Here is a 176,876-nt window from a genome sequence, read left to right as displayed (position 1 = left end):
CTTTGGAAGCTGATCGACCAAAGTATTGAGGGATTCCTGAACCTCGGGCTTTAAAAGCTGATCCAGGATATCCAACTTTTCTTGATTTGCAGAAATACTAAGTGCTTCATGTTCAGGTTTTGTTTTTGACATTACATCTACCATATCTAAATTCCCCTTTAATTTAATTTTAATTGTTAACTATATTTTTCCGCCGATACTACTAATCATACGACTCTAACCTCGTAATTTCAAATGTAATTTTCTCTGATATGAATATAATTTTAGCGGTCGATAAGAGTGAGTGAAAGGTAATTTTTCTCCATTAATGAATACCTTTGTTAAAAAAATATATCTGAAAATACAGAAAAAATGGTAAAATTATGTTAGGATATTTTAAAAAAGTGGTATGTTTAAGATTCTAATGAATATTGTATTCTTCAAGGAGCGGCATCGCCAAAAGAACATCCAGTTCCCCAGATATGGAGAGAACGATGGTTCTACAGGTTTGGGTGAAAATGGAATCGGGAATGAGATTGTCAGGTTGAAAGTTGCTACTATAAATGAAATGGAGTTGGTAGAATGGTGAATATTACTGGATATGGAAAAGCAAATCAAGAAGCAGTGAATGGTTTTCAGGATTTTGTCGGTTTTGAAATCCCCGCAGACTATAAACAGTTTCTTCTTACGTATAATGGCGGCATATCTGAGGTGCAAAACAGTAAGTTTTATGTAGATACATTGGATACCCTCGTTTGTCTGAATGTCCTCTATGGTTTAGATCTTGAAGATAAGGGACTTGATCTACGTAAATGGCACGAAGAAAATAAAAATGATTTACATAAGAATTGCATCATCATCGGTAATGATACATGTGCAGGGAAGATCTTGCTGATGAATAACGAAGAGGAAAAGGGCATTTATTTCTGGGATCAAGGTTGGTATTCGGACCCCTCAAGTCAGGATGAAAATATTTATAAAGTTGCAGAGAGTTTTCAATCCTTTATTGAAGGATTAAAGATTCCGGAAGAAATATGAAATTGAACTCCCTTGAATGGCTCAGACCTTTCAAGGTTTTTTATTATAATTTACAAGTAATGTTGTGGCGTAGGTCGAAGAATAGCAGTGCGGGAGAAAACGTGCCTCTGTAGCTGCCAATCATGTGTTCGGTGCGAGTTAAGGAATGTTGGGCATAAGGTCCTGTATTCATTTGATAAACCAGCTTGGACGAACAGGTTTGGAAATTGAATGGAAGGTTTACGGATAAAAGGAAAAAATATTGAAAAATTTTCATGCAAAGGGTAAAATTATATATTTAATATGAAAAACAAAAAATATATTTCTCTTCTTTTTTCCTTTTTTATATAAATATATAGTAAAATAATAATCGTTTGGAAATATAATAGTTTAATGGAAATTATTAATAAAGGCTTTGAGGAAGCTAGATAATCAAAAAAATGTAATCGATTGTAAGTTATTTCATTTATTATAGTTTCATTTACCTGCGGTAAGCGTGGTGTGTATATTTCTTTATTTGTTTTTTTCCCTTTTATCGTAAACTCAGAATAGGTTCGTTAACTTTTAACTGCTAGAGACGAGGTAAGCTTAATTTTATGAAAAATAAAAAGTTAAGGGCATTTCTTTATTTGACCATCCTTTTGTTAATTGCTTTCATTCTTTTGAATATGTTTTCTACTTATTTAAGCATTAAAAATTCTGTTCAAAAATCCGTTGCAAATCAAAACTTGGTAGCTGCCCGGTCCATTGCCGACTCTATGGATGTAGAGGCTTATGAACGATTTCTTAATAACCAAGTAAAGAACCAGGAATATAAGGATATTAAAGCGTACCTAGAAGATGCAAGAGAAAAAATCGGGGCTTTGTATGTATACACGATCATGGTGGATAATCCGAAAGTGTCAAGAGCGATGATTACAGGATTCTCCAAAGATCATAAAGGGGATTTTCCTATTGGCGGTGTCTGTACCGTTCCCCCAAAGCAGGTTAGACAGGCTTATCAAGGCAAAAGCTTTATAACCGGGATATTGGATGATCCGGAGTATGGCGATTATTTGACTGTCGGAGTGCCAATCAAAAATCGAGATGGCTCCACTATAGGCTTTTTAGGAATTGATGTAAGCGCAGAGAATATAAACTCCATTAATGGAAAGGTATTAAGAAGCAGCATTGCCATCCTCGTATATAACGGAGGATTTGTCATCATGTTGCTGGTTACCTTTTTTGTCGTTCAAAAATGGTATCAAAAAGAACTGACACGTGAAGTCGGAGATACTGAGGATACGTACCATTCGGAATTTCAATCGCTCATAGCTTCCGTCCGTTCATTAAGGCATGATTTTTCCAATCATATTCAGGTTATACATGGCCTACTTAAATTGAAGGAGAATGATAAAGCCCTCGAATATTTAACAGGTCTTTCAAAAGAGGTGCACTCCATCGAATCGATGAAGCTGGATGTCAGCCATCCTGGCTTATCTGTCCTATTAGAGACAAAAAAGCTCTCAGCCCAAAATTATAACATCGATATTAAAATCGATGTTTCACCTAACTCGTTTGACAGGGTGAAAACGACCGATTTAATCAAGCTATTGTCAAATGTTATCGATAATGCTGTTGAAGCGACAGTTGAATTGCCAGAGCAGGAGCGCCGAATGAATATCACCTGCAAAGCCGATGATGAAAAATATATATTTAGGGTCACGAACACAGGACCCAAGATAGAGGCATTTGATCAGGAAAATATATTCATCAGCGGGTTTTCAACCAAAAAGCCGCAAAAGGGAAAGACGCGCGGTCAAGGATTGTTCATCGTAAAAGATTTGGTGAACAGATATGATGGAGAGATCCAGGTACAATCTAATGAGAAGGAAACATCTGTATGGATGATGATACCAGTGAATGGGAGACCGATCTGATTGGACTGGCAGGGATGTACCATGACGAAAAAGGGTGATTGCTCATGCAGCGGAATCATCCTTTTTTTTTGTAAGGTTTAGGGGTTTCTGATCTTCATTCGATGAATCCCTCATGCTCCTGACTAGGCTCCAGCTATATGGAAAAGCCCTATTTTATAAATGCTTTTTGAACGGAGTTCCCTTGATTTTCCGGAAGTGAAATGAATAAAACTAGGGGAAATGGAGATAATGGGTAGATGTTTAGCTGCTTTCAACTAGATTATGTTAAGATAGGGAAAAAATCAAATAAGGCAGTGAGAATGTGGAACAAAAAAAAGGTAAGCTTCTCGTAATCATTGGGCCGACTGCTGTTGGCAAGACAAAAATGAGCATCGAGATGGCTAAGTTATTTAACGGTGAAATTATCAGCGGCGATTCCATGCAGATATACAAAGGAATGGATATAGGAACTGCAAAGATCAAGGTGGAGGAAATGGAAGGCATTCCTCATTATGTACTGGATATAAAGGAACCGCATGAACCTTTCAGTGCGGCAGAGTTTCAGGAGCGTGCAAATGCTTGCATTGAGGATATCCATAACAGGGGGAAACTCCCGATCATCGTTGGCGGAACAGGGTTATACATACAATCAGTGATTTATGATTATCAATTTTCTGAAGCACCATCCGACCCTGATTATAGAGAAGGGTTGGAAAAGCAAATAAGAGAGTCAGGGATCGATCCGGTTTTTGATCAATTACGTAAGGTGGATCCTGAAAGTGCGAAGCGAATCCACCCTAATAATGCAAGGCGGGTGATCAGGGCCCTTGAGATTTTTCATTGCACTGGTAAGACGATGAGCGAGCAGCTGAATGAACAGCCCACGGACTTGAAATACGAGACGTGCATCATCGGTTTAACAATGGAGCGTGAAAAATTATATCAACGGATCGATCAACGAGTTGATGGTATGGTGGAGGAAGGGCTGGTTCAAGAGGTTCAGTCATTTTATGATCAAGGGCTTAAGGATTGCCAATCCATTCAGGCTATAGGGTATAAGGAAATATATGATTATCTGGATGGAAGGGCCTCGTTGGATGAGGCTGTCGAAACATTAAAGCAAAATTCCCGTCGATATGCCAAAAGGCAATTGACTTGGTTTCGGAATAAAATGGATGTCATTTGGTTTAATATGACCAATCTAGATGGATTTCAGAAAAAAATACATGAAATATCTGGATTTATAGCAGGAAAGCTTTTCAACGAAGGCGAATACATAAATTTAGAGAGAAAAGAGGAGGACTAATACATGAAACAATCAGTAAATATCCAGGATCAATTTCTTAACCAATTACGAAAAGACGGTACGTATGTAACGGTATTTTTATTGAATGGATTCCAAATCAGGGGGCAAGTTAAAGGATTTGATAATTTTACCGTATTATTTGAATCGGAAGGCAAGCAGCAATTGGTCTATAAACATGCCATTTCTACATTCGCTCCACAACGTAATGTTCAAATTGATTACGAAGTGAAGGAATAGTCATATATAAGAATGTGAAAAACGGGCTTCGCTATGGCGGCCTGTTTTTTTTTTTTTATCCACAGTTCGTTTTTTCAAAGATTCGATAATTTTACGTATCTGCGTTGAATATATATCAAGAGACGAATTATTTTCCGGGAAACCGCAGGAAATGACAATTCCCCGCATTGTTTGATGAATTGGGATGGAGTTTGTCGGAATTTCAGCTCAACGGAAAACAATTTGTCGTGATAAGGCGTCGTTTGAAAAGAAAGAAGGCATTTTACACTGGAATTTTCACCATTCACGAAAAGAAATAAGGGAATTTCCCGATGGGGAAAGGTTCGGCTTATGTTACATAAGCATTCCCATCATAAATCGGAAATATAATGGATTGTGGAGCCAGGGGTCCAAGATGGAGAGGTGAATGCATTGGAACAACCGATCCGTATGAAAAATAACGGGCAAATCAATATCGTGTTTAATGCGGAAAATAGAAAAACGCTACAAAAGGAACTGCCGATAAAAGAAATTTTGGTGCAGGAAATACCTAGCCAGCATGCAGCCTTGAGGGAAATAGAAGAGGAGCTGAAAGCGCTGGTCGGGATGGAAGAAATGAAGCGAATGATCAAAGAAATATATGCATGGATCTACATCAACAAACAGCGTGAGGCAAAAGGGCTGAAGACTGGCCGTCAAGCATTGCATATGATGTTCAAAGGAAATCCCGGTACAGGGAAAACCACGGTCGCGCGTTTAATCGGGAAGTTGTTTCAAAAAATGAATGTCCTTTCAAAAGGGCATTTGATCGAAGCGGAGAGGGCGGATCTAGTTGGTGAATATATCGGTCATACTGCCCAAAAAACAAGGGATTTGATCAAGAAGGCGATTGGTGGGATCTTATTCATCGATGAGGCCTATTCCTTGGGCAGAGGCGGTGAAAAGGATTTTGGGAAAGAGGCCATCGATACGCTTGTTAAACATATGGAGGATCGCCAGCACGAATTCATTTTGATCCTTGCAGGGTATTCCCGGGAAATGGATTATTTCCTTAGCCTGAACCCAGGTCTTCATTCCAGGTTTCCGCTAGTTGTTGATTTTCCGGACTATACGATTGGTCAATTGATGGAAATAGCGGACCGAATGCTTCAGGAACGTGAATATATCATGAATCGCGAGGCTGAAAGGAAATTAAAGGAACATTTAATCATTTTGAGGTCATATCGCGGGTCTATTTCATTTTCTAACGGCCGCTATATACGAAATGTGATTGAAAAGTCGATCAGGGCGCAGGCGATGAGGCTTTTGCTTGAGGATTCCTTCGAAAAAACGGATTTATTGACCCTTACCTGCCAGGACTTGATTTTTGAGGATGACGAGAAGGAATGAATGGCATAGGGAAAGCCCGCCTTTTTTAGCGGGCTTTCCAAATTTATGTTTTCGGCACCCATTTTTTATTTGGAAGGTGCCAATTGTAGGTGTAAGAAAGGACTCGTAAAATGGTAATGATGGCAAAGAGTGTATATAGCTGCCATGCTTGGGACAATACACCGCTGCCTAATGCCATGCCTGCTATGATGGCCCACACTACGTAAATTTCTTTCCTGAAGACTAATGGTTTCCGGCCGGCCAATACGTCACGGACTATTCCGCCGCCGCATCCGGTTAACGCAGCTGAAACAATGATGGCGCTTATTGGGTGGTTTAATTCTACCGCATACATCGCCCCTTGGATGGCGAAGGCTGAAAGCCCAATGGCGTCACTGAAGTTCCCCCATCTGTCCCAATGTTTTGAGAGGATGGTTGGAAATACAAAAACGATGGTGATGGATAGTAAAGCGATGATGAAATAGAAGCTTTGATCCCACAAAGTTGAAACGGGGACGCCTATCAGCAGGTTCCTGATCGCACCTCCGCCAAACGCGGTAATGATGCCTAAAATGTACACTCCTAAAATATCATACTCTTCTTCCATGGCAATGATGGTGCCGCTAATGGCGAATGCGATCGTACCTATGAAACTTAATACTTCCCATGTCATATGAATGTTCCCTCTATGTCTTTTCTATTTTTGATGGTAAATTCAAACTTGATTTTAGCATGTTATAGGAATTTTTAAAACGGGTATTCGCTTTGTTTTCCGGAAAGTTTTATCTGTTCATTTTTTTTGTTATGATTAACTGAATTCTCATTAAAGGTGGTGGGCTTTTTGGAAGAAACCAGGAAGGAAAAGGCCATATTGATAGGTTGTCAAACAACGGAGGAAAATGAACGCTTCCAATATTCGCTTGATGAATTGGCATCCTTGGCCAAGACGGCGAATGGTGACGTATTGATGACCGTGACCCAAAAAAGGGCTAACATCGATGCGGCTACATATATAGGGAAAGGAAAAGTAGAGGAGCTTCGGAACCTCGAAGAAGAGCTGGAGCCGGATTTATTCATTTTCAATGATGAATTATCGCCAAGTCAGATCCGTAACCTTTCCAAACAGCTAGAGGCAAGAATCATTGATCGGACACAGCTCATCCTCGATATATTTGCTCAACGGGCACGTTCCCGGGAAGGGAAGCTACAAGTTGAATTGGCCCAGCTTCAATACTTGTTGCCGCGTTTGATAGGGCAGGGGACGGCATTGTCCAGGCTTGGAGGCGGAATCGGCACGAGGGGGCCGGGCGAAACGAAGCTGGAAAGCGACCGTCGCCATATCCGCGGGAAAATCGATGAAATCAAGCAGCAATTAAGCGGCATAGTGAAGCATCGTGAACGTTATCGCGACAGAAGAAAAAGGAACAAGACGTTTCAAATTGCACTTGTCGGCTATACGAATGCAGGGAAATCAACACTGTTCAACCGCTTGACGGAGGCGGATTCCTACGAAGAAAACCAGCTGTTCGCGACTCTTGATCCCATGACGAGAAAAGCGATCCTGCCGAGCGGGTTCACTGTGCTATTGACGGATACGGTGGGATTCATCCAGGATTTGCCGACCTCACTAATCGCAGCGTTCCGCTCGACGCTGGAAGAAGTGAAAGAAGCGGATCTATTGCTGCATGTGGTCGATTCCTCAAGTTCGGATTATTTTAACCATCAGAAAACGGTCCAGGACTTATTAAATGACTTAGAAGTCCCTTCCATTCCACAGTTAACATTGTATAATAAGAAAGACAGGATCCACGCCGATTTTGTAAGGACATCAAGCCACCCATCCTTATTGGTCAGTGCTTATGAACAATCGGATTTAAATCAAATCATGGAAGAAATTGAAAAGTACGTGATTGAGGAAATGGTTCCTTATTATGTTTTTCTTCCTTCCAGTGAGGGTAAACTATTATCACAGCTGAAAAATGAAACCATTTTGCGCACTCTCTCCTTTAATGAAGAATCGGAAAGATATGAATGCAAAGGTTTTTGTCTGGCTGATCATCCATTGACAGGGCAGCTGGAGAAATATTCGTTATAAAGGGGAATTTTGATGTATCAGCAGTTAACGAATGGAGAAGTGTTGCAAAACATTGCAAAAGAAGTGGAAGCAATGATTTCTCCATTGCATAAGCAAGTGGATGAACGAATTGAAGAAAATCAATTTCGTGTATTACAAAGTTACCAAGCACATAAAGTAAGTGATTCTCATTTCATCCCAACGACGGGTTATGGATACGATGATATAGGCCGGGATACGCTGGAATTGATTTATGCGGAAGTATTCGGCGCCGAAGCAGGATTGGTGCGTTCCCAAATCATTTCTGGCACTCATGCCATTTCCACGGCCCTGTTCGGCATCCTCCGTCCCGGGGACGAATTATTATACATAACTGGAAAGCCATATGACACTTTGGAAGAGATTGTCGGAATTAGGGGAACCGGTACCGGTTCATTGCGTGATTTTCAAATAAGCTATAACTCCGTTCCATTGGCTCGATCTGGAAGCGTTGATTTCGAAGCAGTCAAACAAGCCATCCAACCGCATACGAAGATGATTGGCATTCAGCGCTCAAAGGGATATGCGACTCGTCCTTCGTTCACGATTGCGGAAATCAAGGAAATGATTGCGTTTGTTAAAGGAATCAATCCGGAAATTGTGGTGTTCGTTGACAATTGCTACGGGGAGTTTGTGGAAACGCAGGAGCCATGTCATGTCGGAGCGGATTTGATGGCAGGGTCATTGATCAAGAACCCAGGCGGCGGGATCGTGAAGACCGGCGGTTACATTGTAGGCAAAAAAGAATTGGTTGAAGCTTGTTCCTATCGATTGACGTCTCCAGGAATAGGTGCCGAAGCGGGTGCATCGCTTTACAGCCTGCAGGAGATGTACCAAGGCTTCTTTCTTGCGCCTCATGTCGTTGGGCAAGCCGTTAAAGGGGCCATGTTCACATCGGCATTTTTAGAGAAAATCGGGATGAATACCCATCCGAAATGGGATGCAAAGCGCACCGATTTGATTCAATCCGTGCAGTTTGATGATCGAGATAAAATGGTTGCCTTTTGCCAGGCCATCCAATATGCATCACCGATCAACTCACATGTGACGCCATATCCTGCCTATATGCCGGGCTATGAAGATGATGTCATCATGGCTGCAGGGACCTTCATTCAGGGTGCCAGCATCGAGCTTACAGCGGATGGGCCGACAAGGGCTCCATATGTTGCCTATATCCAGGGCGGATTGACGTATGCCCATGTAAAAATTGCTGTATTGACTGCTGTTAATGCATTAATGGACAAAAAACTAATTCAATTATAAATAGGGTTATCAGGAATCCAATAAGTTGGATTCCTATAAAAAGCAATAGTCATAATATTTGTGCAGTTTTAAAAATTGATTCAATTTTCGTTTAAAACATGTCATGAAATGTAACATCATCTTGACATGTTTAATAACATAGTATAAAATAAGATTAAGATAAGCTAAAGGAGGATGCTAAGAATGAGCGGCAACAACATTCGGCGTTCGATGCCTCTTTTTTCCATCGGAATCGTCATGCAGCTAACTGAGTTGTCTGCACGCCAAATTCGGTATTATGAAGAGCATCAATTAATTACTCCTATGAGAACAGATGGAAATCGTCGCGTTTTCTCTTTGAATGATATCGATCGATTGCTTGAAATCAAGGACTTGATCGAACAAGGAGTCAATCTGGCCGGCATCAAAAAGATTTTCACTGTAAAGGAACAGAATGTACCTAAAACACAAGATTTAGAACAAGCGGAAAAAATAAGACATGACCTCAGTGACGAGGAGCTGCGTAAGCTTCTTCGTGCCGAGCTTTTACAAGGAAGCAAGCACAGAACGTCTCTTCGTCAAGGTGACATGTCACGTTTTTTTCAATAAAAATATGATTTTGAATGAATATTAGGGGGAATAGAAATTGGCAAAGTTCACACGTGAAGACATCACTCGTTTAGCGAAAGAAGAAAATGTTAAGTACATCCGTTTACAGTTCACTGACATCTTAGGAACAATCAAGAACGTTGAAATCCCAGTCAGTCAATTGGAAAAAGCGCTTGATAATAAAATGATGTTTGACGGATCTTCCATTGAAGGATTCGTACGTATTGAAGAATCGGATATGTATCTGTATCCTGACTTGAATACATGGGTCATCTTCCCTTGGACTTCTGAAAAAGGTAAAGTGGCACGCTTGATTTGCGACATTTACAATACAGATGGAACGCCATTCGATGGGGACCCGCGTGCCAACTTGAAACGTGTCCTTGCTGAAGCAAGGGAAATGGGCTTCACTGATTTCAATCTTGGACCTGAACCGGAATTCTTCCTATTCAAACTGGACGCAAACGGAGAGCCTACTCTAGAGTTGAATGATAAAGGCGGATACTTTGACCTTGCGCCTACGGACTTAGGGGAAAACTGCCGTCGTGATATCGTTCTTGAGCTTGAAGAAATGGGATTTGAAATCGAAGCTTCCCACCATGAAGTAGCCCCAGGACAACATGAAATCGACTTTAAATATGCCGATGCCATTTCAGCTTGTGATAACATCCAAACATTCAAACTGGTTGTTAAAACGATTGCCCGCAAACATGGCTTGCACGCAACATTCATGCCGAAACCATTATTCGGTGTCAATGGATCGGGAATGCACTGCAACGTTTCCTTATTTAAAGGCAGTGAAAACGCATTTTATGATAAAGCAGGCAAATTGGAATTAAGCAAAACGGCTGAACAATTTATCGCAGGGATCATCAAGCATGCTCCAAGCTTCACAGCGGTAACGAATCCAACCGTCAACTCATACAAACGCCTTGTACCTGGCTACGAAGCACCTTGTTATGTTGCATGGTCTGCTAAAAACCGCAGCCCATTGATCCGTATTCCGGCTTCACGCGGAGTGAGCACACGCGTAGAAGTGCGCAGTGTCGACCCAGCAGCCAACCCATACTTGGCACTTGCCGTCCTGCTGAAAGCTGGTCTTGATGGAATCAAGAACGACCTGACTCCTCCAGCTCCAGTTGACCGCAACATCTATGTCATGAACAAAGAAGAACGTGAAGAAGTGGGAATCGTTGACCTTCCAGCCACTCTATATGCCGCATTGGAAACATTGAAAGCCGATCCGGTCATCAAAGAGGCGCTAGGCGAGCACCTGCTTGAACACTTCATCGAAGCAAAAGAAATCGAATGGGATATGTTTAGAACGCAAGTCCACCCATGGGAACGCGAACAATATATGTCCATGTATTAATCATTCAAACCCTTGGCCCCTCTGGTGTCAGGGGTTTTTTGTTGTGGGGTGAAAAGCTAAAGAGAGTAGAGCTTAGGGTTTTCCCCCTTTTTCCCCCCTATTCATCTTAATATGTCTTTTGTATAGTTTTCGAAGTTATCCATAGTATCCTTTTCGATCATCTGATAATCATGAGGCATGAAGAAAATATCGGTGATATTCAGTATTTATTTGAATTAACAGCATCCTGCCCAACCACAGCAAATGTTAAATACTATGCTGAAATGATCCGTTCAAAGGCCATGGAACGCAGGATTAAAAATACAGCTCAAATCATTGAAGGTATATCCCGGGATGATTATGAACCGGACGAAGAATTTTCCTCAAATGTGGAGCAGCTGGTGACCGAATTAAGACCCATGGATAACCCCAAGATGCTGCGTTTTTCAGAAACAAGGGATGAGAGTATTACACACACCTTTACACACCCGCAGGTTCCTTAAGACGGGATTTACCGAATATGACAAGTGGGCACAAGGATTATGGAGAGGGTGGCTTTTTATCAGTGCTGGCAGATCTTCAGTTGGAAAAACGGCTTTGGTTTTGCAAAGAATTAATGGGGTTGCTATGCAAAAAGAGGGTGTCGTCCTGGTTTGGAGTCAAGAAATGAAAAGAGATTCTTTAAAAAATCGGATGATATCTGCAGAAACAGGCATCCCTTTCCGAAGAATCAAAATGAAAAACTTAAATCAGAAAGAACAAAAGCTTGTTGATATGACTTATGACAACTTTGAACACCTGCCAATCTTCATGCAGGATAGCTCAGGCGTCACCATTGATAAAATCAATTGGCCAAAGCTTGAAAACCAGTATCTGAAACAAAAGGTATCACAATTAGAAGCTCGCCTTAATGCGGCTTAAGGAGGAAATGACATGCAAGTAAACATTCAATATTAACTCACTAAATCCTAGAGTGAATCCTAAAGCTTTGCAGATTGGAAAAAAAATGCGTGTGAGATGAATGGAAAATATTTTTTGGTGTAAACTACTAATAAGCGCGTACAAAATCACCAACCACGCTAAAAGTCCTTACTCGTTTGAGTAAGGACTTTTTTTGTTTGAAGACATATAATAACACCCATATTCTCTTTTACGACAATTGAACACATCCAACAGTTAATGTACCAATTATTAAAATAAATGGTATAATAATACTGTTATTTGCGGGAGTGTGGTACAATCAGACTATTAAAATGAAATATAAGGGAGAAAAAGATGAAAAAAAATCTAAAAATGAATTTAATTTGTGCTATTGTTTTTTCTATGTTTTTAACTGTTTTAACACCTGGTTTAACTACTTTTGCTGAGGAACAAGCAGAAGAACAAATTGATTACTCAGAGTATTTAGTAGAAGATTCAACGGTGTCTCCAGAGGAAGCTTATTTATTTGATGATAATTCGTATGTTGAAGTAGAAGAAAATAATTATTTAGCTATACAACCAATGCTTGCGCCATTAGTTCCAATTGTTATTGCAGTTGTAGTAAGATTAGTAACACAGTGGGTAGGAAAAAAAGCTGTAAAAACTATTACTAAACATGCAGCCGAACGTGCTGCACAAAGAGGCATTTCTTCATCTGCATTTGCAACAGCAATGGCACATGGCACGAAATATGTAGATAAGAATACAGGAGCTAAAATACTGTATCATCCAGGTAATAAGGTTGCTTTGGTATTAGATAATGCAGGAAAAACAGTCGTAACGACATACAAACAAAACAGTCCAAAAAGCGTATGGAAAAAACAAAACTGGTAAGATTTAAAGGAGTTTTAACGTGATTACATTATTGGATCTATATTATGAAGATAGTAAAGCGAAAATGGGATTGATGCTAAAAGATAAAAAAAATGTTGAAGAAATTATTCGAATGGATATACAAGTATCTTTTGAATATGAATTTTCTGTAGTAAAAAGTGATATTGTTTGGACTAAAGAGGATATTGATTTACTAAAAGAACAAATCTATGCTATACCTTCTGAATCAACAGTTGGAACTATCGCATTACTTGAACCTGATCTAACCTTTACCTATATCAAGAATTACGAAGAAGAAAACAAAAAATTGTCTCTCTATGTAACTATAGATAGTGGACTTGTAAATAGCCATATGGGAACAGAAACGGGACCAACACTAAAAATAATTACTACTGAAGATAATTTGATCAAGTGGATAGATAATGTTGAATATTCTTTTTTAGGAGAATCAAATTAAATTAGGAATGTTCTTTTATTAAGGATTCGAAACCTATTTTACACTCATAAAACTACCAAAAACACGCTTTAAAAGGCGTGTTTTTATCTTTCAAGATCTCTATCTCAATTCTTTCCATATAATAGGTTAGCTAAATAAAACAGATTATCGGAGTGGTTTCTCCTTCTTAAGCTATGTTAAAGATAAGGGTTGATAAGAAGGCTGGAAAAGCTTCTTTCACTAAACTGTTAAATACGTAATCCTTAGAGTATATACAACGAAAAAGCCTACTCATTTTATGAACAGGCTTTTTCGTTATTAGAATAACAAATCATTACCTAATTCTATATAATTCTTTATTAATGATGGGGCTGTATATTCCTGAAAAAATGTTATTTTGAGTTTGATCCCGTTTGCTTTTATTTATTCTGTGAGATAGTTGATGTGAGTTAAAACATTCATGTTTAGAATTGAAATATCTGCCTCCTGCAATGATATCAATTTTTGTATTATTCCTATTCATTTCAAAAAAATAGAACATTCCTGATGAGGAATAATTTCTTCCATTTGATAGAATTGTAGAACACACTTCAGAAAAGTAGCCTGTTCTTTGTTCTAAGATGGTCAATTCATCAAAGCTATCTACTTTAAAATCAGGTGAAAATCCAATGTCCTCATAGTCAATATTCTCGTTTTTAATCAATACAGTACCAATAGGATGTGGTACCACTCGATTTTTTCTATTTATACGATAATAAATATTTTATTTTCAAATGGAAATACACTCTAAAGTAAAGGCTATACTGCATTAACCAACTCAGTAATTTCAATATCTCCGTTATAAATCACCTGATCAATGCGAAAGTCCTCACTAGCAGCAAAATCAATTTTAATATTTTGAATCCATTTATATGCAGTAACTGCAGCAGTCCAATCAGGGTCTTTCTTGAAATCTGTATTTAGAACAGGGAAGCTTCCACTCTGCATGAAATTAGTCCATTTGAATGTAAGTAAACCCTTATGTTTATGTTCATTCAATTTGCTCACTTCGTTTTATTTTAGGACACATATATTTTATATCAAGTTGCTCAAAATAAGTCAGTTTATTTTGCCCACCAGCTCATAATATTTTACTCTAGTTAATGCAGAATCAGTTTTCGAAAACGCTGTTAAACAGGCATTTGTGATGTTTTATGATGCTTGATTATGCTAAGAAATATGTTCCGCACGCAAGTCCACCCATGGGAACGCGAACAATATATGTCCATGTATTAATCTTTCAAACCCTTGGCACCTCTGGTGTCAGGGTTTTTTTTTGTTGTGGGGTGAAAAGTAATAGTGAGTAGTTGGAGGGATGCCCCTCCTTTTTTACCCCACCACTCAGTAAGGTGGAGTGTGAATTAGGACGCCATATCCTTGTTTGGGAATAAGAACGGTTCCTCTCCATGACATCTATTTGTCAAATTCAAGTGAACTTCTTTTTGTTTAATGACATGACGAGTAATCGTAAACTTTTATTTTATTATTGATAAGGTGAAAAATATGATAAGTTCCAAAAATCTAATATCTCATTTGAATAGGGAAATTTACTTATTAAGGTGGATTAAAATTAATTGATCGAATATGTATATTAGGTCATTCCACAATTGCGTCCTCCTGCTCTGATTCCTCCGCTTTTGAGAGGGAGATTCAAAGAACTGGTACAACAAGTTATTTTTTCGATGAATGGAGAGTCATGTTTGCTTACCGTTGGTGTGTAATTTGAGTTATAATGCGGTATTATAGGAGAGTAATGGAGCTTCTTGATTGAAATACATAAAAAGGATGGGTGAACAAGTATGGCCATAGTTGATGTAACGGTTATTCCTGTCGGTACAGAAACCCCAAGTGTGAGCAGTTATGTGGCAGATATCCAAAGGGTATTAAAGCGATATGAAAATAAGGGGGAGATTCGGTTTCAACTGACTCCCATGAATACAATCATTGAAGGCGACCTGCCCAAGTTGTTTGAAGTGATCCAAGCGATGCACGAAGTACCTTTTGAAAAGGGTCTTGCCAGAGTTTGTACGAATATCCGAATTGATGATCGTCGTGATAAAGAGCGTAAGATGGAAGACAAAGTAAAGCGAGTGGAAGGCATGCTTGAGGACTAAAAGCTGCTATAAGTATTGGGGTCTAGCAGTGAAATGTCATACATAAAAAAGGCGGTGAAAGTTTAATCCAAGACTTTCACCGCTTTTTTTTCGTTTGAAATTCCTGCCATCTCGATATTTCTTACCACCATGCAGGATAAGCCGTCCTTGATGAAAGGGGGTGATTCTACTGATTGCATGAAAATGGGGGAGCTAAAGCTAGAATTAATCTTGTGTGACCTTATGGGGAAGCATCCAAAGCAGCAAAGATTCATCAAGTCGTTCATCAGGACGTAAATACAGATGGAGGAAGACCGTTATGGTAAGGTAAATTAATACAAAATTAAGAGTATTTAGTTTACTATAAACGATGGGTATTATATACTATAAAAAACATAAGGGAGATGACTTTATGCTTAGCAAAATAAAAAATGGATTTAATCCCGAACAGGAAACAGGTGAAGAAGTGGATAATATCTATTCTATCCTGCCTCCGCCAGGGACCATTATCGATGAAGCGACTGATGAGGAAATGGAAAAGGCAGCAGAGCTTGAAATTAAACATTATGCTTTGATGAGGCTGCAGGATATGAATATCCAATTTGACGGTTCGTCTTATAAAGAACTATTGAAAGAATTCCAAGAATTCGAAGCCGATTCGTGCAAATTTTGGAGAAGCGTGGCTAATCGTATCTCTGTTCCGTATGAATGGCCAATTAGAATCGATCATGCAAACGGCCCAATATATATTGGCGGACATGATTTTCATGAAGAAGAGGACGAAGATTAAGAAGGACAGTGTCGATTTAGTCGTATGGCTCCATATCAACAAAAAGAGCGTTTGCCGATGAAGGCAACGCTCTTTTTATTTGGAATCTTATCAATTAAAATAAGTTCCTTAAGCTGCATGAACCTTGGGTACTGGCTACTGGGAAGGATGCGGAAGAATGAAGCACGGCACAAACTAACCATCAGAATGTAAAGATTAAAGGGCCAAAGGGGAAGGGTGTTTTTGAATACAGGGGTGACTAGAAGGATTACTACACCAATTAAAATAAATCGATGGTGTATGCATCTATTTTTAGGGGGTCATTTAATAATTCCAGCGGTTTTGTTTTCATTCCAAGTGCTTGACATGCTTGGGGAATTAACTCAAGTATTTCATCACTAGCCATTTCGACATGGAATGTCGATTTTAAGGCATGTTCCAATTCAATCGTACTGATTTTATTGAATTTTTCACCAACTATGATCATATCGTACTTTCCCATGACCTCCTTCCAGGATTCTTTGGAATCGATTGTTAAAGCGGCTTGCCTCAGTTTAATTAATACCTCAGTTAGCTTTTGTTGGTTGACCATCTGAACACCTCCTATTTTAGGTATATTATACCAAAAAAATCACTTGAAAATCGTCATAAACAGCAAAACAGGAATGTTCCTGGATTGGTTATAATCTGAGTGCCGCCTATTCAAATGGTTTAGTAGAAGGTTTCAATAAAAAATTAAACAAAAACAACATTTATTTATTGTAAAACAATAAATTCTGTATTAGAATCAATTTGACAATAAATTAGTGAGGTGTGTTTTCATGAATCGAGTGTCGACGTTCTTTTTAAAGATTGCTGTTATTCTCATTGGGCTGCCGGTCCTTGCTTTGTGCATCTTTTTGGTGCCTGAAATAGCGAAGTTTGCCGTTGAATTATTCCCGAATATTCCTTATTTGAATGTTCTTGTTTTTATTTATATGTATGTTACGGCAATCCCTTTTTACGTTGCCTTGTTTCAAGCGTTTAAGCTTTTAAGCTATATTGACAGAAATAAGGCATTCTCGGAATTGTCTGTAAGGGCTTTGAAAAATATAAAATATTGTGCGCTGACGATCAGTATCTTGTATGTGTTAGGTTTGCCATTCTTTTATTTCATGGCGGAACTGGATGATGCTCCAGGTATCATAGTAATTGGTTTAATCATTATCTTTGCCTCCACGGTGATTGCGGTTTTTGCTGCGGTGCTTCAACGGCTATTGAAAAATGCGATAGATATAAAATCGGAAAATGATTTAACGGTCTGAGGTGAATAACATGGCAATTATAATTAATATTGATGTGATGCTGGCTAAAAGGAAAATGAGCGTAACGGAACTTTCGGAAAGGGTCGGGATAACGATGGCTAACCTTTCGATCTTGAAAAATGGAAAGGCAAAAGCGATTCGATTATCAACGTTAGAGGCAATTTGTAAGGCTTTGGAATGTCAGCCGGGAGATATTCTGGAATACCGGAAAGAAGAAGGAATGCAGTAAAGAAAAGAGGGAAGAGTACATGCATGTAACCATAAAAGAAGCGGAGTCGCAAATCGTGTCGGGATCTAAGCAGCTCATTCGTTTTGGTTGGGAACAGAGCTTATCATGCTTGTTTCCTGCTGTCATCTTTGCCTCCTTGGCTCTGACGAAATTCCTGCCGCTTCCCTTATTGCCGCGGTATGATTGGCTGCTCATCATCTGCCTTTTGATGCAGTGGCTAATGGTGCGTTCCGGCCTCGAAACACGTGACGAATTGAAGGTCATCACGCTGTTTCACCTTATTGGCCTGGCGCTGGAGCTTTTCAAGGTACATATGGGCTCCTGGTCTTATCCGGAAGAAGGGTATTTCAAGATTTTCGGTGTTCCTTTATATAGCGGTTTCATGTACGCAAGTGTAGCGAGTTATCTTTGCCAGGCGTGGAGAAGGCTAAATGTCGAATTGGTAAAGTGGCCACCCCTTATTGTGGTTGTACCTCTTGCAGCCGCCATTTATCTCAATTTTTTTGTACACCATTTTTGGGTGGATATACGTTGGTGGCTATCCGGACTTGTCCTTGTCGTCTTTTGGCGCTCTTGGGTCAAATATGAAATCAATGGGACTCGTTATCGTATGCCGCTCGCACTTTCTTTCGTGCTCATCGGATTTTTCATCTGGGTAGCCGAAAATATTGCAACGTTTTTTAGTGCATGGGAATATCCGAACCAAACCGATGCGTGGAGTCTCGTTCATTTAGGAAAGGTGAGTTCGTGGCTTTTATTGGTGATTGTCAGCTTTCTGATAGTCGCAACATTGAAGCAGGTTAAAGGAAAAAACGCCACTGTCCCGAATGACAGTACCGATAATAAGCACTGTGTTACTTGAATCCATCACGTTCCTGGTATTGCTGCAATAGCCGTTTCGTTAAAAAAATGAAAATGGATTTATCATCGGAACGTTGAAAATGGCTCGGAGTATCCCATAATTGCTTGAATGTACACGATAATAACGTTTCGGATTTTACTTCACATCGAGTTAGCCTAAAAGCAACATTGAATAAGGCATGCTCAAATATGGAATAGAGATTAGAAAAATAGATTTTATCTCTATTTAAAATGTGAGTGATGATTTCATCCTTGTTATGCATTGCTTTTTCCTCATTTCGGGAGTTTGTACAGATTACTTACCTTATTTTCTGCTAGATTAAACCGGAAAATGGGTATTATGAATAATATTTATGTAAAAGATTCCAAAAATATAAGAGGTTAGTAACATATGTGGAATAGAGTGGAGGGGAGAAAACGGCAAGGATTATCTCTGATCGTGCAGGATGATACAAGCACAAATGTAGGGGTAGCCGGAATGTTCAGATATCATCCATTGCGCGAAACTCATTACCCCTCCAGCCATCCAGTTTGAAGCCTGTTTACTTTTGTTATTTTTTTTCTGGAAAATAATTTGTCCAAGCGGATATTTTCTCCTTTGCATAAACTGATACATATATATAAGGAGGAATATACGTGAGGAAGAAACTTTTGACGACGAGCTCGGAAGGTTTGATGGAAGATTCATTTCCATACCAGTTGTATCAAAAAGCAAAGAAGTTTGGAATTTGGAATCCTCAGCATATTGATTTTTCACAGGATCAAGAAGACTGGAAAACCTTATCCGCTAAAGAAAAAGATTGGATAATTAGACTTCTCGCTCAATTTCAGGGAGGGGAAGAGGCGGTAACGCTTGACTTGCTTCCACTGCTTAGGGTAATTGCTGGAGAAGGCAGGCTGGAGGAAGAAATGTTCCTTACGACATTTTTATACGACGAAGCCAAGCATACTGAATTCTTTCGGCTTGTATTGAATGCGATTGATGAAAAAGGTGACCTTTCCCACTTGCATTCCAATAGCTATCGGAAGATATTTTATGATATTCTCCCCGAAACGATGGAGCGTCTATGGCATGAACAAACCCCTGAGGCAATAGCTGATGCAGCTACCGTGTACAATATGTTTGTGGAAGGAGTGCTGGCTGAAACTGGTTATAAATCATTTTACGATGGACTGAAAACCATAGGTAAAATGCCTGGGTTATTAGAGGGCATCGACCATTTGAAAAAAGATGAATCAAGGCATATTGCGTACGGGACCTTCCTGCTTCAGCGCTTGATTTGTGAGCATCCACATTTATTCGATCGGGTCGTTAAAAAGCTCGAAGAATTGGCACCGCTTTCCGTTTCCTTAAATGGCGAAGGAGTAATCGGGGAGGGAGAAAAATTAAACCAGTACAAATCCGAAATCAGGAAATACTCTGAAAAGCAGCTGATGGTAAGAATTGAAATCCTCGCACGGGCAAAGGGACAGACAATCGAAGAGATTTATCGATCTTCAGGAGCAAAATGAACGACATGAACCCAAAGGTTTGTGTCTTTTTTTTGATCTTAGACGCTTAAATCTCGCTTCTCCCTGTCCAGATATAGGCTGGAATGGACTTCTCGTCTTAGGACAAACTGTTTTTAAGATCTTATGCAAAACTTAAGAATTCTTAAGGAATTATACCCCCTTTTCTTCAGGTTTGGCTAGTAAAGTAATGGATAAAGTCAAACCACTGGGGTGAAGGGATATCAAACAGTCCACTTTTTTATTTCAATTTATGATGAATCCAAAAACGATAGGTGCAGTCCTGCCCAGTTCTGGATTCCTTGGAGACAAAATGATTGAAGGTATTGATTTCAACAAAGCGAAATACATCGTTGAATATGGAGCGGGAACAGGTGCATTCACAGAAAAGTTGTTGAAAAAAAGAAAACGCAAGACCGTTGTTTTATTGGTGGAAAATAATAAGGCGTTTGCTCTATTATTACAAGAAAAGTTCAAACAAGAAGAAAATGTATTCATCGTTCATGGATCTGCTTTGAATATTGAACAGCATATAAAGGAATTCGGAATCCCTTATGTGGATTATGTAGTTTCAGGGTTGCCATTTGCAAGTTTGCCGCAAAAGATTTCAAGTGGAATCCTAGTGAATACCATCAAGGTCTTAAAAAATGATGGACAATTCATTACCTTCCAATACACTAAATGTAAGAAGGCTTTCATAAAAAGGTTCTTTAATGAAATAGATATAAAAAGGGAGTATCGTAATTTGCCGCCAGCGTATGTTTTTAGCTGTACGATTCCAAACCGGCATATGGAGGGACATAATGGAGTCCACAATTCTAATTGTTGATGATGATAAAGAAATCCGAAATCTCATTTCTGTGTATTTGGAAAATGAAGGGTTCCGCACCAAGCGGGCAGAGGATGCGTTTGAAGCCTTGGAATTATTGGAGACCATCAATTTTGACCTCGTTATTTTAGATATAATGATGCCGAAAATGGATGGGATGGAAGTATGTTTGAAAATCAGGCAAGAGCGGAGTATGCCAATAATCATGCTTTCTGCAAAATCAGAAGATATGGATAAAATCCAAGGGCTTGCAATGGGGGCAGATGATTATTTGACAAAACCCTTTAACGCCTTGGAGTTAATGGCTAGAGTGAAGTCACAGTTAAGAAGATATAAAAAATACAACCATGATATCCAAGGTCATCATGGTAAACATCTCATTGAAATCGGTGATTTAGCCATTAATTCCGATACCAGGCAAATCATGATCGGGAAAAAGGAGGTAAGGTTAACTCCAAAGGAATTCGATATACTGGAATTGTTAGCTCGCAACAAGGGGATTGTATTAAGTGTCAGTAAGATATATGAAGCAGTCTGGAAGGAGGGCTTTTTTAAATCTGACAATACGGTAATGGTCCATATCACCAAAATCAGGGACAAGATTGAAGAAGATCCCAAACATCCCATTTATATTAAAACGGTTTGGGGGGTGGGCTATAAAATATGAATGCTATCAAATTTAATGATAAGTTGATCATAAAGCTCTATGTCGTAATAGCGATTAGCTTCCTGTTTGCAATTGGGATGATGATGCTCATTAGTTATTTTACCTTACCGATGTACCTGAAGGAGCCAACCGAGATCAATCTGAAAAAATATAATTTGATGCTGATCTCTTTGGGGATCCTAACGTTCCTCGTGTGTTCATTAATCCTGGTACGAAAAAAATTGATCTATTTAAAGCATATTACGGAAAATATCGAACAAATCGCCAATGGAAAGCTTGGGTTAACGATTGAGGTACAAGGCAGGGATGAAATAGCTCAGCTGGTCATGAACATCAATTCCATGTCGGAAGAATTGAAAAGCAAATTTGAAAATGAAAGGCGTTTAGAAAGTTCGAAGAATGATCTTATAACAAATGTGTCTCATGATTTGCGTACACCATTAACCTCCATCATCGGATATCTGGATTTATTAAGAAAAGGTCAATATGGTAATGGTGAGCAATTACAGGAATATGTAGATACCATATATGGAAAATCACAAAGGCTCAAAAATCTGATCAATGAACTTTTCGAATATACCCGTTTATCAAGTCCTGATGTTCGGCTGAACCTTAGGACGGTTGATTTGGCTCGTTTAATAAGGCAAATGTTTGGGGAGTACATACCAATGTTAGAAAGTGAACGTTTGATTATTAAGGAATCAATAACCGAAGAAGAGATCCCTGTCTTGATAGATGTTGAAAAAATGGTTCGTGTTTATGAAAATCTCATTATGAATGCCATTAAATACAGCATGAAGCCATCTCCATTCCACATTACTTTGAAATCTGATGGAACAAAAGCGGCATTGAAGGTATCGAACAAGATTGCCGTCCGACCTGCAGATGATGCAAATAAGTTGTTCGATCGCTTATTCATTGATGATGAGGAAAGGCCGGGGGATAGAGGGACAGGTCTTGGACTTGCTATTTCAAAAAGGATCGTCCAACTCCATGAAGGAGAGATTCACGCGGAATATAATGAGAATTGGATAAATTTTATCGTTGAACTTCCTGTGCAAAAATAGAGGCTTATGGGCTTTTTCGCTTCATAAGCCTTTGTTTTGGTCCAAGCTGAAACATACGAAAGAAGGGCAATTGAAGTGGCTGGAGAGAATCGAGTGAGAAGCATATGGCCCTAACATTATTTAAAACAAGTGCCGTCTCAGTCGGCCCAATTGAGCGGAGGTTTAAAACAGCTCAATATAGTAGCCAGCCAATTTGCTTGGATCTTCACCAAAAAATGCGGGTTCATTTTTCATATCGAGGGAATCGCATACAAGGGGAATGATATTTAGTAAATCTGGATAAGTAATGTCAATATCATGAATGTCTATTAAACTATGACAAAATTCTATGCTGTCGATTTTGTTCGAATTCTCGCCTATTAAAACCAAATCGTGTTTTTTAATCGTGTTTCCCCATGAAGCATCAGGATGAATTGTTTGAGCTTCCGCTTTGAGCTGAATTAGAACGTCTTTTATTTTTTGTAAATTAGTCATTTCTACACTTCCTTTATTTTTTTACAGGTCAATTATACCAGATTTGGTGAGAGGTGGGGAGATGAAAGTGTAAAGACCGAGAAAATTCCTGATTTTCAGCATAGGAGAAGGTGCAGAGGAAAATGGCTGAAGAAGTAACATTCTATAGATGATCATGAAAAAAGACGACTCCTGACTTTCAGGAATCGTCTTTTGACATACTATGCGGTTTCTGCGAAATGGGTTTACATCATTCCGTTCATTCCGTTCATCATTTTTTAACGGATGGACTAACATCTTGTGGAATGGGGGAGACATAGACTTTTCCTTGCAGGCGTTCGTCTAGCTCGGATTTTGCTTGGTCGATCAATGCTGGATTTTGGAGTACTTCCACAGCAGTTGCTGCGATGACCTTGCCGGCATGAAGCATGCCTTTATGGGCGATGGAGGTTGAACCAAGTGTGACCCACTGCCAGCTATGCAATGGGGATCCCAGAACAAAACATGCCGTTGTGCATTGTGCGGTAGGCACGATCCAGCTGACATCCCCTACATCGGAGGAACCTGTTAATGGCGATTGGAGGCTTTCGATAGGCTCCAACCAATTGGCCATCGCTTCATTCTGACCATTTTTATCTGGAATGACGGTACTGTTCCTTTCCTGCTCGCTTAAAGTGGCACGAACTTCGCTGGCAAGATTTTTTTCATTGTCATCATGCTGCGGTATTCCTAATTCTTCGAAATTCTTATACATGACGGATTCCAGCACATTGTTTTGAATGACATTCGAGCAGGCTTTATCAAATACGATTTCTACTTCAGTCCCTGTCATGAGGGCAGCTCCTCTGGCAATATTACAAACTCTTAAGTAGATATCCTGAACTTGCGAAACCTCCGGAGCTCGAACTAAATAAAGAACTTCTGCATCTTGCTGGACAACATTCGGTGAAGCCCCGCCTGAATTCGTTATCGCATAATGAACTCTGGCTTCTTGGATGATATGCTCTCTTAAATAGTTCACGCCAACATTCATAAGCTCTACGGCATCTAATGCGCTTCGTCCCAAATGGGGGGAAGCTGCTGCGTGGGAGCTTTTGCCTTTAAACTTGAAATACACTTGGAAATTAGAAAGCGAGTCCATGGCCATAATGCCGTTAACATCCAAAGGATGCCAGCAAAAGGCAAAATCGGCATCATCGAATAAACCTTCCCTGACCATGAAGGTTTTTCCCGATCCGCCTTCTTCTCCAGGACAGCCATAATAACGAACCGTACCTGATAGGGAATTCTCTTCCATATACTGTTTTACCGCCACAGCAGCAGCTAAAGATCCGGTACCAAGTAAATTGTGGCCACATCCATGGCCATTTTCACCTTGTGCGATAGGCTCTTGCCTAGCTGTCGCCTTTTTCTGGCTCATGCCTGACAGCGCATCGAATTCACCCATGATTGCCACAACAGGTTTACCAGTACCGAAGCTGCCAATGAAGGCTGTTTCTATGTTCCCAACTTCTCTTTCAACGGTAAACCCTTCGTTTTCTAACGTGGTGCATAGTAATTCAGCAGATTGATATTCTTCAAAGCGCGTTTCTGCAAAATTCCATATACTGTCACTGATCTCGATGAATGTTTCCTTTTTCTGTTCAATGATTTCGGATATCCTCTTTACATGTTCCATAATGCAACCATTCCTTTCTGAGCTAATTATTTTAAAAGCCGTCTTGCTATAAGATCCAAAAGTTCCACGCTCCGTGGTAAAACCTCTTCCTGGATATCAAATTTAGGATGGTGATGGGGAGCCGGTATATCGGTACCGACAATCATATAGGTGCCTTTACCGCCATTATCCTGCACTCTTCGGATCATGAAGCTTGCGTCCTCGCTGCCGGCCGAACCAGATTCCCTGCATGCTTTTATTGTGGAAAAACCGTCTACATGTCGGGCTTCCTCCATGGCTAGTTCGACAAGTTCTTGGTCACATCGAATCGTTATGGCTTGCCCGATGATTTCAATCTCATGATCAAGCTCATGCATGCCTGCGCTATGAGCGACGATGTTTCGAACGCGTTTTTCGATTTCTTCATTTGTTTCTTCGGTTACGGATCGAGTCTCGATGATCATCTTTGCATGTGCCGGGATGATGTTTGCCGCAGTCCCGCCAGTTAGCACACCTACATTTATGCGTGTGGAGCCGGAACTGAACCTAGGGATGGCATGAATGTTCAATAATGCGGTGGCTGCCCCCAATAAGGCATTTTTCCCTTTTTCAGGTGAAGCGCCCGCATGGGATGAAACTCCATGAAAATGGGCGGCCATTTTCGTGCTGGCCAAGAAGCCGGAAGACCCGCCATGAAATTCCCCTAGCGGGACATCCGTGCCAAGGTGAAGGCAAAATAAATGATCGACATCGTCCAACATCCCTTTTTGTACAACTGAATAGGCTCCGCGCACTCCTTCTTCAGCTGGCTGGAAAATAAGTTTAACTGTCCCAGCAAAGTTTCGGTCCGCTAGTTTTTCAGCAAGACCTAAGCCGATGACGGTATGGCCATCGTGTGCACACGCATGCATATTTCCTTCGTATTTGGATCGGAAACCGTTGGCTTGCGGGAAGTGGTCGGGATCCTTACTTTCGGTAACGGGCAATGCATCCATATCAAACCGGAAAGCGACAGTGGGGCCAGTCTTTTTTCCTTTTATTAGACCGATTACGGCAGTGTAGCCACCCTCCATTTCTTGGAGGATCTCTTGATTTGCACCATCTTGCAAGGCCCGATTGTATGCTTCTTGTAATACTTCATTTGATGGCACGCCACGGCGGGAATCACCATCCAAAGCATATTTTCCAAATATCACGTCATACCTCAGGGCAGTCAGTATCTCTACCACCTTTGAAGCAGTACGGAATTCTGTAAAGCCAACCTCAGGATGCTGATGCAGGTCACGTCTTAACTCGATGATATCCAATTATTTTCACTCCTCATTTATTTTTGGCGAAGTCCGATGAACGGCACAGCCCCTCTGGAAGGAGGGGAGCCATTCAAAGCAAATGTAATGTTTTCTAATTAGGGTAGCTTAGGGTATACTCCAGGACCGATGGGCAGGCCGAGGAAATACCAAACGACTACCAATAAGGTCCAAATGATAAAGATGATAATCGGATAAGGTAAGATGAGAGAATAATAAGTGCCAAGCTTGGCATCTTTTTTATACTCTTGTAAGAAACTTAAGAATAGTGGGACAAATGGCGATACAGGTGCCAATGGGAGTACCGATGAATCCGCCACTCTGAATAGCATTTGGGCGAATGCAGGATGATAGCCCAATACCATGAACATCGGTACGAATACCGGCGCCAAAATTGACCAAATCGCCGAGCCGCTGGCGATGAACATGGACAGGAGCCCAGACAGGAACATTAGCCCGATGAGGACAGGCGCACCTTCTATGTTCAGTTGTTCTAAAAGGTCCGTAATCGATAAAGCCAAAAATTTTCCCATATTGCTCCAGTTAAAACAAGCGACAAACTGGGAAAGCGGAAAAACCATGATGATGAATCCGGCCATTCCTTTGATAGGATCGACCAATAGCTCAGGAATGTCGTTTTGTTTTTTTATCGCGCCCACTTTAATTCCATAGGTAATGGAAACTGTGAAAAAGAAGAGTAAGATGATTGCGACAATTCCAGACATGAACGGCGAGGGAAGAATCGCTCCAGTTTCAGGATTTCGTAACAGTGCCCCTTCTGGTAAGACAAGAACGGCCATGACAGCTATGAAAACCAATGCTGAAATGCCTGTAGCAAAAAGTGCTTTGTTTTGTTGTTTCGTTAATTGCTCCAGTTTTTTATGTTGACCGCCGCCTTCATATTTTCCTAAGCGCGGCTCGACAAATTTGTCAGTAATCAAGGCAATGACAACGGTAAGCAGGAGAACGGAAGTCCCCATAAAGAACCAGTTATCGGTAACGTTAACAGTCAAATTTGCATTCATGCCTTTAGCCACTTCCGAGCTGATTCCAGAAAGCAGGACATCTGTCGTGACGATCAGTAGATTGGCCGTGAAGCCTGAGCCGACCCCGGCAATCGCTGCAAGCAACCCAGCAACAGGGTGGCGTCCGACTGCAAGGAAAATTAAAGCTCCAAGAGGCGGCATGATCACAAGTGCAGCATCAGAAGAAACATGACTAAAAAAGGCAACGAAGACCACTAAATAACTGGCATATTTTCCAGAAACCCTCAATGACATTTTCCGGATCAATACTTCCAATAAACCGACTTTTTCTGCCAGCCCGACTCCAAGCATAAGTGCTAAAATCGACCCTAACGGTAAAAATCCGGAAAAGTTCTTAATCATGTTCGGCAAGATCCATTGAATGCCTTCCCTGCTTAATAGGTTTTGAACTTCTACCTTTTCTCCGCTGATCGGGTCTGTTGCAGAAACATGGAAAATGGATAACAGGGCAGTCACGACAAATAAAATCGCAATCATATAAATGAATAAAATGAACGGGTGGGGAATTTTATTTCCTATTCGCTCTACTTGATTGAAAAAACCACCCGTTTTTTGTTTTTGTGGATGATTCGTATCTTTTAATACTTTTTGTTCCATTACATTCTCCTCCTAAACCTTCTTTCGTTTTTAGTTTGTGCTTTTTTGCAGCATTGCTTTTATGAATTTTTTCGTTAAACCGATGATAAGCTCTCATTGCTTAAAATCGTCACTCATCAATTCGCATTTCATGTATTTCTATTTAACGAATGTTTAGCGCTATTTTCGTTAAATGTATTATATAATCAAGAATATTCTATTTCAATAAAATTTTCAGAAATAAATACTTTTTTCTGTTTAAGTGAAGTTCCCAAATCAGTCAAAAGAGGTGAAAAATGTACATCTATCACTAATTTAAAGAAGAAAAACCGACATAAGAAAAATGATAAATTTTTTTCGGCTCCATCTTTACAAACGTGAGGGAATTACTATTCATAAATATTCTCCTGTTGGGGGTAATTGGTTATTTTGATATAATAAATCAAAAAGCAGATTGAGGGGGAATGAAGTTGTATAAAATTGGTGTTGTCGGTCCGCCTTCGTCTTTAAAGAAAGTCCGGGAGGTGACTGAAGAGTTTGAGCATGAAATAAATTTCATCGATTTTCCCTATGAGGATGCACAGGAGGTCCCGGATATAATAAAAAAACATCAAAGTGCAGTAAATGGCTGGTTTTTCTCTGGACCTGTTCCTTATAGGATCGCAAAGGAAATGTTGGATTCAGAGGCTAATTTTACATATTGTCCTCCAGTCGGCTCCAGTTTATATCGATGTTTTTTGCAAATGTCAAGCGATCAAAAACATTCTTTCGATAAGATATCGATCGATATGATTCGTTTTGAAGACTTTTTTCTACAAGAGTCCCTGCAGGAGCTGGGGATCTCGACCGAACACATCCATGTGAGAACCTTTGATGAAAAGTATAATTTCCAGGACATCGTTGCATTTCACCTCGATTTGTGGAAGAAAGGGGAAGTGCAGGGCGTCCTGACCGTCCTGCAATCCGTCTATGAGGCACTGAAGAAGGAAGAGGTACCGGTCTATAAAATAAATATGACCAAGATGGAAATTCGACAAGCGGTCAAGATATTGATTGAAAGAGCAAAAAGTACATATTTCAAGGATAGTCAGATAGGTGTAGAGATTATTGAAATCGATCAATTTGATCAGTTTGTGGATGAGGTTAATATTCGTTACCATCTGCAGCATTTAGAGCTGAAAATCAAACAAACCTTACTGTCGTTTTGTGAAAAATTGGATGGCTCACTCATTGAAAATGGAAACGGCCGTTATCAAATATTTAGTTCACGCAAGGCTATCGAACGGGAAATCAACAGCTTGCATAGTACAGTGCAGCATTTGTCGCTTGAATTGAATGTCTCTGTAGCAGTTGGAATCGGTTTTGGCGAGACGGCGGCCTCAGCAGAAATCAATGCAAGGAAGGCGATCCGTCATTCTAAAAAGCAAGAAAGTTCAGGCGTTGTCGTCATCCAGGAAGACGGTATAATCATCGAATCCGCAGGTCAAGAGGAGCAATTGACATATACGTTCCGTTCCGATGATAAAGAGCTGCTGAATAAATTAAATCAGGCCAACATCAGTGTGAAAACATATAAAAAGATAGAAGCATTGATTGACCGGATGAACTGGGATGGCTTCACTTCCTCGGACTTAGCTTCCCATCTATCCATGACCGTACGAAATGCGCAAAGAATCATGAGCAGCTTAAATGAAAGCGGCTTAGTCGAGTACAAAGGAGAAGAGCTCCAATCGCCGCGGGGAAGACCCCGTAAAATTTATATGTTAAAAAAGTGATATCTCATCGAGCTGGTAAAAAGCCAGTAGAGGAACGTGGATTGTTTCTCGCTGTTATGATCCCTAGCAGCCGGCAAGCCAGTGCCCTCTGAACGAAATTTTGGATGCTTTTTCATGTGACCGTTCATGGGGCAAACTGGGCTTAAATATTCGTCCGCATTTTATAAATCGATACTCATCGCAACACGCCTCCAACCTCAATAATTATTCTATTCACACCGTATTTAAGTCAGGCTCCCAAAGGCTTATGCAGGGCAGGGCCAGATTTGGATATAACCACTCTTTGAAATGATGCCGATTTATCACGTAGTAATTTCCCTCACTTTTATTCTTGATGATCTATTCCTTAAGCACCCGATCATCAGCTTATACTTTTTATCTTTTGAAAAAAAGATAGTTTTAACGGTGATCAATATATTTTTTTGATAACATCCTAGATGACCTCATCGTTCGTTTTCATTCATTGTCTCCTTTTTTGAATGTCAAAAATAGTGATAATCAAGGATGGTCATATGCTTTGTTCAAAAGGAGATTTCTCCTAATCTGCGACTGTCTTTTCTTTTGGATAAAGGAGGTAAAAACCTTTTGTGTGGAGAATATTTTTACAAAAGGAGGTTGTTGACATGCACTATCATGACCAAATGGATTTATCTAAAGAGGAAATTTTAAAAATGATCGTTAGACACCTGAGTGTATTTCCCTTGACTAGTATAGGGGCCATTAGAGAAGTGATTGGCAGTTCCTTGAAACAACGCGGATTGATTAACGGGGTAACCGAACATATTAGTGGAACTGCTGCACCCTATAACCGAAACATATCAGATGAAGATATTCGTTTAATGAATGATTGTATTCATGACTTGTTGAATAGCCAGATCATCATGCCCGGCAATAATGGTGAATACATAGACCTTCCTTGGATTCATGTTTGTGATCATGAGAAGCTAAAATACTTGACCGGCCAACCCTGATCATGAGTGCGGATGTTATTGAAATTCAATTGTGCAAAAACTGCCGGCGGACAAACTCTTGAGCAAGATCAAAGAATGAAATGAGACAAGCATTAATGAAAGAAAGTCAAAAAATGGAATCACCAGAGGTGACATGACCATTCCATCAGGGGGCTTTCACTTTAATCGAGCGTTTCTTCGATTTTTTGATTTTCAAACAAATGTAAAGAAGAGGCAAGTAGCTGATAAGAAATGATATACAATAAGGGTTGATGATTTTATTCAGGAAATACAGGGAATCTATATCGAAAACAAATATATTGACCAGCAGGATAAGGAAAAACATCACCCAAAGCGGATACTTTTGCTGGATGTTAAGTATCCGTCTCAAACCCCTGCTGGCACTCCACAACGGAATCACCATGTTCGGTATGATGATGATCGTCCACCAGGAAATGATGATATACTCAAACCGTTGAATGAAGGGGAATTCAATGATGCTCGTGATAGTAAGTGTCGGCCATAGAGTAAGGACCAACTGTTTCTCTGAATAAAAGACGATCGAAACCATGTAAATCAATAATGACAATAAGGTTGAGAGCAAGGCTCCTCCATGGGCGAATTTTTGTGATGTTTCTGCCCTTTTGATGAATGGATAATACATCAGGATCATCTCAAAACCAATCATTGATAGTGAAGTGCTCCTGGTCCCATCCCATATTTCCATGAAAGTATGATCGAAAATAGGAAGGATATTGGTGAATTCAGAGTATTTCAAGCCATAAAAAGGAACAAAAATAAGCCAATAGGACACTCCGACCGTTAAAAAGGCAATGCCGGTTATCGTACGGAACCCTCCGGAAATGATGTAATAAATCAATGCCATGAAAACCAAAGCAAATGCCCAGGACGGCACCTCGGGAAACATCCAGACATGTATGACATTTAAATAGCTGTTAATGATCGTCATTCCGAGGAAAAGCAATAAAGCACGAACAATAGACTGAAGAAGTTCCCGACCCATTTTCCAAATGCATCAATACTGGCGGATATGATATCACCCGGAACCATGCTGAAAATCTTGTATATGATCCAAATGAAAGTATGGACGATCAAACCGGCCAGCAGGATCGAGATCCAGCCATCCGTCCCGGCAGATTTCGCCAGCACCCTTTGAAAACTAAGCACGCCTATCCCTGTTTGCATCGAATGCACTAAAAAAAATACATAGAATGGTGAAACTTTAAATTTTTCATTGACGCCAGCTTGGTTCATGTATGACCCTCATTTATATCATTGATATTTTTTCGTGTGGCATGCACGCTAATAATCTGGCTTTTTCCATGGGAATTTATTCAGGATGATCGAAAAGGGACAGGCAGGCGACATTGGATGATGGGAGTGCAAGAGGGAAGGGGTTGAAGGAATATGGCAAGCTGCCTTCGACGATTATAGGATGACAGAAAACAAAGCGAAATCACATGAAAAAGAGCTGATCACAGCTCTCTTTTTCATGCGGAAAATCCGGGCTTTGGATAAAAGTGTAGATAAAGGTCATGACAAAAACCGGGCCGCCCAAGAGGAAACCGATCAAAAGCACTAAGCTTACAACGATTACCCGGCTTTGGCTGACCGACAAGCGTGTTTTATCGGCAAGGGAAAGCATGAACCCATCCCTCGGGCCGGCCCCAATCCCGGCTGCAACATATAAGCCTCCCCCAATCCCAGTAATAACGATACCGGCCATGAGGATCAAATAGTCCGTCCACCTGTGAGAAGCTTCCGGAAGGATATCCAACCATAAGAAAAAATCGATAATCGGACCAATCAATAAAGCGTTCAAGAATGTGCCGATTTTGATATATCTACGGTCTGCCACAAAAGAAATGGCAAGGAGGAAGAAACCGCATACGATGCCCCAGGTCCCTATCGTCAAACCATGCCTTTCATGCAATGCGACATTCAAAACATCCCATGGATGCAAGCCAAGGTAGCTGACCTTGATTGCCAGCGCGGTTCCCAAACCAAAAAGGATGAATCCAAAAAATAAAAAAAGGTACCGCAGGAATGTCATCGGGCTAATCCCCTTTCATTCGATATCCCAAAAAGCATCAACTGCATAAAAAAATGCCGATAATCATTATCTTATTATATGAAATCGTTCTTTCATACAATGATTTCACCATTTGAAAAAAACAGCATGCGAATCAAGGAGGAAAACTTGAAAATTATTGGGAAAGGGGATGTTTATGGTTCCAACGAAAATTGCTGGATGGGTATCAAAGCAGACGCCCCCCTACTGAAATGACAACATCGTATATTGAAAGGATAAAAAAGATAAATCTAAAGCTTCATGCCTTCATTACAATCCCGGAAGAACAGACGCTGCATTAGGCAAATGGAGTATCGATGCGCTTACAGTCGAATGCCGATCATCATGGGGGAAACAGCTTGTTTCGTGCCGGATTTGTATCTGTACAATCTGCCTTGACGCATTTTTATCGGGAAAGGCTGCAAAAAACCAACCTTTGCTGATTCTCTTTTTCACATAACAGTGTGGGCAGTCAAATTATAAAGTCAGTGACCAAATGAAGGAATTACTGACTCAAAAGGGGAATTTCTTTTTATCCAAAGAATCAGCTGGATGAACATGGGCTTTCCAGTAAAGAAAGGATTTGAATGGATATCAATTTGTAATGAACAAAAATGAGAAGGAGGTGCTAGCATGTTAAAGCCAGTAACACTGCGCGGCCATCTTGTCTGCCTTGAGCCATTGGCGGCTGAACACGTTCATGAAATTTGCGCGGCCGCATCGGAAGATAGGTCAAGCTACATGTATACCACCGTGCCGAATGGATTGGAAGAAACGAAGCAATATATCGAAAGTGCCTTGACGGCAAACTCGGAAGGCAGAGTAGTGCCATTCGCCGTTCGCCGCAATGACACAGGCAAAATAGTCGGATCGACAAGATTTCTTGATCTTGAAGTGTTTCCATTGCCGGCGTCATCTAAACGAGGCGCATCGAATGGAACCATCGCTGCCGGTGATATTACTCCGACCGTTGCCGAGATTGGAAACACCTGGTATTCAGCCTCTGCCCAGCGCACAGGTGTCAACACGGAGTGCAAGCTTTTGATGCTTGCCCACGCATTTGACTTATGGCAAACGATAAGGGTCACATTGAAGACCGATGCCCGAAACGAACGTTCCCGTTTGGCCATTCAACGGCTTGGCGCCACTTTTGAAGGAGTTCGCAGGGCACATATGCCTGCCAGTGATGGTAACATCAGGGATACAGCTTATTATTCAATCATCACGGACGAATGGCCGGAAATCCGGGAGAACCTTATTGAAAAACAGCAAGGCTACAAAAGTACGGGATATAAATAAATGGATGGATATTTATTTATTAAGTCTATCGACAAAAACGCCAAACTTCCGTTTTATCGGGAGTTCGGCGTTTTTGTCGATGGGAATATTGAATTCAGAAAGGTTTGAATGTTTGCTGAGTAAGTATTATACTAACTACTAATATAAAGTATTTGCTGCGTGGGCAATATCCCGCGCTTGTTTCAGTTATACAAATGGTCCGGGGCCCGAATGAAAGCGGAGGCTCCCGGGGCTTCAAAGACCGTCGATAAATCGACTGGTGAAAAAAGCTGGACGCATTATTAATAGCTTCCGGGCTTCAAAAATTTAGCTAAGGAGGGAATAAGGTGAGTTTAGAGAACATCCATGTGGAGACAGCAGCATCACCACGAAATAAAGAAGGATTTATGGAAGGCATTAAGGATTGCGTTCCTACATTGCTTGGTTATTTAAGCATCGGATTAGCTGCTGGTGTTGTCCAAAAGACAGCTGGATTAAGCATAGCCGAGATTGCGCTCATGAGTTTAATTCTCTATGCTGGATCAGCTCAATTCATTGCGGCAGGAATGATTGCGGCAAGCAGTTCTCCCACAGCCATCATTATTACCATATTATTTGTCAACCTGCGTCACCTTTTACTTAGTGCTGCACTATCCCCGTATTTTCGCCATCTTTCTCCACTGAGGAACATCCTTGTAGGTTCCCTGCTCACGGATGAGACTTTTGGTGTCGCCATTAACCAAACGGCGAAAACGAAGAAAATCAATGAAAGTTGGATGCATGGCCTCAATATTACCGCTTATTTAAATTGGTTCATTGCCAATATCGCTGGGGCTCTTTTGGCCCAATGGATTTCAGACCCCGAAAAATTCGGACTTGAATTCGCGTTGCCAGCCATGTTCATCGGGATTCTCGTTTTGTCCATAATAGGCAGAAGCAAAATCAAAAGAGATATAGCTGTAGCTCTGGTAGCAGTTGTCCTCACTGTGGGTTGCTCTTTCTTCCTGTCCAGCAGCATGGGGATCATTGTGGCAACGATCATAGCTTCGACACTAGGGATGGCGGTGGAAAAATGGAAATGAGATGGGAAGTTGTATTGATCATTCTAGGGGCGGCGATTGTCACGTTCATTCCAAGGGTTGTACCATTGATGGTTCTTAGCCGTGTTGAATTACCAGAGTGGGGGATGCGTTGGTTGAATTATGTTCCCATCTCGGTCATGGCTGCATTGATAGGCCAGGAAATTTTGGTTCATGATGGAAAGCTTACCTCCATAACCGATAATGTTCAACTATTAGCGGCCATTCCGACTTTTTTCATTGCGATTAAGACACGCAGTTTACTGATAACTGTACTTTCGGGCGTCATCTTTTTCATGATTTTGCGTTGGATTGTTTATTGATTTTGATTGGAACCGGTTCCTGTAAGGGAGTCGGTTTTTTGGAGAGCCACGATTATTAAAATTCTAATTTATTGGAAGAGAAAAAGGAAATGAAAGTAAATTGTTTGAATATTTAGTATTGACAGAATTTTTAAGCCCTATTAAGATAGTGAATATAAAGGAATTCGTATTCAGCGCAGTTTTAATTGGCAACAAGCAATGCGTAACCAATGAGGTAATATTATTGGGACTTTTTTTGAATACGTATTCACGAGAGTTCCCGTACGAAAATTGAAGCTGGAAAAGCAGAAAATCAGGTAGTTTTGAATGCGTATTCATCATGGGTGGTTTCTTCTCGAAAATATACGTTTATGTGGATTGATGTAAAAAGCAATGGCTTTCCTCTTTATTTTGAATACGTATTCAAAATGAAGAAGGAAGCTCATGATTTTACATATGGCCGTTACAGAGAAGTGATGGCAAGGATTAACCCAATTACTAATCCATTTTAGAGAGGAAAATGATGATGAAAAAAAGAAACCCATTTCGTTCGTTTACGCTGCTCATATTGATACTGGTACTGCTAGTCAGCGGCTGCAGCAACTCTCGCTCTGAGAGCACGTCGGGTGACAACTTGAAAGGAAAGACAGTCAAAGTATTATTGTCTGCTGGAGGAATAGGTCAGTTCAATGCATGGAAAGCAAGAAGCAAAGCCTTTACTGAAAAGACTGGAATTAACATTGAATTTATTGAAACGCCATATGATAACCTGCTGGAAGACATCACATCAGACGGTATTGCATCTGGCGGGACCTATGATCTGGTGGTGCATCTTGATACGATGGGGTCTTCCATTACATCATTTTTGGAACCGCTTGATGAATATGTAGCGCGTGATCATTTCAATACGGATCGTTGGCCAGCTCCGATACTGGATCTTTCGACACACGATGGCAAATTATATAGCCTCCCTGTCAGGGCACACGTCCAAATGCTTTTTTATCGGAAAGATATCTTTAAGAAGTTAGGGCTGACCGCACCGACCACTTGGAAGGAGCTTGATGAGGTTAGTAAGGTTATTTCCGACAAAACCGATCTTGCTGGCATTGTGCCATATTATGGTGCCGGTAACAATGCCCAAAACCTGCCCATGTGGACATCTTACTTGTGGAGCAATGGCGGTGATATTTTTGATGATGAACTGAAGCCTGCTTTTAACAGTCCAGAGGGAATTGAAGCTACCAAACGTTATATAGATCTCCTTGTGAAAGAAAAAGTCGCCCCGCCAGGCTCTGTCACGTTTGGTGAACAAGACTCAAGAACTTTCTTCAAGCAAGGAAAAGCTGCGATGTGGCTCGGCTGGTGGTGGGTCTATTCCGAGTTCAATGACAAAGAGGCTTCGGCAAAAGATGTTGCCGGAAATGTAGGATTTGCATCGGTACCGGGGTGGGAAGGAAAAGGAACACAAGCGAACATCGCCACTTTCCCACTGGCGATGATGAAAGCATCAAAAAACAAGGAGGCGGCATGGGAAGTGCTTAAGTGGATTGCCGAGCCTGAGGAAGAGCTTGATATTGTCATGAAAACAGTGAAAAATGAGAGTCCATCAGCGGAGCAGTCAACCGTCATCACCCAGACGGAAAATATGAGAAACGAGGAACTGAACGAATTGACGGATGGTTTCTACAATGTAGCTGCCGACAACTTTGAAAATGCTAGAGCGCTTCCAAAAATGAAGGAGTGGCCTCGCATTGCGGATATCATAAGTGGTGCCATTTCAAAGATGGCCACAGGCGAGCCTGTGGAGCCAAGCCTGGATGATGCAGCTAAACGAGTGGAGCGACTTTTGGATAAAGCGGGCTACTACAACTAACAAATCCTTCCTTGCCTTGAGAAGGAAGTTCGCTTTCTTCTCAAAGGTAAACTGTGATGATAACTGCAACAGGTCAATTGCAAAGAATGATGTTAAAGGGTTCACAACCTGTTCTAAGTGAGGGGAAGCTATAATGAACCAAAAACTATTCAAATTTGGGCTAATCGCTCCGGCATTTATCCTTATTGCAGCTACCACCTTTTATCCCTTGATGAAGTCATTCTGGATTAGCTTACATGACTGGGATTTAAAGACGTCTGCCGAAATGGGCCCATTTATTGGCTTTGATAATTATATCCGCGCTTTTTCCGATTCCCAATTTTGGAATAGCGTAAAGGCAACGCTGATTTTCGCTGCGAGTACGGTAGTGCTTACCTTGATATTAAGCATTTTTGTTGCAATTCTATTAAGCAAGGATAAAAAATATCTTTCTTACTTACGTGCCGTACTGATCATTCCCTTTGCGATGAGTCCGGCACTTATCGGGTATTCGTGGAGATTCATGCTAAATCCTGATTATGGATTATTTGACAAAATCATTGGTTTCCTCTTTCCGCCGCTTTCTGATGTTGTATGGCTAGGTACGAGCACTACAGCAATGGCGGCTCTCATTTCTGTAGTGGTTTGGATATGGCTGCCGTTCATGAGCTTGATGTTCATAAGCGGACTTATGGGAATGCCAAGCGAGGTATTCGAAGCGGCTAAGATGGATGGAGCGTCTTCATTTAAAACACTTATCCATGTCACACTGCCAATGTTAAAACCCATCATACTGATTGCATCCATATTGATGACGATGTTCACACTTAAAGCGTTCGACCCTGTCGTTACGATGACACGAGGGGGCCCTGGAGATTCAACCGAAGTATTGAACTTTTTCATTTATAAAACGGGATTCCGCTATTTCGATATGGGTTATTCCTCAGCTTTGGGCTACATTTTAGCTCTTATAACGATCGTATTTGTGATCATCTATATGAGAAAATTGGTGAAGGGAGATGATTGGAACTAATGAATGAGGTAGTTGCAATACCCCAGAAGCAAAAAACGAATATAAAAAATGAAAACTCCATAAAATGGGTGGCTGTTTTGGAAATATCATGCGTCTTGTTGATCGTCATTTTTCTCTTTTTACCAATATTCTGGATTGCGATAACGGCCTTTAAGCCGGAGTCAGAAGTTTACACGGCAAGCATATTCTTTCAGGCAACGTTAGATAACTTTCGAACCGTATTCGGCTCAGCCTTCAATTTAGGTAAATACTATACTAATAGTTTGATTGTGGTGGCTGTAACCCTGCTTATCACGATTCCTGTAAGTGTACTAGCCTCTTACGGTCTTTCTCGGTTTCACATACCAGGAAAGCAATTGTTCATGTTTGCGATACTTGCTACCCAATTCATTCCGCTTATCGTCAATGTGATTCCCTTTTTCACAATGTTTCGTGATTGGGGATTATTGGATACCACGCTTGCACTGATCATCGTCAACCTCGGTCATACGATTCCTTATGCCATTTGGTTGACAAAGGGGTTCATCGATCGCATTCCCATTGATATGGAAGAAGCAGCCAAAATCGATGGGGCAAATCGATTCCAAGTGTTATGGCATATTCTATTGCCGCTTGCAAGGCCTGGCATCATCACAGCCACTGTTTTTTGTTTTGTGATCACCTGGAATGAATTCATGTTTTCTCTCGTAATCACCCAACAGGACGCAGTTACACTTCCTATCGCCCTCTCATTCTTTGTTGGAGAAGAGGGAGTGTTATGGAACCAAATGGCTGCGGCGGGGATCATATTCGTTCTGCCAACGGTGATCTTCATGCTGCTTGTACGCAAGCAGTTCATTCTCGGCATGACCTCAGGCGGGGTCAAATGATTTTTTTGATGTTGTTTTGAAATGGAATCTGGACATTCTCATGCAGGACATGAAAAACTACCTGGTATTTAAGAGGGTAGTTTTTTCATATTCCGGTGTGCGTTACATGACCAGCTTAGGGAAACTATGACATGTGTGGACCGCTTTTTTCGGCTTAATAACGGCGGTAGATTTTACGGAGGATGTGGATGAAGTGAATTACGCTATCGTGTTCGAGTCGGTCCTTTTGATCGGGATGATGATTTTAGTAGGTGTGATACTCTCATACCTGAATCCCCTTAATGAACAAAACAAGCAAACTTATTCGATGATTATCGTTAATGTGGCTATGCCATGCATAATCTTATCAAGTATTTTCAAAGTGGATATCAACCAAGCCATGTTACGAAATATCTTGATCGTTTTTATTCTTTCACTGGCGATCAACCTATTTGGGATCGGATTAGGCGGTTTGCTGGTTACCCTTTGCAGTCCGGGGAACTCATTTCGACGGGAAATTTCGCTTCTATCAGGTTTGGGGAATACAGGGTTTATCGGCATTCCGTTATGTGCAACACTATTAGGCCCAGAAGGAGCCATGTATGCAGCCATTTTTGATGCCGGCATGGATATGGTCATTTGGACAGTAGGTGTGATGATCCTGCAAAAATCCAAATCCTTCTCAATGTCCTCTATAAAGTCAATGGTTAATATGCCTACACTGGCAATAGGATTTGGTTTGATATTTGCATTCGCAAAGTATCACCCGCCCCATATATTTGTCAGCTTGACAAACCAATTGGCCGCACTCGCATCACCGTTAGCGATGTTTTACATTGGGCTGCTGATCATGTCCATAACCAAGTCACAATTTCAGACTGCCAAAAGCAAAATCGTCATTCCAGTCGTCAGCAAGCTGGTTATATTGCCCCTATTTGTGTTAATGGTAATAAAAATGATGAATATGGACGGAATCGTTGCTGAAACCTTACTGATCCAAGCAATGATGCCTGTTCTTACCCTAGCTTCCATCCTGTTCAGCAGATACGGTGCGAACGATAAATTGGGAGCAATTACGACGATAATCACGACAATCATATCCATGATTTCCATCCCATTATTCTTATACATATTGACTAGATTCCATTATTTATAGGTTTGCTTTAATCATCATCCGACACTTCCAAACGAAAACAATGAAAGTCTCCCAGTATCAGTCTTACTGGGAGCATGGCGGAATAGAACGAACAGGGCAATGGATAATATAAAATGTGTTCAGAATATCTCTTTAAAGGATTTGACTTCCTTATCAAGTTGGGTTGAAGCCATTTCCACTTCTTTGAACGTCATTACCACTTGCTTGTTGTATGTCTGGTTATTTGTAATGCCTGCTTGAGATTGGGCGGTCACTTTACTGATTTTAGCTATCTCCGTTGTAATGCCTTCTACATGGGAATTAACTTCCTGAATCGAGTCCTGGACACGGTTTGAAAGTTTTCTGACTTCACCAGCTACAACATTGAACCCTCTTCCATGTTCACCGGCACGAGCTGCTTCGATTGCAGCATTCAATGCCAATAGATTGGTTTGGGCAGCTATTTCACGGATCGTCTTTACAATGCCTCTAATCGATTGTGCCTGGAGTTTAAGAGATTCGAGGATTTCCATATTCTCCTTCGATCCAGCGACAAGCTTGCTTGTTGTCAGGGAGGCTTCCTGGCTTTGTGTGATGCCAAGTTCAGCCTTTTCATGCAGTTCCTCTGACATTTTTTGCAAACGCAATGCCACATCATGCGCATTCGTTTCTCTTTCTGTAATATCTGTAGCAATTTTTACAACGGCAGAGACTTTTCCATTACGATCAAAGACAGGTGTGTACGTAGCTTCCAACCAGATAACCTGTCCTGATTTCGTGATGCGGGTTATTTTTTCCTGAAAGCTTTTTCCGTTGCGGAGATTTCTCCAAAATTCTTCATATGCCCTGCTCATTACAAACTCCTGCGTGCAAAATCTTTTATGATGAAGGCCAGGCATTTCATCCACTCTGTATCCCATTGTTTTAGCAAAATTTTCATTAGCCCAGAGCACCTGCCCCTCTTTATCGAATTCGATCATGGAGAGTGACCTTTCGATGGCTGCCAATACAGCACTTTCTTCCAGAACCTGCGTACTTTTTTGATCTTTCATTTTTAACATGGTTTGTATACCTGCCTTTATAAGAATGTTGATGTTGTCAAACAATATAAATGCAAAAAGAAGATGTCTTCTAGTAAAAAATTACCCATTTGTTCATTTATCGTACTGATTTAAAGGAATATTAACAATTTTAGATGTTCTGGATGTGATGAAAATTTCCTTATTACACGTCTATTAACGCCGTACAAAGGGAATTTTGTTAATAATGACATCAAGAAGGTTTACTTTATTAATATAATAATGTATTATGTGTATAAAGTGGATAATCTTTATCCACTTTAAACTTTGATAGATTTTGGTGGAAACCAAAGCCGTGAAGGAGATGATCTTGATTGCATATGAAGACGGGGGTGGAGCAGTCCGTTTATGCCATCTTATTACTTAATTTTCTACCGGAAAAAGCTGTATTGCCTGGAGATGTGATTAGCCAGCAATTGGGGGGATCCGCCACTTATTTTCAAAAGATATTAAGGAAATTAGTCAGTGCTGATTTACTTACCTCGGTTCCCGGTATAAAGGGCGGGTTTAAATTAAAAAAAAATCCTGAAGATATCCGTATATATGATGTCTATCTTGCCATTGAAGGGAAGCAGTCCCTATATTCCTCAAGTGGCATTTTTCACGACATGCTTAACTTGAAGGAGAAGGATATTTGCATGCTGTCCGACTTGATGGAAGAAGCGGAGTCTTCGTGGAAAAATATTCTCAAACGTGAAACCATCGCCTCTCTGACTGAGGAAATAGACAAAAAATGTCCAAAAGAAAATCTTCAAATGTTAAAAAAAGTAATAAATGAAAAAATGGTTTTATAAAGCATAACAATAATATCATTGTGATTAGGAGATTAAAGAAATGGAAAACTTAGAGAAATATTTTGATCTATTCGATCAATCAAGAACAAGCGAAACGGCAATGGAAGAATTAACGTCATTATTCACGGACGATATTGTTTTCGTCCTGAACGGTCATGAAAAAACTGGAATTGAAAATTGGAAGTTGTTTGTAAAGACTGTGTTCAAAGAAAATAGCGATATTAAACATATGTTCGAAGGGTGGAAAAAAGCAGAAGGTAGCGATCTATTTGAAACACCTTGGGCGGTGTGTGGCAAACGGTCGTCAGGAACGGTATTTACGCAAACTGGGAAAGATATAGCAAGACTGAATAATGAAGGTAAAATCTGTTATCTGGAAAATGTTCCTGACAACACTAACATGTTTGCAAGTTATAAAAATTAATGTTGCAAAAAGTTTGTTTGATACAAATGTCCCTCATCGAAGAGAGCTGAAATCAGCTCTCTTCATTAATCTAGGAATGTAAAAGGGACTTTAGAAAGTCCACATGTTCTCGGTCTTTATCAAGGATTTTATGGACGAGGCCAAGGCTTTCCTCATCAAGTTTGCCCCTCACAAGTTCCTCGGACATTCTTATGCCATAGATATTTTCACCTTTGATGGCATGTTTGATGATTTCTTCATCAGTATGATTTCTCTCGAATAAGTTTCCGATTGCGCCTTCAGCTTTGCCGATCAATCCTTCACTTGTTACAGGTGTTCCGCCAAGATGTTGAATTCTTTCTGAGATGAGGGCGGCATGGTCTTTTTGATCTTTCTGAATGGAAATGAATGATTCTTGTAATGAACTATGTTCCAGTTTTTTTATAAAGTGTTCATAGCTGTGGACGCCCATGTATATCCCCTCTAAAAATTTATTAAGCGTCTTGATCGTTTGTTGTTTTTCCAATCCATCACTCCTTCACGTAATAATTTTATCATTCCATTTGCAGGAAAAATTATTTGGTTAATCTGCATTTTACTTAAGGGGTATCGAGGTTATAAAATAATGTATATTTAAGCGAGGGAGGCAGGTGTAGTGGTTCTTGCAAAGAAATGTGGCAAAGGGAGAGCGAGCAGGGCTAAGGGGAGTGCTGGCTTGGGAAGCTTGGTCCTTTCACTACAACAAAAAAAGTGTCGGCCAACTCGATTTTTAACGAGTTGGCCGACACTCTGAGCCCTCATGGAACATGTTTTTATTAAAAAGGATAATGTCATTTTACCTTCAGCTTCTATAAGTAGGGGGTCCTTCTTTAATATCATTATCCACCAGTATTAATACTTTCCCGGCTTTTATCCCGGTTTCGTAACTTTCTGCCACTTTTTCTGGAATGCCCAAACCGATCAGCGTGCCAGCCAATCCACCAGTTCCTGCACCAACGGCAACTCCAGCGAGTGCAGATACAATTGGTCCAGCTGCCAGGAGGGGTCCGATTCCTGGAATGGCCAGTGCACCCGCACCTGCAAGAAGGCCAGCCGTACCGCCGATCACTCCTCCGGTTGCTGCACCTGTCGCTAATCCTTCTTCGGCTTTCGTACCCGTTTTTCTTTCCACCACTTTTGTCTCCTTGCGATTTTTGGCAACGATGGATATTTCATCACGTTTATATCCTTGGATTAAAAGTTCTTCCACCACCTTTACTGCATCTTCACCGTTTTCATATATGCCTACCACTTGCTTGCTCATTACACATCCTCCTTTAATTTTTCATCTATGGTTCCCCTCATCATATGAACCAAATATGCGTTATATTCATTACGCTAAAATGACAGATGACGGACTGATCGGTGGAGATTGGAGAATCGAATAGGGTATGCGGTCTCGTTCAAAAGAATTCCTTTTGTCTAGATGGTGTGTAATGGGGTATGGATAATAGTGCAAACACCTAAAATGAAAGAGAATAGTTTGATCCCCTGGGCATATATCAAGAAAAGGGAACGAAAGAGGAGCGTGATTATTTGACACATATAAAGGGCATCGATGTATCACATTGGCAAGGTGCAATACAGTGGGGGAAAGTTGCGAAGGATGGCGTTCAATTCGTCTTTATTAAAGCAACGGAGGGAACGGATTATAAGAAGCTTTCCTATTTTAAAGAAAATGCTCCTAAAGCATTGGCGGCGGGATTGAAGGTTGGGGCTTATCACTATGCTAAATTTTCCAATGTGAAGGAGGCGAGGGCAGAGGCTGCCTATTTTTTGAATGCTGTATGCCCTATTGCATTAACCTATCCTCTGGTCCTTGACCTTGAAGAAAATAAAAAAGCGGCAGGGAAACATGCCTTGACGGATGCTGCTGTGGCATTTCTGGAAGCGGTTGAGGAAGCCGGACATATTGCCATGCTATATACTGGAAAATCATTTCTTGAAAATGTGTTGGATGAATCAAGATTGGCTAAGTACCCTTTGTGGATTGCCCGATACAACAGCATCTTGGGACGAAGCACGGATATTTGGCAGCATTCCGATTCAGGAAAGGTGGATGGCATCAGAACGAAGGTGGATTTGAATATCGCATATCGAGATTTTTCAAAAATTAATAACTCTCTCAAGACAGGCGCTAGATCAAGTGCAAGCGATGAAATACCTGCCATATACGTCATAAAGGGAGGAGACACGCTAAGCGGGATTGCGAAAAAATATAAAACGAGCGTTAACTCGCTTGTCGGTCTTAATGGAATTGAAGATCCAAACAAAATTTATACCGGTCAAAAATTAAAGCTCAGATAAAGAGGCTTTAATTTTTGATGTGAATTTTGGTATTTTGAACGTAGTGTATGCTTAATGGAATATATTTTAGAGTTGTGTCGAGCTTGAATAAGAAATCCGCTTCATTGGGACAATATTGAATGTAGAAAAAGCCGGAATGACTTTTATCCTCTGCTCAAATGAGAGGTGAGCCAGGGCAGCTTTCTTATAGGTTTATGAAGAATCATTTAGGGGGCTTATATGGAACTGACTTTATTATTGGAGTATGGCTGGGTGTTAGTTATATTAATATTTTTAGAAGGTTTATTGTCAGCTGATAATGCATTGGTATTGGCGATCATGTCGAAGCATTTACCGGAGGATCAGCAAAAAAAAGCAATCAATATTGGCTTGCTTTTAGCTTTTATTTTCAGGATTGGTGCCATTTTCATCATTTCATACCTTTTCCACGTTTGGCAAGTGCAAGCGCTTGGAGCAGCCTATTTGATTTTCATTTCTTTGAAGCATTTATTGAAAAAGGATCATGGAGAAAATGATAAAAAAGGGAAAAGCTATCGCATGACTGTTGCACAAATAGCCTTGGCCGATATCGCCTTTGCCATTGATTCGATTTTAGCGGCAGTCGCTCTCGTTTTGGCGTTGCCGGATACACCAATGAGGGATATCGGGGGCATGGATGGAGCTAAATTCATCGTTATCTTATTAGGAGCGATAGCAGGCTTGATTGTCATCCGTTTTGCAGCAGGATTTTTCGTCAAGATATTGACCGAGCGTCCGAGCCTTGAAACTGCGGCCATGTTACTTGTCGGCTGGGTTGGGGTAAAATTGCTCATGCATACCCTTGCACACCCATCCGTACACATCATTTCACACAAGTTTGTCGAAGGTCCCGTCTGGAATACGATTTTCTGGTCAGTCATGCTTCTTATCGCTTCAGGAGGCTGGTTTTTATCCAAAGGTAAAACGGAAAAAAAGAATGATGCAGGATGATATTCCGGTCACCGTTCAGTTTTAAAGAAAGATTCATGATCACTCCCTGGAAGTGGTACTGTTATTAAGCAAAGACCGTATTAAAAAATTCGGTCTTTTTTTGTTGCTTGGCAAGTGCACGAGGGCCGTTTTCCGATCGATATGCAGCAGCAACCATAAATCAGTTGCATTAATTCAGATGACCATTTCCTGGATGACGAATTGTGTCCGGCCTTTAGCCTTGAACTGGGTCATCAAGCTGCATCCATTGTCCTTTTCGTATGCCCGCTTGATTGCAGTAAATCGGAAGCAAATTCACAATATAAGTGATGTGTTAAAAACAATTTTAAAATAAGTTAAGTGCGTTACTGGAGTTAGAATAGCTCGTGAACACATTTTAATTTTTTTGGACATAAGAATAAAGCGGCGAATTTGGCGTATCAGAAGCGACCATTTAAAAATGGGTCAAGGAATTCACTCCAATCGGTTTAGGGGAAGAGTCCATGACTCCGAAGGAAACCCTTCGGTTACAGCAAAAAGCTGAAATCATAAGACGTATCTTTTTAGAGTCCAAAATATTGAATCCAAAATAGCTGAAGCGTGTTGGATGTGTTTAATAAACAGTATCCTTTAGAATCTGGCGAACAAAGGGGGGCATTGACTTTGTATCAGAAAAACGTTTACATATCAGATGTAATTAGGTGCCAAAGCAAGGCTAAGCCTGCTTTTTGTTTTCTTTTTAAAAGCAATAATATTAGGAGTCAAGAGAACAAAATCTATTCAACCCTAATAAAAAATGTCATAATATTTATATAGCCTTTTTACAACAAGGAGCAAAAAAATGAATTCTGAAGACAGAAAAAGGAAACTAGAAGAGTTTCAAGAAATATTCGAAACAGTTTTTCGTAAATTAAAGCGACAAAATGAATTCTTTCCTAAGACAAAATATAAGCTTGCTGACGGTCATATATTTTGCCTTGTGTATCTTTCTAAGAAAAAAACGTGCACGGTTTCTGATATAACTGCTAATTTAGGCATTACTTCGGGAGGCGGGACAGTTCTTACTAACACCCTTTTAAAACATAATTTAATTACTCGAACAAGGTCAGAAGCTGATAGAAGAGTGGTACTATTATCACTCACAAAAGAAGGCGAAAACATAGTTGAACAAATTATTAAACAGAAAGCCAAAATGTTTACCGAGCTCTTTGATGACATTGAAGAGGATGACATTGAAAAGGTTATCAATATATTCTCAAAATTAGATGATACATTAGCATAGTTTTACTTTGGGAATGAACTAACTAGGAACGCTTAAGGAAAAGACCTCGCCAATGAATATTAATCTCATTGACGAGGTCTTTTATTCATGCTAATATCTTATTTAATCATTATCTTACTTAGTAAGATAATTGGTTTTTCTCTAATTTAAAACAAAGGAGTGGATTCTTATGTTTATCAGTCAAGCCAGCTTTGAAGGCGAAAAGGTAATTGAGTATAAAATTATTACAAAGCTTAAACAAACAATAAAGGAAACGATTGATGTCGAAGGGCTAATATCAACGGATTATTGGTTAAAAGAAAACAAAGATCGAGTTGAATATGTATTTATAACAAAGTGGAAAAGTAAAGATCACTTTATAAAATGGATAACAAGAGAAGAACATGTAGAAGAACATAAACAAAGGAACAAACAAAAAAAACATGGATTACAAGAAGAGGTAACAATTAAAAAGACACTTCGTCAATATGAGAGCGTGGATATTTCTCCATTCTAATGGTCAAATCCTAATCAAGATTTAGAGCAAAATTTGATTTAGATGATAAATTGAAACTGAAAAGGAAGTCCTTAATGAAAATTAATTCTAAATATCGGAATACTACTTATATCTTTTTATCGGCTTTTAGTATGTCTATGTTCATGTCATTTATAATAGTATCGATAAACTATGGGTATAATAGTGAATTTTTGCCTAGATGGTTAAAAATTTGGCCACAAGCATTCGTTTGTGCTTTTGTTGGATCTTTCTTTCTTCCTAAATTAGTGCAGAGTATAGTAAATAAAATTGAGTTTATAGAACCACCTTTACTAACAAAAAAACATAAAATCAGAAAAAAACAAATCCAAAGATAAGACTCTTCACAGCTTGAACAAAATACCCAATACGCCGTTACGCTCCATCTCATAACATTTCATTCTCTTTGAAGGAAAAACAAATGCTTGATTACAGACTCTGTTTTTAAGATGTATACTAGCACTTATGAAAAAAAACCCCTTGGTTTTCAAGGGGTTTTGGTATGTGCGAATTTACCTATATCTTAATTTATATACCAGTTATTTCCACGGAAACACATCTTAATATTCGGTAACGAAACTCGGTAGAATATAATTAATAAATATCAGTATGTAAATAAAAAAACTTTCTTTAGAGAACCAAGAACTTTTCCTGATGTTGAAGGTTTGGAACGTATAGTTAATGATGCAGCATTGAACTTGCCAGTCATTTGATAGGCTGTTGGTTTGTTTAATGTGTAAGCAGGCTTTGGTGTACGCTTGTTTTTGCTCGGATCATTCGCTGAAATGACAAACCTGTACGTCTGATACCTTTGATACATCCCACTCTGCACTTAGGACACCAGATTTTTTTGAAGCAATATCGGTCTTTGATTCTACGCAATTTCCTTTTATATCTTGTACTTGAGTGGTTACCTTTGCCTTCTAAGAAAGGGGATAAGCTTGGCAAATCACGTTCCTTGTCGCTGAAGAAATGAGTTTGTTGGGCTTTTCAGGGAGTTTCTTTGCGTAAGTCATTGATACCAGAAAACGAGCATCCTCATCAAATTTTCGGCGATATTCTGGCAGTACGCGCCTTAAAGTCTTTTAAGAGGTCATGAACATTGTTTGGAGGAGTGCAAAGACCGTTCCAAAATATTTCGGTCTTTTTTTATTGCTTGGGAAGTGCAGGGGGGCTGCCGATAGATGCGCAGCAGCTACTCATAAATCATTTGCATTATTTCAGAAGACCATTGCGAAATCCCTGGACGACGACTTGTGTCCGGTTTTTAGCCTTGAACTTGGTCATCAAGCTGCTTACATAATCCCTTATCGTATGCTCACTTAATTGCAATAAATCGGCCATGTGCTTATTGTTATGTCCCTCAGCCAGCAAATTCAAAATCATCGACTCCCGTTCGGTCAATTGCAGTTCCGTATCTCTTAATACCTCAGCATCCTTCCTGGATAAATACAAACCTAGCCGTTTTCCTACCTGTTCAAGTAAAAGGAGATCTTCCTTCACATAATCGAATTCCTGGCCTATCTGATCAAAGGTCAGCCAACCGAACACTTGCTGATCATGATAGATTGGTACAAAAATGACGGAAGACAGGTTAAATAACTTGATATGCTCTTCTTTGATGTATGGATGTGGGTCCTTTAAAAATACAGGCTTTTTTGAATTGAAAACCAAGGACTGTTTTGCGCTTAGCTGGCCTCTCATGCTTTGTACCTTGGGAAGCTCCAGGCCGATGGTGCCGTGGAATTGGTTGGACCAAGGGATGTACGCATAAAAAACACATCTTTTATAATGAAAGAACTCTTCACATTTTTTTAGGATATGGGCAAAATCCTTGATGCCAGCTGAGTGGATCAATAGCTCATCCAGCTGATCCAATAACCGCAGTCTGCTGAGTTCGGGACTGTCCTGATCGGTTTTGGAAGATTGCCTTGGCTTGTCTGCATCCCACTCGTTAAAGCGATGGATAAGGTCAGAGAAAATCGATAATAGATACATTAAGATTGAAATGGCATGGGTATGTTTTTGGTTGACCATTAAGGTAACGATGGCCTTTTCAAAAATGAGCCGAAACATGCTGAAATGATGCGGATCCAACATGGATAAATGTGATTGCAGCCAGGTATCCATGTACTTTTCATGTGCATCCTTTATGTCTTCAATGCTCTGGGAGGATAAAAATAGCAAAAATGAGTCCAATAATGTTTGTATCGTCCTTCGTTCAGCTTCACCGATGAATGGCTCCAGGTTCAAATAAATATTGATATTCTCTTCAATCCGCTTGTTATGGCTTTTTATGAATAATACGAATTGCTGAAAGGTTATCTCTTCATATGGGTGAATGGATTGGGTCATGGGATCTTCTCCTCAATAGCTAATACCCCTATAAATGGGGGGAAATATCTTATTATTATACAGCATTTTATAGGATAGTATTTGAAAATATGAGGAGTAAAATATAGATATGAATAAGGCAGCTATTAAATGGCCGTTTGTTTAATTGATTGAACTGGCCACGAAGGGTTCCATCGCTTGTATATCATTCACTGACAAGGGAAAACTCTAGGGATGAAGCTTCCTTTGAGTGATTCTGGAGCAGGAAAAAAATAAGGGGGATTTGATGAAAATGAAAAGACTCGAAAACAAAGTGGCCATCATTACTGGCGGGGGAACAGGCATCGGGAAAGAAACCGCTTTATTATTCGCGGGTGAAGGAGCAAAAATCGTCATTACGGACATTAACCAAGCTTCTGGCGCTCAAGCTGTGAAGGAGATTCAAGCAATTGGAGGAGAAGCATTATTCATTCGCCACGATGTCAGCAGCGAAGAAGATTGGAAGAAGGTTGCAAAAGAAACGATCGATACATTTACGAAAGTTGATGTCCTTTTTAATAATGCGGGTATTTATATTATCAAACCAGTAACGGAGATTGAACTGGAGGAATGGAACCGGCTCATGTCGATTAACGTGACCGGAGTATTCCTGGGAATGAAACATATCATGCCATTGATGGCGGAACAAAGGAAAGGATCGGTCATTAATGCCTCCTCCATTGCAGGCTTGATCGGTGCGCCAGGGCATGTTCTTTACGGTGCCAGCAAGGGTGCGGTCAGGGTCATGACAAAAGACGCCGCCATCGAGTATGCGTCAACGGGAGTCCGGGTGAATTCGATTCATCCAGGGTACATCGATACTGGGATGGCAGACTATGCATCAGAGCAAACGGGCAGTTCAAAAGACGAATTGGGTAAAGAATTCCCGTTAGGACATCTGGGCACTGTCAAAAACGTGGCCAATACGGTGCTGTTCATTGCTTCTGATGAATCTTCCTATACGACCGGCACGGAATTTGTGATTGATGGCGGAGCGACAGCACGCTAACAGCTGCAAGACAGTGGTGGAAAAAATACTAAAAACGAAGGAGTGTTTAAAATGAGATTAGAAGATAAAGTGGCAATCATAACAGGTGGAGCAAGCGGGATCGGCGCCAGCACGGCGCAATTATTTGCAGAAGAGGGAGCGAAGGTCGTGATTGCTGATTTTGCTGATCATGGACAAGCAGTGTCTGATGAGTTAAATGGTAAAGGCCATGATACACTTTTCGTCAAAACCGATGTGACGAATGAACAGGACATCAAGAATATGATCGAAAAAACGGTAAACAAATACGGAAAGCTGGATATCATGTTTGCGAATGCCGGGATTGCAAGAGATGGAAACATTCATGAGTTGAGCTATGAGCAATGGCAAAAAACGATCGACATTAATTTATCAGGGGTCTTTCTTTCCGATAAATATGCGATACAGCAAATGCAAAAACAAGGTACAGGCGGAGCCATCGTGAATACAGGCTCCATCCATAGCCATGCCGGGAAGCCTGGGGTAACGGCGTATTCTGCTGCAAAGGGCGGGGTCAAGCTATTAACCCAAACATTAGGTTCGACATATGCCAAAGAGGGGATACGCGTCAATGCCGTTTGCCCAGGGTATATTGATACACCTCTAATCGCGGCAGCACAGGGTGAATTAAGGCAAGGCTTGATCGATTTACATCCAATCGGCCGGTTGGGCAAAGCCGAGGAAGTGGCTAAAGCCGTTCTTTTTCTCGCAAGTGATGATGCATCATTCGTTACAGGCACAAGCCTTATTGTCGATGGCGGATATACGGCAGTATAAAGCCTGCTTCTAAAGAGTGACAAAAAACAAAATCGGAGCTTCTTCCGTGTGAGAGGCGGTGAAAATCGCTTATCATTCGGAAGGGCTCTTTTTTTAATCGTTTTGTTCGGATAAGCTTCTTAATGAATGACATTACCGAGAGCGAATGTTCTATCTATGCTATTACACCTTATGATAAACTAAGGTTATTCTGTATTTCCAAATAACGGAACCTTCATTATTTCGTCAAAGGGACAGAATGGTTGAACAATGAATGGGCATGAAACCCTATCTAGTGCCATCTACAATACCTTGCAAATGTTAATGTTGATCAAAGGAAGCAAAAGGGATCAAATTGGAGGGGATACAATGGATGTAAAGACACTTTTATTACAACAATGGGCAAGTTGCTTAGATAAAGAAGACTGGTTTCCACCGCTTGAAAAAGTGCTGGAGGATATCACTTTTGAACAGGCAATTTGGAAACCGGCTGATGGGACAATGAATTCCATTTGGGAATTAGTTTGTCATTTACTTTTCTATGAAAAGAGATTTATGATGCGATTTCTAGGGCAAACAGCAAATGAACCACAGGCAGAAAATAATGAATCCACCTTTCGATTACCAACCGAGACGTTAGAAAATTGGAAGGCAACAAAACAAGAATATTTTGAAGTTCATCGTGAACTCGGGAAAATACTTGAAAAATCAGGACATGAAGATTTGTATAGGCAGATCCCAGGAGAAGATAATTCATTAGTGATTGAACTGAAGAGTTTAGCAATGCATGACGCATATCATATTGGGCAAATTGTATATCTCAGTAAAATGCTAGGAGCTTGGGCAAATAAACGCAGCTTTTAACCCATTAGCTTTACAGTTATTCCATTAACAGGAATTTTATAAAATATGGGGACTTCCTAATCGGATGTTCCCATATTTTTTTCTGAAAAACAACCACGTTACTAACTCGACCGGCGGTACTAATGGTGCGGTTAGGCTGTATCTAAAGGGAACAATAAATAATCATAAAGGACATATGTCCTTTCGCCAATTTCCATTTCTGTATTTTAATGAGTACAAGTCATTCAGAAAGGAGGAGGAAGGGTGAAAGGCATACTTTCTTCAATAATTGCAGGCATATTCATATCGTTGCAGGGTGTTTTCAATTCAAGGATGAGCGAGGAGATTAGCGGCTGGCACACCACTGCAATTGTTCATCTCGTCGGTTTCTCCTTGTCGGTCATCATCTGTATATTTGCTCGTGATGGCAGGACGGAGGGGGTTCGTGAGGTTCCTTTTTATTATTTGCTTGGCGGCATGCTCGGGGTCGTCATCGTGTATGGGGAAATGACAGCGATAAATTTGCTCGGCATGTCCTTTGCAATCGCAACCATTTTAATTGCACAGCTTCTTTGTGCATTCATGATAGATACAAAAGGTCTATTCGGTATGATCAAGCACAAGGTGTCAATACAACAATTGTTAGGTATGGTGATGATGCTAGTGGGGATCGTCATATTCAAATGGTAAAAGGAGAGCGACATTGAAAAAAATAAATGATAGCCTTGGAATCCTGGAATATCTGGATCAGTTTCAACTGAATCTGGTTTTTTCGGAGGAATCGAAGCGGAAATTATCTCTTCATCACTTTCAGAAAGGAGAAATATTGTGTGCAAGGGGTGAGGATATTCAGTATATGTACTTTCTCATAAAAGGAAAGGTGAAGATCTTTACCACTTCTCCCGAAGGAAAGTCATTGATCGTCCGGTTCAAAACGCCATTGGCCCTGTTTGGCGATGTCGAATATGTTAAGGGGATGAACGTTCTCCATACAGTCGAAGCGGTCAGCGAAGGAATGGTCCTTCGTATACATTTTGATGATCTAAGGGCAATGGAATCCAACCGTTCAGAGTTTCTGAATTTTTTGTTGGAGATCATTACCCAAAAGTTTTACACGGAATCCCATGCCACGAGTTTGAATAGGCTCCATCCGGTTGAGACACGACTTGCAAGCTATCTTTTGTCTCTTTCATCCGAAGGCGGCGGCTCCATGTTCCATAAAGAAATGGGCACGTCCAATTTGACGGAAATCGCTGATCTCATTGGCACTAGCTATCGCCATTTAAATCGGGTCATTAGAAAATTGTGTGAAGAGGGAGTCATTAAACGAAGCCAAGGGTCCCTGTATATTGAGGATTTGTCTATGCTGAGGGAACTGGCAGATGGAAATATTTATGAATGAGCGGGGAGGATACACGCATGCAAGGAATTTTGTTTGGAGTCATTGCAGGGATATTCATCAGTCTGCAAACGGTATTTAATGCCCAAGTGGGTGAAAAGGTAGGTTCTTGGGCGACAACCTCACTCGTGCTGGGACTTGGTTTCGTATCATCGTTCACCATGTTCGTGATCATGGATGATACAAGCCTGCTGTCAATCGGGCAGGTAAATAAATGGTATTTATCAAGCGGAGTCTTGGGTGTCGTGCTCGTTTATTGCATCATGCAGGCGATTCGGCTTTTAGGACCGGCTTATGCCATTTGCGTTGTACTTGTTGCCCAGCTCACTATGGCCGTTCTTATTGACACGTTTGGCTGGTTCGGGTTTGCGAAAATCCCTTTTTCCATTAATAAATTAATCGGGATATCCATTATGTTAGCGGGAATCATTGTGTTTAAGCTGAAAAAGAAAAGCAACACGAAAATCGCAAAAACGGGTGTTTTGCCTGATGAAGCCCCGATGTGATCTATCCTCCCATCAAGAGGAACATCTCCCTCACTAACGCATGGGAAAAAGCGATAATGAGGGATGGATATCATGTTTCATGATTGGGTATTCGTTGATCGAGAAGCATGAGGAAAAAGCGGATCTTTAAGTTCGAATTCATAGCTTCTTGCATTCACAATACCGACGATTTTATCATGATCATATAACTGGATCAAAAACTCGGCCATTTCTTTTGCTGTATGATACTTAGGCAAAGTGGCCTCATAATGAAATGCATCCACATCAAAGGAGCGTTTGGCAAATTCGGTTTCAGTTGCAGCAGGAGCCAACACTTTAGCCTGCATTTTAGCCCCTTGGGCTTTTAGCTCGTGCGCAAGTCCTTCTGTAAAGGCGCTGACATAAAATTTAGTGGCACAATAAGTGATGGCATCTGCAACAAGGGTATACCCGCCACCAGACGAGATGTTTATCAGCTGTGTGTTGTCTACATCTGAATAGTCCCGAACGTAAAGGGAGGACAGGATTGTTAAGGCCTCAATATTCAGGTGGAGCATTTTCTCGATTTTCGGCAGCTTTTGCTCTCCGATCTTATCGAAATTTCCAAAGCCTGCATTGTTGATCCATGTTTCAATCTCGAGTTCTTTAAGACTTTCATATAAGCCATACACATTTTCCGTAACTGATAAATCTGTGGCATGAATAATGATATCCAATTCGTTATTCATTTGTTCTATCTTTGTTTTCAGTTCGTCCAAATTTTGTTTCCTTCGGGCAATGAGAACCAAATTTTTACCTCTAGAGGCAAAAGCCAAGGCTGTTTCATATCCAATTCCAGAGCTGGCTCCCGTGATAACCGTATATTTTTTCATGTGTAACCCTCCATTAATTTATGATAGGATGTCATTGTATTACTTAGAGTTCACTCTAAGTCAACTATTAGTCATGGTGAGGTGTTTTTTTATTTATACGATAAGTGAAGTAGGGCAGAAGCTTGGGATCAGTACACATGCCTTACGCTATTATGAAAAAGAACAAATCATAACACCGGAAAGAAATGCCCAAGGAATTAGGCAATATACCGATTTGCATCTTAGATGGCTGGAGTTTGTCATAAAACTGAGGGAAACGCAAATGCCCATCGAACAAATAAAAAAATATACCCAGCTGTTCCATGAAGGAGACCAAACATCGCTGGAGCGCTTGCACCTTTTGGAGAGTCATCGCCGCACCATCGAAATCCAGATTGAAACATTGAAGGCGACGGAAGCGATGCTCGATAAGAAAATCACGGCGTACAAACAACATTTATTATCCAGAGTAAACCAGTCGAACAGCTAAGTTGCATAAAGATGAACCCCGTTTGAACGGGGTTCATCTTTGGTAACCTAAATAAATGAAAACGTGATCTAAATAAGAAGTCATTTCCATTGTAAAATATATTTTGCGCCTGAACCGGTAATGAGCGTTGAAATGCCTACCGGATAATAGGGCATCAGCCGATCCGCTTCTTCCAAATCGATCCATTCAACATTTAATATGTTCTCTTCCTGAGGAATTTCATCAGGCCGATTTACGATATGTCCCTGATATGTAATGAAAAAAACATGCATTTCATCGATGAGAGCCTCGTTCAAGGCAACAATATTGCTTACCTTGATGTCATATCCGGTTTCTTCCTTGACCTCTCTTATGGCAGCTTCCTGCAAAGTTTCCCCGGCTTCAACTCCGCCTCCCGGCAAAGACCAAGTACCTTTCTTATTGAATACCATCAGGATTTTACGTGTGGCTTCATCGAATAATAAGGAATAAACAACATCGACTCGCTGGAATTTCATACCTATATCTCCTTTTTCAATCAAATGTATCTTCCAAGTATAAAGTAAAATGAAGATAAAATGTGCCTTACTGGAAATTAAAGAGGGGGTAAGTACGGATTAATGAAGGCGAGGCAGCCCGAGTTCCGGATGAATAAGGGCTCTTGCTGACTGCCTAGCCTTTGTTGATTGAAGTCGAAAAACGGTCTTAATATAATTAAGAGCAGTACCATTTTCCATTATAGAAAATACAATTTTGTCCGCCCTGCTGGCCCCCTTGCTGTCCGCCAGGAAAACCAGGAAAGCCTGGGAAGAAAGGCTGCCCTTGCTGACCGCCCTGTTGTCCGCCCTGCTGACCGCCTTGTTGTCCGCCCTGTTGACCGCCTTGTTGTCCGCCCTGCTGTCCGCCAGGCTGCCCTGGCTGTTGCACTGGCGGGCATTGTAATCCTAAATATTGTAAACCGACGATATCATTGTGATGAACCTCGTTTGGCAATCCATCTTCCAGGATCTGAACCATTCCTGTTGTTTTGTTAAAGCCCATTAAGATGAATGTGTGCGTAGAATTACCCCAAAAACCCCTGAAACAATGTCCTTGGCGTCCTGCTTGCAAATGACTTTGTATCGTAGCAGTAGGAACTAATGATGGCTGTACTCGTTCTGCGTAGTAATATGGCACATTGGCATAATAATTATCGTAATGATATGGCACATTATTTTGATGAAAATTGTAGTTATAATGATGGTTATACATTCAGAAATCCTCCCTTTTAGGTACACTATAAACTATGTGAAAAGGAAGATTATGTCCTGCATGGACAAAGATGGACAATGAATTTGGGCTGCCTAATTTATTGAATGACTGGACCGATAAGCATTTTGAGGGTAACGAAGGGAGTTGCCTCGATGGTAATTATCCATTTTGCCTTCATACATATTATTTAACGTAAGAAGGGGGTTTTAGAGAGGAAATAGAAGAAGATACTAGGAAATGATGGTATAATCCCTAAGAAAACAGGTATTGGAGGAAGCAATGAAGCTAAAAAAAATCCATCATGTAGCCATCATTTGTTCTGATTATGTAAAATCAAAAGATTTCTATGTAAATGTTCTTGGATGTGAAATTAAGAATGAAACCTATCGCGCAGAAAGGAAGTCGTATAAATTGGATCTACTGGTCGGTGGGGTGTATCAGTTGGAATTGTTCTCCTTCCCGGAAAGCCCCTTAAGACAAACCTATCCCGAAGCAAGGGGGCTAAGACATCTGGCTTTTGAAGTGGAGGATATTGATCAAGCAATAGAAGAATTAAGCAACGATAATATTCCTGTCGAGCCTATCCGGGTTGATGAGCTGACTGGAAAAAGGTTTGCCTTTTTTTGTGACCCGGATGGATTGCCTCTGGAACTATACGAATCAAATAAATAATAAACGTTTGGACAAAAATTCAGGAGATTCATTCAAATAGACCCTAATAAAAGTAAACAAACTAGATCTTCAATTAAGGAAGCTCCATTGCAATATAACGTATTTAAAGCAGGGACAAGTATATGGAGGATCAAGGGTTAAAAAAAAATCCCTCCCAAAAAATAAGCTTCATATCCAAGCCATTCATCAATATCGGTGCTAACAGGTAAGCTGGGGAAGGTAACATCCTTTTCTATACCTCATTACCGATTATCCAATAGTCAGTGAGGTATAGGTGCAATCGTTCCATCATTGTCGAAAGGCAACATTTTGAAGGGAGAGCATATTATGACTTTGCTTTGCTAAACAAGCTCTCCTTTCCATCTTTCATTAGCGTTTAGGGCGGTTAAAGGAAAATCGCCGTTTGAAATCCCAATTCAGTATGAATGAATTGTTTGCATCTGTTAAAAATTTATAATCGGCGTAGGTTCTTTCTTTTTTAGACATATCATCTACATATGGCGAGTAGGTACGGAAAAATAATTGTTTTTTCTTTTCGTTGAATTCCACGAGTCTTAGCCAGCCGTTCCCGCCGCGATAATCCGACTGATAATTAACAACCATTTGAATGACGTCATTCCCGGCTGTGTTTTTCTTGACTTGGTGAGCAATGCCAAAATAATGTCCATTTACTGTCATGAATACTTGATTCTGATCTTTTACAAGTTCATTCCAAATCAGCCGGCCATTAGCTGATTCAAGGGCGACGATTTCATTTTTTTTCACTGTAGGAAAAATGATATCGTGCGAGACGAGAATCGTCGGTTTTTCTTGATGCTGGTCAAGGACGCCTTTCGCCCATTGTAAGTCTTTATGTAGGTTTTTCATATCGACGATCAAGATCAAATAGCGATAACTTCCCGCCTTAGCGATTGCATAGGAGCTATATCTGGATGGAGATGAGCCCTTATAGTATCCTTTTTTTTGAAAACGGTGCGGTCCATAGTGTGTCAGGAAAGGGTTTTTGGAAGCATAGTCATGATTTCCTGCCGCCATCATATATGGAACGTGATACTTATCCAATTTTGATATGGCTTCAAGTGAATTTTGCCATTGTCTTTCTGTATCACCATCGACAATGTCGCCTACGAAGGTATTCATGATGATATGGTTCTTCATCGAGTTCTTGGAAAGCCAATTCATCTGGCTATGAAAGATCTCAGGATTTTGGCTTGAATATTTCTGGGTATCGGGAATGAAAACGAAGTTATAATTTTTCCTATTCGTTAAAAAGGGCAGTTTTTTATTAGAGCCTTCGAAGGGATTATCGTCACGGGGATTCTGTACAAGCCAGTCTTTTTTAGTCAAAGCTTTATTGGCTATCCGTATTTCCTCGATATTCCCCGTAAATAGTTTATCCACTTTATTGCCCCATTCGGAAGCACCGATATTCCAGCCCTTCCCGTTCAATGATGCAATGCCAATTACCTTTTCCGATGCACCGTAATCACTGATGTCATTCAAGGTCAAGGTGGTCGCAATGCCATCATTCACGACAGCCAAATGGTACCATTCATCAGCATTCAAAGATCTGGACCAATTGCTGACATTGTAAGTTAGATTGGAAGGATGACTTGTCCAATGGATTTTTTGATCACTCGATACAGTCAGTGCAGAAAGCATTTTCTTTTCGCCGTCCATTTTATTAAGATTGGCCGCTTTTCCTTGTCTTGAGAAAAGTCCTAAACCATCATTGGCTTTACTTGGCAATTTGAAAATCACTTCTAATGTAAAACCTTCATCGAAATTCTCCGAATTGATCGGTGCACCTTTCCTTGTCCTAAAGTACCGTCCTGAAGGGCTCTTATCTTGATTAGCGAATTTCAGGCTATCCACTCCATCACGTTCATGATAATCTTCTTCAGACCATTGAATCAAATCTTGGATTTGAGGCTCGGCGGAATTCCCCATCGTCACCATTTCCAGATCGTTTCCATTCTTACTTGTATCCTCTATCATTAAGTCCCCATTTTCGATTGAACCGCTTTTGACATGCTTTCTTGTGAATTTCCAATCCGCCAGGATAGTGGCTCGATCATCATCAGCATTGGGATGTATGGAATTTGCCGAATTGGCAATGCCAGGAACAATCATGAATAATAGTGATAGACCAATAAATGCTTTTTTCATTTTCATAAACCATGCACCCCATAACATTTTGATAAAGCACTAATTGAACAGCAGCTATACTGATATTCCTTATTTCTCCCTGATTGCAATGAACCAATAAAGTGGGAAAGATGGTTCAAACTGCAATATTCTATAGTTTGCTTATCTTCTTGCCAACTTATTAAGGATAGGTAAAAAAGACCCATTCAGCCTATTGATCAGTACCAGATAACGCCACTTAAGTTCTATTAATCCTGTGAAGCGGCCGGGACTAATGGGAATAACGGATTAAAGTCGTCCCTTCCTTGTAGAAATCATCTTCTGGATGCCCAAAATCAAGAAACTAATGTGTTAATATATGGATAATGCTCCGGGCGGACGTTAGAGAGAGACATTTATGAATAGACATGGGTATACAAATAGCATGGGGAACGACGCGTACGGAAAGAATGGGGGATAAATATGGAAAAGGGATTTCCAGTAATCGAGACACAAAGATTGATCTTACGTGAAGCAACAAAGGCTGACGCAGGTGATATGTTTGAATATCTATCTGATATAGACGTTGTGAAGCCAATGGGTCTGGAGCCTTGTCAAACGGTTCATGAAGTGTTGGATGAAATCGAATGGTATCAGTCGATACGAAAAGAAGGTACAGGGATTAGATGGGGCATAACCATGAAAGATAACGGGAAGGTAATCGGGAGCTGTGGTTTTTTGAATATGGTTCCAAAACATTTTCGGGCAGAAGTTGGTTATGAATTAAATCAAGCTCATTGGGGAATAGGGATAGCTGGGGAAGCCTTGAAAGCAGTCGTCATGTATGGATATCGTCACTTCCAATTGGAGAGAATCGAGGCTTTGATCGAGCCAGGCAATTTTCCATCACAAAAAATGGTGGAAAAGCAAGGCTTTAGAAAAGAAGGCCTGCTTAGGCATTATGAATATACTTGTGGGAAATTCGATGATTTGTTGATGTACTCCCTGCTAAGAAAAGATTTGGATATCATCTAACGTTGAATCGAAGGGATGAAAAAAGACCGCTGAAAAGCGGTCCCTCTTATGACAAACGTATTGAGTGAACGAGTATCTTAGTGTTATCCCTTGTTGCGGTACTCTCTTTCAACCTTACAAATGCGTGTGGAATAAGATGAGTGCCAGTCTTTTATGCCTTTATCCTGGGCTTTTTTTTGTAAAGCATTTTCCTTTCAATGTTTGATTGAATCCAAGGATATCCAATAAGAAACGGTGATTCCTGAACCGTTCTGATCCTTTACGCCCTCGACTCCTAAAAAGCCTTCTTACTGAGAGGCAAGCTCACTCATGAAATCAGCGATTGACTCATAGCCTGCCTGATCTCCTCCATTTCTGCTGAAAGTAAAGATGCAAGCGTAGTAAGGCGGTTTTGGTGTATTTGCAAAAAACATGAATAAATCCCCCCTTTACGTTACTTTTCAAAGGATATGCTAGGATAAAGACATTTAGAAACCGGTAACGTATCATCCAAGAGACAGGATACAGCCATGTTTAGCCTATAGGGAAGAAGGGGATTATCTGATTTTAGCCGAATATTAAAATGGAGATGATTACAAGTGGGACAGTGATCGTAATTCCATTTGAAATCATAAATACACTCAGAGTTATGCTTTCCGAATTCCTTAGAATGAATAAATGCTTAAGTATTCTCATTTGATATCGATCCGAATGAAGATGCAATGGTAAAGATAATAAAGATGGCCACGTAATTTTAGTATTTATTTTGAACGCGTGAAGGAAATAAGTTCAAAAGGTATAAGCGGATGTCTAAAAAGACGAATTGATTTATCAAGCGGCAGTTTCACTGGACCAATTCATTTCAAACCAGGTACAGCATAGGCTCTGGAGATAACATGAGACTTTTTTTATTTGAAGGGAAGCATACTCCGGAATTTTTGCGAGAATTAATAATTCTAATGCGGTGTTGGCGGGATGAAATATAAGATCTTCTATACTTATGGAATTAGGGAGCGGGTTGCGGAGCGACCCGTTTTTTTGTGTTAAAGAATATTATAGACATATACCTCTTACAAGGATGTTCATAAATGAAGAACTTGTTTAAACTAGCATCATTTCTATCCTTTTTTACACAACTGCCCTTGGCATTGGTAATGGTATTAAAAGAGTAATGAATATATTTTCCCTTTTCAGATAGTTTGCTTCATGCAACATAGTTACCTAGCGCTTACATATATAAAACGATACAAAAAGGTTGCTATAGACCCACCCAATTTTATGTTGGTATGATATTTAGGTACTTAATTGTGGGGGGAAGTTGAATGGAAGAACAAAAGTATAATGACCTCAAATTAGGCGAACGTGGTGCAATCATCAGTATTATCGCTTATATTTGCCTATCTATTATAAAACTGGTCATTGGCTACATAAGTGACTCGGCTGCCCTGAAAGCGGATGGCTTGAATAATACGACCGATATTATCGCATCCATTGCCGTGCTGATTGGTTTAAGGCTGGCACAGAGGCCCCCTGATAAAGATCATGGCTATGGTCATTGGAAAAGTGAAACGATTGCCTCCATGGTTGCTTCATTCATCATGTTTGCCGTCGGTGTGCAGGTGTTGATCGATGCCGTTTCGTCCATGCTTGACGGGGGCAAGGAATCACCTGACATAATCGCGGGGTATGTGGGGATTTTATCGGCACTCGCCATGTATTTTGTATATCGGTATAATAAAAGACTTGCTCTTAAAATTAACAGCAAAGCCGTTATGGCCGCTTCCAAAGATAATATTTCGGATGCTTGGGTAAGTATCGGAACCGCTATTGGAATCTTTGGCTCGCAATTGAACATGCCATGGCTTGATCCGCTGACGGCAATCATTGTTGGGCTTTTAATATGCAAAACAGCCTGGGAAATATTCAGCCAATCCTCTCATGAACTTTCCGATGGATTTGATGAGAATAAAATCCATCTCTATAAAGATGTCATTACGAATGTCAATGGGGTCAAGGGCATAAAAGAAATCAAAGGGAGAAATTACGGCAATAACGAAGTCATCGATGTCGTGATTCTTGTTAATTCCACATTGGATATAAAAGAAGCACATGATATAGCGACACATGTTGAAAAAGTGATGATGACTGAGCATGGGGTGTATGATGTTCATGTTCATGTTGAGCCAAATTGAACGATCTTATTATTTCAGTGTCAGGACGATCTCTCTCTGTTTAGAGGGGGATTTTTTTGATTCAGTAAATGAAAATGGTTTTTTTGCTTAGTACAAGTTTCCACCTGTCTTCATAAGCTACAAAGAAGTAAAAAAAAGGTGGTTTTTTTATGAGTTGTAATTGCAGGAAATGTCGCGAACAAAGGGAAGAAGTGATTACGGATCCTACGAGAACAGTGGTGAATACCAGGACGAACCGGCGCGTGGTGAAGCATATTCATCCGACGGAAGTCATTAATGTAAACAGGACCGTGGTCAGAAATGAGCATTATTATCCGGTGTACGAGAGAGACGTATATGAAACGGTAGAGAAAACGTCAATTGTGGCAGTAACCCGAATAATAATAGCAGATGCAGACCATTTTGGAATAGATGAATAAGCATATCATGAAGCGCCCAGACATGGGTGCTTTTTTCTATCAGGAAAAATGGAAGCGGTCGGATCGGTCAGATCGGTCAGGTAGTGTAAGTATTAAAGCAGGACTAGATTAAGGAATAGGAAAATACGCTCAGCTTGTTATATCTACATAATGAATTTGAATAAACAAAATGGAATGCCCGCCATAAGGGGCATTCCTTCACTTTTCGCTTTCACGCATCTTAATGACGGCGTAGGCAAGATAGCCAAGCAAGCCCATGAATAACCCGGTGCCGCCGACAATATAAATCATCGTGAACACTTTCCCGAAAGTTGTTTGCGGTTCAAAGCTGGGGTGGCCCACGGTGCTTAGAGTGACAACGCAAAAGTAAAGCGAGTCGATTATGCTCAGCCCTTCCTGCTTAACATAGAAGAGTGTTCCTGAAAGCAACATAACCAGAACCAACACGAAAAGAACCTGGAAATTCTTCAAGTGAAAGGCGGACCATAGCGCCTTTAAGAAACGTTTTAAGGTTAGAATGAATGAAATCATGGGTAATCGTAATTCCTTTCGGTATCCGTGCAGTTTTCTCAAGAGAGGGTCAATTGTAGCTGTTCAATCTGGACTGTTTCTTTCACTATACAGGAAAACGGACTGGTTTGACAAAGAAAGTAGGAAATGTGAACCTGGTAGTAAGTAAGCGTGGGAAGGACATAAAGGGGGAATCAAGTTGAAGCCGCGTATCACTGTACTTACGATAGGTGTGGATGATCTCGAAAAATCGCTGGCGTTCTATCGTGATGGTTTGGGATTAAAAACGGAAGGAATCATAGGGAAGGAATTCGAGCATGGAGCCGTTGCCTTTTTTTGCCTCAAGCTTGCCATATGGCAACGAAGCGATATAGCGCATGAGGCCAAGGTTCCATTAACACAGCCGTTCGACTGAATTTACGATCGGTCATAATGTAGGCAGCAAGGAAGAAGTGAATGATGTAATGGAGCAAGCCAATAGCGCAGGAGCCGTCATCACCGATCCTGCCCGCGATACGTTTTGGGGAGGATATTCCGGCCATTTTAAAGATCCTGACGGCCATCTTTGGGAAATAGTCTGGAATCCGGAGTGGGATCTGAAAGAATAGTGCACTTCCCTTTAAGCGGAACCGATCTTCTTATCCGGAAACACCTGATATATGCCGGCCATATTGAAGGAAGCACTTGCCCTTGCGGGGAAAGTGCTTCCTTTTTTATTGTACATGACTATTAAAACTCCACATCGGCGTCTCGGCTATTTTTATCTTTGAAAGGTTTCAGGTTTATATTTTATTTGGCAGAAAGATTTCATTAGCTACAAAAGGCTTTATGGTGACAAAGCTTCGATATAAAAAAATTACGTATCTTCATGCAAAAAAATGATTGACACTATGAATATAACGTTATAATGTTTACATATTGAATTGCCTGTGTTTTCAGTCTTTTAATTAAAGGGGGAAAGGTTATTGACCAGTTTCATGAATATCCTTGAATCAAAGGTGCTTCCGGTGGCAAATAGGATTGGATCGCAAAGGCATCTGCTAGCGATACGGCACGGCGTCCTTGCGACACTTCCATTGACGATTATTGGATCATTTTTTGTTATTTTATTGAATTTCCCAATTGAAGGGTATGATGAATGGATTGCTCCTTACCGAGCTGCTTTGGATGTACCTTTTCGCTTCACGGTCGGGGCGATGGCACTTTATGCTGCATTTGGGGTGGGATCGGCTCTTGCCGGGCATTATAAATTGGATCAGCTTAGTGCAGGTTTTCTTTCTGTTCTGGCTTTTTTGATAACCTGTGTCGTTCCTACTCAAGTCATGGAATCCGTTCCGGGGGTCATCGAAGCAGGAAGGTGGCTGCCAATCAGCTCTCTAAGCGCTGCATCCTTGTTTGGAGCGATCGTTACATCATTGATTTCAGTGGAAATTTTCCATTTTCTCATAAAACGGGACATCAAAATCAAATTACCTGAGAGTGTCCCGCCCATGGTATCCAACTCCTTTGCGGCACTGATTCCTACATTGGTCGTGGTCCTGCTTTTTTGGGGCATTCGTTACGGATTAGGGTTTGATATTAATTCCATCATTACGACCTTGGTGTCACCGCTCAAAAATTTATTGGTAGGAAACAGTTTAGTGGGGGGGCTGCTTACCGTTTTCCTCATCGTTTTCTTCTGGTCATTGGGTATTCACGGGCCAGCCATATTGGGGCCAATCATAAGGCCGATGTGGGATTCCGCCATACTCGAAAATATGGATGCGTTTGCAAGGACAGGCAATGCAGCGAATTTGCCCAACTTATTCACGGAGCAATTCATTCAATGGTTCGTTTGGATTGGCGGGGCAGGCTCCACTTTATCGCTGGTCGTATTGTTTTTATTCTCGAAATCTAAATATTTAAAAGAACTAGGAAAACTATCTTTCGTCCCGGGCATTTTCAATATTAACGAACCGGTCATATTTGGGGCTCCCATCGTCATGAATCCGATATTGATGGTGCCGTTCATTGTTGCCCCGTTGGTGAATGTCATCGTTTCTTACACGTTCTTTCAATTAGGATTGATCCCTATGATCATGGCCAAGCTTCCGTTTACTGTCTTCAGCCCGATTGCCGCTGTAATCAGCACGGATTGGACGATCATGGCAGGCGTTCTCGTCATCTTGAACTTCGTCATCTCGTTAATGATTTATTTTCCATTTTTCAAGATGTTCGAAAAGCAACACCTGCGTGATGAAAATAAAATCGAAGATGGTCCGGAGGAAGAGAAGGCAGGCATAAAATATGCTTGAGATAATAGGCGCAGTACTATCGTTCGTCGGTGCCCAAATCCTTTATTCGCGAACGAAGGTAGCTGAAGGTTTAACACCATGGAAATCAGTAGGCTTGACCATTTTGATCATTAGCCTCTCCATCATTTTATTCAGCTCATTGGGGTCGACTTATTATTTGATTATCATCATCCCTACCATTGTCTGTTCAGTAATGATATCCTCCCGCTACCGTGATTACTTGATGAAATTACAGGCAAGGCGGGTTCAATGGAAAGAACATAAGGAGTGAATGAAGCTATGAAAAGGTTGGGAATATCGATTTATCCGGAACATTCTACACCCGAGAAAGACAAGCAATATATTAAACAGGCCCATCGTCATGGATTTGAACGAATATTCACATGCTTATTATCGGTTTCAAAACCTTATGAAACCGTAATGGAAGAATATAAAGATGTCATTTCATATGCGAAAACACTGGATATGGAGGTCATTCTTGATGTTGCGCCAGCTGTATTCGATAAGTTTGATATAAGCTATGATGATTTAGGTTTCTTTGCAGAAATGGGGGCGGACGGCGTACGTCTTGATTTAGGCTTTGATGGCTTGAAGGAAGCGAAAATGACATTTAATCCTTATGGATTGAAAATCGAATTGAATATGAGCAATGATGTTGAATATTTATTGAATATTTTGACGCATCAAGCCAACAAGAATCAATTGATTGGGTGCCATAATTTTTATCCGCAAAAATTCACCGGCCTGCCTTATGAGTTCTTCATCTCCTGCTGCAAGAGATTCAAGGAACAAGGCATTAGAACAGCGGCATTCGTTACGTCACAAATGGGTGAGATAGGGCCATGGGACATCAACGATGGATTATGTACATTGGAACAGCATCGTGAGCTATCCATTGATGTACAAGCCAAGCATCTTTGGGCTACCGGGTTGATTGACGATGTAATCATTGGAAATGCCTATGCCAGTGAAGCGGAATTGAAAATGCTGGGAGCATTACAGCGGGACATGGTCGAGTTGAAAGTGGAGCTTCAATCGAATGCATCACCGATCGAGCAACAAGTCGCTTTGGAGGAAATACATATTCGCCGTGGAGATATCAGCGAGTATATGGTCCGGTCAGTGGAAGTCCGCAAAAAATATGGAAAAGAGGATTTTGCGGCTCGGGAAACTGTTCCGCAGCAAAATGGGGATGTTTTCATCGGCAATGATTCCTTTGGAAAATATAAAGGGGAACTTCAAGTCATACTACGGGACATGCCTATGGATGAAAGGAAAAACCTGGTTGCGCAAGTAGTGGAGGAAGAACGATTTTTACTTGATTATATCAAACCATGGAGTTCATTCAGATTAATTATATAATCTTGCCAAAAATTGACAAGGAACGATGAATCAATAGAATCCGAGGAGGAATTGTAATGAATATCCTATTATGCTGTTCTGCAGGAATGTCTACCAGTCTATTGGTCAGTAAGATGGAGAAAGCCGCATCCGAAGAAGGAGTGAACGCGAAGATCCAGGCAGTCGCCACTACGGAAGTGAGGAATCATATGGATGAGGTGGACGTGATTTTATTGGGGCCGCAGGTTCGTTATTTACTGAATGATATCAGGAAAATAGGAGATGAGAAGGGTGTCCCGGTAGATACGATAAATCCGATGCACTATGGAACATGCAATGGCAAAGAAGTGCTGAAAACAGCGGTTCAATTAATTTCCAAATAATTAATAAAAAGAGATGAGAGGGTGCTAATTTGGCGAAAACGAAAGAAGCTTTATCTGAATTATCCTTTCAATTGATCCTTCATAGCGGAAATGCCCGCAGCTGCGCAATGGAAGCCATCTCCTTGCAAAAGCAAGGTAAATCCAGCGATGCTCAAGAAAAGCTGAAGGAAGCGGAACGAGAGTTCGTTGCGGCACATAAAATTCAAACGGCCTTGATCCAGGCTGAAGCGAATGGTGAGGATTTTGACATACCATTACTGCTGATTCATGCTCAAGATCACCTGATGACTTCCATGACGACAAAAGAGTTAGCGATTGAAATTGTCGAATTGCATCAAAAAACACAAAAGGTCCATTAAGTGATTTGTCGGGGGCTTGATCGTTCAAGAATTCACCGGAAAATGATCTGACCGCATCATTGTTAGACCTATAGTTTAAGCAGCCTCTAAGACCTGAGTTCGGTATTCTAACGGACTCAGGTCGTTTAATTTTTCCTTCATACGTTTGTGGATTTAGTAATGAATATAATCATCTAATTCCTTTTCAAAGTAATCCATATTTTCGAATTCCAGGAGGAAAAAACCATTTAGACTGTAACATGCCAAACAAGATTTCCATAACTGCTGTTGGTTTAGTTGGAGCAGTGGTTAGCAAGTAAAGGAAACTTGTCCAAAAACAATCAGATCTACCTCATAAAGGCTATGGAGTGAAATAATGATGAAAATTTACCGAAATATGGATGTAATACATATCCATTGACATGGAACTATAATAATATATAATACAGATATGTGTTATCTCTAATTGTGAATCATAAATGGATTGGAAGATCAGGAAGGATAGCAGGAGAGTGAAAAAAAGCAAGATTCATATTTTTTTATCATCAATTATAGATAATGTAGATATCTAATATCATTTTTAAGGTATTTGAAAATTTAACAAGATTGGATGACCAATATCAACGACGATAAAAGACCCATACTGGTTTAGATGGTGGGAAAATAACAAACAAATGAGGGGAAAAACAATGTCAAAAATACTATTTGTAAAAATTAACGATCGTCCCGAGGATCAAGCGATTAGTGTGCAAATGTATAATAAATTTTTAAACACTTTTAAAGAAACGACACAAAATGAAGAGATTATTGAATTAGATTTATTCAATGAAAACCTTCCGTATTATGGGAACGCAGCGATTACAGGAGGATTCAAGCGGAGTAAAGGGTTAGAGTTAACAGCTGAAGAGGCAAAAGCTACAGATATTGTTGAACACTACTTAAAGCAGTTCTTGGATGCCGAAAAGGTAGTTTTCGCTTTTCCATTATGGTATTACACAGTTCCTGCTCCATTAATAACCTATATTTCTTACCTTTCCCAAGCAAGGAAAACAAAAGTCAGTAACAAAAAAGTTGCTATTTTATGTGCTCGTGGTTCGGATTACTCTTCGGAACATATGGCATCGAAGGAGATGGCCGTTAATTTTCTAACTAATTGGCTTCATTATCGCGGCATTACTGAACTTGAAACGGTCGTGATTGAAGGTCATACACAATATCCTGGACTTTCACAAGGAATCATAGAAGATGGTTTGGACATGGTAGGTAAGGTTGCATCCGATTTCTAATAATGATGAGATTCACTTTACAGAGATGGCCACCTGGAAAATTCTTGCGGAAGAATGTTCTGCTTACGATCTTTCGGGTGTTATCCAGGTCCTATAGAGGATAAGCACTACGCAAGGTGGTAAATAAACTTTTAGCCTGCATTTCCGTTTAAACCCAATTGTTTGAAAAGGTAATTTGAAACGGATGTTTTAACTAGAAAACGTAGTTGATTTCTATAACAAAATATATATTAAAGGAGTGTTAGGTACATGCATTTCAATGGTTTTGATCAAGCTGATTTTGACACGTTTACAATAGAAGGACTCGAAACTAGAATGGAAGCAATAAAAAATCGTATTCGGCCGAAGTTTCAAGCAATGGGTGACACACTGACGGATGAACTATCCATATTAGCTGGAAATGAAATGTTTTTGCATATTGCAAAACACGCACGTCGAACCGTTAATGCTCCAAAAGACACTTGGCTAGCGATATCAGCAAATAAACAAGGATATAAAATGCTTCCGCACTTTCAAGTTGGCTTATTCGAAGACCATGTTTTCATATGGCTTGCATTCATTTACGAATTACCTAACGAAAAGGAAATTGCGAGTGATTTTCTCGAGGAAATCGATAGTATTGGGAAGCTGATTCCGAGTGATTATGTCCTATCAATGGACCATATGAAAAAAGAAGCCGAATCAATGTTCAATTTAGGTGAAGAAGGATTGGTAAAATCGTTAGAGCGCTTTCGGGACGTGAAAAAGGCAGAGTTCCTTGTTGGTCGCCATGTTCAATCAAATGATCCAATCTTGAAGGATGGTGATAAGTTCATTTCATTAGTTAGCGATACATTCAAGACATTATTTCCACTATATAAAATATCGCATCAATAAAAAAACGCATATTACTAGTTTTGAAAGGCTAGTACTGGCATTCCATACAAACCATGTTTTCTATAAAATGTAATAGCACTACGGATAAAACTACAATGTAATGGGAAACTGTAAAGACATGGCTTCTATGGGACTTTTAACTTTTTGAAGCCGGAACATAAAAGTAACACCGTGCCAAAAGCTCATATGGGTCAATGACAGGTCCGGCATTAGCAATGAATTACCCTTATAGATATAAGAAGCAATCTGTTGGATATTTGTTTCATATTTAACTGAATATCACGGATGGTTTTAAACCTATGTGACAGATTAAAACCGGGCACAGAGGTTAGGAAGGGATATATCCAAAACATCGGTTAAACTTTTTCATTTCTTGATAGTATTCAAACTAGGACATGGAAAATTCATATTAGACTCAATTTTTTTAGTCGGAGGTTAGTCACATGCAGTTCAGCAAAGGAGTCGAATACGCTCTTCATTGCCTATCTTATTTTGTGGATTTACCTACAGGGAGGTCCGTCGGCGTCAAGGAACTTGCAACATTTCAAGGGGTTTCTGAAACGTATTTATCAAAGATTTTTACTAAATTAAAGAAGTCGGGCATCGTACGTTCCATGCCTGGCGTTAAAGGTGGGTATGAATTAGCTGAACACCCAAGTAAAATTGATTTTTGGGATGTTATAGAAGCAATCGAAGGAAAGCAGCCTTTTTTTCAGTGCGCAAACATCAGGCAAAAGTGCATCTTGTCTGAAGGACAAGAAGTTCAAGACTCCATTCATTGTGGACCCTGTACAATTAACATCATCATGTTAGAAGCTGAGGAGAAGATGAAAGTTTATCTCAAGAGCAAAACCATCTTAGAGCTAAATGATACTTTAAAATTGAAATTGAAGGACAGACATTCAGAGGGAGTGAATTGGTTCCGAAAAGCCCTAGAACTTAGATAAGGGGTCCTGTTCACAGTTTACTGAGTTCACATACTAAGGGAGTATTTAAATTAGCTATACTGAATTATGTTACGAAACTATTTACGGTTGATTGAAGAAGTCTGCATTTATAGACCTATAGAGAAATATATAGAATCCTTCGTCCGAACATTGTGGTGATGATTATGTGAATTTTTTTACACCTAATTAAAGATAATAGGTATCTGTGATATATGCAGTTTTGGCCTATTTAATAAAGAAAAGGAAGGGAAAAAAATGAAGATTGAATCAGTAAATACTGTTGTAAACGCAAAAAAGCAATTTGATGAGATTGCGCAGCAATTTGAAACATTTAGGATTCTTAATGAAGAAGGTATAGTCATCAATGAAGATGCTATGCCCGATCTAACAGGAGAGCAATTAAAAGAATTAATGAGGCGAATGGTTTACACACGTATTTTAGATGAACGATCCATCTCTTTAAACCGTCAAGGCCGATTAGGTTTCTACGCACCAACAGCTGGTCAAGAGGCTTCACAGATAGCTTCTCAATTTGCTCTTGAAAAAGAAGATTTCATTTTACCCGGATATCGTGATGTTCCACAGATTATTTGGCATGGTTTACCTCTATATCAAGCATTTTTATTCTCTCGTGGACATTACCATGGAAATCAAATGCCCGAAGGTGTTAATTGCTTAGCACCACAAATTATTATCGGTGCTCAGTATATTCAAGCTACCGGTGTAGCTTTAGGTCTCAAGAAACGCGGAAAAAATTCAGTCGCAATTGCTTATACCGGTGATGGCGGTGCATCTCAGGGTGATTTTTATGAAGGAATGAACTTTGCAGGAGCGTTCAAAGCACCAGCGATTTTCGTTGTACAAAACAACCGTTATGCGATTTCGACTCCAGTTGAAAAGCAATCTGCCGCAGCTACTATTGCACAAAAAGCGATAGCAGTTGGTATTGCAGGTGTTCAAGTTGATGGGATGGATCCACTTGCGGTGTATGCAGCAGTTCGGGATGCGCGAGAACGGGCAATTAAGGGTGAGGGGCCTACGCTAATTGAAACATTAACATACCGTTATGGACCACATACCATGTCCGGGGATGATCCGACACGTTATCGGACAAAAGAAATTGATAATGTATGGTACGAGGTAGATCCGTTAGTACGCTTCCGTAAATTTTTAGAAGCAAAAGACCTTTGGAATGAAGAAGAAGAAAAAAAAGTAATCGAACAAGCAAAAGAAGATATAAAAGCTGCCATACTAAAAGCCGACCAATACCCAAAACAAAAAGTTACTGATTTGATCAAAAATATGTACGAAAAAATGCCAATCAATCTACAAGAACAATATGAAATCTATAAAGAAAAGGAGTCGAAATAGACCATGGCTCAAATAACGATGATTAAAGCAATCACCGATGCAATCCGTACAGAGTTAAAGAATAATGAAAATGTTTTGGTTTTTGGTGAAGATGTTGGTGTAAATGGGGGAGTATTCCGCGCAACTGAAGGCTTACAAAATGAATTTGGCGAAGAGCGCGTTTTTGATACACCACTTGCAGAATCAGGTATAGGCGGTCTTGCGATAGGTTTGGGTTTAACTGGTTTCCGACCAGTCATTGAAATCCAATTTTTCGGTTTCGTATACGAAGCAATGGATTCCCTAAATGGACAGCTTGCCCGCATGCGATATCGTTATGGCGGTCGTTGGACGGCTCCAGTCACCATTCGTGCACCTTTTGGTGGAGGAGTTCATACACCAGAGTTTCATTCTGATAGTTTAGAAGGGCTGCTTTCTCAACAACCAGGATTAAAAGTTGTTATTCCATCAACCCCTTATGACGCGAAAGGCCTGTTGATTTCTGCGATTCGGGATAACGATCCTGTTGTATTTTTAGAGCATATGAAATTGTATCGTTCCTTCCGTCAAGAGGTTCCGGAAGAAGATTATACAATAGAAATAGGTAAAGCGGATGTGAAACGGGAGGGAACAGACCTATCGATCATTACCTACGGTGCGATGGTTCACGAGTCAATAAAAGCAGCTGATGAACTATCAAAAGAAGGGATATCGGCAGAAGTTGTAGACTTAAGAACGATTAGCCCGTTGGATATGGATACGATAATAGCATCTGTAGAAAAGACGGGGCGTTGTATAGTCGTTCAAGAAGCTCAGAAACAAGCTGGAATTGGAGCACATGTGGTCGCTGAAATAAACGAGCGTGCAATCCTAAGTTTAGAATCTCCAGTATTACGTGTCTCAGCACCTGATACTGTGTATGCATTCACTGAAGCAGAAAAAATTTGGTTACCGAATGATAAAGATGTATTCGAAACAGCTAAAAAAGTAATGAACTTTTAGTTGAAACATAGCCACCATGTATCGTAAAAACTATTTCGCCCTGCAATCGCGTATTTAAAGATATAACAAAAGAAAAACAATAAATTGTAGACGGAGGATTGAATATGTCAAAACATATTTTAATTTTAGGCGCCGGGTATGGTGGTTTATTATCAGCCATGGCAGCCCGTCAACACCTAAGCGTCGATGAAGCAAGGATTACAGTAGTGAATCGGTTCCCTACACATCAAATCATTACAGAACTGCACCGTCTAGCCGTAGGGGGCGTTTGTGAACAAGCAGTTGCCCTCCCACTTGATAAATTGCTTAAAGACTACAATGTTGTTTTAAAAATAGCGACGGTAAAAGAAATAAGACCAGACCACCGTGAAGTATCTCTTGAAGACGGAGCAATATTAAGTTACGACTATTTAGTGACTGCTTTAGGAAGCGAAACAGCTTACTTCGGTATCCCTGGTTTAGAAAAGTACAGTTTCGTACTAAAATCAGTAAATGATGCCAATCGATTACGTGCCCACGTAGAAGGCCGTATCGCTGCATATAGCAAAACAAAAAATAAAGCGGATGGAACGATCGTGGTTGGCGGAGGGGGCTTGACTGGTATTGAACTAATTGGGGAATATGCAGATAAAATACCAAGTTTATGCTTAAAACACGGCATTGATCCTACAGATATTTCACTTTACTGTATAGAAGCTGGTCCTTCCATTCTTAAAGGCTTCCCTCCAGAATTAATTGACCGTGCTTATTCAAGTTTATCGAAACGCGGCGTTACAATCGTTACTGGCATACCAATTGTAAAAATGGATGGTGGATCCGTTGAACTTGAAGACGGCAGAACAATTGAGACGAAAACAATGATATGGGCTGGAGGAGTACAGGGGATCTCCGCAGTAGCTAAATCAGGTATGGAGGTGAAACGGGGACGCATACTCGTAAACGAGTTTTTACAGTCTACATCTCACCAAAATGTATTCGTTGCTGGTGATAGTGCCATTGTATTGGGTACAGACGGAAAGTCATATCCACCAACTGCTCAATTAGCTTGGCAAATGGGAGAAGTTGTGGGCGTGAACGTAACCAGGTCCATACGCGGTGGTGCTATGGAACCGTTCATGCCTGTATTCTCTGGCACGTTAGCAAGCCTTGGACGTAAAGATGCAGTTGGAACAATCGGTGGAAATAAAACGCAATTAAAAGGGTTGCCGGCAACACTTATGAAAGGGGCTAGTGATGTTCGTTACTTAACTCATATCAAAGGATTATTTAGCAAAGCATATTAATTTTACATTCTCACGTTTCAATTCTACCCATTTTTTATTTATAAGATTTTTATTATAGGGTGAGATTTTTCAAAGAAAATAAACCCTGAAAAATGTAAGTTTCGGAGGTGTGAATTATGCGAAAAGTGGTTATTTTAGGAACGGGGCCAGCGGGATTAACAGCAGCCATTTATTTAGCTAGGGCCGATATGAAGCCTCTTATCATTGAGGGAAGTCAACCAGGTGGTCAACTGACTATGACTGCGGAAGTGGATAATTTTCCAGGTTTTGTGGAGGGTGTGATGGGTCCCGAACTCATGGAAAACATGAGAAAGCAAGCTGAGCGCTTTGGTGCCGAATTTAAGACAGGATGGGTGAATAGTATAGACCTTTCTAGTGGGCCCCCATATAGATTGCGTGTAGAAGGATTAGGCGATATTTTAACACAATCTCTTATTATATCAACAGGCGCTTCTGCAAAGTTCTTAAACATTCCTGGGGAAAAAGAGAATATTGGACGAGGTGTTAGTACATGCGCCACCTGTGATGGATTTTTCTTTAAGGATAAAAAGATCGTCGTTATAGGCGGTGGTGATACAGCGATGGAAGAAGCCCATTTTCTAACAAAATTCGGTTCGGAAGTACGTATCGTGCACCGGAGAAATGAACTAAGAGCTTCAAAAATCATGCAAAATCGAGCACAGCAAAATAAAAAGATCACGTGGAGTTTAAATAAAACACCAATTGAAATAATGTCGAACAACATGAATGAAGTAACAGGCTTGAAGATTAAAGACAATGGAACTGGCGAAGAGGAGATAATCAAAACAGACGGCATTTTCGTTGCTATTGGGCATTTACCTAGCACTGGCTTTTTAAGGGGGCAGTTGGATACAGATGAAACCGGGTATATTTTTGTAAAACCTGGTTCCACCCAAACAAGTGTTCCGGGTGTATTCGCTTGTGGGGATGTTCAAGATAGCAAGTACCGTCAAGCCATTACAGCAGCTGGAACAGGATGCATGGCCGCTTTAGACGCAGAACGTTATGTAGAGGGGAGTGCAGTCCATGATTGGAGTAAACCGTGATGAAATACGACAATTGAGCAGCGAATAGTATTCAGCAAAAGTTTCTTGTTGTCCTATATCGAACATATGAACCTTGAACTTAAAAATTCTAAATTAGAGGCTATTTTCCAGAGCTGACAGGTATTTATTCTCTTTACCTGTAATGAACTATTTACAGTTCGAAATAAAAAATATGACAGTTTAAGTAATGTACAATAAACTGTCATATTATTTTTTGTTAAGAGTTTACCGACTAAAGGAATGTGTCGTCAGCGATATTTTTTGTAACAATACCGTTTCCTTTAAAACCTTTGAGCTAATTCTTTTGCTTCCTGAATCCCTTTTTCTTTAATTTCCTGTGCACGATCAGGGTATTGATTGTGCCCTTCGATAAATATTGCTTCCAAGGAAGGAACGCCAAAGAATCCTGCCACCAAATTTTTGATATAACGGTGACCCATTTCCAAATCGGCCATCGGTCCTTCAGAATAAATGCCGCCACGCGCTTGAATGTGCAATGCCTTTTTATCGGTCAATAAACCGACGGGTCCGTTTGCCGTATATTTGAAAGTCTTCCCGGCCACTGCTACTGAATCAAGATATGCCTTCATAACCGGAGGGAAGGAGAAATTCCACATTGGTGTAACAAATACATACTTATCAGCAGAGACAAATTGTTCACTCAACTCTCCAAGACGATTGACTTTTTCTTTTTCATGTTCGGAAAGTTCTTCAAATCCTTTACCTGTTTGAAGTTTTCCCCACCCACTGAAAATATCGGCATCAAGTGCAGGGATATGCTCTTTATATAAGTCGATATGAACCACTTCGTCGTCAGGGTTACTCTGCTTATATGCTTTAACGAAGGCACTTCCCGCTGCCATGCTGAAAGACTGTGAATCATCAAGTGGATGTGCTGTAATATAAAGGACTTTTGCCATAATCAATACCCGCTTTCCAAAGTTTATAAAGTAGCTTTGATCTATAACATCAAAGCTCTAACATTTATTCCGCTTCACCAATAAGTGTGAATCGTTCATTAATATGTTGTGGATTTTCAATTTCATCCACTACTGCGATGGCATAGTCAGCATAGCTAATGTAGCTCTGGCCTTTACCATTTAAAATGACATGATCTTTGCCTGTCCGATAGGAACCGGTTCTTTTGCCTTCCGGGTCGAAAAAACCGGCAGGACTGATATAAGTCCATGCAATCGAATCTGTCTTTTGCAGCTCCTCAAGCTGCTTTGCGGCATTGGATGCCGTCGGATAGACAAAATTCGGGAAATCAGGTGTATCCATTAGCCTTGTTGTATTGGTTTCATCAACAAAGAGGCTTCCAGCACCGCCCACGACGATCATTTTTGTTTGTGGAGCTTCTTTAAGGGCCTTGACCAAGACTCTCCCAGCATCAACATACAAATGTTCCTCGCCTTCTGGTGCTTTATAAGTATTGACCACTACATCGAAGGACGTAAGATCTGGACCAGTTAGCGCGAAAATATCTTTCTCAAGAACATGAACGTTTGTTTCGGTAATTCTTGAAGCGTTTCTCACGATTGCCGTTACGTCCATTCCCCTATCTTTTGCTTCTTTCATGATAAGACTTCCAACCTTGCCGCTTGCTCCTATGATTCCAATTCTCATCCTTTATTCCTCCCAATAGCATTGTGTGATGAAGCATAGTCATATATTATTACGTTAGACAAGATTTTGTAAGTAGTGACTTTTTTATAACATAGTCACAAAAACAAGACCATTAGGAAAGGGAAGGATAATTCATGGCTCGAACTTCATTTCAAGGCGAAATTCCCAAGGAACAAATAGGGGTATGCCCTGTCACAGATGCACAAAATGTAATAGCAGGCAAATGGAAAATAATAATATTATGGCATTTGAAAGAGACTAAACGGTTTGGCGAGCTTCAAAGATTGGTGCCCGGAATATCAAAAGGAATATTGACAAGTCAATTAAGGGAATTGGAAAAAGACCAAATGGTCATAAGGGAAGTTTATCCAGAGGTACCCCCAAAAGTAGAATATTCACTAACTGAGGCAGGGAAAGGTTTCATGCCTATACTAGAAAGTATGGGTGAATGGGGAAAGAAATATGCTATCAACAGCAAAAAATCCTATTAAATATATCAGGCTCTCGAGATGTCTTAATCCCGAGAGCCTTTAATTTTGTTATCATATAGAGCATCCAGGATAAAACACTTATCAAATTGTAGTCATACCTGAACTGCCCCGTAAATGGGAGCCACCGAACATACAATGATGGGTGTTTTTAGTGCTGCTTTTATACCCCTTTACCTCAAAGGATACTCTTTCCATTTGAATATGTATATTTCCATTGATAAAGATAGGTATGTATTTTATAATGGTTATAATCAATTGTTTGCAATAGATAAGAGGGGGTTCGTACATGCTTAATACGGTCGTTTTATATGTACCTATAGGTAGAAAAACGTTTGATATTGAAGCCGCTGAAACATATCGTCAACAAAGTATGAATTGGTTAGAAGAAAGTTGCAGCCATCTTATAGCACCGGATCAAACCATGACATCCGTTGAGGAACTTCAAGATTTTTTAGATTCTATAAAAGATGTGAAAATTGATTCAATTTTATACCAAAGTGTTACTTTTGCAGATGGAGAGTTCATGGTCAAGATTTTGGAATATTTCAAACAGCCTGTCATTGTTTGGTCAGTTCGTGAACCTAGTGTTGGCGGTCGTCTTCGCTTGAACTCGTTGACAGGTGGGAATAGTACAAGCAATGTACTGCGTAATCATCAACATCCTTTTGCTTTTGTTTTCGGAAATCCGGATGAAGAGGATTTAAGAAAGCGTTTACTACGGCAATTTAATGTTATGCGTGTTTTCAAAGCATTAAGTGAACTGAAAATAGGCGTTGTAGGTGATTATCCACCAGGTTTCTTCTTCTCACAAGCAAACGAAGGAGAACTGCAAACAGCACTTGGGGTGACACTTCATAAGATTGATTTACAAGATGCTTTTGCTCAGTGCGTGGAACTTCCAGAGCAAGAATGGGTTGGTGAAATAGATCGTGCAGAGAGACAGGTTATTGGGTTGAATCGTAAGGATGAAACCGTAACGAAATTCGCTCAGTTTTCAACGTACATAAAAAAACATATTCAGCAGGAAGAGTTGGACGCATTAGCGATGCGGTGTTGGCCTGACTTTTTTAACGAGTTGGGAGCAGCACCATGTTCAACTTTATCTCAATTCACGGAAGACGGAGTGGTTACATCTTGTGAATCCGATATTCATGGGTCAGTTTCCATGTTTATTTTACGTGAATTAGCTGGTGGAAATGCGCCATATTTAGGAGACATGGTCCATGTGGATGAAGCAAAAAATTCAGTTGTCTTTTGGCATTGTGGTGCAGGAGCGTATTCTCTTGCCAATCCTTCCACAGGAGCAACAGTCGGTGTACATCCGAATCGGAAAATAGGATTCGCAATGGATTTTGGTTTGAAAGCAGGAGTCGTGACGATCTTTAGAGTAAGTCATACACCTGAAGGGTACCGTCTTTTAGTCATGAAAGGAAATGCATTGGACGTAGAGCAGCCTTTTTCAGGGACTTCTGTGGAAGTTGAATTAATAACAGATGTTACGGACACACTTTACAAACTTATGCATGCAGGATACGAACCCCACTTCGCTTTAGTTTATGGAGATGTAACCGAACACCTCATTGAATTGGGACGAATGCTTCAATTAAAAACCGATGTGTATGTATAAATGAAATAGTATCTCTCCCTACAGCAAAAGCTAGATCATGATATATACTTTATCGTAAAGACTGGCTTGAAGGAGTTGGACAAAGTGAAAAACATGATAGATGCCAATAAAAATGTTGCTCTTTATCTACAGGTGAAAGACATTTTAGTTAAGCGGATTCAGGAAAAAGTATGGAGGGCAAACGCTTTAATACCAACGGAACAAGAGCTGATGCAAGAATTTGATGTTAGCCGCACTACATTAAGGCAGGCCATTTCGATTCTCGTTCAAGATGGATTATTGGAGAAGAAACAAGGAAGAGGAACAATCGTGAAGCCCCAGCCCCTTATCGGTGGAAGTTTAGGAAGACTGAAGGGATTAGCAGAAGAAGTAACAGAGAGAGGTTTAACACCAAATTCAAAATTACTGCGTACAGATTTTAAAAAAGACCTCTATTACGAAACATCCATGCTTCAATTAGCAGACGGGGCAGAAGTTTGCGTAATTGAGAGGATCCGTTTCGCTGATGACGTACCGATTGCGATTGAACGTTCCTGTTGGCCAGTCCATATTGGAAAAATAATTAACAAGCATGATTTAAATAATGCGAAATTTTATGACATCCTAGAGGAAAATGAAATTTTCTTAAAACGTGCAAAAGAAAAAATTTGTGCGATCAACGCGACTATTTATGAAGCGGATTTACTTGGCATCCGCGGTGGAGAAGCTTTGCTTGAAATGACAAGACTAAGCTTTGGATTTGATGATAAACCACTGGAATTTACGATAACGAAATATCGCAGTGATAAATATCATTATGATATAGATCTTCTTAGGTAAATCTTAATTTGAATAAGGGAGTGGAGCGTATGATGAATGCAACACAAGTTGAGCAATATGGTTTATATGTGGCGGGACTTTGGGAAACAACCTCAGAAACAATGAACGTATTAAACAAATATACACAAAAACCAGCAGCAGAAATTTCTATAGCAACAAAACAACATGTGGACACGGCCGTAAAGAGTGCAAAAACCGCGCTAAAGCAAAATTTTTCATCATATGAACGATATGAGGTATTAATGAAAGCCGCTCAGTTGTTATTAGAGCGCCGCGAAGAATTTGCCCGAATTTTAGCGATTGAAGTTGGAAAATCCATTCGTGAATCACGTGTAGAAGTTGATCGTTCTGCTCAAACTTTACAAATATCTGCAGAAGAGGCAAAGCGCATTCATGGAGAAGGTGTGCCTGTTGAGTCAGCTCAAGGATCCGAAAATCGCATGGCCTTTACCGTCCGTGTTCCAGTAGGTGTCATTGCCGCTATCACTCCATTTAATGCACCGATTAATCTGGTCTGCCATAAAATCGGACCGGCACTTGCGGCTGGTAATAGTGTGGTCTTAAAACCAGCTGAAGTAACTCCAATCTGTGCGATTAAACTGGCAAGCTTATTTGAAGAGGCCGGGCTACCTAAGGGACGGCTACAAGTTCTAACTGGAGATGGAGCGCAAATCGGTGGATGGCTACTGGAAAATCAAGATGTGAACATGTTCACTTTTACAGGAAGTCCACGTGTGGGAGAATTGATTCGTTCAAAGGCTGGTTTACGAAAAGTGTCTCTTGAACTAGGAAACAATTCAGCGACCATCGTTCATAAAGATTCAGATTTAGAAAAAGCTGCAACTTTAGTTTCACAAAAAAGCTTTAGTAATGCAGGACAAGTTTGTATATCCGTCCAGCGCATTTATGTTCATAAAGATATCTATGAAACTTTTGTTGCAAAGTTAATAGAAAAAACGGAAGAGTTCGTGGTTGGCAACCCAATGGATGAAAAAACAGATATTGGGCCTATGATTCGCCTTACTGAAGCGGAGAGAGTAGAGGCATGGGTGAAAGAAGCGGTCGAACAAGGTGCACGGATTGAGGTAGGTGGCAAACGTGAAGATACCTTCTATTGGCCTACAATTTTAACGAATGTAAATGATGACATGAGGGTTTGCCGTCAAGAAGTGTTTGGCCCAGTTGTATCGATCGCCACATATGAAGAAATAGACGAAGTGATCGCTAAAGTTAACGACTCTGATTACGGGTTGCAAGCTGGGCTTTTCACGAACGATTTGCAAGTAGCCATGAAAGCAGCACGTGAAATAGAGGTGGGCGGACTGATCGTAAATGATGCTTCAGCATACAGGGTCGATCATATGCCATATGGTGGCGTGAAGAAGAGTGGTAATGGAAAAGAAGGCCCAAAATATGCGATTGAAGAAATGACTGAAGAACGTATCATTGTCTTGAATTTATAACCCGTAATAAGGACCTAGAGTGGTAATAAATCTAGGTCTTTTCTTTAATAGATGACAAAACAAAAAGTAATGTAGGTGACAAAGATGGGGTTTTTTACTATTCTCCTGCCGATTTTCGGTATATTTGCGATCGGGTTTATCGGACAAAAGAAAATCGGTTTTGATACAAAGACCATCTCGACTATGGCGCTTTACATCATGTCGCCGATTCTCGTATTCAGGACTTTTTATACTACTTCATTTAACATAAACTATATATATCTTGCATTTTACACATTAGCTCTATGTTATTCATTAATCGCAGTCGTGTACATTATTTCTTATTTTCAAGGCTATTCGACCACGGAGACGTGTGGGATGATCTTGGCATCATCTTTTATGAATAACGGAAACTATGGTACCCCTGTAGTTCTTTTGCTCTTTGGTGCTACTGGACTGAAATCTGCCATCATTTTAATGGTGATACAACAAGTAGTCATGTGTACGGTAGGCGTGTATTATGCTGCAAAGGGGAGTCCGGATGGTAATGGCATCCGCTCAGCGATTCGGGCAGTCCAACGTATGCCCATCGTATATGGGGGGCTTTTAGGAGCAGTTTTTCAATTACTCCATATTCCTTTGAGCAAATCCGTAATAGAAGCTGTCAATTTAGTGGCAGATGCAGCCATCCCAACTGTAATGATCGTTCTAGGCATGCAACTGGCTAATATATCAATCAAACAATTAGCCAAAGCCAAGATTTCTTGGTCGCTGCTAATCAAGCTGGCGATTTCACCGGCAATTGCGTATATGCTAACTCTTTTCTTGCCTGTAGATGAGATGGTTAAACAAATCATGATCATTATGGCAGCCATGCCAACTGCCGCCAATACGACGATGTACGCCCTTCAATTCAACACTGAGTCGGAGTTCGTTTCGAGCACGACCCTTATTAGCACATCATTAAGTCTTGCAACATTGCCTATTATATTTATGATTGTTTTATAAAGTGATAGGGTGTTTCCATAGATGTTTTGATTTAAAATGTAGACAATCTCGATAAAAGTCGCGTTTGTCTATTTTTTATTGGTCGTACCATTTGAACGTTGCTTTCCGCTCTGCGTGATAACAAAGATAGAATCTCCATTCCCTATAGTTTGATAATTTGTACAATGGATGTTTCGGCATGCGCTCCCTTATCCAGAGGTGGTTCTGGAGGCTCCCATTTCTTTGCATTTATATCTTGTTGAAAAAGGTGTATCCAGTGGTAGGAGTAAACAGGAGTATGTATGGAATGACATTTCTTCTTGTTACCTTGGCCAATTGGAAGGTCTATTAAGGTACTCAACAGCAAATAAATTGAGTTTTCGGGAGTTCGGATATCTGAAAAAAGGAATTCCAACCCCTTTTTGTCTACAAATCAGGCTTGCTAGGTTCCTACTATATAATGGTGCTTGTCAGTGTCTTGCAATTTTCAGTGATTAAAGGAATGGAAAGTGGGGGAAGACGAAACGGGGCATCGCACTGACTGCTGGGATTCAAAGGCAAGAAATATGAAAATGCGGCACTACCCATAAAAAGGGTAGTGCCGCATTTTTCATGCTCCGCCGATTTAATTGGAGACAGTCGCTTTTCCGTCATGGATGTTCTTTAACAATTCATCAATGTGTACCACTTTTCCAGTTTTAATTGATTCTTCTGCTGCGATACCTACGACAATGGACCAAAAACCTTCTTCCACAGTGGCAGTGGTGGTTGAAACGCCTTCAATATTATCAATAAAGTATTTGTGCTCATAATATGTTCCGCCATTATGCCCACTGCTTTGAATAACAGATGGATAACAAGGAGTGGAGATTCTTGTAGGATTACTTTCACCACTTAATACTTCCAGATGTGTATTCGGTCTATTCACTGGTAAAAAATCATCGTTTTCATATGCTCTAAGTCTTCCTTCATCTCCACATATCGTAATTTCTTCATAAAACATAGGAGAAAACATGCACAAATTAAAATTCGTGTTAACACCATTTTCATAGACGATATTGACATTAGCATGATCGATAATATCAGATTTTTGATCTTTATATTCAAAGTCTTTAAAATTGACAGCGCTTCCTCCAGTTGCATAAACGAAAGAAGGCTTGGATTGAGCAAATAAATTTAAAAGGTCAAAATAATGACAACATTTTTCAACAAGGGTTCCGCCAGAATACTTAGAAAATTTATTCCATTGGTTTACTTTATCCAGGAATGGAAGTCTATGCTCTACAATGCTGATCGTCTTAATATCACCGATTGCTTTGCGCTCGATCGCTTCGTGAAGCGATTCGTTGTAAATCGCTTTGTAACGATATTGAAGGCCGATTTGAAAGATTCCTTTATACCCATCAGCAAGTTTCTTAATTTCTAATGCATCTTCTAAATTTGTAGCCATTGGTTTTTCTAGTAAAATATGCTTTCCGGATTTGACCGCTTCTCTCACAATCTCAAGATGGGTATAATTCGGGGTACAAATAATCAGTCCATCTACTTGTGGATCATGACAAGCTTCCTCGAGAGTCCGATACTCCACTAGATTATGTCCAGGGAAGTTTTGTGAGAACATCCTTTTCGTATTTTCGATACTTTTCTTATCCAGGTCATAAATACCATGAATGGTTGCTCTTCCCTCTAGCATGGTAACTTTAATATGCTCATGACCAATCATCCCGGCACCAATTACGTTAAATTTATATTTTTGTTGTTCTTTTTTATAAATGTATTTATCTTCTTCAGATAAATAATCAACATTTAAAAACCCTGAGAAAAAATTACTGTTTAATTCTTTTCTTTTTGTACTCATATCCATAACCTCCATGTAATGTAAGAACATTTTGTCAACCATTTAAATAGTTTCTACATGTTTTTATCATGTTCCAAATCTCTCTTGCATTTCCATAAGTAAGGAGCTAGCGTATCTCGTATAAACATAGTTACCTTTAATTAAAAATCAGTATCTTTGTTCATTATAAGAATACGTTTACAAAATTACAAGTGAAGATTAGAAAAAAACAAAAAAATTCTGAAAACATGAAAACTAAAGATTGTGCAACAAACGTACCGGAAAATTTTGGAGTCACGGTTAAAAAACTGAATTTTTAAAACAAATAAAAAAATGCAAGAAAAGGCTTGCTATTTTGTATGCGTTTTCATACTATTATTAAAACATAATTACTTTTTAGAAAAGATAGTAACGTTAATTTGTATCAAGGAAAGGAGAACGTGCCATGATACTTTTTCATCTGTAAGAACTCTATGAGTGTTTAATTTTCTTATGAAGGATTATTGACAATTTAGTTAAATGGGAATTTCTTAAATTTTAAAATGGATATTTAAAAGGAGAGAACTTATGGAACAATCAGTCATTACAAACATGGATCGTCCAGTTAATACTTCTAAGAAATTAAAGCTTAAGGAAAAAATCGCCTATGGAATGGGAGATGTAGGAAATAACTTTTTATTTGATCTAGGTCAAATCTATTTGCTTAAGTTTTATACGGATGCACTCGGATTGCCGTCAGCAACTGCAGGATTAATCTTCTTAATTACTAAAATATGGGATGCTTTTGCGGATATTACGGTAGGCACATGGGTGGATAATCGAAAAAAAATTGGTCCCAAAGGGAAATTCAGGCCGTTTATCCTTTACACGGCAGTACCATTAGCACTTATTACAATCGTTAGTTTTACCAATCCTGATTTTTCACTCACTGGAAAGATGATATGGGCATATGCAACCTATATGGCATTTGGTACGATTTATAGTATTTCGAATATTCCATACGGTTCAATGGTCCCAGCGATGACCAAAGACCCTGTAGAAAGAGCGGAATTAGCTGCATTCAGACAAGCAGGTTCAAACATGGGCCTGCTGATTACTACAGTTGGATTCATGCCTATCGTGTTACTGTTCAATAGTGAGTCCACTGGATACATAGTGGCTGTATCTGTATTTGCTTTTTTAGGTATATTATTTCAACTCTATTGTTATAAGAATGTTAAGGAACGGTATGTATATGATAAGCCTAAAGAAACTCAGGTGAAACTAAGTGAGAGCTATAAGGGACTGCTAAAAAATACCCCCCTTTTGATCCTTTGTTTAGTGAACTTGTTTACTTTTTCAGCTTTCAATGTAAAGCTCGCGGTCCAAGTATACTATTGCCAATATGTATTGAAAAATGTTTCGATCGTTCCTTATATGGGGTTTTTCAGCATTGGCTGTGTGTTTATTGGGGTAGCACTAGTTCCGTTCATGGTTAAAAAAATAGGAAAGAAATATACGTATATACTTGGCTGCGCAATTTGGGCAGTTGGCGATTTATTGGCTTATATATTTGCGGATAACGCTGTAATATTCATCATGTTAGCTTGTTTTGCCTTCTTTGGAAGCGCATTCGTCAATAGTTTGAACTGGGCATTCGTTTCTGATGCTGTTGAATACGGGGAATGGAAAACAGGCAATAGATCCGAAGGTGTGGTTTATTCATTCTTTACATTTTGTCGCAAGCTATCTCAGGCTCTTGCTGGATTCATTCCGGGAATTGTTTTAGGTTTGGTTGGTTATGTTCCCAATGCCGTGCAAAATGCGAATGTGGTTGAAGGGATTAGAGGACTTATGTTCATATATCCAAGTACTTTAGCCATGGCAACGATTATTGTAATGGCATTCTTTTATAAGCTATCCGATGATAAATACAATACCATCGTAAAAGATCTTAATGACCGTAAAACTGGTATACCTATGTAAACAAAAATTACGTAAATGGCTGCCGGATTTAACTAGGATGTTTTAAAGTTGAAGCGCCCGTAATGTGGCATAGTGTAGAATTTTCTATACTTAAAAAACTAACGGGCACCTGGCACAATAATTAAATTTACTAGAATCTGTAAAGAAAAAGCTTGAAATATAAAAACCTTTTTTTTATTATATAGTTAAAGGTAATGACATTTAATTAAAAGGTAGATATCTTTAACTACAAGAGGAGGAACAAACGATGAAATATTTTTTGGACAGTGCCATTATTAAGGAAGTACGTTATGCATATGAAAATTGGGCAATTGATGGGGTAACAACAAATCCTCGCCATATCATGACCAGTGGGAAACCATTCCTTACCGTGTTAGATGAATTAGGAAGCGAATTTAAGGGCGTGGAGAACTTTCCTATTTCAGTCGAGATTAATCCTCATTTAGACGATGCTAAAGAAATGGTTGTGGTTGGAACGGAAATTGCAAAATTATCATCCAATTTCGTCATTAAAATTCCATGTACAGAACCAGGTTTAATTGCGGCGAGGGAGTTTGAAAAAGAAGGCATTCCTACGAATGTCACGCTTGTTTTTTCTCCTTCTCAAGCCTTGCAAGCTGCTAGAATCAAGGCTAGCTTCGTATCGCCTTTCGTTGGATGGAAGGAAAATAGCGGGGATGACACGACTCAATACATTCAAGATATCGCAAATATCTATAAAACGTATAATTTCGAAACCGAAATTATCGTGGCCGCTTTGCGGAATGGCAAACAAATCGTTGATGCAGCGAAAGCAGGGGCCCAAATCGTGACCTGTGGCTTCGATGTATACAAGGAAAGCTTCCATCACGCATTTACTGATTATGGCTTGGATAAATTCCGCAATGCATGGGACAACACAATTACGGAAGCACCAGTAATGAAATGATAATAAATAACATTGAAAGGTTCCTCATAGATTATTCATTTGAGGGCCTTTTAAAATGGAAAAAGGAGCTGAGTAAGGTTGTCAAAATACGACATAGTAAAAGATCTGAACAAACATCTTTCTTTTTTTCATGTTGAAGACCATACGTTTGCCCCATACGGTAATATAATTAACGGATATGATTTCCAAGAGTTGCAAGCATATATGAAAGAAAAGGAGATCCCGCAAGATCAAAATATCTATATTCCCTCTGTAGCGGATATGGAGAATACGAGCGTGAAGGAACGAATTCAAACTGGATTTTATGGAGAAATGCCGATTCAAATTGGATATTGTAATGGTCCGAATGCAACGTTAAATGGTTTAGAATACCATAAAGGCAGTGAAATAAATATTGCCGTGACGGATATGGTTCTCCTATTGGGAAAGGTACAAGACATTCACGACAATAGTTATGACTCTACTAATGTAGAGGCGTTTTTTATTCCGAAAGGAACGGCCATCGAGTTATATAGCACAACCTTGCATTTTGCCCCGTGTAAAGTTAACGATGAAGGTTTCAAGACAATCGTAATCTTGCCAGCCGGTACAAATGAGCCATTAAAACAGGACATCCTCAAAAGGACACAAGAAGATAAACTTTTATTCATGAAAAATAAATGGCTTCTTGCTCATCCAGAAAGAAAACAATTGGTAAACAAAGGAGCATATGCAGGAATAAGGGGAGACAATATCTCGATTTTCCATGAAAAAAGAACAATAGGAAGCTAATAACTATATTCTTAGCTACAAAAGGTGCGGGAGCTTAATGCCGCACCTTCTTCATTTTCACCAGACTTTCAATATCTTAACCCCGGTATGATCCAATTTAGACCGAATAAATCGAATTTAAGTTGAATGAACGGTGAGTAGGTCGAATTATCGACGAAGACGGCCTAATTATTGCCGAAGCTGGGCTTGGTTGTTACATAATGGGGAAAGATGCTATGATTGGTGAACGGGATAAGAAAACATGTGGAAAAGAAGTGAAATTAAGTGGCTGAACCATTAAAGGATTTATATAGTGCTGCTTTCATTCGTGAATTCAGTGAAAAAGTGAGGAGCGTCCATCCGTCCTTTTCCGCTCGATCTTTTCGGGATGAAGTGATGAACGAGGACTGGGATGAGATGAAATTGAAAGAGCGGATCAGGCATATTTCGCTTACACTGGGAAGGCATCTCCCAAGTGATTATTCTGAGGCCTTGAACATTCTGTATCGATTGGAAAAGGATTGTGAAGGCTTCAGATATTTATTTTTCCCGGATTTTGTAGAGGTGCATGGGTTGAATAAGGAGGATTGGGCACTGTCTCTAGAAGCCTTGGAGCGTTTTACCGTTAGGTCTTCCGCTGAATTTGCCGTACGTGCGTTCATCCTGCTTGAGCCCATGTTAATGATTGCGAAGATGAAGGAATGGGCACAAAATGAGAATGAGCATGTCCGCAGGCTCGCAAGTGAAGGATGCCGGCCGAGGTTGCCTTGGGGGCAATCTTTACCGATGTTCAAGGCAGATCCGAAGCCGGTGCTGGAGCTGCTTGAAAGCCTTAAAAACGATCCCTCGCTCTACGTGCGCAAAAGTGTGGCCAATAACTTAAATGATATTGCCAAGGACCACCCGGATGCTGTCATTCAAATTGCCAAGCGCTGGCATGGGTTTGGCGATCCCTATACGGATTGGATCATCCGGCGAGGGTGCAGGTCACTCGTCAAACGGGCGGATCCCGAGGTGCTGGAGATGTTTGGGTACGCGGATGTATTGAATGACCCGACGATGGTAGCTGCAGGTTTTATTGAAAATGAGCCGGCTTCCATTAAAATCGGGGAAACGAGTGAACTTCATTTTGGCTTTCAGGTGAAAGCCCGCGGTTCAGTGAAGCTTCGGATTGAGTACGCCATCGATTTCGTAAAAGCGAAGCAAAAAACGTCTCGTAAATTGTTCCTGCTGGCAGATAGGAATTTTGCAGCTGGAGAGCGTGTTGATAGAGTGAAAATTCATAATTGGAAGGATTTGACCACACGCCGTCATTATGGGGGCCTCCACAAGATCTCGCTTCTTGTGAATGGAGTGGAAGTTGCAGAAACGCATCTCACGCTTACATTGTCATGAGCAATCCTGCTATATGGCCCGTAATGCGAAAGAAAACCGTATGATTTTCAAACCTTTTCCCGGCGGAATTCGGGGAAAGGCTTTTTTATTATTTCAAAGGATAAAGATGCTTGAAAAAAATTGTTGACACACCTGTACGTACAGGATAAGATGAAAGCGTAACCAAATCTTGTACGTACAGGTTTGGGGGACTAATATATTTTACTTTCTAAGGAAGGGAAGTACTCAAATGGGTAAATACACAGAACCAGCAGGGGATTTGCTCCAATATGTCGGAGGGAAAGAGAATATCGCCACCGTCACGCATTGTGCGACTAGAATGCGATTCGTACTGAAAGATACAGCAAAGGCGGATGTAACGAATATTGAATCAATCAAACTAGTAAAAGGAACCTTTACACAAGCCGGGCAGTTCCAGGTCATCATCGGCAATGAAGTATCATCCTTTTATAATGAATTCGTTTCGATAGCCGGCTTGCAGGAAGCATCGAAAGAAGACGTGAAAGCGGCAGCTAAACAGAATATGAGCTGGCTGCAGCGCTTGGTTGCCCATCTTGCGGATATTTTCACACCGCTGATTCCAGCCATAGTCGTCGGGGGCCTCATTCTTGGTTTCCGCAATATCATCGGGGATATTAAAATGTTCGATGATGGCACGAAGACGCTTGTGGAGATTTCCCAATTTTGGTCAGGGGTCCATGCTTTCCTTTGGCTGATTGGCGAAGCTATATTTCATTTTCTTCCGGTTGGGATCACGTGGTCCATTTCGAAGAAAATGGGCACCACGCAAATTCTCGGCATCGTCCTTGGTTTGACGCTCGTTTCTCCGCAGCTTCTTAATGCATATGCCGTGGCAGGGACAAAAGCAAGTGACATCCCGTTTTGGGATTTTGGCTTCGCCCAAGTCGATATGATCGGCTATCAAGCCCAGGTCATTCCGGCGATACTGGCAGGCTTCGTTTTAGCTTATTTAGAGCGGTTCCTGAGAGATCGAGTGCATAATTCCATTTCCATGATCGTCGTTCCATTTTTTGCTTTGCTTCCAACCGTGATCATTGCCCATACCGTTTTAGGGCCTATCGGCTGGAAAATCGGCACAGTTATTTCTACGGTTGTATATTCTGGTCTGACTTCATCGTTTGGTTGGCTATTCGCTGCCGTTTTCGGCTTTGCGTATGCACCGCTTGTCATTACCGGTTTGCATCACATGACAAATGCAATCGATTTGCAGCTTATGGGTAGTGCATTACATGGAACGAACCTTTGGCCGATGATCGCTTTATCGAACATTGCTCAAGGAACGGCTGTACTTGCGATGATTTACATCAATAGAAAGGACGAGGAGGAAAGACAAGTGTCGATCCCAGCCACGATTTCATGCTATCTCGGGGTAACCGAGCCGGCCATGTTCGGAATTAACTTGAAATACGGCTTTCCGTTCCTGGCCGGTATGATTGGTTCAATGTTTGCAGGCATCGTATCCGTCGGATCTGGTGTGATGGCCAACTCCATCGGTGTTGGCGGAATTCCGGGTATCCTTTCCATCCAGCCACAGCATATGGGGATGTTTGCAGTGGCGATGCTGGTTGCCTTCATCGTGCCGTTCGTTTTGACCATCGTCTTTTCCAAGCGGCCTCAAATGAACTTGAAAACGAGAACGAAACCAACGAAATTAAATGCGTAACCATGCAAAGGGGGAGAAGTCTCCCTCTTTTTTTTAGCATATTGGCAAAAGGTCAATTGAAATAGCAGAGGAGGATTTTACAATGAAGAATTTTAAAAAAAGCACCGTATATCAAATTTATCCTAAATCATTCAAGGATTCCAACGGGGATGGCATCGGGGATATCAATGGTGTGATTGAAAAAATGGATTATCTTGAATTGCTTGGCATCGATTATATTTGGCTGACGCCATTTTACCGTTCGCCGCAAAATGATAATGGCTATGATGTAGCGGATTATACATCGATCGATCCCGTGTTCGGGACAATGGCTGATTTTGAAAGATTGGTGAAGGCCGCCCAATCAAGGAATATGGAAATCATGCTGGATATGGTTTTCAACCATACATCAACAGAGCATGAGTGGTTCCAAAAAGCCTTGGCAGGGGATAAAGAGTATAAGGATTATTATATTTTCAAAAAAACGCCTAACGGTGAACCGCCTACGAACTGGATTTCGAAATTCGGCGGCCCGGCATGGGAATATGTAGAAGAACTTGATGAATACTATCTTCACTTGTTCGACCGTACACAAGCTGATCTTAACTGGGGAAACCCTAAAGTAAGGCAAGAAATCTACGACGTTGTTAACTTTTGGATGGAAAAAGGTGTGAAAGGGTTTCGCCTGGATGTCATCAATCTCATTTCCAAGCCTGATTTATTCGAGAATGATTTGGAAGGGGACGGACGCTGCTTTTATACAGATGGCCACAAAATCCATCAATACCTTAAAGAAATGAATGAAAAAACGTTCGGAAAAGATGAAAATGTGGTGACGGTAGGAGAAATGTCATCGACGACGATCGACCATTGCATCCAATATTCTGCCCCTGATGAGAAGGAGCTGTCCATGGTATTCAACTTCCATCATCTCAAGGTGGATTATATGGATGGGGAAAAGTGGTCCATTGCCGACTTTGACTTCAGGCAGTTAAAGGATATCCTCAGCAGCTGGCAATATGGCATGCAAGAAGGTAACGGGTGGAATGCCCTCTTCTGGTGCAACCATGACCAGCCGCGAATCGTGTCCAGGTTTGGGAATGATGGGGAATATCAAAAGCAATCGGCCAAGATGCTGGCAACAGCGATTCATATGCTCAGGGGAACGCCTTACATTTATCAAGGCGAGGAAATTGGGATGACCAATCCGAAGTTCACGGAAATCGGACAATATCGTGATGTCGAATCGATTAACTATTTCAATATTTTAAAAGAAGAAGGAAAAGATGAAGAAGAAATAATGGAAATACTTCAAGCTAAATCCCGTGACAATTCCCGAACTCCGATGCAGTGGGGAAATGCGGAGCATGCAGGCTTCACGAAGGGAGCGCCATGGATTCAAGTGCCAGATCATGCAAAAGCGATCAACGTTGAGCAATCACTGAGCGATCAAGATTCGGTTTTCTATCATTACCGAAAACTTATATGTTTACGAAAGAAACATGATATCATTGCATATGGGGAATACCAGGAAATCCTTGGCGAACATCCCGAATTATTCGCTTATATTCGCAGTCATGAAGATGAGAAGCTTTTGGTCATCAATAATTTTTATGCAAAAGAAGCGTTATTCGAAATGCCAAAGGAAGCAACCCTTTCCGGCTTCAAGTCAGAGCTTCTACTCTCCAACTACACTGATTCAAAAGAGCTTACAGATCAATGTGTGCTGCGTCCTTATGAATCGGTAGTCTATTTGTTGCGGAAGGGGAAGCAGACTAACAAATAATATTGTGGTGATGAAATGAACAGCAAATACTTATCGCTATATGGAGATATCATTGCAAAAATTGAAGAAGGTACATTCCGAATCAATGCAAAGCTGCCTTCCGAGAGCAGCTTCATGTCAGAGTATGGTATATCTAGAGATACGGTGAGAAAGGCCTTGAATTTGCTCGAACAAAATGGGTATATCCATAAAATCAAGGGCAAGGGATCTTTCGTGCTCGATATCAACAAATTCAATTTTCCTGTAGCAGGCCTGATTTCCTTTAAGGAAATGGCGGAAAAGCTGAATCTGCATTCCAAAACGATCATTCATACGCTGGAGCTTGAGTCACCGGACTCAAATATGATGAAGCATCTTGACCTAACGAAAGATAAGGAAATATGGAAGGTTTTCCGGATTCGGCAAATCAACGGTAAAAAAATCATCCTCGATAAAGACTATTTCAATAGTGAGCTCGTCCCTGGGCTGACAAAGAAAATCAGTGAGGATTCGATTTATCGATATATCGAAGGTGAGCTGGGGCTTCAGATTGGATTTTCTAATAAGGAAATCACCGTGGAGCCATGCAGTGAAGAAGATAAACAGCTCTTGGATATGGAAGATTATGATATGGTTGCGGTGGTAAGAAGTACGGTCCATTTAATGGATGGAAGTTTGTTTCAGTATAGCGAATCCAGGCATAGGCCGGATAAATTCAAGTTCACCGACTTTGCAAGGCGAACTTGGTAGAGCTTGAGGCAGCATCTTTCTATGAATATCGGTAAAAGAAACTCCTTTCAAGACAAAAAGGGTTCGGAAATTAAAATTTCCGAACCCTTTTTTCATCTTAAGTTAAACCCATGCACCGATCTCGTTCAGCTAGACCTTGCTTCTTTCGAAGTATGGGAAGAGTTCAATAAAGCGACACCGCCTACGATCAAGATTAACCCGCCCAACGTAATCGTACTGAATGGCTCATTCCAGAGGAGAACGCCTATCAACGCGGTCAATGCAGTGCCTATTCCAGACCAAATGGCATAGGCCAAGCTTAACGGAATCGTTTTAAGAGATAAGGAAAGGCAATAAAACGCCGTTCCAAATCCTATCATCACCCCTAATGTGGGGAATAAATGAGTGAACCCATCAGATATCTTTAGCATGGTCGTACCAAATACTTCGGTTATGATGGATATGCCCAAAGCAAAGTAACCTTTCATTTCAAAACCTCCGATTGAATCTATGTTAATGAGAAACACCAGCAGCAAGCTTCAATATGACAACTCCGCCAATGATCAGGACCAAACCTAAAATTTTTTTTGTGTTGAAGTTTTCCTTATAAACGATTACTCCCACTAAAGCAGTCAATGCAGTTCCGATACCTGACCATATTGCATACGCCGTACCGAGCGGGATGGTTATAAGGGAGATCGAAAGACAGTAAAAGGCTACACCCATTCCGATTATCACACCTATGGAAGGGAAAAACCGTCTAAAACCGTTTGAGACCTTTAACATGGAGCTGCCAAACACTTCACTTATGATCGCGATTGCCAAAAATGCATAGGGATTCAAGATGTACTCCTCCTATATTGCTTTTTTCATGCATGATGTTCCCCAAGCGGCTTATCACCTAGTTAGCCAAAGTCAAACAATCATTCAATCATTGTTCAAGACGTCACAACCAATAAATTGAATGTAAAAGTGAAATCGAATACGATACCATCCACCTTCTGAACGGACTTTCCTAGACGATATCAATGGGGCTGCCGCCAACTCCGTTGTGGTAAATGCTTCACATATGCAGCGTTGATAACGGAGGCAAAAAGGGATTATCAGGAACTTGTCGAATTGTGATTAATAACGAATACAAAAAGGGGTTTTTCTTGTGGAATTTAAGGTAAACAAAGACTGTTTTCATCATGCGCTTTCAGCAGTCGGACAGGCGATACCCATAAAATCGCCTCATTCCATTTTAACAGGGATAAAGATAGAAGCAAATGATGATCACTTAATCCTCCTAGGGAGTAATTCGGACATTACCATCGAAAAAACCATCCGATGACGCTTGATGGTGACAGGGTATTGGAGGTTCATGATAGGGGAAGTGTCGTCTTGCCTGCAAAATATTTAATTGAAATCGTCCAAAAACTATCCGGCTTCATTGATATTAAGCTGAACGCAAATCATTCAGTAACGATAAAATCCGCTGAAATCATCACGGATCTTAATGGTTTCAAGTCCGGGGAATACCCTGATCTTCCATTAATGGATGATGCTGCATGCATAGAGGTAAGCAGGGAAGGATTGCAGGAAATCATTAAGCAGACGGCTTTTGCCGTATCCAAAAGCGGGTCCAGGCCAGTGCTGACAGGAATCAATATGATCTTCAAGGAAAACTTGTTATCCTGCGTGGCAACGAATGCGCATCGCTTAGCTTCAAGCGAGCTTACGATAGAAGCCAAGGTAACCGGTTCGTTCATTGTCCCAAGTAAAAGCCTTAATGAATTGTCCAAATTGTTGATGGATGAGGAGGAATGCGTACATATTTTTATATCAAAAAGCTACGTAAGATTTAAATCGAAACATGGTTCACTTTTTACCAGGCTGATAGAAGGCAGCTATCCTAATGTATTGGAATCGCTGCCGATAGATTTAAAAACGACCATCTTCTTGGACACAGGGCAATTGTTAAGAGGGGTTGATAGAGCTTGTCTCTTTGCAAGGGATTGCCGAAACAACAATGTCCACTTGGAAGTCCTGGACAACATGAAATTAAGGATTTCCTCCAATTCAACGGAAAGAGGGAAAATAGAAGAATTACAAAATATAAAAGATATCAAAGGTGAAGGGGAGGTTACGGTTTCACTTGATGGATATTTCTTATTGGATGCCTTGAAGGTAATAAAGGAGAAAGATGTCAAACTAAGCTTTGGCGGAGCCATGAAACCAGTCCTGACCGAGCCTGTTAATGGTTCTTCCCAGCTTCATCTCATTTCACCAGTAAGGTCATCGTAAACGGGACTTGCTATTTTAAGGAAGTAAAAGATGGATACCGCGTTTTCGCCAACGGTATCCATCGTAAATAAAAATGGTCAGTTTACTAGATTTATGCTGGCAGCATTATATTCAAAGCCAAATGCCGAGCCTTGTTCACTTGTCCCTTCAAGCCAAATGCTTCACCCCATCACTACCTTCCATCATTTGCAAATGGAAAGAGAAATCCCCCCAGCTCCTTGACGACCGATATATTCGTAACTAACGATTAGAAGTGAATCTAAGCCCGACTCCACATGATTCATGACGATTTTCGCAAAAGATAGGAGCATCTTCAATTTCTGTTCCATGATGTTCATCTGATTTGTTTCCATTCAATCAATAAGTAAGCGGAGGGGATGGAATAAAGTAAGACTTGTCCTTTATTGGCATCGGGCAAAGACCATCGCCTTGAATTCTTGGTGCATAATGTGGTGGGGTGCATCCCACCATCAATCAGGCATATTTTTCAGGATCCATTTCTTAATCAATTTAGCCACCTGTGACGGGGCCATGGTCGATGTATCAATTGTTGGGATAGGAGGGAAGGATGTTTGTGCTTCCTTAACCAATTTTTCAGATAGATCGTTCATGTAGTCAATGCTGTTTTCCGTCCATTTTCCACGTGCCGCCAAACGTTCTGTGCGCGCTTTGTCGTTACAAAAGAGATGAAGATAATGTACAGGTCCAAAAAAAGGGAAATGGTCACATATCTCAACATCATAAGGATCGGGTACATGGCCGAACAAAACGGTGTTACGTCCAGAATATGCACTATAATAGGCAACTTTCAACCAATTATCACAAGCTTGCTGATAGTTTTCATCATTTACGATAAGATCCATATCAAAAATATTAACATTTGCATCAACCATGATTTTCTGTAGTTCCAATGAGGTTGCCGATTTACCAGAACCACTGATGCCAGTCACAATAAAAAGAGGGTAAGTTATGATATTCACCTTCCAATGTGTTAAGGGAATGAAATACTGGTATTCCCTGGAATAATTACACCTTATGTATCGTATGTGGATGCTGTGACATGGCATCTTTCATTTACCTAGAACGAAAAAGAAAACTTGAACGGTTTAAGAAAGGAGGAAAACCAAAACAAAAACCCCAAATCGGGGTTTTGGGAAGTTAATACCTGAATTGGCTCCTTGTAAAATCGGGACCTGGAGGAGCACCAACCAAGCCATGGGGGACATAGCCATTCCGGCCGTTACACCCATGAGGATAAAAATGTTTATAGGTGACGATGTGTTTATTAACGGTAGTTGTATGTGCGGGGTGAAAAACTGGAATAACGGTGTTAATGATATTTGTTTTAACATAGTGTCTTGTTGGGGAAGTTTGAGAAGGATCGTACTGTACGGGCATGGCCTGAGGCGGGCGCTGGCCGCCAAATGGGTGCCCCCAAGGTTTATTATACATGTCAACACCTCCCATAAATTTTTAGTCATTATTAGTTTATGAAAAGAACGCGCAAAGGGACTAGTATAAACGCCTTTTTCAAAAAAATGTATGTGCCCACCTGCTGAAAAGGGTTAGCAGTTTTTAGCAACCGCTAACCCTTTTCAGCGCTTGAAGAACAAATGATGTGTATCGTTCCCACATGATCTTTTCTTTGCTTTTTTCCAACCCCCACTTTGGAAACGAAGATAAGCGTAACGCAGCATATAATTGCCAGAATGGCAAATTGGTTAAATTCAAGTTGGGCCTCAAAGACGCATAATGATGCGTAAAGTCATCCATAGCCTTTACACCAAAATGAAATAAAATTTCCAGCTGTCCATTGGCAAGGTCAGCCAATGGATCACCGATGGCTGCGTCTTCCCAATCGATTACGGAGGCAAGCTTATCTTTGATGAATAATATATTTCCTGGCCAATAATCTCCATGAAGGATTACAGCCTTATTCAAGGAAGGTAATGGAAGCGTCGATTGTAATGCATTGCGTATCAAGCCCTGATTTAAGGTTTCGTCCATCTTTACCCTTTCTCCGTGGATCAATTTTTCACAGACTTCTAACTGTTTAGGAAGAAAAGAAAGATCTAGATGTTCACATTCAAGACGATGGATGTGAACTAGAGTGGCTGCAACCTGGTAAATATAATCTGCGAGATTGGAGGGCAAAAATTCTGGCATGCCCTCTACATATTCAATAAGCAAACAGGGCTTAGTGTCATTTTCCTCGGCTTGCTCGAAATAATACGGTGCTGGAACCGGTAATCCTTCATTCTTCAATATTTCTAAAAGCCTATATTCATCCGCCGCAATATTGGGGTTGCGTTTCAAGTCATTCTTGCCATGCTGACGGGCGATCATTCGTACCGTTTTCCCTGTAGGCTGCAGGATTTCCAACCCGATAACTTGCGCAGATATCCCACCTTTTAATTCCCATGAACGGATAAGCTTGTTTGCTTGATTCAACTTCTGAATCAATTGTTCGAATCGTTTACTTCCAGGTGACATGAAGTCCATTACTGCGACCTCCTTTTGATTGAACGAACGGGTGATAGATGGAACGACTTGCAGAAGCATGATAGCGCTAACGTATATTTACTGGCAACATAATCATCACTTCCGTACCGGTGCCTACATCGCTGTTAAATTCAATCGTACCTTGATGCAATTCTATTATTCTCCTGCATATCATCAGTCCTAAACCAGTGCCTTTTTCTTTTGTCGTATAAAAGGGTTCGAACAATCTTTGCAATCTATCTCTGGTTATCCCTGTTCCTTTATCCATGATATGTATGTAGTAATTTTCAGAGGATGCTTTTCCCAAGGTTATTTTAATCTCTTCCCCGTTTTTATCAGTAGCTTCAATCGAATTTTGGATAAGATTTATTAATACCTGCTTCATTAGGTTCTGATCGCATACAGCGATAATTTCCTCCGTCTGAGCATCAAAATGGAGCCGGATTCCTTTCAAATTTGATTGTGGCTCCATGAATCTGATGACACTTGTTATTAGCGAGCTGATATTGTTTGTGCTGACTTTCATCGTTTCATCAGGTTTGGCTATAAACATAAATTCATTCACAATGCTGTTGATCCGTTCCAATTCCAGCATCATGATCCCAAGATATTCATGTAGGCTCCTATCATCAACCCGTTCGCTGATGATTTGGGTGAAGCCAATTATGGAGGTAAGCGGGTTCCGGATTTCATGAGCTATACCAGCAGCTAATTCACCCACTACAGCCAATTTTTCCAACTCCCGAAGCTTGTTTTCATTTCTTTTTTTATCAGTGATATCAATTGCCGTTCCGATGACCTCCATAACTTCACCATTCACCAACAAAGGATTCAGTGACGCTACGTAATGAATATCTCCGACTTCGCCTTCATAATTCACCGTTTCCCCTTTCCAAGCGATTTCATAAAACCGCTGTTTCATCAGGGCTTGTTTCAATGGCAAAAAGTCAGATAATTTTTTCCCGATGACCATCTCGGTCGGGGTGATTGATTTTGTGATGAAATCCCCTTCAACGAATGTATGTATGAAGTCGTTATCTTTTTTTATGAATTTAAATAAAAAACCATTTCTCGGGATAAGGTCTCGATAGTCATTACTCAACGCATTGTTTTCATTCTTTTCCATGTCTCAGCTCCATTAGAAGGATATGTTTGGTGAAACGAATAGGATGGTACGACCATTTTTGATGGAAGTTCTTGTTAAGATTTTACCAAAGTAAAATAATAGAAGGAAGTTTTTTTCATTGAATGGAAGTTAATGCAGCTAAATACATAGGAAGATACAATCTTTAGCGGCGGTGAGATTGCTTACGATTGCATGAGCAAAAAAGCCGGGATAAAGCATGAAAAAATTCTAGAAATGAGATTTTTTTTAACCGCTAGTTTACGTGTACAAGCATTTGTCTTTCTTGTACATAAGATGAATGGAGGTGATTGAAATGGTAAAAATATTTATTGATCCCGGGCACGGTGGCAGCGATCCTGGCTCGGTAGGAAATGGCTTGAAGGAAAAGGACTTAACATTATCCATTGCGACACGAATCAAGGACATCTTATTGATCGAATATACGAACGTTTTTGTAAAGATGAGCAGGACATCAGATACATTCCCCACTTTAAGCGATCGAACCGATCAAGCGAATGCCTGGGGAGCTGACTTCTATCTGGCCATCCATATTAATGCTGGCGGAGGCACTGGATATGAGGATTATATCTATACGTCAACGAGCAGGGAGACGAAAACGTATCAAGATATCATTCATACAGAGGTCATGAAGCTGATCAGCATTCCGGATAGGGGACAAAAAACAGGGGATCTGCATGTGCTTCGTGAAACGGACATGCCTGCCCTTCTCACTGAAAGCGGCTTTGTCGATAATGTCAATGATGCAGCCAAGTTAAAAACGGCAGCCTTCATCGATTCCATAGCCCGCGGGCATGTAAACGGCCTGGTGAAATCCTTCAACCTTAAAAAGAAAAATACAGCGGTATATCATACTGTTGTTAGCGGGGATACCGTTTACTCCTTAAGCCTTGCATATGGCAGTACCGTCCAACAAATTAAAGAGTGGAACGATCTTGACAGCCAGTACACGATTGTCGTAAACCAAAAAGTACGAGTGAAATGAGTGTAATTTCCAATAATAGTATGCCTCTTAAGAAGGGGAGCAGCTGCAGACAAACTCGATCATGTTGGAGTTTGTCTGCAGTTTTTATTTCAATTGTAATCGTTGCTTTATACTGCAGGCCATCTTTCATTTTTCTGGAAACTAACTCATATATTCATGTAGCCCTCGCAGCAATGTGGAATATTGGTTCTTATTTGGATTATTTTGTTGGTTCATTACCCTCTTTAACTTGTGTAAGGTAAATATTTCCGTGCATCATATGTTCGATATTATCCTTTTAGTAATGAAAAAAGTACAAGCTCGGTCAAAAGCTGTACTTAAAAGTTTCATGGAGTTGGATGAATGACCTTAATCATATATTTTAATGGCTTGGACCACTTTTCCTAATATTTTGACGTGATCTTTTATGATATGATAGGTCTTTTCCTCATAAAAGGGATCATTGCTGCAAGGAACGAGCGTGATCGTTTCTCCTACATTTTTCACTCGCTTGACTGTAGCTTCATGACCATTTACCAAAACTACACCTATATTCCCATTCTCCAGGTAGCTTGTTTTTTCAACAAGGATCAAGGAACCGTCGCTGAACTCTTTGTTCATGCTGTTTCCATTAACTCGCAGAAAAAAATAGTCTTTATTGTTTTTAAGCATGGAATTCAATGTAGGCATATAGGCTTCTATATATTCGTTCGTGAAATTAGGCTCTCCAGCTGGGATATTTCCATAAACACCAATCAATCTAACATTCTTTTCATTCAAAAATTCCATAGAAGGACCATTTTTAACGACCGGTGCTCCGTCAACGAGGTGAGAAAGCGGAATGTCAAAGCAAGTGGACATCATGCTCAACTTATCCATCAAAGGTTTATTTCGGCCTGACTCCCAAGCGGATACAGCGGTCGGCGCCACTTTTAAAATCTTTGCCAAATCTTCTTGTGTCATCTTTCTTTCTTTTCTAAGTATTTTTATCCGTTCCCCAATGTGCATATTTCTTCACCTCCATTTGAATATACACCATGAGTGAAAGTGAGTAAACTCATAGTGAGTGAATTTTACAAAAAAATGATGGTAACTATACTTCAAGTGTGATATCATTTTTTTATACAGGAGGTGACAATATATGACACAAGTAAAATTTACACTGAAGCAAGCTAGGAAGTATAAGGGTTTAACTCAGGATGAAATGGCGAAAGTGCTCAAAATGGCTAAGAGGACTTACATTGACTATGAACAATATAAGATTCCTTTAAGGGTCGATAAAGCGTATATGTTTGCTGAGTGTGTAGGTTTTTCAATCGACGATATCATTTTTTTTGATCCTGAAGTACACTTTAAATGTAGTTGAGGATTCCAAGGAGAATTGTACTTCTTGACGAAGGAGAGTCACTCCTGGAAGAAACAATCTACTCATTTAGCTTCACTAACACCGACCCATACAAAAATCCATAGTTTAGGATTGTCGTATGGAGTACCGGAAGTAGGGGAACAAGCGGAAAAGGAAATGGAAAGCATTGAAGTATTGCATGATCTGATGTAAGCACCGTTGTGATTTGGAATGAAGTTGGCGGGGGGGAAGTCATGGCAGATACTATCCACCATACGGGAGTGATCAGATGATGCGATGGCAGAAACGAGCTTTTCACTGAAATTAAATGGCCTGCCCTAAGTGGTAAATAGTAAAAAGGTGAAAGCGGGATGGCAGCTTTCACAGAGATTTACTTCATCCATCCTCAGAAGAAATCAAGCAATGTAAAGACTTTAGGTGTTATCCTTTATTGTGAAAACCTTTTAATGAGCGCTTATTTCATGGTGATGGGATTATCGAAACACCAAGATTAGGGGTACATGGACAGTGGCACATTCGAATGAATTGGCAGGTAGCATGTTTATTGAAGGTCAAGCCCTTTATCCTTTGCAGGAGAAGGGCTTTTCTTCATTATCGAAGCATAGAGGAAAACATCATCCTTTATCACTATATGACTGGATTTTCGCTAGTTTCTTTATCCTATCTTTTAAAGTGATGGCAGGTAATGGCTGATGAACGTACAACTATTATTAATGAAGGCTCAAGTAAACCAGCATAAGGTGCAATTCAAAAAAGCAAAGGATATAGGAGGAAAAATCCATTGAAAAGCAATGTAATCAATTATATCGTTTTTCTTATCCTCATCGTAACATTGTTGATTATGGTCAGGCCGGACATGACCTCTGCTGGAAAACTAAAGCCCCCCTCCGAAACATTCAGCCCTGGCGATTGGTTTTTGGGGAGCACACCTCCCAATCATGATGCAAATAAGCCTCCGATCGTTTTTGTTCAAGGGAAAAATGGCAATTCTGCAAGCTGGTATGGCGAAACGGATTATCATGGGCTCAATGATATGTATACCAAAGCATATGAAGCCGGCTATCAATCCGTTTTCGTCCAGCTTCATGATTCGGCAGGAAACGGATCCGCTAGTCAATATGACAATGGCCGACTGTTAGCGTCCATCCTAAAGGAAATCAGTAATCATTTCAATGGTGAAAAAGTGAATATCATTGCACATAGCAAAGGTGGCCCGGACACTCAAGCCGCTCTTGTGCATTATGGAGCAAGCCAATATGTGGGCAGGGTCATCACATTAGCTTCGCCTCACCATGGCTCGAACCTTGCCGATTTGGCGTATAGCTGGTATGCAGGCTGGCTAGGCTCACTGCTCGGACAAAAGGATGATGGGACATATTCATTGCAGGTCGGGAAAATGGCAGAATTTCGTTCCGTCACAGATAATCATATGAACTCTCGAAAAAACATGTATTTCACTGCTGCTGGTATGAATAAAGGCCCAGCGTTGACGGCTTTGTCACTTGGAGGAGAATATCTATCCTCATACGGGGAAAACGATGGGCTAGTGAATGTCTGGAGCAGCAAAATCGCTTACGCGACACATTTATTTACCGATCCAAACCTTGATCACGATAACATTCGCATGGGGTCCGCCGTATTTTCCAGAATAGAGCCGTATTTAAGAAGTGCTTCTATTGCGTTCGTTCCTGGCATGGATATTCAACATAACCTGCACGCGGAAGAAGAGACCATCGTTTCCGCCCTCTCTCAAACCGTTCGCGGAGGCGAGCTGCAGCAAAATGCTTGGAATGAACAAAGCTTCCATGTGGATGAGGCATTCCCGGCGGCTATAACCATATATACAGCATCAAAAAATGTCGAGATTGAAGTGATATCTCCATCTAACCAAAAGCATACCCTTTCAACCATTGCAACCAAAGTGAAAAATGAAACATCCTTCTTTAAGGGAGCAACCATTCATACGTTCAATAAAAGTAAACTGGAAACAGGCACATGGCAAGTGCGGATGAAAACGCAGTCACCTCAGGATGCATACCTGTTAACGGCCCAATTTAACGAAAGAAATCCCATTACATTGAGCATGCCAGGAAAAGTTAAACAAAAGGATGCAGCATTTCTCATAAAGAAGCCTCTCCACGATAAAAAGGAGTCAGTACTCACAACCTTAAAAATTCATCTAGTAGATGAATTCGGTAGAGAAATCGCCCCAACAGCCTCCATGCAAATTATGGACCACGAAAATTTTTCCGGAACACTTCCGGATGTGCCCAAATCTGGTGTGTATAATGTAACGATTGATGTTAAGGAAAAAAGAGAGGATGGTACCGAACGGGAACGTACCCTGATTCGTTCGGTTTATATTGAAAGATAATAGGGATGAGTGGAAGATGCCTTTTCTTATGTAAGGCATTTTTTTGTTTGTCATGAAAGAATGCAGGGCCAGGATATCTCAATGTAGAGTGGAATGAAGGGTAGGTGAGGCTTAAAGGACCAGCTTGATCCTACCTCTATTCATTCCGTCTTTTGATTGGATGACCGGTAGGATAAAATGCCAGTTTTGAGGGCAGCGTAATTGCCAATGCTTGCATATCCATAAAACCAGCCCATGAAGATTCCAGCAACCAAATGATGTGGATGGCTGATGAATATGGAGAAGAACAAACCAAGACCCAACACGATTGTAGGAATGAATTTAGACGGGATATGCAGCATGACCTTAACTAGCTGAGTGACGATCATGATGATGGGTATCGCTATCACGGCATCCCAAAAGTTTGTATGAATTGTCGGAAAATCCATCAGTGCACCACCTTAAGCAAGAGATTATTCTCGTTTATTTTCACCATTACATAAACGATTTATACTATCGTAATTTTTACTGATGTCCGAACCTTAACCTCAAAAATTGAGTTTCTCTGGAATGGCTGGGGCTGCAGGAGCTTCCACGCTCAATATACCAATTGGCTGGACAACCTGTAACCTTTCACACCGACCTGAATATGATAGTAATGAAATCCAAGCATAGATTTTCAAGAAAATCTTATCGGGAGGTTTAAATGAGCAAGGAATCGTTCATAAAGGAAATTGCACCTTATGCCTTGAGGATCAATGAAGAATTTAAAATTTTACCTTCCGTCATCATTGCCCAAGCTTGTTTGGAGAGTGGATATGGGACAAGCACTTTAGCCCTTCAAGCGAAAAATATATTCGGAACGAAGGGTGATTATAAAGGCGAATCTTTCATTATGCTGACGATCGAATACGTCAATGGAGCGCCTGTTCAAGTAAGGAATAAATTCAGAAAGTACCCGACTTGGGAGGAAAGTCTTCGCGATCTTGCCAATCTGTATGCATTCGGGACTTCTTGGAATAGAAATTTATATACGGCGGTCATTGGTGAAAAGGATTATAAGAAAGCCATCAAGGCAATATATGATGCGGGCTATGCAACCGATCCAAAATATATGGAAAAACTGGTGAGCCTTATAGAAACGAGTGATTTAACCAAGTATGACGTTATGGTGGAAGAAATCTATCATATAGTAAAAAAAGGGGACACCGTTTCTTTGCTTGCCAAGGCATATGGTTCAACGCAAGTCCAGATTCAGCAATGGAACGGGCTGGCCGATCTCAACTTAATCAAAGTGAACCAAAGATTGCGGGTGAAATGAACATTAATGGGGTGGGGTGACAACGTTCCCTTCAGACTGTAGACAAACTTTGATGAAAATCATCCTTGTCTACGGTTTTTTTATGCCTGTGTGGACTGCACCGAAATGTCTTGCGGCTTTTCCTAGCATACATCCATTTTATGTTTCGATTGCCTTCCAAACTGAGAGTTGGTGCTGCTATTAGTTGCGATTCTAGTAAAAAATAAGCCTATCAAATAAATGGATCTTCCTACGCATAATGAAAGAGTTCGATACATAGATTAAAAAACAAACAAAAAAAGCGCGGTTAGCGCTTTTAATGTATTTGCCTATATAAGCCTATCACTTTACCTAATATCGATACATCGCGCAAAATGATGGGCTCCATATTCGAGTTCTCAGGCTGCAGTCTTATGTAATCCGGTTCCTTAAAGAATCGTTTTACAGTGGCTTCATCATCTTCAGTCATGGCCACGACGATATCTCCGTTATTGGCACTGCTCTGCTGCTTCACGATGACATAATCGCCGTCATGAATTCCTGCCTCTATCATACTCTCCCCCATGATTTCGAGCATGAATACATGATCATCATGAGGAACCATGCTTTCGGGAAGCGGGAAGTATTCTTCAATGTTTTCAATTGCCGTAATCGGCATGCCGGCTGTTACTTTACCAAGTAAAGGAACGCTCACGACATTAGCTTTAGGTATATTATTCGCTTCCTCCATATTGAGGATTTCAATGGCCCTTGGCTTGGTAGGGTCACGCCTGATCAATCCTTTGCTTTCCAGGCGGGATAAATGCCCGTGTACTGTCGAGCTTGAGGCAAGCCCAACTGCTTCGCCGATTTCCCTTACGGATGGCGGATACCCTTTCAGGCGGACTTCTTCTTTAATGAAATCAAGAATGTCTTGCTGCCGTTTTGATAGTTTAGTCATAATGCACCTCTTCCCCAAGTTCTTTGCTTCATTATAGCATGAGGGCCCATTCTATACAAACATAAGTTCGAATTTAGTTATTGACTGAAACAAGTGTTCGTATTATAATTCTTTTATATCATACGAACGAACATTCGGGTTGGAGGGATTATTCATGAAAAAATTATACAAAAATTATATTTATACGATTCTATTAGCGGGTTCTGTATTCATCTTTTCAATTTTATTCTCCTGCACATTAAACGAAGACCAAAAAGAAGATTTCCTTTCTATAGAAGTAAGTGAAGGCGACACCTTATGGGGAATCGCCCAAGAATATGAAGAAGCTGATTTGACAAAAAAAGAATTCATTGGTTGGATAGAAGAGCATAATGGTATCAGTGCGGATACAATTAAACCCGGACAAGTGATCGTGATACCGGTAAAAGGGGAAAAGCTTGTTCAGAATCTGGCTAGTCAGCAGTGAAGGTAGGGTATTATGAAGGCAGTAATATATTGTAGGGTCAGCACGGAAAAAGAGACACAGGAAACATCATTGGCAAGGCAGGAAGATGAGCTGGTCAAGCTGGCAGGGAAGATGGGTGTGGAAGTGGTTGCGGTAATAAAAGAGCAGGCTAGCGGATATGAGCTTAACCGTGATGGGATATTCGACATGCTGGAGCTTTTAAAAACCAAGGAAGCTGAAGTACTATTAATACAGGACGAGACAAGACTTGGAAGGGGCAATGCAAAGATTGCCCTTTTTCATGTCATCCTTAAAGAAGGTGTGAAAATTTATACACTTTCCCATGATGGGGAACTCGAGTTATCGGATTCCGATGCCCTGGTCATCCAAATCGTCGGAATTGTTGAGGAGTATCAAAGGAAGCTTCATAATTTGAAGATAAAACGCGGGATGTTAAGGGCCGTGGAAAAAGGCTACCATCCTCAAAAAAATCTGCGTAATCAAAGGCATGCAACCGGAAGGGACCGTAAAGAGATTCCTATTGAAGAAATCATTAAACTTCGAGCGAATGGATTGACGTTTGCAGAAATAGCAGCCACCTTACGGGGATTTGGCTATAAAGTATCCAAGGCTACCGTAAACCGCCGTTTTCTTGAGCACCAGCAAAATACTGAGGAAAGTCAATCATAGAACTTGTAATTTCGCTGCTTTTTTAATACCATGACAATATCAGCAGATATGAAGGAGCGAAATTATGCTATCAAAAGAAAAATTGGCTCGTATTAATGAACTTTCCAAAAAGGCTAAAGAAACTGGCTTGACGGAAGTCGAAGCTAAGGAGCAAACGCAATTAAGAAGCGAATATTTAGAAACGTTCAGGCGTTCCATGTCCGATACGTTGGAACACGTAAAAGTGCTCGATCCGGAAGGTAATGACGTGACTCCACAAAAAATAAAAGATATTAAAGAAAAAAGAAACTTACATTAATGCTGGGACTTTCCTGATGGGAACTCTCCATTCAAAGATTCTTTTGGTTTTTGATTTAAAAGAGAGCGCGTGCATGTATGTATTCTCCTATTTAGTTCAATCTAAATAGGGGAATTCTTTAATTTCCAGGGAAAGTATGTATAATATTGGTATCGAATAGTGATTTTAGTTGTGATATTTAGCGGGTCACTATAATATAAAGAGGTACATTACAGGAAGGGATGTTTTACTATATGTTAGATAAATTAGATGCACTTTCTATCAATACCATTCGTACTTTATCGATCGATGCAATTGAGAAGGCTAATTCTGGCCATCCAGGTATGCCAATGGGTGCAGCGCCAATGGCGTATAAACTATGGACTGAATATATGAATCATAACCCGAAAAACCCAGATTGGTTCAATAGAGATCGCTTTGTTCTTTCTGCAGGACATGGATCGATGCTGTTATATAGCCTTCTTCACTTGTCTGGCTATGGCTTGACCATTGATGATCTAAAGGGGTTCCGTCAATGGGGCAGCAAGACTCCAGGGCATCCTGAATTCGGGCATACTGCCGGGGTTGATGCAACGACTGGACCACTAGGACAAGGAATCGCGATGGCAGTTGGAATGGCAATGGCCGAACGCCACCTTGCAGAAAGCTATAACCGTGATTCTTATAATGTGGTCGATCATTATACATATAGCATTTGCGGAGATGGAGATTTGATGGAGGGCGTTTCTGCTGAAGCGGCATCATTAGCTGGGCATCTTCAACTTGGAAGACTTGTTGTTTTATATGACTCGAATGATATTTCCCTTGATGGGGACTTAAGTCAATCATTCAGTGAAAGCGTGGCAGACCGGTTCAAATCGTATGGATGGCAATATATCCGTGTTGAGGATGGAAATGATCTTCAGGAAATTGCCAAAGCAATTGAAGAAGCGAAAACCGATGAAGCGCGTCCAACCTTGATAGAAGTGAAAACGGTCATTGGCTACGGTTCACCTAACCGTTCAGGTAAGTCAGCCGTTCATGGTGCTCCGCTTGGTGCAGATGAGCTGAAGCTGACTAAGGAAGCATATAAATGGACGTTTGAGGAAGATTTCCATGTTCCAGAGGAAGTGTATTCCCATTTCAATCAAGCTTGTGTAGAAGCTGGGTCGCAAAAAGAAGAAGCATGGAACGAATTATTCAAGAATTACAAAGAAGCACATCCGGAATTGGCTGAACAGCTGGAGCTGGCAATCAAGGGTGAACTGCCTGCTGAATGGGACCAGGAAATTCCTGTTTATGAAGAAGGGAAAACATTGGCATCCCGTGCTTCAAGTGGTGAAGTTTTAAATGCGATTGCCAAAAGGGTACCTAGCTTCATCGGGGGATCGGCAGATTTAGCTGGTTCGAATAATACAGCCATCAAAGGCGAAACTGATTTATTGCCGGGTAATTATAGCGGCCGCAATATCTGGTTTGGTGTTCGTGAATTCGCGATGGGCGCTGCTTTGAACGGTATGACACTTCATGGCGGACTTAAAGTGTACGGAGGAACTTTCTTCGTATTCTCTGACTACCTGCGTCCAGCGATAAGGATGGCAGCACTGATGGGTCTCCCTGTAACGTATGTATTCACTCATGACAGCATTGCTGTTGGGGAAGACGGTCCGACACATGAGCCAATCGAACAATTGGCTTCATTACGGGCGATGCCGAACTTGGGTGTGATCCGTCCGGCTGACGGTAATGAAACGGCAGCTGCTTGGAAAGTGGCTATGGAGTCTACCAATAAACCAACTGCCCTTGTACTTACCCGTCAAGGATTACCTACAATTAAAGACACTGCTAAAAATGCTTATGAAGGTGTATCAAAAGGAGCATATGTCATCTCCGCCGCTAAGAAAGAAGAAGCCGATGCACTATTGCTTGCGACAGGCAGCGAGGTGAACTTGGCTGTGGAAGCACAGCAAGCATTAGCTACAGAAGGAATCGATGTGTCTGTTGTCAGCATGCCTTCATGGGATCGTTTTGAAACGCAATCTAAAGAGTATAAACAAAGTGTTATCAATCCAGCCGTTAAAAAACGTTTGGCCATTGAAGTGGCTTCACCTTTTGGCTGGGACCGCTATACAGGTGATGAGGGTGAAACTTTGGCCATCAATCACTTTGGAGCATCTGCACCAGGTAACAAGATCATGGAAGAGTTTGGTTTCACTGTAGAAAATGTAGTGGCTCGTGTTAAAGCATTGCTAAAATAATGATAAATGGAGCTGACGCCAACTAGTTTGGTGTCAGTTTTTTTATCGTAACATCCTTTTAGTTAGGAGAAATCTTCATTTCGACAAAAAAAGAAGAAAATTTCTCCAGCAAACAACATAACCTGTTCGTTTGTCAATATATAATGAGAATAATTAATTTTCGTTTAAATATGTCAATTATAGGGGAAAGTCATTGTAGGTAGTAAATAATGGAAAAGTTCAGAGTTCGTTGTCCAGGTTAACAAAATAGGACTGCTAGGAGGCATTGTCTGATGAGAACCTATCAAATATTTTTAATCGAAGATGAATTTGCCCATCATTATTATGGTAGAGAAAAGCTATTTTTCAATTTGTTTTTGGAGTATATTCATGCAAGGGGCAGACTGAAGAGTATTTTGCAAAAACAAATCGAATTTGTCACCAAGACAGTCCCTATCATTCAATTGCAATTGGCCATCGAGCAACGTTTGCAAAGAAAGATGAATTTTTGGATACAAAATGGCAAATACTATTTAGAAAAATCAAATGGAGCAAGTAATGCCGTTTTAATTATTGAGAATGAGTCCATTACGTTAAAAGCGGAAGGAGACTATGAAGCGGAAACCGCCTTTTTTGAATGTATCCGAAAATATGAGGCGAGTTTTCTCGCCATAGATTTTGAACACGAAAAATACGGATGGTTAAAACCGATAAAAGAAAGAAAATTTGTCTAAATGGGGGACTTTTGGGCAGCGGGTATTGTATAATAACCTTTGGTCTAGTACACTGATGTTAGACAACATGAAGGAGGAAATGGTATGTGGATTTACATTCTAGTTGGCGTACTGGCATTGATTGCTGGAGTAGTGCTGGGATTTTTCATCGCTCGTAAATACATGATGGATTACTTAAAGAAAAATCCGCCAATTAACGAACAGATGCTGAAAATGATGATGATGCAAATGGGTATGAAACCATCCCAAAAGAAAATTAATCAAATGATGAGCGCCATGAATAAACAACAAACAAAATAAATAAATTCAAGGGTTCATCCATTGATTAATAGCAATTATTAGATAAGCAAATCATAAACTACCTTGAAGAGTGAATCTTTCATCATAAATTTTCCCTTGTTTTTGCTTTATCTTTCAATTATTGATCCGAAACCCCTTCTCTGCTTGATTCCACAAGAGAGAGGGGTTTTTTTGTGTGCAGGGGATATTCCTGGCGTATCTTGCCGTAACGAAGGAAGGATCTCGCTGAAATTATTTCCAAGCTAAAGGAACAGAACGGTCCTAAAGGCAGGAAAATAATGTTGCAAATTTTTGATTATGGCTGAAGTTTATATGAAAAGGCTCGTTACAAAAGCTTATATCTGGTAAAATAGTTAAATGTAACTGCTAATAACAATAGGAGGTACAGGAATGAATGATTCAGTGGGATTTTGGAAACGTCTTTTTGCAGGGATTCTTGACGCACTTATAATATCCTTACCGTTAACATTAATTTTTGGCTGGATAACCGGAGATTGGGAAAATGAAGATTTTTCAACAATATTGGACTTGCTCTACATGCTGATCGTCCCAATCGTCTGGTATGGCTATACAGTGGGCAAAAGGATCATGGGCATACGTATTGTAAGGGTCGATGGCAGGAAATTAGGGATAGGCACGATGCTGTTAAGAACGTTAGTGGCAGGGATTGTCTATGTACTCTCAATTGGGATAGGTCTTATTGTTAGTGCATTCATGGTCGGTATAAGAAAGGATCATCGGGCAATCCATGATTTCATTGCTGGTACATATGTGACATCGGATAAACCTTAAAAAAAGATGCATAAAATTAAAGACCTGAGTTCGGTATTATACCCTACTCAGGTCTTTTAATTTTATCAACATCCGTTTGCGGGTCTCGTACTAATTCTTTTGAAAAATGCTCTTGGAGAAAATACCGATATTTTTCCCCCTTACAGATTTTGAGGAGAGTAAAGCTGTTGGGAAAATGCATTTTTTCAATCTAACTAAACTGAATATATAGAATGCTGAATGTTGAAAATGACAGTTCTGTTCGAGGCTGCGCGCCTCCTCGATTAATTTTCATCTTTTTCAATCATTTGTATGAAATTAAGCGCAGTTTTGGCAAGTGTATCTTTTTTTCTTGTACATAATGAGATGGGATTTTTTAATTGAATTTCATCTACATATACTGTGCCTACTTCTCCACGGGTAATATATTCGTTAACTTCTAGAGATGAAACAAAGGTAACTCCATACCCTTCAATCACTGTTCTGATTGTTTCATTCAATCCATTAATTTGTAAACCAACGATTGGTTCATTTACATGATGGATTTTACATAAAGAAACCAACTTTTCCCTTGATGAACTCCCTTCTTCTCGAAACACAAAAGGCTCTGTTGCTATTTCAGCCAATGTAATATGTTTTGAAGCAAACTTATGATCTTTATGCACGACAAATACCATTTTATCTTCAAGTAATTCCTTTCTATGAATGAATGGATTACACTCTTTTCTTCCACCTATGAAAGCAATTTCTGCTTCATAATTAATTAACTGATCGATTGCACTACGAGAATTAGTTGTTGTTAATTCTACCTCTACCTCAGGGTATCTTTGTTTGTACCGCCCTATCCATTTTGGTAATAAAAAATTTGCTGGAAGATATGTTGCGACAATACGTAGCTTTCCAACTGCTCCATTTTTGAGTTGATCAATATAAGAGTCTATTTCGGCTTCAAGGGAAAATAATCTTTTAGCTTGTTTAGCAAGTTGAAGGCCAGCTTGGGTTAATAAGATGCCTCTACCCTTAGGAGACAGTAAATTTAACCCGATTTCTTGTTCTAATTTTTTTATTTGTGCCGTTACAGCAGGCTGACTTATATTCAGCTCTTCAGCCGCACGAGTAACATTTCCCTTTTCAGCGACAGTATGAAAGAGTCGTAATGCATGTAGGTTCATTATTCACCTCTATAATCATAAATGAAACTTATGAATACCATAAAAAGATATATTATATGTATTGGTTTTCTTGCATTATTATAAAACTATAAAAGTTCGAACTCAAGAAAATTTCTAAGTAAAGAGGTGAGAGGGCAGCTTATATGTCCCTAATAAAATGAAATTAATATGTATCGACTGTGGTCAAGAAATGTCTTCTAACAATTTTAACTTCCGTTGTACATGTGGCGGACTATTAGATATTGTCCAAGATTTTCACAACTATGATGCTGACTTTTTGAAGCATTCATTCCATGAACGCCTTTCTGAAAGAATGACACCATACGCAAGTGGGGTATGGAGGTACAAGGAATTAATTTTTCCTGAGTTACCTGAAGACTGTATTATTACCAAATATGAAGGAAACACAGGATTATACTCTTCTGAGTTGATTAGGAAATATACGGGATTGAATCAAGTTTCTTTAAAAGCGCAAAGTGAAAATCCTAGTGGTTCATTTAAAGACAATGGTATGACGGTTGCGGTTTCTCATGGGAAATCCTTGGGTTTTAAAAACTTCACGTGCACCTCAACAGGAAATACATCCTCTTCTTTAGCTATGTATGTCTCAATCGCTAATGCAAATTCTTATGTTTTCGTCCCGAATAAAGATATATCGATAAATAAAGTATTACAGACAATAGCGTACGGTGCACATGTTTTTAGTATTTCGGGTACTTATGATGACGGAATTCAGTTTTTAGAGGAGAATGGCAGTGATCTTGGTTTATACGTGTGCAATTCCATTAATCCCTTTAGGATAGAAGGACAAAAAAGTATTATTTATGAAATTGCCCAGTATTTAAACTGGAATTTACCTGAGTGGATTATAGTACCTGGTGGAGCTTTAAGTAATGCAACTGCATTAGGTAAAGGATTACAGGATTTATTTACACTCGGGTTTATAGACAAGGTGCCAAGAGTCGCAATTATACAAGCTGAAGGTGCCAGCCCATTCCATAAAATGATAGCTCAAAATAAGAGTGCACTTATCCCTGAACATCGGCCATATACTAGAGCTTCTGCAATGAATATCGGAAATCCACCTAGTTGGAAAAAAGCAATGCTTTCGTTAAGACAAACAAATGGGAAGACCATTTCCGTAACAGATGATGAAATTCTTGACGCAAAGGCTATAATTGATAAAAGTGGTATTGGGTGTGAACCTGCTTCGGCAGCTACTGTTGCTGGACTACGAAAATTAGTGACTCAGCAGGTGATTGACAAAGAGGAGTCAGCACTATGTATCTTAACGGGAAATATCTTAAAGGATACAGATGCCCTGAATGAGTATCATTTAGGAAAAAGTAATCATTCCACTTTTAAAAATGCCGTGCTACCGACTGATTTGACATATGAAACTATTCAAAAGTATATATTTTAGAAACTTTTTAATATCGTAATGAAACTTAGGGAATTGTACTTAGTTCCGTCAAGAAGAAAGTCATAAAAAGTCAGGGCAGTATCCTAATTGGAATTTAGATTGAGTGTTATAGTAGATATGATCGGTTCTGGTGTAATTAGGACCTGTTCGAAACATAGCACCTCAATATCCATTTCATCCACGAATGATAAGGCGTTGGTCCTCTGGCAAGTTGGACCAAGCCTTGTTCGCTTCGAAACGTAAAAATTTCTCCGGATAACCACTTATTGTAAATAGTTGATGGTTGTGTCACTCGCCTAGCTTGGCGGTAGCCATTTTTTCAAAACTGTCCTTTACTTCCTCCGTTATTTCGTTTTTTAAAGACTTGATTTATTTACCTATGGAACAGGTTACTCGTATTGGGAGAATGACCTTGACCTTGCCTGACTGTGTGATCAAAGCCATCTCCGAGAAGAATTGTGTATCTTTTGCCGTTTTTTGCCCATCCATTTTTTGAGTGTGGCAAAATGAATGAACTGATCATAAAGTGGTGAGAGTTGACTTTAGCAACTGTAATGATTAAAATTACAGTAATCTCCTTAAGGAGGATGCCAAAAGTGAATAGTGATTTTACAATAGCTGTGCATAGTTTGGTGTATTTGGCTTATTTGCCAGATCATATGGCAAGCAGTGAGGCTATCGCAGAAAACGTTTGTACGAATTCTGCAAGGATTAGGAAAGTGATGAGCTGCCTACGGAATAAAGGATATGTCAAGACTAAAGAAGGTGTTGGCGGAGGCTATATTCTCGGATGTAATCCTGAAGAGGTAAGTTTAGCGGATATTTATATAACGGTCTCACACGGGACATTGAAGCCAAAGTGGTGTACAGGTGACCCGGAGAAAAAGTGTGTCATATCTTCGAATACCCAGGTGGTTATGGACCAAATATTCGATGAAGCCGAGTTATATTTTGAAAAGTATTTAGAAAATATTACCCTTAACACATTCTTGGAAAAAATTAAGCAATGTCCTTGATATTGATTAGTTTTTTCTTTTATACTTACTGTAAATTTTATTTTTACAGTTTGGGATATTTAAAAAAATGAATATAAATGAGGTGTTTCGATATGGCAGGAAATAAACAATTTGAAAACGGTGATTGGGTACAAGGAAGGTCGAGGGAAGGTGAACTCATTCATGGGTTCATCGAAACCTTAGGCAAAAATCAAGATCTCATTAGAGTGAATGTAGTGGAAAGCGATAATGAAAAGACGGTTGGAAAATCGATTTGGATTCCAAGTAAATGGACTGAAAAATTGCCTGATTTAGAAATTAGTAACGAAAGTCATCTATTGGCTTTAATTGATCTAGCGCTACTTTCCAAAGATGAGACATGGTTCATGGAGTTATCAGGCAAATTGGAATCGATTAAGATTCATCCCCAATTGAAAGCTGAAAAATCCCTTAGCACTGTGGAAAGCAATAGAATCGCGAATCTAGATTTGAATTTATAAATGACCAAAATGGTGGTTTGTTCGTTTAATACGAGGAGGTATGATCATGGCTATCGAGCCTGTAACGGATGATCATTTTGCTGCTGAAATTAAAGCTGGTTTAGTGTTGGTTGATTTTTGGGCACCATGGTGCGGTCCGTGTAGGATGATTGCACCAGTCCTTAATGAATTGGACATCGAAATGGGGGAACAGGTTAAAATCGTAAAACTCAATGTTGATGAAAATACGTCAACGACACACCAATACGGGGTGATGGGGATACCGGCGCTAATTCTTTTCAAAGATGGAGAAAAGGTCGATCAAGTGAATGGCCTGCAGAGTAAAGAAGCATTATCTGCCTTAATCGCAAAGCATGCACAATGAATGGCAATCGTACTTATTCGATAAAAAGTAAGTTTATTTTTAAGTGGAGGTTTGGCAAATGAATTCTAAATATACACCGTTATTCGAAGCATTCAATTTAGGGAAAAAGATGGAATTGAAAAATCGTCTCGTGATGGCACCCATGACCAATTTCTCCTCGAATCCTGACGGCACTGTAACCGATGAAGAGGTTCACTATTATGAGCGCCGATCAAGCGGGGTGGGCATGGTGATAACGGCATGTACCTATGTAACGGCAAATGGCAAGGGATTTCATGGGGAGTTTGGCGGTGATACGGACGAAATGATTCCTAGCCTAGGTCGTCTAGCTTCTTCAATCAAAGCGAAAGGTGCAAAAGCTATCCTCCAGATTTTTCATGGCGGCCGCGAGGTACCACCTGCATTAGTTCCGCATGGCGATGTTGTAAGCGCAGGTGATATCCCATCAGTTGGCGAAGGGAAAGCGATTCCGCGTCCTCTGACAGAAAAGGAAATCGAATCAATCATTGTCGACTTTGGTGAAACCACTCGACGTGCCATCGAAGCTGGATATGATGGTGTCGAAATTCACGGTGCCAATGGTTACCTCCTTCAACAATTCTTTTCCCCGCACTCGAACCGCCGTGAAGACAAGTGGGGTGGATCATTGGAAAATCGCCTAAGTTTTCCGTTAGCGGTGGTGGATGAAGTGCAAAAAGCAGTTGCAAAGCATGCCAAAGCGCCGTTCATCGTAGGATATCGCTTTTCACCAGAGGAGGCTGAAACACCGGGAATCACGATGGACGATACACTCGCATTGATTGACGGACTGGTGAAAAAAGATTTGGATTATCTTCATGTTTCTTTAATGGAATTCTGGTCAAAGGCAAGAAGGGGTGCAGAGGCTGAACGGGCACGGATAGAAGTCATTAAAGAACGTGTAGGAGATCAAGTTCCTGTTATCGGCGTTGGTTCGATTTATACTGCAGATGATGCGATCAAAGCAATGCAATCTGGCGTTCCGCTGCTTGCCTTAGGCCGTGAACTGATCATCGATCCTGAATGGGTGCAAAAAGTGGAACAAGGAAGAGAAACCGAAATCATTACAAAAATGAATAAAAGTCATCAACAGCAATTGGATATTCCTGATCCGTTATGGCAAGTCATCATCCATTCTCCGGGATGGTTTCCAGGGATTGAGTAGGAATCGTTTAAGAACCTTTTCCTGATCGCGATTTGTCGAGGAAAATCTTAGGTTGGTGACGATGGAACAGGTAAGGGCAGTCAGGGGAGTGGCAGCCCTTACCTGTTATTTTCTTATTATCAGCAGATCGTAATAACACGCAAATCATATTGATCGTTTGCCTTTCAATTTTGAAACGGTACGTTTCGATTTTGGAACAGTAAGCGCAAACCCTTCGTAAAAATACGCAGAAAAACACGCAGTGGTCAAAGCCAACCGCGTGTTTTTCATAACGTCATTTAAAATAAAATGGAATCTAGAGAATAAGGGCCAGCTCCCATCAATGCTACACCAATTGCCACTGCCAGGATGGCAAGGTTGTATTCATATCCGTTCTGGGTCGCCCAGTAGCCATTCGCACCATGGACTTTAAAAATTGCAACGAGCATGGTAAGTGCGATCAATATTCCAGCCAGAGGTGTTAGCAGACCTAAAGCGAATAAGGCACCGCCAATAAGCTCTGATAAACCAGCAAACAAGGCCATCGTGACACCCGGCTTCATGCCGATCGAATCAAACCAGCCTCCAGTACCTTTTAAGCCGTGACCGCCAAACCAACCAAATAATTTTTGAGCGCCATGACCGACGAACGATAATCCGACAACTAGACGTATAACCAATAAACCTAAACCAAACATTTATGATTCCTCCTGGATTTATATTATAGTAAGATATCTTTATTTCAAGATATTATAGCGAGAATTTTATCTCGAATTAAGTTATATTTAATTAAAGATAAAACATTGAAAGTGATTTGTCAAATCAATTCTATTAGTTTTTTATTAACGGGCGATACAATCCGTTAGGAAATAAGCAAGAAGTCATTCACAGCATTTTTTTGCTAGTTACCTAACGGCGTACATTTCAAATATCACTCATTCAACAGGAAAGGTCCGGAAAAAACCGGGTGAGCTTTGGCTTGACCGAAATAATAGCTCAGATACGGTTACGCACTCATAGCCATTTTTATATAGATAATCCAAGGTCCGTTCCAAAGCCACCACCGTTTGGGGACGATCGCTCCAATCGTGCAGGAGAATGATGTCACCAGGCCGTAATGATTTTATTATGTGGGAGGATATTTTATTAGGTGCCGGCCGCTTCCAATCTTGGGGATCTTGATGCCACGACCACAAAATGACCTTGAATCCTTTTTTTACTGCAGTATTAACGATTATATCGTTATGAAGTCCTCCTACAGGCCGATATAATGTCGGTTTGTATTTGGCAATATCCCATATCAATTTATCGGTTTTATCCAATTCAGAAGATAATAATTCAGCTGTCATATTTCTGTCGTAATAATGATGATACGTATGGTTTGCAATCTCATGCCCTTCTTTTATTTCCCTTTTGAGGATGCCAGGATTACTTTTCACTTTGTTGCCTGAAACAAAGAATGTGGCTTTGGCATTATATTTAGCCAATATATCCAGGATTAGAGGTGTATAGGAAGGATGTGGTCCGTCATCAAAAGTGATTGCGACAATTTTTTCATTCGTTTTTCCTTCCCAAATAACGTTTCCTGTTTTTTCGTATACCGCCCTGCTGGAAGTTATAGCATCAATATGGTCAGCTTCAAATAGAAAAAGAAGAAAGAGAACGGAGAAAGTCATCATAATGGTTTTCAAAATAGTCCCTCCAGTACTTGTATATATATGAGTTAGTATGTGGAGTTCCATTTTATTTAGCCGTTGGATAGGTAAGAAAGCATTATTCAATAACTTGACACTACGGGGGGCGGCCGTAATTAGACGGTGAACATTTGCAATATGATGGGTGTTCCCTTGATTGGGGCATCCACCGTATTCAATGTAAGCATACCTGCTTTAACAGTATAATTTTCATGAGGCTGCAAAACGCCATTTATAAATAAATTCATATAAGATACCTTAGCTGGATCTGGTATGACCTGTTTTACAAGGTCCGCTATTCCATCTTCTTCTACAAAGACTCTTTGACAGCCATCTGCGACAGCGTAAAATTCATAAACGACGATACGCTTCGGGATTTTTGAACGAACCTCCGTAAAGGAGCATGCAGGGAAAAACAACATAGGTTTAGGGATTTCTTCAGCCTCATTGATACAACGGAAATATTTATAGTCCATTCTCTTAAATTCTCCCCTTTTTATTATCTCCTATATATTTTATAAAAAAAGCGGAGTATCGTGAGGACCATTTTTGGTATTTGTCTATACACTTCGGTCACTGAAGTCATAGCTTATAAAGAAGAGAGGTGAATATATTGCCGTTAAAGATAATGAAATTAGCCATTGAGGCAACTTCGCTGATTAGTGTCAATCCATTGATCACCCGTTTATTTTATGAAGTGCCTGCAGCATTGGAAGGTCCTACTGAACTGACGATCGATCCTGCAAGTTTTTGGACGGACACTGGCGGAGCTGCTACAGTGCTGCCTGTATTGACTGCGGAAAATAGCTCATATGAAGTATTCATTAATGGTGTGCTGCAAATGGAGGATATATCCACATACACACCAGGTGCAACAGGTGTCGGCAGCCTTGTGCTGACAATACCTGATGGGTCAGCCGTTTTGGCAGGGTCACCTGTCGTTCTTGTCGTGACAAACTACGCACCTACCTCGGATGTCGATATTGTAACGTAAATCCATCTGACCTTTTTTAAGCGTGATCAAGAAAACAGGCAGCGCTGCGTGCTGCCTGTTTTTAATGGGGAAATTTCATTAGGAGAAAGGACTAAATAGAAGTGTTTCAAAAAGCCTCAGGTGCAGGGAGGAACGTTACCTTCAAGTTTAAAAACCTGTACCAGTTTTATAAAAAAGTTCATTATATTTATTAAGTAAGTGATCAAGCTGCTGGCTGTATTCCACAGCATTATTCGAGCTCAACCCATCCTTCGCAACAACTTTTATCAATTCATTGCGCTTTAATTCGATCAGTTCGAGGAATTCATTCTGTTTAGCCATTACATGTCCTTTCTGGCCCTAGAAATATAAGGTACCCTTTAATGTTAGTCAGTTGTAAAATCTGTATGAATATAGCAATTATATCGGCTAGCGCGAGTGATTTCAAATATGTGGTGTTGCATTTCGATGAGGTGGATTTTTTTTTGTGTATCGAACGTTGCATTATGCAAAACTTTAATACCACATAGGTACTTATTTTTCTTATTTATACCCATGTTTAAAGGCTGACATACATAGGAGTGAGTTCAATTGAATGACATAAATATTTTGGCCTTTGGTTCCGGTTGTTTACGTTTTATTTCTCCGTGCTGCATACTTTAATTTTTTCTGCTTGGCTTTTCCTAGGTTTTCATTGCGATCGGTTTCAGCATAACCTATTGAGGATCATAAGATTTAATTCGTCAGATTGGAGCCATTATATTCATTGATTTAGAGTTATTCATTGTAGGAATCCTTGTTGAAGGAAAGCGGATTTGAATTCAAAAATCGGCCAAGCGGCTATCAGGGGGTCCAACCTGATTGGATGGGCCTTGCAGCTGGATGGACTCCGTGTGCAGGACTATTAACAAGGGGCGCAGTCATATCGTAAGCCGCAACGAACCCCAATGCCGCCTTGAGCTATATGGCTGCGTATATATTAGGGTTTGCGATACCATTTTTCATATTATCGTTTTTGTCGGAAAGCTTAAATGGATCAAAAAGTATAGCCGTTACATCATGATGGTCATGGGTGTTATTTTGTTTTTTATTGGATGACCCAAATACTCGCAGTCCTATCTAGACTTTTCGGTGGCTTCACTGGTTTTTAGTCCATAAAATGAAAAATTTTCAAAAAAGTTTAATGTGAATCTTTGTGTTTAGGTCTAATTACCCTATATTGTTAATTTACCCCCTTTTATTTTAGGTTATAATTCTTGATTTTAGGTATAAAGTCATATATTCTATACATATTAGATAAATCATTAATTCTTGTGTGGATTTTTATAGCTATTGGAAATGAGGAGGAACGGATCATGGCCCGAATATTAATTGTTGATGATGCTAAGTTTATGAGAATGACGCTTTCAAATATTTTGTCGAAAGCAGGACATGAAGTGATCGGCGAAGGGGAGAACGGCAAAGAGGCTATTGAACTATATCGGCACTTTCAACCTGATTTGGTGACTATGGACATAACGATGCCAATCATGAGTGGGTTGGATGCCGTTAAAGAAATCAAGAAGGAATTTCAGGCTGCCAAGGTTATCATGTGTTCTGCGATGGGTCAGCAAAAAATGGTTGTCGAAGCTATTGAAGCCGGCGCAAAGGATTTTATTGTCAAGCCTTTTGACGAGGGCAGAGTGGTAGAGGCCATCAATAGGGCGCTTAATTAAGGACACACTCCTTGTTTATCTTAAATAGGTAATATATACTTTGTTTATTAAATGAAGTCATATATAATTTTTTATGATACTTACCTATTTTTTAGTTAAAAGGGATGGTTTAGAAATGATATATATATCAACAGGTATAGCGATCGTGATGGCTATGGGTGTTTTCATGTTACGGATGAAGGAAACAAAAAAACCAGTGAATGAGAAGAAAATCATCTTGCCGCCGTTATTCATGAGTACGGGAGCTTTAATGTTCATTTTCCCTATGTTCCGTGTTTCTCGATACGAATTGTTGGAGGCTCTAGTTGCAGGAATGTTATTTTCGATCTTGCTCATCAAAACTTCGAAATTCGAAGTGAGGGATGAGAAAATTTATATTCTTCGCTCAAAAGCATTTATATTCATACTTATAGGCCTTATGGTGATTCGGCTCGTCGCGAAACTTATGCTAGGAAGCACAATTGAAGTTGGCGTCTTGAGCGGTATGTTTTTCCTACTAGCATTTGCCATGATCGTCCCATGGAGAATTGCAATGCTTTACCAATACAAAAAAGTCAAGGCAGCCAGCTTCAGCTAATTGGCTGTGAATTTCAATGAATGTCCTGCATATCAGAAATGCACCGAATACGAGTCAAAGAAATCTGAGGCGCTCAATAGGGCACCCAGATTTTTTTTGTTTTTGGGTATAGCGGAAAATGAAACGGTGGTTGTAGGGAATGAACCTTTTAAGGAAACGGCGTAAATAACCTCTAAACCTAGTAATTTTATCTGAATTATATTATATTAGTGATATTATTATTTTAAAAGAGGAGGAAACGGTTGATGTTACAAATGATTGTGTTTGGGATCATCTGTGGACTAATGCTTGGCTTTGTGCTTCAGAGGGGCCGTTTCTGTGTCGTTGGTGCATATCGTGATTTGATTTTAGCTAAAGATGTAAGGATGCTTTTAGCTACCTTCGTTGTTATAGCGATACAAAGTATTGGTGTTTATGCATTGAATGGCACTGGAGTCATTCAGTTTGCGAATGATGGCTTTCCTTGGTTGGGGACAATCGTTGGCGGTTTTATCTTCGGGGTCGGCATGGTACTCGCAGGCGGTTGCGCTACAGGGACATGGTATCGTGCCGGAGAAGGCATGATCGGAAGCTGGGTGGCCCTTTTTGGATATATGCTTGGAGCAGCCATGACGAAGTACGGCGTTTGGAAAGTGTATGGCGACCAGCTGTTATCCTATCGAACTAGAGACACATATATCCATGAAACCTTAAATGTTTCGCCGTGGGTACTTGTGGTTCTCGTAACCGTATTGGTAAGCTTCTTGGTGTTACGTGAATTAAGGAAGCCAAAGCTGCCGATCTTTCAAATGAAACCGAAGAAAAAGGGCATGGCCCACCTATTATTCGAAAAACGGTGGCATCCATTTATTACGGCATTATTAGTTGGCCTGATTGCCATCGTCGCATGGCCGTTAAGTGCTATGACTGGCAGGATGTTTGGTCTCGGAATCACAGCTCCTTCCGCGAACATCCTGACTTTCCTTATTACAGGTGAGGATGTATTAATCGATTGGGGCACGTTCTTAGTATTGGGCATTTTCCTTGGTGCTTATATAGCGGCAAAAGGAAGCGGGGAATTCCGTTGGCGGCTGCCTGATAAGAAGACATTACGCAACAATGCTTTTGGCGGTGTAATCATGGGGTTCGGGGCGAGTGTCGCAGGCGGTTGTACAATAGGGAATGGCTTGGTGAATTCGGCATTATTTGCTTGGCAAGGCTGGATTGCCATTATCTTTTTCCTGCTAGGCACATGGGTGGCTACTTATTTCACGATCATCCGTAAGCAAAAGCAGACAGTGGGTTCTTTCAAAGCTGCTTAAGACTTCAATGAAAAAATGATTAAGGAGTGGATTTCACATGGCAAAAGTACTCGAGACGACAGGGATGGTATGTCCATTCCCTTTAGTAGAAGCAAAAGAAGCAATTGTCGATATGGCAACAGGAGAGGAATTGATCATTAATTTCGATTGCACACAAGCAACGGAGAGCATTCCGCGTTGGGCTGCCACTGAGGGTCATGAAATTACCGAATTCGAGCAGGTTGATGACGCCAAATGGCGGATAATCGTCAAAAAGGGAAATTGATCGTTAAAAACGTGCAAGGAGCTCCTTTGCACGTTTTTTCTTTTTTTCAAGACGGATTCGTTGGTTATGGAAGCCTCTAGTGTTAACATAATTGAAAGAACACATAAGGAGATGTGGGGAATATGGTGGAAGAGGTCATTTTAAACGATGTTCGACTGCAGGTTACGGATTTTCTTGCAGAGACTGTAAAAGAATCTGAAGGTGCAGAATTCAGAAAAGTCAGTTTTAATTTCAAGGTGACGAATGAAGAATACCATGACATCACAACACTGCTTTATCAAATGATTTTTGATCTGAAGATTCCGCAGCTAAACGAAGAATTTCGGGCGGAAATCCATAATTATGCTACTTCCGTTACAAATTTATATGAAGAAAACGCAGTGGGTGATTTTTCACTGGTTTTACTTGAAGTGCATGAGCAGGAATGATTACTTTGCCAGTCTTGTAAAGATATGGGTTACTGTCTATAATAATAGTGACGATTCTATACATATGAGGTGATTCTTTGCTGAGTGGCTGGTTTTTATGGTTCATTCTATTTTGGGTAGTCCTTTTAATAATATTGATGAGTATTGGCGGCTTTTTTATGTTTCGGAAGTTTCTGAAAAGATTTCCTAAAGAAGACGGAAAGTCGGACATGGATTGGGAAGAATACTATTTGGAACAAACCAAGCACTTATGGTCAAAGCAGCAAAAGGAATTGCTTGAAGATTTAGTGAGTCCTGTACCAGAGCTTTTCCGGGATGTTGCCAGGCATAAAATTGCCGGCAAAATCGGTGAATTGGCCATAAAAGAAAAAGCGGGGGATATCACTGAGGATCTTGTGATACGAGGCTATATCATCGCGACACCAAAGCGTGACCATAAATTTTTGCAAAAAAAGTTAGCGGAACGAGAAGTGAATATGAGTCCATATAAACATTTATTCAGTTAATAAAAAAATGGGCCTGCTGCAGACAACCTCGATGATTTCGGAGTTTGTCTGCAGTTTTTTTAGCTTTGCCTATAATTTGCATCAGCCTGACCTTAGAAATGCCAGCAGTTCGATCCGCTTTCGGGTTCTTGTCAAGTGAGAACCCTTAGCCGCAAAATCGCCGACCAATTCAATAAAGATTCAAGAAGGGCTGCGGAATTTTTTTATTTCCTGCCCTTATTTCATCTGTAAAGCAGATTGAAGAGTGGTAAAAATTAGAACGTTTGTACCCAATCCATGCTATTCTATGGATTTTTGCTATAATGATAGTAAGTAAAAATGAGGACGGAGTGAAACTATGAAATTTATCCATACCGCCGATTGGCATTTAGGGAAAATCGTTCACGGCGTACATATGACAGAGGATCAAAGGTATGCACTGCTGCAGTTCATCAATATCATCGAGGAAGAAAAGCCGGACGCGATAGTGATTGCCGGGGACTTATACGATCGTTCGGTTCCGCCGATTGAAGCGGTTGAGCTACTTGATGAGATACTTTATACAATTAATGTGAAAATGAACATACCGATTGTTGCCATATCAGGAAACCATGATTCGGCACAGCGGCTGTCCTTCGGTTCATCGTGGTATCGTCATAGCCAACTGTACATTCAGGGGAAATTGACAAAAACATGTGAGCCGGTCCGCATCAAGGGCGTGAATTTTTATTGTGTCCCGTACGCCGAACCTGGGACCGTTCGCCATCTCTTTGAAGATGATAGCATCCATTCCCATCAAGACGCCATGAAGAAAATAACCGGCAGGATTGCGGAGAACCTCAATAAGGATGAACCGAATGTCTTTATAGGTCATGCCTTTGTTTTAGGCGGTAAAACGAGTGATTCGGAGCGTGTTTTGTCAGTAGGCGGTTCCGGCTGCGTTACCGCGGATCTTTTCGATGCCTTCGATTATACGGCACTTGGCCACCTTCATAGTCCTGATGCGATTCGTCACCCAAAGGTGTTTTACTCCGGATCGCTGCTGAAATACTCATTCTCTGAGGCAAAGCAAAAAAAATCGCTTTCGATCGTCAATATGAAAGAGGATGGGAGCTTTGAGTTGAGCTATCGATCCTTGGAGCCTAAGCTGGATATGAGGGAAATTGCTGGAACGATGGAGGAATTGCTTGATCCTGCCTTTTATCAATTGCAAAAACAGGATGACTATTTGAAAATAACCCTGAATGATGAGGGCTCGCTCATTGATCCGATCAATCGCTTACGCAAAGTTTACCCGAACGTGCTACACCTTGAACGAAAATGGGATTTGGCCGATCTAAGAAGGAAAAAAGCCTTCTCCTCCATCAAGGATGAACAGAAATCGGAATTGGATCTGTTTGAATTGTTTTACCAAGAAATGACGGATCGTAATTTCGATTCTCAAAAACAGGATTTGATGGTTTCGGTAATTGAAGCGGTTAAGAAAGAGGAGGCCTTGAAATGAAACCGGATATTTTAACGATGCAGGCATTCGGCCCTTATGCGGGAAGGGAAATCATTGATTTCAATTCCCTTGGGGAGCGGACGATGTTTGTCATTTCAGGTAAGACAGGTGCCGGGAAAACTACCATCTTTGATGGGATTAGTTTTGCGATATATGGAAAAGCAAGCGGTGAAGATCGAAGCGGCCAAGATTTGCGGAGCCAATTTGCCGAAGATGATATGTTGACGGAGGTCTCGCTGCAATTCACCCTGCGTGGAAAAACCTATTTAGTGATCAGGTCACCACAGCAGGAACGGAAGAAAAAAGCTGGCGAAGGAACGACGATAGTAGGGGCGAAAGCTGAATTGTATGAAATATTGGCTGATGGAAATAAATTGCTTGGAGCAAATGTACGTGAAGTTGAAGAGAAGATCAAAACACTCATCGGGTTAGATGCAAATCAGTTTAGGCAAATCCTGATGATTCCTCAGAATGAATTTCGAAAACTATTAACCTCGGATAGCAAGGATAAGGAACAGATCCTTCAGAAGCTATTCCATACAGAGCTTTATAAACGGATAGAAGAAAAATTAAAAGAAGAAGCAACCGACCTTAAGCGGAAAAGTGAAAAAAGCACCCAGCAGCGAATCGAATTGATGAAAGGAATCAAAGCTGGCAATCATGAAGAACTGCAGGCACAACTGCAAGCGGAAGAGCCAAACGAACAGCATGTCCTGCCCCTCTTGCGGGATGTCATAACGGCTGCCGGTGAAACAGGCAAGAAGTTCGAAGAACAAATCAAGGAAAAGCAGGATGCTCGTGATCAAGTCAATCAAGAGCTTTCTAAAGCAGCCGATTTGCTGAATATGTTCTCCAATCAAGAAAAATTACGTAAGGAGAAGGAGGACCTTGAAGCAAGGCAGCCGGAAATGGAATTAGTGAAGCAACGAATCAAAAAGGCACACAAAGCGACTTCGCTTGAAAAGCAGGAACGATATTATTTACGAATTGGCAAGCAAGTACAAGAAGCAATGGAAGAGCTGCAAAAGCTAGGCGAGCATGCGGAGAAGCTGCAAGCGGAGAGGAAGGAAAAGCAGGATACCTACGACAAGGAAATGCGGAAAGAAAACGAAAGGGAGCAGGCCATACGTAATGTGCATCAGCTTGAGCAGTTAAAAGGGGCTGTCATGAATTTTGCCAGTTTGGCAGCACAAGTCACTTTGGATGAAAAAAAGTGGCGGAATAGTAAAGAGCTTCGAGAAAAAAATGTGGCCCATTATCAGCAAGTCGAACTCGAAGCAGAAAAGGCGGCAGTTGAAAAAAGCGAGGCGGAAAAAGCGGCCGTCCTTCATCGTGAGCAGGAAATCGAAGCAGAAAAAGTGAATCGGTCGTTAGTGAAAATGAACAAGCTTCAAGAAGCATTCGCCGAGATCCGGTATACGAAGCGGGATGTTGAGGTTAAGAATAAACATTTCCAGGAGAGTCAAAGAATGCAAGTGTTGGAGCAGGAGAAATTGGACGCACTCAATCATAAGTGGCGTTCAGGTCAGGCTGGCAAGCTTGCTTCGTTATTGCACTCCGGGGAAAATTGTCCTGTGTGCGGGTCGGAAAACCATCCAAAACCAGCACAGATGCATGAGGACATGCCGACGGATTTGGAGCTGAAAGAGCAAGATAACAAGCTGAAAATGGCAGAACGGCAAAAAAGCCAAGCGGAAAGCGAATACTACCGTGTCCAATCCAAATATGATGCTCTCGTCGCTACTTCCCAGGAAAAGTTACGTGATTTGCAAACTGACATGCCGCCATTCAAGTCTGAAGATATCGATCTTCATTTGAAGCAACTTACCGAAAAAGGCGAAGCGCTACATGCGCAATTGGCGGATATGAAGCGCAAAAAAACGGCAGTCCCTGAATTGGAAAGAGTGCTGCTGACTTTAAAAGAGAAGGCAACCAAGCTAAAAGAGAATATGACAGTCTTGGAAAGAAACGAAGACCTAGGGAAAACCCGGTATATTGAAAACTCAACGAAATTAGCGGGCCTGACCGATTCACTCCCAGAAGGACTTCGGACCGAGGCCGAATATGCTTCTGCCCATCAAATCGCTGTGAAAACGCAGAAACGTTTACAAACTTCTCTGGAAGATGCACAAAAGAACCTGCAATTGGTTAAGGAAGAAGAATCGGTCGTCCGGACAAAGATAGAGTCGAGGAGCAGCAATATCGAGGGTTTAAACGAAGAATTGAAAACGGAACGGGAAAAGTTCATTGCGGATATGACCCATCAAGGTTTTTCTAATTATAAAGAATATACCGCAGCGAAAAAATCGGAAGCGGAAATAGGAAAACTGGAAGAACAAGTCCAGCAGTATAATCAAAATTGGCAAACTGTGATCAGTTTATTCCATGATCTGGAGATGAAATTGAAAGATGTGGTCAAACCGGATATGGGAGGATTACAGAAGACCTTTGAATTCATTAATGAAGAATTGGAATCAATGCGCCAAAATCAAAATCAATTGCATGCTGAGAAACAGGCGAATGTAGAAATCGAGAGAAAACTGGCGCAAATCAAGGAAGATCAGAAAAGCCTTGATGAAAGGTACAGTATCGTCGGTCATTTATCTGAAATTTCCAAAGGGCAAAATTCCTTCCGTATCACGTTTGAACGCTATGTATTGGCAGCCTTTTTAGATGACATCTTAAAAGAAGCCAATTCAAGATTGCTGAAAATGACCAGCGGCCGTTACCAGCTGCTGCGAAAGCTGGATCCTACCCGCAGGAACATTCAGAGCGGGCTGGAATTATCTGTGTATGACCAATATACTGGACAAGAGAGGCATGTCAAAACCCTATCGGGAGGAGAGAGCTTCAAGGCTTCGCTTGCGCTGGCGTTAGGATTAGCGGATGTCGTCCAGCAAAATGCAGGTGGAATATCGCTTGAGACGATGTTCATCGATGAAGGGTTCGGTACGCTCGATCCCGAATCCCTTGAGCAGGCGATAGAAGCGTTAATGGAGATACAGAGCACGGGACGGTTAGTCGGCATCATATCGCATGTTCCGGAATTGAAGGAAAGAATTGATGCCCAGCTTCAAGTCATATCCACGCAAAAGGGCAGCCGGACGGCCTTTCACTTTGCTGGATAATTCAAGAAAAGAGAATGACCTGGGAGCAAATACGCTCTCAAGGCCATTCTTTTTTTGATATGATGAACGAACTACTCAATATTAATATCTTCTGCTTTTTTTCCGGGGGAAAACTTATGGATGCGAATCACCAAAATAGGATTCGAGAATTCAGCGGTAATCCTGCGTGTGCAAATCGAAAAGGGGAAGGGAATATTTCTCTGTGTGGGAATTGTATCCGCTTTATTATCAATGAAAGGCTTATGAGCTTCGTCAACGATGATCGATAGCTCATTATCGCTTAGGCACACCTTAATATCCTCGACATCATGATTTTCCAAAACTGCCTCCACCATATACTCATCGTCACTTTCGTATATATCAATTGAAAAAAGCTGATGATCCAACGCACAAGTTTCCGGATCCAGAAAAAATTTTTTCACCCATTCATCAAACTTTTCAACCTCATTCTTTTGCGATCCATGTTGATTGTCTTGCATTTTTGATACCCCCGGTTTTCCTTTGTTTGTATTATATGTCCGTAGGATGAAGAATGGTGAATGGAAAAATGTAAAATGATTACTCAAAATATTGAACCGAGCACTGCCATTGATGAATGAAGGAAAATGAAGTCGGAATGTGAGTGGTAGGTATTTTTCAAGTTATCGATAATTCAATAATGAATTATTTCGCTATGAATGAATCCCTTGCAGTGAAGCTTTTTAGATAAAATAAATTCAATAATGAATTATTGTTTTTGACTAAATGCCAGATTAGCTCAATAATGAGTTGGCATGTAAGTTGCATGATAAGTGAGTACTTAAGATGCGTGATTGGAATTTCGTTTATATATGGAGGGATGAACGGTGCGAAATACGATAAGTCGACCATGGGAGCAATGGTATGTTGAAAGAATGGAATCTATGAAGCTGCCGGAAATATCCGTCTATTCCTTGCTTGATAGAACAGCAAGGAAATTTCCTGGACATACAGCCATCATTTATGAAGGGCAGACGCTGGATTATCGCACTCTTAAAATGCAGGTCGACCAACTTGCAGGAACATGGAAAGCGATGGGATTTGCAAAGGGAGAAAGGATTGGCCTGATGATGGCTAACCATCCGTATTTCATTATCAGTTATTATGCTGCCCAGGCGCTTGGCCTGATCGTAGTTCAGACGAATCCGTTGTATAAACCAAGGGAACTAGTGCAAATCCTGCTGGACTCGGGTGCTAAATATATTGTATTCGATAAAACTGCAGAAAGAACAGTCGAAGAAACAAAAGCGATATATGAGTTCGACGTTTGTATGGAGGTGGAAGGTGACAAAAAAGGCATCTACTCGCTCCAAAACATGATTGAATCCGGGGAGGCCATTCAAGCTGCGGAGTGCATCAAACCATTTGAAGATATCGCCGTCATCCAATATACCGGCGGCACAACCGGAAAAATGAAGGGAGTCATGCTGACTCACCATAATTTAACCTCCAACGTCATCCAAAGCCATGAAATGTATGGGGATACCATGATTCCTGGAAAAGAAATCGTTTTAGCGGCCATCCCCCTCTACCATGTTTATGCGATGACAAGTGCAATGAACCTCGGCATCTATCTAGGGGCTGCCATTCTATTGTTTCCTAAATTCGAATTAGAGCATGTACTTGCCAACATTAAAAAGCATCGTCCGACCTTTTTTCCAGGAGTTCCAAAAATGTATAATGCGTTTGTCAATCATCCCGAAATCGAAACATATGGATTGGATTGTTTAAAAAGCTGCTCCTGCGGTTCTGCCCCCCTTCCGGTGGAAGTGATTAAGCGATTCGAGATGTTGACCGGTGCCCAAATAGGTGAGGGGTTCGGTTTATCGGAAGCATCGCCCTCGACTCACCGTAACCCTCCCTTTGGCAAAAGGAAGGTTGGAAGCATCGGCATTCCATTTCCAGGCACGGATTGCTTGATCATTGATGATGATAATAATGAAGTTCCCAACACAAGTGTGGGTGAATTGCTCATAAAAGGCCCGCAAATCATGAAGGGGTATTGGAATAACGAGGCCGAAACAAAAAAAGCCCTTCAAAATGGCTGGCTATACACGGGTGATCTTGCCGTCATGGATGATGAAGGATATTTCTATATAGTCGGCAGGAAAAAGGAAATGATCATCGTAGGCGGATTTAACATTTACCCCCAAGAGGTAGAAGGAGTTTTGTATGAACATCCAGCTATCAAGGAGGCTGCTGTGGTGGGCATCCCCCATAAAGAAAAAGGAGAGGTCATAAAAGCTTTCATTGTTCCAAAAGAAAACGCTTTCATCGATCTTGGAGAAATAGAAGGCTACTGCTATTCCCAGCTTACACCCTATAAGGTACCGAAAGTGTTTGAAGTAAGAAATGAATTGCCGCGAAATACTGTCGGTAAGCTATTAAAAAGATTATTGGTAAAAGAAGAGCTTGAAAGGGAGGGGGAAAAGTGATTGATGGATGAGATGTATATATCCTAAAATTCAAATGGAAGATAAATTCAGGTTCGTGAAGATAGATACAAAGAGGAGGGGCTGGTATGCGTTGGGTTGTTCTCATTTTATTATTCTTTGGTGCTGTCATTAATTTTGCGGATAAATCGATTGTTGGATTGGCAGCTGTTCCGATCATGAAGGAATTTGATCTTTCCTATGCAGAGTGGGGTCTTGTCGGCAGCAGTTATTATTGGCTCTATCCAGTAACGGGGATTTTTGGGGCTGCATGGGCCGATCGACTTGGGGCCAAAAAAGTGCTTGGGTCCATCATGTTGACATGGACTGTGCTGCAATTCGGCGTCTTGGCCATCACTGCGCTGCCATTTCTCATTCTTTACCGGATTTTACTGGGCGCATTTGAAGGACCGTACAGTCCCATTGCTTACAGCCATGCCGATAAGTGGTTTCCCCCGAGGCTGAAAGGGTTTGCCAATTCGGTGGTCGTCGGCGGGGGGACGGTCGGTGCGATGATCGTGGCGCCCATCCTCGTTTCCTTGATCACGATATTCGGATGGAAGGTGGCTTTTGCAGCGCTGGGTGCAGCAAGCCTCGTTTGGTTCTTCCTTTTTCAATTTTTAACAAAGGAAAACCCAGTTGAGGTCCATGAAGAGGCACAAAAGAAGAAAGCAAAACTGGAAAAAATCAAATGGAAGGATTTCTTGGCGCTTCTGGCCTCACCGACCGCGTTATTTACGACCTTGGCCTATTTTTCCACGTATATTTTGGTCGTGTGGTTTTCGGTTTGGCTCCCCATATATTTAGTGGAAGCGATAAAAATGAGTCCAGGACAAATGGGTACAAGCGTGGCAATAATCGGAGTCGTTTCCGTATGCATATATATGGGGGTTTCCATGATATCCGACCGTTTATTCAAGAAGAATCAAAACTGGAGATTGTCAAGGGTATACGTCGTTGCGGGATCCATGATTCTGGGAGCATTGTTTTTTTCATCGATCATGGTTTTTCAGCATCCAATCTGGGTGGTAGGCGCCATGTGTTTAGCAAAGGGACTGACATACGCCATTTTGCCGATCGGACCAACGATCATGATCAATGAAATGCAAGAGCGAGGTGGATTGATGACGAGTATCCTGACCTCATCCGGTAACATAGCAGGCATCATCGCCCCTCTTGTAACTGGATATATCATAAGTCTGGCTGGGGGAAACCAATTATTGGGCTATAACCTATCAATTTTGTTCATGGCGTCTCTTGTTTTGGCTTTTGGCATCTTATTCGCCCTGTTCGTAAAACCAGTCAAGTTATCCGGGAATCAAACAACTAGACAAACTGGGGACATTGACCTCAAGTCCTCTTAAGGATGCAAATCCAAAAGTTCAGGTGTGAAATAAAAAAGGGGAGTGGAAGTAAAATGAAGAGAGATGCGGTCATCGTTTCAGCAGTACGTACAGCCATCGGTAAACAGGGCGGAGCTCTTGCTTCCGTTCCTGCTCACAAATTCGGGGCAGAAGTGGTGAAGGAAGCGATTAAACGGGCGAAGGTAAACCCGGAATTGATAAATGATGTCATCCTGGGTAACGTCTTGAGCGGCGGCGGCAACATAGCCAGATTAACGGCATTGGAAACCGGTCTTTCACTACAGCTTCCAGGTTTGACTGTTGACCGTCAATGCGGTTCCGGAATCAACGCGGTCAATTTGGCCGCACAGGCGATTTTAGCAGGCGAAGGGGATATCTTTATCGCCGGTGGCGTGGAGAGCATGAGCAGGGCGCCCTACTTGATGGATCGACCTGAAAAAGCATACAGCGCTAAGCCGCCGCAGTTCAGGAAATCGCAGCTCTCCCCGAAGGAAATTGGTGATCCGCCAATGGGAATCACTGCTGAAAACTTAGCTGGAAAATATGAGGTGAGCAGGGAAGAACAAGATGAATTTGCCCTCCAAAGCCAAAAAAAGATGGCCAAAGCCGTGGATGAGGGCCGTTTCGATGAACAAATCATACCGGTGAGCATAATGGGCAGAAAAGGTGAAACAAGAGAATTTAAAGTAGATGAACATCCACGGCCGCAAATAACGAAGGAAGGGCTAGCCAATTTACCTCCAGCGTTTTTGGAAGACGGGTCCGTAACGGCAGGGAACAGTTCTGGATTGAATGATGCCGCTTCGGCCCTTGTCATCATGTCGAGAGAAAAAGCGGAAGAAATGGGGATCAAGCCTCTAGCAACGATCAAAGCACAAGCTGTGGCGGGAGTGGACCCAAATTATATGGGCATCGGTCCTGTTCCTGCCGTGAAAAGAGTGCTGGAAAAATCGAGGCTGTCCTTGGCTGACATGGACATCTTTGAAATTAATGAAGCTTTTGCGGCACAAGTAATTGCCTGCAATCGGGAGCTTGATATGAATGCAGCCAAAATCAATGTCAATGGGGGAGCCATCGCCCACGGACACCCGCTTGGCGCGACAGGAGCCATTCTCATGACCAAGGCGGTTTACGAATTAAAGCGCATTTCAGGAAGGTACGCGCTTATAACGGCATGCATTGGAGGCGGTCAAGGAATTGCAACGATCATTGAACGTGAAGCTTGATTTAGGATAAGCAAGGAAGTATTAACAGGAAAAGTCCTAGGGAGGGAAGTATCATGTCAATCATATTAACTAAGGAAATGCTGCAGATGAAGGAAATGATCGGTCATTTCGTCGAAAGGGAAGTGGACCCATTAGCGATGCAAATCGAAGAAGAAGATGCGATCCCGCAGCATTTGGTGGAACAAGCAAAAACCCTTGGCTTATTCGGGATCAGCATTCCCGAGCAATACGGCGGAATCGGTCTGAATGCAGTGGGCAAGGCTACCGTGTTAGAGCAGTTAGGCAGGACGCACAATGGATTTGTTTCTTTGATCAGTGCCCATACCGGGATTGGCAGTACGGGGCTTGTCAAGCTTGCATCGGAACATTTGAAAGCTAAATACTTGCCTGATATGGCAGCTGGTACAAAAATTGGAGCATTCGCACTATCTGAGCCAGGAGCTGGTTCCGATGCAACCAATTTATCAACGACAGCAGAAAAAAAGGGCGATTGCTGGGTGATGAACGGGACGAAGCACTTCATTACGAATGGTCCGATAGCTGATGTTTATACGGTATTCGCTCTAACGGATAGAAGCAAAGGGGCCAAAGGCGGGATTACCGCTTTTCTAGTGGAAAGGGGTTTTCCTGGATTGATCGTCGGCAAAAAGGACAAAAAAATGGGACTAAGAGGATCATATACCTCACAAGTCATTTTCGAGAATTGTATCATACCAGAAGAAAATGTGATCGGAGAGGTTGGAATGGGATATATATCTGCACTGACCATTTTGGGAGAGGGGCGTGTCGGGCTGGCGGCAAGGGCTGTGGGTTCATGCGGAAAATTGATTGAATTATCAGCCAAATATGCGAAAGAACGGATACAATTCGGCAAACCGATTGCAGGCAATCAGGCGATTCAATGGATGCTAGCTGACATGGCAACGGAAACGGAAGCGGCAAGAGCCTTGACGATGATGGCGGCACAAAAAATAGATGAAGGGAAAAAAGTGATTAAAGAAGCATCGATGGCAAAACTATTTGCTTCTGACGTGTTCAACAGGGTGGCGGATAAAGCAGTCCAAATTCATGGCGGAATGGGCTATATGGCGGAATATCCAGTTGAACGTTTTTACCGTGATGCCCGGATAACCAAAATATATGAAGGAACGAATGAAATTCAAAGGTTGATCATCGCAAGGAATGTATTGCAAGAGTGTTAACCGCAATCCATATCAGCGAAGTAGTGTTGAATGAAAATTGAACCGTTGCCAAAATACGAGTAACTACAATTTGAGGGGGAGTTGTAAAATGGGTGAAGATATTGTAATCGTAAGTGCTGTTCGAACACCGATCGGGCGCTATGGAGGGGCATTAAAGAACCTTAGTTCCGGACATTTGGCCAGTATCGTTATCAAAGAGGCGATTAAGCGTGCCAATATAACAGCCGAACAAGTGGATGAAGTCATTTTTGGGGAGGTAAGGCAAACGACCGAATCCTCGAACGTCACAAGAGTGGCTGCTCTGCGTTCAGGAATCCCCGATTCTGCACCAGCTTTTACAGTAAATCGATTATGTGCATCAGGCATGCAGGCCATCGCATCTGCCGCTCAGCAAATAAGCTCGGGACAAGCCGATATCGTCATTGCCGGCGGTACGGAAAGCATGAGCCGTGCTCCGCTTTATTTAAGAAATTCCCGATTTGGCGGAGATCGGACCGAACTTGTTGATTCGAATACCGAAGCGGGTCAACAGCCACAGGAGATGTATGGAAAACGTTTAGGGATGGGAATAACCGCTGAAAATGTCGCCCAGCGATACAATATTTCCAGGGAGGAACAAGATGCCTTTTCAGTTGAAAGCCAACGAAGGGCGGCGAAAGCGATCGAGGAAGGAAAATTCAAAGCTGAGATCGTGCCTGTAGAGTTAAGTGAAAGGATGGGGACGGTCACGATAGAAGCGGATGAATATCCTCGTCCGGATACTACACTGGAAAAGCTTGCAGCCTTAAGACCGGCATTCAAGGAGGATGGAACCGTTACGGCAGGAAATGCCTGCGGCCGTAATGACGGTGCTTCAGCATTGGTATTGATGAAAGCCAGTGAGGCACAACGGTTACAACTAGAGCCGGTTGCGAAGATTGTCGATTGGGCAGCGGCTGGCGTTTCTCCCGAAGTGATGGGAATCGGTCCTGTCCCAGCGGTCGGAAAGCTTTTGGAGCGTACTGGAAAAAAGATAGAAGAAATCGGCCTTTTTGAATTAAATGAAGCATTCGCGTCACAGGCATTGGCGGTAATAAGGGAGCTGGCGCTTGATGAAAGCAAAGTGAATGTAAATGGAGGGGCCATTGCGCTCGGGCATCCAGTCGGTTCGACGGGTGCGCGGATCGTGACATCACTCATCCATGAATTGATTCGCAGAAAAGAGAGATACGGAATCGCTACCCTTTGTGTCGGCGGAGGACAGGGAATGGCGATCATGATTGAGACAGTATAAATTACCTGGACTTAAGGTGTGGAGGTCCGCTGCGATTCTTCTCATTTCAGGTAGTATTCGAATAACTGAAAAAGGAAGGGGAAATGGTGTGTCTGTAGAAGTGAAGGATATTCGCAACCAATTTGAAAGCAGTGCTTTCTTTTCGCATATCGGGTTTGAAATCATTCGCTTTGAGGAAGGGAACGTTATCATCAAGTTGAAGATTGAAGAGCATTTATTGAATGTCAATGGAACATTGCATGGGGGAATTCATGCTACCATGCTGGATACGATTCTTGGCATGGTGACCCGTTCCGTGACCAGGTCAAAAGTGGTGACGACAAGCTTGACCGTTCATTATTTGGCGAGCATCTCGAACGGGGAATTGTTTGCAGAAGCAAAAGTGCTGCAAAAAGGACACAAAATCGCCTTTACTGAAGGAGAAATAAAGGATGTGAACGGAAATATCATTGCAAAGGGAACGGGGATATTCAAAATCATGCGTGATACTGAAGCAAGTTACGACCCAAAGGCGATCGTAAACAAATGAGGCTTTTAAAGAAAAGGAGAGGTGGTCAGAATTTGATGAGAACTTGGCAAAGATTTTATCCAGAAGAAACACCTCTTGAAATTGAGATTCCCTTATTGTCCTTATACGGCCTTCTAGACCGCTCTGCCACTCGTTATCCAGCAACCACAGCCGTTATCGATGGTGTGCGTGAGATGACTTATTTGGAATTGAAGGAGGCTTCGGATCGTTTTGCCGTGGACTTGTTTAATCGGGGCGTTCATATGAACGACCGGATAGCCATCATGCTGCCAAATTGTCTGGAATATATCATTGCTTATTATGCGATTCATCGTTTGGGGGGTGTTGTCGTTCAAGTAAATCCCCTATACCAGCCGAATGAATTGGATGATATTTTACGTGATTCAGAGGCAATATGGTTCATTGGACGTGAGGAACAACTGGAGAAACTGAGGGCTACAAGTTTTTCTGAGTCAGTGACGTTCATTCCTGCCAAAACAGTTTGGGAGGATGTACTGCTTCCATCGGTGCCAGACGAAGTACTTCCTGAGTTGATCATCGAGTCGAAGGAAGCCGTGGCCTTACTGCAGTATACCGGAGGAACGACAGGGAAATCCAAGGGAGTCATGCTCACCCACTTTAATTTGGTTTCCAACGTTTTTCAAGACTTCGCTTTTACGGCGGAAGCACTCAAACTCCAGAGTCCTGGCGAACGGATGCTTGGTTTGACGCCATTATTCCATGTGTTTGGCAATGGTCGATTGAATAGTGCCATTTATGCAGGGGCGACTTATATTACATTAGAAAGATTCAGGATTGATGAAGTGGTCGAACTGATCCGTAAACATCGGCCGACCATATTTCCAGGGGTCCCGACGATGTATATCGCCTTACTGAACCATGAAGACTTAACGGCAGCTGATTTAAGCTGCTTTAAATACTGCAGCTGCGGTTCAGCTCCGCTTCCGGTAGAAATCATCCATCAATACCAATCCGTATTCGGCATTTCCATATTGGAGGGCTTCGGTATGTCCGAAACCTCGCCGACCACACACAGAAACCCTGTCAATGGACAAAAAAAGCCTGGCAGCATTGGGATACCATACCCTAACACAGATGCAAGAATCGTAGATTTGAAAACAGGGACAAAAAGGATGGAAACAGGCGAAGCAGGTGAATTGATCATTAAAGGTCCTCAAGTCATGAAGGGATATTGGAGGAATCCAAAGGATACGGCAGAGGCTGTACGGGATGGCTGGCTATACACGGGCGATATCGCGAGGATGGACGAAGAAGGGTATTTTTATATTGTAGGCAGGAAGAAAGATATGATCATTGCCAGCGGCTATAATATTTATCCAACCGAGGTGGAGGACATTCTTTATCAGCATCCTGCCGTGAAAGAAACGTGTGTATATGGAGTACCTGATACATATCGCGGGGAAAAGGTTAAAGCGGCGATAATCTTAAAGGATGGACAATCAGTCACGGATGCGGAAATCCGGGAGTTTTGCCATCAACGCCTGGCACGTTATAAGGTGCCGCGGGAATTTGAGTTCAGGAACCAGCTCCCAAAATCAGCGGTAGGGAAAATATTGCGCCGTATCTTATTTGAAGAAGAACTGAAGCGACATGCAGCAGGGGAACCATGAGTGGCAAGTCGCTGACACGAAGAAGAACCCCAAATAAGAATGGTTCGCTTATTTGGCGGTTTCTCTCAAATGATGCCAATTTCCGATATGATCGAAGGCCAACATGCCTAATGAAACTAGCAATAAATCGGCCATGGTTAATAAAATCCAGCTTTTGCGGATACTTTATCAGTCCTTGTCTTGAATCAATGGTTTACAATAATATACGATCCATTCGAAGCGGATTATGAAAAATGTGATCATGATGTGTAAACGCATACAAAAAGAACTTGCCATTACAAATTAAACCTGTTAATCTATTTTCAAGAATAATCTAAACGTTTACATTTTTATCTTTCGTAATAATAGCGTCAAATCTTATTATTTAGGACAATAATGCAAAAAAATCTAAACGTTTACATTTTGAGGTGTCGACAAAATGGAATCTAAACCAACTATTCAGGATGTTGCAAATCTAGCAAACGTATCCATTGCCACGGTATCCCGCGTCATCAATAACCAAGGGGGAGTTCGTAAAGTAACGGAGGAACGGATCCTCAAGGCAATCGAGGAGCTGGGGTATATCCGAAGTGCAGCAGCAAGGACCATGAAGTTGAAAGAAACGAATACGATCGGTGTCATTGTACCTGATATCAAGAATCCGTTCTTTCCGCAAGTTATGGCAGGAATTGAGCAAAAAGCTCGTGAAAAAGAGTACTTCACCATATTAAGCAGTACGAATGAGTCACCTAAGATTGAAGAAGAAATCGTGAAAAATTTCATTGAGCGAGGCGTCGATGGAGTGATCATCACAACGGCAAATGAAGAGGGCGATCACCTTAAGCTTCTTGAGGATCAGGGAATTCCCGTTGTAGCGGTCGATCGAAGCATCAAAAAACTGGAAGTGGATACGGTTCTTGTAGATAACAAAAAGGGGACCTATCAGGCGATCCAGCATTTGATCCTTCAGGGCCATGAAAAGATAGCGATCATATGCGGGCCATTGAATACGACCCCTGGGCTTGACCGGTACTTAGGCTATCAACAAGCCTTGGAAGATTACAAAATCGCATTGGATGAACGCTATGTCATTCAAGGTGATTTTGGGGAGCAAAGCGGTTATCGGTGTACAAAGAAGCTGTTTGAACTTGAAGAGAGGCCGACTGCCATTTTTTCTTCCAACAACATGATGACCATAGGATGCGTGAAGGCGCTGGAGGATTTAAACTGGAGGCTTGGCAGCGAGGTATCGTTCATTGGCTTTGATGATGTGGATATTGCAACATTTTTGAATCCGAAGCTAAGTGTCGTTGCAAGACCAATGAATTCCATAGGGGAGATAGCCTTCTTACTGTTGCATGAGCGGATCAGTTTAAAGGGGCATCTTCCAAAACGGGAGTATTTATTGACTCCTGAGCTTAAAATCAGGCAGTCCTGCCGGTTGGTTAATCCAGCATTATGATTATATGAAAAGGGCACTGGAAGATGGTATCTTCTAGTCGCCCGGCTTATTTTTATATATTGAAAGCGTTTTATTCGAACTGGGGAAGAGGAGAGTAAACAATGAATGTAGCAAAAATGATCGACCATACCTTATTGAAGGCGGAAGCGACAAAAGAACAGATTGTGACTCTTTGTGAAGAAGCAAGAAAATATGGCTTTGCTTCTGTATGTGTGAATCCTATATGGGTCAAATCGGCAGCAGAAGAACTTAACGGAAGTGATGTAAAGGTTTGCACGGTCATCGGTTTTCCGCTAGGTGGTACGACTACCGCGGTAAAAGCGATTGAAACAGAGAATGCCATTCAAAATGGCGCAGGAGAAGTGGATATGGTTTTAGCGATTGGATTATTGAAATCCGGTGAATATGCCGAGGTGGAAGCAGACATAAAGGCTGTAGTAAAAGCAGCCAACGCCAAAGCGCTTGTGAAGGTGATCATCGAAACCTCTTTGCTTACGGAGAAGGAAAAGGTGCGTGCCTGCGAACTTTCCCTTCGGGCCGGTGCTGACTTCGTGAAAACATCGACTGGGTTCTCGACTGGGGGAGCAACGGTAGAGGATGTCGCATTAATGCGCAAATCTGTAGGGGAAAAGGCGGGCATAAAGGCACCCGGTGGAATTCGTGACTTGAAGGATTTGATCGTGATGGCTGATGCGGGGGCAACCCGTATTGGGGCAAGCTCCGGTGTGGCGATCATGAACGGCGAAGCAATGGAAGGCGAATATTGATTTTGAAATCTATTGGACTAAAAGGGGATGTTAGTAAATGAAAAAACAAAAATTAATTCAGCTGCCAGATGGTTATTTGAATCATACACCTATTTTTCAGTTCATCCTGTTGTCTTTGCTTTTCCCGCTATGGGCGGTGGCCGCCAGTTTAAATGATATCCTGATCGCACAGTTCAAGCATGTATTCGAGCTGTCTGACTTTGCGAGTGCTCTAGTGCAGAGCGCATTTTATGGCGGATATTTTTTAATTGCCATACCAGCATCCATGGTGATCAAGAAAACGAATTATAAATTCGCCATCATCACCGGCTTGCTTTTCTATATAGTTGGATGCTCTTTGTTTTACCCAGCTTCGCATATGGCCACGTATACGATGTTTTTATTCGCCATCTTCTCCATCGCAATCGGCCTTGGCTTTCTTGAAACAGCTGCAAATACATATAGTTCGATGATTGGGCCGCGGAAGTATTCAATCCTGCGCTTGAATATCAGTCAAACTTTCTATCCTCTAGGTGCAATTTCAGGCATTTTATTGGGGAAATACCTTGTATTCCAAGAAGGAGCAAGCCTGGAGGCCAGAATGGCAGCCATGAGCCCGGAGGAGGCACAGGCATTTGGGCTGAAGATGCTGGAAAATACGTTGGAACCATACAGATATATGATTTTCGTCCTGATCGGTATGTTGATTTTGTTCCTGTTGACCAAGTTCCCTTCGTGTAAGCCGGAAATGAAGAGCAGCCATGCCTCGGGGAAATCGCCTGGAATCATGAAAGCGCTTAAATACCTAGGAGGAAACAAACGTTTCCGCAAAGGAGTTGCCGCGCAGTTTTTATACGTTGGGATGCAGGTAACAGTTTGGTCTTTTACGATTCGCCTTGCACTCGATTTAAATCCCGACATTAACGAGCGTACTGCTTCAACCTTCATGGTATATAGCTTCAGTGCTTTCTTTGCCGGTAAGTTCATTGCGAATTTCCTGATGGCCCGTTTTTCGCCTGCGAAGGTTTTGGTTTGCTACTCCATCATAGGTTCAGCGCTTCTTGCCTATGTGGCATTCGTACCGAATATGACCGCCGTGTACGCAGCCGTTGGTGTAAGCATGCTGTTTGGGCCATGCTGGGCGACGATTTATGCAGAAACGCTTGAAGTCATTCAAGATAAGAAATATACGGAAACGGCAGGAGCGATCCTCGTCATGGCCATTGTTGGGGGAGCCTTTATCCCAGCATTACAAGGGTTTGCATCTGATTTCTTCGGATCGATGCAACTGGCATTCCTAGTCTCGATGGCCTGCTTTATCTACGTTGGCTTCTACTTCTTCGGTGAAATGAAAACGCAAAAGGTTACAGTCGAACCTTCGAAAGAACCTGTAACAACCATATGATTCAATCATGAAACATCCTTACAGGGTAAATTACGAACAATGATGCCCTGTAAGGAGTGTATGGGGAAAGGGATGGAATGAATGAAGGGAATAATAGGACTGCGCCGGGATTATTTTAAAGAAACCCCTACGGAATTTTACGCGAATGAAGAATTCCGTGTTATTTTATTTCGTTATCCATCAGGCATTGAAGCGGTTGAGATAACCAATTCAAGAGGTAGGATGGTGGTTCTTCCATACATGGGCCAAATGATATGGGATTTGGAATTTGATGGTGTAGATCTTAAAATGAAGAGTATGTTCAATCAGCCAAAAAAAGCTGATAACGTCATAGATACATACGGATGTTTTGCATTCCATTCAGGACTGATCAGCAATGGCTGTCCGGGACCTGATGACACCCATGATATGCATGGGGAGATGCCCTGTGCCGAGATGGACAGTGCATGGCTGGAAATAACCGATACGTCCATGAAAATCTGCGGCCGGACCGAATATATAAAAGGTTTCGGCCATCATTACCTGGCTACCCCTAGTGTTGAAATGTTCGAAGCGAGTGGGTCGGTCCAAATGACCATGGCGGTAAAAAATCTATCCGGCAATGAGATGCCGCTCCAGTATATGTGTCATACAAACTATGCATATATGGAAAAGGCTGTCATGAAGCAGAATATCCCGAACAGCGCTTTCAAGCTAAGGGATTCGATCCCGAATCATGTGAAGCCGACCGAAAAGTGGCTGAATTACAATAGGCAATTACGAAACGGCGAGGAATCGCTCTGGGCATTAAACAATCCGGAAATGTATGAACCAGAAATCGTGTTTTTTGCGGACGAACTGAATCTTCATCAGGAAGTAGCGGAGTTCGAGATATCTTCACCTGACGGAACTACGTTTTTCACCAGTTTTTCGACAGCGGAATTGAACTACGCCACAAGGTGGTTATTGCATAATGCCAATCAGCATGTCGCTTCATTCGTGCTGCCTGCAACATGCCGTCCAGAAGGATTCAGCGCTGCGGAAAAAGCAGGAACGCTGCAGATGCTTCGCGCGGGGGAAGAAAGGACCTTCACGATTACAACCGGAAAGAAATAAGGAGGAAAAAGGAATGGACATAGCTGTAATTGGATCGAATATGGTGGATTTGATCTCCTACATTGATGACTTGCCGAAAGAAGGAGAAACGCTTGAGGCACCGGATTTTAAAATTGGCTGTGGAGGCAAAGGCGCGAACCAAGCAGTTGCAGCCGCCAAGATGGGCTCTAAAGTGATGATGGTAACGAAGGTCGGCGATGATCTTTTTGCTGATCATACGATTCAAAATCTTGAAAGGTATGGGATCGATACGGAATTCACCAGTAAAGTTTCCGGCACCTCAAGCGGTGTGGCACCGATTTTTGTTGATCGAGATTCAAAAAACCGCATCCTGATCATCAAGGGAGCAAACCAGCACTTGCTCCCGGCGGATGTCGACCGTACCGCCGATAAGCTTAACAAAGCCTCGCTGATCGTACTGCAGCTTGAGATTCCGCTTCAGACCATTTACCGAGCCATTGATTTTGGCTGTGAGCATAACATTCCTGTCATATTGAATCCAGCTCCTGCCTCAAAAGATCTTAATTTTGATTATGTATGCAAAAGCGAATTTTTTATCCCGAATGAAAGCGAATTGGAGATTTTAACCGGGATGCCTGTTGCGACGGAGGAACAAATTAAACAAGCGGCGTCCACTTTAATAAATAAGGGCTTAAAAAATGTAATCGTAACGATGGGGAGCCGCGGCGCCATGTGGATCACAAAGGAAAAAAACGAAACCGTTGAATCACAAAAAGTGACCGCAGTCGATACGACGGGAGCGGGGGATGCCTTCATAGGCTGCTTTGCCCATTTCCTAGTGAAGGATGGAGATGTACTTCAGGCGATGAAAAAGGCTGCAGCTTTCGCTGGATTAAGTGTCACAAAACGGGGGACCCAATCTTCTTATCCAACAGTCATGGAACTAGAAGCATTTTTAATGTCTCGAAAATAAGACAACAGGATCATACAAGCTGGACAGGTGGCAATTTTTTGCCGCCTGTCTTTTTTATATGACCGATCATGCGCACGAAGCAAAAAAGAATCTCTGATAATTGTACAAGCCATTTATAAGTATTTTCATATCATGTTACAAAAAGGCATTGCAAAATAACTATCATTAGGCACATATTCAAAAAGGAGACGTATAAAATTGTTGTTAAATAACACTGGAAAAGAAAAAGGCCAACAGACGAATAACGGCTCCATGCTGTTACGTGAAGAGATTCTAGCCATTGGCTCATGGTTATCAAGCATGGGAAAGCAGCATTTTTTTGAAACGACAGCACAAAGAATGGCTTCCGCCACAAACACGCTGAACCTTCCGTATGAAATGATAGGACATGGCTATAATCGAATCGTTTATGATCTGAATAATGGCTATGTATTAAAAATTGCCCTGTCCGAGATAGGAATGATGGCCAACGCCAATGAAGCATACATTCATACTAATTGCAGGGAGGAAGTCAGGAAGTATCTTTGTCCGGTTAGTGAATTTGCTTCCGGCTGGATCATCATGAAGAAAATGGACACAAACGTGCGGCATGCAGTCATCGATTATATGAAGCTTATCAAGCTCGAAATGATGTTTCTGAAATATGGCATGATTCCAATAGATTTGCGAATCGCAAATGTCGCTTTTTCCGAAGAAAATGAGATGGTTGTCATTGATTATGGCTTATTCACACTGGATCGTAAAAGCCCTGTGTTGCGCTGGTTCATTTGAAGGAATGTCATTATTGAAGCTCTTTCTTATCCGGATGTTTTCGAATGGGAACGGCCTACCATATTTTTTCGGGTAAAGGGGCACTGACCCACGATCGTGCTCGCTGGGACAGGGAAGGGAAAGTCGCCAGGGCGGCGTAAGACTGGAAACGATAGGCTGGAGAAGGGGGGTGTGTTTTACTCCTTTCCCTTCACGAAGCGATCCAATTTCAATTGATTAAGAGAGTATATATAAGGAGAATGATATCACGCGAATAAGGATGATATACGTCAGAAAAATGCATGAAAATAAGGACTTCAAACAAATCGGTAAAGTAGAAATCTTCGCTTTCACACTCAATCCGCGTTCTTTCATGATTACCCTATACATGCTAGGCCCCGCGTATTTTATTAGGGTTGTAGAAGATTGTTCTAAAAATTATTTAAATTATCGAAAAACGGTTACTTTTTTAGTGTAATTATGATAGTGTCATATTAAAGTATTTACTTCATCATTTTAAAAAAATGAAGTATTTGATTCACCGAAAGAGGAGAGATGTGATGGAACAGCTTTATTTTAAAGGATTAGTCAAAGAAAAATTTCCCCATTTGTCAGCAGGCCAAAAAAAAGTTGCCAACTACTTAATTGAAAATTTAGATGAAGCTGCCTTTAAAACGGCTTATCAAATAGGACGGAAAGCCGAGGTTAGTGAAACGACGGTTATTCGGTTTTCCTATTCATTAGGATTTGAAGGGTTTAGTAAAATGCAGGAAAGGATTCAAAAACAGCTTCTGCATCAAAACCAATTGGATATACCCAATGAGAGTGCCCTTTTCCCTGCAGAAAATCAGCACGATCCGTTTACCAAAGTGATAGAAAGCGAAATTCATATTTTAAGACATTTATTAGATCATATAAACGTTCAGGATATATGGAAAGCTGTCGATGTCCTGATTCAGGCTGATCAAATATTGATTGCAGGGCATCGGATTTCCCATGCTGCCGCTTATTGGTTCTCCCATACACTAAGTTCGTTAAGGGAAAATGTAAGTTTATGTTCACCAACAGGCGACTTCTATGAAAAGTTTTGTAATCTCACTGACAAGTCTGCGGTGGTTGTTTTTTCTTTTCCAAGGTATGCGAATGAAATAGTGAAAATTGCAGAGTGCGCAAAGGAAAATGGGGTTTGTTTAATCGTGGTTACGGACCGGCTCCTGTCACCTGTTGGCCGTATTTCTGATATTGCCCTGACAACAGAAGAACATGCAGAAACAGGCACCAATTCCATTTCATCCGTTATTAGCTTATTGGATTTGGTTATTGCAGGCATACATGAAAAAGATGCAAAAAGGATTCAAACCCATCAGCAAAAATTGGAGAGGCTATATTCAAATTATGAAGTATTTAATGAATGATATATACATCACGCTAACATTCATGTAATGGAGGTAATCATTATGAATCCGGTTCAATATATTGAGCAGCATCAAGAATCAGTAATAGAGTGTTACCTTGACCTTCACTCCTTGGCTGAGCCAAGCTGGCAGGAGAAACGAACGTCTGCTTATTTATTTCGATGTCTTAATGAAGCAGGCTTAACTGTGAAAACATTTCAAAACCATTATGGAATCATCGCTGAGATCCCAGGCCACTCACAAAAGGTTGTGGCACTAAGGGCTGATATGGATGCGCTTGTTCAGGAGGTGGATGGTGCGGTAAAGGCCAATCATTCATGTGGGCACGATGCACATAGCACAATGGTTTTACATTCAGCGCTGGCCATTGCCAATAGTGGAATCCAGCCTAAACACACTCTCCGATTTATCTTTCAGCCTGCTGAAGAAAAAGGGGAAGGCGCCCTTCAAATGATCAATGATGGCGCATTGGAGAATGTTACATATTTATTCGGGGTACATGTAAGACCAAATACGGAGGCTCCATATATGAAAGCTTCGCCAGTCATTGTCCATGGCTCGGCTGTCACAATTAGGGGAACGATCAAAGGCATTCAGGCCCATGCTTCCCGGCCGGAAGATGGAATCAATGCAATAGAGGCTGCAGCCTTGCTTGTCCAAAAAATGCAACAGCTAAACTTAGTAACCGAAAGTCCATACTCCATCAAGATGACACAAATTCAAACAAACAACAAAGCATCTAACGTCATACCGGAAACTGCTGTCTTTGCTATGGACGCCAGAGCTCAGTCAAATGATGTTATGAACGAATTGATTTCGTTGGCAAAGGAAGCTATTGACCAAACAATGGCGCAGACGGGTACGTCCATCTCCTGGTCTGCGGAAGAATTCGTCCCGGCAGCGACCACGCATGAAAAAGCCATAAATCATGCTGAAAACGCCATAGGGGATATCATTGGTACGGAAAATATCGTTCCAGTTTGCATTTCTCAAGGAGGAGAGGACTTTCATTTTTATACAACCCATTATCCTGACATAGCAGCAACAATGATAGGATTAGGCTGCGATCTAACTCCTGGTCTGCACCATCCGGATATGAAGTTTAACTTGAACGCACTTATTTATGGAACGAAAATTTTAATCAAGACAGTAATGCTGGCCACTGAAGAAGAGCGTTTCCCGCGATAAAAATATAATGAAGAGGTGTTTCATGAAAAATACCGCACTCGGATCACAAACAGATGTCCAAGCAACTCCTGATGGAAAACGACTGGAGCGCAAGCTCAAACCTAGGCATCTTTCCATGATTGCAATTGGTGGAACCATTGGAACGGGGCTATTTCTAGCGAGCGGTTCCATCATTCATACCGCGGGACCTGGAGGAGCCTTAGCAGCCTATATCATTGCCGGGGTCATGGTATTCTTTCTGATGTCAAGCTTAGCGGAAATGGCCGCTTTTATTCCGATTACAGGCTCATTTAGTACATATACATCAAGGTTTGTCGATCCGGCTCTGGGATTTGCGATCGGTTGGAATTATTGGTACAACAATGCAATCGTAGTCGCTCTGGAATTGGCAGCTTCCTCCCTGATCATGAAATTCTGGCTGCCTTCTGTCCCAGGCATCGTTTGGAGCGCAGCATTTCTTGCAATCATATTCGGCCTGAATATCTTATCGGTAAAAGGGTATGGGGAATCCGAATTCTGGTTCGCCATCATTAAGGTTTTGACGATAATCATTTTTATCGCAGTAGGATTATTAATGATTGCTGGAATCATGGGCGGTCATGCTCCGGGTTTTGAAAATTTCACCAAAGGCAATGCACCATTCAATGGCGGTTTCTTATCCATTATAAGTGTCTTTATGGTGGTTGGATTCGCTTTTCAAGGCACCGAATTAGTAGGTATTGCAGCCGGGGAGAGCGAAAACCCGAGAAAAAATATTCCCAAAGCTATTAAGCAAATTTTCTGGAGGCTCCTCTTGTTTTATGTATTGGCAATCATTGTGATTGGGTTTTTAATCAGCTATGATGATCCGCGTTTGTTAAGCTCGGATATTGAAGATATTGCAGTAAGTCCCTTCACTCTTGTTTTTCAAAACGCAGGGCTTGCCATCGCTGCCTCCGTTATGAATGTGGTCATTCTTACTTCAGTTCTTTCAGCTGGGAATTCCGCCATGTATGGAGCTTCTCGTGTCCTTTGGGTGCTGGCGAAAGAAGGAAAAGCCCCTTCGTTTCTAAAAAAAGTGAATGCAGGCGGCATTCCAGTCAACGCAGTGTATTTCTCTACCATCGTCGGAATGGCTGCTTTTTTAACCTCTCTTTTTGGTGATGGGACTATTTATACCTGGTTATTAAATGCTGCAGGGTTATCCGGTTTTATATCCTGGTTAGGAATTTCGATTACCCATTATCGTTTTCGGAAGGCTTTTATTGCACAAGGAAGAGATGTGAAAGATCTGCCTTATGTATCAAAATGGTATCCATTCGGTCCGATATTAGCCACAATTTTATGTGTTACGGCTATTCTTGGACAAAATTACTCGGCTTTTTTTGGATCTGAAATTGACTGGTATGGGATTCTAATTTCATATATCGGCCTTCCTTTGTTTCTTCTGGCTTTTCTAGGCTATAAAATCGTAAAGAAAACAAAAACCATTTCCTTGCAAGAAGCGGATTTCAGTAGTCAGGAATGATTTCGAAGTCCGGCATATTATCTTAAATGATGGGTTAAGTCCATAGTCCGACAAGTGAAAACTTTACCAGCATATAGTTGTGTGGGCAATTAACGTGCCTGGATCATACTTAGGAGGTAGACCATGACGAAAACAGCGGAAATTTCCATTCGCTCCCTTCATCGAATTGACGAACTTGAGAGCGTAAGAAAGCTGGAATCTGCCATATGGGGGGATGCTGATTCCATCCCCTCACACCAAACCATAACGGCAGTGAAAAACGGTGGTTTGGTTTTAGGAGCTTATTGCGAAAATCAGCTGATTGGGTTTCAATACAGCTTCCCTGGTTTCAATGGTAAATCAGTTTATCTTTGCTCACATATTTTGGGTATAGCTGAGCAATTTCGAAATAAAAAAATAGGGGAGAAGCTAAAAATAGCACAACGTGAAGAAGCGTTAAAGCTAGGTTATTCCCTAATTACATGGACATACGATCCGTTAGAAAGTATTAATGGGTATTTAAATATAGGCAAGCTGGGCGGGGCTTGTTCTACCTATATTCCAAACTGCTATGGTGAAATGGAGGATCTTTTAAATAGTGGAATCCCTTCTGACCGCTTTCTTGTTGAATGGCATATTGGCAAGAAGGAGATAAAGGACACTAAAGCACATGAAATGACGATGGACTTAATGATAAAGAACTCGCTGATTCAATGGGAAACCACAAAAAATGGGGTGCCTATACCTACAATCACCCTAACGATGCCAGCACATGAATGTAATTTTGCTTTTGTGGCCATCCCAAAAGAATTCAGAACTATAAGAGACACAAATATTCAAGCAGCCAATGAATGGCGAATGAAAACGAGAGAGCTGTTTACCGATTTATTTCAGCAAGGATGGCAGGTGATAGATTTCATGAAAAATCCCATGCCGGAAATTCCCGTCCATTTTTATGTGTTATCAAGGAAATGATTTAACGTGAGTTTTATAATGAAGTCTAATATTTTAACAATTTTATCAACAAAGGAGATTACCTGGTGAAAATTAAACAAGTTATTTTAAGGCATCTGAAACTTGATTTGCTTGAACCTTTTACTACTAGCTTTGGGACTGAATATGATAGAGATTTTATCCTTGTGGAAGCAAAAAGCGATGCTGGCATTTCCGGATGGGCAGAATCAGTTGCGATGGTTGATCCTCTTTATAATGAAGAAACATTAAAAACAAACTGGCATATGCTCAAGGATTATTTAATTCCAATCATCTTAAAAAACGAAATCCTGCATCCAGATGATATCTCTGAAAAATATTTCAAGCATATCCGCGGAAATTATATGGCAAAGGCTGCTATGGAGGGTGCAGTTTGGGATTTGTATGCGAAAAAGCAAAATGCTTCTCTTGCGAGTACGTTAGGTGGAACGAAAAAGAAAATTGAAGTGGGAGTGAGCATCGGAATAAAGGATTCGATCGATTCGACTTTGGATATGATTGAAGCTTGTCGCGTTGAAGGCTATAAACGGTTTAAACTTAAAATTAAACCCGGGTGGGATGTTGAATTAATAGAGAAAGTCCGAAATGTATATCCTGATATCCCTCTAATGGCAGATGCAAATTCAGCTTATACCTTACAAGATATAGACCGGTTATCAGCCTTGGATGATTTTAATTTAATGATGATTGAACAACCGCTTGCCTATAACGATATCATTGACCACGCAGAATTACAGTCAAGGTTAAAAACACCTATTTGCCTAGATGAAAGCATTCACTCATTGGAAGATGTTCGAAAAGCTATTAAATTAGGCAGTTGTCAAATTATCAATATTAAGATTGGCCGCGTAGGTGGCTTGACGGAAGCGAAGAAAATTCACGATTTATGTGTGAAACATGACATTCCACTATGGTGTGGGGGCATGCTGGAATCAGGTATAGGCAGGGCGCATAATATCGCTATCACCTCCCTGCCAAATTTTACTCTTCCTGGCGATACCGCCGCTTCCTCCCTTTATTGGGCAGAAGATATTATTGACCCTGAAGTAACAGTGGAAAAAGGAACGATCTTGGTTCCGGATTTGCCTGGAATTGGCTACAAACCAAGTTTGGAAAAAATCAATAAATATACCATACACAGTCAAACATTTAATATAAGTTAGAGTAGATGGCTTGAGGTTTGAAAAGATCTTCATGCAAGATTCACGCTCCGGTAAAAAAGCAACCATTTCGAAAAGAGTGATCGAAATGGTTGCTTATCGTGCAGATGTAAATGTCATGTTGATAAAAAGGTCTGATTAGTTCATCACTATGATCATTCACCATCGAGCCTGATTGTAAAAGATTGCTTTACATTAAAACGTAGGTGGGGTAACTGAAAATAGCACAATAGCATGTTGACTAAAATTGTTTTCCCATTTATGTTTCATATATGCTGGTATTTTCACACTATCGCCAGCTTCCAATATATGTTCCTCCTCATTCAAATGCACCTTAATTTTCCCTTTTAAAACAAAAGCAACTTCTTCCCCTTTATGATCCAAAAGCTTCTCAGAAGAAGCAGACTCCGGTGGAATATTCATGATGGCTGTCGCCAAAGTTCCAGTAAAATCAGGTGAAACTAGTTCATAGGATATGTTTTCAATGGTCATTTTCTTCCGATGATTAGACTTAACGACTAAATCGGCTGTGTTCGTTTCTTCAATGAAAAAACTAAAGGTAGGAACATCCAGATTTTTTGCTAAAACCTTTAGAGTCTGAATGGATGGATTTGCTAGCCCACGTTCAATTTGGCTTAACATTGAAGGTGTTATTTCTGATAACCTTGCTAATTCTCTGTTACTTAACCCTTTGGCTTTCCTGTATTTTTCAACCTTCTTACCGATATCTATATTTTCCATTATTTCACTCCTGTAACTACAATGAGTTAAATATAGTTTAATTAAATTAAACTGAATTTAACTTTTCGTCTATTTTGTGTTAAATTGTATTTAACATATGTTAAACACTATTTTATTTCATTTGAATATTTGTTACAAGTCGATTAGGAGGAACGAAGAAATGAATGAATTTGAATACAATGATATACAAAATTGGAAAGACCAGTATCCCTTACTGAATAAGCTTATTTTGATGGAGGAAGTATTTTGGCTCAATCCTAAACTCGAAAAATCTCAAACGGCGATTAAAAAACTCCCTTTTACGGAAGAGGCTGTAGATGATGCAGAGGAACGATTGAAACGCTTCGCTTCCTATATTGCGAGGGTTTTCCCGGAAACAAAAAAAATGAATGGAATCATTGAATCACCGTTAGTGGACATTTCTTCGATGAAAAAATCCTTAAATCAGAAGTATCAACAGCCCATATTAGGTGAATTATTGTTAAAGTGCGATAATCACCTTCCCATATCAGGTTCGATAAAAGCAAGAGGAGGAATATATGAAATTCTTAAACACGCAGAAACATTAGCGCTTCAACACAAATTGTTAACGCTTCAAGATGACTATTCAATCCTGGATAGTGATAGTTTTCGGAGATTCTTCTCAAACTATTCAATTGCCGTAGGCTCCACTGGTAATTTAGGGCTTAGTATAGGCATCATAAGTGCAAAGTTAGGTTTTAATGTGACTGTTCATATGTCAGCAGATGCAAAGCAATGGAAAAAAGAGTTACTTCGAAGTAAAAACGTTCAAGTTATAGAATATGAAGCCGATTATAGTAAAGCAGTAGAGGAAGGCAGAATACAAGCAGATAAAGATCCTGCCTGTTATTTTGTCGATGATGAAAATTCTGAGGACTTATTTTTAGGATATGCCGTAGCAGCATCTCGATTGAAAAAACAATTAGAAGCACTAGAAATAACCGTAGATGAAGATCATCCTTTGTTTGTTTACCTTCCATGTGGGGTAGGTGGCGGTCCCGGAGGCGTAGCTTTTGGTTTAAAACGATTATATCAAGACCATGTCCACTGTTTCTTTGCTGAGCCTACTCACTCTCCATGTATGTTACTTGGATTGATGACCGGACTTCATGATAAGATTTCTGTACAAGATGTTGGTATTGATAATGTAACGGACGCGGATGGACTTGCTGTGGGAAGACCATCTGGATTTGTAGGTAAAGTGATAGAGCCTTTATTAACTGGAAATTATACAGTAAGCGATGAACACTTGTATATGCTGTTAAAGGAATTAGTGGATACGGAAGGAATTTATTTGGAACCGTCTGCTCTGGCAGGTATGATTGGCCCTGCTAAATTATATAATGAGGGACTCGATTATTTAGAAAAGCATCATTTAACGGGAAAGATGAGCAAAAGTACTCATATTGTTTGGGGGACTGGTGGAAGTATGGTTCCGGAAGAAGTGATGAGGGAATATTATCAAAAAGGGTCGAAATTTACGTTGGAGAAGTAGGAATAGTAACCATTTAACACGGGGGAGTTGAACCCCGTGTGTTTTATTTGACTTAATTCAGAGATTACCATTGTGGAAGCTTTGGGAAGCTGACTAGAGTATCCGAAATAAATATAAAAAACTCCCAGGAAAGGCATCTGCTAGTCTACATACATTTCTAAGGAGGAGGCATCTCTGCCCCTTTAAGCAGAACTTACAGATTAACGACCTATATACCCTGTTATAGTATTCACTTCATGGACTTGTTTAGGTTACCGGAAACGAGAATGGAACCTAATAGGACGATAATCGCGCCTAGTATAAATTGTAAGCTAACAGGGGTACCTATCAATATAATTTCGGTTACAATTGCCCAAAAAACATACGTATTGTTAAGCGATTGAGATCTAGCTGCACCAATTAAGTTGATGGACATGTAGTATAAAGAATAATTAGCAGCTCCCAATAAACCTGCTATGACAATCAGCCAAACAGTCTTGGATGACATAGCTTCAAACACTAAAGGATACCCATGAAAGAAGGAAACGATGAATAGCCCATAACATAGTGCAGAGGTCATTTGCCTTATATTAATGGCATATAGGGGAACGACATCTTTTCCCTTCATTCCCCAAGCTCCGATCACCCCTTCCAGACCCCAAAATATGGCTGCTCCTAATGAAAACAATATACCAATGAAAAAGTGACCATCGCCGTTAAATTTTGATGGCATATAGGCTAATATAATCACTCCGATGATACTTAAAACAATGCCTAACCAGGTTCTTCCGTTCATTTTTTCCTTTAAAAAAGTGAAAGCGAGCACAGCACCTATACCAGGAAAGATAGCGGATATACTCGCCGCGTAAGTTACTCCTGCGTATTGAATCCCAAGAAAATAAAAGGTCATTGCCAAAGGTCCACCGGACAATGCACCTAAAATTAAAATTGCACCACTTTTTGTTTTAAACAACTTTAACACATTAATGAACTCACCCTTTATAATCATATATAAGGAAATCCATAAAGCAGAGAAAAAATCATGCATAAAAGCCGCTATAATCGGTGCAAGTACAATTGCCTGTGTAAAAGGTGTACTGGCAATTATGATACCAATGACCACTGTATCTATTCCCCAAGCAACAGCTGAAGCTGCCCCAAGACCAGTACCCATTCTAGCTTCATTTATTCTTTTTATATTCATTAGCAAAACCTCGTATTCAAAAATTTTTTCAACAGAAGCCCCCAAACCTAATTTTCATGTGCACTACAAAATCTTCAGGTATTTTCATACAGTATGTTTGTTAAGGTTCAGCTTTAGCAATCCACCTAACTATTTCCGGATAGACAGCGCATTTACGCTTTCCATTCCTTGTTCCTTGCCAGTGTCGGATATCCGCTGTTTATTGACTAGTAATGATAGTGATTACGCTTAAGTTTTTTCAATAAACAACATTGAAAACTTATAGGCTTCCGTTGGCCTGTACCTACGACCATAAATATCAGGCAGGGACGAAGATGTATAAATAGAATGAATGAAGGATATAAAATAGAGGTTAAATACCTCAAGCTGGATGTTATGGAAGCACGCCAAAATGAATTCATCTAGGAATGAGTAGTAAATATAGAGCTAAAAATATTTTAATGGAGGATGTTAAAGATAGTGGAACAACCAGTTCCAATTGTAGGAGAAAAAACGGAAAATGAAGCACGCTGGACTACTATATCTTACTGCCTTATAAAAGCCTGGCGTTTCAATTCTATGATAGGCATATCCAGTTTTACAATAGGCAAAAAATGATACCGTCCAGAGATATTGATGCAAAAATTCACCTTATTTACAGCCCAAATTAGCCGTATGATTAAATCAGAAAGTATGCAACACAAAACTTGATGGACAGTGCAGTAACAAACGCTATACTCTCAATAGCGAACTTTTCCACAGGAGAAGTCGTAGAGAGATAGGGGAGAAGAGGAGGATTATATGTGGTCAAATGCTTAAACTCTGTTAATAGCTTATTCTAAAGGGAGAGGAAATACATTACCTTGTCTTACCTGCTTAATCAAGAAGTGGCGTTTTAAAAATTTTCTGCATAAGTAAAAAATGGATTATGAAATTGAATTCTTATAATATTATAAGAATTAGATTTAGAATATCATAAGTTTGAACTTCAAATAATTGCATCTTTTCTGCTAACTGTTATTAACATATCCTTATACGGCTATAGCTCTAACTTATTCCACCAGCTAAGGACGTAATTCATCATTCACCCGACCTTATTGTTCTGTAACACCTTTTATTCAATAATCCTTACAGTTGGATCAAGGAATTATGCTATTCTAGCAAAATTAATTGTTTATTTCAACCTTTTACGTTTGTTTGTCGTGCCTTACCTAATGTGGGAGGTCATTTCACATGTGGTGAAACGATCAGTTTGCCAATGTGCAAAAGGATGTTTGCAGGAACCATCGAGGCACATGCTTTTGTTTACAAAGGATTTCGGCGATGGCAGGTAAAAAAAGAATGTAAAAGCCCTACAAGTCAGTTAAGCCCTCTTGATTTTGGCAGCGGCCGTGAAAACAAGGATGGCAATCATGCCTTGAGATGATTTGGGAAGGCTGGTGTCAAAAGATCGAATACAAACCAACTGGCCTGGAACAAATACCCTTCATCGTACATGTCCTTAGGTAATGGAAAACCCCCGTTCTCTTAAAACGGGGGTTTTTAATTTGGATAATATAAAATCATGCTTAATCGAGTTAGTGTTTTCCCCGTATTAAGGTAGGAATGGGGCTTGTCGGCCTTGAACCTGATGGAATCGCCATTTTTCAAAATGTATTGATCATCATTTAAGCGGACAGTCAGCTCCCCTTCAAAAATAGTCAGAAATTCTTCCGTTCCTTCCTGATGTGAATCGGCACGATGAAATCCACCAGCTTCAATCTCGATCGAATATACTTCGAAACGTTTATCAGCTTCGAAGGGAAAGAGGGGATAAACTAGATATTTACCGTTGTCTTCAGACAATGTTTGAATGTCACTTTTTAAAACAACCGTTGTTTCTGGTCTGGGATGATCAATTAGCGAAGAAAAGGAAATTTTTAAACCATTGGCAATTTTCCAGATCGTCGTTATGGTGGGACTCGATTCTCCTCTTTCAATTTGGCCGATCATTGTTTTACTTACACCAGTCAGCTCGGCAACCTTTTCAAGACTTAGCTTTTTACTTTCTCTTAAGGCTTTTAAGTTTTTTGCGAGTATAAGATTTATTTCCTCCATAAATGCACTCCTTTATATACAATATAACGACTGTATTGTACAATAAAAAGTAAGTCGTTATATCGTTCGCTTTAAACAGTATAACATACATCTGAAAGGGAGGCGCACCGATGCCATTATTAACATTTTTGCTTTATGTTTTTGTCACCAGTTTTACCCCAGGTCCCAACAACATCATGGCGATGTTATTCGCTAACAAATACGGATTTAAACGAACGTTGAAATTCTGTTTAGGTGTAGGAGCAGGTTTCTTCGTGATCATGTTATTGTCGAGTTATTTTAATTTACTGCTGAAAAATTTCATCCCCAAAATCGAATTTTTCATGACGATGCTTGCTGCCATCTATATGCTGTATCTCGCCATGAAAATAATCAAAAGCAAAAGCAAAAACGAGGATGACGAAGGAGATAAAAATAACCGTTTCCTGTCAGGCATGCTGCTGCAATTCATTAATCCAAAAGGTATCTTGTATGGCATAACGGCCGTCTCAACCTTTATCATTCCCTATCATTCATCAAATGCCAGTTTACTCTTTTTCTCCTTATTTCTAGCTTTTATCGGATTTTTGAGTACGATGAGCTGGAGTGTGTTTGGTTCGCTGTTTCAAAAGTTCCTCACGAAATACAGCAGTCAGTTCAATATCGTTATGGCCCTGTTGTTGGTTTACAGTGCAATATCGATTCTTGTAAAGTAAGTAATATCAGCCTAAAAATAGCAAGAAATACATCGAAAAAAAGCCTTTATTAAAAATATAGGCTTCTTTTTCGGTATGTTCTTTGTTAGCCTCGCCACAATGGCTTTTGCGTATGTGGAGACAATTTATAGTGTGTAAGCCACAATAAGCATATAAAGATCATTTCAAATGCGTTCGTGATTGCCGAACTCTTAATCGGGATCGGGATGGCACTGCCGCCAATCATGATCACAACCCCTGAAAGCATCCAAATCCAACGTGTCCTCAGGAAAACGTTGATGCTTATCACCAATAATACAAGGGTTACAATAAGCACCATGAGAGGTGGGCCTGATGATCCCTCACTCACGTATCTTAAAACGCCGTACTCTTGGACAGGTACAAAATTCTTATGTATATTTTCCATACATTCATATACGACCAGTCCTGACGTAAGGAATAGGAAAAAAAAGAATACGCCGATTTTTTTTGTAAAAGGAATATCGATTTTTTTGGCCACTCCCCAACCGAACAGTATCAATGTAGGTGTGATGAAGCCGTGTATCCAGAAACGAGATATATTCAACCTCTCAAGTAAAGGTCCGTCGCCAATGGATTTCCCGGATGCAATTACAATATTATCCCAAAAGAGTGCGAGCGTAACGAAAAGGAGGGAGCTTGTAAGGGAAAAAAGTTTTCCATGCCGTCTAATGATCAAAATGCCCATGAGAAAAAGGATCATGTAGACGAGTGAATATAAATAATACAGAATAGTATCCAAATATATATCCCCCTTTATTGTTTTAGGTTCATTACATGCATTATAACGGAATCCACTTACAGGAAAAAGGAATATACTCTGTCTTAAAAATCACCAACAAGAATTAATATAATCACGATACTGCTTAAGGAAGGGCGGGAAGTTCGCAATCCATAAAAAAAGACTGATGTTTCAGCGTGTGCTAATTCATCAGCCTTTGCATTAACGATTGCAGTTAGGACAGGCAGTTCATTCTTTTAATTATGTCAAAGGTTGGCCATCAAAAGCTTTAACATCCAAAGGAGCAGTGAGGAATTCTTTAGCTTTCCCGACAAATGAAGTGAAGTGCTCACTTGAATTATGGCTAGCAACAGCTTGCTTATCTTCCCAAACCTCAACCATCGTAAATTGATTGTCGTTTTCCGTGTCTTTGTGAAGGTTATAAGAAACATTTCCAATTTCCGCTCTTGACGCTTCGATAAGCGGTTGAATGTCTGCTAGAAATGCATCTTGTTTAGCTGGGTTAATATTGAATACGGCATGAATGATAATCATGTAAGGTCATCCTCTCTTTTGTTAAGCATCATGTGAAAAATTATTTTCATTACTTCCATTGAGCGACTTTATCGATTGGAAGGCGAACGGAGGCATGTCCGCCGTCTGCAGCTTTTCCGATTGAGATAAGCATCACTGGTACATAGCGGTCTTTATCCATTCCAAAGGCTTCGGCAATTTTATCTTTTTCATAGCCGCCAATCGGATTCGTATCGTATCCAAAGGCTCTTGCAGCTAGCATTAGCTGCATGGAAACAAGACCTCCATCTACCAATACGACATCTTTCATTTCTTCAGTCGTTGTTCTTTCGTAATATCCAGCAAACGAGGCCAAAATATTTTCTTTTACTTCCATTGGCATATGGCCCATTTCAACCGCTTTACCGTAGATTTCCTCGGCGTTTTCGAAATTGTTCAGATCACCGAAAACAGCGATCACAGCTGAAGATGTTTCCACCTGGGTTTGATTAAAACGAGCAAGCGGCGCCAGTGTCGCTTTCGCTTCAGGGCTGTCGATTACGAGGAAGCGCCACGGTTGCATATTAACGGAAGAAGGGGCCAGTGTAGCAAATGTTAGGATTTCCTCCATCTCAGCTCGGCTTATTTTGACGGCTGTATCATATTTTTTTATCGAGCGGCGGCCCGTAAGTATTTCCTTGAAGTCATTCGTAATTTGTGCAGTAGTCATCGTTGAGTATCTCCTTTTATTTATATTGAATTATCCATAAGGGAGCAGGATTTAAACTTCGCTTATGTTTTTTTGAATCCTTATGAGCATATCGGTTAGCTCTTTACGTTCTGCTTCATTGAAATCCTTTAGCATTAACGTAACGAAACGAGCCTTTTCAGCCTGGTAGGCAATGATTTGTTCACGGCCGGGAACTGAAAGGGAAACGAGCGTGAAGCGATTGTCCTCCGGATCTTTACGTCTAATGATCATCCCAGCCGCTTCAAGCTGCTTTAAATGCCGGGTAACCGCAGCACCGTCAATTTTGACCTCTTTTTGAAGAGCTGTTTGACTCATTTCATCCACTTGGTAAAGCTGAAATAAAATATCATGTCTTGATTGGCTGATACCCATGCAACTTTCGAACTTCGAGCTTATCTGTTTATTAAGGCAGTTCATCTTATATAAAATAAGCGATTCATTGGAACATGAAGAATTCGTCAATAAACATCCTCTTTTCTTAATTGATAGGTCAATGATTGATGCATCAATTAATATACTATAGCGAAAAAAATAAATCAAGTATATGTGCTGTTACTATTTTTGCCTATGACTGTATCCTCTTATGTATGACTGGAAGAAGTAATAAAAAAGGGATTCTGCATCAAAAGCAAAATCCCTGTAGGTACTTGTTGTTTCGATATTTTACGCGTTAAACTGTTCAACTGATTTTTCCAGGCCATTAGCGAGCTTTACCATGGAAGTGGTTGAGGAGGAGATATCCTCCATGGACTGTGCTTGCTGATCGGTGGAATGTGCCACTTGCTGTGATGCCTCAGCCGTTTCCCTTGTCAAAGCAGCAAAATCTTCAATTGAAGCATTGATTTCCTGAGAACCTGCAGCCATTTGCTCTGTGATGGCGGAAATTTCCTGAATTTGATCACTGACATGCTCATATGATTTTATCGTTTCATTAAACGTTTCCCTTGTGTTCAGGACAACCTTGGTTCCTTCTTCAACCTCTTTCGTACCCGTTTCCATCATGGCCACTGATTTATTGATGATCGCTTTGAAATTCAGCAGCGATTCTTGGATACTGATCGCAGATTCCTTGGTGCCCACTGCTAATTTTCGTACCTCATTCGAAACAACGGCAAACCCTTTACCCTGTTCACCAGCTCGAGCACTTTCAATGGCTGCATTCAGTGCCAGCAAGTTTGTTTGCTCGGCTATCCCCGTAATCATATGGACGATATTCACGATCTCGTTTGCTTGTTCGTCCAGTTTCTTTATTTCTGAACTTGCCTGCAGCATCACATCTTTAACTTGTAGGATTTGCTGGGAGAGTTGATTTAGATCATTATTTCCATTGGACATTTGAACGGAAACCTGATTTGTTTGTTCGCTTACTTCCGACGATGCTTCGGCAATTTTTTGGATTCCTATGGTCATTTCCTCTATGACCCTTGATGATTCTTCACTTCTGTGCAATTGCACTTCTGTAGCTCCGGCAACTTGTTGAATTCCTTTCACGATATATTGCGTGGACGTGTCCATATCTTTAATTTTGTGTTCAATATCACTTGATGCTTCCAAAAGCTGCAGGGAAGAGCTTTTCATCGAGTTGACCATCGCTATCGTTTTGTTGGTCATTTCTGCGAATGCTTTCACTAAAACGTTGATTTCGTCGTTCCCTTTAACCTTCGTATCGCTAATCAGTTCATTGGCTGCGATCAAATCCCCGTTGGCGATTTGCTTTGCGGCCATGCTGACTTCATGAAGGGGCTTTAACTTTCTCGTCAAATACCATATTAAAGCACCCACTACGATTGCGATCAGGATGACATTGATAATGATCGTTAGCGGAAGAATGCCGCCTAGAACCTTGCTCGCTGTAGAATCGACTTTGCTTGCATCAATATCCACTCCTAATATACCAATGACCTCATTACCGTTTTTAATTGGAACGAAAACGGATAAATAGTCGCCATATTCGGGATCATGGACAATGGAAGTGGTCGAAGCCTTTCCCTTCATTACGCCTTTTACATCGGAATAAGTAGTTGCTGTTGTAGTCGTTAAGATGGGAGCTGCTTTATCATCGTCCTTACTCATTCCATCGATGAGAATATGGACTTTTTCGCTTTTGTCGTCAATCCCTAATGTATATACATATAACGCTCCGGTCTTTTGTTTATAATCATTTAACTGTTCACGTACTTCCCAATATGTTGGCGTTTCGGATTGATCGTTTAGAAACTCCGCATAAGCTGTTTGATTTATGCCTTGAGCGATGGTGCTTGCTGTGTCCAGGCTGCTCATGGCTATCGTTTTCTCGACCGTATCATTTGTACTCTTATACATTAAAAGTAAACTTCCGATTAATGTAATGACCATGCCTGCCAAAAGAACGAAACCTATTTTCGTACTAAGTTTATTCATCTTTGTTACTCCTTCTCGAAGTGATAAGTTGTCCATGTATATATCGGAAACAAGGAAGGGGATTTAAAGAGAGCATAGGCAAAACAAATACATTTTTCCTAAGCATTAACTTGGATTTAAAAGTGACCAGAAGTTTAGCTTCAGTTTTTCCCTTTGTCATCATTTTGCTCAGCTAGGACAACAGGGAATGAAATTATCTATGAGGCAACAGTGCATTACAACTTTCATGAAATCAAACATGTTAAGCTTGATGATCAGCGAACCAAGTGGTTCTACATGGTTTTAAAAAATTGTTATTGCGGGCTCTATGTTCCGGGAATCTAACGAGACATTGTTTGCATGACTTCGCATATAATCGAAGGGGGGAAACAGAAATGATCTATCTTTTGGCAAGAGTTGAACTTGGAAAACATTTCCGTTAACATGGTAAGAGAGTCAAATAAAAAGGAGGTTGTCCATTGAGTCTGCAAATCAATGAAGTTACGAAAAAATTCGGGGAGTTCACGGCTGTAAACCAGCTAGATTTAACGATTCCCGAGAAGGAAATGTTTGGTTTTCTGGGCGGGAACGGAGCTGGGAAAACGACCACATTCCGGATGATACTAGGCTTGCTTGACCCCACTGAAGGGGAAGTGACCTGGGATGGCAGGAAAATTGACTACACTACAAGCTCTTTGATCGGTTATCTGCCTGAGGAGCGCGGCTTATATCCAAAACTGAAAGTGCGCGATCAAATCGTGTATTTGGCTAGATTAAGAGGGATGAACAAACGGGATGCATTGAAAGAATTGGAGTATTGGCTAGATCGCTTCATGGTTCCCGAATACATCGATAAGCGGGTCGAAGAGCTTTCGAAGGGAAATCAGCAAAAAATCCAGCTGATTGCATCCATGATCCATAAGCCCGAGCTGCTTATCCTTGATGAACCTTTTAGCGGATTGGATCCGGTGAATGTGGAAATATTGAAGAAGGCAGTCATTGACCTGAGGGATAATGGAACGACGATCGTTTTCTCAAGCCATCGGATGGAGCATGTGGAAGAGATGTGTGAGCATCTTTGCATCATGCATAAAGGGACACCGGTCGTTGCCGGAAAATTAAAGGATATCAAACGTTCTTTTGGTAAAAAGAATGTATCAATCAAGGCCGATTTCGATCTATCTTTCTTGGATACATATGCTGGTGTAACAAAAGTCAAAAATACCATGGAAGGGAAAATTCTACAGGTTACCGGGGAAGATGTAGCTGAGAACATGATTCGTGATCTTGTTCCAAAAGGGTTCGTTCGAAAGTTCGAATTGGAGGAACCATCGCTGACGGATATTTTCATTGAAAAAGTAGGTGCAGTCTATGAATAAATTTTGGATTGTTCTTTCCCATACATATCTATCGAAATTAAAAACGAAATCATTCATCATTTCCACCATTATCATGATGGCCTTAATTCTTGTCCTGTCGAATATGTCGAAGCTTATTGATGCTTTCGATGGTGATGACAAACAAAAGGTGGCCATCATCGATCAGACGGAAGGCGGCTTTTTCGAGCCTTATAAAAATGCCGCGAAAGGCGTGAACGAAGACCTTTCGATCGTTTCCGCCAAGAGCGAAGCAGAAGCGCGGAAGCTGGTAAGCTCAGATCAAATCGCAGGCTATCTTCTAATCGAAAAGGATGATCGTCTCGGCTTCAAGGGTACATATAAAGCGAAGCAAATTTCAGATTCAGCCATCAGCAATGATTTGCTTCTTGCACTTACCCAATTGAAAAGCCAAATCACGGCGAATGAATTGAAATTGACAGATCAGCAAATCGCCCAATTGAATACCCCGCCAGACTTTGAGACGATCGCGCTGCAGAAAAATGCAAAAACCGAAGAAGACCTAAATCAAGCTCGCGGTCTTGTTTATGTGCTTCTGTTCGTCATTTATTTCGGTGTACTGATGTATGCAACGATGATAGCGATGGAGGTGGCCACGGAAAAAACATCAAGGGTCATGGAAATCCTGATTTCAAGTGTCCCGCCAGTGACGCAGATGTTTGCCAAAATCATGGGAGTCGCTTTGCTTAGCCTTACGCAAATGGTTCTGTTTTTTGGTGTCGGTTATTTATCAATTAAACAAAACCTGACAAACATGGATGAAGGATTCTTTTCCTTCTTTGGTTTTGGCAACATGAATATCTCGACAATCATTTATGCCATCATCTTTGCCTTGCTTGGCTACCTTCTATACGCAACTCTCGCCGCATGTCTTGGATCGGTCGTCAGCAAAATAGAAGATGTCCAGCAAATGATCTCACCGATGACCATGTTGGTTGTCATTGCCTTTTTGATTGCAATGTTCGGGCTCGGCAATCCGTCAGCCAGTTACATTACCATTACATCATTCATTCCATTTTTCACCCCGATGATCATGTTCCTGCGTGTAGGCATGCTCAATGTACCAGTTTGGGAAATCGCGCTCAGCATAGCCGTGATGATCACCACCATCGTTCTGCTAGGCATCCTGGGTGCAAAAATTTATCGTGGAGGTGTCTTGATGTACGGAAGCTCAAAATCATTGAAGAGCATCAAGAATGCCCTGCAATTATCAAAGAAAAAATGAACGGCAAGCCTCGAGTTTCAACAACCATGATTGGGAGTGAAAACGATTTGAGCAACCTGATACCATTGACGATTGCAACAGAAGCCTTCCTTTTGTTATCCTTCATCATCATGTATGTATCAATCGGAAAGTCCAAAAGGAATATCCTCCTGGTAATCTTACTCATCATCGGAGGCGGACCGCTTCTCTATTTTGTCATAGACGATTTGTATAGCAATTACGCGGATGCCAATATCGGATTGGGCCTTGCTTTCATGTTCACTTGGGTATATAGCGTCGTAGCGTTCATCGTTGCAATCCTTCTGCTTTTGGTAAAAAAGAAAAGTGATCATGATAGCTCGCACGAAACGTGATCAACGTTTATGGGAATGAACTGAAACTAAAATGCAGGGGCTTCAAGAATCACATAGCCCCTGCATTTTTTAATTCCAGACACCGTTCATAAACTCACATCAGTAAAATTTTAACATATTCCAGATTTTTTTTCGGGCGGTATTGGCTTCGATTTTTTAAAAAATGCCTCCGACCATGATGTTGTATTTGTATGGAGAGCCCGAGGTATGGCGGTGATCCTCCCGCCTTCCAAATAGGGAACGTCCTTTAATAAATCGATTATCATAAATGACGAACGGATAGTATTTACATCTGCAACAAGAGAGTAATGCTTTATAATCGGCGTTCACCTTGTACACGCCATAGAAAAAAAATGGACCATCTCAAATTCGATCGAGTTGGTCTACAGATTGAAAGCTTGGATAATTCCAAGCTTTTTTTATTTATCTTTATAGAGGGGAGGATGGGGGGCCAAAGGGGCAGGAGTGTTCAACAAAACCATGGGTGAATTTGGTAGAATGTATGAGGATGAAGAAAAATCGATACAAAATGACGGGAGGGATCTTTTGAAAACTAACCATTCCATTTTATGCTTTATATTGATTTCAACCTTGCTGATCTTTACTGGCTGCACTAATAATGGTAACAAAGACAGCATAGCTACAATTTCAGTTAATTCCGATTCCGAGCATACGAATACTTTTAAAAAATTAAATATAGGGGAACTGTATGATTTTGATTTCAAATTAAATGAAGCAGATAAGATGTGGGTAAATGTGTGGATGGAACGTTACAAAGATGGGAAGAAGGAGCCTCAACCGATAGCTGAACTATCCTATGGAAACAGCCCCAACAAAGTGGAGGAAGGAAATGTAGGCTTTGGAATGATTAACACTGGTGATACTCGTTTAGGTTTTCTTTACGCACCCAATGTCACCTCAACACCACAAAATATAGACAAAATCCATTCTGATCATGTTATTTCTGGATGGGATTATGCTGTAGGGGAAGATAAAAAGGAAATAAAATTAGGCGAAACCTATTTATTGGGTGCTTACAGAGAATCCAATGGAAACTCGATGAGGACATACAATTTGCAGGATGATAATGAAGTGAAGAAGATGATATGTGATGATAAAATTGTCTTTTTGCTTAAAATGAAAATTGAGGAGAAATAAAACAGTTACATATACTTATGAAGGGAAGTCGTATTGAATCGAAAGGGTGCACGTTTCTCTGATACCGATAGAGAAGCAGGCTAGCGGATGAAACGTATATTGACGTAGATTATGGAAATAGTAGGATAATCATGTGTGGCTGTAGAAATAATGAACAGATGACATATATATGGAGGACACTATGATTAAATTCAGTTTGTTTGGCAAGTTCAGTGTACAAGAGGGCAAACGCGACACAATGGTAGATATCTTGTTGGAAGCAGCAGAATCCATGGAGAATGTATATGAGTGCGAGATATATCTTGTGAATATTTCTGAAACCGAACCAAATACTGTTTATGTTTATGAGGTGTGGAGTAATGAAACTGCCCATCAAGCTTCTTTGGCGCTTGAAGCAACACAAATCTTAATAAAGCGTGCAAAGCCAATCATTACTGGAATGGAGAGAATCAGCACCTTAAAGACAAGGGGAGGGAAGGGCCTTTCACACGAGGCTTGATTTACGATTCGAGAGGACGATCTCGTTAATTAATGAACGGGGTGCAGGAAACGAGAATAAATCTTTACCATTCATTCTAGTTACCAGATACAGCAAAATCATGTATTTCATTGGGAGAGCAAAATTGTGGATATCATACTTTCCATTTTTTATAGCTCTGTTGCGTGGTCATTATATTTTTATTGTTCAAAAATCCATTAGTATGGGGATTGACCAATCAAAAGAAGTTAAGGCTTTAAGGTCTGGACTAAACAAAATTAAAAAACTGCTTAAGATTTAACCGGAAGATAAACATGAAAAGGAAACGCCCCATATAATTTGGCGCGTTTTTTTGTTTCCGTTTAGGTGCAACAAGACGTTAATGAAACGTACAAGTATATGTCCAATGGATTACGTTGCTGGTCGTTCGCTTGAAGGAATCTTTCCTAAATGATAAAAAGATTGCCAATTCGCTAATTTCGAGTCAATATTATGTAAGTATGAATTGATGGATGAGGAATGATCAAATGAAAAAAATGATGTTAATTGTCTTGGCTGCAGCTGTTATTCTGATGGGATTGGTCTTAAATCATACGATTGCCAAGAAGGATAAGGCCATCTATGTTGCTGTCAATGGAGATGATCAAAGTGCTGGCACAAAATCAAAGCCATTTCGCACATTAAAAAAGGCCGCTTCTGAAGCGGAAGCAGGTACGACTGTCTACATACGAGAAGGCACTTACAATGAAAAGCTGGTCGTAAGATATAGCGGAACGAAGCGAAAGCCAATCATTTTTAAAGCTTACAAAAAGGAGAAAGCAATCCTTAGCGGGAAAAACATGAAGGATGGTGAAGGCGATACATCCTTAATCACGATTAACAACAAAAATTATCTTACCATAAGTGGGTTGATGATACAGGATTTAACGACCGATTTATCGGATGAAACAGTCATGGGGATTTATGTAACAGGATCCAGCAGTCATATTACATTGGATCATAACCATGTGCACAGGATAAAAACACTAGCGGGTGATGGAAATGGTCATGGGATCGCCATATACGGAACAGGTAAAATGAAGGATATGAATATCTTGAACAATACGGTGGAGGAATTAAAGCTTGGTTCCAGTGAATCTATTGTTCTTAATGGAAATATTGACGGCTTTATGGTGGAAAACAATTTGGTCCGCAGGAATGACAATATCGGTATTGATTTGATTGGCTATGAAGGGACTTCCAATGATAAAAATGCTGACTTTGTACGTAATGGGGTTGTGAAAAATAACCGGGTTTATGAAATATCCTCTTTTGGCAATCCAGCTTATGGCGAAGAGTATTCCGCCGCAGGAATTTATGTGGATGGCGGAAAAAATATAACCATTGAAAAAAATACCGTATATCAAAGCGACATCGGTATAGAAGCAACATCAGAGCATCCTAAAAAATATGCTGAAAATATTAACCTGACAAACAATATTATTTATGGTAACTTTTTCACGGGAATATCAATTGGTGGGTATGATGAAAAGCGGGGCGGGACTAAAAATTCCCTTATTTCCCAAAACATCATGTATCGCAATGATACAAAGGGGATCGATGGCGGCCAGCTTTTATTGCAGCATAATATAAGGAACAACGTGATAGAAAAAAACATTTTGACGGCCGGACCATCCCGGATATTCATTGCTAACTATTTTTCCACAAATAAAGAAAATGAACTAATGAAGAATGTCTTTCATAAAGAAAAAGGAAAAAATGCGATATGGGTCTGGAAGGAAGAAGAATATACCTCTTTTTTGAATTTCAAAAAAGCCTCAAAAAGTGACAGGAAATCTAGTTATTTAAATCCAGAGTATCAAGATCCAAACCAAGCTGATTTTAGACTAAGAACGGATTCACCTGCAAAAACGATAGTGGACTGACTTTCGCAAGTTAAACCAAACATAGAAAAAGGCGGCCAATTTGGTTGCCTTTTTTTGTTGCAATAGTAGATTCTGGATGCCGTTTTATATTGGGGAAAATCATTAACTGGATTGTTATAAATAGCAAAAAACGATTTGCCCCTTATCATAAATGCATTCATTATCGGACATAGCTAAATAGGGGCAGCTATTCCTGTGTGAGGTGAAGAGAATTGTGAAACAATTATTCAAGCTAAGATCGGCTTGGTTTCCAGTATGGCTAATTACATTACTCATGTTAATTATGATAAGTGTTTACTTGCCTGTCTTTAGCGGTGTAAATAAAATTGCTCCAAATGTTCCCTTGATTATTGTGAACGAAGACCAGGGTACTGTTGGAGACTCTTTATTATCAAAACTTAAAGAAAAGCAAAATGGAAACGCCCTTAGATGGAATACCGCCGATAGTGAGAAAAAGGCATGGGAGCAATTAAAAAACAATCAGGCGCATGGTGCCCTGATCATTCCTGCAAATTTTTCAAAACAAATTTCCGAGGTGCAAAATTCACTTCAAACAGGTAAAGAAAAGGAAAAACCAGCTGCATTAAAAATTTTATTAAATGAGGGGGTTGGCCAATCTTCATCCATGATGGCAAACAGTGTCCTGCAACTGGCTGCGGCTACCACTACCAAGGTGGTCAGCGATGATATTAAATTAAGGCTGAAGCAAGATGGGCAGTTATTGTCCCCAGACAATGCATCCCTGATGGATGATCCTATACAAATTACGACGGAAAATGTACTTGGACTTCCGGATCATCTGAATAAAGGAATGACGCCATTCGTTATGGTCATCATCGCTTCCATAACGGGAATGATGGGAGCCAATATGATCCGTGGATATCTAAGTTGAAAGCAAAAGACGATCTTGAAAATAAAGGTACATCTTTGAGTTATACAACAATCCTTAAAGCAGAAATGATTTGTAGCATCATTTTGGCCTTTGGTGTTTCCTCTGTCTCTCAAATAGGTGTTTTTGGCTTCTTTGGGAGTTCACATACGTCCAGCATTTGGTTGATTTACCCGTTTTCCTTTTTTTGCTGCCTAACCATGATTTCCTTGTTCAAATCGCTTTCCTTAATCTTTGGTGGATGGGGGATGCTAGTGATGTTCCCAATAAATATCATGGGCATTTTTTCAAGCGGCGGACCGATTCCTTTATCAACCCTGCCACTTGTCCATCGAATATTCAGTTATATCCTGCCTACGAAATATATGGTAGATGGCATGAGGGCGCTGCTTTATTATAATGGCAGGTTGCAAGCCGGACTCGGTACAGCCTTATGGGCCATATCCGTATACTTTATTATCACACTGGCTATTATCATTGCGTTCATTATATATTCATCAAAGAGAGACAATGGCAATGAGGAAGAAGGAAAAGTGCAAGTACCAGTGGATAATGAAATTCATGCTAAAGATTAGTCCAGAAAAACCTCCCGAACCTGTAAAGAATACGGTTTGGTTACATCACTTCTACATAATTCATGTGCTTTTTACGGGTTCCATTGCAACCTACTCTCTTCATTGCTTGCCTCCGATATACTTAATATATTCCCTTCATACCTGTATTTTTGAACTGCCAGCTCTTCTTTAAAGTTTGAAAACTGTCTGAAATATTGCGGAAATAAAAGTTGAGACAAAGTAACATGCGCTTAAAAATGGGGACGGTAACTAAACAGATAGATTCTCAAAATACAATTGCATCTGCGTCCCCACCGATGATTTCCTCGGTTGAATCACCAACATCGAGCAGGGGGACCTACCACCCTAAGGCAGGGCCGTAAGCAAAAAAATGAATACATTATTTGTTTTAGCAGCAAAATATTTAATATCCAAAAGCTTCCCTGATTTTTTGGTGAAGTTGGGGAGACTGCCCGATATCTGCTATGTGCTCTAGTTTGTCCCCATTTCGTTCTTGCCTAATCGCATCCCGTGGAGGTGACATGAATAAATGAAGTTTAACAAGAAAAAAATCAATGTTGTCAATATTCAAACGGCGAAGAAAAGTGTGTTTGCTACAGGTGTGGGAAACGCCATGGAATGGTTTGATTTTGGTTTATATTCCTATTTGGCTGTTATCATTAGTGAAAATTTTTTTAGTGCTGTCAAAAATGATGAGTTAAAGTTAGTGTTCACCTTTGCAACCTTTGCAATTGCCTTTTTAATGCGCCCGATAGGCGGCATTATTTTTGGTAAAATCGGTGATAAATTAGGAAGGAAAGTCGTTTTGACGACCACGATCATTTTGATGGCTTTTTCAACTTTATTGATCGGGCTTTTACCTACATATGATCAAATTGGCATATGGGCACCTATTCTTTTATTGATAGCTAGAATTATTCAAGGCTTTTCAACTGGCGGGGAATACGCTGGTGCAATGGTTTATATTGCTGAATCATCTCCAGACAACAAACGTATTATGCTTGGTAGTGGGTTGGAAATTGGTACACTCACTGGATATATATTGGCTTCACTGCTTGCCAGTGCACTCTTTATCGTTCTATCTGATCAACAGATGGCCTCATGGGGATGGAGAATTCCGTTTCTGCTAGGCTTGCCTCTAGGGCTTGTTGGGTTGTACTTAAGAAAAAGTCTGGAAGAATCACCGATTTTCGAAAATGAGCTTTCTGGTGATGAAGTCCAAGAGGAAGGCTTCCTATCCATTCTGAAAAATCACAAAAGAGATATTCTTGTATGCTTTGTAGCAGTTGCCTTCTTTAATATTACAAGCTATATGCTATTATCATACATGCCTTCTTATTTAGATACGATCATAGGATTATCCAGTACCGTAGGAACTGTACTCATAACGGTTATTATGGTAATCATGGTGCCGCTAACTTTAATGTTCGGAAAGCTCAGTGACAATATAGGAAACAAGACGGTTTTATTGATCGGCTTAGGCGGCTTGACACTCTTATCTGCACTTGCTTTTTATTTAATAAATTTGAATGCTTTGATCTTTATTTCGTTAGGTATCCTGATTCTGGGTGTGCTGCTTTCAACCTATGAAGGCACAATCCCTGGCTCGCTGCCGACCATGTTTTATACGGACATTCGGTATCGGACATTATCAGTGACCTTTAATGTCTCTGTTTCAATTTTTGGCGGGACTACCCCATTGGTTTGCACCTGGCTCGTTCATCAAACAGGGAATAATCTGGCACCTGGCTTTTATTTAACCGCCGTCAGTATCATCGGATTTTTAGTGATTTTATTCCTGTTCAAAAGCACTTCAGGCAAATCCCTGAAAGGATCTTACCCAACAGTCGCATCTAAATCCGATTTTCAGGAAGCTGTTGAAAATCCGAAAGATTCACTATGGTGGCAAACGGAAGAAAGAGAAAAATAAAGATAAGTGAATAGCATCCAGTCAATGGATTCACTTCCCGAAAGAAAGACCTCGAGCACATGTGGGTCTGTCTTTCGGTCTTTTGTTTTACTTATCAAGGTGATTTCGATCAATTAAATTGTCACCTTGGAACGATATTTACATGTCAGTCTTGAATGTATTAAAGAAGTAATGCGATATCATGGTTAAAGGTGAATTTGAGAGTGCGTTTGGAATGTGTTCGGGACAAAACTTGGAAGAGGTATTAACATTTCAAGTGAAGGAACGGCAAAGCACCATTTTCCTTTCTGTGGCCGTATCACTGTCAAAAGTTCATTTCAAGGCAGACGGGGATAATGAATTTATGATTAAGAGCACCATTAAGGTAAAGGTTGGGTTGGGAGGTGGACTGTTTACTGTGCGTGCCTTTAGGAAGGCAGCTGAGGCACAAACTTTTTGGGGGTGCCAATGTTTACAGTGAAATGAATTCTACCCTTCCTAATATAATTATATCATATGGAAAATGGCAGAAATAGACTATTTATTCTCATTTGCTACTGCTAAAATACAGTAGAACTTTGATGAGATTGGTGAGGAGAGGTGCAGAATGGATTCTTTGGTAATCGGTTTTCAGGAAATGGAAAAACCACAGCTTTTGCTCGTTGGCGGAAAGGGGTTTACATTAGGGGAATTATCCAAAATTAACGGAATTCAAGTGCCCGACGGTTTTTGTGTTACAACAAAGGGATATCAAAAGGCCATCGAACAAAACGAGAGGCTTCAAGCACTATTGGATCAATTAGCACCGCTGAATGCAGAAAATCGAGGGCAAATTGGTGAAATCAGCAGGAAGATCCGGCAAACCATTTCGGAAATAGCCATTCCTTCCGATGTTGTGAAAGCAGTTGCTCATTATCTCTCCAAGTATGGCGATGAACATGCTTATGCAGTGCGTTCTAGTGGGACTGCTGAGGATTTGCCATATGCCTCTTTTGCCGGTCAACAAGATACCTATTTAAATATCATCGGCAAAGAACAAATTCTGAAGCATATCAGCAAATGCTGGGCTTCCCTATTTACGGATCGTGCCATTATCTATCGCAAGCAAAGCGGGTTTTGCCATACACAGGTTTACATATCCGTTATCATCCAAAGGATGGTGTTCCCACAGGCTTCAGGGATTTTGTTTACCGCTGACCCGATCACGTCTAACCGAAAGCTGCTATCGATTAATGCCAGTTTTGGACTTGGGGAAGCACTCGTTTCGGGTTTGGTCTCCGCCGATTGTTATAAAGTAAAGGAAGAAAAAATAGTCGATAAGCTGATAGCAGCCAAAAGAATGGCAATCCATGGATTGAAAGGAGGCGGAACAGAGGTACGTGAAATTGTCCCTGATCAGCAAAAGAACCAGACACTAAATGATCAACAAATATTACAACTGGCAGGCATCGGCAGACAGATCGAAACGTATTTTGACTGTCCGCAAGATATTGAATGGTGTTTGGTTGATGAAACATTTTATATTGTTCAGAGTCGGTCAATCACGACATTATATCCGATCCCTGAAGCGACTGATTCAGACAATCACGTATACGTATCTGTCGGACATCAACAAATGATGACTGACCCGATGAAACCATTGGGCTTGTCTTTTTTTCTGTTAACGACTCCTGCGCCGATGCGTCAAGCAGGTGGAAGGCTGTTTGTTGATGTAACACCTCGACTGGCTTCACCAGTCAGCAGGAATATGTTATTGAGTGCTATGGGGCAGCATGATCCACTCATGAAAGACGCACTAATGAACGTCATTGGCCGTGGAGATTATATAAAAACTTTACCTAATGATGATAATGCACCGCTTCCCACTAGAGGTGATACAGATAAGCTGGCAGAAACCGAAAACGATCCAACAGTCGTTACTGATTTGATTGGGCGGAATCAAAAATCGATTAAAGAGTTAAAATTATACATCCGAGCGAAAACAGGAATAGCTTTATTAGACTTCATACAGCAAGATATTCAGGAATTAAAGAAGATTTTATTTGACCCCAAAAGTTCAGCTGTATTTATGGCGGCTATGAATGCTTCAGCGTGGATCAATGAAAACATGGACAAGTGGTTAGGTGAAAAGAACGCGGCAGATACGCTTTCTCAATCTGTACCAAACAATATCACATCGGAAATGGGATTGGCACTATTGGATGTCGCAGATGTCATTCGTCCTTATCCAGAGGTGATCGATTATTTAGAGGATGTTAAAGATGAAAACTTTTTGGATGAACTTGTTAAATTGAATGGCGGTCAGGAAACCAAAAATGCTATCCAAGCTTTTCTCAGTAAATTCGGAATGCGGTGCAATGGGGAAATTGATATTACCAAAGCTCGTTGGAGCGAAAAACCAACTATACTTGTTCCAATGATTCTTAGCAATATTAAAAACTTTGAGCCCGGTGCTAGTAATCGGAAGGTTGAGCAAGGGCGAAAGGAAGCCTGGAAAAAAGAACAAGAGCTATTGGACCGATTGAAGCGCTTGCCGGAAGGTGAACAAAAAGCGGAAGAAACAAAACGAATGATCGACCTGGTCCGGAATTTCAGCGGGTATAGGGAATATCCTAAATACGGCATGGTTAATCGCTATTTCGTCTATAAGCAGGCTTTACTGAAAGAAGCAGAACAACTTGTGCATGCGGGCATATTTCTCGAAAAGGAAGATTTGTACTATCTCACTTTTGAAGAACTTCACGAAGTTATCCGTACAAATAAACTGGATTATCAGATCATCAGCGAACGAAGGGATGAGTATAAGTTATATGAAAAATTAACCCCGCCACGTGTTATCACGTCTGATGGCGAAATCATTACAGGGGAGTATAAACGAGAAAATCTCCCAGCCAATGCTATCGTAGGGCTTCCAGTTTCTTCAGGAGTGGTAGAGGGGCGAGCTCGTGTTATCTTGAGCATGGAAGATGCCGATTTAGAAGCTGGAGACATTTTAATCACGGCTTTTACCGACCCTGGCTGGACCACATTGTTTGTATCCATAAAAGGACTGGTCACCGAGGTTGGCGGACTGATGACCCATGGAGCAGTTATCGCACGTGAATATGGCTTACCAGCAGTGGTCGGAGTCGAGAATGCCACCAAACTGATAAAAGACGGACAACGAATCCGCGTGCATGGGACAGATGGATATATCGAAATATTGTAAAGGCCCATATATCCTCTACATGATCATGAAGTGCCGATTTGTAAGTAAAATGGCCAACCCAAACTTATAGCTGCAACAGAGGATTTTCTCCTTTAGGCTTTTTCCATCTATCTAAACGGTCCCTAATTGAATGGTGCGTCAATACAAAATAATTAAGTAAAAGGTAAACATATGGTAATACGATGGATGTCAGGAGCGCTTGACTCAAAATAGGGTATAATTATATTAAAGTTTACTTTAACTAGTAAGGAGGTTTTAAATCATGTATACAATCAATGAAGTAGTGAAAATTACCGGAGTGCCCGCCTCTACCCTTCGTTATTATGAACAAGAGGGGATCCTGCCTAAAGTGAATAGGAACACTAGCGGCAGAAGAGAGTTTGATGATAACTTGCTTGAATGGATTGAATTCGTTAAGGCATTAAAAGATACAGGGATGACGATTGAAGATATAAAAGCGTATACGAACCTTGTTTTACAAGGCGATGATACCGTCGATGCGAGAAGGGTGTTTCTTTCCGAACATAAACATAAAGTGGAAAAGTCACTTGCATTGACTCAACACCACTTGGAGAAGGTCATTCGTAAAATAGCTATCTATGATGTTTTGATGCATAAGAAAAAATCTTCTGCAAATACATTCATTTAAAGGTTTGACTTAAAGTTTCCTTTAAGTTGTATAGTGGTCTTATCCAATCTTAAAGGAGTGATTAACTTGTCTCAACAACAACAGAAAGTGTGGTTTATTACAGGATGCTCTACAGGTTTTGGCAGGCAAATTGCCAAACAGGCAATCGATGCCGGCTATAAGGTAGTCGTGACAGGGCGGAAAGTCGAA

The 176,876-nt window shown here is 40.7% G+C and carries 180 protein-coding genes and 5 pseudogenes (1 of these 185 cut by a window edge); 138 read left to right on the top strand and 47 right to left on the bottom strand.

All coding sequences use genetic code 11. The features are described 5' to 3' along the window. Positions 1–132: pseudogene (locus QNI08_RS09240) on the bottom strand (DUF1641 domain-containing protein); the annotation flags it as partial. A 429-nt stretch (positions 133–561) separates the two neighbouring features. On the opposite strand from QNI08_RS09240, the gene QNI08_RS09235 reads away from it, so the two are divergent. From QNI08_RS09235 to spoVK, 5 genes are all read left to right on the top strand, one after another. Continuing rightward, on the top strand, positions 562–1,017 hold the full coding sequence (locus QNI08_RS09235) for an SMI1/KNR4 family protein (RefSeq protein WP_285767119.1): 456 nt from the start codon (positions 562–564) through the stop codon (positions 1,015–1,017). A 575-nt stretch (positions 1,018–1,592) separates the two neighbouring features. Beyond that, positions 1,593–2,915, top strand: coding sequence for a GHKL domain-containing protein (locus tag QNI08_RS09230; protein ID WP_285767118.1), 1,323 nt, complete (start codon positions 1,593–1,595; stop codon positions 2,913–2,915). 301 nt (positions 2,916–3,216) lie between these two features. Then, the gene (gene miaA / locus QNI08_RS09225) at positions 3,217–4,200 is read left to right on the top strand and encodes a tRNA (adenosine(37)-N6)-dimethylallyltransferase MiaA (RefSeq protein ID WP_285767117.1); all 984 of its coding nucleotides are present in this window, start codon (positions 3,217–3,219) and stop codon (positions 4,198–4,200) included. A 3-nt stretch (positions 4,201–4,203) separates the two neighbouring features. Beyond that, a complete protein-coding gene (gene hfq / locus QNI08_RS09220) occupies positions 4,204–4,437 on the top strand; it encodes an RNA chaperone Hfq (RefSeq protein WP_034313436.1) in 234 nt (77 codons plus the stop codon). A gap of 411 nt (positions 4,438–4,848) precedes the next feature. Beyond that, on the top strand, positions 4,849–5,805 hold the full coding sequence (gene spoVK / locus QNI08_RS09215; protein WP_285767116.1) for a stage V sporulation protein K: 957 nt from the start codon (positions 4,849–4,851) through the stop codon (positions 5,803–5,805). A 43-nt stretch (positions 5,806–5,848) separates the two neighbouring features. Here the strand turns inward: spoVK and QNI08_RS09210 are convergent, their stop codons facing one another. Further along, positions 5,849–6,457: a trimeric intracellular cation channel family protein gene (locus QNI08_RS09210; protein WP_061142357.1), complete on the bottom strand. Its 609-nt coding sequence runs from the start codon at positions 6,455–6,457 to the stop codon at positions 5,849–5,851. 168 nt (positions 6,458–6,625) lie between these two features. Here QNI08_RS09210 and hflX point away from each other — a divergent pair, with 168 nt between their 5' ends. From hflX to QNI08_RS09170, 8 genes are all read left to right on the top strand, one after another. Beyond that, positions 6,626–7,879 carry a GTPase HflX gene (hflX, locus tag QNI08_RS09205; protein ID WP_285767115.1) on the top strand — a complete coding sequence of 418 codons (1,254 nt, stop codon included), beginning with the start codon at positions 6,626–6,628 and terminating at the stop codon, positions 7,877–7,879. Between the two features lie 12 nt (positions 7,880–7,891). Continuing rightward, entirely contained in the window at positions 7,892–9,160 is a 1,269-nt protein-coding gene (locus QNI08_RS09200) for a methionine gamma-lyase family protein (protein WP_285767114.1), read from the top strand. Between the two features lie 183 nt (positions 9,161–9,343). Further along, the gene (locus QNI08_RS09195) at positions 9,344–9,748 is read left to right on the top strand and encodes a MerR family transcriptional regulator (RefSeq protein ID WP_064465853.1); all 405 of its coding nucleotides are present in this window, start codon (positions 9,344–9,346) and stop codon (positions 9,746–9,748) included. A gap of 37 nt (positions 9,749–9,785) precedes the next feature. Then, the gene (gene glnA / locus QNI08_RS09190) at positions 9,786–11,120 is read left to right on the top strand and encodes a type I glutamate--ammonia ligase (protein ID WP_285767113.1); all 1,335 of its coding nucleotides are present in this window, start codon (positions 9,786–9,788) and stop codon (positions 11,118–11,120) included. A gap of 170 nt (positions 11,121–11,290) precedes the next feature. Continuing rightward, a complete protein-coding gene (locus tag QNI08_RS09185; RefSeq protein WP_285767112.1) occupies positions 11,291–11,602 on the top strand; it encodes a DnaB-like helicase N-terminal domain-containing protein in 312 nt (103 codons plus the stop codon). After that, positions 11,559–12,020, top strand: a complete 462-nt coding sequence (locus QNI08_RS09180) for a DnaB-like helicase C-terminal domain-containing protein (protein WP_285767111.1) — start codon at positions 11,559–11,561, stop codon at positions 12,018–12,020. The genes QNI08_RS09185 and QNI08_RS09180 overlap by 44 nt, the downstream gene beginning before the upstream one ends. Positions 12,021–12,374: 354 nt before the next feature. Then, positions 12,375–12,914, top strand: a complete 540-nt coding sequence (locus tag QNI08_RS09175; RefSeq protein ID WP_285767110.1) for a hypothetical protein — start codon at positions 12,375–12,377, stop codon at positions 12,912–12,914. A gap of 19 nt (positions 12,915–12,933) precedes the next feature. Further along, on the top strand, positions 12,934–13,371 hold the full coding sequence (locus QNI08_RS09170; RefSeq protein WP_285767109.1) for a hypothetical protein: 438 nt from the start codon (positions 12,934–12,936) through the stop codon (positions 13,369–13,371). Positions 13,372–14,148: 777 nt separating this feature from the next. Here QNI08_RS09170 and QNI08_RS09165 read toward each other — a convergent pair. After that, positions 14,149–14,388: a hypothetical protein gene (locus QNI08_RS09165; protein WP_285767108.1), complete on the bottom strand. Its 240-nt coding sequence runs from the start codon at positions 14,386–14,388 to the stop codon at positions 14,149–14,151. A gap of 800 nt (positions 14,389–15,188) precedes the next feature. Between QNI08_RS09165 and QNI08_RS09160 the strand changes: the two genes are divergently transcribed. Together QNI08_RS09160 and QNI08_RS09155 are read left to right on the top strand one after the other, a co-directional pair. Beyond that, a complete protein-coding gene (locus QNI08_RS09160) occupies positions 15,189–15,503 on the top strand; it encodes an MTH1187 family thiamine-binding protein (RefSeq protein ID WP_285767107.1) in 315 nt (104 codons plus the stop codon). 391 nt (positions 15,504–15,894) lie between these two features. Continuing rightward, the gene (locus tag QNI08_RS09155) at positions 15,895–16,272 is read left to right on the top strand and encodes a hypothetical protein (RefSeq protein WP_285767106.1); all 378 of its coding nucleotides are present in this window, start codon (positions 15,895–15,897) and stop codon (positions 16,270–16,272) included. Positions 16,273–16,531: 259 nt separating this feature from the next. Here the strand turns inward: QNI08_RS09155 and QNI08_RS09150 are convergent, their stop codons facing one another. Continuing rightward, positions 16,532–16,843 carry a hypothetical protein gene (locus tag QNI08_RS09150; protein WP_285767105.1) on the bottom strand — a complete coding sequence of 104 codons (312 nt, stop codon included), beginning with the start codon at positions 16,841–16,843 and terminating at the stop codon, positions 16,532–16,534. Positions 16,844–17,072: 229 nt separating this feature from the next. On the opposite strand from QNI08_RS09150, the gene QNI08_RS09145 reads away from it, so the two are divergent. From QNI08_RS09145 to QNI08_RS09135, 3 genes are read left to right on the top strand one after another with little or no spacing between them, the layout of a single operon-like run. Next, complete coding sequence (locus tag QNI08_RS09145; RefSeq protein ID WP_285767104.1) at positions 17,073–17,555, top strand: DUF2975 domain-containing protein; 483 nt, start codon at positions 17,073–17,075, stop codon at positions 17,553–17,555. A gap of 10 nt (positions 17,556–17,565) precedes the next feature. Beyond that, positions 17,566–17,784, top strand: a complete 219-nt coding sequence (locus tag QNI08_RS09140; protein WP_285767103.1) for a helix-turn-helix domain-containing protein — start codon at positions 17,566–17,568, stop codon at positions 17,782–17,784. 19 nt (positions 17,785–17,803) lie between these two features. Further along, complete coding sequence (locus QNI08_RS09135; RefSeq protein WP_483313758.1) at positions 17,804–18,646, top strand: DUF817 domain-containing protein; 843 nt, start codon at positions 17,804–17,806, stop codon at positions 18,644–18,646. On the opposite strand, the gene QNI08_RS09130 is transcribed toward QNI08_RS09135, so the two are convergent. Beyond that, complete coding sequence (locus tag QNI08_RS09130) at positions 18,639–18,908, bottom strand: hypothetical protein (RefSeq protein WP_285767102.1); 270 nt, start codon at positions 18,906–18,908, stop codon at positions 18,639–18,641. The genes QNI08_RS09135 and QNI08_RS09130 overlap by 8 nt on opposite strands. 373 nt (positions 18,909–19,281) lie before the next feature. Here QNI08_RS09130 and QNI08_RS09125 point away from each other — a divergent pair, with 373 nt between their 5' ends. The 4 genes from QNI08_RS09125 (at position 19,282) to QNI08_RS09110 (ending at position 22,717) form a co-directional block, all read left to right on the top strand. Further along, a complete protein-coding gene (locus QNI08_RS09125; protein WP_285767101.1) occupies positions 19,282–20,157 on the top strand; it encodes a R2-like ligand-binding oxidase in 876 nt (291 codons plus the stop codon). 220 nt (positions 20,158–20,377) lie between these two features. After that, complete coding sequence (locus QNI08_RS09120; RefSeq protein WP_285767143.1) at positions 20,378–20,983, top strand: class I SAM-dependent methyltransferase; 606 nt, start codon at positions 20,378–20,380, stop codon at positions 20,981–20,983. After that, positions 20,958–21,650, top strand: a complete 693-nt coding sequence (locus tag QNI08_RS09115) for a response regulator transcription factor (protein ID WP_285767100.1) — start codon at positions 20,958–20,960, stop codon at positions 21,648–21,650. Before QNI08_RS09120 ends, QNI08_RS09115 begins: the two co-directional genes overlap by 26 nt. Next, positions 21,647–22,717, top strand: a complete 1,071-nt coding sequence (locus tag QNI08_RS09110) for a HAMP domain-containing sensor histidine kinase (protein ID WP_285767099.1) — start codon at positions 21,647–21,649, stop codon at positions 22,715–22,717. Before QNI08_RS09115 ends, QNI08_RS09110 begins: the two co-directional genes overlap by 4 nt. A 162-nt stretch (positions 22,718–22,879) precedes the next feature. Here the strand turns inward: QNI08_RS09110 and QNI08_RS09105 are convergent, their stop codons facing one another. From QNI08_RS09105 to QNI08_RS09090, 4 genes are all read right to left on the bottom strand, one after another. After that, positions 22,880–23,191 carry a hypothetical protein gene (locus tag QNI08_RS09105; RefSeq protein ID WP_285767098.1) on the bottom strand — a complete coding sequence of 104 codons (312 nt, stop codon included), beginning with the start codon at positions 23,189–23,191 and terminating at the stop codon, positions 22,880–22,882. A 250-nt stretch (positions 23,192–23,441) separates the two neighbouring features. Next, positions 23,442–24,848 carry a M20 family metallopeptidase gene (locus QNI08_RS09100; protein ID WP_285767097.1) on the bottom strand — a complete coding sequence of 469 codons (1,407 nt, stop codon included), beginning with the start codon at positions 24,846–24,848 and terminating at the stop codon, positions 23,442–23,444. A 26-nt stretch (positions 24,849–24,874) separates the two neighbouring features. Then, entirely contained in the window at positions 24,875–26,134 is a 1,260-nt protein-coding gene (locus tag QNI08_RS09095; RefSeq protein WP_285767096.1) for an amidohydrolase, read from the bottom strand. Positions 26,135–26,232: 98 nt separating this feature from the next. Beyond that, positions 26,233–27,777: an AbgT family transporter gene (locus QNI08_RS09090; RefSeq protein ID WP_285767095.1), complete on the bottom strand. Its 1,545-nt coding sequence runs from the start codon at positions 27,775–27,777 to the stop codon at positions 26,233–26,235. Positions 27,778–28,220: 443 nt separating this feature from the next. Here QNI08_RS09090 and QNI08_RS09085 point away from each other — a divergent pair, with 443 nt between their 5' ends. After that, positions 28,221–29,531, top strand: a complete 1,311-nt coding sequence (locus tag QNI08_RS09085) for a helix-turn-helix domain-containing protein (RefSeq protein WP_352231205.1) — start codon at positions 28,221–28,223, stop codon at positions 29,529–29,531. A 623-nt stretch (positions 29,532–30,154) separates the two neighbouring features. Continuing rightward, positions 30,155–30,502, top strand: coding sequence for a hypothetical protein (locus tag QNI08_RS09080; protein ID WP_285767093.1), 348 nt, complete (start codon positions 30,155–30,157; stop codon positions 30,500–30,502). A gap of 145 nt (positions 30,503–30,647) precedes the next feature. Here the strand turns inward: QNI08_RS09080 and QNI08_RS09075 are convergent. Beyond that, a pseudogene (locus QNI08_RS09075) lies at positions 30,648–31,687 on the bottom strand (GerAB/ArcD/ProY family transporter). A 271-nt stretch (positions 31,688–31,958) separates the two neighbouring features. Beyond that, positions 31,959–32,555, bottom strand: coding sequence for a YczE/YyaS/YitT family protein (locus QNI08_RS09065; RefSeq protein WP_285767090.1), 597 nt, complete (start codon positions 32,553–32,555; stop codon positions 31,959–31,961). A 651-nt stretch (positions 32,556–33,206) separates the two neighbouring features. Between QNI08_RS09065 and QNI08_RS09060 the strand changes: the two genes are divergently transcribed. The 7 genes from QNI08_RS09060 (at position 33,207) to QNI08_RS09030 (ending at position 40,121) form a co-directional block, all read left to right on the top strand. Continuing rightward, entirely contained in the window at positions 33,207–33,872 is a 666-nt protein-coding gene (locus tag QNI08_RS09060) for a GNAT family N-acetyltransferase (protein ID WP_285767089.1), read from the top strand. Between the two features lie 386 nt (positions 33,873–34,258). After that, complete coding sequence (locus tag QNI08_RS09055; RefSeq protein WP_483313764.1) at positions 34,259–34,933, top strand: AzlC family ABC transporter permease; 675 nt, start codon at positions 34,259–34,261, stop codon at positions 34,931–34,933. Further along, a complete protein-coding gene (locus QNI08_RS09050; protein ID WP_285767087.1) occupies positions 34,924–35,253 on the top strand; it encodes an AzlD domain-containing protein in 330 nt (109 codons plus the stop codon). The genes QNI08_RS09055 and QNI08_RS09050 overlap by 10 nt, the downstream gene beginning before the upstream one ends. 502 nt (positions 35,254–35,755) lie before the next feature. Then, positions 35,756–37,105, top strand: a complete 1,350-nt coding sequence (locus QNI08_RS09045; protein WP_285767086.1) for an ABC transporter substrate-binding protein — start codon at positions 35,756–35,758, stop codon at positions 37,103–37,105. Between the two features lie 133 nt (positions 37,106–37,238). Further along, positions 37,239–38,117 (top strand): carbohydrate ABC transporter permease, encoded by an 879-nt coding sequence (locus QNI08_RS09040; protein WP_285767085.1) that lies wholly within the window; start codon positions 37,239–37,241, stop codon positions 38,115–38,117. Further along, positions 38,117–38,986, top strand: coding sequence for a carbohydrate ABC transporter permease (locus QNI08_RS09035; protein ID WP_285767084.1), 870 nt, complete (start codon positions 38,117–38,119; stop codon positions 38,984–38,986). The genes QNI08_RS09040 and QNI08_RS09035 overlap by 1 nt, the downstream gene beginning before the upstream one ends. A gap of 133 nt (positions 38,987–39,119) precedes the next feature. Further along, complete coding sequence (locus QNI08_RS09030; RefSeq protein WP_285767083.1) at positions 39,120–40,121, top strand: AEC family transporter; 1,002 nt, start codon at positions 39,120–39,122, stop codon at positions 40,119–40,121. 119 nt (positions 40,122–40,240) lie between these two features. On the opposite strand, the gene QNI08_RS09025 is transcribed toward QNI08_RS09030, so the two are convergent. Next, positions 40,241–41,161, bottom strand: coding sequence for a methyl-accepting chemotaxis protein (locus tag QNI08_RS09025; protein ID WP_285767082.1), 921 nt, complete (start codon positions 41,159–41,161; stop codon positions 40,241–40,243). 332 nt (positions 41,162–41,493) lie between these two features. On the opposite strand from QNI08_RS09025, the gene QNI08_RS09020 reads away from it, so the two are divergent. Both QNI08_RS09020 and QNI08_RS09015 read left to right on the top strand, forming a co-directional pair. Next, entirely contained in the window at positions 41,494–41,973 is a 480-nt protein-coding gene (locus QNI08_RS09020; RefSeq protein ID WP_285767081.1) for an RrF2 family transcriptional regulator, read from the top strand. A gap of 40 nt (positions 41,974–42,013) precedes the next feature. After that, positions 42,014–42,397 (top strand): nuclear transport factor 2 family protein, encoded by a 384-nt coding sequence (locus QNI08_RS09015; protein WP_285767080.1) that lies wholly within the window; start codon positions 42,014–42,016, stop codon positions 42,395–42,397. Between the two features lie 70 nt (positions 42,398–42,467). Here QNI08_RS09015 and QNI08_RS09010 read toward each other — a convergent pair whose 3' ends face one another. Together QNI08_RS09010 and QNI08_RS09005 are read right to left on the bottom strand one after the other, a co-directional pair. Beyond that, positions 42,468–42,902, bottom strand: coding sequence for a DUF2383 domain-containing protein (locus QNI08_RS09010; protein WP_285767079.1), 435 nt, complete (start codon positions 42,900–42,902; stop codon positions 42,468–42,470). Between the two features lie 315 nt (positions 42,903–43,217). Continuing rightward, positions 43,218–43,679 (bottom strand): general stress protein, encoded by a 462-nt coding sequence (locus QNI08_RS09005; RefSeq protein ID WP_285767078.1) that lies wholly within the window; start codon positions 43,677–43,679, stop codon positions 43,218–43,220. A 272-nt stretch (positions 43,680–43,951) separates the two neighbouring features. Here QNI08_RS09005 and QNI08_RS09000 point away from each other — a divergent pair, with 272 nt between their 5' ends. From QNI08_RS09000 to QNI08_RS08980, 5 genes are all read left to right on the top strand, one after another. Next, positions 43,952–44,722, top strand: a complete 771-nt coding sequence (locus tag QNI08_RS09000; protein WP_285767077.1) for a GH25 family lysozyme — start codon at positions 43,952–43,954, stop codon at positions 44,720–44,722. 219 nt (positions 44,723–44,941) lie between these two features. After that, positions 44,942–45,691 (top strand): TerC family protein, encoded by a 750-nt coding sequence (locus QNI08_RS08995; protein ID WP_285767076.1) that lies wholly within the window; start codon positions 44,942–44,944, stop codon positions 45,689–45,691. An 820-nt stretch (positions 45,692–46,511) separates the two neighbouring features. After that, entirely contained in the window at positions 46,512–46,952 is a 441-nt protein-coding gene (locus QNI08_RS08990) for a MarR family winged helix-turn-helix transcriptional regulator (protein ID WP_285767075.1), read from the top strand. Between the two features lie 169 nt (positions 46,953–47,121). Beyond that, a complete protein-coding gene (locus QNI08_RS08985) occupies positions 47,122–47,448 on the top strand; it encodes an antibiotic biosynthesis monooxygenase (protein WP_285767074.1) in 327 nt (108 codons plus the stop codon). A 74-nt stretch (positions 47,449–47,522) separates the two neighbouring features. After that, positions 47,523–47,804 (top strand): DUF2798 domain-containing protein, encoded by a 282-nt coding sequence (locus QNI08_RS08980; RefSeq protein WP_285767073.1) that lies wholly within the window; start codon positions 47,523–47,525, stop codon positions 47,802–47,804. 877 nt (positions 47,805–48,681) lie between these two features. On the opposite strand, the gene QNI08_RS08975 is transcribed toward QNI08_RS08980, so the two are convergent. Further along, positions 48,682–49,821 carry a LuxR C-terminal-related transcriptional regulator gene (locus QNI08_RS08975; RefSeq protein ID WP_285767072.1) on the bottom strand — a complete coding sequence of 380 codons (1,140 nt, stop codon included), beginning with the start codon at positions 49,819–49,821 and terminating at the stop codon, positions 48,682–48,684. 265 nt (positions 49,822–50,086) lie between these two features. Here QNI08_RS08975 and QNI08_RS08970 point away from each other — a divergent pair, with 265 nt between their 5' ends. The 6 genes from QNI08_RS08970 (at position 50,087) to QNI08_RS08945 (ending at position 54,370) form a co-directional block, all read left to right on the top strand. Further along, a complete protein-coding gene (locus QNI08_RS08970; protein ID WP_285767071.1) occupies positions 50,087–50,848 on the top strand; it encodes an SDR family NAD(P)-dependent oxidoreductase in 762 nt (253 codons plus the stop codon). Between the two features lie 51 nt (positions 50,849–50,899). Continuing rightward, positions 50,900–51,643 (top strand): SDR family NAD(P)-dependent oxidoreductase, encoded by a 744-nt coding sequence (locus QNI08_RS08965; RefSeq protein WP_285767070.1) that lies wholly within the window; start codon positions 50,900–50,902, stop codon positions 51,641–51,643. A gap of 348 nt (positions 51,644–51,991) precedes the next feature. Beyond that, a complete protein-coding gene (locus QNI08_RS08960; protein ID WP_285767069.1) occupies positions 51,992–52,486 on the top strand; it encodes a DinB family protein in 495 nt (164 codons plus the stop codon). Between the two features lie 243 nt (positions 52,487–52,729). Next, entirely contained in the window at positions 52,730–53,155 is a 426-nt protein-coding gene (locus QNI08_RS08955) for a DMT family transporter (protein WP_285767068.1), read from the top strand. A 13-nt stretch (positions 53,156–53,168) separates the two neighbouring features. Continuing rightward, complete coding sequence (locus QNI08_RS08950; RefSeq protein WP_285767067.1) at positions 53,169–53,867, top strand: Crp/Fnr family transcriptional regulator; 699 nt, start codon at positions 53,169–53,171, stop codon at positions 53,865–53,867. Between the two features lie 17 nt (positions 53,868–53,884). Continuing rightward, positions 53,885–54,370 (top strand): DMT family transporter, encoded by a 486-nt coding sequence (locus QNI08_RS08945; RefSeq protein WP_285767066.1) that lies wholly within the window; start codon positions 53,885–53,887, stop codon positions 54,368–54,370. A 77-nt stretch (positions 54,371–54,447) separates the two neighbouring features. On the opposite strand, the gene QNI08_RS08940 is transcribed toward QNI08_RS08945, so the two are convergent. Continuing rightward, a complete protein-coding gene (locus QNI08_RS08940) occupies positions 54,448–55,221 on the bottom strand; it encodes an SDR family NAD(P)-dependent oxidoreductase (RefSeq protein ID WP_285767065.1) in 774 nt (257 codons plus the stop codon). 91 nt (positions 55,222–55,312) lie between these two features. Here QNI08_RS08940 and QNI08_RS08935 point away from each other — a divergent pair, with 91 nt between their 5' ends. Beyond that, positions 55,313–55,690 (top strand): MerR family transcriptional regulator, encoded by a 378-nt coding sequence (locus QNI08_RS08935; RefSeq protein ID WP_285767142.1) that lies wholly within the window; start codon positions 55,313–55,315, stop codon positions 55,688–55,690. Between the two features lie 80 nt (positions 55,691–55,770). Here QNI08_RS08935 and QNI08_RS08930 read toward each other — a convergent pair whose 3' ends face one another. Together QNI08_RS08930 and QNI08_RS08925 are read right to left on the bottom strand one after the other, a co-directional pair. Further along, positions 55,771–56,187 (bottom strand): NUDIX hydrolase, encoded by a 417-nt coding sequence (locus QNI08_RS08930; RefSeq protein WP_285767064.1) that lies wholly within the window; start codon positions 56,185–56,187, stop codon positions 55,771–55,773. 196 nt (positions 56,188–56,383) lie between these two features. Continuing rightward, on the bottom strand, positions 56,384–56,920 hold the full coding sequence (locus tag QNI08_RS08925; RefSeq protein WP_285767063.1) for a hypothetical protein: 537 nt from the start codon (positions 56,918–56,920) through the stop codon (positions 56,384–56,386). 279 nt (positions 56,921–57,199) lie between these two features. Between QNI08_RS08925 and gloA2 the strand changes: the two genes are divergently transcribed. Then, positions 57,200–57,592 (top strand): SMU1112c/YaeR family gloxylase I-like metalloprotein, encoded by a 393-nt coding sequence (gene gloA2 / locus QNI08_RS08920; protein WP_285767062.1) that lies wholly within the window; start codon positions 57,200–57,202, stop codon positions 57,590–57,592. A 369-nt stretch (positions 57,593–57,961) separates the two neighbouring features. On the opposite strand, the gene QNI08_RS08915 is transcribed toward gloA2, so the two are convergent. Further along, positions 57,962–59,767, bottom strand: coding sequence for a LamG-like jellyroll fold domain-containing protein (locus QNI08_RS08915; protein ID WP_285767061.1), 1,806 nt, complete (start codon positions 59,765–59,767; stop codon positions 57,962–57,964). Between the two features lie 435 nt (positions 59,768–60,202). Between QNI08_RS08915 and QNI08_RS08910 the strand changes: the two genes are divergently transcribed. Further along, a complete protein-coding gene (locus tag QNI08_RS08910; protein WP_285767060.1) occupies positions 60,203–60,754 on the top strand; it encodes a GNAT family N-acetyltransferase in 552 nt (183 codons plus the stop codon). Positions 60,755–60,837: 83 nt separating this feature from the next. On the opposite strand, the pseudogene QNI08_RS08905 reads toward QNI08_RS08910, so the two are convergent. Then, positions 60,838–61,167 (bottom strand): annotated as a pseudogene (locus QNI08_RS08905) (antibiotic biosynthesis monooxygenase family protein). Positions 61,168–62,055: 888 nt separating this feature from the next. On the opposite strand from QNI08_RS08905, the gene QNI08_RS08900 reads away from it, so the two are divergent. Then, positions 62,056–62,925 carry a cation diffusion facilitator family transporter gene (locus QNI08_RS08900; RefSeq protein ID WP_285767059.1) on the top strand — a complete coding sequence of 290 codons (870 nt, stop codon included), beginning with the start codon at positions 62,056–62,058 and terminating at the stop codon, positions 62,923–62,925. A 149-nt stretch (positions 62,926–63,074) separates the two neighbouring features. Next, a complete protein-coding gene (locus QNI08_RS08895) occupies positions 63,075–63,344 on the top strand; it encodes a CotD family spore coat protein (RefSeq protein ID WP_285767058.1) in 270 nt (89 codons plus the stop codon). Positions 63,345–63,542: 198 nt separating this feature from the next. Here the strand turns inward: QNI08_RS08895 and QNI08_RS08890 are convergent, their stop codons facing one another. Beyond that, positions 63,543–63,875, bottom strand: a complete 333-nt coding sequence (locus tag QNI08_RS08890; protein WP_285767057.1) for a potassium channel family protein — start codon at positions 63,873–63,875, stop codon at positions 63,543–63,545. Positions 63,876–64,053: 178 nt separating this feature from the next. On the opposite strand from QNI08_RS08890, the pseudogene QNI08_RS08885 reads away from it, so the two are divergent. The 13 genes and pseudogenes from QNI08_RS08885 to trxB all read left to right on the top strand — a co-directional run bounded on the left by QNI08_RS08885 (position 64,054) and on the right by trxB (position 76,021). Further along, positions 64,054–64,462, top strand: a pseudogene (locus QNI08_RS08885) (VOC family protein). A gap of 369 nt (positions 64,463–64,831) precedes the next feature. Continuing rightward, complete coding sequence (locus QNI08_RS08880) at positions 64,832–66,148, top strand: PTS sugar transporter subunit IIC (protein ID WP_483313763.1); 1,317 nt, start codon at positions 64,832–64,834, stop codon at positions 66,146–66,148. Then, on the top strand, positions 66,141–66,419 hold the full coding sequence (locus QNI08_RS08875; RefSeq protein WP_285767055.1) for a hypothetical protein: 279 nt from the start codon (positions 66,141–66,143) through the stop codon (positions 66,417–66,419). The genes QNI08_RS08880 and QNI08_RS08875 overlap by 8 nt, the downstream gene beginning before the upstream one ends. An 8-nt stretch (positions 66,420–66,427) precedes the next feature. Then, on the top strand, positions 66,428–67,510 hold the full coding sequence (locus QNI08_RS08870) for a DUF871 domain-containing protein (RefSeq protein ID WP_285767054.1): 1,083 nt from the start codon (positions 66,428–66,430) through the stop codon (positions 67,508–67,510). Between the two features lie 56 nt (positions 67,511–67,566). Next, positions 67,567–67,872: a PTS sugar transporter subunit IIB gene (locus QNI08_RS08865; protein ID WP_285767053.1), complete on the top strand. Its 306-nt coding sequence runs from the start codon at positions 67,567–67,569 to the stop codon at positions 67,870–67,872. Positions 67,873–67,901: 29 nt separating this feature from the next. Further along, positions 67,902–68,231 (top strand): PTS sugar transporter subunit IIA, encoded by a 330-nt coding sequence (locus QNI08_RS08860; RefSeq protein WP_285767052.1) that lies wholly within the window; start codon positions 67,902–67,904, stop codon positions 68,229–68,231. Positions 68,232–68,899: 668 nt separating this feature from the next. Then, positions 68,900–69,496: an FMN-dependent NADH-azoreductase gene (locus tag QNI08_RS08855; RefSeq protein WP_483313757.1), complete on the top strand. Its 597-nt coding sequence runs from the start codon at positions 68,900–68,902 to the stop codon at positions 69,494–69,496. Positions 69,497–69,745: 249 nt separating this feature from the next. Beyond that, positions 69,746–70,372, top strand: a complete 627-nt coding sequence (locus QNI08_RS08850; RefSeq protein ID WP_285767050.1) for a YktB family protein — start codon at positions 69,746–69,748, stop codon at positions 70,370–70,372. A gap of 443 nt (positions 70,373–70,815) precedes the next feature. After that, a complete protein-coding gene (locus tag QNI08_RS08845; protein WP_285767049.1) occupies positions 70,816–71,319 on the top strand; it encodes an RrF2 family transcriptional regulator in 504 nt (167 codons plus the stop codon). Positions 71,320–71,574: 255 nt separating this feature from the next. After that, positions 71,575–72,690 (top strand): pyruvate dehydrogenase (acetyl-transferring) E1 component subunit alpha, encoded by a 1,116-nt coding sequence (gene pdhA / locus QNI08_RS08840; RefSeq protein WP_285767048.1) that lies wholly within the window; start codon positions 71,575–71,577, stop codon positions 72,688–72,690. Between the two features lie 3 nt (positions 72,691–72,693). Beyond that, positions 72,694–73,671: an alpha-ketoacid dehydrogenase subunit beta gene (locus QNI08_RS08835; RefSeq protein WP_285767047.1), complete on the top strand. Its 978-nt coding sequence runs from the start codon at positions 72,694–72,696 to the stop codon at positions 73,669–73,671. Positions 73,672–73,775: 104 nt separating this feature from the next. After that, complete coding sequence (locus QNI08_RS08830) at positions 73,776–74,954, top strand: NAD(P)/FAD-dependent oxidoreductase (RefSeq protein ID WP_285767046.1); 1,179 nt, start codon at positions 73,776–73,778, stop codon at positions 74,952–74,954. A gap of 116 nt (positions 74,955–75,070) precedes the next feature. Further along, positions 75,071–76,021: a thioredoxin-disulfide reductase gene (gene trxB / locus QNI08_RS08825; RefSeq protein WP_285767045.1), complete on the top strand. Its 951-nt coding sequence runs from the start codon at positions 75,071–75,073 to the stop codon at positions 76,019–76,021. Positions 76,022–76,302: 281 nt separating this feature from the next. Here trxB and QNI08_RS08820 read toward each other — a convergent pair whose 3' ends face one another. Both QNI08_RS08820 and QNI08_RS08815 read right to left on the bottom strand, forming a co-directional pair. Continuing rightward, the gene (locus tag QNI08_RS08820; RefSeq protein ID WP_285767044.1) at positions 76,303–76,941 is read right to left on the bottom strand and encodes an FMN-dependent NADH-azoreductase; all 639 of its coding nucleotides are present in this window, start codon (positions 76,939–76,941) and stop codon (positions 76,303–76,305) included. Positions 76,942–77,005: 64 nt separating this feature from the next. After that, positions 77,006–77,647 carry an NAD(P)-dependent oxidoreductase gene (locus QNI08_RS08815; RefSeq protein WP_285767043.1) on the bottom strand — a complete coding sequence of 214 codons (642 nt, stop codon included), beginning with the start codon at positions 77,645–77,647 and terminating at the stop codon, positions 77,006–77,008. 134 nt (positions 77,648–77,781) lie between these two features. On the opposite strand from QNI08_RS08815, the gene QNI08_RS08810 reads away from it, so the two are divergent. The 5 genes from QNI08_RS08810 (at position 77,782) to QNI08_RS08790 (ending at position 83,034) form a co-directional block, all read left to right on the top strand. Beyond that, on the top strand, positions 77,782–78,138 hold the full coding sequence (locus QNI08_RS08810) for a winged helix-turn-helix transcriptional regulator (RefSeq protein WP_285767042.1): 357 nt from the start codon (positions 77,782–77,784) through the stop codon (positions 78,136–78,138). 286 nt (positions 78,139–78,424) lie between these two features. Beyond that, positions 78,425–79,765, top strand: coding sequence for a sulfoquinovose isomerase (gene sftI / locus QNI08_RS08805; protein ID WP_285767041.1), 1,341 nt, complete (start codon positions 78,425–78,427; stop codon positions 79,763–79,765). A 93-nt stretch (positions 79,766–79,858) separates the two neighbouring features. After that, positions 79,859–80,584, top strand: coding sequence for a GntR family transcriptional regulator (locus tag QNI08_RS08800; RefSeq protein WP_285767141.1), 726 nt, complete (start codon positions 79,859–79,861; stop codon positions 80,582–80,584). A gap of 29 nt (positions 80,585–80,613) precedes the next feature. Continuing rightward, positions 80,614–82,047: an aldehyde dehydrogenase family protein gene (locus tag QNI08_RS08795; protein ID WP_285767040.1), complete on the top strand. Its 1,434-nt coding sequence runs from the start codon at positions 80,614–80,616 to the stop codon at positions 82,045–82,047. An 84-nt stretch (positions 82,048–82,131) separates the two neighbouring features. Further along, positions 82,132–83,034 carry an AEC family transporter gene (locus tag QNI08_RS08790; protein WP_285767039.1) on the top strand — a complete coding sequence of 301 codons (903 nt, stop codon included), beginning with the start codon at positions 82,132–82,134 and terminating at the stop codon, positions 83,032–83,034. 604 nt (positions 83,035–83,638) lie between these two features. Here QNI08_RS08790 and QNI08_RS08785 read toward each other — a convergent pair. Beyond that, positions 83,639–84,871, bottom strand: coding sequence for a Gfo/Idh/MocA family protein (locus QNI08_RS08785; protein ID WP_285767038.1), 1,233 nt, complete (start codon positions 84,869–84,871; stop codon positions 83,639–83,641). 546 nt (positions 84,872–85,417) lie between these two features. On the opposite strand from QNI08_RS08785, the gene QNI08_RS08780 reads away from it, so the two are divergent. The 7 genes from QNI08_RS08780 to treR all read left to right on the top strand — a co-directional run bounded on the left by QNI08_RS08780 (position 85,418) and on the right by treR (position 94,066). Next, positions 85,418–86,815, top strand: a complete 1,398-nt coding sequence (locus tag QNI08_RS08780; protein WP_285767037.1) for an MFS transporter — start codon at positions 85,418–85,420, stop codon at positions 86,813–86,815. Positions 86,816–87,062: 247 nt separating this feature from the next. Next, positions 87,063–87,743, top strand: coding sequence for a transaldolase family protein (locus QNI08_RS08775; RefSeq protein WP_285767036.1), 681 nt, complete (start codon positions 87,063–87,065; stop codon positions 87,741–87,743). Positions 87,744–87,821: 78 nt separating this feature from the next. Beyond that, the gene (locus tag QNI08_RS08770; protein WP_285767035.1) at positions 87,822–88,514 is read left to right on the top strand and encodes a DUF4867 family protein; all 693 of its coding nucleotides are present in this window, start codon (positions 87,822–87,824) and stop codon (positions 88,512–88,514) included. Positions 88,515–88,778: 264 nt separating this feature from the next. Beyond that, positions 88,779–89,888 carry a DNA alkylation repair protein gene (locus QNI08_RS08765; RefSeq protein ID WP_285767034.1) on the top strand — a complete coding sequence of 370 codons (1,110 nt, stop codon included), beginning with the start codon at positions 88,779–88,781 and terminating at the stop codon, positions 89,886–89,888. Between the two features lie 229 nt (positions 89,889–90,117). Next, positions 90,118–91,572: a PTS system trehalose-specific EIIBC component gene (gene treP, locus QNI08_RS08760; RefSeq protein WP_285767033.1), complete on the top strand. Its 1,455-nt coding sequence runs from the start codon at positions 90,118–90,120 to the stop codon at positions 91,570–91,572. Between the two features lie 82 nt (positions 91,573–91,654). Continuing rightward, entirely contained in the window at positions 91,655–93,337 is a 1,683-nt protein-coding gene (gene treC, locus QNI08_RS08755; protein WP_285767032.1) for an alpha,alpha-phosphotrehalase, read from the top strand. Positions 93,338–93,352: 15 nt separating this feature from the next. Next, the gene (treR, locus tag QNI08_RS08750; RefSeq protein WP_285767031.1) at positions 93,353–94,066 is read left to right on the top strand and encodes a trehalose operon repressor; all 714 of its coding nucleotides are present in this window, start codon (positions 93,353–93,355) and stop codon (positions 94,064–94,066) included. A 125-nt stretch (positions 94,067–94,191) separates the two neighbouring features. Here the strand turns inward: treR and QNI08_RS08745 are convergent, their stop codons facing one another. Together QNI08_RS08745 and QNI08_RS08740 are read right to left on the bottom strand one after the other, a co-directional pair. Further along, a complete protein-coding gene (locus tag QNI08_RS08745) occupies positions 94,192–94,533 on the bottom strand; it encodes a DMT family transporter (RefSeq protein ID WP_285767030.1) in 342 nt (113 codons plus the stop codon). A 25-nt stretch (positions 94,534–94,558) separates the two neighbouring features. Then, positions 94,559–94,888, bottom strand: coding sequence for a DMT family transporter (locus QNI08_RS08740; protein WP_285767029.1), 330 nt, complete (start codon positions 94,886–94,888; stop codon positions 94,559–94,561). Positions 94,889–95,201: 313 nt separating this feature from the next. Here QNI08_RS08740 and QNI08_RS08735 point away from each other — a divergent pair, with 313 nt between their 5' ends. Then, positions 95,202–95,378 (top strand): hypothetical protein, encoded by a 177-nt coding sequence (locus tag QNI08_RS08735; protein ID WP_285767028.1) that lies wholly within the window; start codon positions 95,202–95,204, stop codon positions 95,376–95,378. Between the two features lie 20 nt (positions 95,379–95,398). Beyond that, positions 95,399–96,331, top strand: coding sequence for a DNA polymerase III subunit beta (gene dnaN / locus QNI08_RS08730; RefSeq protein ID WP_285767027.1), 933 nt, complete (start codon positions 95,399–95,401; stop codon positions 96,329–96,331). A gap of 470 nt (positions 96,332–96,801) precedes the next feature. Here dnaN and QNI08_RS08725 read toward each other — a convergent pair whose 3' ends face one another. The 4 genes from QNI08_RS08725 to QNI08_RS08710 form a co-directional block, all read right to left on the bottom strand. Then, the gene (locus QNI08_RS08725) at positions 96,802–97,311 is read right to left on the bottom strand and encodes an AAA family ATPase (RefSeq protein ID WP_285767026.1); all 510 of its coding nucleotides are present in this window, start codon (positions 97,309–97,311) and stop codon (positions 96,802–96,804) included. Positions 97,312–97,489: 178 nt separating this feature from the next. Continuing rightward, complete coding sequence (locus QNI08_RS08720) at positions 97,490–97,729, bottom strand: CotD family spore coat protein (protein ID WP_285767140.1); 240 nt, start codon at positions 97,727–97,729, stop codon at positions 97,490–97,492. Positions 97,730–97,906: 177 nt separating this feature from the next. After that, on the bottom strand, positions 97,907–98,833 hold the full coding sequence (locus QNI08_RS08715; RefSeq protein WP_285767025.1) for a phosphotransferase family protein: 927 nt from the start codon (positions 98,831–98,833) through the stop codon (positions 97,907–97,909). Positions 98,834–98,900: 67 nt separating this feature from the next. Continuing rightward, positions 98,901–99,959 carry an ATP-binding protein gene (locus tag QNI08_RS08710; protein ID WP_285767024.1) on the bottom strand — a complete coding sequence of 353 codons (1,059 nt, stop codon included), beginning with the start codon at positions 99,957–99,959 and terminating at the stop codon, positions 98,901–98,903. 313 nt (positions 99,960–100,272) lie between these two features. On the opposite strand from QNI08_RS08710, the gene QNI08_RS08705 reads away from it, so the two are divergent. After that, positions 100,273–100,962: an N-acetylmuramoyl-L-alanine amidase gene (locus tag QNI08_RS08705; RefSeq protein WP_285767023.1), complete on the top strand. Its 690-nt coding sequence runs from the start codon at positions 100,273–100,275 to the stop codon at positions 100,960–100,962. A gap of 348 nt (positions 100,963–101,310) precedes the next feature. Here QNI08_RS08705 and QNI08_RS08700 read toward each other — a convergent pair whose 3' ends face one another. Beyond that, positions 101,311–101,949: a LexA family protein gene (locus QNI08_RS08700; RefSeq protein WP_285767022.1), complete on the bottom strand. Its 639-nt coding sequence runs from the start codon at positions 101,947–101,949 to the stop codon at positions 101,311–101,313. Between the two features lie 133 nt (positions 101,950–102,082). Between QNI08_RS08700 and QNI08_RS08695 the strand changes: the two genes are divergently transcribed. The 5 genes from QNI08_RS08695 to QNI08_RS08675 all read left to right on the top strand — a co-directional run bounded on the left by QNI08_RS08695 (position 102,083) and on the right by QNI08_RS08675 (position 104,681). Continuing rightward, positions 102,083–102,307 carry a helix-turn-helix transcriptional regulator gene (locus tag QNI08_RS08695; protein WP_285767021.1) on the top strand — a complete coding sequence of 75 codons (225 nt, stop codon included), beginning with the start codon at positions 102,083–102,085 and terminating at the stop codon, positions 102,305–102,307. A 24-nt stretch (positions 102,308–102,331) separates the two neighbouring features. Beyond that, positions 102,332–102,499 (top strand): hypothetical protein, encoded by a 168-nt coding sequence (locus tag QNI08_RS08690; RefSeq protein ID WP_285767020.1) that lies wholly within the window; start codon positions 102,332–102,334, stop codon positions 102,497–102,499. 158 nt (positions 102,500–102,657) lie between these two features. Continuing rightward, positions 102,658–102,801, top strand: a complete 144-nt coding sequence (locus QNI08_RS08685) for a hypothetical protein (protein WP_285767019.1) — start codon at positions 102,658–102,660, stop codon at positions 102,799–102,801. Positions 102,802–102,814: 13 nt separating this feature from the next. Then, a complete protein-coding gene (locus tag QNI08_RS08680; protein WP_285767018.1) occupies positions 102,815–103,000 on the top strand; it encodes a hypothetical protein in 186 nt (61 codons plus the stop codon). Positions 103,001–103,088: 88 nt separating this feature from the next. Beyond that, complete coding sequence (locus QNI08_RS08675) at positions 103,089–104,681, top strand: esterase/lipase family protein (RefSeq protein ID WP_285767017.1); 1,593 nt, start codon at positions 103,089–103,091, stop codon at positions 104,679–104,681. A 140-nt stretch (positions 104,682–104,821) separates the two neighbouring features. On the opposite strand, the gene QNI08_RS08670 is transcribed toward QNI08_RS08675, so the two are convergent. Beyond that, the gene (locus tag QNI08_RS08670) at positions 104,822–105,109 is read right to left on the bottom strand and encodes a hypothetical protein (protein ID WP_285767016.1); all 288 of its coding nucleotides are present in this window, start codon (positions 105,107–105,109) and stop codon (positions 104,822–104,824) included. A gap of 257 nt (positions 105,110–105,366) precedes the next feature. On the opposite strand from QNI08_RS08670, the gene QNI08_RS08665 reads away from it, so the two are divergent. After that, positions 105,367–105,981: a glucosaminidase domain-containing protein gene (locus QNI08_RS08665; RefSeq protein ID WP_285767015.1), complete on the top strand. Its 615-nt coding sequence runs from the start codon at positions 105,367–105,369 to the stop codon at positions 105,979–105,981. 295 nt (positions 105,982–106,276) lie between these two features. Here QNI08_RS08665 and lexA read toward each other — a convergent pair whose 3' ends face one another. Further along, complete coding sequence (gene lexA, locus QNI08_RS08660; RefSeq protein WP_285767014.1) at positions 106,277–106,900, bottom strand: transcriptional repressor LexA; 624 nt, start codon at positions 106,898–106,900, stop codon at positions 106,277–106,279. A 154-nt stretch (positions 106,901–107,054) separates the two neighbouring features. Between lexA and yneA the strand changes: the two genes are divergently transcribed. From yneA to QNI08_RS08625, 7 genes are all read left to right on the top strand, one after another. Continuing rightward, on the top strand, positions 107,055–107,366 hold the full coding sequence (gene yneA / locus QNI08_RS08655; RefSeq protein ID WP_285767013.1) for a cell division suppressor protein YneA: 312 nt from the start codon (positions 107,055–107,057) through the stop codon (positions 107,364–107,366). A 12-nt stretch (positions 107,367–107,378) separates the two neighbouring features. Next, a complete protein-coding gene (locus QNI08_RS08650; RefSeq protein WP_285767012.1) occupies positions 107,379–108,035 on the top strand; it encodes a YneB family resolvase-like protein in 657 nt (218 codons plus the stop codon). Between the two features lie 64 nt (positions 108,036–108,099). Continuing rightward, positions 108,100–108,333 (top strand): DUF896 domain-containing protein, encoded by a 234-nt coding sequence (locus QNI08_RS08645; RefSeq protein WP_285767011.1) that lies wholly within the window; start codon positions 108,100–108,102, stop codon positions 108,331–108,333. A 233-nt stretch (positions 108,334–108,566) separates the two neighbouring features. Then, complete coding sequence (gene tkt, locus QNI08_RS08640) at positions 108,567–110,570, top strand: transketolase (protein WP_285767010.1); 2,004 nt, start codon at positions 108,567–108,569, stop codon at positions 110,568–110,570. A 272-nt stretch (positions 110,571–110,842) separates the two neighbouring features. Further along, on the top strand, positions 110,843–111,283 hold the full coding sequence (gene sirA / locus QNI08_RS08635; protein WP_285767009.1) for a sporulation inhibitor of replication protein SirA: 441 nt from the start codon (positions 110,843–110,845) through the stop codon (positions 111,281–111,283). Between the two features lie 84 nt (positions 111,284–111,367). After that, entirely contained in the window at positions 111,368–111,583 is a 216-nt protein-coding gene (locus QNI08_RS08630; RefSeq protein ID WP_285767008.1) for a YneF family protein, read from the top strand. A 390-nt stretch (positions 111,584–111,973) separates the two neighbouring features. Continuing rightward, the gene (locus tag QNI08_RS08625) at positions 111,974–112,375 is read left to right on the top strand and encodes an RDD family protein (RefSeq protein ID WP_285767007.1); all 402 of its coding nucleotides are present in this window, start codon (positions 111,974–111,976) and stop codon (positions 112,373–112,375) included. A 263-nt stretch (positions 112,376–112,638) separates the two neighbouring features. On the opposite strand, the gene QNI08_RS08620 is transcribed toward QNI08_RS08625, so the two are convergent. Further along, positions 112,639–113,526 carry a LysR family transcriptional regulator gene (locus QNI08_RS08620; RefSeq protein ID WP_285767006.1) on the bottom strand — a complete coding sequence of 296 codons (888 nt, stop codon included), beginning with the start codon at positions 113,524–113,526 and terminating at the stop codon, positions 112,639–112,641. A gap of 157 nt (positions 113,527–113,683) precedes the next feature. On the opposite strand from QNI08_RS08620, the gene thrC reads away from it, so the two are divergent. The 5 genes from thrC (at position 113,684) to QNI08_RS08595 (ending at position 117,991) form a co-directional block, all read left to right on the top strand. After that, positions 113,684–114,949 (top strand): threonine synthase, encoded by a 1,266-nt coding sequence (gene thrC, locus QNI08_RS08615; protein ID WP_285767005.1) that lies wholly within the window; start codon positions 113,684–113,686, stop codon positions 114,947–114,949. Positions 114,950–115,545: 596 nt separating this feature from the next. Further along, on the top strand, positions 115,546–115,965 hold the full coding sequence (locus QNI08_RS08610) for an RrF2 family transcriptional regulator (RefSeq protein ID WP_285767004.1): 420 nt from the start codon (positions 115,546–115,548) through the stop codon (positions 115,963–115,965). A 92-nt stretch (positions 115,966–116,057) separates the two neighbouring features. Next, entirely contained in the window at positions 116,058–116,444 is a 387-nt protein-coding gene (locus QNI08_RS08605) for an IDEAL domain-containing protein (RefSeq protein WP_285767003.1), read from the top strand. Between the two features lie 46 nt (positions 116,445–116,490). Next, positions 116,491–116,808 (top strand): thioredoxin, encoded by a 318-nt coding sequence (trxA, locus tag QNI08_RS08600; protein ID WP_285767002.1) that lies wholly within the window; start codon positions 116,491–116,493, stop codon positions 116,806–116,808. Between the two features lie 58 nt (positions 116,809–116,866). Next, entirely contained in the window at positions 116,867–117,991 is a 1,125-nt protein-coding gene (locus QNI08_RS08595) for an NADH-dependent flavin oxidoreductase (protein WP_285767001.1), read from the top strand. A 278-nt stretch (positions 117,992–118,269) separates the two neighbouring features. Here QNI08_RS08595 and QNI08_RS08590 read toward each other — a convergent pair whose 3' ends face one another. The 3 genes from QNI08_RS08590 to QNI08_RS08580 form a co-directional block, all read right to left on the bottom strand. Beyond that, positions 118,270–118,668 carry a DoxX family protein gene (locus QNI08_RS08590; protein WP_285767000.1) on the bottom strand — a complete coding sequence of 133 codons (399 nt, stop codon included), beginning with the start codon at positions 118,666–118,668 and terminating at the stop codon, positions 118,270–118,272. Between the two features lie 237 nt (positions 118,669–118,905). Beyond that, the gene (locus QNI08_RS08585; RefSeq protein ID WP_483313762.1) at positions 118,906–119,649 is read right to left on the bottom strand and encodes a polysaccharide deacetylase family protein; all 744 of its coding nucleotides are present in this window, start codon (positions 119,647–119,649) and stop codon (positions 118,906–118,908) included. Between the two features lie 131 nt (positions 119,650–119,780). Continuing rightward, positions 119,781–120,140 carry a DUF4183 domain-containing protein gene (locus QNI08_RS08580; RefSeq protein ID WP_285766999.1) on the bottom strand — a complete coding sequence of 120 codons (360 nt, stop codon included), beginning with the start codon at positions 120,138–120,140 and terminating at the stop codon, positions 119,781–119,783. A 137-nt stretch (positions 120,141–120,277) separates the two neighbouring features. On the opposite strand from QNI08_RS08580, the gene QNI08_RS08575 reads away from it, so the two are divergent. Then, positions 120,278–120,658, top strand: coding sequence for a DUF4183 domain-containing protein (locus tag QNI08_RS08575; RefSeq protein ID WP_285766998.1), 381 nt, complete (start codon positions 120,278–120,280; stop codon positions 120,656–120,658). Between the two features lie 147 nt (positions 120,659–120,805). Here QNI08_RS08575 and QNI08_RS08570 read toward each other — a convergent pair whose 3' ends face one another. Then, positions 120,806–120,979: an aspartyl-phosphate phosphatase Spo0E family protein gene (locus QNI08_RS08570; protein WP_285766997.1), complete on the bottom strand. Its 174-nt coding sequence runs from the start codon at positions 120,977–120,979 to the stop codon at positions 120,806–120,808. A 249-nt stretch (positions 120,980–121,228) separates the two neighbouring features. Between QNI08_RS08570 and QNI08_RS08565 the strand changes: the two are divergent. From QNI08_RS08565 to QNI08_RS08525, 9 genes and pseudogenes are all read left to right on the top strand, one after another. Continuing rightward, positions 121,229–121,788: pseudogene (locus tag QNI08_RS08565) on the top strand (sulfite exporter TauE/SafE family protein). Positions 121,789–121,992: 204 nt separating this feature from the next. Beyond that, positions 121,993–122,352 (top strand): response regulator, encoded by a 360-nt coding sequence (locus QNI08_RS08560; RefSeq protein ID WP_285766996.1) that lies wholly within the window; start codon positions 121,993–121,995, stop codon positions 122,350–122,352. Between the two features lie 115 nt (positions 122,353–122,467). Then, positions 122,468–122,929, top strand: a complete 462-nt coding sequence (locus tag QNI08_RS08555; RefSeq protein ID WP_285766995.1) for a CcdC family protein — start codon at positions 122,468–122,470, stop codon at positions 122,927–122,929. Between the two features lie 245 nt (positions 122,930–123,174). After that, positions 123,175–124,230, top strand: coding sequence for a YeeE/YedE family protein (locus tag QNI08_RS08550; RefSeq protein ID WP_285766994.1), 1,056 nt, complete (start codon positions 123,175–123,177; stop codon positions 124,228–124,230). Positions 124,231–124,267: 37 nt separating this feature from the next. Then, positions 124,268–124,495, top strand: a complete 228-nt coding sequence (locus QNI08_RS08545) for a sulfurtransferase TusA family protein (RefSeq protein WP_285766993.1) — start codon at positions 124,268–124,270, stop codon at positions 124,493–124,495. Between the two features lie 122 nt (positions 124,496–124,617). Then, on the top strand, positions 124,618–124,923 hold the full coding sequence (locus tag QNI08_RS08540; RefSeq protein WP_285767138.1) for a DUF3219 family protein: 306 nt from the start codon (positions 124,618–124,620) through the stop codon (positions 124,921–124,923). 77 nt (positions 124,924–125,000) lie between these two features. Next, positions 125,001–125,429, top strand: coding sequence for a DUF2621 domain-containing protein (locus QNI08_RS08535; RefSeq protein ID WP_285766992.1), 429 nt, complete (start codon positions 125,001–125,003; stop codon positions 125,427–125,429). Between the two features lie 337 nt (positions 125,430–125,766). Continuing rightward, positions 125,767–126,912 carry an exonuclease SbcCD subunit D gene (locus QNI08_RS08530; RefSeq protein ID WP_285766991.1) on the top strand — a complete coding sequence of 382 codons (1,146 nt, stop codon included), beginning with the start codon at positions 125,767–125,769 and terminating at the stop codon, positions 126,910–126,912. After that, complete coding sequence (locus QNI08_RS08525) at positions 126,909–130,040, top strand: AAA family ATPase (RefSeq protein ID WP_285766990.1); 3,132 nt, start codon at positions 126,909–126,911, stop codon at positions 130,038–130,040. Before QNI08_RS08530 ends, QNI08_RS08525 begins: the two co-directional genes overlap by 4 nt. 71 nt (positions 130,041–130,111) lie before the next feature. Here QNI08_RS08525 and QNI08_RS08520 read toward each other — a convergent pair whose 3' ends face one another. Beyond that, the gene (locus tag QNI08_RS08520) at positions 130,112–130,519 is read right to left on the bottom strand and encodes an Hsp20/alpha crystallin family protein (protein WP_285766989.1); all 408 of its coding nucleotides are present in this window, start codon (positions 130,517–130,519) and stop codon (positions 130,112–130,114) included. A gap of 366 nt (positions 130,520–130,885) precedes the next feature. On the opposite strand from QNI08_RS08520, the gene QNI08_RS08515 reads away from it, so the two are divergent. From QNI08_RS08515 to menC, 18 genes are all read left to right on the top strand, one after another. Beyond that, positions 130,886–132,493: a long-chain-fatty-acid--CoA ligase gene (locus tag QNI08_RS08515; protein ID WP_285766988.1), complete on the top strand. Its 1,608-nt coding sequence runs from the start codon at positions 130,886–130,888 to the stop codon at positions 132,491–132,493. A gap of 86 nt (positions 132,494–132,579) precedes the next feature. Further along, positions 132,580–133,854: an MFS transporter gene (locus tag QNI08_RS08510; RefSeq protein ID WP_285766987.1), complete on the top strand. Its 1,275-nt coding sequence runs from the start codon at positions 132,580–132,582 to the stop codon at positions 133,852–133,854. Positions 133,855–133,907: 53 nt separating this feature from the next. Further along, positions 133,908–135,080: a thiolase family protein gene (locus QNI08_RS08505; RefSeq protein ID WP_285766986.1), complete on the top strand. Its 1,173-nt coding sequence runs from the start codon at positions 133,908–133,910 to the stop codon at positions 135,078–135,080. 53 nt (positions 135,081–135,133) lie between these two features. Further along, the gene (locus QNI08_RS08500) at positions 135,134–136,282 is read left to right on the top strand and encodes an acyl-CoA dehydrogenase family protein (RefSeq protein WP_285766985.1); all 1,149 of its coding nucleotides are present in this window, start codon (positions 135,134–135,136) and stop codon (positions 136,280–136,282) included. A gap of 88 nt (positions 136,283–136,370) precedes the next feature. Beyond that, positions 136,371–137,555: a thiolase family protein gene (locus QNI08_RS08495; RefSeq protein ID WP_285766984.1), complete on the top strand. Its 1,185-nt coding sequence runs from the start codon at positions 136,371–136,373 to the stop codon at positions 137,553–137,555. A gap of 88 nt (positions 137,556–137,643) precedes the next feature. Next, positions 137,644–138,084 (top strand): PaaI family thioesterase, encoded by a 441-nt coding sequence (locus tag QNI08_RS08490; RefSeq protein WP_285766983.1) that lies wholly within the window; start codon positions 137,644–137,646, stop codon positions 138,082–138,084. A gap of 35 nt (positions 138,085–138,119) precedes the next feature. Beyond that, on the top strand, positions 138,120–139,715 hold the full coding sequence (locus QNI08_RS08485; RefSeq protein WP_285767137.1) for a long-chain-fatty-acid--CoA ligase: 1,596 nt from the start codon (positions 138,120–138,122) through the stop codon (positions 139,713–139,715). 418 nt (positions 139,716–140,133) lie between these two features. Continuing rightward, positions 140,134–141,156 (top strand): LacI family DNA-binding transcriptional regulator, encoded by a 1,023-nt coding sequence (locus QNI08_RS08480; protein ID WP_285766982.1) that lies wholly within the window; start codon positions 140,134–140,136, stop codon positions 141,154–141,156. A 101-nt stretch (positions 141,157–141,257) separates the two neighbouring features. Beyond that, on the top strand, positions 141,258–141,923 hold the full coding sequence (deoC, locus tag QNI08_RS08475; RefSeq protein ID WP_285766981.1) for a deoxyribose-phosphate aldolase: 666 nt from the start codon (positions 141,258–141,260) through the stop codon (positions 141,921–141,923). Between the two features lie 37 nt (positions 141,924–141,960). Then, entirely contained in the window at positions 141,961–143,307 is a 1,347-nt protein-coding gene (fucP, locus tag QNI08_RS08470; protein ID WP_285766980.1) for an L-fucose:H+ symporter permease, read from the top strand. An 81-nt stretch (positions 143,308–143,388) separates the two neighbouring features. Then, positions 143,389–144,402, top strand: a complete 1,014-nt coding sequence (locus tag QNI08_RS08465; RefSeq protein ID WP_285766979.1) for an aldose 1-epimerase family protein — start codon at positions 143,389–143,391, stop codon at positions 144,400–144,402. 13 nt (positions 144,403–144,415) lie between these two features. Further along, positions 144,416–145,336, top strand: coding sequence for a ribokinase (gene rbsK, locus QNI08_RS08460; protein ID WP_285766978.1), 921 nt, complete (start codon positions 144,416–144,418; stop codon positions 145,334–145,336). Between the two features lie 198 nt (positions 145,337–145,534). Continuing rightward, the gene (locus QNI08_RS08455) at positions 145,535–146,107 is read left to right on the top strand and encodes a hypothetical protein (RefSeq protein ID WP_285766977.1); all 573 of its coding nucleotides are present in this window, start codon (positions 145,535–145,537) and stop codon (positions 146,105–146,107) included. A gap of 539 nt (positions 146,108–146,646) precedes the next feature. Then, a complete protein-coding gene (locus tag QNI08_RS08450; RefSeq protein ID WP_285766976.1) occupies positions 146,647–147,501 on the top strand; it encodes a MurR/RpiR family transcriptional regulator in 855 nt (284 codons plus the stop codon). A 42-nt stretch (positions 147,502–147,543) separates the two neighbouring features. Continuing rightward, a complete protein-coding gene (locus QNI08_RS08445) occupies positions 147,544–148,689 on the top strand; it encodes an amidohydrolase (protein ID WP_285766975.1) in 1,146 nt (381 codons plus the stop codon). A gap of 22 nt (positions 148,690–148,711) precedes the next feature. After that, entirely contained in the window at positions 148,712–150,196 is a 1,485-nt protein-coding gene (locus tag QNI08_RS08440; RefSeq protein WP_285766974.1) for an amino acid permease, read from the top strand. Positions 150,197–150,463: 267 nt separating this feature from the next. Continuing rightward, positions 150,464–151,150 (top strand): GNAT family N-acetyltransferase, encoded by a 687-nt coding sequence (locus tag QNI08_RS08435; RefSeq protein WP_285766973.1) that lies wholly within the window; start codon positions 150,464–150,466, stop codon positions 151,148–151,150. 65 nt (positions 151,151–151,215) lie between these two features. Further along, entirely contained in the window at positions 151,216–152,331 is a 1,116-nt protein-coding gene (gene menC / locus QNI08_RS08430; RefSeq protein WP_285766972.1) for an o-succinylbenzoate synthase, read from the top strand. 192 nt (positions 152,332–152,523) lie between these two features. On the opposite strand, the gene QNI08_RS08425 is transcribed toward menC, so the two are convergent. After that, entirely contained in the window at positions 152,524–153,069 is a 546-nt protein-coding gene (locus tag QNI08_RS08425; RefSeq protein WP_285766971.1) for a cupin domain-containing protein, read from the bottom strand. A 160-nt stretch (positions 153,070–153,229) separates the two neighbouring features. Here QNI08_RS08425 and QNI08_RS08420 point away from each other — a divergent pair, with 160 nt between their 5' ends. After that, positions 153,230–154,585: a D-serine ammonia-lyase gene (locus QNI08_RS08420; protein WP_285766970.1), complete on the top strand. Its 1,356-nt coding sequence runs from the start codon at positions 153,230–153,232 to the stop codon at positions 154,583–154,585. Between the two features lie 229 nt (positions 154,586–154,814). Here QNI08_RS08420 and QNI08_RS08415 read toward each other — a convergent pair whose 3' ends face one another. Both QNI08_RS08415 and QNI08_RS08410 read right to left on the bottom strand, forming a co-directional pair. Beyond that, positions 154,815–155,768 (bottom strand): DMT family transporter, encoded by a 954-nt coding sequence (locus tag QNI08_RS08415; RefSeq protein WP_285766969.1) that lies wholly within the window; start codon positions 155,766–155,768, stop codon positions 154,815–154,817. Between the two features lie 1,521 nt (positions 155,769–157,289). Further along, positions 157,290–157,844, bottom strand: a complete 555-nt coding sequence (locus QNI08_RS08410; RefSeq protein ID WP_285766968.1) for a helix-turn-helix domain-containing protein — start codon at positions 157,842–157,844, stop codon at positions 157,290–157,292. Positions 157,845–157,954: 110 nt separating this feature from the next. Between QNI08_RS08410 and QNI08_RS08405 the strand changes: the two genes are divergently transcribed. Then, the gene (locus QNI08_RS08405; protein ID WP_285766967.1) at positions 157,955–158,539 is read left to right on the top strand and encodes a LysE family transporter; all 585 of its coding nucleotides are present in this window, start codon (positions 157,955–157,957) and stop codon (positions 158,537–158,539) included. An 85-nt stretch (positions 158,540–158,624) separates the two neighbouring features. Here the strand turns inward: QNI08_RS08405 and QNI08_RS08400 are convergent, their stop codons facing one another. The 5 genes from QNI08_RS08400 to QNI08_RS08380 all read right to left on the bottom strand — a co-directional run bounded on the left by QNI08_RS08400 (position 158,625) and on the right by QNI08_RS08380 (position 162,942). Next, positions 158,625–159,299: a hypothetical protein gene (locus QNI08_RS08400; protein ID WP_285766966.1), complete on the bottom strand. Its 675-nt coding sequence runs from the start codon at positions 159,297–159,299 to the stop codon at positions 158,625–158,627. Positions 159,300–159,539: 240 nt separating this feature from the next. Further along, positions 159,540–159,833, bottom strand: coding sequence for a putative quinol monooxygenase (locus QNI08_RS08395; protein WP_285766965.1), 294 nt, complete (start codon positions 159,831–159,833; stop codon positions 159,540–159,542). 49 nt (positions 159,834–159,882) lie between these two features. After that, positions 159,883–160,521, bottom strand: coding sequence for a nitroreductase family protein (locus tag QNI08_RS08390; RefSeq protein ID WP_285766964.1), 639 nt, complete (start codon positions 160,519–160,521; stop codon positions 159,883–159,885). A gap of 51 nt (positions 160,522–160,572) precedes the next feature. Then, positions 160,573–160,959, bottom strand: coding sequence for a MarR family winged helix-turn-helix transcriptional regulator (locus QNI08_RS08385; protein WP_285767136.1), 387 nt, complete (start codon positions 160,957–160,959; stop codon positions 160,573–160,575). Between the two features lie 246 nt (positions 160,960–161,205). Continuing rightward, complete coding sequence (locus QNI08_RS08380; protein ID WP_285766963.1) at positions 161,206–162,942, bottom strand: methyl-accepting chemotaxis protein; 1,737 nt, start codon at positions 162,940–162,942, stop codon at positions 161,206–161,208. Between the two features lie 458 nt (positions 162,943–163,400). Between QNI08_RS08380 and QNI08_RS08375 the strand changes: the two genes are divergently transcribed. The 13 genes from QNI08_RS08375 to QNI08_RS08315 form a co-directional block, all read left to right on the top strand. Next, positions 163,401–164,300 (top strand): ABC transporter ATP-binding protein, encoded by a 900-nt coding sequence (locus QNI08_RS08375; protein ID WP_285766962.1) that lies wholly within the window; start codon positions 163,401–163,403, stop codon positions 164,298–164,300. Beyond that, the gene (locus tag QNI08_RS08370; RefSeq protein ID WP_285766961.1) at positions 164,293–165,543 is read left to right on the top strand and encodes an ABC transporter permease; all 1,251 of its coding nucleotides are present in this window, start codon (positions 164,293–164,295) and stop codon (positions 165,541–165,543) included. The genes QNI08_RS08375 and QNI08_RS08370 overlap by 8 nt, the downstream gene beginning before the upstream one ends. Before the next feature lie 47 nt (positions 165,544–165,590). Further along, on the top strand, positions 165,591–165,896 hold the full coding sequence (locus QNI08_RS08365) for a hypothetical protein (protein WP_285766960.1): 306 nt from the start codon (positions 165,591–165,593) through the stop codon (positions 165,894–165,896). A gap of 465 nt (positions 165,897–166,361) precedes the next feature. Then, a complete protein-coding gene (locus tag QNI08_RS08360) occupies positions 166,362–167,054 on the top strand; it encodes a hypothetical protein (protein WP_285766959.1) in 693 nt (230 codons plus the stop codon). A 181-nt stretch (positions 167,055–167,235) separates the two neighbouring features. After that, positions 167,236–167,553, top strand: a complete 318-nt coding sequence (locus QNI08_RS08355; RefSeq protein WP_285766958.1) for a putative quinol monooxygenase — start codon at positions 167,236–167,238, stop codon at positions 167,551–167,553. 506 nt (positions 167,554–168,059) lie between these two features. Then, complete coding sequence (locus QNI08_RS08350) at positions 168,060–169,457, top strand: DUF1565 domain-containing protein (RefSeq protein ID WP_285766957.1); 1,398 nt, start codon at positions 168,060–168,062, stop codon at positions 169,455–169,457. A 214-nt stretch (positions 169,458–169,671) separates the two neighbouring features. Further along, positions 169,672–170,349: a YhgE/Pip domain-containing protein gene (locus QNI08_RS08345; protein ID WP_285766956.1), complete on the top strand. Its 678-nt coding sequence runs from the start codon at positions 169,672–169,674 to the stop codon at positions 170,347–170,349. 251 nt (positions 170,350–170,600) lie between these two features. Then, positions 170,601–170,921, top strand: coding sequence for a YhgE/Pip domain-containing protein (locus QNI08_RS08340; RefSeq protein WP_285766955.1), 321 nt, complete (start codon positions 170,601–170,603; stop codon positions 170,919–170,921). Positions 170,922–171,450: 529 nt separating this feature from the next. Beyond that, on the top strand, positions 171,451–172,851 hold the full coding sequence (locus QNI08_RS08335; protein ID WP_285766954.1) for an MFS transporter: 1,401 nt from the start codon (positions 171,451–171,453) through the stop codon (positions 172,849–172,851). Positions 172,852–173,032: 181 nt separating this feature from the next. Next, on the top strand, positions 173,033–173,311 hold the full coding sequence (locus tag QNI08_RS08330; RefSeq protein WP_285766953.1) for a hypothetical protein: 279 nt from the start codon (positions 173,033–173,035) through the stop codon (positions 173,309–173,311). Between the two features lie 126 nt (positions 173,312–173,437). Then, positions 173,438–176,038, top strand: coding sequence for a phosphoenolpyruvate synthase (gene ppsA / locus QNI08_RS08325; protein WP_285766952.1), 2,601 nt, complete (start codon positions 173,438–173,440; stop codon positions 176,036–176,038). Between the two features lie 262 nt (positions 176,039–176,300). Beyond that, the gene (locus QNI08_RS08320; RefSeq protein ID WP_285766951.1) at positions 176,301–176,687 is read left to right on the top strand and encodes a MerR family transcriptional regulator; all 387 of its coding nucleotides are present in this window, start codon (positions 176,301–176,303) and stop codon (positions 176,685–176,687) included. Positions 176,688–176,753: 66 nt separating this feature from the next. Next, positions 176,754–176,876, top strand: the 5' end (the start) of a protein-coding gene (locus QNI08_RS08315) for an oxidoreductase (RefSeq protein WP_285766950.1). It continues 726 nt past the right edge of the window; the window shows 123 of its 849 coding nt (coding positions 1–123); it begins with the start codon at positions 176,754–176,756; its stop codon lies off the right edge, out of view.

It is taken from the genome of Peribacillus folii (assembly GCF_030271255.1).
In the GTDB taxonomy this organism is placed as follows: domain Bacteria; phylum Bacillota; class Bacilli; order Bacillales; family DSM-1321; genus Peribacillus.
The sequence above is the reverse complement of the archived record's forward strand: the minus strand, read 5'-3'. Positions and strand labels throughout refer to the sequence as shown.

Bases quoted from the DNA above. Each gene is read 5' to 3' on its own strand.
- QNI08_RS09235 (WP_285767119.1), top strand. From the start codon at position 562: ATGGTGAATATTACTGGATATGGAAAAGCAAATCAAGAAGCAGTGAAT.
- QNI08_RS09230 (WP_285767118.1), top strand. From the start codon at position 1,593: ATGAAAAATAAAAAGTTAAGGGCATTTCTTTATTTGACCATCCTTTTG.
- hfq (WP_034313436.1), top strand. From the start codon at position 4,204: ATGAAACAATCAGTAAATATCCAGGATCAATTTCTTAACCAATTACGA.
- QNI08_RS09210 (WP_061142357.1), bottom strand. From the start codon at position 6,457: ATGACATGGGAAGTATTAAGTTTCATAGGTACGATCGCATTCGCCATT.
- QNI08_RS09200 (WP_285767114.1), top strand. From the start codon at position 7,892: ATGTATCAGCAGTTAACGAATGGAGAAGTGTTGCAAAACATTGCAAAA.
- QNI08_RS09195 (WP_064465853.1), top strand. From the start codon at position 9,344: ATGAGCGGCAACAACATTCGGCGTTCGATGCCTCTTTTTTCCATCGGA.
- QNI08_RS09185 (WP_285767112.1), top strand. From the start codon at position 11,291: ATGAGGCATGAAGAAAATATCGGTGATATTCAGTATTTATTTGAATTA.
- QNI08_RS09180 (WP_285767111.1), top strand. From the start codon at position 11,559: ATGAGAGTATTACACACACCTTTACACACCCGCAGGTTCCTTAAGACG.
- QNI08_RS09175 (WP_285767110.1), top strand. From the start codon at position 12,375: ATGAAAAAAAATCTAAAAATGAATTTAATTTGTGCTATTGTTTTTTCT.
- QNI08_RS09160 (WP_285767107.1), top strand. From the start codon at position 15,189: ATGGCCATAGTTGATGTAACGGTTATTCCTGTCGGTACAGAAACCCCA.
- QNI08_RS09155 (WP_285767106.1), top strand. From the start codon at position 15,895: ATGCTTAGCAAAATAAAAAATGGATTTAATCCCGAACAGGAAACAGGT.
- QNI08_RS09150 (WP_285767105.1), bottom strand. From the start codon at position 16,843: ATGGTCAACCAACAAAAGCTAACTGAGGTATTAATTAAACTGAGGCAA.
- QNI08_RS09145 (WP_285767104.1), top strand. From the start codon at position 17,073: ATGAATCGAGTGTCGACGTTCTTTTTAAAGATTGCTGTTATTCTCATT.
- QNI08_RS09140 (WP_285767103.1), top strand. From the start codon at position 17,566: ATGGCAATTATAATTAATATTGATGTGATGCTGGCTAAAAGGAAAATG.
- QNI08_RS09135 (WP_483313758.1), top strand. From the start codon at position 17,804: ATGCATGTAACCATAAAAGAAGCGGAGTCGCAAATCGTGTCGGGATCT.
- QNI08_RS09130 (WP_285767102.1), bottom strand. From the start codon at position 18,908: ATGCATAACAAGGATGAAATCATCACTCACATTTTAAATAGAGATAAA.
- QNI08_RS09115 (WP_285767100.1), top strand. From the start codon at position 20,958: ATGGAGTCCACAATTCTAATTGTTGATGATGATAAAGAAATCCGAAAT.
- QNI08_RS09110 (WP_285767099.1), top strand. From the start codon at position 21,647: ATGAATGCTATCAAATTTAATGATAAGTTGATCATAAAGCTCTATGTC.
- QNI08_RS09105 (WP_285767098.1), bottom strand. From the start codon at position 23,191: ATGACTAATTTACAAAAAATAAAAGACGTTCTAATTCAGCTCAAAGCG.
- QNI08_RS09100 (WP_285767097.1), bottom strand. From the start codon at position 24,848: ATGGAACATGTAAAGAGGATATCCGAAATCATTGAACAGAAAAAGGAA.
- QNI08_RS09090 (WP_285767095.1), bottom strand. From the start codon at position 27,777: ATGGAACAAAAAGTATTAAAAGATACGAATCATCCACAAAAACAAAAA.
- QNI08_RS09085 (WP_352231205.1), top strand. From the start codon at position 28,221: ATGAAGTTGTATAAAATTGGTGTTGTCGGTCCGCCTTCGTCTTTAAAG.
- QNI08_RS09080 (WP_285767093.1), top strand. From the start codon at position 30,155: ATGCACTATCATGACCAAATGGATTTATCTAAAGAGGAAATTTTAAAA.
- QNI08_RS09065 (WP_285767090.1), bottom strand. From the start codon at position 32,555: ATGACATTCCTGCGGTACCTTTTTTTATTTTTTGGATTCATCCTTTTT.
- QNI08_RS09060 (WP_285767089.1), top strand. From the start codon at position 33,207: ATGTTAAAGCCAGTAACACTGCGCGGCCATCTTGTCTGCCTTGAGCCA.
- QNI08_RS09055 (WP_483313764.1), top strand. From the start codon at position 34,259: ATGGAAGGCATTAAGGATTGCGTTCCTACATTGCTTGGTTATTTAAGC.
- QNI08_RS09050 (WP_285767087.1), top strand. From the start codon at position 34,924: ATGGAAATGAGATGGGAAGTTGTATTGATCATTCTAGGGGCGGCGATT.
- QNI08_RS09045 (WP_285767086.1), top strand. From the start codon at position 35,756: ATGATGAAAAAAAGAAACCCATTTCGTTCGTTTACGCTGCTCATATTG.
- QNI08_RS09040 (WP_285767085.1), top strand. From the start codon at position 37,239: ATGAACCAAAAACTATTCAAATTTGGGCTAATCGCTCCGGCATTTATC.
- QNI08_RS09035 (WP_285767084.1), top strand. From the start codon at position 38,117: ATGAATGAGGTAGTTGCAATACCCCAGAAGCAAAAAACGAATATAAAA.
- QNI08_RS09025 (WP_285767082.1), bottom strand. From the start codon at position 41,161: ATGTTAAAAATGAAAGATCAAAAAAGTACGCAGGTTCTGGAAGAAAGT.
- QNI08_RS09015 (WP_285767080.1), top strand. From the start codon at position 42,014: ATGGAAAACTTAGAGAAATATTTTGATCTATTCGATCAATCAAGAACA.
- QNI08_RS09005 (WP_285767078.1), bottom strand. From the start codon at position 43,679: ATGAGCAAGCAAGTGGTAGGCATATATGAAAACGGTGAAGATGCAGTA.
- QNI08_RS08995 (WP_285767076.1), top strand. From the start codon at position 44,942: ATGGAACTGACTTTATTATTGGAGTATGGCTGGGTGTTAGTTATATTA.
- QNI08_RS08990 (WP_285767075.1), top strand. From the start codon at position 46,512: ATGAATTCTGAAGACAGAAAAAGGAAACTAGAAGAGTTTCAAGAAATA.
- QNI08_RS08985 (WP_285767074.1), top strand. From the start codon at position 47,122: ATGTTTATCAGTCAAGCCAGCTTTGAAGGCGAAAAGGTAATTGAGTAT.
- QNI08_RS08980 (WP_285767073.1), top strand. From the start codon at position 47,523: ATGAAAATTAATTCTAAATATCGGAATACTACTTATATCTTTTTATCG.
- QNI08_RS08975 (WP_285767072.1), bottom strand. From the start codon at position 49,821: ATGACCCAATCCATTCACCCATATGAAGAGATAACCTTTCAGCAATTC.
- QNI08_RS08970 (WP_285767071.1), top strand. From the start codon at position 50,087: ATGAAAATGAAAAGACTCGAAAACAAAGTGGCCATCATTACTGGCGGG.
- QNI08_RS08965 (WP_285767070.1), top strand. From the start codon at position 50,900: ATGAGATTAGAAGATAAAGTGGCAATCATAACAGGTGGAGCAAGCGGG.
- QNI08_RS08960 (WP_285767069.1), top strand. From the start codon at position 51,992: ATGGATGTAAAGACACTTTTATTACAACAATGGGCAAGTTGCTTAGAT.
- QNI08_RS08945 (WP_285767066.1), top strand. From the start codon at position 53,885: ATGCAAGGAATTTTGTTTGGAGTCATTGCAGGGATATTCATCAGTCTG.
- QNI08_RS08940 (WP_285767065.1), bottom strand. From the start codon at position 55,221: ATGAAAAAATATACGGTTATCACGGGAGCCAGCTCTGGAATTGGATAT.
- QNI08_RS08930 (WP_285767064.1), bottom strand. From the start codon at position 56,187: ATGAAATTCCAGCGAGTCGATGTTGTTTATTCCTTATTATTCGATGAA.
- QNI08_RS08925 (WP_285767063.1), bottom strand. From the start codon at position 56,920: ATGTATAACCATCATTATAACTACAATTTTCATCAAAATAATGTGCCA.
- gloA2 (WP_285767062.1), top strand. From the start codon at position 57,200: ATGAAGCTAAAAAAAATCCATCATGTAGCCATCATTTGTTCTGATTAT.
- QNI08_RS08915 (WP_285767061.1), bottom strand. From the start codon at position 59,767: ATGAAAATGAAAAAAGCATTTATTGGTCTATCACTATTATTCATGATT.
- QNI08_RS08910 (WP_285767060.1), top strand. From the start codon at position 60,203: ATGGAAAAGGGATTTCCAGTAATCGAGACACAAAGATTGATCTTACGT.
- QNI08_RS08900 (WP_285767059.1), top strand. From the start codon at position 62,056: ATGGAAGAACAAAAGTATAATGACCTCAAATTAGGCGAACGTGGTGCA.
- QNI08_RS08895 (WP_285767058.1), top strand. From the start codon at position 63,075: ATGAGTTGTAATTGCAGGAAATGTCGCGAACAAAGGGAAGAAGTGATT.
- QNI08_RS08890 (WP_285767057.1), bottom strand. From the start codon at position 63,875: ATGATTTCATTCATTCTAACCTTAAAACGTTTCTTAAAGGCGCTATGG.
- QNI08_RS08880 (WP_483313763.1), top strand. From the start codon at position 64,832: ATGAATATCCTTGAATCAAAGGTGCTTCCGGTGGCAAATAGGATTGGA.
- QNI08_RS08875 (WP_285767055.1), top strand. From the start codon at position 66,141: ATGCTTGAGATAATAGGCGCAGTACTATCGTTCGTCGGTGCCCAAATC.
- QNI08_RS08870 (WP_285767054.1), top strand. From the start codon at position 66,428: ATGAAAAGGTTGGGAATATCGATTTATCCGGAACATTCTACACCCGAG.
- QNI08_RS08865 (WP_285767053.1), top strand. From the start codon at position 67,567: ATGAATATCCTATTATGCTGTTCTGCAGGAATGTCTACCAGTCTATTG.
- QNI08_RS08855 (WP_483313757.1), top strand. From the start codon at position 68,900: ATGTCAAAAATACTATTTGTAAAAATTAACGATCGTCCCGAGGATCAA.
- QNI08_RS08850 (WP_285767050.1), top strand. From the start codon at position 69,746: ATGCATTTCAATGGTTTTGATCAAGCTGATTTTGACACGTTTACAATA.
- QNI08_RS08845 (WP_285767049.1), top strand. From the start codon at position 70,816: ATGCAGTTCAGCAAAGGAGTCGAATACGCTCTTCATTGCCTATCTTAT.
- pdhA (WP_285767048.1), top strand. From the start codon at position 71,575: ATGAAGATTGAATCAGTAAATACTGTTGTAAACGCAAAAAAGCAATTT.
- QNI08_RS08835 (WP_285767047.1), top strand. From the start codon at position 72,694: ATGGCTCAAATAACGATGATTAAAGCAATCACCGATGCAATCCGTACA.
- QNI08_RS08830 (WP_285767046.1), top strand. From the start codon at position 73,776: ATGTCAAAACATATTTTAATTTTAGGCGCCGGGTATGGTGGTTTATTA.
- trxB (WP_285767045.1), top strand. From the start codon at position 75,071: ATGCGAAAAGTGGTTATTTTAGGAACGGGGCCAGCGGGATTAACAGCA.
- QNI08_RS08820 (WP_285767044.1), bottom strand. From the start codon at position 76,941: ATGGCAAAAGTCCTTTATATTACAGCACATCCACTTGATGATTCACAG.
- QNI08_RS08815 (WP_285767043.1), bottom strand. From the start codon at position 77,647: ATGAGAATTGGAATCATAGGAGCAAGCGGCAAGGTTGGAAGTCTTATC.
- QNI08_RS08810 (WP_285767042.1), top strand. From the start codon at position 77,782: ATGGCTCGAACTTCATTTCAAGGCGAAATTCCCAAGGAACAAATAGGG.
- sftI (WP_285767041.1), top strand. From the start codon at position 78,425: ATGCTTAATACGGTCGTTTTATATGTACCTATAGGTAGAAAAACGTTT.
- QNI08_RS08800 (WP_285767141.1), top strand. From the start codon at position 79,859: ATGATAGATGCCAATAAAAATGTTGCTCTTTATCTACAGGTGAAAGAC.
- QNI08_RS08795 (WP_285767040.1), top strand. From the start codon at position 80,614: ATGATGAATGCAACACAAGTTGAGCAATATGGTTTATATGTGGCGGGA.
- QNI08_RS08790 (WP_285767039.1), top strand. From the start codon at position 82,132: ATGGGGTTTTTTACTATTCTCCTGCCGATTTTCGGTATATTTGCGATC.
- QNI08_RS08785 (WP_285767038.1), bottom strand. From the start codon at position 84,871: ATGAGTACAAAAAGAAAAGAATTAAACAGTAATTTTTTCTCAGGGTTT.
- QNI08_RS08780 (WP_285767037.1), top strand. From the start codon at position 85,418: ATGGAACAATCAGTCATTACAAACATGGATCGTCCAGTTAATACTTCT.
- QNI08_RS08775 (WP_285767036.1), top strand. From the start codon at position 87,063: ATGAAATATTTTTTGGACAGTGCCATTATTAAGGAAGTACGTTATGCA.
- treP (WP_285767033.1), top strand. From the start codon at position 90,118: ATGGGTAAATACACAGAACCAGCAGGGGATTTGCTCCAATATGTCGGA.
- treC (WP_285767032.1), top strand. From the start codon at position 91,655: ATGAAGAATTTTAAAAAAAGCACCGTATATCAAATTTATCCTAAATCA.
- treR (WP_285767031.1), top strand. From the start codon at position 93,353: ATGAACAGCAAATACTTATCGCTATATGGAGATATCATTGCAAAAATT.
- QNI08_RS08745 (WP_285767030.1), bottom strand. From the start codon at position 94,533: ATGAAAGGTTACTTTGCTTTGGGCATATCCATCATAACCGAAGTATTT.
- QNI08_RS08720 (WP_285767140.1), bottom strand. From the start codon at position 97,729: ATGCCCGTACAGTACGATCCTTCTCAAACTTCCCCAACAAGACACTAT.
- QNI08_RS08715 (WP_285767025.1), bottom strand. From the start codon at position 98,833: ATGGACTTCATGTCACCTGGAAGTAAACGATTCGAACAATTGATTCAG.
- QNI08_RS08710 (WP_285767024.1), bottom strand. From the start codon at position 99,959: ATGGAAAAGAATGAAAACAATGCGTTGAGTAATGACTATCGAGACCTT.
- QNI08_RS08705 (WP_285767023.1), top strand. From the start codon at position 100,273: ATGGTAAAAATATTTATTGATCCCGGGCACGGTGGCAGCGATCCTGGC.
- QNI08_RS08700 (WP_285767022.1), bottom strand. From the start codon at position 101,949: ATGCACATTGGGGAACGGATAAAAATACTTAGAAAAGAAAGAAAGATG.
- QNI08_RS08695 (WP_285767021.1), top strand. From the start codon at position 102,083: ATGACACAAGTAAAATTTACACTGAAGCAAGCTAGGAAGTATAAGGGT.
- QNI08_RS08685 (WP_285767019.1), top strand. From the start codon at position 102,658: ATGGCAGCTTTCACAGAGATTTACTTCATCCATCCTCAGAAGAAATCA.
- QNI08_RS08670 (WP_285767016.1), bottom strand. From the start codon at position 105,109: ATGGATTTTCCGACAATTCATACAAACTTTTGGGATGCCGTGATAGCG.
- QNI08_RS08665 (WP_285767015.1), top strand. From the start codon at position 105,367: ATGAGCAAGGAATCGTTCATAAAGGAAATTGCACCTTATGCCTTGAGG.
- lexA (WP_285767014.1), bottom strand. From the start codon at position 106,900: ATGACTAAACTATCAAAACGGCAGCAAGACATTCTTGATTTCATTAAA.
- yneA (WP_285767013.1), top strand. From the start codon at position 107,055: ATGAAAAAATTATACAAAAATTATATTTATACGATTCTATTAGCGGGT.
- QNI08_RS08650 (WP_285767012.1), top strand. From the start codon at position 107,379: ATGAAGGCAGTAATATATTGTAGGGTCAGCACGGAAAAAGAGACACAG.
- QNI08_RS08645 (WP_285767011.1), top strand. From the start codon at position 108,100: ATGCTATCAAAAGAAAAATTGGCTCGTATTAATGAACTTTCCAAAAAG.
- tkt (WP_285767010.1), top strand. From the start codon at position 108,567: ATGTTAGATAAATTAGATGCACTTTCTATCAATACCATTCGTACTTTA.
- sirA (WP_285767009.1), top strand. From the start codon at position 110,843: ATGAGAACCTATCAAATATTTTTAATCGAAGATGAATTTGCCCATCAT.
- QNI08_RS08630 (WP_285767008.1), top strand. From the start codon at position 111,368: ATGTGGATTTACATTCTAGTTGGCGTACTGGCATTGATTGCTGGAGTA.
- QNI08_RS08625 (WP_285767007.1), top strand. From the start codon at position 111,974: ATGAATGATTCAGTGGGATTTTGGAAACGTCTTTTTGCAGGGATTCTT.
- QNI08_RS08620 (WP_285767006.1), bottom strand. From the start codon at position 113,526: ATGAACCTACATGCATTACGACTCTTTCATACTGTCGCTGAAAAGGGA.
- thrC (WP_285767005.1), top strand. From the start codon at position 113,684: ATGAAATTAATATGTATCGACTGTGGTCAAGAAATGTCTTCTAACAAT.
- QNI08_RS08605 (WP_285767003.1), top strand. From the start codon at position 116,058: ATGGCAGGAAATAAACAATTTGAAAACGGTGATTGGGTACAAGGAAGG.
- trxA (WP_285767002.1), top strand. From the start codon at position 116,491: ATGGCTATCGAGCCTGTAACGGATGATCATTTTGCTGCTGAAATTAAA.
- QNI08_RS08595 (WP_285767001.1), top strand. From the start codon at position 116,867: ATGAATTCTAAATATACACCGTTATTCGAAGCATTCAATTTAGGGAAA.
- QNI08_RS08590 (WP_285767000.1), bottom strand. From the start codon at position 118,668: ATGTTTGGTTTAGGTTTATTGGTTATACGTCTAGTTGTCGGATTATCG.
- QNI08_RS08585 (WP_483313762.1), bottom strand. From the start codon at position 119,649: ATGATGACTTTCTCCGTTCTCTTTCTTCTTTTTCTATTTGAAGCTGAC.
- QNI08_RS08580 (WP_285766999.1), bottom strand. From the start codon at position 120,140: ATGGACTATAAATATTTCCGTTGTATCAATGAGGCTGAAGAAATCCCT.
- QNI08_RS08570 (WP_285766997.1), bottom strand. From the start codon at position 120,979: ATGGCTAAACAGAATGAATTCCTCGAACTGATCGAATTAAAGCGCAAT.
- QNI08_RS08560 (WP_285766996.1), top strand. From the start codon at position 121,993: ATGGCCCGAATATTAATTGTTGATGATGCTAAGTTTATGAGAATGACG.
- QNI08_RS08555 (WP_285766995.1), top strand. From the start codon at position 122,468: ATGATATATATATCAACAGGTATAGCGATCGTGATGGCTATGGGTGTT.
- QNI08_RS08550 (WP_285766994.1), top strand. From the start codon at position 123,175: ATGTTACAAATGATTGTGTTTGGGATCATCTGTGGACTAATGCTTGGC.
- QNI08_RS08545 (WP_285766993.1), top strand. From the start codon at position 124,268: ATGGCAAAAGTACTCGAGACGACAGGGATGGTATGTCCATTCCCTTTA.
- QNI08_RS08540 (WP_285767138.1), top strand. From the start codon at position 124,618: ATGGTGGAAGAGGTCATTTTAAACGATGTTCGACTGCAGGTTACGGAT.
- QNI08_RS08530 (WP_285766991.1), top strand. From the start codon at position 125,767: ATGAAATTTATCCATACCGCCGATTGGCATTTAGGGAAAATCGTTCAC.
- QNI08_RS08525 (WP_285766990.1), top strand. From the start codon at position 126,909: ATGAAACCGGATATTTTAACGATGCAGGCATTCGGCCCTTATGCGGGA.
- QNI08_RS08520 (WP_285766989.1), bottom strand. From the start codon at position 130,519: ATGCAAGACAATCAACATGGATCGCAAAAGAATGAGGTTGAAAAGTTT.
- QNI08_RS08510 (WP_285766987.1), top strand. From the start codon at position 132,580: ATGCGTTGGGTTGTTCTCATTTTATTATTCTTTGGTGCTGTCATTAAT.
- QNI08_RS08505 (WP_285766986.1), top strand. From the start codon at position 133,908: ATGAAGAGAGATGCGGTCATCGTTTCAGCAGTACGTACAGCCATCGGT.
- QNI08_RS08500 (WP_285766985.1), top strand. From the start codon at position 135,134: ATGTCAATCATATTAACTAAGGAAATGCTGCAGATGAAGGAAATGATC.
- QNI08_RS08495 (WP_285766984.1), top strand. From the start codon at position 136,371: ATGGGTGAAGATATTGTAATCGTAAGTGCTGTTCGAACACCGATCGGG.
- QNI08_RS08485 (WP_285767137.1), top strand. From the start codon at position 138,120: ATGAGAACTTGGCAAAGATTTTATCCAGAAGAAACACCTCTTGAAATT.
- QNI08_RS08480 (WP_285766982.1), top strand. From the start codon at position 140,134: ATGGAATCTAAACCAACTATTCAGGATGTTGCAAATCTAGCAAACGTA.
- deoC (WP_285766981.1), top strand. From the start codon at position 141,258: ATGAATGTAGCAAAAATGATCGACCATACCTTATTGAAGGCGGAAGCG.
- fucP (WP_285766980.1), top strand. From the start codon at position 141,961: ATGAAAAAACAAAAATTAATTCAGCTGCCAGATGGTTATTTGAATCAT.
- QNI08_RS08465 (WP_285766979.1), top strand. From the start codon at position 143,389: ATGAAGGGAATAATAGGACTGCGCCGGGATTATTTTAAAGAAACCCCT.
- rbsK (WP_285766978.1), top strand. From the start codon at position 144,416: ATGGACATAGCTGTAATTGGATCGAATATGGTGGATTTGATCTCCTAC.
- QNI08_RS08450 (WP_285766976.1), top strand. From the start codon at position 146,647: ATGGAACAGCTTTATTTTAAAGGATTAGTCAAAGAAAAATTTCCCCAT.
- QNI08_RS08445 (WP_285766975.1), top strand. From the start codon at position 147,544: ATGAATCCGGTTCAATATATTGAGCAGCATCAAGAATCAGTAATAGAG.
- QNI08_RS08440 (WP_285766974.1), top strand. From the start codon at position 148,712: ATGAAAAATACCGCACTCGGATCACAAACAGATGTCCAAGCAACTCCT.
- QNI08_RS08425 (WP_285766971.1), bottom strand. From the start codon at position 153,069: ATGGAAAATATAGATATCGGTAAGAAGGTTGAAAAATACAGGAAAGCC.
- QNI08_RS08420 (WP_285766970.1), top strand. From the start codon at position 153,230: ATGAATGAATTTGAATACAATGATATACAAAATTGGAAAGACCAGTAT.
- QNI08_RS08415 (WP_285766969.1), bottom strand. From the start codon at position 155,768: ATGAATATAAAAAGAATAAATGAAGCTAGAATGGGTACTGGTCTTGGG.
- QNI08_RS08410 (WP_285766968.1), bottom strand. From the start codon at position 157,844: ATGGAGGAAATAAATCTTATACTCGCAAAAAACTTAAAAGCCTTAAGA.
- QNI08_RS08405 (WP_285766967.1), top strand. From the start codon at position 157,955: ATGCCATTATTAACATTTTTGCTTTATGTTTTTGTCACCAGTTTTACC.
- QNI08_RS08395 (WP_285766965.1), bottom strand. From the start codon at position 159,833: ATGATTATCATTCATGCCGTATTCAATATTAACCCAGCTAAACAAGAT.
- QNI08_RS08390 (WP_285766964.1), bottom strand. From the start codon at position 160,521: ATGACTACTGCACAAATTACGAATGACTTCAAGGAAATACTTACGGGC.
- QNI08_RS08385 (WP_285767136.1), bottom strand. From the start codon at position 160,959: ATGAACTGCCTTAATAAACAGATAAGCTCGAAGTTCGAAAGTTGCATG.
- QNI08_RS08380 (WP_285766963.1), bottom strand. From the start codon at position 162,942: ATGAATAAACTTAGTACGAAAATAGGTTTCGTTCTTTTGGCAGGCATG.
- QNI08_RS08370 (WP_285766961.1), top strand. From the start codon at position 164,293: ATGAATAAATTTTGGATTGTTCTTTCCCATACATATCTATCGAAATTA.
- QNI08_RS08355 (WP_285766958.1), top strand. From the start codon at position 167,236: ATGATTAAATTCAGTTTGTTTGGCAAGTTCAGTGTACAAGAGGGCAAA.
- QNI08_RS08350 (WP_285766957.1), top strand. From the start codon at position 168,060: ATGAAAAAAATGATGTTAATTGTCTTGGCTGCAGCTGTTATTCTGATG.
- QNI08_RS08335 (WP_285766954.1), top strand. From the start codon at position 171,451: ATGAAGTTTAACAAGAAAAAAATCAATGTTGTCAATATTCAAACGGCG.
- QNI08_RS08330 (WP_285766953.1), top strand. From the start codon at position 173,033: ATGGTTAAAGGTGAATTTGAGAGTGCGTTTGGAATGTGTTCGGGACAA.
- ppsA (WP_285766952.1), top strand. From the start codon at position 173,438: ATGGATTCTTTGGTAATCGGTTTTCAGGAAATGGAAAAACCACAGCTT.
- QNI08_RS08320 (WP_285766951.1), top strand. From the start codon at position 176,301: ATGTATACAATCAATGAAGTAGTGAAAATTACCGGAGTGCCCGCCTCT.